Origin of the sequence: Oharaeibacter diazotrophicus, from assembly GCF_004362745.1 — a bacterium.
Taxonomy (GTDB): Bacteria; Pseudomonadota; Alphaproteobacteria; order Rhizobiales; family Pleomorphomonadaceae; genus Oharaeibacter; species Oharaeibacter diazotrophicus.
In genome coordinates this window covers 170,693-393,377 of sequence record NZ_SNXY01000009.1, presented here as the reverse complement: position 1 = coordinate 393,377, position 222,685 = coordinate 170,693, and the positions used below count along the sequence as shown (strand labels likewise).

Sequence of the window (222,685 nt, the reverse complement as noted above, 5' to 3'; positions counted from 1 at the left end):
GCGCTCGTGACGTCCACCGGATTCTCCGGGGGCTACGAGACCTCGCGCCACGGCCATTCGGTGTCGGTGATCGCCGGCGAGGGCACGGCGATGGAGCGCGACTGGGACTCCTCCGGCAAGGTCCATCTCGCCGACCTCGAGGCGCCCGATGTGGTCGGCCGCCGCGCCGGCGAGCGCACCGTGCGCCGGCTGAACCCGCGCCGGCTCGACACCCGGCTCGCCACGATCGTCTACGACCCGCGCGTCTCGACCAGCATCGTCGGCGCGATCACCGGGGCGATCTCGGGCGCGGCGATCGCGCGCGGTACTTCGTTCCTGAAGAACGCGCTCGGCGAGGCGATCCTGCCGGCCGGCTTCACCATCTCCGACGACCCGCGCCGGCCGCGCGGGCTCGCCTCGCGGCCGTTCGACGGCGAGGGCCTGCCGTCGCTGCCGCTCGATCTGGTGGTCGACGGCGTGCTGCAGACCTGGATCCTCGACGGCGCCACCGCCCGCGAACTCGGCCTCGCCTCCAACGGCCGCGCCGCCCGCGGCACCGGGTCGCCGTCGCCGTCGGCGACCAACGTGCTCTTGCACCCGGGCGACGTCTCGCCGGAGGAGCTGATCCGGCAGGTCGGCACCGGCCTCTACGTCACCGACTTCATCGGGCACGGCACCAACCTCGTCACCGGCGACTATTCGCGCGGCGCCACCGGCTTCTGGATCGAGAACGGCGAGCTGACATACCCGGTCTCGGAGATCACCGTCGCCGGGCGGCTGCCGGAGATGTTCCGCGCCATCACGCGGGCGAACGACATCGAGTGGCGCGGCTCCTACACCGCACCGACGCTCGCCATCGAGGGACTGACGATTGCCGGCCGCTGACGCCAGAGAGGCTCCCGGAGCCGACCGCGACGCCGACGACCTCCGCCTGCTGGTCGCCGCCGCCGAATCGGCGGCCGACATCGCGCTCGGCTATTTCCGGCGCGATCCGCAGGTCTGGCACAAGGAGAACGCCTCGCCCGTCAGCGAAGCCGACTACGCCGTCGACCGCCACCTCCGCGAGACGCTGCTGGCGGCCCGGCCCGACTACGGCTGGCTGTCGGAGGAGACCGAGGACGACCCGGCGCGCCTCGACCGCGCGCGCGTCTTCGTCGTCGACCCCATCGACGGCACCCGCGGCTTCCTCGCCGGCTCCGACGAGTGGACCGTGTCGCTGGCGGTGGTGGAGCACGGTCGGCCGGTCGCCGCCGCGCTGATCCAGCCGGCGACCGCGACGCTGTTCACCGCCCGCGCCGGCCACGGCGCCTGGATCGGCGGCCGCCCGCTGGCGCTCGCCGGCGCACGTGATCTCGGGAACGCCACCGTCGCCGGACCGTCGGCGCTCACGGCGCGGCTGCAGCGGGAGGCGCCCGGCGTGCGCGCGGCCGGCTACGTCGCCTCGCTGGCGCTGCGCATCGCCATGGTCGCCGACGGCCGCATCGACCTCGCCATCGCCAAGGGCAAGGCCCACGACTGGGACATCGCGGCCGCCGACCTGATCGTGGTCGAGGCCGGCGGCGTTCTGTCCCGGTTCGACGGCGCGCCGATCGTCTATAATCGCGAGCATCCGAGGCACGGTGCCCTCGCCGCCGCCGCCGATCCGGCGCTGCTGGCGCGGGTGGCCGCGATCCTCGCCTGAGCCTTGCCGATCCCGGCGTTGGCCGCCGTCTTGCATGGCGGCGACCGCTTCCTCCCGCCCGACCTTCCAGCGGAGACCCCGACCCGATGACGACCGCTCCCGCCAAGCAGCTCCTCCACCTCGTCTTCGGCGGCGAACTGAAGAGCCTCGACGCAACCGAGTTCGCGGACCTCTCCAAGGTCGACGTCGTCGGCATCTTCCCGAACTACGCCACCGCCTACGCCGCCTGGAAGGAAAAGGCGCAGGCGACGGTGGACAGCGCCCAGACGCGCTACTTCATCGTGCACCTGCACCGTCTCCTGGAGCCGACCGTGGCCTAACGTACCGGTCCATCCACCGGACGTGACGGCGCCGCGATTTCGGTATAGAGCCCTCCCGGGACTTCCATCCCGGGAATGGAGCGACATGGCCGCGGTCGAGGGCAGGACGGACGGATTGCGAACGCCCGCGTGGGCGGCGGCGGCCGACGCCGACGCCGGCAACCTGCCGGTGGTGATGCGGATCCTGCGCGACTTCGTGCTGCCGCGCCGTTGGCTGGTCGCCCGTTCGATCGGGGCCATGGCCTTCGTCGCCGCCACCACCGGCGCGTTGCCCTTCCTGATGCAGACCGCCGCCGACCGCATCTTCGTCGGCCACGACGTCGCGCTGCTCTACACCCTTCCGGTCGCGGTGGTGGTGGTGATGGCGGTGCGCTCGCTCGCCGAATACTACGGCCGCATGGCCGAGGCGCGCATCTCCGGCGAGATCGTCGCCGAGCTGCGCCAGCGCCTGTTCGCTCGCCTCGCCTCCGCCGACCTCGGCTTCCTCCAGGGCGCCCATTCCGCCCAATTCGTCAGCGTGTTCGCCTCCGACACGCTGATCGTGAACAACGCCGCCGGCCAGACCGTCACCGGCCTCGCCAAGAACGGGCTCCAGGCCGCGGCGCTGGTGTTCGGCATGCTCTGGCTCGACTGGGTGCTCGGGCTGCTGGTGGTCGCCTTCCTGCCGGTGTCGATCTACCTGATGGGACGCCAGCGCAAGAAGCTGCGCTCCTCGGTGCACCGTGCGCTGTCGGGGTCGGGCGACCTGTCGTCCTTCGTCTCGCAGATGCTGACCGGCATCCGCGTCGTCAAGGCCTACGGCCAGGAGGAGGCCGAGGCCGCCCGCGCCGGCGCCGTGATCGAGCGCACGCGACGCGCCAACCTCGCCACCGCCCGGACCCGCGGCCTCACCGGCCCCTTCGTCGAGGGCCTGTCGGGCGTCGGCTTCGCCGCGGCGATCTTCTACGGCGGCTGGCGCGGCGTCCACGGCACGCTGACCCTCGGCGAGTTCATGGGCTTCATGGCCGCGGCCATGTTGATCTACCAGCCGCTGAAGGCGGTCGCCGGCCTGCAGAACGTGCTGGCGGAGGGCGTGATCGCCGCGCGGCGCGTCTTCGCCATCCTCGACGAGCCGGTCCGCGTGGTCGACCGGCCCGGCGCGCCGGCGCTGTCGCTCGCGGGCGGCGCGATCCGCTTCGACGACGTCTCCTTCGCCTACGAGCCCGGCCAGCCGGTGATCGACCGCTTCACCCTCGACGTGCCCGCCGGCGCCAAGGTGGCGCTGGTCGGTCCCTCCGGCGCCGGCAAGTCGACCATCCTCAACCTCGTGCTGCGCTTCTACGATCCCTCGTCGGGCCGCGTCCTGGTCGACGGCCGGGACATCTCGACCGCGTCCCTCGCCAGCGTGCGCGCCGCCTCGGCGCTGCTGACGCAGGATCCGGTGCTGTTCGACGACACCATCGCCGCCAACATCGCCTACGGCAGCCCCGGCGCCACCGACGCCGAGATCGAGGCTGCGGCCCGCGCCGCCGACGCCCACGACTTCGTCGTCGGCCTGCCGGACGGTTACGCCACCCGCGTCGGCGAGGCCGGCGGCATCCTCTCCGGCGGCCAGAAGCAGCGCGTCGCCTTCGCCCGGGCCATGCTGCGCGGCGCGCCGATCCTGCTGCTCGACGAACCCACCAGTGCCCTCGACGCCAATTCCGAGGCCAAGGTCCAGACCGCGCTCGAAACCCTGTTCCAGGGCCGCACCGTGCTGATGATCGCGCACCGGCTCTCCACGGTGAAGCGCGCCGACATGATCGTCGTGATGGACCGTGGCCGCCTCGTCGAGAAGGGCACCCACGACGAACTGGTCGCCGCCGGCGGCCTCTACGCCCACCTCCACCGCACCCAGCTCGCCGGCTCCGGCGAGGCCGCCGCGGAGCCCGCGCCGTGAAGAAGTCCGCCAAGCGCCGCCTGCTCGGCGGCACGCTGCTGCCGAAGGCGCTGGGTTCGGTGCTCGCCGGCTATCTCCGGCTCGTCCACCGCACCAACCGTCTGGTCTGCGAGCCGGCCGACTACGTCGAGCGCTTCGCCCCGCACGCCCCGGCGATCATCGCCATGTGGCACGGCCAGCACTTCATGATGCCCTTCACCCGGCCGCGGACGCTGCCGGTGGCCGTGATGATCTCGACCGCCCGCGACGCCGAGATCAACGCCGTCGCCGCCGAGAAGCTCGGCCTGATCACCATCCGCGCCTCCGGCGCCCACAAGGGCCGCGACGTCGTCCGCAAGCGCGGCCACGCCGGCTTCGTCGAGGCGATTCGCGCGCTGGAGGCCGGCACCACCGTGGCGCTGACCGCCGACGTGCCCAAGGTCGCCCGCGTCGCTGGCCGCGGTATCGTGCTGCTCGCAAAGCATTCCGGCCGGCCGATCGTACCGCTGGTCTACGCCACCAGCCGCAACGTCGACGTCGACAGCTGGGACCGCGCCTCGGTGAGCCTGCCGTTCGGCCGCTCCGCCATTGTCATGGGCGAGCCGATCCACGTGCCCGCCGACGCCGACGACGACCTGATCGAGGCGAAGCGTCAGGCGGTGGAGGCGGAACTGAACCGCATCGTCGACCGCGCCTACGAACTCGCCGGCGTGGTCAGCAAGTTCCGGGACGGCGGCGGCCATGGCTGAGCCGGGCGACCGCCTGCTCGCCGCCTGGTGCGGCCTGACGCGCCTCGCCGCGCCGGTCGGCCGCCTGATCGTCGCGCTGCGTCGCCGCGCCGGCCGCGAGCATCCGTTGCGCTGGTCCGAGCGGCTCGGCATCCAGGGCGAGATGCCGCCGGGCCCGCGCCGGCCGGTGGTCTGGGTCCACGCCGCCAGCGTCGGCGAGACCATGGCCGTGCTGCCGCTGGTCGCCCGCATCGCCGAGACCGGCGTCCGGGTCGTCTTCACCACCGTGACCGTGACCTCCGCCGACGTCGCCGCGGTGCGGCTGCCGGCCGGTGTCGTCCACCGCTTCGTGCCGGTCGACGTCGCGCCCTTCGTCGACCGCTTCCTCGACGCCTGGGCGCCCCGGCTCGCCGTCTTCGTCGAGAGCGAGATGTGGCCGGTGGCGATCGCCCGGCTCCATGACCGCGGCGTGCCGCTGGTGGTCGCCAACGCGCGGATGTCCGACCGTTCGTTCCGGCGCTGGCGCCGCGTCCGCCCGGTGATCGCGGCGATGCTGTCGCGGGTGACGCTGGTGCTGGCGCAGAGCCCGCTCGACACCGAGCGCTTCGCCGCCCTCGGTGCGCCGAGGGTCGAGACCGCCGGCAACGTCAAGTTCGACGCCCCGCCGCCGGAGGCGCCACGCGCCGCCGCCGCCGCGCTCGCCGCCGCCGTCGAGGGCCGGCCGGTGCTGCTCGCCGCCTCGACCCACCCGGGCGAGGACGAGATCGTGCTCGCCGCCTTCGCGCGGCTCCGCGCCCGCGTTCCCGACCTCCTGCTGGTGATCGCGCCGCGCCATCCGGTCCGCGGCGCCGAGATTGCCGCGCTCGCCGCCGACCTCGGCCTCGCCGTCGGCCAGCGTTCCACCGGGGCGCTGCCGCGGCCGGAGACCGCGGTCTACGTCGCCGACACGGTCGGCGAACTCGGCACCTTCTACCGTCTCGCCACCGTCGCCTTCGTCGGCGGTTCGCTGGTCGACGTCGGCGGCCACAACCCGATCGAGGCGGGGCGTTTCGACGCCGCCGTCGTCGCCGGGCCGCAGCTGTGGAACTTCCGCGACGTCTACGCCGCCCTGGTCGAGGCCGGCGGCGCCGTCCTGGTCGAGGGCGAGGACGACCTCGTCGACGCGGTCGAGCGGCTGGTGCTGCACGTCGGCGAGCGCGGCCGCCGCATCGCCGCCGCCCGCGCCGTCGTCGACGGCTACACCGGCGCGCTCGACCGCACGCTCGCCGCGCTCCGCCCCTTCCTCGCCGCGGCGGGGGAGGGCGGTCCGTGAGGACGCCCGCCTTCTGGTATGCCCCGTCGGGCCCGCTCGCCCGCCTGCTCGCGCCGCTCGGCATGCTCTACGGCGCGGTCACGCTCCGGCGGATGGCGCGGCCGGGTGTGCGCGCACCGCTGCCGGTGATCTGCGTCGGCAACTTCGTCGCCGGCGGCGCCGGCAAGACCCCGACCGCGATCGCGCTCGCCCGTGCCGCCGCCGACGTTGGGCTGTCCCCCTGCTTCCTCACCCGCGGCTACGGCGGCCGGCTCGCCGGCCCGCTCGTCGTCGCGCCCGACCGCCATGGCGTCGACGAGGTCGGCGACGAGGCGCTGCTGCTCGCCCGCGTCGCCCCGACGGTGGTCTGCCGCGACCGTCGCCGCGCCCTCGACACGCTGGCCGGCCTCGGCGCCGACCTCTGCATCCTCGACGACGGATTCCAGAATCCGGCAATCGAGAAGCAGTTCTCGCTGGTGGTCGTCGACGGCGCCGCCGGCGTCGGCAACGGCCTCGTGCTGCCGGCCGGCCCGCTGCGCGCGCCCGTCGACGCCCAGATGGTCAGGGCGGACGCGGTCGTGACGGTCGGTGAACCCGCTGGGGAAAGCGCCATGGCGGTGCTGCGGTCGGCGGTGGGCGCCGGCCGTCCCGTGCTTCGCGCCCGGCTCGACCAGCGCGGCGTCGAGGGCTTGCGGGGCCGCCGGGTCTACGCCTATGCCGGCCTCGGCCGGCCGCGGAAGTTCTTCGACCAACTCCGCGCCGGCGGCGTCTACGTCGTCGAAACGCGGGGCTTCCCTGACCACCATCCCTATACGGACGCCGACGCCCGCGCGATCCTCGCCCGCGCCGACGCGCTCGGCGCGCTGCCGGTCACCACCGAAAAGGACGCGGTGCGGCTCGCCCACGCGGCGGCGGGGCCGCGGGCGGACCTCGCCGGCCGATCGGTGGTGGTCGCGGTCGACTGCGTCTTCGAGGCGCCGCATGCGCTCGCCGGCCTGATCGAGACCGCGCGCCGACGCTGGCGCGAAGGCGGCTGAGCCTCAGCGGCCGCCGCCGTGGCGCTGATATGCCTCGAGCGCGGCCTCGGCGTCGACATAGGCCTCCTGGCGCTCGACGCTCCAGTACTTCAGATCCTGCAAGAGGATCGGCCGGTTGGTGATGGCGCAGCGCACGAACGAGCCGGACCGGACGACCTTGTAGTCGCCGTCGAGATAGCGGATCTGGGCCTCGCCGCCGCCGCCGGGGAAATCCATCCTGTTCATGCCCGCGTTCCTAACGCCGCCGGCCGGTGCCGCACAAGCGCGAAATCGGCGCGGCCGGCCGCGCCGTCAACCGCCGAGCCCGGCCCGGAGCGCGCTGAGCGGCGCGGCGACGCAGGTCTCGACGTCGTCGGTCCCGAGGCAGGCAACCTCGGCCGAGCCGTGGAACACCATCCCGAGCGCGACGTAGAGCACGACGCAAAGGCCGATCCAGGCGATCCAGCGGTGGCGGGCGAGCAGGGCGGCGACCGCGGTCGCCGCCGCGCCCATCAGCGCCACCGACAAGAGCAGGCCGAGGACCAGCACGCCGACGTGCTCGCGCGCGGCGCCGGCGACCGCCAGCACGTTGTCGAGCGACATCGAGACGTCGGCGAGCACGATCTGCGACAGCGCGGCGCCGAAGGACTTCGGCGCCGCCCCCGCGGCGGCGAGGCCGGCCAGCGCGGCCGCCTCGTCGCGGCCGGTCTGGCGGATCTCGCGGTACATCTTCCAGCACACCCACAGCAGCAGCACGCCGCCGGCGAGTGTCAGGCCGGTAAGGTCGAGCAGCCGCGTCGCCAGCACCGCGAACAGGATGCGCAGCGCCACCGCGCCGACGATGCCCCAGACTATGACCCGCCGCCGCATCGAGCGCTCGACACCCGCCGCCGCCATGCCGACCACCACCGCGTTGTCGCCGGCGAGCACGACGTCGATGAGCACCACCTGGGCGAGGGCGGCGAGGTCGGCGGCGATCCAGTCGGGCACGGCGGTGTTCCGGGAGACGGCGCGCGGCGGGGGAGGGGGCCGGCGCGGCAAGGCGGGCACGGCGGGGCCGCGGAACGGCACCGCCGGTGGGAGAATGGGGATCGCGCCGCCGCGGCGGAACCGGGACGATTACGCTCGGTGCGAACGCGGACGGTCGGCCCCGGGTTGCGGCAGGTCGCGCGCCGCCAGCGCCGCGGCCAGCCCGTCCGGTCCGACGAAACGGTGGCCGTCGAGCCCGGCGTCGCGGGCACCGGCGACGTTGTCGGCGCGGTCGTCGACGAACAGCGTCTCGTCGGGCGCGAAGCCGAGCCGGTCGAGCGCGCGCAGGTAGACGGCCGGATCGGGCTTGCGCGTGCCGAAGGCCGACGACACCAGGAAGCGCCCGCCGGCGAGCGCCGCAGCCTCGGGCACCAGCCGCTCGCGCATGGCGTGGACCGCGGGGCCGTTGTTGGTCAGGATCGCGACGGTCGTCCCGGCGTCGGCAAGCCGCCGCGCCAGCGCGAGACTGCCCTCGATCGGCGTCATCGCCACCCGCCGGGCCGCTGTCCAGAGGTCGAGGTCGACCTTGACGCCGAGCGCCGCCGACCACGCCGCGAGATAGGGGGGGACGTCGGCAAAGGCGCCGGCGTCGGCGGCGTCCTCGACGCCCTCCGTCCAGATCGCCCGCTCGATCGCGGCTTCCGCGAGACCGGTGGCGGCCGCGAGATGCCGGATCCGCCGGGCGCGGTCGTAGTCGTAGAGCACGTCGTCGAGGTCGAACAGGACGAGGCGGATCGGCGTCGCCCTCACGTCGCCGTGCCGCCGACCGTCATGGCGTCGATGCGCAGCGACGGCTGGCCGACGCCGACCGGGACGCCCTGGCCGTTCTTGCCGCAGGTGCCGATGCCGGTGTCGAGCGCCATGTCGTCGCCGACCATCGAGACGCGCTTCATCGCTTCCGGGCCGTTGCCGATCAGCATGGCGCCCTTGAGCGGCTCCTCGATGCGGCCGTTGCGGATGCGGTAGGCCTCGGTGCAGTCGAACACGAACTTGCCCGAGGTGATGTCGACCTGACCGCCGGCGAACGAGACCGCGAGGATGCCGTCCCTGACGCTCTCGACGATCTCGGCGCGCGTACGGTCGCCGCCGAGCATGTAGGTGTTGGTCATCCGCGGCATCGGCACGTGGGCGTAGGACTGCCGCCGGCCGTTGCCGGTCGGCGCGACGCCCATCAGCCGGGCGTTCTGACGATCCTGCATGTAGCCGACGAGCCGGCCGTCCTCGATCAGCGTCGTGCACTGCGACGGCGTGCCCTCGTCGTCGACGGTGAGCGAGCCGCGCGCGTTCGGCACCGTGCCGTCGTCGACGATGGTGACGCCCTTCGCCGCCACCATCTCGCCCATCAGGCCGGCGAAGGCGGAGGTCTTCTTGCGGTTGAAGTCGCCCTCGAGGCCGTGTCCGACCGCTTCGTGCAGCAGGATTCCGGGCCAGCCGGGGCCGAGCACGACGTCGAAACTGCCGGCCGGGGCCGGGCGGGCGTCGAGCGCCACCAGCGCCTGCCGGAGCGCCTCGTCGGTCGCCGCGCGCCACTGGTCGGGGGCTATGTGGAGGTCGTAGCCGGTGCGCCCGCCGGCGCCGTGGCTGCCGGTCTCTTGGCGGTCGCCGTCGCCGACGACGACCGAGACGTTGACGCGTACCAGCGGCCGGACGTCGCGCACGAGAGTGCCGTCGGCGCGCAGGATCTCGACGATCTTGTAGGACCCGGCCACCGACGCCGTAACCTGCCTGACGCGCGGATCGCGCGAGCGGGCGTAGGCGTCGATCTCCGACAGCAGCGACACCTTGGCGGCGAACACCGGCGAGACCAGCGGGTTGTCGTCGCCGTAGAGCTTGCGGTTCGTCGGCCGCGGGCCCTCGGCGGCGATGCCGGAATAGCCCGCCGACACCGCCTTCACCGAGGTCGCGGCCCGCAGCAGTGCCGTTTCCGAGATGTCGTCGGCGTGGGCGTAGCCGACCGCCTCGCCGGCGACGGCGCGCAGGCCGAAACCCTGGGCGACGTCGTAGGTCGCGGTCTTGAGGCGGCCGTTGTCGAAGGCCAGGACCTCGTTCTGGGTGCGCTCGAGGTAGAGTTCGCCGTCGTCGGCGCCGGCGAGCGCATCCGCCAGGATCGCGCGGGCGCGCTCGGGATCGAGGCCGGCGTGGGCGAAGAGGTCGGTCGGTCGGGTCATGGCGCCTTCGTCGAGGTGCCGGGCCGGCGGCGCTGCCGCGGCCCGTCGTTGGAGCGGGGTGTCGGAGCGGTGAACATAGGCGCGCCGAGGGCGGATTTCACCGTCCCGCCGCGCGCCTCACGGCAGCGCCGCGTAGCCCTCCTTGAAGCCCTTCAGCGAGATCGGGATGCCGATGCCCTCCTCGGGGGTCTGGAAGATGATGAAGGTGGCCGAGGTGCCGGTCTCGAGTTGCTTGATCAGGTCGTCCTCCAGCACGACCTCGGCGAAGCAGCCGTTGGCGAGGCAGCGCACGAACCCGGCACGCCCGATGTCCTTGGCGTCGACCCTGAGGCCGAGGCCGGAGGGCAGCAGCACGCCGAGCGGAGCGAGCACGCGCAGGATGCGCGCCTGCTTGTCGGCGGTCTTCAGCACGATCACCGACAGGCCGACGTTGTCGCGGTCCTCGGCGGTGACGTTCTGGATCAGCGCGCATTGGTCGGCGCGCGCGCCCGGCGGCCGGTCGCAGCGGATCTGCCAGTCGCCGAAGCTCTGCTTCACGGCGCCCTGGGCCGCCGCCCGATTCGGCTCCCCGGCGATCCCGCCTGCCGCGATCGCGAGAACCGCGAAGGCCGCTGCCATTTTCTTCAAGCTCAGCATCGATGATCCCGAGGGTCCGGTGGAATACTGCGGGGCATGTCGGCGCCTTCGACTTTGGTCCGACGTTTCGCCCGTGCCGCGGTCGAATCGTGCGGTTTCCGCGGCCTCGGGCCCATGGAGCCTATACCTTTTCGGTCATCCCGCTCAAACGCGGCGATCCCGAGGCGACGACCCCGCGCGCATTTTTGCCGCATGAAGGGCATCCGGGGGGCATTGCGGATGCCGGCGGCATATGGTTTTTCTCTGACGGTTTGATCCAGATCAAACAGCTCCGGGTCTCATTCGGCCGCGCTCCGGACGGGGAGGCGGCGGCGTCGCGGAGGGGCGACGCCACGGACGAGGCGGGCCGCGGGAGCACGTTTGGCGAGGACATGGCCGAGCCGCTCGACCGGCCGCGGGGTTGCAAGCCCCCGCGGAACGCCCGGAGGGATGCTGGTCGGACCTGAGGTTTTCGCCGCGGCGCGGCATGGTGGATCGACGGGTATCCGCCGCCGCGCCCCGGTGTCGTGAAGGAGCGGAAACGTGATCAACTTCGCTAAGCTCGCGGGTCTCGCGACCGCCGCCGGAGGTCTCCTCGCGGCGGGGGCGGCCCGCGCCGCCGGTCCGGTCGAGTGGGGGACCTACCTGCAGTCGGCCGAATCGGAGGTCGCCCGGGACATCCACGCCTTCGGCGGCTTCACCTTCTGGATCATCGCGATCATCACGCTGTTCGTGCTCGCGCTGCTCGTCGTCGTGGTGGTCCGCTTCAACGCCAAGGCCAACCCGACGCCCTCGCGCACCTCGCACAACACCCTGATCGAGGTGGCCTGGACGGTGGTGCCGATCCTGATCCTGCTCGCGATCGCGGTGCCCTCGTTCCGCCTGCTCTACGAGGAGCAGACCATCCCCGACGCCAAGCTGACCATCAAGGTCACCGGTGTGAAGTGGAACTGGTCCTACGAGTATCCGGACGCCGGCATCTCCTTCGACAGCTTCATGCTGACCGACGACGAGATCACCGACCCGACCAAGCAGAAGCGCCTGCTCTCGGTGAACTATCCGCTGGTCGTGCCGGTCGGCGAGGTCGTCCGGGTCCAGGTCACCGCCTCGGACGTGATCCACTCGTTCGCCATGCAGCCGTTCGGCGTCAAGATCGACGCCATCCCGGGCCGCCTGAACGAGTCCTGGTTCAAGGCCGAGGACGTCGGCACCTACTACGGCCAGTGCTCCGAGCTCTGCGGCCAGAACCACGCGTTCATGCCGATCGAGATCCGCGCCGTCACGCCCGAGCAGTATCAGCAGTGGGCGAGCGCCGCCGCGTCGGACATCGATCAGGCCAACGCCCTGCTCGCGGCCTTCGACGACACGAACGCGAAGAAGACCACGGACGTCGCCGCCAACTGAGGCGGGACGCTCCCGAGAAGAAGACGAGTTCAGGGGCGGCTCGGCCGCCCCTCGCGAGGTCACCACGGTAAGGAGCCTTCGATGGCCACCGCTCACGCCGACGCCCACGCCCACGACCATCCGCACGGCTGGCGTCGTTACGTCTACTCCACCAACCACAAGGACATCGGCACGATGTACCTGATCTTCGCGGTGTTCGCGGGGATCGTGGGTGGTGCGCTCTCGGTCGCGATGCGCATGGAGCTGCAGCAGCCCGGCATGCAGATCTTCGGCGATCCGAACGTCTACAACATGTTCACGACGGCCCACGGCCTGATCATGATCTTCTTCATGGTCATGCCCGCCATGATCGGCGGCTTCGCCAACTGGTTCGTGCCGATCATGATCGGTGCGCCGGACATGGCCTTCCCGCGCCTCAACAACATCTCGTTCTGGCTGCTGCCGCCGGCGTTCCTGCTGCTGGTCGGCTCGATGTTCGTCGAGGGTGCCGACGGCTCCAACGGCGTCACCGGCGGCTGGACGATCTACCCGCCGTACTCGACCACCAACACGACCGGCCCGGCGATGGACTTCGCCATCCTGTCGCTGCACGTGGCGGGTGCGTCGTCGATCCTCGGCGCCATCAACTTCATCACCACCATCTTCAACATGCGCGCCCCGGGCATGACGCTGCACAAGATGCCGCTGTTCGCCTGGTCCGTGCTGGTGACCGCGTTCCTGCTGCTCCTGTCGCTCCCGGTCCTCGCCGGCGCGATCACCATGCTGCTGACGGACCGCAACTTCGGCACCACCTTCTTCGATCCGGCCGGCGGTGGCGACCCGATCCTGTTCCAGCACCTGTTCTGGTTCTTCGGTCACCCCGAGGTGTACATCCTGATCCTGCCGGGCTTCGGCATCATCAGCCACATCATCTCGACCTTCTCGCGCAAGCCCGTGTTCGGCTACCTCGGCATGGCCTACGCCATGGTCGCGATCGGCGGCGTCGGCTTCATCGTGTGGGCGCACCACATGTACACCGTCGGCCTCGACGTCGACACCCAGGCCTACTTCGTCGCGGCCACGATGGTGATCGCGGTGCCGACGGGCGTGAAGATCTTTTCGTGGATCGCCACCATGTGGGGCGGTTCCATCGAGTTCCGCACCCCGATGATCTGGGCGATCGGCTTCATCTTCCTGTTCACGGTCGGCGGCGTCACCGGCGTGCAGCTCTCCAACGCCGGTTTCGACCGCGTGCTGCACGACACCTACTACGTGGTGGCGCATTTCCACTACGTGCTGTCGCTCGGTGCCGTGTTCGCCATCTTCGCCGGTTTCTACTACTGGTTCCCGAAGATGACGGGCTACATGTACAACGAGACGCTCGGCAAGGCTCACTTCTGGGTCATGTTCGTGGGCGTGAACCTCGTGTTCTTCCCGCAGCACTTCCTCGGTCTGCAGGGCATGCCGCGCCGTTACGTCGATTATCCCGACGCTTTCGCCGGCTGGAACCTGATCTCGTCCTTCGGCTCGTACATCTCGGCCATCGGCGTGCTCGTGTTCCTCTACACGGTCTTCGAGGCCTTCCAGAAGAAGCGGATCGCCGGCCCGAACCCGTGGGGCGAGGGTGCCACGACGCTGGAGTGGACCCTGTCCTCGCCGCCGCCGTTCCACCAGTTCGAGACCCTGCCGCGCATCCGCGCCGAGGCCCACTGAGGCCGCCCGTCCCGGATCGGCCGACGGCCGGTCCGGGCGGACACGAAGGACGGGCGGGCGCCGCGCGGTGCCCGTCTCCGGTCCGCCACCGGCCGCTCCGGCCGGGCGGACGCACCAGTGATCGAGACGGCGGACGCCGACCGGCCGCGGCCGAGGCGGTCCCCGGAGGGACGAGATGACGGACATCACGGGATCCACCCCGGTCGACGCGGGCGTCGTCGGCGTCTCCCTGGCCGAGCCCAGGGACTATTTCGCGCTGATGAAGCCGCGGGTGATGTCCCTCGTCGTCTTCACCGCCTTCGTCGGTCTCGCCATGGCGCCGGGTTCGATCAACCCGGTGATCGCCGCCGTGGCGCTGCTCGCCATCGCCGTCGGCGCCGGCGCCTCCGGCGCGCTCAACATGTGGTACGACGCCGACATCGACCGCGTCATGACCCGCACCGCCGTCCGCCCGATCCCGTCGGGCCGCGTCAGCCCCACCGAGGCGCTGCAGTTCGGCATGGTGTTCTCGGTGATGTCGGTGTTCACGCTCGGCGTCCTGGTCGGCTGGGTCGCCGCCGCGCTGCTCGCCTTCACGATCTTCTTCTACGTCGTCGTCTACACGATGTGGCTGAAGCGCTCGACGCCGCAGAACATCGTGATCGGCGGTGCCGCCGGCGCCTTTCCGCCGATGATCGGCTGGGCCGCGGTCACCGGCGGCGTCTCGGTCGAGAGCATCGTCCTCTTTCTGATCATCTTCTTCTGGACGCCGCCGCACTTCTGGGCGCTCGCGCTGGTCAAGTCCGACGACTACGCCCGCGCCGGCATCCCGATGATGCCGGTCGCCATGGGCGAGGCGACCACGCGCCGCCAGATCCTGCTCTACGCTGTCGTCCTGGTCGCGGTCAGCCTCGTGCCCTGCGCGATCGGCCTCGGCGGGCTGCTCTACGGCACGGTCGCCACCGTGCTCGGCGCGGTCTTCCTCGCGCTGTCGGTCCGGGTGCTGCGCGTCACCGAGGGCGCGCCGGCCCGCAAGGCGGCGATGCGGCTGTTCCTGTTCTCGATCGCCTACCTGTTCGCGCTGTTCGCCGTGCTGCCGGTCGAGCGGCTGCTCGCGACCGTCCTCGGGAGCTGAGCGATGAACGACAACGGCATCCGCCTCACGCCCGAGCAGGAGCGCCGGCGCCGCCAGCGCTCGATCGCGATCGCGCTGATGCTCGGCGCCATGGTGATCCTGTTCTTCGTCGTCACGGTCGTCCGGATCGGCGGCAACATCGCGAGCCACGCGTCATGACCGCCCCGGACGGCGGCGACCGCCGCAACCGCACCGTCGCGCTCGCCTGCGCCGGCGTCTTCGTCGCGATGGTCGGACTCTCCTTCGCCTCGGTGCCGCTCTACGACCTGTTCTGCAAGGTCACCGGCTACGAGGGCACCACCCAGGTCGCGACCTCCGCCGAGGGCGTGAAGGTGCTCGACCGCGACGTCACCGTCCGGTTCGACGCCAACGTGGCGCCGGGCCTGAAGTGGCATTTCGAACCGGAGGTCCATTCGGTCACGCTCAAGGTCGGCGAACTCGGCACCGTCAAGTTCCGCGCCAAGAACCTGACCGACGTCGCCACCACCGGCCGGGCCACCTACAACGTCACGCCCGACGCCATGGGCGCCTATTTCTCGAAGATCGCCTGCTTCTGCTTCACCGAAGAGACGCTGCAGCCCGGCGAGGAGCTCGAGATGGGAGTCACCTTCTACGTCGACCCCGCCATGGTCGACGATCCTGACTCGGCCAGCATCCGCACCGTGACGCTGTCCTACACCTTCTTCCCGGCGGCGACGCCGGCCAGACCCGTGGCGGCCGTCGAGCCCGACGCCGCCGCCAAGCGCCTTTAACAAGATCCGAGACCCATCCGTCGCCGGCGGCCAGGGGCACGTCGCGGACGACAGCGGGAGAGAAAGATGGCTGGAGCTACCAAGAACCACGACTACCATCTCGTCGACCCGAGCCCGTGGCCGTTCATCGCCTCCGTCGGCGCGCTGATCTTCGGCTTCGGCGCGATCGCCTTCATGCGTTGGCACAGCGGCAACGAGCTGATCTTCGCCGGCATGAACATGACCACGCCGTGGATCTTCGTGGTCGGCCTCCTGATCATCCTCTACACCATGTTCGGCTGGTGGCGGGACACGGTCCGCGAGGCCCACGAGGGGCACCACACCCGCGTGGTGTCTCTGCACCTGCGCTACGGCATGATCCTGTTCATCGCCTCCGAGGTGATGTTCTTCGTCGCCTGGTTCTGGGCCTTCTTCGACGCCAGCCTGTTCGCCAACGAGGCGCATCAGGTGCTGCGCGTCGAGCACACCGGCGGCGTCTGGCCGCCGAAGGGCGTCGAGGTGTTCGACCCCTGGCACCTGCCGCTGCTCAACACCCTGATCCTGCTGACCTCCGGCACCACCGTGACCTGGGCCCACCACGCCCTGCTGCACGACGACCGCCGCGGTCTGGTCTGGGGCCTCGTGCTGACCGTCGCCCTCGGCGCGATCTTCACCTGCGTCCAGACCTACGAGTACGCCCACGCGGCCTTCACGTTCTCGGGCAACATCTACGGCGCCACCTTCTACATGGCGACCGGCTTCCACGGCTTCCACGTCCTGGTCGGCACCATCTTCCTGCTGGTCTGCCTGATCCGCGCCATCGGCGGCGACTTCACCCCGAAGCAGCACTTCGGCTTCGAGGCCGCGGCGTGGTACTGGCATTTCGTCGACGTGGTCTGGCTGTTCCTGTTCGCCTGCATCTACGTGTGGGGCGGCTGGGGCGGTCACGTCCACGGCGGCTGACCGGCCCGAGCGGCGGTCCGCCGGAGGGAGCCCGTCCGGCGGGCGCATGCGACGATCCGTTTCGGCGCGCGGGGCTCCCCGCGCGCCGAACGCTTTGAAGGGATGACGCGAGCCATGCAGGACAAGGCCCTCTACGCGCCGGTGCCGCCGGCCTCCACCGCCATGCGCGGCCGTTGTCCGCGCTGCGGCCAGGGCCGATTGTTCAAGGGCTTCCTCGACACCGCGCCGGCCTGCACCGCCTGCGGCCTCGACTACAAGTTCATCGACAGCGGCGACGGCCCGGCGGTGTTCGTGATCCTGCTGATCGGCTTCGTGGTGGTCGGCCTCGCGCTCTACGTCGAGGTGACGTGGCAGCCGCCGCTGTGGCTGCACGCGCTGCTCTGGCTGCCGTCGACGCTGATCCTGTCCCTCGGCCTGCTGCGGCCGCTGAAGGGACTGATGATCGGCCTGCAGTACCAGAACAAGGCGACCGAGGGCCGCCTCGTCGACGGCAAGGCCGACGGCGGGGACGCCGCGCCGTGACGGCGCCCGGCGCTGCGACGGCGCAGCCGCGATCGACGCGGCGACAGGCTCTGTTACTGACCGGTGCGACGCTGGCGGCGTTCGCGGCCCTCGTTTCGCTCGGCACGTGGCAAGTCCACCGCCTCGCGTGGAAGGAGGATCTGATCGCCCGGGTGGAGACCCGCGTCCACGCCGCGCCGGCGGCGCTGCCGGCACCGGACACCTGGGCCGGCCTGACCGCGGAGGAGATCGAATACCGGCCGGTCCGCCTCTCCGGCACGTTCGACCATTCCCGCGAAGTCCACGTCTTCATCGCGCTCGGCGAGCCGAAGGGCCCGCTCGGCGGCCAAGGCTACTTCGTCCTGACCCCGCTGGCGCTGGACGGCTTCGACCGCGTCGTCTTCGTCAACCGCGGCTTCGTGCCGCTCGACCGCAAGGATCCGGCGACCCGGCCGGACGGGCAGGTGGCCGGCACGGTCGCGGTGACCGGCCTGATGCGGCCCGCGGAGGGGCGGAACTGGCTGTCGCCGGCCGACGACGTTGCCCGCAACGTCTGGTTCGTCCGAGACCCCGCCGCCATGGCCGCGGCGACCGGCCTCGACCCGGCGAAGGTCGCGCCCTTCACGGTCGACGAGGCCGCCGGCGAGACCCCGGGCGGCCTGCCCCAGGGGGGGGAGACGGTGGTCGCCTTCCCGAACAGCCACCTCGGCTACGCCATCACGTGGTACGGCCTCGCGGCCGCCCTGGTCGGGGTCTGGGCGGTGAGGATGCGCGCGCTGCTGCGGTCGCGCCGCTGAGGCGAAGGGCCCCGCGGGCGCCGTCAGGCCTTCGCCTTGGCGCTCTTTTCCATCATCTTGCGCACTTCCTCCGGCGTCATCGGCTGGCCGAACAGGAAGCCTTGGGCGTAGTCCGTACCGAAGCGCACGAGGTCGGCGACGTCGGCCTCCGTCTCGGCGCCCTCGCCGACCACGTCCATGCCGAGGTCCTGGGCGAGCTGCACGATCGCCCGCAGGATGACGAGGCGGTTCTTCGCCGTGCTCTTCAGGAAGCTCTGGTCGATCTTCAGCGTGTCCACCGGCAGGCGCTGGAGATAGGCGAGCGAGGAGAAGCCGGTGCCGAAGTCGTCGAGCGACAGGCCGGCGCCGAGTTCCTTGAGCCGCTGCAGCATCTGCGCGGCGAACTCGGGATTCTCCATCAGGAGGCTTTCGGTCAGCTCGAGCTTCAGCGTGCCCTTCGGCAGCGAGCTGCGCGACAGCACCGCCTTGACGTCGTTGATGAGGTCGTGACGCAGCAGCTGCCGGCTCGACACGTTGACCGACATGAACAGCGCCTCGCCCTGCGGGAAGCTCTGGTGCCATTCGGCCAGCTGGCGCGCCGCCCGCTCGAGCACCAGCATGCCGAGCGGCACGATCTGGCCGCTGCGTTCGGCGACCGGGATGAACTCGCTCGGCGGGATCCGGCCGCGCTTGGCGTGGTCCCAGCGCAAGAGCGCCTCGAAGCCGGCGACCTTGCGGTCCTCCAGCCGGATGATCGGCTGGTAGACCACCTTGAACTCCTCGCGCTCGACGGCGCGGCGCAGGTCGCTCTCCAGCGTCAGCGTGTCGGCCGCCGCGGTGCGCAATGCGGGCCGGAAGGTCTCGGTACGGTCGCCGCCCTGGCGCTTGGCATAGGCGGCGGCGATCTCGGCGTCCTTGACGAGGTCGCCGGGCTCACGGACGTCGCGGTCGAAGCCGGCAACGCCGATCGAGGCGGTCAGGAAGATCTCGCGCTCGCCGAACACGATCGAGGCGCGGATCGCCCGCTTCACCGCGTCCGCGAAGGCCTCGATGCGCTCTTCGGTCTGCTCGGACACGAGGATGATGCCGAAATGGTCGCCATCGAGCCGGGCGAGGCTGTCGAGCGGCTTGAGGAGACGGCCGAGCCGGCGCGCCACCGTCAGCAGGATCGAATCGCCGACCGACAGGCCGAGGCTTTCGTTGACCTGCCGGAAGCGGTCGATGTCGATCAGGAACACCGTCGGCTTGGCGCTGCTGTCCGACTGCGCCCGCGTCACCGCGGTGGCGAGGCGGTCGAGGAACAGCTCGCGGTTCGGCAGGCCGGTGAGGTTGTCGTGCACCGCGTCGTGCAGCAGGCGCTCCTGCGCCGTCTTGGTGTCGGTGACGTCGAGCAGGGTGCCGACGCAGCGGATCACCTCGCCGTCGTTGCCGAGGATCGGCCGGGCGCGCAGGCGGTACCATTGGTAGTGACCGTCGGCGGCGCGGAGCCGGAAGGTCTGGGCGAGCCGGCCGCGCCGGGTCTCGACCACGGCGTCGAGCGTCGCCTTGAAGCGGTCGCGGTCCTGCGGGTGCAGGATCTCCAGCCAGTCGCGCGCGGGGCCCTCGAGCGCGCCGCGCTTCAGGCCGAGGCTCTCCTCGGCCTCCGAGGAGGTGTAGATGCGGTCGCGCGTGACGTCCCAGTCCCAGATGACGTCGCCGGCGCCGGTCAGCGCCAGGGCGCGCCGCTCCGAATCGTTCATCAGCCCCTCGGCGATGGCGCCGCCGGCGAAGGCGTGCTGCATCACCGTGAAACCGAGCAGCAGGACGAGCAGCACGAGGCCGCCCGACAGCGCCGGCTGCACCATGTCGTTGGCGAGCCGGCCCGAAACCGTCAGGCCGGTGCCGGCGAGCCAGGCGATGAACAGCAGCCACGTCGGGATCAGCATGATGGCGCGGTCGTAGCCACGCAGCGCCAGCGCCAGGATCAGGATCATGCCGAGCGCGCCGAGACCGGCGAGCGCCATCCGCGCGATGCCGGCGGCGATCGACGGGTCGTGGGCGGCGACGCCGAACAGCGCGGCGAGCGCGGCCAGCGTCATCAGCAGCACGTGGCTGTAGCGCACGTGCCAGCGGTTGAGGTTGAGATAGGCGTAGAGGAAGATGACCAGCGTCACCGCGATCATCACCTCCGAACCGGCACGGTAGAGCTGGTCCGACCCGGTCTCGACGTCGAACACCTTGTTCCAGAAGCCGAAATCGATCGAGATGTAGGCCAGCACCGCCCAGGCCAGCGCCGCGGTGGCCGGGAACATCAGCGAGCCCTTGACCACGAACAGGATGGTCAGGAACAGCGCCAGCAGGCCGGCGATGCCGAGCACGATGCCGCGGTAGAGCGTGTAGGCGTTGACGCTGTCCTTGTAGGCGTTCGGCGCCCACAGCGTCAGCTGCGGCAGGTCGCGGGTGCGCAGTTCGGCGACGAAGGTGACGACGGTGCCGGGGTCGAGCGTGACCAGGAAGACGTCGGCGTCCTGCGAGGGCTGGCGCTCCGGGGCGAAGCCCTGGCTCGGCGTGATCGAGGCGACGCGGGAGGCGCCGAGGTCCGGCCACATCATGCCCGATCCGGCGAGGCGGAAATGCGGAGCGACGATCAGGCGGTCGAGTTGCTGGTCGGTGGTGTTGGAGAGCGCGAACACCACCCAGGTCGGGTTCGCTTCGCCGCCCCGCGAGCGCACCTCGATGCGCCGGACGATGCCGTCGGCGCCGGGGGCGGTCGAGACCTGGATGCTCGGCGTCGTCTCCTGGCGGTATTCGAGCGCCGAGGTCAGGTCGAGCGCGGGAGCGTCGACCGGCACCGAGATCGGCTCGGCGGCGCGGGCGACCGCCGTCGCGGCCAGCACGAGCAGCAGCACGGCGAAAAGGCGGCGGATCTGTTCGAGGACCAACGACGTCTCTCCGGGCGACGAGCGCCCGGGGTCGAGGCGTCCGCGCGAATTGTCTTGGAAGGAATCTCGAATTTTCACAAGATCCCGAGGGGGCGTTCCCCTGCGGCACCGGCCCCGGCCGGCCCGCGACCGGCCGCCTCGTCGGCGACGAGGCCGAACAGGACGTGGTCCTGCCAACGGCCGTCGATCAGGAGATACTGCCGGGCGAAGCCTTCGCGGGCGAATCCGGCCTTTTCGAGGAGCCGGATCGAGCGGGCGTTGGTCGGCATCGACGCCGCCTCGATCCGATGCAGCCGCATCGCCGTGAACACGTGCGGGATCACCAGCGCCACCGCCTCCCCCATGTAGCCCTGGCCGGCGAAACGCTCGCCCATCCAGTAGCCGAGCGAGCAGCTCTGGGTGACGCCGCGGCGGATGTTCGACAGCGTCAGGCCGCCGAGCAGGCGGTCGTCGGCACGCCGGATCAGAAACAGCGGCAGCCCCGCCTCGTCGCGGATCTCGCGGTGATAGCGCTTGATCCGCCGCTTGAACGCGGTGCGGGTGAGGTCGTCGGCCGGCCAGGTCGGCTCCCAGGGCGCGAGGAATCGCCGGCTCTCCTCGCGCAGCTCGGCCCAGGCCGGAAAATCCGCCATCGTCGGCGGCCGCAGCAGGATCCGCGCGCCCGGCAGGACCGGACCGGGATCGCCCGCGACGGCGCGGAACAGCGTCACGCCACCCGAGCCGACGAGCCGAGGCGGCTCGCGACGGCCTCCCGGGACGGCACGTCCGCGATCGGGCCGATCGACGCCAGGGTCGGCGCGCCGGCGACCATCCGGGCGAGGAAGTCGGCGACGTCGCGCGTCCCGACCGCCTCGATGCGCGCGACCAGCTCGTCGAGCGGCAGCGGCCGGCCGTGGAACATGATCTGGCGCGCGATCTGGCCGGCGCGGGCGGCGGGGCTCTCGAGCGTCATCAGGAGACCGGCGCGCAGCTGCGCCTTGGCGCGGGCGACCTCGGCCTCGCCGACGCTCGCGATCGTCGCCTCGACCTCGTCGAGCGTGGTCTCGACCAGGGCGGCGACGTCCTGCTCGCCGGTGGCGGCGGAGATGCCGAACAGGCCGGTGTCGCGGAAGCCCCAGTGGAACGAGTAGATCGAGTAGCACAGGCCGCGCTTCTCGCGGACCTCCTGGAACAGCCGCGAGGACATGCCACCGCCGAGCACCGAGGAGGCGATCTGCGCGGTGGTGTAGTCGTCGGCGTGGTAGGAGGCACCCGGGAAGCCCAGTACGATCTGGGCCTCCATCAGGTCGCGCTCCTCGCGCTTCTCGCCGCCGGCGTAGCGTGCCTCGGGCTCGGGCGCGGCCGGGTCGGCGGAGAAGCGCTCGAATTTCTCGCGGGCGAGACGCACCAACCGGCGGTGCTCGACCTTGCCGGCGGCGGCGATCACCGTGCGCGGGCCGGTGTAGTGCTTGCCGAGATAGCGCCGGAGCGCGTCGTCGGAGAAGCTCTTGACGGTGTCGACCGAGCCGAGGATCGGCCGGCCGATCGGCTGGTCCGGGAAGGCGGCCCCCTGAAAGAGGTCGAAGACGAGGTCCTCGGGCGTGTCGAGCGCGGCGCCGATCTCCTGGCCGATCACGTGCTTCTCGCGATCGAGTTCGTCGGGATCGAAGACCGAATCCTGCAGGATGTCCGCGAGGATGTCGAGCGCGAGCGGCACGTCGCCGGCGAGCACGCGGGCGTAGTAGCTGGTGCTCTCGACCGAGGTGGCGGCGTTGACCTCGCCGCCGACGTTCTCGATCTCCTCGGCGATCGCCTTGGCCGAGCGCCGGCGCGTGCCCTTGAAGGCCATGTGCTCGAGCAGGTGCGAGATGCCGTTCTCGGCGACGTCCTCCGACCGCGAGCCCGCCGACACCCAGACGCCGAGGGCGGTCGAGGCGAGGTGGGACATGCCGTGGGTGACGACGGTGACCCCGTTGTCGAGTTCCGTGACGTCGACCGCCATCTCGCCCTCAAGCCTCCGACTGCGCGGCGCGGGCGGTGTCGAGGACGAACCGCTCGATCGTCGCCGCCGCATTTTCCTGAATGGTCTGCCGTTCCTCCCGCTCCATCAAGTCCCCGAGCCAGGCCGGCAGAGGCGGACGGACGCCGCTCGCGGCGGCGACGGCGTCCGGGAACTTGGCGGGATGGGCGGTGGCGAGCGTCACCACCGGGGTGTCGCCGATGCCCGCCGCCTCGGCCACGGCGACGCCGGTGGCGGTGTGCGGATCGAGCAGGTAACCGGCCTCGCCGAGCACCCGGGCGATCGTGGCGGCCGTGGTCGCTTCGTCGGCGCGGCCGGCCGCGAATTCGGCGCGGATCGACGCGAGATCGGCCTCGGGCAGCGCGAACGAGCCGGACTGGGCGAGCCGGTCCATCATGCCGCGCACCGCGGCGCCGTCGCGGCCGGAGGCCTCGAACAGCAGTCGCTCGAAGTTGGAGGAGACCTGGATGTCCATCGACGGCGAGATCGTCGGCACGACGCCGGTGACCTCGTAGCGGCCGGTCTCCAGCGTGCGCACCAAGATGTCGTTGACGTTGGTGGCGACGACGAGCCGGCCGATCGGCAGGCCCATGCGCTTGGCGACGTAGCCGGCGAAGATGTCGCCGAAGTTGCCGGTGGGCACCACGAAGTCGATCGTGCGCGCCGGTGCGCCGAGCGCGACCGCGGCGACGAAGTAGTAGACCACCTGGGCGACGATGCGGCCCCAGTTGATCGAGTTGACGCCGGAGAGCCGGACGCGGTCGCGGAAGGCGTGGTGGTTGAACAGCGCCTTCACGATCGCCTGACAGTCGTCGAAGGTGCCCTCGAGCGCGACGGCGTGGACGTTGCCGTCGGCCACCGTGGTCATCTGCCGGCGCTGCACGTCCGAGACGCGGCCGTGCGGGAACAGGATGAAGATGTCGGTGTTGTCGCGGCCGCGGAAGGCCTCGATCGCCGCGCCGCCGGTGTCGCCGGAGGTGGCGCCGACGATGGTGGCGCGCTCGCCGCGTTCGCCCAGCACGTGGTCCATCAGCCGGGCGAGCAGCTGCATGGCGACGTCCTTGAAGGCGAGCGTCGGCCCGTGGAACAGCTCCAAGAGGAAGTGGTTCGGCGCGATCTGCACCAGTGGCGTCACCGCCGGGTGGCGGAAGGCGGAGCCGTAGGCGCCGTCGATCATCCGCTTCAGGTCGGCGTCGGCGATGTCGCCGTCGACGAAGGGCGCGATCACCCGGAACGCGACGTCGGCGTAGGACTTGCCGGCGAAGGAGGCGATGGTGGCCGCATCCAGCGTCGGCCAGCGCTCCGGCACGTAGAGCCCGCCGTCGCGGGCGAGCCCGGCGAGGACGACCTCCGAAAACGACAGCGCCGGTGCGACGCCCCGCGTGCTCACGTATCTCACGATCTCGAGATGTCCCGATCCCTGCCGGTTCCCGGCGCCTCCAACGAGAAGCGGGACCGTATCCGCGCCGTGCGCCGCGGGCAAGGACGTCGAAGGGCGTGACGGTACGGCGCGTCAGAGATCGAGACGCAGGAGCCGCGCCCACACGGCGTAGTTCCCGGTGCCGTCGGACATGTCGAACACGGCGATGGCCAAACGGTCGTCGATCTGGACCACCGAGGGCGGGCGGAGAAGGTTCCGAACCTCCCCGGCGTAGTTCACCGTGTTGCCGATCGTGGTCCCGGTGATGCGGGTCACGAGATTGTAGTAGGATGCGAGCAGCACCGCACCGTCGGCGAGCGCCGTCAGGCTTCGTGGAAACGAGTCTTTGCCGTCGAACTTCACCAACGGACCCGAGGACGCGCCGGCGAACGAGAGCTTGTCGACGAGGATGCGCTTGATCGGGAACGGCGCTTGGGACGCGGGATAGGCGACGACGATGTCCTTCGTCGTCGCCGCGATCTCGAAGGGCGTGGCGTAATTCTCCCGGCGCCCGACCGCCCGCTCCCAGGAAACCGTCCTCGCGGTCGGATCGAAGACGCGCACCGCACGCTGGAACACGTCCGTCGCGGGCATCCAATTGTAGGCCAGCGCTATCCTGCCGTCCGGTAGGGCGGCGGCCGAATACGGGCGGCTCGACCGAATGACGTCGCGATCGACGATCGGCTGCGTGTAGCGCTTCGAGGCCATCGCGGCGTCGAAACGGCTGATGCATACGGCGGTGGCCTTCTTCGCGGCCGGGCACCCGCCCTGGTGCACCAGGACGATGTCGCTGCTGCCCGGCAGCACGAAGAGATTGAGGGTTCCTCTGGTCACCGCGAAGATGCGCCCGGCACCAGCGATGCCGAGATCGCGGAAACTGGCTTCGCGGACGAAACTGCCACCGGCGGTCACGATCGTGCAGTATCCGCCGCCGGAAATGGTTAACTCCGCCGCCTGCAGCCAACAGACGACGACCCGGCCGTCGGCGAGTACCGCCGCCGCGGACGTATTGTCGTCCCATGCCGGTGACACCACTTCGCCCTTTCTGACCCTCTGACCGACGTAGGTCCGCTTCACCGAGAAGCTGGTGCGCGACGGGTCGTAGATCCGGCCGACGACCCTGTAGACCGGGTCGAGATCTTTGCTCAGTGCGGGATCGAGTTCGATCCACAGCACCAGCACCTTGCCGTTCTGCAATTTCAAGGCGCGGGGAGCCATCTCGCCGCTGGGGACTTCCTGGTATCCCGTGACCTTGAAGAGGCGGTCGTTTCCGATCGCGGCCGCCGGAATCGCGAAAGCCAGTAGTGCGGCGAATAAAACCAGGAAGCGAACGACCATGGCCCCACCTCGTTCGGATCGAGGCGTCCGTGCGGGAACCGGTTCACGCACCGCGATCCCCGCCGGGACATCATGGACCCAGCATTCCACGGTTCATGTCGCGAAACAATGACGCCTCAGGCGTGGCCGCTCTCGGTGGAGAGGAGGGCCGGGTCGATGCCGAGCTTGGCGAGGGCGCGGCCGTAGCGTTCGTCGAGGTCGGTCTCGAACAGGAGGGCGGGGTCGGCGTCGCAGTTGAGCCAGCCGTTGGCCTGGATCTCGCTCTCGAGCTGGCCCGGCGCCCAGCCGGCGTAGCCGAGGGCGAGGATGGCGTGGTCGGGCCCGCGTCCGTCGGCGATCGCCTTCAGGATCTCGAGCGTCGCCGTCAGCGAGATCTCGTCGTTGATCGGCAGCGTCGAGTTCTCCAGATGATAGTCGGAGGAGTGCAGCACGAAGCCCCGCCCGGTCTCGACCGGGCCGCCGCGGTGGACGCGCATCGTGCCGGCGGGCGCCGGCAGGCGGATCGCCTCGTCGTCGGGGATGATGTCGAGCTGCACCAGGAGGTCGCGGAAGGACAGATGCGCCATCGGCTTGTTGATGATCAGCCCCATCGCCCCGTCCTCGGAGTGGGCGCAGAGATAGACCACCGAGCGTGCGAACCCGCTCTCCTCGATCCCTGGCATGGCGATGAGGAGTTGGCCGTCCAGATAGCCGTTCCGCGCGCTGAACAAGGGCCCTGCACTCCGGGGCGGGCCGGCGCGACTGCGCGCCCCCGCGTTGCGTCCTCACGAAGATATGACGGTCGCAGCGACGCTTTCAAGGCGACGGCGCTCGCCATTCCGCCCGTTCGGCGGCAAGGGATGGGGTCATGAACAGTTCCTTCGTCCGCCTCGCGCTCTCGGCCCTCGTCCTCTTCTCTCCGGTCACCGTCTCTCGGGCCGGGCCGTCGATCCCCGAACCCGGGACGGCGCTCGCCGTCGCCGGTCCGGACGGGCGCGGCGGCTACGACGTCGGCGTCGGCATCGCGCTGCCGGAAGGCTGGCACACCTATTGGCGCAGCCCCGGCGACAGCGGCGTTCCGCCGGTGTTCGACTGGTCGGCGAGCGAGAACGTCGCCGCCTTCGAGGTGGCGTGGCCGGCGCCCGGGCGCTACTTCGACGGCTTCGGCACCTCGGTGGTCTACGACGGCGACGTGACGCTGCCGGTCAGGGTGGTGCCGGCGGATCCGGCGGCGCCGGTCCGGCTCGCGGTCCGCCTCAACTACGGCTACTGCAAGGACATCTGCGTGCCGGCGACCGCCGAGTTCTCCGCCGATCTCGACCCCGCCGCACCCCGCGACGAGGCGGCCGCGGCGACGATCGCGGCGGCGCGGGCGAGCGTGCCGGTGCCCGAGGCGGAAGCCGCGCCGGACGCGCCGCGGCTGGTCGCGCTCGAGGTCGCGGGGGAGGGCAGGGACGCCCGCGCGACGGTGACGCTCGCCGCCGCCGACGCCGAGCGCGTCGATCTCTTTGTCGAGGGACCGGACGGCTGGTACCTGTCGCCGCCGGAGCGCGTCTCGGCCGGCGACGGCCGGGCGGTGTTCGCCGTCGCACTCGACGGCCGCCCGAAGAAGGCGGCGCTGTCCGGCGCGGTGCTGCGCTTCACGATCGCCGACGGCGCCCGCTCTGTGGAAGCGCTGCGCAGCCTGCCGTGAACGCGGCCGCGGGTGCGGTTTCGCCCGCCGCCGCCTCGACGGCATAGGGGATTTCGCCTATCTACGCCCTGCACCTCGAGCGCGCGAACCTCGCCCGGTCCGCCCGCGCCCCCCAGATACCACCAGGGATGTCCCTCATGATCGCCATCGGTGACCGCCTGCCCGCCGCCACGTTCAAGGTCAAGACCGACGCCGGCACCTCCGAGATGACCACCGACGACGTCTTCGCCGGCAAGAAGGTCGTGCTGTTCGCCGTGCCGGGCGCCTTCACGCCGACCTGCTCGATGAACCACCTGCCGGGCTACCTGGAGAACGCCGAGGCGATCAAGGCCAAGGGCGTCGACACCATCGCCGTGGTCTCGGTCAACGACCACTACGTCATGGGCGCCTGGGCCGCGGCCACCAAGGCCGGCGACAAGATCCTGTTCCTCGCCGACGGCGCCGCCAAGTTCACCACGGCCGCCGGTCTCGACCTCGACCTCTCCGGCGGCGGCCTCGGCGTCCGCTCCAAGCGCTACGCCATGATCGTCGAGGACGGCGTCGTGAAGTCGCTCGACATCGAGGAGAACCCGGGTCAGGCCACCGTCTCCGGCGCCGCCGCGGTGATCGAGAAGCTCTGATCCCGCACGCGAGGCCCCGGCACGCCGGGTCCTCGCCCCCGCCGCTTCGTCAGTCGACCTCGCGGCGGAACACGCGGAGCGGCACCGGGTCGGCCTCGACGAGGCCGTGGTCGGTGTCCATGCGGTCGCCGTCGACCTGCATGCGGATGCCCTCGCCGAGGAAGCGGACCTTCTCGACCGGAACGTCGCTCACGCCCGCGAGGCGGTCGAGCCGGCCGAGGCCGAGCGCGACGGCCGCCTTGGCGAGCGTGCCGGGCGCGTCGTCGGCGAGGGTGACCAGCCTCAGTCCCGGCCGGGTGGCGTGGGTGGCGCGGGTGATCGTCAGCGGCCCGCCGTAGAAGCGCGCCGTCGTCACCACCGCGAGCCGGCAGGTGATGCGCCGGCCGTCGGCCTCGACCACCACGTCGCGGCCCCGGCGCGCCAGCGCGAGCCGCAGCGCCGCGCCGGCATAGGCGAGCTTGCCCCAGCGCCGCTTGGTGGCGGCGTCGACGGCGTGGACGACGTCGCCGTCGAAGCCGGCCGAGACCATCAGCACGAAGGGCCGGCCGCCGACGCGGCCGAGGTGCAGCGGCCCTGTCGCGCCGTCGGACACGAGGTCGGCCATCGCCACCGGCGAGAACGGCAGGGCGAGTTCGTGGGCGAGCACGTTGGCGGTGCCGAACGGCAGCACGCCGAGCGTTGGCGCCGCGGCGCCGAGCGTCACCAGCCCCTGGACCGCCTCGTTGATCGAGCCGTCGCCGCCGCCGACCACCAGCGCGTCGTGGCGGCCGTCGAGGCCGCGGGCGATCTCGGTGAGGTGGCCGGCGTAGCGGGTCAGCACCACTTCGCAGCGGATGCCGAGGTCGTCGAGCCGGCCGGCGAAGCGCTCCAGCGCGCGGTAGCGGAAGCCGCCCGCGACCGGATTGGCGACGACCAGGACCGACCGCACGGCCGCGTCCCCGGGGTGGATCGGCCGTGTGGCGGTCAGGGTCATCCGGCGCTCCGTCGTTGCGGCAGGAAGGGGGCCATGCCCTGGCGGGCGAGGGCGTCGGCGCGTTCGTTCATGTCGTGGCCGGCGTGGCCCTTGACCCAGTGCCAGGTGACGTCGTGGCGCTGGCGGGCGGCCTCGAGGCGTTCCCAGAGGTCGGCGTTCTTGACCGGCTTCTTGTCGGCGGTCTTCCAGCCGTTGCGCTTCCAGCTGTGGATCCAGCCGGTGATGCCGCCCTTGACGTATTGGCTGTCGGTCCACAGGTCGACGACGCAGCGCCGCTTCAGCGCCTCCAGCGCCGCGCAGGCCGCGGTCAGCTCCATGCGGTTGTTGGTGGTCTGCGCCTCGCCGCCGCAGAGCTCCTTCTCGGTGCCGCCGTAGGCGAGGATCGCGCCCCAGCCGCCCGGGCCGGGATTGCCCGAGCACGCGCCGTCGGTGTGGATGGTCACCCGCCGTTCGGCAGCCTCGGCCGGCTCGGTCGCGCTCATATGGCGTAGTCCTCCGGCGGTAGCCCGTAGGCGGCGATCGACGCGACGCCGCGGTGGAAGCGCAGCTTGCGCAGGTATTCGAGCGGGTCCTTCTTTTTCACCAGCGCCCCCTCCGGCGTCGTCAGCCAGTCGTAGAGGCGGGTGAGCAGGAAGCGCATCGCCGAGCCGCGCGCCAGCAGCGGCAGCGCCGCCGTCTCGGCCTCCGACAGCGGCCGCTTCGCCAGATACCCCGACAGCATCGCCCGGCCCTTGGTGGCGTTGAAGGCGTGGTCGGGCTCGAAGCACCACGCGTTCAGGCAGATTGCGAGGTCGTAGGCGAGGAAGTCGTTGCAGGCGAAATAGAAGTCGATCAGCCCGGACAGCTGGCCGCCGAGGAAGAAGACGTTGTCGCAGAAGAGGTCGGCGTGGATCACGCCGCGCGGCAGGTCCCGCGGCCAGTGCGCCTCGAGATGGTCGAGCTCGGCCTCGATCTCGGCGGCGAGGCCGGGCAGCACCTCGTCTGCGCGCGGCTTCGACAGCTCGAACAGCGGCCGCCAGTCGCCGACGGTGAGGGCGTTGGCGCGCGGGATGGCGAAGTCGGCGCCGGCGTCGTGCAGGGCGGCGAGCGCCTCGCCGACCTGCCGGCAGTGCGAGACGCCCGGGCGCTTGACCCAGACGCCGTCGAGGAAGGTCACGATGGTCGCCGGCCGCCCGGCGATCCGACCGAGCGCGCCGCCGTCGCGCGCCTTCACCGGCTGCGGGCAGGTGATGCCGCGCGCCGCGAGGTGCTGCATCAGCCCGAGGAAGAACGGCAGGTCCTCCTCGCGGGTGCGCTTCTCGTAGAGCGTCAGGATGAAGGTGCCGCGCTCGGTGCGCAGCAGGTAGTTCGAGTTCTCGACGCCCTCGGCGATGCCCTTGCAAGACAGCGCCCGGCCGAGGTCGTAGCCGGCGAGGAAGCCGGCGAGGTCGTCGTCGGTGATTTCGGTGTAGACCGCCATGGGCTTGGTGGGATCCGTCGGGTCAGGCGGCCGGCTGGCGCAGCTCGCGGGGGAGGTTGAAGGCGACGGTCTCGTCGGCGGTGCGCACCGTCTCGACGGTGACGTCGTAACGGGCGGCGAAGGCGTCGATCACTTCCTCGACCAGCACCTCGGGCGCCGAGGCCCCGGCGGTGACGCCGAGGGTGCGGATCTCGCCGACCGCGTCCCAGTCGATCTCGGCGGCGCGCTGGATCAGGAACGCACGCTCGCAGCCCTCGCGCGCCGCCACCTCGCGCAGCCGCTGCGAGTTCGACGAGTTCGGCGCGCCGACCACCAGCAGCGCGTCCACCCGCGGCGCGACCACCTTGACCGCCTCCTGGCGGTTGGTGGTGGCGTAGCAGATGTCCTCCTTGTGCGGCGCCGCGATGTCCGGGAAGCGCGCCGTCAGCGCCTCCACGATCTGGCGGGTGTCGTCGACGGAGAGGGTGGTCTGCGTGGTGTAGGCGAGCGGCGTGCCCGCGGGCACGTCGAGGGCGGCGACGTCGGCGACCGTCTCGATCAGGCTGACGCCGCCCGCCGGCAGCTGGCCCATGGTGCCGATCACCTCGGGATGGCCGGCGTGGCCGATCAGCACGACGTGGCGGCCCTTGCGGTGGTGGATCTCGGCCTCGCGGTGCACCTTGGTGACCAGCGGACAGGTGGCGTCGAGGTGGAACAGGTCGCGCGCCTTCGCCGCCGCCGGCACCGCCTTGGCGACGCCGTGGGCGGAGAAGATCACCGGCTGGTCGGTCTCGGGGATCTCGTCGAGCTCCTCGACGAAGACCGCGCCCTTCCGGCGCAGTTCCTCGACCACGTATTTGTTGTGCACGATCTCGTGGCGCACGTAGACCGGCGCGCCGTAGCGCGCGAGCGCGAGGTCGACGATCTGGATGGCGCGGTCGACGCCGGCGCAGAAGCCGCGCGGCGCGCAGAGCAGGACGGTGAGGGCCGGTCGGGACAAGGCGCGCGATCTCGCTCGTGTTTCCGCCCGGAGATGAGGGGGCGGACCCGGCCCTGTCAAGCGAGCGCACCGCGTTCGGAGAGTCGTCAACCATGCGCACGCGTGCTATTGAGGCGCCGACGGAGGTGACCGGCTGATGATCGCGAACGGTTTTCGGGCTTGGGGCATGGCGTTGGTCGTGGTCGCGGTCGGACTGGCCGGCTGCTCGTCGGGCACGCCGGACGTCGATCCGGCATCGCTGATCGGCGCCGCGCGCGACCCTGCGGCCGAGCAGGCGGCGCTAGAGAAATACGCGGCGGTCACCGTGTGCCCGCCCGTCCAGGTCCGCGACGGCACCCAGCTCTTCCGCGTCTTCGAGCGCGGCAAGGAGAACGACCTGACCGGCGTGCGCTTCCAGGCCTCGATCACCAAGTTCGCCCGCGAGTGCCATACCGACCGCGCCACCGGCGTCACGACGGTCAAGGTCGGCATCGCCGGCCGCCTGCTCAACGGCCCGAACGGCGCCACCGGCGCCGCGACGCTGCCGCTGCGCGTGGTGCTGGTGAAGAACGGCGACGAAGTGCTCTATTCGCAGCTGCGCAAGGTGACCGCCACGATCGCCCCCGGCGGCTCCGGCGTCACCTGGACCGAGGTCGTCGACGGTATCACGATCCCGCCGACCGCCGCGGAGGCGAACTACGTCGTTTACGTCGGCTTCGACGAGGGCCCGGCGAAGAACTGAGCGGGACTCAGCCGCAGGTCGAGACCTGGTTGGCGCAGACGCCGCGGCCCCAGCCGCGGCCGCTGCGGCCGTCCGGCATGGTCACGTCGACGTCGACCCACCCGCCGACGCAGGCCCGGAGCGCCGTGACCACGACCGAATCGGGTCCGTCCACCTCTCCGATCATGTCGAAGGTCGCCGGCGCGTCCTCGGCGGGTGCCGTGTGGAGCACGGGATCGAGCCCGCCGAAGGCGAAGCCGAGCGCCGAGACCGGCACGAATCCCCGGCCGGCGAACAGGTCGCGGTCGCCGCTCGCGGCATAATCGGAATAGCCGATGCGCTCGATCTCGGCGAAGCCGTCCGCGACGGCGAGCACGCGGAACTCCGGCGTGATCCCGTCGGCGTCGGCGCCGGGAATCGCGAACAGGACGGCGGCGTCGGCGGCGGGTGCGGCGCGCAGCGGCACGCCGTCCGCGTCGGCGAGGTGGGCGTGGATCGCGCAGGGCTCGGCGGCCGCCGCGGCGACGGGGCCGAGGGCAGGAGCGAGGACTGCGGCGAACGCGGCGAAGAGAGGCGAACGGATCAAGGCGGGCTCCGGTCCGTGGCGGGCACGATCCCCCCTTACGGGCGGGAAATCGCGCCGTCCCGTCGCTCTCGCGTGGACGATCCCGCGCCCGTCGGCCGCGATCGCTTCCGATTGTCCCGTGATCGCGCCGCTCCGACGCGGATTGCGCCGTCGTCGGGCTTGACCGCGGCGGCACGAAGCCGCATGGTGCGGCCATCCGGGGCGGTCGCGCCCCGGGGACATGGTGCGCCCGGAATCATCGGCGCGGCCGATCTCGTGATCGGTCGTACACGGTGGAAAGGGTGCGACATGGACGCCGCGCGGGAGAGACCGGCCTCGTCGAGGGGCCGGCGCCGAAGGAGCAACCGCCCCGGAAACTCTCAGGCCAAAGGACCGCTCGCGGCGAGCGACGCTCTGGAAAGCAGCGGCCGATCCGACGGGATCGCCCCGCTCACCGAAGGAGTAACCCGGATGCGGTCCGTCCCGGATCGCGGCGGGGAAATCTCTCAGGTTTCCTGACAGAGGGGGCGCGCGGATCTCCGGTCCCGGAATCCGCGGCCACGCCCGCCGAGGAGCCTGTCCATGAGCCGTGCGGCCGAGACCGCCGACCCCGTCGTCATCGAGGCGGCGCCGCTGAAGACCCCCCTCTACGACGAACACGTCGCCCTCGGCGCCAAGATGGTGCCCTTCGCCGGGTACCTGATGCCGGTGCAATATGCCGGCATCATCGCCGAGCACCAGCACACCCGCGCCGCCGCCGGACTGTTCGACGTCTCGCACATGGGCCAGGCCCGCCTCGTCGGCCCCGACCACGCGACCACGGCCCTTGCGCTCGAGGCGCTGGTACCGGCCGACATCCTGAACCTTTCCCCCGGACGCCAGCGCTACACCCAGTTCCTCGACGGGAACGCCGGCATCCTCGACGACCTGATGGTGCACCGCCCGGCCGATCCGGCCGAGGACGGCGTGCTGATGCTGGTCGTCAACGCCGCCCGCAAGGCCGACGACTACGCCCACCTCGCCGCCCGGCTGCCGGCGGGCGTCACGCTCGTCACGGCCGACGACCGCGCGCTCTTGGCGCTGCAGGGCCCGAAGGCGGTCGACGTCATGGTCCGTCTCGGCGCGGCGGTCGCCGACTGGCCTTTCATGAGCGCCGGCCCGACCCGGCTCGCCGGCATCGACGTCCACGTCTCGCGCTCCGGCTACACCGGCGAGGACGGCTTCGAGATCTCGGTGGCCGAGAACGACGTCGTCGCGCTCTGGCGCGCGCTCGTCGCCGACTCCGACGTCGCGCCGGTCGGCCTCGGCGCCCGCGATTCGCTGCGGCTCGAGGGCGGTCTCTGCCTCTACGGTCACGACCTCGACACCGGCACGACGCCGGTCGAGGCCGGCCTCGTCTGGTCGATCCAGAAGCGGCGGCGCGAGGAGGGCGGCTTCCCGGGCGCCGACATCGTGCAGCAGCAGATCCGCGACGGTGCGCCGCGTCTTCGCGTCGGCATCCGTCCCGAGGGCCGCGCCCCGGCGCGCGAGGGCACCGAGATCCAGGCCGCCGACGGCACGCCGATCGGCGTCGTGACATCCGGCGGCTTCGGCCCGACGGTCGGCGGCCCTGTCGCGATGGGCTACGTCGCGGCCGGCCACGCCGCGCCGGGCACTCGCGTCACCCTCGTCGTGCGCGGCAAGCCGCTGCCGGCCGAGGTCGTCGCGCTGCCCTTCGTGCCGGCGCGCTTCTATCGCGGTCGCTGAGAAAGCACTTTAATTCCCGCGCAATCGTCGTGCGGGACCAGAGGTTTGGAACGGGAATCGGAATCGGTTTCGAGGCGGTGGAAACGTGCCGCTTCGATCGCACGACTCCAGGATGCACCGGCAAGGTTAACGAATTCACCCTGAATCGGAAGGTGAGCACCCCCATGGCGAAGTACTTCACCGAGGACCACGAGTGGCTGTCCGTCGACGGCGACGTCGCCACCGTCGGCATCACCGACTACGCCCAGGCCCAGCTCGGCGACGTGGTCTACGTCGAGGTTCCCGAGGTCGGCCGCACGCTCGCCAAGGGCGGCGAAGCGGCGGTGGTCGAGAGCGTCAAGGCCGCGAGCGAGGTCTACGCCCCGGCCTCGGGCACCGTGGTCGAGGCCAACGGCGCCCTCGCCGACGCTCCCGCGACCGTCAACGAGTCGCCCGAGGACGCCGGCTGGTTCTTCAAGCTGAAGCTCGCCGACGCCGGCGAACTCGACGCGCTGATGGACGAGGCCGCCTACCGCGCCTTCGTCGACACGCTCTGAGGCTCGCCGCCATGCGCTACCTCCCTCTCGCCGACCACGACCGGCAGGCGATGCTCCGGACGATCGGCGTCTCGCACGTCGACGCCCTGTTCGCCGACGTGCCCGCCGACAAGCTGCTCGACCGCCTCGTCGCGCTGCCGACCGCCAAGTCCGAGATCGCCGTCGAGCGCCACCTCGCGGCGATGGCCGCGAAGAACGTCGCCGCCGGCGCGGTGCCCTTCTTCGTCGGCGCCGGCGCCTACCGGCACCACGTGCCGGCGACGGTCGACCACCTGATCCAGCGCTCGGAGTTCCTGACCTCCTACACGCCCTACCAGGCCGAGATCGCCCAGGGCACGCTGCAATATCTGTTCGAGTTCCAGACCCAGGTCGCCCGCCTCACCGGCATGGACGTCGCCAACGCCTCCATGTACGACGGCTCGACCGCCACCGCCGAGGCGGTGCTGATGGCGCACCGGATCACCCGGCGCTCCAAGGCCGTGGTCTCCGGCGGCCTGCACCCGCACTACCGCGGCGTCACCCGCACCACCACCGAGCTCGCCGGCTTCGCCGTCGACACGCTCGACCCCGATCCGACCGGCACCGAGGACATCCTCGCCCGCATCGACGGCGAGACCTCCTGCGTCGTCGTGCAGTCGCCGTCCTTCTACGGCCACCTGATCGACCTGAAGCCGATCGCCGAGAAGGCCCACGCGGTCGGAGCGCTGCTGGTGGCGGTGTTCACCGAGGTGGTCTCGCTCGGCCTGATCGAGCCGCCGGGCGCGCAAGGGGCCGATATCGTGGTCGGCGAGGGCCAGTCGCTCGGCAATCCGCTGACCTTCGGCGGCCCCTACGTCGGCCTGTTCGCCACCCGCGACAAATACGTCCGCCAGATGCCGGGCAGGCTCTGCGGCGAGACCGTCGACGCCGACGGCAAGCGCGCCTTCGTGCTGACGCTCTCGACCCGCGAGCAGCACATCCGCCGCGACAAGGCGACGTCGAACATCTGCACCAACGCGGGCCTCTGCTCGCTCGCCTTTTCGATCCACCTGTCGCTGCTGGGTCAGACCGGCCTGACGCGCCTCGCCCGAGTCAACCATGCCAACGCGGTGAAGCTCGCCGACCGGCTGGCGGCCGTGCCGGGCGTCGCGGTGCTGAACGACACCTTCTTCAACGAGTTCACCCTGCGGCTGCCGAAGAACGCCGCCGACGTGGTCGAGGCCCTCGCCGCCAAGGGCGTCCTCGCCGGCGTGCCGGCCCGTCGCCTCGAGCCCAAGCACCCGCATCTCGACGACCTCCTGGTGGTCGCCTCGACCGAGGTGAACACCGACGAGGATCGCGAGGCCTTCGCCGTCGCACTCGCGGAGGTGCTGGGATGAGGGACGCGGCGCCACTTCTACCCTCCCCCTCGCGGGGAGGGGCGGAACGCGTAGCGTTCCGGGGTGGGGTGACGCCGACGTTCGTCGCCCGTGCCCGGCGACCCTCCCCGGCGCTTCGCGCCGACCCTCCCACGAGGGGAGGGTCAGGTCGTCACCTGCATCCTTCAATTCCGATCTCCCGCGGAGCATCCGCATGACCATGAACAGTCAGGGCCGCCCGTCCGCGCCCGTGCTCGCCGTCTCGAACGCCGAGAAGACCACCACCACCGGCAACCGCGGCCTCGCCATCGAGGAGGCGCTGCTGTTCGAGGTCGGCCGGCTCGACGCCACCGGCGTCGACGTCGAGGACGCCGGTGACTTCGTCCCGCGCCTCGGATCCCACGTCCGCAAGGCCCCGATCGGCCTGCCCGGCCTGACCGAGCCGGAGGCGATGCGCCACTACGTGCGCCTCTCCCGCCAGAACTACGCCATCGACCTCGGGCTCTACCCGCTCGGGTCCTGCACCATGAAGCACAACCCGCGCCTCAACGAGAAGATGGTGCGGCTGCCGGGCTTCGCCGACATCCACCCGCTGCAGCCGCTCTCCACGGTGCCGGGCGCGGTGGCGCTGATCGCCGAGCTCGGCCGCTGGCTGCTCGAACTCACCGGCATGGCCACGGTCGCCATGAGCCCGAAGGCGGGCGCCCATGGCGAGATGTGCGGCATGGCCGCGATCAAGGCGGCGATCGCCGCCCGCGGCGAGACCCGCGACGTCGTGCTGGTGCCCGAATCCGCCCACGGCACCAATCCGGCCACCGCCGCGCTGCTCGGCTTCAAGGTGGTGCCGGTGCCCGCCCGCGCCGACGGCACCGTCGATCCCGAAGAGGTCAGGAAGCGCCTCGGGCCCGAGGTGGCGGCGATCATGCTGACCAACCCGAACACCTGCGGCCTGTTCGAGCGCGACGTCGTCGCCATCGCCGACGCGGTCCACGCGGCCGGCGCCTACTTCTATGCCGACGGCGCCAACTTCAACGCCATCGTCGGCAAGGTCCGCCCCGGCGACCTCGGCGTCGACGCCATGCACATCAACCTGCACAAGACCTTCTCGACGCCCCACGGCGGCGGCGGTCCGGGTGCCGGCCCGGTGGTGCTGTCCGAGCGGCTGGCGGCCTTCGCGCCGGTGCCCTTCGTGCGCTTCGGCGAGGACGGCGCCGCCGAGTTCGTCGAGACCCGCAGGCAGGCCGCCGGCACCGCGACGCCCTTCGGCCGCGTCACCGCCTTCCACGGCCAGATGGGCATGTTCGTGCGCGCGCTCGCCTACATGCTGAGCCACGGCGCCGACGGCATGCGCCGCGCCTCCGAGGACGCCGTGCTGGCCGCCAACTACGTCAAGGCCCGGCTCGGCGACGTCATGTCGGTCGCCTTCCCGGACCGGCCGGCGATGCACGAGGCGCTGTTCGACGACCGCTTCCTGGAGGGCACCGGCGTGACCACGCTCGACTTCGCCAAGGCGATGATCGACGAGGGCTACCACCCGATGACCATGTACTTCCCGCTGGTCGTCCACGGCGCGCTCCTCATCGAGCCGACCGAGTCGGAATCGAAGGCGAGCCTCGACCAGTTCGTGGACGCCATGCGCGCCCTCGCCGAGCGGGCGCGCGCCGGAGACGCCGCCTTCTTCAAGGCCGCCCCGGTGTTCGCACCGAGGAAGCGCGTCGACGAGACCCGCGCCGCCCGCCAGCCGCGGCTGACCTGGACGCCGCCGAAGGAGGAGCGCGCTGCGGCGGAGTGATCCGCCTCGACCACTTCGATCGTGAACCTGCTCTTCCCGCCCCGGGCGCCCCGCGCGTCCGGGGCGGGGTCGTTTCCAGGGGGGCGGATCTTTTTTTTCGAGATTTTCCGGTGGCGGCTCCGACGGGGCGAAAAGGCGGCGAAAAGCGGACCGTAACGTGAGGGCAGGTGCGGAACGCTCAACCGCACCCCAGAGATCGAACAGCCGCTCGAAACCCAGGGAAGACCGCCATGACCCGCTCCCGTATCGTCGCGACCGTGACCTCCGCCGCCGCCGTCGTCGCCATCTCCTCCGTCGCCGCCTTCGCCGTCCCCGCCAAGTCGCTCGCCCCCGCCCCGGCGGGTGCCGACCGCGCCGCGGTCGCCGCCGACGCCGCGCTGTCGCAGCCGGCCGAGCAGCTCGCCACCAGCCTGCCGAAGTCCGTGTTCGCCGCTCCGGACGCCGTCGGCAGCGTGCTGAAGAGCCCGAAGATGGTCGACGGCGCCCGCCCGACGATCTCCGCCGCCCTCGACCTCAAGGCCGGCCCGAAGCGTCTGCCCGACGTCTCCGCCCCCGAGAACTACGGCCAGAACCCGTTCGGCTCCGGCACCAACCAGAACACGATCTACCACTACACCGACATGCTGGTGCCGACGAACGCCACCGCCGCCTACCCGTTCTCGACCACCGGCGTGTTCCACTTCACCAACGCCGCCGGCCAGAACAAGTACTGCTCGGCCTCGCTGATCTCGAAGTCGATCATCATCACCGCCGGCCACTGCGTCCACCAGGGCGGCGACAAGCCGGGCATCGGCCGGGCGAGCGGCTGGATCCGCTCGGGCTACTTCGTCCCGGCCGAGCAGAACGGCACCATGCCCTACGGCTACGCCTGGGCCACCAAGCTCACCACCACGGTCGGCTGGTACAACGAAGGCGCCATCATGAAGGGCTACGACGTGGCCATGGTCACGCTCGGCAAGCGCGTCGGCACCGCCAACGAGATCGGCGCCTACACCGGCTGGATGGGTCTCTGCTACTCCTACTGCCTGCAGAGCTACTGGGAGCTGACCGGCCTCGGCTACCCCGGCAACTACTACAGCGGCGCCTACATGACGATGGGCATGCACCTCGAGACCAACCGCAACAACACCGACTACTACTACGGCTCGGGCATGCAGGGGGGCTCTTCGGGTGGCCCGCACGTCGCCAACCTCGGCTACCTCTCCGACAGCACCACCAACAAGGGTCTGTGGACCGCCCGCAACTACGTCTTCGGCGTGACCTCCTGGGGCTACATCAGCGACGTCTACAAGATCCAGGGCGCCTCGAGCACGACCGGCTACAACAACAGCAACAACATCACCGGCCTGTTCAACGTGGTCTGCAACTCCGCCAAGGCCCAGCACGGCGCCGCCAGCTGCAACACCTTCTGATCGGGATCCACTCCCGGGGCGGCGCCTCCGCCGCCCCACCGGACAGAGGGCGGCGCCTCCGCCGCCCCACCGGACAGAGGGCGGCGCCTCCGCCGCCCCACCGGCTCCGAAACCACCCGCGGCCCTGTCCTCCCCGAGGACGGGGCCGTCTGCCGTACGGGGTGGCCCTCAGCCGCGCGCCCGAGGCCGCGACAGGCCGACGGCGAGGCCCGCGATCACCAGCGCCGCCGCCTCGAGCTTCCAGGCCGGCAACGGCTCGCCGAGCACGAGGGCGGCGGTGCCGAGGCCGAACACCGGCACCATCAGCGCCGTCGGCGTCACCTCGGCGGCCGGATGGCGGGCGAGCAGCCAGGCCCAGGCGGCGTAACCGAACAGGCTGTTGCCGACCGACTGCCAGAGCACGGCGGCCCAGGTGCCGGCGCCGGCCGCGGCGAGGCCGCGGCCGAGTTCGCCCGGACCCTCGAAGACGAGCGCGGCGGCGAACAGCGGCGGCGCGGAGAACAGGCTCGCCCAGGCGACGTAGGCCACCATGTTCACCGGTCCGCCCGCCCGCGCCACCATGTTGCCGCCGGCCCAGGACGCCGCGGCCGCGATCACCAGGGCGAGGCCGAGCGGCGTCGTCGCGTGGTCGACGTGGAGGGCGATCACCGCGATCCCGGCAGTGGCGAGGCCGAGCGCCGCCCACTGCCGCGGCCGGACCCGCTCGCCGGAGAGGCCCATCGACAGGAAGATCGTGAAGAACACCTGGATCTGGACCACCAGCGAGGCGAGCCCCGGCGAGATCGAGCCGTCCATGGCGATGAACAGCAGCCCGAACTGTCCGGCGCCGATCAGCACGCCGTAGGCGGCGAGATGGCGCCACGGCACGGCCGGCCGCCGGAGGAAGAACACCGCGGGCAGGGCGGCGAAGGTGAAGCGCAGCGCCGCGAACAGCAGCGGCGGCAGCACGTCGAGCCCGAGCCGGATCACGACGAAGTTCGATCCCCACACCGCGACGACCGCGAGGGCGAGCGCGAGATGGGACGGCGGCAGCGAAAAGGACGGCATCGTGGCTCCGGGGCCGGGGGAGGCGAATCCTACCGGCGCCGCGGAGCGCGATCCAACGCATAGGACTGCTCGGATCCATCGACGGCGGCGATGGATGGGGGGAAGGCAGGGCACTCGGCCCGTGCCATGGAGGTCGGGATGCGGCCCACGGCGGCGGGGCGGTAACGTGCGCAAGTCTCTGCCAATCGCCTGATCGAGGCGGTCATGGCAGGCTGGCGATGTTCGACGTCACCAACTCCGTCGGGAGGGTCGACGGCCGTCGGCCGGCGGGTGACGCGGACGTCCGGCGGTGAGGCTCCATGCCTTGTCGGACAGAGCATGTCCCCCGATACGCCGCACCACCCCACCCCGTCGCTCCGCGCAGACCCTCCCCACGAGGGGGAGGGTGGAAAGGCGGCCCGCGCAGGCGGGGGCAGGGACGCCGTTCGGGAGCCGCACCGCTTCCGTTCTTCCGGCGGCCGCCCTCAGCCGCGCATCAGCAGGACGGCGGCGTCCATCTCGGCGCGGCGGTAGGCGCGGCGGCGGGCGGCTTCCTCGTCCTCGCCCCAGAGCTCGGCGTTCCAGTCCTCGTCGACGTGGGCGGCGGCCCAGGCGTCGTCGGCGCCGAGGCGGCCGTCGAGGACGGCGAAGGCGAGGAGGACCGAGCCGGTCAGGGAGGTCGCGGTGTTGAGGCCCGCGAGGACGAAGGGATCCTCGGGCATGGCGTCGCGGACGGCGCGGACGACGGCGCCGTCCTGCTCGACCGGCATCACGCCGGCGACGAGGCGGAAGCGGACGCCGAAGCGCTCCTCCGCCCAGGCGACGACCGGATCCCAGGCCGCGGCTTGGCGCGCGGCGAGGCGCTCGGGGGCCTCGGCGCGGTAGAGCAGCAGGTCGGAACCGGCATAGTGGGCGGTCTCGTCGGCGACGGCGGCGGTCTCGACCGCGACGCCGTCGATCGCCGAGTTGGCGAGCCGGGTCGCCGGCATGGTGGCGGGATCGACGAACTCGCCCTGGGCGCCCCATTCGGCCGCGAGCGCCTCGGCGACGCCGCGGCGCGGCACCACCAGGGCGTTGCGGGCGGGGGTGCGGACCGGCTTGCCGTCGAGCACGACGGCGAAGCCGCCCTCGGCCTCGGCGACGCCGGCCTCGGCGTAGAAGCGCTTCGGCAGGCTCTGGCGGGCGTGGCGGCGCGCGGTCTCGGCGGGGTCCTCGACGCGCGCGCCCTCGGCGGCGGCGTCGGTCAGGATGTCGCGCATCAGGTCTCTCCCGGGCCGATCAGGTCGTCGACGGCGATGGCGACCTCGTCGAAGCGCTCGACGATGCGGTCGGCGCCGGCGGCGGCGAGGTCGGCGCGGTGGTGATAGCCCCAGGTGACGCCGACCGCGCGGGTGCCGGCGGCGAGCGCCATCTCGACGTCGTAGGTGGTGTCACCGATCACGACGGTGCGCCGGGCGTCGGCGCCGACCGCGGCGATGGCGTCGAGCACCATGCCCGGATGCGGCTTCGAGGGCGCGTCGTCGGCGGTGCGGACGACGGCGAAGGCATCGCCGAGCCCGGTGTGGGCGAGGATGGCGTCGACGCCGCGACGCGACTTGCCGGTGACGATGCCGAGCAGCGTGTCCGGCCGGCCGGCGAGCGCCTCGACGGTCTCGCGGGCGCCGGGATAGAGCGGCTCGCGGTGGAGCGTCGAGTTGCGCAGGTCGGCGAACGAGGCCTTGTAGGCCTCGACCAGCGTCTCGACCGAGGCGCCGGGGCGATGTCCGGCGAGGCGGGCGATCGCGATCGGCAGGGACAGGCCGACGATCGACAGGATCTCCTCGCGCGGCGGCGCGGCGAGGCCGGCGCTCTCGAAGGCGCGGGTCATGGAGGAGACGATCATCACCTGGCTGTCGACCAGGGTGCCGTCGCAGTCGAAGAGGACGAGGCGCAAGGGCGGTTCCGGTTGCGGAGGGCGGTCAGCCCCGATGTAGCGGTTCGGGGCGGGAAGGGCAAACCCGGCGAGCGGGGCGGTCCGTCAGCCGTTGCCGCCCTCGATCCAGCGCAGGAACAGGCCGTAGTGGAGGCCGCGGTGGAGGACGCCGCCGTAGTCGCCGAAGCCGGTGCCGGCGGCGTCGGTCGGCCACTCGGCGTCGACGATGCGGCGCATCCGCTCGACGTCGAGGACGCGGCCGGCGAGCGGGGAGCGTTCGAGCGCCGCGACGCCCTCGACGATGCGCTCGCGCTGCAGCGAGAGCCGGTGCAGGAATTCGGCGCACTGGAAGCCGCGCCGGGTCTCGTCGAGCACCGCCGGCGGCAGCCGGTCGGCGAGGACCCGGCGGGCGAGCCAGCGGGTGCGGCCGTCGCGGAGATACTGCTCGTCGGGCAGCGCGAAGCAGAACTCCAGGAGGTCGACGTCCGACAGCGGCGCGTAGGAGGCGACGCCGAACAGCGCCTCGGTCATGTCCGCCGTCGGCGGGTTCGACTGGACGTAGCTCAGCCAGCGCCGGCGGGTGGCGTCGGTGTCGCCGTCGTAGTCGAGGCCGAAGGCGAGGCGGCGCTCGGGGATGCCGTGGGCACGGGCGAAATCCGGATGGATCGGGCTGGAGGTCTCGCCCTCGGGCGGCAGGCCGCCGCGGAAGGCGGACCAGCGGGCCTGCAGCCGAGGCGGCAGCAGCGGCACGATCGCGTGGCGGCGCAGCACCGCGACGGGCGAGCGGCCCTGCATCCGGCCGATCGCCCGCGCCTCGCGCCACAACCGGACCCAGTCGCCGCGCCGCGCCATCGAGGCGAGCCCGCAGAGGCCGTCCCAACTCAGCGTCATGTTGCCGAGGCCGCCGGTGAGAATCGTGCTGGCGCCGAGCGCACGGGCGCGCTCGAACAGCGGAGCGTACCAGCCGACGTTGAGGCTGCCCCGCGTGGGCGCCGCCATCGAGAGGAACAGCCGGACGGGGTTGTCGTCGTAGGCGTGGAGCCCGGCCGACGACACCGCCTCCCAGATCATGTTGGGATGCATCGCGGCGACGGCCGCGGCGAGCGGGCGCTCGTCGCCGATCGCGCCCGGGTGCTCGAAACGGGCGACGCCGTCCGGCGGCGCCACGGTCAGGACGGGGAGGGGCGCGTCGCCGCGAAGCCGCGCCGCCGTGGCGGCGACGGCGCCCGAATCGAAGCCGCCGGAGAGCTGGCAGACGACGGTGCCGGCCCCGCGCAGGCCGCGCGCCACCGCACGGTCGAGCAGGGCGCGGGCCTCCTCGACGTGGTCGTCGTCGCGCCGCCGGGGCAGGCGCCGCGCGAGATCCGGGTGCCAGTAACGATGGAGCCGAAGGCCGCCGTCGACGTCGAAGGCGGCGGCGGTGGCGGCGGGCACCCGGCGCACCGCCGCGTAGGGCGTGGCGTCGGGCTCCGGCGGCACGTCGGAGAAGGTCGCGGCGAGATAGTGTTCGTCGGGGTCGTGCGGCACGCCCGGCAGCGCGAGGAGGGCACGCAGGCTGGACGAGAAGGCGACGCCGCCCTCGACGCGGGCGTGGTAGACCGTGCGCCGGCCGAGGTGGTCGGCGGCGAGCCACAGCCGGGCGGCGCCGGCATCGAAATGCGCCAAGGCGAAATGGCCGCGCCAGCCGGCGATGCCGTCGGGGCCGTGGCGGCGGAATCGGTCGAGGGCGGCGAAGGCGCCGTCGCGCCCCGGGTCACCGTCGCGGTCTGCGGCCTCGTCGGCGTCGACCAGCCGGCCGGCGAAGGCGAAGACGTGGGTGCGGCCGTCGCCACGGGTCGTGCCGGCCGGGCCGACGAGGCGGACGGGCCCGCAGCCGAACGACCGGCCGGGATGCGCGCCGAGACGGCGCAGGAGCGCTTCGGACGGTTCGCGCGACAGGAGGCCGACGAAGCCGGCCTCGGCGCCGCCGAGCGGCGGGCGGCGGTGGGATGGGTTCACGACCGTTGATCCGATGTGGCCGTGACGATCCGGCAACCGGGCACGGGAGCGGTGAACGGGTCCGCGCTCAGGACGCGGTGGCGCACCAGCCGGGGAACGAATCGGACCCGCCGCCGCAGGTGCGGGTCTCGGTGACGGCCTCCAACTCGTAGGCGACGACGTTGGGCTTGCGCCAACGCGGACGCGGCGCGGTCCGCTCGGTGCCGCGGTCGGCGGCAAATGTCGTCTTCACGTCTTCCGACGGCATGAACGTTGCTCCCCCCGGGGACTGTTCGGTACACGAGTCGAGAAATCATCTAGTCCACGGCGCGTCGTGAAATCAACGGCGATCTCGCTCGGGCCGCGGTCCCCGCACAGGCGATTTCGCGGGGGGCGACGCTCGATTCCCTGGTCGGGGCCCGAGCGACGGGCCGGCGGATCCGGCGACGGTTCCGCGCATCGGGCGTTTCGCGCCGGCGCCGCGTCCTGTAGACGTTCGGCCATGTCGTCCCCGTCCGATCCCCGCACCGACCGGTCGTCCGAACCGGCCGCCGTCGACCGGCCCTGCATCGTGCTGGCGCACCCGCGCACCGGTTCTTCCCTGCTGATGCAGACGCTGGCGCTGCTGGGGATGCCGTGGATCGGACGGGTCCGCCGCGACGACCTCGGCGAAGACGCCAATCCCAGGGGCTATTACGAGGATCCCGAGGTGCTTGCGCGTGGGCTGACCGTGGGCGAGGTCGCCCGGGTCGGGCCGGTCGACGGGCGGGCGGTCAAGATCGGCCTCGCCAACATGACGGCGCCGGGCCGGATCGGGCAGTGGCGCGCGTGGGAGGCCGGCGGGGCGCGGATCCTGGTGCCGTTCCGCCATCCGCTGGAGAGCGCGGTGTCGCAGCGCGCCTTCACGCCTCGGATGGCGGAACCGCGCGCGCTGTTCGAGGCGGTGACCGCCTTCCTCTACGGCCATGCCCGCGACCATGCGGCGCTGGCGAGCATCCTGACCCGGGAGGTGCCGGCGCTGGCGGAGCGGACGACGCCGATCGCCTACACCCGCCATCTCGAGGATCCCGCGGGCTTCGTCGAGGACGTCCGCCGCCACGCCGGGCTGCCGGCGGATCCGGCGCGGCAGGCGGCGGCGGTCGCCAACGTCGAGGCCGCGCTGCATCGGGTCGAGGCCGCGGCGCTGCCGGACGAGCAGCGGGAATGGTACGAGCGCTCGCCGGCGCGGGCGGTCCACGAGCGGCTGTGCGCCGATGCCCGGCCCTGGGACGGGATCGCGGCGGCGGCGGCCGCCGGCGCGCTCAGGGCGTCCGGCGGATGAAGTGGCCGAAGGCGCGCGGGCCCTTGCCGACGGGGATCTCGTCGACGACCGCGAGGCTCGCCGGGTCGACCGAGAAGAAGACGTCGTCACCCCAGGCGGCGACCCAGACCTTGCCGGAGGCGTCGTCGCCGAGGATGCCCTCGGGGAAGGACGGCGTGTCGATCCTGCCGATCGGGGCGAAGCTGGCGGCGTCGAACACGGTGAGCGTGTCGGCGTGCTGGTCGGTGACGAAGCCGCGGCCGCCGACGAGGGCGACGCCGTAGGGCGTCTCGCCGGTGGGGATTCGGGTGATCTCCCGGCCGGCGGCGAGGTCGACCACCGAGACGTCGTTGGACATAACGTTGGCAGTGAAGGCGTGGCGGCCGTCCGGCGACAGCGTCACGGCGAAGGGGTGCGTGCCGACCGCGATCGTACCGGTACGGGTGGCCGAGGCGACGTCGATCACCGAGAGGCGGTCGTCGTCGCGGTCGCAGACGTAGAGCGTGCGCCCGTCCGCGGTGACGGCGAGGCCGGCCGGGGCGGTGCCGACGGGCACGCGGGCGCGGATCGTCCGCGTCTCGGCGTCGATCAGCAGCACGGCGTTGCCGAACCAGTCGGCGAGGAACACGGTGCGCGAATCGGGCGAGACCACGATGCCGACCGGTCCGCCACCGACGTCGATCCGGGCGACGACGGTACGGGTCGCCGGGTCGATCACCGAGAGGGCCTTGCCCTCGGGGCTCGAGACGTAGACGGCGCGGCCGTCGGGCGCGACGGCGACGCCCGCGGGCTTGCCGCCGACCGGGATGGTGGCGACGACGCGCGCACTGGCGAGATCGACGACGGAGACGTCGTCGCTCTGCTGGTTGGTGACGAAGGCCTCGTCGGCGCGGGCCGGGGCGGCCGCGAACGCGAGGACCAGGGCGACGAGCGCCGCCCCGGTGCGCCGGCGCATCAGCTGCCGCCTTCGATCTTCTTCTTCATGCCGGCGAGGCCGGTGTTGTAGAGGTCGGTGATCGCCTTGACCGCGGCCTCGTCGGAGAGGTCGGCCGGCGGATCGTTGTTCGGATAGCCGCGGTAGAACGCGCCCCACCACGTGATGGTGGACTTGCCGCCGCCGGCGTCCTTGACGGTCAGGCGCGAGGAATAGTTGGTGACCGGCAGCGCCTTGATGTTGTCGGCTTCCATCCGGTACATCATCATCATCTTGCCGGCGTCGAACTTCTCGATGCGCTCCTTGATCACCTCGCCGTTAGCCAGGGTGATGGTGCGCTCGGCGCCGACGTCGTTGCCGGTCGCCTCGAGCTTGGTCACCACCGGCAGCCACGACATGTCGCCGAAGTTGGACACGACCGCCCAGGTCTTGTCGGCCGGCGCGGCGACCTCGGTGGTGATCTCGACCTTCTGGCGGGTCGGGCCGTGCGCCGACGCGACGACGGGCGTGAACGCGACCGCGACGGCGATCGACGCGGCGAAAAGGCTCTTCATGTGGTCGTTCCTCCGGACGGCGGTGGCCGGCGCCTCACATAACGCCGTCCCCGCTTCGGCGGGAAGTATTTCCGGGCGCTCGTGGCGAAGCAATGGCGAAGCGCACCCGACACGACGTCGCACCCGCATGGCGGGCGGCGCGGGCGGCGGTCGAAAGTCCCCGCGCCGCGGGGACTTGGCGGTCGCCGTCGGACCGGGCGCCGGCCGGGCGCGACCGAAGGTCGGAGCCGGCGGGCGCTCAGTCCTCGGGGAAGGCCGGGTCGGCGCGGTCGTCGCCGTCGGCCTCGAAGCCGAGCAGGTTCCACGACTGCAGCATGTGCGGCGGCAGCGGCGCGGTGACGTCGATCACGCCGGTGCCGGCGGGGTGGGGAATGGTGAGGCGGCGGGCGAGCAGGTGCAGCCGGTTCTGGATGCCGCCCGGCACTTCCCAGTTTTCGATGTCGAAGTAGCGCGGGTCGCCGATGATCGGATGGCCGATCGCCTGGCAGTGGACGCGGAGCTGGTGGGTGCGCCCGGTGGTCGGCTTCATGGTGAGCCAGGACATCCGGCCGCCGGCGTGGTCGACGATCGAGTAGTAGGTGAGGGCGTGCTGGGCGTCCTTGTCGCCGTGCTTGGCGACGACCATCATGTCGCCGTCGGGCGCGGTCGTCTTGCGCAGGTAGGTCGAGATCCGGCCCTGCGCCGGCTTCGGCATGCCGTAGACCAGCGCCCAGTAGATCTTGCGGGCCGAGCGGGTCTGGAAGGTGCGCGCCAGCGTCGCCGCGGCGAGGCGGGTGCGCGCGACCAGGAGGCAGCCGGCGGTCTCGCGGTCGAGGCGGTGGACGAGGCGCGGCTTGACGCCCTTCTTGTCGCGGAAGGCCTCGAGCATGCCGTCGATGTGGCGCGTCATGCCGGAGCCGCCCTGGACGGCGAGGCCGGCCGGCTTGTTGAAGACGAAGACGTGCTCGTCCTCGTAGAGCGTGATCGAGCGCAGGTACTCGGCCTCGTTGGCCGAGGCGACCTGCTTCGGCCGAGCCGTCGGCGCGCCGGTGCCGTCGATGGCGAAGGAGGACGTCGAGGTCGCGGCCTGATCGCCGTATTGCAGCGGCGGCACGCGGACCTGCTGGCCGGCGGCGAGGCGGGTCGAGGTCTGCACCCGGCCGCCGTCGACGCGGATCTGGCCGGAGCGGATCAGCTTCTGCAGGTGGCCGAAGCCGAGGCCGGGGTAGTGCTCCTTGAACCAGCGGTCGAGGCGCATGCCGGCCTCGTCCTTGGCGACGGCGACCATGTCGACGCGCGGGCCGGCGGCGGAGTTCGGATCGGTGTTCATGCGAGGGTCCTGACCAGGGCGAGGCCGGCGGCGAGGGCGCCGAGCGAGACGACGAGCGAGGCGACGACGTAGCCGGCGGCCGCGAAGACGGCGCCGCGCTCCCACAGCACCACCGTGTCGAGCGAGAAGGAGGAGAAGGTGGTGAAGCCGCCGAGCACGCCGACGGCGAAGAACAGGCGCAGCGCCGTCGAGCCGTCGAACTTCAGCGCGAGCAGGCCGACGAAGAGCCCCATCGCGAAGGAGCCGACGACGTTGACCGTGAGCGTGCCCCAGGGGAAGTCGAGCCCGAACATCCGCCCGGCCGTGACCGAGACGATGTAGCGGGCCATCGAGCCGAGGGCGCCGCCGACGGCGACCAGGAGGAGATCGGTGGGATTCATGGAAAGACCGTAGCGGAGCGGGCGCGCGCGGCAAAGGCCGCTCGCCGCATGCCGCGCCCGGGCGGGCACCCGGGCGAGCGCCGCTCGTTAGCAGGCCGGGCCGCCGTTGTCATGCGCGAGCGCACCGGCTCGCGCCCGGGGCGGCACCGTCGTGAATCGCCGGGCGGCCGGTCCGACGGGTGAGGGCTTGCCCCTAGGATCGTCCGCTTACGACCAACCACCTAGTGAAAACGCCGGCGCGGCATGATTTCCCCGGGTTTTCGGAGACCCCAGCTAAGCGTTTTCGCACATTTCAGTTTTTCTTTCGCCAACCCCAAGAAAAAGCGTCGCGGCTGAACCGGTTTAGCTTTTTCTTCAAACGGTTTAGCGGAGTCGGGGCCTATTTCTCCCGCACTGCGGCAGGGGTATTGTCCCTTCATCGGACGCGGCGGTGACGAACCGGCGCTCCACGGTCGAAAAGCCCGGTTCCGGGCGGCTCGACCAGAGAAATCCAAAGTTTGCGCTCGGGCGGTCCGGCCCCTTCCTCCTCCTCCCCGGACCCCGGACCGACACGAGCCGAAACGGTGCCCTTCCTCCCGGGCACCGAGAGACCGGGAAGCCGCTCCCTCCTCCCTCCCGCGGCGACCCGGACCAGAAGCGAGCGCGCCGTGCCGCCCTCCCTCCGGGCACGGCGCGCTCTACACCCGGAGCCTTCGACCATGATGACCCGACTCCTCTCCGCCGCCGCCGCCCTCTCCCTCACCGCCGCGGCCGTCGCCTTCGCCCCCGTCTCCGCCGACGCGATCGGCACCGGCGTCTACAAGCCGCTCGAGGGCTTCGCCCAGAGCTTCGGCACCAAGCACCTGATCGGCTACTTCAAGGCCGACGAGGGCACCTGCGCCATGACGCTGGTGATCGCCGACCAGGTCGATCCCGACCTCGCCCCCGGCACCGGCACCCAGGTTCGCTTCGCCCTGCCGGCCGGCAACAACGCCACGCTCGACAGCGGCGACGGCGGTGCGGTCTCGATCTCCTGCGCCGGCTCGGCCGACCGCGTGTCGGTGCTGACGTCCGGCGGCGCCTGACCGCCCATCCCGCACGCATCCCTCGGATCTTCGCCGCGGCGGACCGGACCTCCGGCCCGCCGTTCGCGTTCCGGCGCCGCCCGAGCGGCGCCGGAACGAAACCGCCCGCCGGGCGGTTTCCACCGCGGCCGGCGCGCGCGACTTGCGGTCCGGCGCGCGATCTTCTATTCGGTCGCCCCGTCGGTCGAAGCGACGTCCGTCGACGTCCGGCCGCCAACCGGTTCGGCATGAGCGAAAACACCGCGAAGCAACCCGAAACCGCGGCCGGCGGGCCGACCCCGGCGCCCGGCGGGCACGATTCCCACGGCGGCCACGGCAAGAGCAGCCTGTTCGCGATGGCGCTCGGTTCGGTCGGCGTCGTCTACGGCGACATCGGCACCAGCCCGCTCTACGCCTTCCGCGAGGCCCTGGCCCACACCGCCAAGGACGGCCTGACGCGTCTCGAGGTCACCGGCGTCGTCTCGCTGCTGATCTGGGCGCTGACGCTCGTCGTGACGCTGAAATACGTCGTCTTCGTGATGCAGGCGGACAACCGCGGCGAGGGCGGCACGCTGTCGCTGGTGGCGCTCGCCAAGTCGGCGATCGGCGGCCGGTCGGCGGCGGTGTTCGTCATCGGCGTGCTCGGTGCCGCCATGTTCTTCGGCGACGCGGTGATCACGCCGGCGATCTCGGTGCTGTCCGCGGTCGAGGGCCTGAAGCTGATCACGCCGGCCTTCGATCAGGCGGTGGTGCCGATCACCATCGTGATCCTGATCGTGCTGTTCGCGGTGCAGAGCTTCGGCACCGGCCGCGTCGCGGCGCTGTTCGGGCCGATCACGGCCTTCTGGTTCCTGTGCATGGCGGTGTCCGGCGCCGTCCACGTCAGCGACGACCCGGCGATCCTGATGGCGCTCAACCCGCTGTCGGCGGTCGAGTTCGTCATCGAGCACCGCTTCATGGCGCTGATCGTGATCGGCTCGGTGTTCCTCGCCGTCACCGGCGCCGAGGCGCTCTACGCCGACATGGGCCACTTCGGCCGCCCGCCGATCCGTCTCGCGTGGTTCGTGCTGGTGTTCCCGTCGCTGACGCTGAACTACCTCGGCCAGGGCGCGCTGGTGCTCGCCCATCCCGACGCGATGGAGAACCCGTTCTTCCTGCTGGTGCCCGAGAGCCTCCGGCTGCCCTACGTGATCCTGGCGACCGTCGCCACCGTGATCGCCAGTCAGGCGGTGATCACCGGCGCCTTCTCGCTGACCCAGCAGGCGGTCCAACTCGGCCTGCTGCCGCGGCTCGAGAGCCGCCACACCTCGGAAACCCAGGCCGGCCAGATCTACCTGCCGCGGGTCAACTGGGTGCTGCTCGCCGGCGTCCTCGCCCTCGTGGTGTTCTTCCGCTCCTCGACCGCGCTCGCCAACGCCTACGGCATCTCGGTGACCGGCGAGATGGTGATGAGCTCGCTGCTCGCCTTCGTGGTGGTGTGGAAGGCGTGGCGCTGGCCGCTCGGCCTCGCCGTCGCGGTGGTGGCGCCGTTCCTGTCGCTGGAGCTGATCTTCCTCAGCGCCAACCTCCTGAAGGTGCTCGACGGCGGCTGGATGCCGATCACGTTGGCGGCCTGCGTCTCGATCACCATGTGGACCTGGGTGCGCGGCACCCGGATCGTCTACGAGAAGAGCCACCGCGAGAGCGTGCCGCTCGCCGACCTCGTCAAGATGCTGGCGCGCTCGCACCCGGTGCGCGTGCCCGGCACCGCGGTGTTCCTGACCTCGGACCCCGAGATCGCACCGAGCGCGCTGATGCACAACCTCAAGCACAACACGGTGTTGCACACCAAGAACGTGGTCCTCACGGTCAAGGTGTCGACGGCGCCGCGCGTGGCCGAGGAGCAGCGCATCCGCATCGAGCCGCTCAACGACGACTTCACCAAGGTGACGCTGACCTTCGGCTACATGGAACAGCCGAACGTGCCGAAGGCGCTGGCGCTCGGCCGCAAGCAGGGCCTGAAGTTCGACATCATGTCGACGTCCTTCTTCCTGAACCGCCGCTCGTTCAAGGCCAGCCCGCAGTCCGGCATGCCGCTCTGGCAGGACCGACTGTTCATCGCGCTGACCCGCATGGCTGCCAACGCCACCGACTTCTACCGCATCCCGTCCAACCGCGTGGTCGAGCTCGGCCAGCAGTTCACGGTCTGAAGGGCGACCGGCCGGGGCCGGTCGCCGCCGCGGCGGGGCTTCGCGGTCAACCGCGACCGGGGACCTGCAGCTCGACGCGGTAGCCGGGCGCGTTGTGGGGGTGGCGCTCGTCGACGAAGATGGTGCGGTCGTTCTTGGCCATCAGCACGTCGAAGAAGGGCGCGAAGCGTTCGTCGGGAATCCCGAAGGCGGCCTGGACGCGGCCGATCAGTTCCTGCTCCTCCGGCTCGGCTTCGCCATCCGACATGGCGCTGTCGACGAGGTTGAGCAGGATCGACATCCGCTGGGCGTCGGTCAGCAGCGGGGTCGCCTCGGCGAGGAACTGGTCGATGGGCTTGGTTCGCGCGATCCGGACCGCCTGGTCGAGCAGGGCCTGGTTGTTGGCACCGACGCCGATGCCGTTGCCGGTCTTGGCGCCGCCGAGGACGCTGAGCAGGTGGCCGATCTCCTCGTTGTCCATCTCGCCGTCGGCCCCCATCACGTAGATCAGGCAGGTGGCGAAGGCGAGGTGCGGGGTCATCTTCTGACCTTGGTCGGACCGGAAGCGGTCGAACAGGCCCATGTCGTCACTCCTTGGCTGGCGGCGGACCGGGATCGGGCCGCACCGGCCATATGGGAATCCACGTAGGCGGGCGGAAGGGGTGTCCGAGCGTCGGCGCGGGCTCGGCGTCGGCGCGTCATCGGCGGACGACGCGACCGGCAGCGCCCCCTTGCCTTCGCGGCCGGGCTCTGCGACATCCCTCGCGCCATGCTGACCATCTCCGACCTCACCTACCGCATCGGCGGACGCGTCCTGATCGACAAGGCCTCCGTCGTCGTCGACGACGGCATGAAGGTCGGTCTCGTCGGCCGCAACGGCACCGGCAAGACCACGCTGTTCAACCTGATCGACGGCGACCTCTCGGCCGAGAGCGGCTCGATCGAATTGAAGAAGGCGGCGCGGATCGGCCGGGTGGCGCAGGAGGCGCCGGGCTCGGAGATCTCGCTGATCGACTTCGTGCTCGCCGCCGACACCGAGCGCACCGCGCTGATGGCCGAGGCGGAGACGGCGTCCGACCCGCACCGCATCGCCGAGATCCAGATCCGCCTCGCCGACATCGAGGCGCACTCGGCCGAGGCGCGGGCGGCGACGATCCTGTCCGGCCTCGGCTTCGACGCGGTCGACCAGCGCCGACCCTGCGCCGATTTCTCCGGCGGCTGGCGGATGCGCGTGGCGCTCGCGGCCGTGCTGTTCATGCGGCCGGACCTCCTGCTCCTCGACGAGCCGACCAACTACCTCGACCTCGAGGGCACGCTCTGGCTCACCACCTACGTGCAGCGCTATCCCTACACGGTGATCCTGATCAGCCACGACCGCGACCTGCTCGACGTCGCCGTCGACCACGTCTGCCACCTCGACCAGGGCCGGCTGACGCTGTGGAAGGGCGGCTACACCTCGTTCGCGCGCCAGCGCCGCGAGAAGCTGATGCTGCAGGAGAAGATGCGCGAGAAGCTGGAGGCGCGGCGCAAGCACCTCCAGGCCTTCGTCGACCGCTTCAAGGCCAAGGCCTCGAAGGCGCGGCAGGCGCAGTCGCGCGTCAAGATGCTTGAGAAGATGGAGACCATCGAGGCGGTGGTGGAGACCGAGGTCCAGCCGATCGTCTTCCCCGACCCGAAGTCGCGGCTCGCCCCGCCGATCATCACCTTCGACAAGGTGGCGCTCGGCTACGACCCGGCCCGGCCGGTGCTCTCCAACCTGACGCTGCGCATCGACGACGACGACCGCATCGCCCTCCTCGGCAAGAACGGCAACGGCAAGTCGACCTTCGCCAAGGCGATCGCCGGCCGGCTCGAACCGTTCGGCGGCGGCGTGACGCGGGCGACCAAGCTGTCGATCGCCTATTTCGCCCAGCACCAGCTCGACGAGCTGATCCCGTCCGAGAGCGCCTTCGACCACGTCAAGCGGCTGATGCCCGGCGAGCCCGACGCCAAGGTGCGCTCGCGCGTCGCCCAGATGGGGCTCGAGACGTCGAAGATGGACACGCCCGCCCGCGAGCTCTCGGGCGGCGAGAAGGCGCGGCTGCTGCTCGGCCTCGCCACCTTCCACGGGCCGAATCTCCTGATCCTCGACGAGCCGACCAACCACCTCGACATCGACAGCCGCGAGAGCCTGATCCAGGCGCTCAACGCCTTCGAGGGCGCGGTGATCCTGGTCAGCCACGACCGCCACCTCGTCGAGGCCACCGCCGACCGGCTCTGGCTGGTCGCCGACGGCCGGGTGACGCCCTACGACGGCGACATGGACGACTACAAGCGCCTCGTCCTCTCCGGTCCGGACGAGCGCGCCGGCGCGGCGAAGGCCGACGCCAAGCCGACCGCCGTCGACCGCCGCCGCCTCGCCGCCGAGCGCCGCGCCCAACTGGCGCCGCTGCGCAAGAAGATCCAGGCGGTGGAGGCGCGGATCGAGGCGCTGAAGAAGGACCTCGCCAAGCTCGACGCCACGCTGGCCGACCCGGCGCTGTTCGCCAAGGATCCGGCCAGGGGCGCCAAGCTCTCCAAGGACCGCGCCGACTGCGCCCGCGCCATCGACGCGGCGGAGGAGCAGTGGCTGGAACTGTCGGGGGAATACGAGGCGGCGGAAGCCGAGGCGGGGTAGGGGGCGTCCGGGGCGCCGCCCTTGCCCTGTCCCCCGATTCGCGCGAGTCTCGACCGGACGCTCTCCTGCCGCGGAGGCCCGCGATGGCCATCGGCTCGCTGCCGCCGGTGATCGGCGACATGCCCGTGAACCCGGGCCACGCCGGGCGTCGTCCGCTGGCGGGTGAGATCCCCGTCTTCGGGCGCATCGAGGAGGCGGTGGCGTTCGCGCCCGCTACAGCCGGCACGGTCCCACGGACGACCGTGCTCGAAGCGGCGGTCGCCGCCGCGCTCGGACGTCAGGACGGGCTCGCGCCCGTGTTCGCCGCCGCCTCGACGCTCAATGCCGCCCCCGACCTGCCGGCGACGCTGCGCGACGCCCTCGGCGTGCTCGCGGGCTTCGCGCTCGGCTCGGCGTCACCGCCGACGGCCGGCGACGTCGCCGCCGCGCTGGCGCGGTCCGGGCTGTTCCACGAGGCGGGCGCGCATCCGGGATCGCCGCCCCCCGCCGATCTCAAGACCGCGCTCGCCCTGGTCGGCCGCGCCCTCGCCGACTGGCTCGGCCCGGGGAAGCCGACGCCGTCGGATCCCGCCGTCGCGGCGGCGGTCGCGCTGGTGGCGGGCGCCCGGCCGGCCCCGCCGCGGCGCGGCGGTCGGCCCGCCGGCCAGCGCGAGGCCGAGGCGCCGGACCTGCCGCCGCGCGCGCTCGCCGCCCATCTCCTCGACGCCGCCGAGCGCGCCGCCGGCCGCATCCTCCTGCACCAGGCCGCCTCGATCGGCGGCGACGACGCCGCGCCCGGCACCGACGACGACGCTCCGCGCGGCCTCGTTTTCGAGATCCCGATCGCCGGCCCCGCCGGCGTCTCGGTCGCCGAGGTCCGGATCGAGCGCGACGACCACGGCGGCCGCGAGCGCGGCGGCGCCGACGACGACGGCGGACCGGTCCACCGGGTCGAGATGGCCTTCGCGGTCGCCCCGCTCGGGCCGGTGGCGGTGCGGGTCGGGCTGCTGCCCGGCCGGCGCGTCGTGATCGGGGTCTGGTGCGAGACCCCCGCCGCCGTCGCCCGGCTCGAGGCCGAGGCCGCCCCTCTCGCCGACGCGTTGACGGCGGCCGGCCTCGCCGTCTCCGGCGTCGACCTCCACCTCGGACGTCCGCCGCAGCGGCCCGCCGCGCCGACGCCGACGGCGCCGCGCCACCGCCTGGACGTCGAGCTGTGAGCGGCGACGACGACATCGCCCGCGCCGTGGCGCTGCGCTACGTCGCGCCCGACGCCCCAACCGTGGTGGCGACCGGGCGCGGCGAGACCGCCGAGGCGATCGTGGCGGCGGCGCGCGAGGCCGGGGTGCCCGTGGAAGAGAACCCGGCGCTCGCCGAGGCGCTGTCGACGCTCGAACTCGACCGGACCATTCCGGAGGACCTCTACCGCGCCGTCGCCGAGGTGATCGCGGCAGTTCTGCGCGCCGCTCACCGGCCGTAGAGCGCGGTGATCCGGGCGGTGGCGAGCACGTTGGCGTTCAGCATGAAGCCGGTGACGGCCGGCGTCGCGTCGGCGCCGAGGCCGAGCTTGTCCACCTTCAGCGCGAACACCGTGACGACGTAGCGGTGCGCCGGGCCGGGCGGCGGGCAGGCGCCGCCGAAGCCGGTGCCGCCGTAGTCGTTGCGGACCTCGACGGCGCCCGCCGGGCGTCCGGCCCCGGTCGAGCCGGTGGCGAGCGACGTGGTGGCCGCGGGGATGTCGAACATCGACCAGTGCCAGAAGCCCGAGCCGGTCGGCGCGTCCGGATCGTAGACGGTGACGGCGAAGCTCTTCGTGCCCGCGGGCGCGCCGGTCCAGGCGAGCGCGGGGGCGACGTTGCCGCCGGTGCAGCCGAAGCCGTCGAACACCTGGGCCTCGCCGAGCCGGCCGCCGTCGGTGAAGTCGGGGCTGGTGACGGTGAAGTCGGCGGCGTGGACGGACGTCGCCGCGCCGACGACGAGGGCGGCGAGGGAGAGGAGCGGGCGGATCATCGGAAGGTCTCCGTCAGGTTGGGTGACGGCGGCGATCCTGCCCGGCTGCGGGTGCGGCCGCCGCTCCGGACCGATCGATCGTGGCGCCGATCCGATCGAACCCGACCGGCTCGATGCGGACCTCGCTCGGCGACAGGCCGAAGCGGGCGCGGAAGCGCATCGCGAAGCGCGACGGCGAGGCATAGCCGCAGTCGAGCGCGATCGCCGTGACCGGACGGCGAGTGGTCTGCAGGAGGTTGAGCGCGGCCGAGAGGCGGACGTCGGCGACGATGTCGGTGAGCGTGGTGCCGTCGGCGGCGAGATGCCGGCGCAACGTCGGCTCGCTGGTCGCGAGCCGGCCGGCGACGGCCGCGGCCGGCCAGGGCGCGGCGGGATCGGTCGAGACCAGCCGGCGCACCCGGACCGCGAAGGTCTCGGCCACCGGCATGGTCGGCACGATCCCGGCCTCGGCGAGCCAGACCAGGATCTCGCGGAAGCGGTGGGCGGCGACGGCGTCGGGCAGGGCGGGGTCGGCGAGCGCGGCCCGCGCCGCGGCGACGGCCGCGTCGAGGCCTTCCGAAAGCGGCATCTGCGCGAGCACGGGGGAGCGCAGTGCCGACGGCTCGACCAGGGCGGGGTCGACCGGCAGCGCCTCGGCCCGGTAGAGCCCGTCCTCGACCGTGTTGGTGACGGTGACGAAGGCGCCCGGCTGCACCACGAGCAGCGTGCCCGGCCCGCCCTCGACGACGACGCCGTCATGCTCGAGGCGCTTGACCCCGCGACGCACCACCAGCAGCACCGGCCGGTCGAAGAACAGGCGGCGGAACACGCCGGTGCGCCGCTGCTCGATCACCGCGTGGCCGCCGACGCCGTTGCGGTAGACGCCGTCGTCGGACATGGGGCGAGCCTCCTCGTGTCCCGGCGCTCAGACGCCGATGCCGGCCCAGCCGCGGAAGGCCTCGACCACGGCGGGCACCTCGGTCATGCGGCGGACCACGGTCTCGGCGCCGGCGTCCATCAGCGTCTCGGCGTGGCCGGCCCAGCTGTGCGAGCCGCCGACGAAGCCGATCACGCGCATGCCAGCGGCGACGGCGCCGGTGACGCCGGGCGGGGAATCCTCGATCACGATGGTGTCGGCCGGGGCGACCCCGAACGCGGCGGCGGCGTGCAGGAACACGTCCGGCGCCGGCTTGCCCCGGCGGGTGCCGACCTCGGGCGCCGAATAGACGTAGGGGCGGAAGCGGTCCCAGAGGCCGGTGGCCGAAAGCGTGGTCTTCAGGCGCGTACTCGACGAGTTCGAGCAGATGCAGCGCGGCTCCTCGAGCACGTCCAGGAGGTCGTGCACGCCGGCGATGACCTTCACGGCGGCGAGGCGCTGGTCGATCTCGGCGTCGCAGCGGGCCTTGAAGTCGTCCGGCAGGGCGCGCCCGATCTCCTCTTCGACGATGGCGGCGATCTGCGGGCCGGTCAGGCCGACGAAGCGCTCGTTCAGCTCCGCGGCGGTGATGGCGTAGCCGAGTTCGGAGAAGTGCCGCGCCGTCACGTCCGAGGAGATGATCTCGGAATCGACGAGCACGCCGTCGCAATCGAAGATGATGAGCATGGAGTTCCGTCCGGGGGGAGGGCCGGGGCCCGTCCGCCCCGCCCTTGCCGCCGCGTCCTAGCAGATCCGCCCCGCCGGCGCGAGCGCGCCCGGCGGGAGGCTGCCGTGCGCCCTCGTACCGCGCACGATGGTCCGACCTCCGGTCGGAGCGGCGTGTGCGCGGAGCGCCCGACGGGCGCCGGCCGAATGGCCGGCACCTCGCACACGTCCCGACCCGTCGGGACGTGTGCGAGACAGGCATCACTGGAACGCCGTCTCCATGAAGCTGCGCAGCTTGCGGCTGTGCAGGCGCTCGGGCGGCATGCCGCGGAGCATCTCCATGGCGCGGATGCCGATCTCGAGGTGCTGGGAGACCTGGCGGCGGTAGAAGGCGCTCGCCATGCCCGGCAGCTTGAGCTCGCCGTGCAGCGGCTTGTCGGAGACGCAGAGCAGCGTGCCGTAGGGCACGCGGAAGCGGAAGCCGTTGGCCGCGATGGTCGCCGATTCCATGTCGAGGGCGATCGCGCGCGACTGCGAGAAGCGCTGCACCGGCTCGCGGTGGTCGCGCAGCTCCCAGTTGCGGTTGTCGATGGTGGCGACGGTGCCGGTGCGCATGATGCGCTTCAGCTCCCAGCCCTCGAGGCCGGTGACCTCCTCGACGGCGTCCTCGAGCGCCACCTGCACCTCGGCCAGCGCCGGGATCGGGATCCACACCGGCAGGTCGGCGTCGAGCACGTGGTCCTCGCGGACGTAGCCGTGGGCGAGCACGTAGTCGCCGAGCTTCTGGCTGTTCCTGAGGCCGGCGCAATGGCCGAGCATCAGCCAGGCGTGCGGCCGCAGCACCGCGACGTGATCGGTGATCGTCTTGGCGTTGGAGGGGCCGACGCCGATGTTGACCAGCGTGATGCCGGAATGGCCTTCGCGCAGCAGGTGGTAGGCCGGCATCTGCGGCAGCCGCGCCGGATGCTCGCCCTCGGTCGGCGCGGCCTCGCCGGATGGCGTCAGGAGGTTGCCGGGCTCGACGAAGCCGGTGTAGCCGCTGTCGCCGCGCGCCATCATCTCGCGGGCGCGGGCGGCGAACTCGTCGACGTAGAACTGGTAGTTGGTGAAGAGCACGAAGTTCTGGAAGAAGCGCGGGCTCGTCGCCGTGTAGTGCTGCAGGCGGTGCAGTGAATAGTCGATTCGCGGCGCCGTGAAAGGCGCGAGCGGCATCGGCTCGCCGGCCGGCGGCTCCAGGGTGCCGTTGGCGATGGCGTCGTCGGTGACGGCGAGATCCGGCACGTCGAACATGTCGCGCAGCGGCTTCGGCAGCGCCTCGACCAGGGTGCCCTCGACGTGGGTGCCCTCGTAGAAGGCGAAATGCAGTGGGATCGGGGTCTGGCTCTCGCCGATCGAGACGGGGACGCCGTGGTTGCGGATGATCAGCGACAGCTGCTCGATCAGGTAGTGCCGGAACAGCTCCGGCCGCGACACCGTGGTGGTGTAGACCCCGGGGCCGGTGACGTGGCCGTAGGAGAGGCGGCTGTCGGCGAGGTCGTGGGTGTCGGTCTCGACGCGGATCTCGGGATAGAAGGCGCGCGTGCGCCCCTCGGGCACCTCGCCGCGGGTGACGGCCGCGAAGGCGTCGCGGACGAAGGCGGTGTTGCGGTCGTAGATCGCGATCAGCCGGTCGACCGCCGCGACCGCGTCGGTGAAGGTCTCGAAGGGCAGCGGGGCGGGGCGGTTGAGGATCGCCTGCGGGCGGGCCCGGTCTTTCATGGAACGTCTCTCGGGTACAAGTTGCTGAGCCTCGTACCCCGAGCCGGATACCACATGATGACGCCGCGCGCGCCGGAAAAAGCGGGGCCTCGGTCCGGGCCGGGGCGAGCGCCAAGCGAAAGGGTCGGACCGAGAACGCGGCGCCGGAGGTGTCCGCCGCAGTGCGAAATGGCTAACAAACCATTGACGCAATTGAAAATTCACCCTGTCGGCACTTAACCCGGAATTTACCCTGACTCTCCCATGCTGTGGATCGTGGCAGGGGCGTCGAGGCCCCCACCGGTCAGGTTTCGCGTCAGTGTGGGAGTGGCCATGAGTGTTCTCGAGTTGCGGTCGGCGCGTCGCGCCGCCGTGCGCCGTCTCGACGCGCCTGTGGCTTCGGCGGCCTCCCCCGTGGAGGCCGCCGATCGGCCCTGGCTCGACCAGATCCTCGTCGGCGACTGCATCGCGCAGCTGGAGAAGCTGCCGCGGCATTCGGTCGACCTCGTCTTCGCCGACCCGCCCTACAACCTCCAGCTCGGCGGCGACCTCGTCCGGCCCGACCAGTCCAAGGTCGACGCCGTCGACGACGACTGGGACCGCTTCGAGAGCTTCGAGGCCTACGACGCCTTCACCCGAGCCTGGCTGCTGGCGGTGCGCCGCGTGCTGAAGCCGTCGGGCGCGCTCTGGGTGATCGGCAGCTACCACAACATCTTCCGCGTCGGCGCCAAGCTCCAGGACCTCGGCTTCTGGATCCTGAACGACGTCGTCTGGCGCAAGGCCAACCCGATGCCCAACTTCAAGGGCAAGCGGTTCACCAACGCCCACGAGACGCTGATCTGGGCCTCGCGCGACCGCGAGGCCAAGGGCGTCACCTTCAACTACGAGGCGCTGAAGGTCGGCAACGACGACCTCCAGGTCCGCTCCGACTGGCTGTTCCCGCTCTGCACCGGCAGCGAGCGGCTGAAGAACGCCGACGGCGACAAGCTGCACCCGACCCAGAAGCCCGAGGCGCTGCTCTGGCGGATCCTGACCGCGACGACCAAACCCGGCGACGTCGTGCTCGACCCCTTCTTCGGCACCGGCACCACCGGCGCCGTCGCCAAGCGGCTCGGCCGCCACTTCGTCGGCGTCGAGCGCGAGCACGCCTATGTCGAGCACGCCCGCGCCCGCATCGACGCGGTGCGTCCCGCCCCCGAGGAGGGCCTCGCCGGCGTGACGCCGAAGCGCTCGGAACCGCGCGTGCCGTTCGGCTCGCTGGTCGAGGCCGGTCTGATCGCGCCGGGCACCCGGCTCACCGACGCCCGCCGCCGCCACGCCGCCCTGGTGCGCGCCGACGGCTCGCTGGCGGTCGGCCCGGAGAGCGGCTCGATCCATCGCATGGGCGCTGCCGTCCAGGGGCTCGAGGCCTGCAACGGCTGGACCTTCTGGCACGTCGAGACCGAGGGCGGTCTAGCCCCGATCGACGTGCTGCGCCAGCGCATCCGCTCGGCGCTGACGGCGGTCCCCGCCTGATCCTCGCCTTCAGCTCTTGCGCGGCCGTCCGCGCCCGCGCCTCGGCGCCGCGTCCGGACCCGGCGCGGGGCCGCGGTCGGAGAGGGCGGCCGCGACCGTCTTGCGCATCAGGCTCGGCAGCGCCTCGTCGGCGAGCCCATCGGCCGGCGCCCACCACGCGCCCGCCGGCGCCGGGGCGTCGACGCTCGCCGTCTCCACCGTCAGGATCAGGTGGAAGTGGGTGAAGGTGTGCTCGACCGTGCCGGCCCGCCGCCAGTCGGCGGGGAGCGGCGGATCGGCCGGCGGCGCCGTCGCGGCCCATTCGGTGCCGGGCACCTCCGCCATGCCGCCGAGCAGGCCCTTGTCCGGCCGCCGGCGCAGCAGCACCGCGCCGTCCGATCGAATCGCGACATAGGCCGTGCCGCGGCGCACCGGGCGTTCGGGCTTGGCGGTCTTGCGCGGATAGCTCTCCTGCGTGCCCGCCGCCCGGGCCGCGCAGGAACCCTGCCAAGGACAGAGCCCGCAGGCCGGCCGCTTCGGCGTGCAGATCGTGGCGCCGAGGTCCATCATGGCCTGGGCGAAGTCGCCCGGCCGCGTCGGCGGCGCCAATGCCTCCGTGAGCCGGCGGATCTCGGGCTTGGCCTCCGGCAGCGGCGTCTCGACGGCGTGGAGGCGGGTGACGATGCGCTCGACATTGCCGTCGACCACCACGGCGGGCCGGTCGAAGGCGATCGCGGCGATCGCCGCGGCGGTATAGGCGCCGATGCCGGGCAGGGCGCGCAGCGCCGCCTCGTCGTCGGGGAAGCGGCCGCCGTGGCGCTCGGCGACCATCTCGGCGCAAGCCTTGAGGTTGCGGGCGCGCGAGTAGTAGCCGAGCCCGGCCCAGGCGGCCATGACGTCGTCGCGCGGAGCCGCCGCGAGATCCTCGAGCCGCGGCCAGCGGGCGAGGAAGGCCTCGAAATAGCCCTTCACCGCCGCCACGGTGGTCTGCTGCAGCATGATCTCGGACAGCCAGACCCGGTAGGGATCCGGCACGACGCCGACGGCCCGCTCGTCCGGCGGCACCCGCCAGGGCAGCCGACGGGCGTGGCGGTCGTACCAGGCGAGGAGGTCGGCGGGGTCGGGGCGGGCGAGGGTGATCGGTGCGGACGCGGTCATGGCGGCGCACTCTGGACGGCGCGCCGGCCCGCCGCAACCGCCCGCGGGACGAGCCGCTTCCTTGACAGCGCCGCCCGGGGCGTCATGCTCGGGTCCCCGAGTTCCCGCATCCCGGATCCCGCCGCCGCCATGACCGACGCGCCCGAGAAGTTCATCCGCCGCGGTGCGCGCCCGCTCGCCGACGTGGTGGCGCGGGCGTTGACGCCGGCCTGCCGCAAGCGAGGTTTCGCCACCGTCGACCTCGTGGCGCACTGGCCCGACATCGTCGGCCCCGCCTATGCCGAGACCACCGCGCCCGATCGGCTCGCCTGGACGCGCCGGCCGCCCGGGCTGATCGAGGAGGAGACCCACGAACCCGCCGTGCTGACGGTGCGCTGCACCTCGGCCGCGGTGCTGCGCTTCGGCCACGAGGTGCCGCAGGTGATCGAGCGTATCAACATGTTCTTCGGCTACCGCTGCGTCGGCCGGATCAAGATCGTGCAACTGCCGGTCGCCCGCATCGAGCGCAGGGCCCGGCCGGTGCAGAAGCCGGTGTCGGCCGCGGCCGAAGCCGCGGTCAAGGCCGAGGCGGCCGGCATCGTGGACGACGGCCTGCGCGCCGCCGTCGAGCGACTCGGTCGCGCCGTGATGGCCGGGCGCTGAGCGTACCGCGGCGAGCGGTCACCGAGGCTCGCCCGGTTTCCCTTTGCATTCCCGCAACCGTGCCACAATTATCGGCGACCATCGGCCGAGCGTTCGATCGCCGCGCCCTCGAGGGAGAAGAAACGTCCATGCTGTCCCGCCGCCGCTTCCTGGCCACCACCGCGACCTTCGCCCTGGTCGCGCTGGCCGCCCCGTCCTTCACGCTGGAGGCGCTGGCGCAGAAGGCCGACACGGTCGACACCGCCGAACTGATGAAGCCCGGCCCGCTGCCGGAGAAGGCGCTCGGCGATCCCAATGCCAAGGTGGTCATGGTCGAGTATCTCTCGATGACCTGCCCGCACTGCGCCCACTTCCACGAAACGACCTTCCCGACGCTGAAGGAAAAATACATCGACACCGGCAAGGTCTACTTCGTGATGCGCGAGTTCCCGCTCGACGCGCTCGCCGCCGCCGGCTTCATGCTGGCGCGCAACGCGCCCGGCGACAAGTATTTCGAAGTGGTGAAGACGCTGTTCGCCCATCTCAAGGAGTGGGCCTACACCGACGACCCGGTCACCGCCCTGCGCAACATCTCCAAGCAGTTCGGCTACGCCCCGGCGACCTTCGACGCCACGCTGTCGGACCAGAAGCTGCTCGACGCCATCAACGCGGTCCGGGCCCGCGGCGCCGACGTCTTCGGCGTCAACTCGACGCCGACCTTCTTCGTCAACGGCGAGCGCGTGCGCGGCGCCATGAGCCCCGAGGAACTCGCCGCCAAGCTCGACCCGCTGCTGGCGGGCTGAGGCGGCGCGGCGCCGATCTCCTGTGGACGCCTTGACGGCCGGCTTCGCCGCCCCTTGCCGGGTGGCGGCGCCGGCCGTCATTGTCTCGTCCCGACCGCCATCGCCGCGCGGCCGGGCCGAAGCCCCGGACCCATGAAATTCGAGCGCCTCAGGATCGTCGGTTTCAAGACCTTCGTCGACCCGGTCGAGTTCGTGATCGAACCCGGCCTGACGGGCGTCGTGGGGCCGAACGGCTGCGGCAAGTCGAACCTCGTCGAGGCCCTGCGCTGGGTCATGGGCGAGAGCTCCTACAAGGCGATGCGCGCGTCCGGCATGGACGACGTCATCTTCTCCGGCTCCGGCCGGCGTCCGGCGCGCAATTCTGCCGAGGTCACGCTGGTACTCGGCAACGACGAGCGGCGCGGCCCGCCCGGCTTCGAGACCGCCGACAAGATCGAGGTGGTCCGCCGGATCGAGCGCGAGGCCGGCTCGGCCTACCGCATGAACGGCCGCGACGTCCGCGCCCGCGACGTCCAACTGCTGTTCGCCGACGCCTCCACCGGCGCCCGGTCGCCGGCGCTGGTGCGCCAGGGCCAGATCGGCGAGCTGATCGCCGCCAAGCCGACCCAGCGCCGCGCCATCCTGGAGGAGGCCGCCGGCATCTCCGGCCTCCACACCCGCCGACACGAGGCGGAACTGCGCCTGCGCGCCGCCGAGACCAATCTCACCCGCCTCGAGGACGTCGTCCGCGAGATCGACGGTCGTCTCGAAGCGCTGAAGCGTCAGGCCCGTCAGGCCGCGCGCTACCGCGGCCTCTCCGGCGAGATCCGCAAGATCGAGGCGGCCGCCGCCTGGATCCGCTTCGCCGACGTCGACGCCGCCGTCGCCGAGGCCGAGCGCCTGCTCGCCGCCACGGTCGACGGGCTCGGCGACGCGCAACTGGCCCAGGCGGAAGCCGCGCGCGAACAGGGCCTCGCCGCCCACCGCCTGCCAGGCCTGCGCGAGGCATCCGCCGAACGCGCCGCGGCGCTGCAGCGGCTGCGGCACGCCCTCGGCGAATCGGAGGCCGAGGAGCGCCGCGTCCGCGAACGTCTGGCCGACCTTTCCCGCCGCGCCGCCGAGGTGGTGCGCGACCGCGACCGCGAGGCGGCGCTGGTGGCCGAGAACGACGAGCGCCTCGCCGCCCTCGCCGAGGAGGCCGAGACCCTCGCCGCCGAGAGCGCGGAGGAGGCCGACCGGATCGCCGACGCCGAGGCGTGTTTCGCCGACGTCGCCGCCGCGGTCGCCGACGTCGAGGTCCGTCTCGCCGAGGCGACCGGCGCCCACGCCGAGGCCGGCGCCCGCCGCGCCGCGCTCGACCGCCGCCGCCGCGAGCTCGCCGAGCGCCGCGATCGCCTCGCCCGCGACCGCGCTGCCCTCGAGGCCGAGCGGGCGGCGATCGCCGAACGTCTCGCCGGCGACGCCGGCATCGCCGACGCCGAGGCCGACGCGGAGATCGCCGCCGAACGCCTCGCCGAGGCCGAGGACGCCGCCGCCGCCGCCGAGGCCGGACGCGCCGCCGCGGAAGCCGCCGAGCGCGCCGCCCGCGCACCGCTCGCCGAGGCCGAGCGCGAGGCGCAGCGGCTCGACACCGAGGCCCGCACCCTCGCGCGCGTGCTCAATATCGAGAACGGCAACCTGTTCCCTCCGCTGGTCGACGCCCTCGCCGTCGCCGCCGGCTTCGAGACCGCGCTCGGCGCCGCGCTCGGCGACGACCTTGAGGCCCCGCTCGACGGCCGCGCCCCCGCCCACTGGGGCGAGCCGGGGCCGGCCGACGGCGATCCGACGCTGCCCGACGGCGCCGAGCCGCTGTCGCGTCACGTCGGCGGTCCGGCGACGATCGCGCGCCGGCTGGCTCAGATCGGCGTCGTCGATCCCGCCGACGGCCCGCGTCTCGCCGCCGCGCTCCGGTCCGGACAGCGTCTCGTCAGCCGCGCCGGCGACCTCTGGCGCTGGGACGGCTACGTCGCCGCCGCCGGCGCGCCGACCCCCGCGGCGCAGCGGCTCGCCTCGCGCAACCGCCTCGCCGAACTCGACCGCCAGCGCGCCGCCGCCGCCGAGGTCGTCGCGGCCCGCCGTGCCGACCTCCAGAGGGCACAGACCGCCGTCCGCGCCGCCGTCGACGCCGAGCGAACCGCCCGCGAGGCGGTCAAGGCGTCCGGCCGTGCCCTCGCCGAGGCGCGCGACCGGCTGATGCGCGCCGAGCGCGCCATGGCCGAGTTCGTCGCCCGCCGCGACGCCCTCGCCGACCAGCTCGGCCGCCTCGCCGTCGACGTCGAGGAGGCGGCGGCCGCCGCCGAGGAGGCCGAAGAGGCCTTCGCGGATCTGCCGGACGGCGACACCCTCGCCGGCGCGGTCCAGGCGGCGCGGCTCGAACTCGCCGAACGCCGGGCCGGCCTCGCCGAGGCGCGCGCCGCCGTCGACGGTCTCGTCCGCGACCGCGAGCAGCGCGCCCGTCGCCGCGACGCCGTCGCCCGCGAGCGGGAGGGCTGGGCCGACCGCGTCCGCCGCGCCGAGGCCCGGCTCGACGAACTCGCCGGCCGTCTCGACGACGTCGAGACCGAGCGGGCCGATCTGGTCGACCGTCCCGACGAGATCGTCGCCGCCCGCCGCGGTCTGGTCGCGGCGATCGCCGCCGGCGAGACCTCCGCCCGCGAGGCCGCCGAGGCGCTCGCCGAGGGCGAACGCACCGCCGCCGCCGCCGACCGTCGCGCGGCGGAGGCGTTGGCCCGGCTATCCGAGATCCGCGAGGGCAGGGGGCGCGCCGAGGAGCGGCTCGCCGCCGCGCGGGCCCGGCGCGACGGCCTCGTCGAGGAGATCCGCGAACGCTTCGACGCCCCGGTCTTCGCGCTCCGCAAGCTCGCCGAACTCGCCGAGGACGCCCCGCGCCCGGACCTCGCCGGCCTCGACGCTCGCCTGGAGCGCTTGCGCCAGGAGCGCGACAAGCTCGGCGGCGTCAACCTGCAGGCCGAGGCGGAGGCCGCCGAAGTCGAGGCGCGCCTCGACGCCCTCGTCCACGAGCGCGAGGACCTGATCGAGGCGATCCGGCGGCTCAGGCAGGCCATCTCCGGTCTCAACAAGGAGGCGCGCGAGCGCCTGCTCGCGGCCTTCGATCTGGTCGACGGCCATTTCCGCCGGCTGTTCGCCCATCTCTTCGGCGGCGGCACCGCCGAACTCCAGCTGGTCGACGCCGACGATCCGCTCGAGGCCGGCCTCGAGATCCTCGCCCGGCCGCCGGGCAAGAAGCCGCAGACCATGACGCTGCTGTCCGGCGGGGAACAGGCGCTGACGGCGATGGCGCTGATCTTCGCCGTCTTCCTCACCAACCCCGCGCCGATCTGCGTGCTCGACGAGGTTGACGCCCCGCTCGACGACGCCAACGTCGAGCGCTACTGCGACCTGCTCGAGGAGATGGCGCGCGCCACCGACACCCGCTTCGTGGTGATCACCCACAACCCGATCACCATGGCGCGGATGAACCGGCTGTTCGGCGTCACCATGGCCGAACGCGGCGTCTCCCAGCTCGTCAGCGTCGACCTCGAGACCGCCGAGACCTTCCGCGAGGCGGTCTGATCCCCGGCGCGGCCCGGGGAACGGCAACGGACGGGCGGCATTGATACCATCGGCGGAGTGCACGCCTTTTAAATCGATATGGAGGAGGGCGAAGCGTCGCGCCGTCCCCACGACTCCCTTCCGGAGGGAAAAACGTCATGACTTTCAATGATCTATGTGCAAATCACGCGTTCTTGACACGTCCGGGGGCCGTGACTATGGTGCGCCCGACTTTCGGGGTGCCCCCGATCTCCGGGATTTCACGGCGTTTCGTGCTCGCCAGGCGGTACTCGTGATGAGCGCTGACGACGATCGGAAACGTGTGGTTTCCCAGGGAGAAGGGGCGCCGGAGGGGGCCCGGTCCGACCCTCGGCTCGCCGAGCTTCGCCAGAAGCTCGACGCCGAGAAGCGGAAGGAAGCCGAGCGCACCGCGCCGGCGCGGGGTGGAGCCGTCTCGGGATTGGCCGAGGCGTGGAAGATGGGGACCGAGTTCGTCGCCGGCGTGATCGTCGGCTTCGTGATCGGTTACACGATTGATCGGGTCTTCGGCACGACGCCGTGGGGCATGATCGTCTTCCTGCTGCTCGGCTTCGCCGCGGGGACCCTCAACGTCATGCGGGCGGCCGGACTGGTGGCGGAACGTTTTCCACCGCCGGGGCGGAAATCCGGGGGCGACGAATCGTAAACGGACTGCTATCGGCCTGCCGGCGACGTCGGCGGCCGGCGGCGCGGAGACAGCGGACGGATCGCCTTCGCCGGGCGGACCCGTCCGAAGATCGATGGCGACTTGCTGCGAGGGGCTGAGCGGTGGCTGCTAACCCGACCGATCCGATCCATCAGTTCATCATCAATCCGTTGGTGGACATCCGCGTCGGCGGGCTCGACCTCTCCTTCACCAATTCGTCGCTGTTCATGGTCGTGACCGTGGCGGTGATCGCCGCGCTCACCCTCTGGGGCACGTCGGCGCGCGCCATCGTCCCGGGCCGGCTCCAGTCGGTGTCCGAACTCGCCTACGAGTTCGTCGCCAACACGCTGACCTCGGCGGCCGGCCACGGTTCGATGCGGTTTTTCCCGCTGGTGTTCTCGCTGTTCATGTTCGTGCTCACCGCGAACCTGCTCGGCATGGTGCCCTACTTCTTCACCGTCACCTCGCACATCATCGTCACCTTCGCGCTGGCGATGGTCGTCTTCCTGACGGTCAGCATCTACGGCTTCTACAAGCACGGCACCCATTTCCTCGGCATCTTCGCGCCGAGCGGCGTGCCGGCTGCGATCATTCCGATGGTGGCGGTGATCGAGGTGATCTCGTTCCTCTCCCGCCCGCTCAGCCTCTCCGTCCGTCTCTTCGCCAACATGCTGGCGGGTCACATCACGCTGAAGGTCTTCGCCGGCTTCGTGGTGACCCTGTCCGGCCTCGGCTTCGGCGGCGTGCTCGGCGCTCTCCTGCCCCTGGTGATGGTGGTGGCCCTGACCGGCCTCGAATTCCTCGTCGCCTTCCTGCAGGCCTACGTCTTCACGATCCTCACCTGCATGTACCTCAACGACGCCCTGCACCCGGGGCACTGAGGTCGGGTAAGGTTCGCGGAAGCCCACACCCAGCGGTCAAGACAAACCTGGAATACCTAAGGAGTATCGACATGGACGCGGAAGCTGCAAAGTTCATCGGCGCCGGCCTCGCCACCATCGGCATCTACGGCGCGGCCGTCGGCCTCGGCAACATCTTCGGCAGCTTCCTGTCGGGTGCCCTGCGCAACCCGTCGGCCGCCGACGGGCAGTTCGGCCGCCTCATCCTCGGCTTCGCCGTGACGGAAGCGCTCGGCATCTTCTCGCTGCTGATCGCGCTCCTGCTGCTGTTCGCCGTCTGACGACGGCGTGCCGTCCCGGTTCGTCCGGAACGGAAGGCACGTGGCGGGCGTCCGTCGTCCGCCGGCAGAATCCGCGGCGGTCCTTGTTTCCGAGGGCCGCCGCTTCCCATGATCGCACCCCGACCTTCGGGAGCCGGAGCCGTCGATGACGTGGTTCGTCACCCCCGCCCGCGCTGAGGACGCCCCGGCCGCCCCGGCCGATGGCGCCGCCGCAGCCGCCCCCGCCGCAGACGCGGCCCACGGCGCCGACCCGGCCGCGCACGCCACTGGCGAAGTGGCGCACGAGGGCGGCCACGAGGGCGTGTTCCCGCCGTTCAATTCCGAGACCTTCGGCTCGCAGCTGCTCTGGCTGGCGCTGACCTTCGGCCTGCTCTACTGGCTGGTCTCCAAGAAGATCGCGCCGCGCATCGGCTCGATCCTCGAGGTCCGCCGCGAGCGCATCGAGGCCGACCTCGGCGAGGCCGAGCGTGCCCGCGCCGAGACCGACGCGGCCATCGCGGCCTACGAGCAGGCACTCGCCGAGGCCAAGGCCAAGGCCGGCGCCATCGCGGCCGAGACCCGCGCCGCCGTGACCAAGGACGTCGACGCCCGCCGCGTCGCCGCCGAGACCGATCTGTCGCAGCGCCTCGCCGCCGCCGAGACCGACATCGCCGCGATCAAGACCAAGGCGCTCGCCGAGGTCGACGCCATCGCCGTCGACACCACCGAGGCCATCGTCGCCGCCCTGATCGGTCAGGGCACCCGCGACGAGGCCGCCGCCGCGGTCGCCGCGGTGGCCAAGTCCTGAGGAGCGCCGCGATGTTCGACAACACCCTCTGGGCTTTCGTCGGCCTGATCCTGTTCCTCCTGGTGCTCGGCTGGTTCAAGGTGCCGGGCATGCTGACCGGCGCCCTCGACAAGCGCTCGACCGCGATCCGCGACGAGCTCGCCGAGGCCAAGAAGCTGCGCGAGCAGGCGCAGGCGTTGCTGGTCGAGTATCAGGCCAAGCGCGTCGCCGCCGAGCGCGAGGCCGCCGAGATCGTCGAGGAGGCCAAGGCCGAGGCCAAGCGTCTCGCCGCCGAGGCCGAGGCGGCGATCGCCGAGATGATCGAGCGCCGCAAGAAGGCGGTCGAAGTCAAGATCGCCCAGGCCGAGCAGGCCGCAGTGGCCGAAGTCCGCGCCGTCGCCGCCGACGTCGCCGTCAAGGCCGCGACGCGGATCCTCGGCGACAAGGTCCAGGGCGACGTCGCCGCCGGCCTCGTCGGCAAGTCGATCGAAGAGGTCAAGGCGCGCCTCAACTGAGACGCCGCCGGTTTTCGAGTTCACGGCCTCCGCTGATCGCGGGGGCCGTTTTCGTTTTCAAGCACCCTGGCACGGCGCCGTTCCATCCACTATAATGGACGAAAGTCTCTCGTTGTGGAGGTTCCGCCGTGCTCGTCCGTCCCGCCGACCCGACCGACCTGCCCGCGATCCTCGCCATCTACAACGAGGTGATCGCCACCTCGACGGCGGTCTACGCCTTCGACCCGGTACCGCTCGAGGAGCGCACGGCGTGGTACGAGGCCCGGCGCGCGCTCGGCTATCCGGTGCTGGTCGCCGACGACGGCGGTGCGGTGGTCGGCTTCTCCTCCTTCGGCGACTGGCGCGGCGCGTGGCCGGGCTACCGCCACACGGTCGAGCACTCCGTCCACGTCGCCGCCGGTCTGCGCGGCCGCGGCGTCGGTTCGGCCCTCGTCGGCGCGCTGCTGCCGCTCGCCCGCGACGCCGGCAAGCACGTCATGGTCGGCGCCGTCGACGCCGCCAACGAGCCGTCGCTGCGCTTCCACGACAAGCTCGGCTTCGAACGGGTCGGCCATTTCCGCGAGGTCGGCCGCAAGTTCGACCGCTGGCTCGACCTCGTCTTCGTCCAGCGGGTCGTCGACGCCTGATCCGATCACGGATCCGTGACCTCACTGGAACGATCAAGTTGGCACTCGGGTGCTGGTCCGGACCGTCCCGCCGCGGTAGGTGATTTCCCTGGGGGCGGCGGCCGCCCGCGCGTTCGCCACGACCCCGGCGGCGTGCCGGCGGCGGCACGGCGGACCGGGAGACCGACATGGAATTCGACCAGATCCTGCTCGCGCGGATCCAGTTCGCCTTCACGATCTCCTTTCACGTCATCTTCCCGGCCTTCACGATCGGCCTCTCGGCCTGGATCGCCACGCTCCTCGGCATGGCGCTCGCGACGGGCCGCGCCGCCTACCGCGACCTCGCCGCCTTCTGGACCAAGATCTTCGCCGTCTCCTTCGCCATGGGCGTCGTTTCCGGCATCGTGCTGACCTACCAGTTCGGCACCAACTGGAGCCGCTTCTCCGAGGTCGCGGGCAACGTCGTCGGTCCCCTGATCGGCTACGAGGTGCTGACCGCCTTCTTCCTCGAGGCCTCCTTCCTCGGGATCATGCTGTTCGGCCGCAGCCGGGTGCCGGCGTGGCTGCACTTCGTCGCCGCGGTGCTGGTGGCCGTGGGCACCGCGATCTCGGCCTTCTGGATCATCTCGGCCAACTCGTGGATGCAGGCACCGGCCGGCTACGAGCTCAGGAACGGCATCGCCTTCCCGACCGACTGGTGGGCGGTGATCTTCTCGCCGACCTTCCCGCTGCGCCTCGCCCACATGCTGGCGGCGGCCTACATCACAACCGGCTTCGTCGTGCTCGCCTGCGGCGCCCGCTGGTGGCTCGCCGGTCGCCACGTCGCCCACGCCGAGACCATGATGCGGATGGCGCTCGGCATCCTCGTGGTGATGGTGCCGCTGCAGATCCTGATCGGCGACCAGCACGGCCTGAAGACCCTCGAGCACCAGCCGGTCAAGCTCGCCGCGATCGAGGCGCACTGGGGCGACGAGCCCGGTTCCGTGCCACTGGTGTTGTTCGCCTGGCCCGACCAGGACGCCGAGGAGAACCGCTTCGAGATCGCCATCCCCAAGCTCGGCTCGCTGATCCTGACCCATTCGCTCGACGGCACGATCCCCGGCCTGAAGAGCGTGCCGCCGCAGGACCGTCCGCCGGTGGCGCCGGTGTTCTTCGCCTTCCGCGTCATGGTCGGCGTCGGTTTCCTGATGCTCGGACTGGTCGCCGTCGGCGCGCTCGCCTGGCTCCGCGGCCGTTTGTTCCGCTACGGCCTCGTCATGCGGGTGTTCGCCTGGACGTGGCCGCTCGGCTTCGTCGCTATCCTCGCCGGCTGGTACACCACCGAGATCGGCCGCCAGCCCTGGGTCGCCACCGGCATCCTGCGCACCGCCGACGCGATCTCGCCCGTCGGCGTCGTCGAAGTGGCGACGTCGCTGGCGCTGTTCGTGCTCGTCTACGGCGTCGTGTTCTCGGCCGGCGTCGTCTACATCGCCCGCCTCTTGCGCAAGGGGCCGATCCCGCTCCGCGACCACACGGAGGGCATGGGCAACAGGCCGATCGCGGCTGCGCACGAGGCCGAGCGCATCGCCGCCGGGGCAGGGGAGTGACCGCCATGTTCGAGCCCGACGTCCTTCCCGTGATCTGGGCCGGCCTGATCGCCGTCTCGGTGGCGCTCTACGTCGTCCTCGACGGCTTCGACCTCGGCGTCGGCCTCTTGTTCCCGTTCCGGCCCGAGGAGCGCGACCGCGACGTCATGATGAACTCGGTCGCCCCGTTCTGGGACGGCAACGAGACCTGGCTGATCCTCGGCGGCGGCGCGCTGTGGATCGCCTTCCCCGCCGCCTACGCCATCATCATGCCGGCGCTCTACGCCCCGGTGATCCTGATGCTGCTGGCGCTGATCTTCCGCGGCGTCGCCTTCGAGTTCCGCTGGGTCGCCAAGCCCGACCACGGCCTCTGGGACGTCGCCTTCGCCGGCGGTTCCTTCCTCGCCGCCTTCTCGCAAGGGCTGGTGCTCGGCGGCGTCATCGACGGCGTCACCGTCGCCGACGGCCGCTTCGCCGGCGGGCCGCTCGACTTCCTGACTCCCTTCGCGGTGCTGTGCGGCTGCGGCCTCGTGGTCGGCTACGCCCTGCTCGGCGCGACCTGGCTTCACATGCGCGTCGCCGGCGAGGTCGAGCACTGGGCCCGCGCGATCGCCCGGCCGCTCCTGTTCGCCCTGGTCGCCTTCATTCTGGCGGTCTCGGTATGGACGCCGCTCGCCTACGACCGCATCGCCGAGCGCTGGTTCTCCTGGCCGAACCTCGCCCTCCTCGCACCGGTGCCGATCCTGACGGCGGCGCTGGCGGTGGCGGTGTTGGTCGGGCTCGACCGCGGCCGCCCGGCACTGCCCTTCCTCGGCTCGGTCGGGCTGTTCCTGCTCGCCTTCGCCGGCCTCGCCATCTCCGAGTTCCCCTACGTGGTGCCCGGCGCGCTGACGATCTGGCAGGCCTCCGCAGCTCCGGAGTCCCAGACCTTCCTGCTGGTCGGCGTGCTGGCGCTGCTGCCGCTGGTGCTCGCCTACACCGCCTTCGTCTACTGGACCTTCCGCGGCCGCGTCCGCCCCGGCGAAGGCTATCACTGACCGGCGCGACTAGCCTCTTCCGGCCAGCATCTCGCGGATCGGACGGAAGCTGCGCCGGTGCAGCGGGCAGGGGCCGTGCTGCGCGAGGCGGGCGGCGTGGTCGGCGGTGCCGTAGCCGCGATGGCGCTCGAAGCCGTATTCGGGATGGTGCCGCGCGGCGACCTCCATCATCCGGTCGCGCGTCACCTTGGCGACGATCGACGCGGCTGCGATCGCCGCCACCCGCGAATCGCCCTTGACCAGCGCCGCGCCGCGCAGCCCGCGGGCCCGGCAGTCGGGCGGCACGTCGCGGCCGTCGACCAACACGCCGACCGGCGGCACAGCCAGCGCCGCCACCGCCCGCGCCATCGCCCAGAGCGTGGCGGCGCGGATGTTCATGGCGTCGATCCGCGCCACTGATGCCGAGGCGAGCGCCACCACGTGGTCGCGGCAGATCGCCTCGTACATCGCCTCGCGGGCGGCTGGGCCGACCTGCTTGGAATCGGTGAGCCCGGCCGGCAGCGGCGCGTCGGTCAGGATCACCGCCGCGGTGACCACCGGCCCGGCCCAGGGGCCGCGCCCCGCCTCGTCGACGCCGGCGACCGGCCCGCCCCACTGCCGGGCGTAGGCCTCCTCGATCCGGCGGTCGCAGGGGCCGGCGAGGTCGGCGAAGAGGTCGCCGGAAAGCGAATCGCGATCGGTCATGGATCGGACAGTGCCAGCGCCGCGCGCGCCGGTGAAGGTCGCGCCGACGCCCGGCGCTTGATCCGGCGGCATGGATCGGGCAAGGCGAGGGCCATGAGCCCGCTCGCGAACCACCCCCACGACCTCGTCGTCGTCCGCCACGGTCAGACCGACTGGAACGCCGCCCTGCGCCTGCAGGGCCGCGAGGACATCCCGCTCAACGACACCGGCCGCGCCCAGGCCCGTCGCAACGGCGCCGCCTTCGCCGAGCGCTGCGCCCGTCTCGGTCTCGATCCGGCGACGCACTACGACTATCTCGCCTCGCCGCTGTCGCGCGCCAGCGAGACGATGCGGCTGTTCCGCGAGGCGGCGGGGCTCGATCCGCTCGCCTTCCGCACCGACGAGCGGCTGGTCGAGATCGACTTCGGACGCTGGTCCGGCCTGACCGGTGCCGAGATCGAGGCGCGCGATCCCGAGGAATGGGCACTGCGCCACACCGAGAACTGGCACCACGTGCCGCCCGGCGGCGAGAGCTCCGCCGCCGCGATCGACCGGCTGACGCCCCTGGTCCAGGCGCTCGCCCGCCCGACGGTGCTCGTCACCCACGGCGGCGTCAACCGCGTCCTCAGCGTGCTGCTCGGCATCCTCGCGGTGGCGGAGACCCGCGGTTTCACGACGCCGCAGGACCGCTTCTACGTCTGGTCCGGCGGCACGGTGGAGTGGGTGTGAGCCCGTACGACGCTCGCAATCCGAGAGTGGCGTGCCGCCTTCTCCGGCTGTTGCATGCGCGCCACTCTTGCTCGCGTCGTCGTTCATCCAGGTTCTAAAGGTGGTATTCTTCTACCAGAAGAAATAGCTTCGGTTGCGCAAGTTCAATCGAGGGGCGTCGAAGCATGAGTTTTCTGCGCAATGCGGTCGCCGTGGTCGCGGCGGTATGGGCCGGATCCGCGGCCGCCGAGGACGTGACGATCGATCTGGGAAAGGGCGAGGCGTTCTCGACCGCCTTCGCCCTCTATACCCCCGATTGCCGGTCGCCGGGCGCTCTCACGATGACCATCGTGACCGCGCCGAAGCACGGCAAGGCGGAAGTGGTCCGCGGCGATTACGTCATGGAGGGCAAGTGCAAGGGTCACAAGACCCGCGCGACTTTCCTGCGCTACCGTCCTGACAAGGGCTTCACCGGATCGGATCTCCTCGTCGTCAACTATCGCTCTCCGACCAACACCGGTGAGCTGATCCAGCCGACCAAGGAGTATCGCATCACCTTCCAGGTGAAGTGAGAGCCCCGCTCGGGCGGGACGGTTTGACCTTCCCGCCCGGCACGCCTAGAGAAGGCGCCGATCCCGCACTCGACGAGACGTCGGCGCCCCATGTCGCACAACAGCTTCGGCCATCTCTTCCGCGTCACCACCTGGGGCGAGAGCCACGGCCCGGCGCTCGGCTGCGTCGTCGACGGCTGCCCGCCGGGCATCCCGCTGACGGCGGCGGACATCCAGGCCTTCCTCGACCGCCGCAAGCCCGGCCAGTCGCGCTTCGTCACCCAGCGCCGCGAGCCCGACGAGGTCGAGATCCTCTCCGGCGTGTTCGAGGACGACCGCACCGGCGGCCCGGTCACCACCGGAACGCCGATCTCGCTGATGATCCGCAACGTCGACCAGCGCTCCAAGGACTACGGCGACATCCGCGACACCTATCGTCCCGGCCACGCCGACCTCGGCTACGACCTGAAGTACAGCGTCCGCGACTACCGCGGCGGCGGCCGCTCGTCGGCGCGCGAGACCGCGGCCCGCGTCGCCGCCGGCGCGATCGCGCGCAAGATCCTCCCCGGCGTCACCATCCGCGGCGCGCTGGTCCAGGTCGGCCGCGAACGGATCGACCGCGCCGCCTGGGACTGGGACGAGGTCGACCGCAACCCGTTCTTCTGCCCGGACGCCGGCGCCGCCCGGCGCTTCGAGGCCCATCTCGACGCGATCCGCAAGGCCGGCTCCTCGGTCGGCGCGGTGATCGAAGTGGTCGCCGAGGGCGTTCCGGCCGGCTGGGGTGCACCGATCTACGGCAAGCTCGACCAGGACATCGCCTCGGCCTTCATGTCGATCAACGCCGTCAAGGCGGTGGAGATCGGTGCCGGCATGGCCGCCGCCGAACTCACCGGCGAGGAGAACGCCGACGAGATGCGGATGGGCAACGACGGCACCATCCTGTTCGGCTCCAACAACGCCGGCGGCATCCTCGGCGGCATCTCCTCGGGCCAACCGGTGGTCGCCCGCTTCGCGGTCAAGCCGACCTCGTCGATCCTGACGGACCGGCGGTCGGTGTCGTCGGCCGGCGCCGACGTCGACGTCCGCACCAAGGGCCGCCACGACCCCTGCGTCGGCATCCGTGCCGTGCCGGTCGGCGAGGCGATGATGGCGATCGTGCTCGCCGACCACCTGCTCCGCCACCGCGCCCAGACCGGCCGCGACGGTCCGGTCGCCTTCCCGTTGCGCTGACGCCACGGTCGGGGCCGCGCGTCGCCGTCCCTGTTCGTCGCGCGTGCAACGGCGCCACAATTCCGGCATGCTGAGCGGGCAATTGCTTCGCGGGATCCAAGCGATCCCGCCGTCGGCTCTCCCCCCTTCCGGAACATCATCGTGGCCCAGACCCTGGCGCCGTTGGCGTCGCTCTTTCTCGGCATCTCCTTCCTCCTCTGCGGCAACGGCCTCCAGACCACGCTGGTGCCGCTGCGCGCCGCCGCCGAGGGGTTCTCCGCCGTCGAGATCGGTCTGATCGGGTCGTCCTACTACCTCGGCTTCGTCGTCGGCTGCCTGGCGACGCCGTATCTGATCGGCCGCGTCGGCCACATCCGCACCTTCGCCGCCCTGGTCTCGGCGGCGTCCGCGGTGGCGCTGGTGCACCCGATCGCCGTCGACGTCGTGGTCTGGACGCTGGCGCGCGCCGTCACCGGCTTCGCGCTCGCCGGGCTCTACCTGATCGTCGAGAGCTGGCTCAACGACCGCGCCACCAACGAGAACCGCGGCTTCGTGATGAGCGCCTACATCATCACCAACTTCGTCACCATCACCGGCGGCCAGATGCTGGTGACCACCGCCCCGATCGGCGGCTTCACCCTGTTCGCCGTCGCCGCCATCCTGATCGGCATCGCCTCGATCCCGGTTGCGCTGAGCCGGGCGGCGCAGCCGGCGCCGGTGGCGGTGGTGCGCTTCGATCCGGTCAAGCTGTTCCGGATGGCTCCGGTCGGCATCGCCGGCAGCTTCATGATCGGCGTCGCCAACGGCGCCTTCTGGTCGCTCGGCACGCTCTACGCCACTGCCCGCGGCCTCTCCGCCGACGGCGCGGCCATCTTCATGTCGATCGCCGTGATCGGCGGCGCGGTGATGCAGTGGCCGGTCGGCCGCCTCTCCGACAGCCGCGACCGCCGCATCGTCCTCGCCGGCGTGATGATCGCCGCGGCCGCCGCGGCGCTGGTGTTCGCCCTGGTGCCGCTCTCGGGCGTGCCGCTGATGGCGATGGCGCTGGTGTTCGGCATGGCGAGCCTGACCGGCTACTCGGTCGCCGCCGCCCACGCCTACGACCGCGCCGACAAGTCGAGCTACGTCGAGATGGCCGCCGGCGTGCTGCTCGCCAACGGCCTCGGTTCGGTGATCGGCCCGATCTCGGCGTCGGCGCTGATCCAGCATTTCGGCGCCTCGGCGCTGTTCTTCTTCATGACCGCGACGCAGCTCGTCCTGGTCGTCTTCATCGCCCTGCGCACCGCCGTCCGTGCGGGCGCGACCGACGCCGAGAAGACCGGCTTCGACGTCGCCGCCACCGCGCCGGTCGGCGGGCCGATCGCCCCGGAGCCGCAGTCGCGGCCGGCCGCCCCGCGCCCGGCCGCCGTGCTCGACGACGCCGCCTGATCCCGCCCGAGGCCGGCCCTTGCAAATCCGGCCGGCCTCGCGCACACCCACGGCCATGTCCCGCATCCGTCTCGACCAGTTCGTCGTCGCCCGCGGCCTCGCCGAGACGCGGGCGCGCGCCCGCGACGCCATCCTGCGCGGCGCCGTCACCGTCGACGGCCGGGTCGCGACCAAGGCCGGCGAGCCGGTCGACGAGGGCGCCGACGTCCGCCTCGACGATCCGGCGGCGCGCTGGGTGTCGCGGGCGGCGCTGAAACTGGTCGGCGGGCTCGACGCCTTCGGATTCGATGTCGCCGGCCGCCGTGCCCTCGACGTCGGCGCCTCCACCGGCGGCTTCACCGAGGTGCTGCTCGACCGCGGCGCCGCCCACGTCACCGCCATCGACGTCGGCCACGGCCAGCTCCACCCGCGCGTCGCTGCCGATCCCCGGGTGACCGCGATCGAGGGTCTCAACGCCCGCGAGCTCTCCGCCACCCACCTCGCCGGAGCGCCGGAGGCGGTGGTCTGCGACGTCTCCTTCATCTCGCTGACGCTGGCGCTGCCGCCGGCGCTGGCGCTCGCCGCGCCGGGGGCCGTCGGCGTCTTCCTGGCCAAGCCGCAATTCGAGGTCGGTCGCGAGCGGATCGGCAAGGGCGGCCTCGTCGATCCCGCCGAGGGCGAGGCGGCGGCGCGCCGGCTCGCCGCCTGGGTCGACGGCCGCGACGGCTGGCGCACGCTCGGCCTCGTCCCCTCGCCGATCGCCGGTGGCGACGGCAACCACGAACACCTGATCGGAGCGGTCCGTGACCGAACTTGAGATCCTCGGCCTCGGCCACCGCGGCGACGGCCTCGCCGACCTCGACGGCCGCGCGGTCTTCGTCGCCGGCGCGCTGCCCGGCGAGCGCGTCGCCGCCGACGTCGCGGGCGAACGCGGCCGGCTCGTCGAGATCCTCGCGCCGAGCCCCGACCGGATCGAACCGGTCTGCCCGCACTACGGCGCCTGCGGCGGTTGCGTGCTGCAACACCTCGCCCCGGCACCCTACGCCGACTTCAAGCGCCGTCTCGTCGTCGACGCGCTCGCCGACCGCGGCCTCGCGCCCGACGTCGAGCCGGCCGCGGTGGTGCCGCCGGGCTCGCGCCGCCGCGCCACCTTCGCCGGGACGACGGCCGGCCGCACGCCGCTGGTCGGCTTCACCGAGAAGGCGAGCCACCGCGTTGTGCCGGTCGAGGCCTGTCCGGTCTCGGTGCCCGAACTCCTCGCCACGCTGCCGGCGCTGCGCGCCCTGACCGCGCTCGTCGGGACCCGCAAGACCGCGCTCGACCTTGCCGTCACCGCCACCGACAGTGGTGCCGACGTCACGGTCTCCGGTCTCTCCGCCAAGGACGTCGACCGCCTGCGCCTGCCGCTGATCGACCTCGCCGCCCGCTTCGACCTCGCCCGCCTCTCCGTCGCCGGCGAAATCGTGGTCGAGCGCCGGCCGCCGGTGGTGACGATCGACGGCGTCGCCGTGCTGCTGCCGCCAGGCGGTTTCCTGCAGGCCTCGCGGGCCGCCGAGGCGATCATGGCCGAGGCGGTGGTGGCCGGGGTCGGTGCGGCGAAACGCGTCGCCGACCTCTATGCCGGCGTCGGCACCTTCGCGCTCCGGCTCGCCCGGACCGCCGACGTCACCGCCGCAGAGGGGGACGCCGCCGCCGTCGCCGCGCTCGACCGCGCCGCGCGCGGCATGACCGGACGCCACCGTATCCGGGCCGAGCGCCGCGACCTCGCGCGCCGGCCCTACGTGGAGAAGGAACTCGTCGGCTTCGACGCCGTGGTGTTCGACCCGCCGCGTGCCGGCGCCGCCGAGCAGGCCGGCTGGATCGCCAAGTCGGACGTGCGCAAGGTGGTGGCGGTCAGCTGCAATCCGGCGACGCTCGCGCGCGACCTCCGCACCCTGGTCGACGGCGGCTACCGGATCCGCCGCGTGCTGCCGGTCGACCAGTTCCTGTGGTCGAGCCACGTCGAGGTCGTCGCGGTGCTCGAGCGGGGCTGAGGCGCCCCGCCGGAAATGACCGGAGCGGGGCCGAGGCGCCCCGCCGGCGACGGGATCAGGTCACGAGCCGCAGCGCCGGGCGGCCGGCGGCCTTGCCCTGGGCGACCGGCGGGCGGGCCGGCGGGATCGGCTCGGAATTGCCGATGCGGGCGAGCAGTTCGGGGGCGCCGGTCAGCATCATCAGCCGGTCGGCGGTCTTGTCGAGGGCGGCCATCCAGACGTCGAGCGCCTCGGTGTCGACCTCGATCGTCTCGCGGCCGGGCTCGGTCTGGGCGCCGTCGAGACGGGCCTCGGCGACCACGCCGCGGATCCAGTTCCGGTAGAGGTCGAGGAACTCGCTGAGCACCCGGACCTCGTCCTCCCGCGTCATCATCCCAGCCGCCATCGCACCACCCACGCAACCGAACCGTCACGCGCCGGCGATTCGCGCCGACACCCTCAGGATCGGCCACGGTTCTTGCCAGAGCTTTACCGGCACGGGGTTTTTCGGATCGGGCGCCCGCCGGTCCGCGGTGTCGCGAATCCTTCACGAGGGCTTCGACTTGACGCTGTCGTCCACAGGTGGTCCACTCTGACGTCCTCGCTGGGGGAGGCGCCGTCATGCGGACCGCTGTCCTGTCGCTGGCCTTCGTCACGATCCTCGCGCATGCCGCCGCCGTGGCCGGAGAGGCCCGGGTGCCGCCGCGGCCCGGCCTCGTCTTCGGCTGGTACGACCCGGCGACAGATCGATTCCTGCCCGAGAGCGCTCCGTCCGCGGTCGCCGACACGTCGGGCCCCGCCGCGGGACGCGTGCGCGGCACGCTGGTCGTCGAGGTGACCGTCGACCTCGTCAGCAAGGTGCCCGCCGGCGAGGAGATTTCCGTCTTCGTCGATGGCCGGATCGGCAATGACGGCACCGCGACCGAGCGCAGCTACAACGACTACCGTACGGAGGGCGCCGCGCGGCGCGTCGGCGCCACCGCCTCCTACACCGCGGCCTTGCCCTACGGCTTCCGGGCTGCCGACGAGAAGACGATGCTGACCGTCTGGGTCGACGCCTCGACCGCGGTCGGCACCGCCCGGCCACGGACCAGCCAGATGCTCCGCGTCCCCCTGCCGCAGGCCGGTGGACGGCTCGTGATCCCCGTCCGTCTCGCCCTCTGACCCTGCGCGCCGAGGAGACGACCGCCATGCGAGGCTTCCCGATCGCCCTGGCCGCCGCGGCGGCACTGGTCGCCGCGAGTTCCGCCGGCGCGGCCGAGCGTACCGGCACGATCCGCGTCGTCGCCACCGTGTTCCTCGACGGCGGCGGCACGTCGCTGCCCGGCGTCCAGGTCGGTGCGACCGCGCGCTTCGGGTCGTTCAACTATTCCGGCAGCGCCACGGTCACCGCCGTGCCGAAGGGCGGGCGGGTCGCGATCGAACTGCCCTATCGCGTCGACCTCGATCCCGCCGACACGGTGGTCCGCGTCGGCGTGACGGTGTCGTCGGGCACCACCGGACGGTCCACAGCGCTCAACCTCACGCTGCCGCTGCCCCGCGGCGGCGTCACCACGGTCCACGTGCCGGCCGCACTCTGAAGGTTCTCGATCCTGGGAGACGATGCCGTGACGCCCAAGCTCCTGGTCCTCGCCGCAGCCCTTTCCGCCGCAGTGCTCGGGTCGGGCCCGGCCCGCGCCGACGGGGAACCCGCCGGCACCGTCGTCGCCACCGAGGCCGCGATCGTACGCATCGACGCCCGCGGCAAGATCCGGATCAGCGGCGAGCTGGTTTTCAACGACGCCATCCCCGACGGTGCCGTCGTCGGCGTCGCCGCCTATCTCTCCTGGTACGACGACACCTATTCCAACACCTCGTCGTCGTCGGTCCAGGTGTCGGTGGTCGGCCGCAAGGCGCGCTACGTGGTCGTGGTGCCCTATCGCTGGTCGGTCGCCGATCGGACCGGCAAAATGTCGGTCTCGATCAGCCCGTCCTACTACCGGTTCGACGGTGGACGGCAGTACGGCGCCTACGGGTCGATCCAGCGCAGCATCGCGCTGCCGAAGAACGACACCACGGTCAAGCTGACGATGAGCGGGGCGCTGTGATGCGGCCGGCCCGCCGCCTCGTGGCGCTCGCCGCCGTGCTGCTGGCCTCGGCCGCGTCGGCGGCGGCCGGCCGCCCGCCGCCGGGGGCGATCCCTGGCTGGTTCGATCCGGCCACCGGCCGCTTCGAGCCGCTCGCCACCGGATCCGTTCCAGAGGACGCCGTCGCCGCGCCGCCGCCGCCGGCCGACAGCGCCTACGTCTCCGGCAGCCTCACGATGAACCTCTCCTACACCGCGCCGGCGGGTCTGAGGGTGGAGCCGACCGATACGCTGCGCTGCAGCGTCTACGTCGCGGTGTTCTGGAAGCCCGTCGGGGCGAGCCGGCCGAATGCCTCCGAGCGAATCGACTACCGCGTTTCGATCAACACGGCCTGGAAGGACCGGCCGCGCTCGCTCGTCGTCCCGACGACCATGCCGACCGACGAGATCGCCGAGCCGACACCCACCGTCTTCCGGCAGTTCGAGTGCTCGCTCTACGGCACCGACTCCGACGGCGACAGCTTCGCCGACGGCACCGACATTTTCATCGGCCGCTCCAACCAGCGCGACACCTTCGGGCCGAAGGTCGAGGAGGACGTGACGATCTTCTTCGACTGACCGTCCGCATCGGCGGGGGGGCGGAAGGCGGACGCGCGTCCGCCTTCCGATTTCCGGGTACTCGGTTCAGGCGGCGAGAGCCTGCGCGGTGTCGCGGTAGTCGAAGCCGAGGGCATCGGCGACCGCCTTGTAGGTGATGCGGCCGGCGTGGACGTTGAGGCCGGCGGCGAGGTGGCGGTCCTCGGCGAGGGCGCGCTTCCAGCCCTTGTCGGCGATCGCCAGCGTGAAGGGCAGGGTCGCGTTGTTGAGCGCGAAGGCCGACGTGCGCGCGACGCCGCCCGGCATGTTGGCGACGCAATAGTGCACCACGCCGTCGACCACGTAGGTCGGGTTCGAGTGGGTGGTGGCGCGCGAGGTCTCGGCGGCGCCGCCCTGGTCGATCGCGACGTCGACCAGCACCGAGCCGGTCTTCATCGCGGCGACGTGCTCCCGGGTGACGAGCTTCGGCGCTGCGGCACCGGGCACCAGCACGGTGGAGATCACGAGGTCGGCGCGGGTGACCAGCCGGCCGATGGTGTCGGCGTTGGAATGGGCGGTCTTGACCCGCGAGCCGAAGGTGGCGACCAGCCGGCGCAGCACGTCGAGCGAACGGTCGACGACGGTGACGTCGGCGCCGAGGCCGATCGCGACCTGCGCCGCGTTGGTGCCGGCGACGCCGCCGCCGAGGATCACCACCTCGGCCGGCAGCACGCCCGGCACGCCGCCGAGCAGCACGCCCATGCCGCCGCCAGCGTTCTCGAGGCAGTGCGCGCCGACCTGCGGCGCCATCCGGCCCGCCACCTCCGACATCGGCGCCAGCAGCGGCAGCGAGCCGTTGGCGGCCGTCACCGTCTCGTAGGCGATGCAGGTGGCGCCGGAGGCCATCAGGTCGCGGGCCTGATCGGGATCGGGCGCGAGGTGCAGATAGGTGAAGAGGATCTGGCCCTCGCGCAGCTTGCGCCGCTCCACCGCCTGCGGCTCCTTGACCTTGACGATCATGTCCGCGGTCGCGAACACCTCGTCGGCGCCGTCGACGATGCGGGCGCCGGCGGCGCGATAGGCCTCGTCGTCGACGCCGATGCCGCGGCCGGCGCCGGTCTCCACCAGCACCTCGTGGCCGTGGCCGGCGAGTTCGCGCACCGACGACGGCACCAGGCCGACGCGATCCTCGTGGTCCTTGATCTCCTTGGGCACACCGACGCGCATCTTCGATCTCCTCCGATCGTCGTTCTTGCCGGCCCGTCGGCGTCCCCCGTTCCCCCGCGGAGGCTGTCGACCTCATCGTGCCCGCCTCGTCCGGGCCGGATACGACGGAAATCATGCGCTCGGCCCAACGCAATTTCCTGCGATCCGGAGGGCGTCGGGGGCCGCAACTTCGCAGATCGTGCTATGGTTCGTCGGTTTCGTCGCAGGAAGTTCGAGAGATGAAGCTCGACGCCACCGATCGTGCGATCCTGATCGCGCTCCAGCAAAACGCCCGGCTGACCAACGCCGAACTCGCCGAGCGCGTCCACCTCTCGCCGTCGGCCTGTCTCAGGCGCACCAGGCTGCTCGAGGAGAGCGGTCTCGTCGCCCGCTACGTCGCCCTGCTGGACGCCCGCATCGCCGGCCTTGCCGGCACCGCCTACGTCTCGGTCACCCTCGACAGCCAGGGCCGCGACGCGCTGGAGAAATTCGAGGCGGCGGTGCGCACGGTGCCGGAGATCACCGAGTGCTACCTGCTCGCCGGCCAGCACGACTACCTGCTGCGCGTCGTCTACCGCGACAGCGCCGACCTCGAACGCCTCCACACCGAGATCCTGACGCCGCTGCCCGGGGTGGTCCGTGTGATGTCGACGCTGACGCTGCGCACGGTGAAGCGCACGACCAAGCTGCCGATCTGACGGGAGCGGGGTGGCGGCGGTGGGGGCATATCATCCATGGGGTTCCCCCGCGCACCATCCGATTCCGACTGCGCGGCCCTGTGGGGACGTGGGTGGTTCGCCTGCTCGGATCGAGCCATAGCTGGCCTCAACGCCCGCTTCCCCGGCCCGTGATTCCAGCTGGAGAACGGACTGTCGTGGAACTGGCACCGGTAATACGGCGCTTCTCTGCGGCGGTATGTGCGGTCGGAACCGCTGGGGCTGGGGGACGGGCCGAGCGTGTATGGGTACGTTCGGCAGAACTCGATGGCAGGAGCGAATTCAGGGGGCGCTTTATGGCGTACCATGAGGTAACGGTGCCTTGCTATTGGGTCTCCGTGCTGTACGACCGTCGTCAGAGCAACGGATTTGCTACAGAGGCGGTGCGAATACAGGCGAACTTACTCCGCTGATGTGTCCACCTTGCCAGAATATTTCCGGAAGAATAGTTCCCGTTGGCACTATGGGTTATCGCGTGATAAAGTCGCTCCCAGCGGAACTCATTGGCATTTTCCAGAAAACCAATATATTCTGTATGCGGAAGGCCATTCCCCGCTCCAGTTTGTAAGTGTTTTTTGGATGTCTGATGGTGCAGGTGGAATACCATCGCCATTTGGCTTTATTCAAGTAGAGCCGCTCAAATGAAAGTCGACAATATAGATATTGGTGTTGGGGATTTGCTTTATATCGGAAGTAGTTTATCAGGAATAGTTGTTGCCGATCTTGATAAGAGAGAGTTTATTGATAATTCTCACAAAGATGCATGGGCGTTTCTCAAGCATGGAATAGTAATTTTGTCCGGCGAGGCGGGATATATACATTTCGATGGGAATAGCGATAGCCTATCATATATTCCAAGGCACAGAGAAGATATAACGTGAGCGGCGTAGAATTGAGAATCGCAGATTAAATAGGTGCCGGCGAGGAGCTGCGCCGCGCTCTCTCCGCGCGGCCGCGGCCAGTCCGGCTATTCCCGTGCGGCTACCTGCCCGTTAGCGCTTCAATCCGCCCGCCTCCCTCGTTACGCTCCCCCCCACGACCGGACGACGATCGGGAGGATCCGCATGAGGAAGGGCTACAAGGACCTGCTGCGCGAGGCGGAGGCCGAGATCACGGCGGTGCCGGTGGACGAGGCGATCGCGCTCGCCGCCGCCGGCGAGGTGCTGTTCGTCGACCTGCGCGATCCCCGTGAGCGCGAGCGCGAGGGCTCGATCCCCGGCGCCTTCTCCTGCCCCCGCGGCATGCTGGAGTTCTGGATCGACCCGGACAGCCCCTATTTCAAGCCGGTGTTCGGCGAGGGCCGGCGCACGGTGTTCTTCTGCGCCAGCGCTTGGCGTTCGGCGCTGGCGACCAGGACGGCGCAGGACATGGGCCTGCCCGCGGTCTCGCACCTCACCGGCGGATTCACCGCCTGGAAGGCCGCCGGCGGCGCGGTCGAGGAGATCGGCCGCAAGCCGCCGGCGTCCACGGGCTGACGCGGCCGCCGTCAGAGCATCTGGCGGGCGATCGTCTGCCGGATCGCGCCGTCGAAGCTGTCGCCCTCGGCGGGGCCGGCCTTGGCGGCCGCCTCGCTCAGGAAGGCGTCGCGCTTGGCGACGAGGTCGGCGACCTCGCCCTGGATCCGCTCGCGCTCGGCGATCTTCGCCTTCACCGCCGCCTCGAGCTCGGCGGGCGCGAGGTCGCGCACCTCCTCCGGGAGCGCGTCGCGGTCGACGGTCGCGAGGTCGGCCTCGCCGGACTGGACGTCGGCGACGAGGTCGCCGCCGCCGGTGACGACGCTGCGTGCCGCCGGCGCCGTCGGACGGATCTCGTAGGAGGCCATGTCGGACGCCGCCGCCGGGGCGGCCTGGGCCTTGAGGCGGAGCTTGTCCTCCACCGCGCCGCGCTGGTCGCGGTCGCCGTAGGGCACGACGGTGAGGTTGAGCTGGAGCTGCAGCTCCCGGATCTGCTGGTCGTAGGGCGTCTCGATCACCCTGACGTTGCCCGACTGCGGGATCGCGACGTAGTCGCCTTTCCCGAGCGCGGCGATCGCGCGCCAGGCGACCTCGGTGTCCTCCGCCGCGCCGGCCTGCACCGCGTTGACGACGATGCCCCGGCGTTCGGCGATCTTCAGCGTATCGGTGAAGGCGACGTCCTGGATGTAGTCCATGTGCGGCGGCGCGTCGCCGACCAGGAACACCATCCGGCGGGTCGCCCCGCCGTCGGTCCACTCGAGCCGGTTCACCGCCGTCGCCAGCGCCTCGTTGACCGCCTCCGGCCAGTCGCCGCCGCCGTCGGCCTCGTAGCCGACCAGCCTGCCGTAGAGGCCGTGGAGGTCGCCGGTCAGGGCCGTGACGTCGGTGACGTAGACGTCGCCGCGATCCCGGTAGCCGACCAGGGCGAAGCGGATGTCGGCGTCCGGGCGGGTGCGGCGGATCTCGTCGGCGATCGACCAGATCTTCTTCTTGGCGCCGTCGATCAGGTCGGCCATCGATCCTGTGGTGTCGAGCACGAAGGCGACCTCGACGCGCTCGACCGGCCGCTGCTGCCCATCCGGGGCGGCGAGCGCGACGGCGGGTGCGGCCGAAAGCAGCGTGGCGGCGAGAAGCGTCCTGGCGAACATGGTCATGGTGTCTCCCCCGGTGCGGCGGCGGTGCCCCCCGGTGCCGCCGTGGAACCGGAGCGTGGACCTGGAGCTTGGACGAGGTAGGGCGCCGCGGCGTCCGCCGACCGGCGGATTTCCGGCCGAATTGCGGAGCGGTGACAGACGGGCACCGCACCGGCACGATGGGCGCCGGCGGCGAAGGAGGTCTCGGGCATGTGGATCGAGGGCAGGGCGGTGCTGCGCGAGCGCGCCGGTGCACCCGGACGGGGCGTCGGCGTGGCGCTCGACATGCGCGGGCTGACGCTGCGCGGCGCCGCCGGCGAGGAGATCGGCCGCTGGCCGTTCGGCGGCCTCGTCCGCGGCACCGAGCGCGACGCCTTCGTGCTGACCCGCCGCGGTGCCGCCGAACGACTCGAGATCGCCGAACCTGCCACGCGCGCCGCCTTCGAGGCCGCGCTGAAGGCGCTGCCGCGCGAGCGACGCGGCCGGATGCCGGGCGGGCTCGCCATCGGCGCCGTCGCCGTCCTCGCGCTGGTCGTGCTCGCCGTCTACGGCGCGTGGCGCGGGCTGACCGCGCTCGCCGATTCGGCGGCGGCGCTGGTGCCGGACGACGTCGTCGCCGCTATCGACCGGGCCGGCCTGCCGGGCGTGCTCGATACCGTCGCGGCCGGACCGCGCTGCGAGGCCCCGGCCGGGCAGCGCGCCCTCGACGCCCTCGCGGGCCGGCTCGCCGACGCCGGCGGCGTCAGGCCGATCGACTGGCACGTGGCGGTCCATCGGTCGGACGTGCCGAACGCCCTGGCGCTGCCCGGCGGCACCATCGTCGTCACCGAAGCGCTGCTGCGGCACGCCTCGCCCGACGCCTTCGCCGGCGTGCTCGCCCACGAGATCGGCCACGTCCACCTGCGCCACGGCCTGAAGGCGATGGTCCACGAGGGCGGCCTCGCCCTGATGTTCGGCATGGTCACCGGAGATCCCTCCGGCCTCGTCGCCGGCGCCGGCCGGCTCGTGATCGGCTCGGCCTACTCGCGCGACGCGGAGCGCGAGGCGGACGCCTTCGCGGTGACGGCGCTCGCCGCCGCCGGCGGCGATCCGACCGCGCTGGCGCCCTTCCTCGCGACGATCGAAACGACGGGCGGCGACGTCGCCGGCGGGTTGATCTCGACCCACCCGCTCGGCGCCGACCGCGCCGCGGCGATCACGGCCGCCGCCGCCACCGCACACCGCGGCGCCGGACCGGCGCTCACCGCGGCCGACTGGGCCGCCATCCGATCCATCTGCGGAGACTTCTGACGTGGCGATCCGCTTCGACCGCAACTTCGATCCCGCCTATGGCGAAGCCGTCGAACTCGTGCCCGGCATCCGCCGGCTCACCGCCCGCAATCCCGGCGGCTACACCTTCCACGGCACCAACACCTATCTCCTCGGCACCGCCGCGCTGGTCGTGGTCGATCCCGGGCCGGACGACCCGGCGCACCGCGCCGCCATCCTCGCCGCAGCCGGCGGTCGGCCGATCCGCGAGATCCTGGTCACCCACACCCACCGCGACCATTCGCCGGGCGCCCGTCCGCTCGCCGCGGCGACGGGCGCGGCGGTGATCGGCTGCGGCCCGCATGTCTTCTCCCGTCCGCTCCACCTCGGCGAAGCCACCGCCCTCGACGCTTCCGCCGACGCCGACCACGCGCCCGACCGGATCCTGTCGGACGGCGAGCGCGTCGCCACCGCCGCCGGCCCGGTGACGGCGCTGGCGACGCCCGGCCACACCGCCAACCACCTCTGTTTCGCGCTCGAGGAGGCCGGGGTGCTGATCTCCGGCGATCACGTCATGGCGTGGTCGACCACCATCGTCGCCCCGCCCGACGGCGCGATGGCGCCCTACATGGCCTCGCTCGCCCGCCTCGCGGAGCGACCCGAGGCGCTCTATCTGCCCGGCCACGGCGGACCGGTGTGCGACGCCCACGCCTTCCTCGCCGGGCTCGCCGAGCACCGCCTCGCCCGCGAGGCCGCGGTGCTCGCCGCCGTCGCGGCGGGCGCGCGGACGATCCCGGAGATCGTCGCCACCGTCTACGCCGACACCGACCGCAGGCTCTGGGGCGCGGCCGGCCTGTCGGTGTTCGCGCAGCTGGAATGGCTGGTCGAGAAGGGGGTGGTCGCAACCGACGGCGACCCGGTGCTCACCGGCGCCTACGCGGCGGCGTGACCGCCCGTCGTCACCCGGCGGCGGGACGCTTGGCGACTTCGTCGAGCTTGGCGAAGAAGGCACGGATGCGCCGGGCGTTCTCGCCGAGGTCGACCATCGGCATCTGCGATCCCGAGCGCACGTCGATGCGCGAGCCGGCGCCGTCGGGCGCGATCCGCACCGCGACGTCGATCGGCAGGCCGAGCAGCAGCGAGCGTGCCTCGGCGTCGAGCGTGCCGGTGTCGTCCTCGCTCGCCGGCTCGGCCTCGGCTGTCACGGTCCAGCCGAGCTCGGCGAGCGTGCGCGCCACCACGGCGTGGGCTTCGACGGTCGAGAGCGGCAGCGAGCGCGGCAGGATGTCGGGATAGAAGCTGCGCTGCAGGTCGGCGTAGTCGGTCACGGGCGCGCGGGTCTCGATCGGCAGGGCCGGCCGCGGCGGCCGCGCGTGGAACACCGGGCGGTCGTCGAGGTCGGTCGAGACCTCGTCGATCGGGGGGAACAACAGGGCGCCGCCTGCGGCCCCGGCGAGCGGCGCAAGCGCCAGCGCCGACAGGGCGAAGCCGCCGAGGGCGCGCCCGAGGCCTGGCGAGCCGTCGCGCCAGACGTCGGCGAAGGCGACCAGGGCGCAGCCGATCCCGACCGCGGCGATCACCGGCACCGTCGCCAGCGCCGCCATCAGCGTGGTGCCGTCGACGAGGTCGAACCGGCGCGCCAGCGCCGCCTCCGCCAGCACCGCGAAGGCCAGCGCCCCGAAGAAACGGGCGGGGCCGACGGCGCGGGCCGGACGCGGCGGCAGCGACTTCATCGCCGGGTCAGCCGCCGAACTCGGGGCCGCGCGGCGAATAGGGCTTCACCTCGCGCCAGCGCTTCATCAGCTGTTCGAGGCCGCCGTCGGCGCCGTCCGGCAGCACCACGCGCGGTGTGACGTAGAGGTCGCCGCGCCCGCCGGCCTTGTCCGGCAGGCCCTTGCCCTTCAGCCGGAACGGCCGCGCGCCGGTGGTGCCGGCCGGCAGCGTCATGTCGACCGCGCCCTCGAGCGTCGGCACCCGCACCTTGGCGCCGAGCACCGCCTCGTCGAGCGAGACCGGCAGGTCGAGCCTGAGATTGTAGCCGTCGGGGCGGAACAGCGGGTGCGGCTCGTGCACCAGGATGACGATGGCGTCGCCCGGCGGCGCGCCCTCGCCGCCCTGGCCCTTGAGGCGCATCTGCTGTCCCGGTTCGAAGCCCAGGGGGATCTTGACGTCGAGCGTCTTGCCCGAGGGCAGGGTGACGCGGACCTTGCCGGAGCCGACGAGATCTTCGAGCCGCACCCGCGCGGTCACCATGGTGTCCGCGCCCTTGGCCGCGGCGCCGGCGCCCGGCCCGCCGGCGAAGGCGCCGAACTCGGCCTCGGGTCCGGCCGCGCGGCGGCGTCCGCCGCCGGTCTTGCGCGCGCCGGAGGCGAAGCCGGCGAAGGCGTCGCCGAAGATGTCGTTCAGGATGTCCTCGGTGCCGCGCTGGCCGCCGAAGCCGCCGCCGGCCGAGCGGAAGCCGCCGCGCTGGGCGCCGCCGCCGCCGCCGAAGTCGAAGCCCTCGAAGCCGGAGAATTTCGGCTTGCCCTCGGCGTCGATCTCGCCGGCGTCGAACTTGCGGCGCTTGTCGGCGTCGCCGAGGATCTCGTAGGCGGTGTTGATCTCGGCGAAACGGTCCTGCGCCTTGGGATCGTCCTTGTTGGCGTCGGGATGATGCTGCTTGGCGGCCTTGCGGAAGGCCTTCTTGATCTCGGCCTCGCTCGCGCTCTTCGGCACGCCCAGGACCACGTAGGGATCGCGCATGGGGTCGTCTGTCCTCGTGAGCGGGATTGCCGGCCGCCCCCGGGCCGCCGACTGAACTCGGTCTCACATGTGGTGTGCGTTCGCGTTATGGTCCAGTCCCCGACGGAGATGGTCCGCGCTCGCACGAATCTTCGGGGACCGAGCCTACTCCGAAGCGGCCGGGTGTTTCCACGCCGGTCGCGGCGCTCTATACCCCTTGTCGTGCGCGCCCCGACCGGATCCTCCGCCCCGCCATGACGACAGCCGACGCCCCGTCCGCCGACTTCACCCTCTCCGACGAGCCGTTCCGCCTGTTCGCGGCCTGGCTGGCCGAGGCCGAGGCGAGCGAGCCCAACGATCCCAACGCCATGGCGGTCGCCACCGTCGATCCCGACGGCCTGCCCAACGTGCGCATGGTGCTGCTGAAGGACTGGGACGAGGCCGGCTTCGTCTTCTACACCAACCTCGAGAGCCGCAAGGGCCGCGAGATCCTCGCCGCCGGCAAGGCGGCGCTGCTGTTCCACTGGAAGAGCCGGCGCCGTCAGGTCCGCGTCCGCGGCACCGTCTCGACCGTGTCGGACGCCGAGGCCGACGCCTATTTCCAGAGCCGCCCACGCGGCAGCCGGATCGGCGCCTGGGCCTCCAAGCAGTCGCAGCCGCTGGAGAGCCGCTTCGCGCTCGAGAAGGCCGTCGCCGAGTATGGCTTGAAGTACGCCGTCGGCGAGGTACCCCGCCCGGCGCACTGGACGGGCCTGCGCGTCGCGCCGGTCGAGATCGAATTCTGGCAGGACGGCCTGTTCCGCCTGCACGACCGCGTCCGCTTCACCGCCGGCCCGGACGGCTGGTCGAAGGCGCGGCTCTATCCCTGACGCCGCCGCCCGACCGCCGCGCCCCGAGACATCCAGAGGACAAGACCCATGGCCGCCGCCGCCGCCGTCTCCGCGCTTTCCTTCGAGCAGGCGCTGAAGGAACTCGAGGGCATCGTCGCCCGCCTCGAACAGGGCTCGGTGCCGCTCGAGGAATCGATCGCGATCTACGAGCGCGGCGATGCCCTGCGCGCCCATTGCGACGCCCTGCTGAAGACCGCCGAGGCGCGGGTGGAGAAGATCCGCCTCGCCGCCGACGGCCGCCCGGCGGGCACCGAGCCGCTCGATGTCGGCTGACCGCCATACGCTCCGCAACCACGTTTCCCGGATCCGCGATGGACTTCGCCCGCCGCCCGCTTGGCCGCTCCGGCCTCGGGGTCACCGCCTACGGCTTCGGCGGCGCCCCGCTCGGCAACCTTTTCCGCACCGTGCCGCGCGCCGACGCCGAGGCGCTGCTGGAAGCGGTCTGGGCCGCCGGCTTCCGCTTCTTCGACACTGCGCCCTTCTACGGCTTCGGCCTGTCCGAGCGCCGGCTCGGCGACGTCCTGCGCGACAAGCCGCGCGGCGACTTCGTGCTCTCCACCAAGGTCGGCCGCGTCCTGAAGCCGAACCCGGGCGACCATCCCGCCCGCGCCGACTATGTCGACGCCCTGCCGTTCGAGCCGGTCTACGACTATTCCTACGACGGCGTGATGCGCTCCTTCGAGCACTCGCTGCAGCGCCTCGGCCTCGACCGCGTCGACGTCCTCCTGATGCACGACATCGGCCGGGTCACCCACGGCGACGCCCACGAGGAGACCTTCCGGATCGCCATGGACGGCGGCGCCCGGGCGATGGACGAGTTGCGCCGGTCGGGCGCGGTGTCGGCGATCGGCCTCGGCGTCAACGAGTGGCAGGTCTGCGAGGCGGCGATGGACCACCTCGATTGGGACTGCTTCCTGCTCGCCGGCCGCTACACGCTGCTGGAACAGGAGGCGCTCGCCTCCTTCCTGCCGCGCTGCGAGAAGGTCGGCGCGTCGATCGTGGTCGGTGGCGCGTTCAACTCCGGCATCCTCGCCACCGGTCCGGTACCGGGCGCGCGCTACAACTACGCCCCGGCGCCGGCGGAGATCCTGGAGCGCGTCGGCCGGATCGAGGCGGTTTGCCGGCGCCACGGCGTGGCGCTGCCGGCCGCCGCGCTCGCCTTCCCGCTGACCCACCCGGCCGTCGCCTGCGTCATCCCCGGCATGGCGAGCCCGCGCGAACTCGACGCCAACCTCGCCCTGCTCGCTGCCGCGATCCCGTCCGCCCTCTGGGCCGACCTCAAGGCCGAGGGCCTGATGCGCCCCGACGCGCCGACGCCCTGAGGCTTCACGCCCGGGCGTAGACCAGCTGCGCGATCTCGCCGAAGCGGGCGACCTCGACCAGCTTCAGCGTGCGCCGGACGTCGGTGCCCGGGAACAGCGGGATGCCGTCGCCGAGGATCACCGGGACGACGTAGATCTCCAGCCGGTCTATGGCGTCGCGGTCGAGGAAGGCCTGCTGCAACAGGCCGCCGCCGAGCACCCAGACGTCGCCGGCGACGCCGGGTTCGCGCAGATGCGCGATCAGCGCGTCGACACCGGATGTCCAGACCTCCGTATCCGGTGGCAGGCTCGGCGGCGGGGTCCGCGTGACCACGATCGAGCGGCGGCCGCGATAGGGCCAGGACGGGTGCTTCAGGCAGGCCTCGAAGGTGCCGCGCCCCATCACCAGCGTGCCGATGCCGGCGTAGAAGGCGTCGTAGCCGCAGTCGGCCGCGCCGTAGGGATCGAGGAAGCCGTAGCTGCCGTCGGGCTCGGCGATGTAGCCGTCGAGGGTTTCGGCGATGTAGCCGAGGATGCGGGTCATGGGGTCGGCTCCGGGTGCGATCGGAGCCGACAGTCTCGGATGCCGCGCCGACGGGACGCGTCAGCAGCGTCGCGAACCGTTCAGAGCGAGGCGCGGATCTCGGCGAGGCCGCGCTTCTGGGTGCCGTCGGCGCCGAAGTTCTCCGGGGCGAGCCAGGCCGCGAAGGCCGCCTTGGCGCGCGGCCACTCGCCGTCGAGGATCGAATACCACGCGGTGTCGCGGTTGCGGCCCTTGACCACCGCCGCCTGCCGGAAAAGGCCCTCGAAGGTGAAACCGAGGCGCTCCGCCGCCCGCTTGGAGGCGGCGTTGAGGTCGTTGCACTTCCACTCGTAGCGGCGGTAGCCGAGCTCGTCGAACACCCGCGCCATCATCAGCGCCATCGCCTCGGTGGCCGCGGGCGTGCGCTGCAGGAGCGGGGACCATGCGATCCAGCCGACCTCGATCGCGCCGTTGGCGGGGTCGATCCGGAGGAAGCTCGCGGTGCCCACCGGCTTGCCGGTGGCGCGGTCGATCACGGCGAAGAACAGCGGATCCTCGCTCTTCTCCGCGGCCTCGGCCCAGGCGAGATACTCGGCGAAGTCGCCGAACGGACCCGCCGGCATCCACGTCCACATCCGGCCGTCGCGGTCGCGCGCCTGCGCCTCGAAGAGGTCGCGGGCGTGCACGATCGCGTCGAGCGGCACCACCCGGCAGAACCGCCCCTCCATCGCCGTCCGCGGCGGCCGGGGCCGCGGCGTCCAGCCGGGGACGACGGGGCCGATGGGATCGCCGAGCGGGGTGAGGTCGTGGGTCATGGATCACCGGGAAGGGAAGGAGCGCACCGGGGATAGGAGTACAGGGAGGCGGGGTGATTGCGAAGCCCCGGGGAGAGGAGCGTCGCGGCGGTGGAGGCGTACCCCACCCCGCCAGCCTACAGCCGTCGACCCTCCCCACGAGGGGGAGGGTAGCGGGCTGCGCCGTCGAGGCCGGGGATGTACCCTCCCCCTCGTGGGGAGGGTCGGCCCGAAGGGCCGGGGTGGGGTCGTCGGCCGCGAACGCGACGCTCCTGCCCCCGCTCAAGCCCTCCCGGCCAGCCCCAGCTTCTCCCGCCCGAGCGCCTCGAACACCTTGGCGACGATGCCGCGGGCATCGAGGCCGGCGCGGGTGTAGAGGGCGTCGGGCTTGTCGTGGTCGAGGTAGACGTCGGGCAGCACCATGGCGCGCACGCGCAGGCCGCGGTCGAGCAGGCCGTCCTCGGCCAGGGCGTGCAGCACGAAGCAGCCGAAGCCGCCGACCGAACCCTCCTCGACCGTGATCAGCACCTCGTGCTCGCGGGCGAGCCGGCGGACGAGGTCGCGGTCGAGCGGCTTGGCGAAGCGGGCGTCGGCGACGGTGGTGGAGAGGCCGTAGCCGTCGAGTTCGTCGGCGGCCTTCAGCGCCTCGCCGAGCCGGGCGCCGAGCGACAGGATCGCGATCTTGGTGCCCTCGCGCACGACCCGGCCGCGGCCGATCGCGAGCGGCGTGCCGCGCGCCGGCAGCTCGACGCCGCGGCCCTCGCCGCGCGGATAGCGGAAGGCGATCGGGCCGTCGTCGTGGGCGGCGGCGGTCGCCACCATGTGCACGAGCTCGGCCTCGTCTGCAGCGGCCATGATGGTCATGCCGGGAATGCAGCCGAGGAAGGCGACGTCGAACGAGCCGGCGTGGGTGGCGCCGTCGGCGCCGACCAGACCGGCGCGGTCGATCGGCAGCCGCACCGGCAGGTTCTGCAGGGCGACGTCGTGGACGACCTGGTCGTAGGCGCGTTGCAGGAAGGTCGAGTAGATCGCGCAGAACGGCTTCAGGCCCTCGGTCGCCATGCCGGCGGCGAAGGTGACGGCGTGCTGCTCGGCGATGCCGACGTCGAAGACGCGGTCGGGGAAGACCTCGCCGAAGAGGTCTAGGCCGGTGCCCGCCGGCATCGCCGCGGTGACGGCGACGATGCGCTCGTCGCGCGCGGCCTCGTCGATCAGCGAGCGCGCGAACACCTCGGTGTAGCTCGGCGCATTCGACTTGGCCGGCGCCAGCTGGCCGGTGACGACGTCGAAGCGACCGACGCCGTGGTACTTGTCGGCCGCCGCCTCGGCCGGCGGATAGCCCTTGCCCTTCTGGGTGACGACGTGGACCAGGATCGGCCCGTCCTCGGCGTCGCGGACGTTGCGCAGCACCGGCAGCAGGTGGTCGAGATTGTGCCCGTCGACCGGGCCGACGTAGTAGAAGCCGAGTTCCTCGAACAGGGTGCCGCCGGTCCAGAAGCCGCGGGCGTATTCCTCGGCGAGCTTGGCCTTCTCGCGCAGGCGCTTCGGCAGCACCTTGGCGAGCTGCTTCATCGCCTCGCGCAGCGAGCGATAGGTCGGCCCCGAGACGAGGCGGGCGAGATAGGCGCTCATCGCCCCCGCCGGCGGGGCGATCGACATGTCGTTGTCGTTGAGGATGACGATCAGCCGGCTGTCCATGGCGCCGGCGTTGTTCATCGCCTCGTAGGCCATGCCGGCGCTCATGGCGCCGTCGCCGATCACCGCGACCACCGCGTTGCGACCGCCCGAGAGATCGCGCGCCACCGCCATGCCGAGACCGGCGGAAATCGAGGTCGAGGAATGCGCCGCGCCGAACGGGTCGTAGTCGCTCTCCGACCGCCGGGTGAAGCCCGACAGGCCGCCCGGCTGGCGCAGCGTACGGATGCGGTCGCGCCGGCCGGTCAGGATCTTGTGCGGATAGGCCTGGTGGCCGACGTCCCAGATCAGCCGGTCGCGCGGGGTGTCGAACACCGCGTGCAGCGCCACCGTCAGCTCGACGACGCCGAGGCCGGCGCCGAGATGGCCTCCGGTCAGCGACACCGCATCGATCATCTCCGCACGCACCTCATCGGCGAGTTGGCGCAGCTCGGCCGGCGCGAGGCGCTTCATGTCGGCGGGCGACGCGATGGTGTCGAGCAGGGGCGTGATCGGGCGGGTCAAGTCGAAGGGTCCTCGGAGAGGCCGGTATCCTGTCGGCCGGGCATATCAGCCGCGGCGCCCCGGTTCAATTCGGGCCGGCGCCGCACGGCCGGAATGTGGGGCCCCGTCGGGCGAAAGAAAGGCGGCATCGGTGGGAAACCCTTTACCAACCTCCGGCCGAACGGAACTCACTGCCGGCCTCCGGACGGCCGGAATGCGTTGCCGGCGCTTGGCCGGCCGGCTATGCCCGCGTGCCGGAGGGTGCTCCCCACCGAGCCCCGGAGCGCGCCCGTGACCGATCCGACCGCCGACCTCCTCGCCATCCTCGCCCGCGGCGAGACCCTCGCCGTGCTGGCGGTCGTGGCCTTCGCCGCCACCGTGCGCGGCTTCGCCGGCTTCGGCGCCGGCATGATCTACATCCCCGTCGCCGCGGCGCTCTACGGCCCCAAGGTCGCGGCGGCGACGCTGCTGCTGTTCGACCTGCCGGCGGTGATCCCGGCGACGATCCGCCTCCTGCCGCAGGCCGACGTCCGCGACGTCGCGCCGATCGCGCTCGGTGGCCTCCTCGGCGTACCGCTCGGCTTCCTGGCGCTGTCGGCGCTCGATCCGGTGGCGGCGCGCTGGGCGATCTCGGCGATCGTGATCGTCTGCGTCGCCGCGCTCGCCTCCGGCTGGCGGGTGCGGCGCGACGTCGGGCCGGCGGTGTCGGGCGGCGTCGGCGTCGTCGCCGGCTTCCTCAACGGCCTCGCCCAGATCGGCGCGCCGCCGGTGGTGCTGTTCTGGCTCGGCCGCGACCGGGCCCCGGCGACGATCCGCGCCTCGGCCTCGCTCTACTTCCTGATCGGCAGCGGCGTCACCATGACCACCTACCTGATCGGCGGCCTGATCACCCGCGAGGTCGTGCTGCTCGCGGTGGTGCTGGCGCCGGTCTACGCCGCCGGGCTCTGGCTCGGCAGCCTGCTGTTCGGTTTCGCCAGCCCCGTATTCTACCGCCGCTTCGCCTACGGCGTGATCGCCGCGGCGGCGGTCGCCGGGCTGCCGATCTGGCGCTGAAGGTTCGTCAGGCGACCGGGTCGAAGCTCACGCCCGGCGGCGGAGTCCGGTCGTCGGGCACGAAGAAGTCCGGCGCGAGGCGCTTGCCGGGATCGACGCGGTAGCGGTCGAAGTCGGTGACGCCCTCGTCGGCCAGCACCATGTCGTCGATCAGGAAGTTGCCGGTGAAGCCGCGCGAGTCCTTGGTCAGGATCGCGTGGGCGGCGTCGGCCATGATCTCCGGGGTCCGGCTCATCTCCATCAGCGTCTCGCCGACCACGTAGCGGATCGCGCTGGTCGCGATGGTGGTGCGCGGCCACAGCGCGTTGACGGCGATGCCGTCGCGGCTGAGTTCGCCGGCGAGCCCGAGCGCCACCATGCTCATGCCCATCTTCGCCATGGTGTAGGCGACGTGCGGGGCGAACCAGCGCTCCTTCATGTCGAGCGGCGGCGACAGCATCAGGATGTGCGGGTTGGCGGACTTCTTGAGGTAGGGAATCGCCGCCTTCGAGGCCAGGAAGGTGCCGCGCGCGTTGACCTGGTGCATCAGGTCGAAGCGCTTCATGTCGGTGTCCGGCGTCTTCGTCAGCTGGATCGCCGAGGCGTTGTTGACGACGATGTCGATACCGCCGAAATGGTCGGCGGCCTTCTCCATCGCGGCGAACACCTCGGCGTCCTCGCGGATGTCGACCATCAGCGGCAGCGCCCGGCCGCCGGCCGCCTCGATCTCCGCCGCGGCGGTGTGGATCGTGCCGGGCAGCTTCGGATGCGGCTCCGAGGTCTTGGCGGCGATCACCACGTTGGCGCCGTCGCGGGCGGCGCGCACGGCGATGGCGAGGCCGATCCCGCGCGACCCGCCGGTCACGAACAGCGTCTTGCCCTGAAGCGACATCCGATCTCTCCTCCCGATATGGGCCCGCGGCCGGCGCTCCTCCGCCGACGCGCGTCCGTTCTCTCCGTCGTTCCCGTCCGGTTCAGCCCTTGCGGTCCATGAAGGCGCGGAAGGCGGCCTGGGCCTCGGCCGAGCGCAGCCGCTCGGCGAACAGCTTCGCCTCCTCGTCGATGCGGGCGAGCACGTCGGCCGGATCGCCCTTGACGAGCCGGCGCGCCAGCGCCATCGCCTGCCGCGGCTTGGCGGCGAGCGCCTGCGCGGCGGCGAAGGCGTCGGCCTCGATCGTCGCCGACGGCACCACCCGGTTGACGAAGCCGGCGAGCCGGCCCTTCTCGGCGTCGAAGGCGGCGCCGCCGGCGAGCAGCTCCAGCGCCAGCGGCCCGCCCATGATGCGCGGCGCGATCAGGCTGGAGCCGGCCTCCGGGATGAGGCCGAGGTCGACGAAGGGGGTGCGGAACACCGCCTTCTCCGAGGCCAGCACCAGGTCGCAGTGGAACAGCAGCGTGGTGCCGACGCCGACCGCGAGCCCGTCCACCGCGGCCACCAGCGGCACCGGCGCGGTGGCGAGCGCGCGCAGGAACGCGAGGATCGGCTCGCCGAGCGCGCCGCTCTGCGCCGCCGCGACGAACTCGCCGATGTCGTTGCCGGCCGAGAAGGCGCCGGGATGGCCGAGGATCAGTACGGCGCCGACCGACGGATCGCCCTCGGCCGAGGCGATCGCGTCGGCGAGCGCCCGGTACATCGGCGCGGTCAGCGCGTTCTTCTTCACCGGGCGGTCGATCCGGACGACGCGGACGCCGTCGCGGAGGTCGATGGAGACGAGGTCGGTCACGGCGCGGTCGCTCCGTCGGTCAGGCGGTGAGGATGTCGGGGGTGACGCCGACGAGCACGGCGCCGCCGGCGGTCGCCGCGGCGGCGAGGCCGCCGGTCTGCGGCAGGATGTCGGTGGCATAGAAGCGTGCCACCGCGAGCCGGCGGGCGGCGGCGGGCGTCGCGGTGCCGGCGGCGCGGTCGGCGAGCACGGCGGCGAGGTGGTAGGCGCCGCCGGCGGCGAGCGCGGCGAGGCGGAGATAGGCGGTGGCGCCCGCGAGGGCGTCGGTGCCGCGGCCCTCGGCGAGCGCGCGCTGCAGCGCGTGGGTGGCGCCCGCGAGATCGGCGAGCGCGGCCTCGACCCGTTCGCCGAGGTCGGCCTCGCCGACGGCGAGCGCCTCGCGGGCGATCGCGCCGAGTTCGGCGAGCCACGCCGAGACCACTTCGCCGCCGCGCAGCGTCAGCTTGCGGGTGACGAGGTCGATCGCCTGGATGCCGTTGGTGCCCTCGTAGATCGTCAGGATGCGGGCGTCGCGCAGGTGCTGGGCAGCGCCGGTCTCCTCGATGTAGCCCATGCCGCCGTGGACCTGGACGCCGAGCGAAGCGACCTCGACGCCGGTGTCGGTGGCGAAGGCCTTGGCGATCGGCGTCAGCAGCGCGGCGCGCTCGGCGAAGGCGGCGCGCGCCTCCTCCGGGCCGGTGCGGCCGCGGTCGATCGCGCGGGCGAGCGAGAAGCAGAGAGCGCGCGCGACGTCGGTCTGCGCGCGCATGGTCAGCAGCATCCGCTTGACGTCCGGGTGGTGGACGATCGGGCTCAAGCCCTCGCCGGTCCAGCCGGGCGCGCGGCCCTGGCGGCGGTCGAGCGCGTAGGCGAGGGCGCGCTGGTAGGCGCGCTCGGCGACGCCGACGCCCTGGACGCCGACCGACATCCGCGCGCTGTTCATCATGGTGAACATGGCGGCGAGGCCGCGGTTCGGTTCGCCGACCAGCCAGCCGACGGCGCCGTCGAACTGCATCACGCAGGTCGGCGAGGCGTGGATGCCGAGCTTGTGCTCGATGCCGACCGGCCCGGCCGCATTGCGGGCGCCGAGCGAACCGTCGGCACCGACCAGGAACTTCGGCACCACGAACAGCGAGATGCCGCGCGTGCCCGCCGGCGCGTCCGGCAGGCGGGCGAGCACGAGGTGGACGATGTTGTCGGTGAGGTCGTGGTCGCCGTAGGTGATGAAGATCTTCTGGCCGGTGATCCGGTAGCTGCCGTCGCCGACCGGCTCGGCGCGGGTGCGCATCGGCCCGAGGTCGGAACCGGCCTGCGACTCCGTCAGGTTCATCGTGCCGGTCCAGGTGCCGGCGATCAGCTTGGGCAGGTAGGTCGCCTTCTGCTCCGCGCTGCCGTGGGCCGAGAGCGCCTCGATCGCGCCGGCCGTCAGCATCGGACCGGTGGCGAAGGCCGTGGAGGCGGCGTTCCACATCTCGAGCGTGGCGGCGTAGAGCATCACCGGCAGGCCTTGGCCGCCGTATTCGGGATCGCCGTCGAGCGCGGTCCAGCCGCCCTCGACCCAGCGCTCGAAAACCGGCTTCCACGCCGCCGGCATCGTCACCGCACCGTTCTCGAAGCGGGCGCCCTCGCGATCGCCGAGGACGTTGAGCGGGGCGATCTCGTCGGTGGCGAAGCGGCCGGCCTCGGCGAGCACGGCGTCGACGAGGTCCGCCGAGAGATCCGGGAACACGCCGGCGGCGAGGTCCTCGTCGAGGCCCGCGACGGTGCGCAGCCAGAACGCGATGTCGGCGACGGGTGCCGCGAAGGCCATGTCGATCTCTCCCCAGGTGGTCGCTGTCGTCTTGACGGGACGATCCGTCCGGGTTGAAACCGGCGGATCGGACGGCGGCCTGCCCGGACTTACGTAACTCTACTTTACGTAAACGTCAACTGCGGCATCCGTCGTCGCCCGGGGACAATGACCCGGAGAGGGGCTCCGACGCCAGCTATGCGAAAGAAGCAGACCCGTCGCCTCGACACCTCCGGGGAAGGCATCGTCGCCGCCGCGGCGCTGCTCGCTTCGGGCGGCCTCGTCGCCCTGCCGACCGAGACGGTCTACGGCCTCGGCGCCGACGCCACCGACGGGGCGGCGGTCGCCGGCATCTACGAGGCCAAGGGCCGGCCGAGCTTCAACCCGTTGATCGCGCACGTTCCGGACCTCGCCTCGGCCGAGCGGCTCGCGCTGTTCGATCCGATCTCCGTCCGGCTGGCGAACGCCTTCTGGCCCGGGCCGCTGACGCTGGTGCTGCCGCGCCGGCCGGACTGCCCGGTCTCCGAACTCGCCACCGCCGGGCTCGACACCCTGGCGATCCGCGTGCCGGACCACCCGGTGGCGCGCCGCCTGCTGGAGGCGGTCGGGCGGCCTGTCGCCGCGCCGAGCGCCAACCGCTCCGGCCACGTCAGCCCGACCACCGCCGACCACGTGCTCGTCGACCTCGACGGGCGCATCGACGCCGTCGTCGACGGCGGTCCCACCCGCGTCGGCGTCGAATCGACCATCGTGGCGGTGACGGACGGCGTCGCGCGCATCCTGCGCCCGGGCGGCATCGCGCGGGCGGCGATCGAAGCGGTTGTCGGCGCGCCGGTGGCGGACGGGCCGGCGAGCGACGACGTCGCGCCGCTGGCGCCGGGCATGCTGACCTCGCACTACGCGCCGGCCGCCCGTGTCCGGCTCGACGCGGCCGAGATCCTGCCCGGCGAGGCGCTGCTCGCCTTCGGTCCCGTGCCGCCGCCGGGGGCGGAGCGAGCCGTCGCCGTCATGAACCTCAGTCCCGCCGGCGACCTCGTCGAGGCCGCCGCCAACCTGTTCGGCATGCTCCGCGCGCTCGACGGCGCGGGGACCGCCAGCCTGGCGGTGGCGCCGATCCCGGCCGAGGGTCTCGGCGAGGCGATCCGCGACCGCCTCGCCCGCGCCGCGGCCCCGCGCGGCGACGGCGCATCCGGAGCGTGACCGGATCCGCCGCGCCGACGGTCGGGATCAGTTCCAGACCTGGATCGACAGGTTCTTGATCCGGCCGGTCGTTCCGGTGCCGAGCGGGATCGCCTGGAGCTGCAGGCTGTGGCTCGCCATCGACGCCTTGACCTCCACGCTGGTGACGAAGCTGTGCATCTCCGAGCCCGGCGTCGCCAGCGGCGTGTGGTCGGCGGCGCAGAACACGTTGCCGATCTGGTTGGTCGGATAGACCGCCTTGCCGTCGATCATCAGCTTCAGAGCCACGCCCTGGTTGCCGGTGCCGGTGGCGCCGCAGACCGCGGACACCGAGATCATCACCGTCTGCGGCGTCTGCACGAAGAAGGCCTGGGTGAAGGACCCCGACGGGAACACGGCGAGGAACTTCGGCTCCGAGAAGGTCTGCTCGGGCGCGAAGATCGTCGACAACAGGTTCTCGGCCGCGGCGGGAACGGCGGACGCGACAAGGCCGGCGGCCACGAGGGCCGCCGCGGAAAGCATATTCATGGTGATCTCCCCCGAAATGATCGATCGTGCTTCGACCCGGATGTCGACCGGGACGAAAAAACCTGGGCTGTCCGTGTCGATCCAAGGGGCAGGCGAAAAAATAGGGCCGTCGACACGTCGTCGAAGGCGCGAATAGACGCGAGGCGGTCCGAAACTCCCTTGGATCTATATGATCCTACGGATGATTTTTCCGATTGTAAACGGAAATCCACTTGGCCGGGCCGTCTCGATTCGCCTCCGCGGCGGTTCCTGCCGCTTCGAGCGCGTCCGGTCGTCCGCCGGCGCCCGCGGCGCGGCTCGCCGGCGAGCAACCCGCCTAAGCGTTTCGACCGACAGACGAGCGGGTGATTGACACCCGCCCGCCCCGGGCCTCAACTCGGCCTTGCTGGGCGCCGATCGGAGGGCGGCGCCGGGGAGGCCGTTCTTGCGTACGCTCTATCTCAGTCACGCCGCCTATCTCGACCACCACACCCCGCTCGGCCATCCCGAGCGCGCCGACCGTCTGCGCGCCGTCGAGCAGGTGCTCGAGCGCGAGGAGTTCCAGGACCTGATCCGCGAGCAGGCGCCGCTGGGCACGATCGACCAGGTCGCCCGCGCCCATCCGCGCGCCTTCGTCGAGCACATCCGCAACCAGATCCCGGCCGAGGGCCTCCTGCGCCTCGACAGCGACACAACGGTGTCGCCCGGCTCCTACACCGCGGCGCTCCGCGCCTCCGGCGCCGCCTGTCAGGCGGTCGACGAGGTGATGACCGGCCTCGTCCAGAACGCCTTCTCCGCCCACCGCCCGCCCGGCCACCACGCCGAGCACATGACGGCGATGGGCTTCTGCCTGTTCAACCACGCCGCCGTCGCCGCCCGCCACGCCCAGGCGGTGCACGGCGCCGAGCGCGTCGCGATCATGGATTTCGACGTCCACCACGGCAACGGCACCCAGGACATCTTCTGGTCCGACCCGACCGTGCTTTACGCCTCGACCCACCAGATGCCGCTCTATCCCGGCACCGGCGCCCTCGGCGAGACCGGCGTCGCCGACAACATCGTCAACGCCCCGCTCTCGGCGGGGGCCGACGGCGCGGTGTTCCGCGAGGCGATGGAGAGCCGCGTCCTGCCGGCGATCGAGGCGTTTCGGCCGGATCTCCTGATCATCTCCGCCGGCTTCGACGCCCACCACCGCGACCCGCTCGCCGAGATCAACCTCGTCGAGGCCGATTTCGCCTGGGCGACGCGGCGGATGATGGAGGTCGCCGACCGCGTCTGCGCCGGCCGCGTCGTCTCCCTGCTCGAGGGCGGCTACGACCTGCTCGGCCTGTCGCGCAGCGTCGGCGCCCACGTCCAGGCGCTGATGGGGCACTGACGGTGGGCGCAGCTCAAACCACGAGGACGCCGATGCGCTCGGCGAGCGCCAGCAGTTCGCCGTAGGCCGCGACGTCGGCGAGGAGCGGACGGGAGGGGCCGGCGGCGGCAAGGTCCGTCGACGCGATCCGGTCGCCGAACAGCACGACCGCCATGGCGCGGTCGTCCTGCCTGGACACCCACGCGAGCCCCTCGAGCGCCGGACAGGCGGCGTGGATCGCCTCGGCCCAGAGCCGCGTGCCTGGATAGCGGTCCTTCTCGGTGTCGATCAGGTCGCCGCGCCGGACGCCGAGCCGGCGGAGCGCGGTGGCCGTCAGGTCGGCGAGCGCGAGGTCGCGCGTCGGGGCGATCACGGCGTGGACCTTGTCGGCGATCCTGTGCCGGCCAACCGTCTTCAGGCCGGGCGCGTGCGGCACGTCGTGGAACACCGTCTCCATGGCGGCGCAGTCGAAGCTGGTGCCGCCGTAGAGCGTCGGGATCGGCGCACCGCTCCCGTCGCGGATCGGACTGAAGCGCGCGTTGCCGTTGACGCCCGGGTTGAACACGGTGGCGCCGTAGGCGTCGGGATGGACGCGATGGAGCACCCTTCCGGCCGGCCAGACCAGGGGCGTGATCGCCACAGCGAGGTCGACCGGCGCCGGGGGCGGCGGCACCGCGGCGGCGTCAGCCATGCGCGACGCCGGCCGCCTCGTCCTCGGCGGCGGCGATCACCCGCTCGGGCGCGTCGATCAAGAGGTCCTGCGGCCGCCGGCCGCCGAGGAAGCCGTTGACCGAGGCGAACCAGTAGGCGAGGCCCCAGTCGTCGCGGACGGCGCGCAGGATCTCGATCACCCGGGCGAGCGCGGGGACCGGCCGATGGCCGGTGGCGGGATCGAGGCCGTAGGCCGGGAAATAGTCGACGCCGTTGTGGCGGAGCGCAAAGATCCGTCCGTCGCGCTTCCACCGGTTCGGCTGGGCGCTCGGGTTGCCGGGGCTGAAGCCGGCGACCGCGGCGATCTCGGCGGCGGTCATCCAGTCGCCGCTCGCGAGCACCGCCCGGCGCGCCTCCGCGGTCATCCGCGCCTCGATCAGCCGGTGCGGCGGCGGCGGCACGTTGGGCACCAGACCCTCGACGATCGCGCGCAGCGCCTCGTCCTGGCGCAGCGCGACGACGGTGCCGACGATCGGCGCCAGCCGGCTCACGGTTTCGGCGAGCGCCTCCGCCTCGGCCGCACTGCCGTGCCCGAGCGTCAACGCGACCACCCGCGTCGCCGAGATGCCGTCGAGATCCTCGCGCACCTCGTCGGGCGTGCCGGCGAAGGCCGCGATCTCGGCGAAGGGAAGGGGCAGGGAGGACATGGTCGTCACCGGCGGAGAGTGATCACGGTTATCCATATAGCATGATCACCGCCATATTCCAACCTCGCCTCGGGCGAGCGCCCGCGGGATGTCGGACGGCACCCGTCCGACCTTGATCGGGCGATCGCCCTCCGGGCATGGCGGAGCGCGCGCGTGCGTGATCCAATGCCGCCGTCCCTGCCGTCGAACCGAAGCCGCCCGTGACCGATTCCATCGACATCACCGCCTACAGCGACGCCCTCGTCGTGCTCGGGACCGCCGGCGTGGTGGTGCCGGTGATGCGCCGGCTCGGCCTGCATCCGATCCTCGGCTACCTCGCAGCCGGCGCGGCGCTCGGGCCGCTCGGTCTCGGCACCCTCAAGGACAGCGTGCCGCTGCTATGGTGGTTAACGGTGGTCGAGCCGAAGGGCGTCGCCGCCATCGCCGACCTCGGCGTCGTCTTCCTGCTGTTCCTGATCGGCCTCGAGCTCTCCTTCGCCCGCCTCGCCACCATGCGCAAGCTGGTGTTCGGCCTCGGCATGGCGCAGGTGGTGGCGAGCGCCGCCGCGATCGGCGCCGTCGTCGCCGTCCTCGGCGTCGACGCCAAGGCCACGGCGGTGATCGGCGCCTGCCTCGCCCTGTCGTCGACCGCCATGGTGGTCGAAACGCTGTCCGGCGAGAAGCGCATCGCGACCGCGGGTGGCCGCACCGCCTTCGCCGTGCTGCTCGCCCAGGACCTCTCGGTGGTGCCGATCTTCCTCCTGATCTCGGCGCTCGCGGGCGAGGGCGGTTCGGTGCTCGGCGGCCTCGCCGCCGCGCTCGGGCAGGCGGCGGTCGCCCTCGCGGTGATCGCCGTCGCCGGCCGGCTGCTGCTCAGGCCGCTGTTCCGCCTCGTCGCCACGCTGCGTTCGCCGGAATTGTTCATGGCGGCGATCCTGTTCGTGATCGTCGGCACCGGCGTCGTCGCCGCCCGCGCCGGCGTCTCGATGGGGCTCGGCGCCTTCGTCGCCGGCGTGCTGCTCGCCGAGACCGAGTACCGCAAGGCGATCCAGTCGATCATCGAGCCGTTCAAGGGCCTTCTCCTCGGCGTGTTCTTCTTCTCCGTCGGCATGGGGGTCGACCCCGGCGAGATCCTGCGCGAACCGCTCCAACTGGCCGCCACCGTCGCCGCGCTCGTCGTCGGCAAGGGCCTCGTCGCCGCCGCGCTGGCGCGGCTGTTCGGCGTCGGCACGGCGACCGCGGCCGAGGCCGGCATGATGCTCGGGCCCGCCGGCGAGTTCGCCTTCGTCGGCATCGGCGTCGCGGTGACCGCCGGCGTGGTCGGCGCCGGCACCGCCGCCTTCGTGCTCACCGCCGCGGCGCTGTCGATGGCGCTGGTGCCGCCGCTGGTCGCCGCCTCGACCCGCGCCGAGCGCTGGTTCGCCCCCGTGGAGCCGCCGGATGCGCCGCCCTCGCCGCCGCAGCCGGCCGGCGGCCACACGCTGGTGGTCGGCCACGGCCGCGTCGGCAGGGTGGTGTGTTCGCTGCTCGCCGCCCACGGCCGGCCGCATCTCGTCGTCGACAGCGACGCGCTCGCCGTCGCCCGCGACCGCCTCGCCGGCCACGACGTCCACTACGGCGACGCCGCGACGCCGGCCTTCCTCATCTCCTGCGGCATCGCCGACGCCGCCGCCGTGGTCGTCACCGTCCACGAGCCCGCGGTGATCGACGCCGTGGTCGGCTGGGTGCGCGTACTCGCGCCCGAGGTGCCGGTGTTCGCCCGCGCCCGTGACGGCGCGCACGCCCGCCACCTCTACGGCGTCGGCGTCACCGATGCCGTGCCGGAGACCGTCGAGGCCAGCCTGCAGCTCTCCGAGACCGTGCTGGTCGGCCTCGGCGTGCCGATGGGCCCGGTGATCGCGTCGATCCACGACAAGCGCGACGAGTTCCGCCGCGACCTCCGCGAAGCCGCCCGCCGCCGCACCGATCCACCGCCTCCGCCACCCGCCGCGGGCGGGCGCGACGCCGCCGCCTGACCGCCGAACGGTCTTGCCGGCGCGCCGGGCGGACGTCATCCTCCCAGGAGGGGGGGGGCCGCCAGGGAGGGACCTGCCATGTCCGCCGTTCGCGTCGCCGCCTTCTCCGTTTCGCTCGACGGCTTCGCCGCCGGACCCGACCAGGACCTGGACCACCCGCTCGGCGTCGGCGGCGAGCGCCTGTTCGCCTGGGCCTTCGCCACCCGCACCTTCAAGACGATGTTCGGCGAGGACGGCGGCGACGCCGACGGCGCCGACGAGGCCTTCGCCGCCGAGAGCTTCGACAACGTCGGCGCCTGGATCCTCGGCCGCAACATGTTCGGCCCGGTCCGCGGGCCCTGGCCGGACGAGACCTGGACCGGTTGGTGGGGCGACGAGCCGCCCTACCACGTGCCGGTCTTCGTCCTGACGCACCATCCGCGGCCGGACCTGCCGATGAAGGGCGGCACCACCTTCCATTTCGTCACCGACGGCATCGAGGCCGCGCTGGAACGGGCCCGCGCCGCCGCCGGCGACCGCGACGTCCGCATCGGCGGCGGCGGCGCGACGATCCGGCGATACCTCGCCGCCGGCCTGATCGACCGGCTCCATCTCGCGCTCTCGCCCGTGCTGCTCGGGCGCGGCGAGGCGCTGTTCGCCGGCCTCGACCTGCCGGCGCTCGGCTATTCCGTCACCGAGGTGGTGCCCGGCGCCCGGGCGACCCATGTCCGGATCGCCCGCTCCGACGCCGCGGCTCAGGTCCCCGGCAGGCGGTAGTCGCGGAAGAGGTCGCGCAGCGCGGTCTTCTTGATCTTGCCGGTGGCGGTGTGCGGGATCTCCGCGATCGTCACCACGTCGTCGGGCAGCCACCAGCGCGCCACCTTGCCCTCCAGGAAGGCGATCAGGCTCTCCTTCGTCGGCGTCCGGCCCTCGCGCGGCACCACCACCAGCAGCGGCCTCTCGTCCCACTTCGGATGGGCGACGCCGATCACCGCGGCCTCGGCGACGTCGGGGTGGCCGACCGCGAGATTCTCCAGTTCGATCGAGGAGATCCACTCGCCGCCGGACTTGATGACGTCCTTCGAACGGTCGGTGATCTGCATGTAGCCCTCGGGATCGATGGTCGCGACGTCGCCGGTGTCGAACCAGCCGTCGGAGTCGACCACGTCGCCGACCTTGAAGTAGCCGCGCGCGATCGCCGGCCCGCGCACCTTGAGCCGGCCGAAGGCCTCGCCGTCGTGCGGACGCGGCATGCCGTCGTCGTCGGTGATCTCGAGTTCGACGCCGAAGGGCGGTATGCCCTGCTTCTGCTTGACGTCGAGCCAAGCCTCGCCCTCGAGACCCGCGAGTTCCGGCTTGAACGAGCAGATGGTGCCGAGCGGGCTGGTCTCGGTCATGCCCCAGGCGTGCATCACCTCGACACCGAAGCGGTCGCGGAAGGCCTGGATCATCGCCCGCGGCGCCGCGGCACCGCCGATCACCACGCGCTTCAGGTGCGAGAGCGTGCCGCCCGTCCGGTCGAGATGCTGCAGCAGCATCAGCCACACGGTCGGGACAGCGGCGGTGCAGGTGACGCGCTCGCCCTCGAGCAGTTCGTGGATCGACGCCCCGTCCATCCGTGCCCCGGGCAGCACCACGGCGGAGCCGCACATCGGCGCCAGGAACGGGATGATCCAGCCGTTGGCGTGGAACATCGGCACCACCGCGAGCAGGCGGTCGCGCGAAGACAGGCCGAACATGTCCGGCTGCGCCGCCGTCATCGCGTGCAGCACGTTGGAGCGGTGCGAATAGACGACGCCCTTGGGGTCGCCGGTGGTGCCGGAGGTGTAGCAGAGCCCGGCGGCGTCGTTCTCGTCGACCGCCACCCAGGCGAAGTCGCCGTCGACCTCGGCGAGCCAGTCCTCGTAGGCGACGGCGTCGCAGCCGTTCGCCGGCAGGTGCGCCGCATCGGTCAGCACGATCACTCGCTCGACCGTCGGCAGATGCGGCTTCAGCTTCTCCACGAGCGGCAGGAAGGTGAGGTCGGTGAAGAGCAGCCGCGACTCCGCGTGGTTCAGGATCCACGCGATCTGCTCGGGGAAGAGGCGCGGGTTGACCGTGTGGTAGATCGCGCCGGCACCCGTGATGCCGTACCAAAGTTCCATGTGCCGCCAGGTGTTCCAGGCGAGCGTCGCCACCCGGTCGCCCGGCGCGATGCCGTGGCGGACGAGGCGTTGCGCCGCCTGCAGCGCGCGCGCCCGGATCGCGCCGTAGGTGGTGCGGTGGATCGGCCCCTCGACCGAGCGGCTCACCACCTCCCGGTTCGGATGGATCCGGGCCGCGTGATCGATCACCCTGCCGATGGTGAGCGGCCAGTCCTGCATCAGTCCGCGCATGCTGGTGTCTCCTCCCGCCGACGCGCTTGCCGCGCTGTTCCGGCCGGTCCAGTGTCGCGGAGGAAGCGATGGTTGCAACCGAAATCGGCCGCGTGCCGGCACCGGCGCGCGGCCGCTGCGTCACCTGCCGGCGCGGGGCGCGCTTGCCGCAACGGCAGGCAAGGCCGACGACCGTCCGATTCGACCACGGCGCCACCGCCCGACCGCCACGAGGATCCCCGATGCCGAACGACCCCGCCGCGCTCCGCGCCGCCTTCGACGCCCGCCTCGCCCGGCTCGCCGACCACCCCCTCGTCGGCGCCGTCGCGGCGGACGCCGGCGGCGGCACGGTCTCGCTAGTCGCCGACCGTGCCGACGGCCGCCGCTTCGATCCGGCCCACGCCGCCGGCGCCCGCCTCGTCCGCTTCGCCGCCGCCAACGGCGCGACCCTCTCCGCCGACGGCGACGACGTCGCGATCCCCTTCCGCGCCGACGAGGACGCCGACGCCCTCGACGACCGATTCGACCGGATCGAGCGTTCGCTCGACGACACCGAGGCGTGGTCCTGGTTCGAGAACCGGCGCTGACTCCGGCCTCGGTCTGCGCGTCGCGGCGTCGCGAGCCGTCGAGGGACCGGCCGAAGGGCCGCCGAGGCGACGTCGCAGTGCATTCAGCGATGCAATACGTGCAGGACTCCGAGCTTCTGATCTCTTGAAATCGCAGGGATCCGTTCACCTCCGATTAACTTTCGATATCCTTGCGTTGTGCGGTGCAATACGATCCGCTTTCGAGGGTATCGCGTAAAAAGTCTCGGCTTTCTGCCCTTGTTCCGCCCCGTTTCATCGCTTATTTCTTAAAGGCGAGCGTTTCGCCGGCGAAGCGAAACGCGTCGATTATGTGTGAATGGTTCATATCGGGCGCTGTCCGCGCCCGGCACGGGGGATGAAATGCAGAGCGAGTTCGGTGACCGCGGCGAGCGTCAGGAGCAGCAGCAGCAGGGTGTGCGTTCCGATCTCGAGCGGCAGTACCAGGCGATCGGCATCTCCGCCGTCAGCGCCGCCGCCTCGATGACCCGCGCGCCGAAGAAGGCGCCGCGGCCGGTCTCCACGGACATGCCGCAGTACGAGGACTGAGCCCGATTTCGCGACGGCCCGACCTCCGGTCGGGGCATCGCGGGGAGGGGGTACCCGTCCGGGTACCGGCCGGGCGTACGAGCCTTGTCCGAGCGCCGTGCGCGGGCGTCCCGATGTCATCGGACGACCGGCGTCCGCTTCGCCGGAACGCCGCTCGTTCGAGCGTGGCCTTTGGATACGTCCGGGCCCCCGGGGCACGACGTCGTGTGGTCGATCGCGCGGAGTAGCGCGGCCGCCGCCGCGGCCCGGCGAAATGTCGCATGCGGCCGAACCGCGAGCCCATCCTCGGCGGTGCGGCCGCCGAACCGCCGTCCTGCTTCGGCGCCGCAGCATCGAAAATAGCCGGCCGGCAGCGCGCGAACCCGGCTTCCTGTCCCGATCGCCGCAGTCGTCGCGCTGGCGTACCGCCCGGCCTCGCGGCCTCTTGGGCGCGTCGGACCGCCCACGGCCCCGACCGTGCACCGGGCGCGGCGCCCCGATCCGCCCGTGCCACGAGCCGGGACGGAAAACCACGGTTTTCCAGGGTTTTGCCGGCTTTGCCGACAGTGCGGAGCGACGCCGTCGGAGCGGCGGACGGAAAAAGCGAAGACGGGGCTTGCGGCTTCCGGAATCGGTCGCTATACACCCGGCCACGGCGACGGAGTGTAGCGCAGCCTGGTAGCGCACCTGCTTCGGGAGCAGGGGGTCGCAGGTTCGAATCCTGCCACTCCGACCAGCCGCCGTCCATACCGAAGATGCCTCCCGGGCATCTCGGCAAACGAAAAACCCCGGCCGCGCCGGGGTTTTTCGTTTTCAGCACCGGTCGCACCGGTGCGCCGGAGACGGCCTCGTTCCTCACCGCGAACGGCTCGACCGCGCCCGCGACGATCGCCGGCGAACGCGAGGCGCTTGCGCGCCCCGTCGGCTCGCCCGTGGGCCGGTGCCGGCGCCGAGCCCGTCCCGGCCCGCCGAGCACCCCGCCGTCCGGGCGCACAGGGGGACGATCCGGGGGAGCAACCGCCCGCGGGCGATGCGCCGTTGCCAGCCTCCGCGTGCGCGGCTATATCGTGCCGCGACGCCGGCCGGAGAGGCCGTGCGCCGTGTTGGGGCGTAGCCAAGTGGTAAGGCAGCGGATTTTGATTCCGCCATCCCCTGGTTCGAATCCAGGCGCCCCAGCCAATCTTCCCGCCCCAGCCAATCTTCCCGCCCCGGACCACCTTGCCGCGCGACCTCGCCCCCGTCAGAGGATCGACTTGAAATAGGCGATGGTGCGCTCGAGGCCGTCGCGCAGCGGCACCTTGGGCTCCCAGTCGAGGACCGCCTTGGCCTGCGAGATGTCGGGCTTGCGCTGGCGCGGATCGTCCTGGGGCAGCGGACGGTGCACCAGCTCGGAGCGCGAGCCGGTCAACTCCTTCACCAGCTCGGCGAGCTCGCGCATGGTGAACTCGCCGGGATTGCCGAGGTTGACCGGCCCCGTCACCGCGGCGCCGGTGTCCATCATCGCCAGCATGCCCTCGACGAGGTCGTCGACATAGCAGAAGGAGCGCGTCTGCGAACCGTCGCCGTAGAGCGTGATCGGCTCGCCGCGCAGCGCCTGGACGATGAAGTTGGAGACGACGCGGCCGTCGGCCGGGTGCATGCGCGGGCCGTAGGTGTTGAAGATCCGGACGACCTTGATCGACACCTTGTGCTGGCGCCAGTAGTCGAAGAACAGCGTCTCGGCGCAGCGCTTGCCCTCGTCGTAGCAGGAGCGCGGGCCGATCGGGTTGACGTTGCCCCAGTAGTCCTCGGTCTGCGGGTGGACCGTCGGGTCGCCGTAGACCTCCGAGGTCGAGGCCTGCAGCACCGGCACCTTCAGCCGCTTGGCGAGGCCGAGCATGTTGACCGCGCCGACCACGCTGGTCTTGGTCGTCTGCACCGGGTCGAACTGGTAGTGCACCGGCGAGGCCGGGCAGGCGAGGTTGAAGATGCGGTCGACCTCGACGAACAGCGGAAAGGTGACGTCGTGGCGCATCAGCTCGAAGCGGCGATCGTCGAGCAGGTGGGCGACGTTCTGGCGCCGGCCGGTGAAGAAGTTGTCGACGCAGAGCACCTCCTGCCCGCGCGCGATCAGACGGTCGCAGAGGTGGGAACCGATGAAGCCGCCGCCCCCGGTGACGAGGACCCGCTCTGGAAAGGCCTTGGCGCCGCGCTCCGTCATCGGTCGATCCCCCCGCGAGAATGGCGCGGCCGATTCGCGGGCCGCGCGGACATTTCCTGCGATGGTTAGCGGAACGCCGGGCGTCCCGCCACCAGGGGTCGGACCGTTCCGGCGACCGGACCGACCGTCAGCGCGGCCGGTTCAGCACGGTGTCGAGCAGGTAGCGGCCGTAGGTGCTCTTGCCGAGCGCCTTGGCCGCCGTCTCGAGCTCGGCGGCGTCGATGTAGCCGAGCACGTAGGCGACCTCCTCGGGGCAGGCGATCTTGAAGCCCTGACGCTTCTCGAGGGTGCGGACGAACTCGGCCGCCTCGATCAGGCTGTCCGGGGTGCCGGTGTCGAGCCAGGCGTAGCCGCGGCCCATGATTTCCACCGACAGCTTGCCGCGCTCGAGGTAGATGCGGTTGACGTCGGTGATCTCGAGTTCGCCGCGCGCCGACGGCTTCAGCGTGCGGGCGATCTCGACCACCTCGGCGTCGTAGAAATAGAGACCGGTCACCGCCCAGTTCGACTTCGGCTTGGCCGGCTTCTCCTCGATCGACACCGCGCGCCGCGCCGCGTCGAACTCGACCACGCCGTAACGCTCGGGATCGCTGACGTGGTAGGCGAACACGGTGGCGCCGTCGCCGCGGGCGCCGGCCGCCTGCAGCAGCTCGATCATGCCGTGCCCGTAGTAGATGTTGTCGCCGAGTATCAGCGCCGACGGCTGGTCGCCGACGAAGTCCGCGCCGATCTGGTAGGCCTGGGCGAGGCCGTCCGGCGAGGGCTGCTCGGCATATTCGAGCGTGATCCCCCAGCGCGAACCGTCGCCGAGCAGCGCCCGGAACGACGGCAGGTCGCGCGGTGTCGAGATCACCAGGATCTCCCGGATGCCCGCCATCATCAGCGTGGTCAGCGGGTAGTAGATCATCGGCTTGTCGTAGACAGGCATCAGCTGCTTCGACGTGACCAGCGTCATCGGGTGCAGCCGCGTGCCGCTGCCGCCGGCCAGGATGATGCCCTTCATCGAAATTCCTCCGTCGGGATAGAACGACGCCGGCCCCCGCCGGCCGAAAGCTTCAGGCGAGCAGGCGGTCCAGCACCGCGTCGAGCGAGACGCGCCAGTCCGGCAGCGTCACGCCGTGGGTGCGGGCGAGCTTGCCGCAGTCGAGCCGCGAGTTGGCCGGCCGCGGCGCCGGCCGCGGGAACTCGGCCGTGGTGATGCGCTCCACGCGCGGTGCCTTGCCGCCGCGCCGGGCGGCGCCCGCGAACACCGCCTCGGCGAAGTCGGCCCACGTCGCCTCGCCGGCGCCGGTCATGTGGAACACGCCGGCGAGCGCCGCGTCGTCCGCCCGGGCGACGAGGTTGCCGGCGACCGCGACCACCGCCGCGGCGATGTCGTGCGCCGACGTCGGCGTTCCCCGCTGGTCGGCGACGACGCGGACGACGTCCATGGTCTCGGACAGGCGCAGCATGGTGCGCACGAAATTGGCGCCGAACGGGGCGTAGACCCAGGCGGTGCGCAGCACAGCCGAGCGCGGCTGCGCCGCCAGCACCGCGCGCTCGCCCTCGAGCTTGGTCGAGCCGTAGACGCTCCGCGGGCCGACCGGATCGGTCTCGACGTAGGGCGTCGGCTTGGTGCCGTCGAAGACGTAGTCGGTGGACAGGTGGACGACCGGGATGCCGAGCCGCGCCGCCGCGGCGGCGAGCGCGCCCGGCCCGGTGGCGTTGACGGCGAGCGCGACGTCCGGCTCGGTCTCGGCCTTGTCGACCGCGGTGTAGGCGGCGGCGGAGATCACGGCGTCGGGTCGGACCCGCTCGACCGCGGCCGCGACCGAAGCGGCATCGGCGAGGTCGAGGTCGGGGCGGCCGAGCGCGACGATCTCGTGACCGGCCGCCGGGCCGATCTCCTTCAGCGCGGTGACGACCTGGCCCTCGCGGCCGGTGACGAGCAGACGCATGGCGCTCACCCCGCCTGATTCAGGACGCCGAGGCGCTCGCCGGCGTAGACCTTGTCGCGCAGCGGCCGCCACCACCACTCGTTGGCGAGGTACCAGCGCACGGTCTTGTCGATGCCGGTCTCGAAGGTCTCCTCGGCGCGCCAGCCGAGTTCGCTCTCGAGCTTGGTGGCGTCGATGGCGTAACGGTGGTCGTGGCCGGGACGGTCGGTGACGAAGCGGATCAGGCTCTCGTGCTTCTCGGCCTTCGGCGCGGCGTCGTCGAGGATGGCGCAGACCCGGCGCACGACGTCGATGTTCTTGCGCTCGTTGCGGCCGCCGACGTTGTACTTCTCGCCGAACCGGCCCTTGGAGCCGATCAGGTGGATCGCCTTGGCGTGGTCCTCGACGTAGAGCCAGTCGCGGATGTTCGAGCCGTCGCCATAGACCGGCAGCGGCTTGCCGTGCAGGGCGTTGAGGATGATCAGCGGGATCAGCTTCTCGGGGAAGTGGTAGGGCCCGTAGTTGTTCGAGCAGTTCGAGATCACCACCGGCAGGCCGTAGGTCCGGTGCCAGGCGACCGCGAGGTGGTCCGACGCCGCCTTCGACGCCGAATAGGGCGAGGAGGGGTCGTAGGGCGTCGTCTCGGTGAAGAGACCGTCGGGGCCGAGCGAGCCGTAGACCTCGTCGGTGGAGACGTGCAGGAAGCGGAAAGCCGCCTTCTCCTCGGCGGAGAGGCCCGCGTAGTGCGCGCGGGCGGCCTCCAGCATGGTGAAGGTGCCGAAGACGTTGGTGTTCACGAAGTCGGCGGCGCCGGTGATCGAACGGTCGACGTGGCTCTCGGCGGCGAGGTGGTAGACGCGCTCCGGCCGGAACGAGGCGAAGGCCTCGGCGATCGCGCCGCGGTCGCAGATGTCGGCCTTCAGGAAGCGGTGGTTCGGGGCGTTCTCGATCGTGCGCAGCGATTCGAGGTTGCCGGCGTAGGTCAGCTTGTCGACCGTCAGGACCTCGGCGCCGAGTCCGACCAGATGGCGGACCACGGCCGATCCGATGAAACCGGCGCCGCCGGTGACCAGAATGCGCATGTCTCGAAAACCCGTTGTGCTGACGCCGCCCGCGCGGGCGGCACCGTCGAATGGCTCAGGCGGAATGGGTGAAATAGGTCGGCAGGTCGGCGAGCCGCGGCTGGCGGCGGTCCTTGTCGGACAGTACGGCGGCGGCCGGCTCGACCGGCCAGGCGATGCCGATGTCCGGATCGTCGAAGGCGACGCCCTTGTCGGCGGCGGCCGAATAGTAGTCGGTCACCTTGTAGAGCACGACGGTGTCCGGCACGAGCGTGCAGAAGCCGTGGGCGAAGCCGACCGGGATCCACAGCCATTCGCCGTTCTCCGGCGTCAGCTCGACCGCGACGTGGCGGCCGAAGGTCGGCGAGCCCACGCGGATGTCGACGGCGACGTCGAGGATGGCGCCGGCGAGGCAGCGCACCAGCTTGCCCTGCGGCTTCGGCTCGCTCTGGAAGTGCAGCCCACGGATGGTGCCGACTTCGCGCGAGAGAGACATGTTGTCCTGGATGAACGCGAGGTCCGCGACGCCGGCGCGGAACAGGTCGTCACGGAAGACCTCGGAGAAATAGCCGCGCGGATCGGAATGCCTCTTCGGGACGACGCGGAGAATGCCGGGAATACTCGTCTCGATCGTCTGCATCTCATCCTCTCGCTTCGCGTCGGTCCGGACGTCGGGCTGGCGCGGCCACCGGGTCGAGGCCATGTCGGCACGTCATAGCATCATTCCGCGCCGCGCTTCTCGGATTTTGCCGACGGCCGCCGCGGATGCGGGGGCGGGTCGGCCGGCGCCGGCCGTCCCGTAAGGTCCGGTCCGGCGCGTCGCCGGCGCGTCGTCGACGATCCTGCCCGGAACTTGCATGCATCGACGCCGTCGCGCCACACCGACCGAAGATCGGTGCGGAAATCCACGCTGTCGCGGGGATTGCGACGACGGACTTTCGCGATCGCTTCGGTTTCGCTAGGGTCCGACGGCTGTTCTTCAAGGGTGAGCTGATTGCAATGACGTCTGAATCAATCCATGTGGTGATTTCGGATCGCGGTTGGATTCTGGAACGTCTGGCTAAAGAGATCGCCGATCGCATTTCAGGTGTCACGTACGATACCGAGCCGAATACGTCGGCGGCGCTGAACTATTACGTCACCTATGGTTGTCGCAAGGAGCGCGCTTCGCCGATCGAGGTCGCGCTGTTCACGCACATCGAGGACGAGGCCAACGCCAGGGCCAAGTTCATCCGCACCGCGAAGGACGTCGACGCCTGCATCGCCATGTCCGAGGCGACCGCGACCATCCTGAAGGAGATCGGCATCGAATCGCCGGCGGTGATCCTGCCCGGCGTCGACCTCGACCGTTTCGTGCCGAAGCTGCGCGTCGGCGTGGTCGGTCGCACCTACCACACCGGCCGCAAGGGCGAGGCGCTCGTCAACGCGGTGATGGACGTCCCCGGCATCGAGTGGGTGTTCACCGGCGACGGCTGGCCGGAGGCGGGGCACCGCGTCGACGAGGCCGACCTGCCGGCCTTCTACCGCACGCTCGACTACGTGCTGGTCCCCGCCCTCAACGAGGGTGGCCCGATGTGCGTCCTCGAGGCGCTCGCCTCGGGCGTGCCGGTGATCGGCTCCGACGTCGGCTGGGTGCCCGATTTCCCGCACCATGCCTTCGAAAAGGGCAATGCGGACTCCCTGCGCGCGCTGCTCGTCAGGCTGCTCGGCGAGAAGATGGCGCTGCGCGAGTCCGTGCTCGCCGTCACGTGGGACCGCTGGGCCGGCGAGCACGATCGCCTGTTCCGCAAGCTGCTCGCCGAGCGCGGCATCGGCGGCGGCACGACCGTCGCCGCTCCGGCCGTGCGGCCCTACAAGTCGGTGGCGCTGGTCACCGCGGGGCTCGAATCGACCATCGTCGGCGGGCCGAGCGTGCGCGTGCCGAAGACCGCCGCGCTGATGCGCGACCGCGGCACCCGGGCCGAGGCGCTGTCGTTCCCGACCTCGAAGCTGACCGGCTTCGACCTCGTCCACGCCTACAACATCTGGCCGCCGGCGAGCGCCGCCCGTATCGCCCGGCGCGCCGCCGCGCTCGGCAAGCCCTTCGTGTTCTCGCCGATCCTGCTCGACCTCTCCGAGGCGCCCTACTGGCAGCACGAGGTCATGCGCACGGCGCGCAAGGTCGAGGCGCCCGAGGACGCCCGCGCGATCTTCGCCGAGGCGCGCCGTCTGCACCTCGTCGACCGCCCGGGCGCGCGCGCGATCGAGGAGCCGGAACCGGGTTACCTCGGCGGCCTGCGCGAGATCGGCGAGATCGCCGACGCGGTGGTCTACCTGTCCGAGTACGAGCGCAAGCTCTACCGCCGCCTCAGCCCGTCCGAGCCGGCGATCTCGCGCCTGATCGTCAACCCGGTCGACGCCGCCCACTTCGCCGACGGCGACCCCGACATGTTCCGGGAGGCCCACGGCCTCGGCGACTACGTCCTCTGCGTCGCCCGCGTCGAGCACCGCAAGAACCAGCTGATGCTGGCGATCGCGGCCCGCGAGGCCGGGCTGCCGCTGGTGCTGGTCGGCCACGCCGGCGACGAGGCCTACGCCAACCACGTCCGCCGTCTCGGCGGCCCCGACCTCGTCATGGTCAATCGGCTCGACCCGGGATCGCCGATGCTGCGTTCGGCGATCGCCGGCGCGCGCGTCGTCACCCTGCCGAGCTGGGCGGAGGGCGCGCCGCTCGCCGCGCTGGAGGCCGGTGCCGCCGGCGCCCGGCTGCTGCTCAGCGACCGCTCGTCCGAGCGCGAGTACTTCGGCGACCACGCCCGCTACTGCGACCCCTCGGACCCGGATTCGATCCGCGACGAGCTCGTGGCGATGTGGGACCTCTCCGGCCGCGAGGGCCGCCACGACGCCGCGCTCGCCGAGCACGTGCGCACCACCTTCTCGTGGGAGCGCCACGTCGACTCCACCCTCGACCTCTACCGCGAGGTCCGCGAGGCTCGCGGCGAGGGCAGGGTGCCGACCGCCGCGGCGCGCCTCGCCACCGTCGAGACCCGGCCGGCGCTCGCCGCCGGTGCGCCGGTGCGCATCGTGCTCGACATCACCACCATGTCCAACAACGCCACGCTGCGCTCGGGCATCGTGCGCGTCGAGGCCGCGCTGGCGCGCGAACTGCCCGGCGTGGCGGACACCGAGATCCGCTTCGTCGCGTGGCGCAACTCGGCGATCGGCTTCGTCGAGGTGCCGGCGGTGGTCGCCCGCGGCGGCCGCGTCAAGGACTTCGCCAACAGCGGCCTCGCGCAGGTCGTCAAGCCTGATGCGTCCTGGCGCGGTGCCCGCTTCGTCGTCGTCGGCAGCAGCTGGATGCAGAACGCGGAGTATGCCCAGTCGATCGTCGGCTTCGCCCGCGCCGCCGAGGCCGAGCTCTGCGTGCTGATGCACGACCTGACCCCCTACCTGTTCCCGGCGTGGTTCGCGGACGGCTATTCCGAGCCGTTCGTGCGCAACATGTCGACGTTGTTCTCCAAGGTCGATCGGCTGCTGGTCTACTCCGAGAACACCCGCGAGGATTCGATCCGCGCCGCCCTCGACATCGACCTCGACCTCGCGCCGACCCAGAAGATCCGGCTCGCCGACGACATCGGCACCTTCGCCACCGCCCTGTCGGCGTCGGGCCTCGCGATCCAGGAGAAGTTCGGGCGCCGTCCCTTCGTGCTGTCCACCGGCGCGATCCACGCCCGCAAGAACTACGGGCTGCTCTACGACGTCTGGTCGATCCTCCGCGACAAGATGGGCGATGCCTGTCCGCATCTGGTGATCGTCGGCGGCGTGTCGTGGAACGGCGGCGAACTGGCGCGTACGATGCGGCTCGACCGCACGGTCAACCGCTTCATCCACATCCTCACCGACGTCGACGATTCCGCGCTCGACTGGCTCTACCGCAACTGCCTGATGACGGCCTATCCCTCGCTCTACGAGGGCTGGGGCCTGCCGGTCGGCGAGAGCCTCGCCTACGGCAAGATCTGCGTCGCCTCCAACCGGTCGTCGGTGCCGGAGATCGCCCCGACCGTCACCGACCTGATCGATCCGCTCGACCGTGTCGAATGGGCGGCGCGGATCATGCACTACGCCGGCTCGGCCAGCGCCCGGGCCGCCCGCGAGGCGCAGATCCGCGACACCTACCGCCAGACCACCTGGGCCGACACCAGCCGCGACCTCGTGACCGTGCTGCGCGAGCCGACCACGACCCGCCAGCGTAACCGCTACACGCTCGGTGAACTGGTCCTCCTGTCGGACGGCATCGGGGCCGCCCGCTTCCTCGAGGGCGGCTGGTCGCAGCCCGAGGCCTGGGGCACCTGGGTGGTCGACGCGTCGCCGCGGGTCCGCCTGCAGCTCGATCGCAGGCCGACGTCCGACCTCGTCCTGCACATGATGGCGCGCGTGCTCGCGCCGCCGCAGTTCGAGGTGGCCTACACGGTCGTGGCCAACGGCACCAAGGTGGCCGACTGGCGCTACCGCAACCCGGTCACCGTGCCCGCCGGCCACACGCCGCACGTGCTCAACATCGCAGCGATTCCCGCCGATCTCGTCGGCGACGACGGCGTCCTCGTGCTGGAGTTCGTCGCCAGTCGCATCTTCAAGGTCGCCGAGGTCATCGGGGGCTCCACCGACCCGCGCAACCTCGGGCTCGGCGTGGTCGCCTTCGCCGTCCAGGCCAAGCCGCACGCCACCACCGGCTACGACCTCGCCTACCAGCTCGACGTCCGCAAGGCCGTCGGCCTCGACGTGCCGTTGGAAAACGCGATGCGGCACTCGCCGGTGCGGCCGGCGCTGCCGATCGGCGAGTGGGTCTTCGGCGGCAGTGCCGCCGCCAAGGTGGTCGTCGCCAATCCGGCGATGGCGGCGGCGACCTATGCCTTCACGCCCGTCAACGGCACGGTGACGTTCACCGGCGGTCTGCCGTTCCTCGACCCCGCCCAAGAGACCTGCCGCCTGCGCGTCCTGGTCGCCCCGGGTTCGGCCGCCGCCGCCGACTGCGACGTGCTCGTCCACGTCAACGGCGAGATCGTCGCGGAGCGGCGCTTCGAGGCGGAGGGCGTGGCCGAACTCCACGTCGACGTGCCCTTCGCCCTGCTCGCCGCCCGCTCGCCGGCCACGATCTCGGTGTTCCTGGTCGACGGGCCCGCCGCGGGCGACAAGGGGACGTCGCTGCTGGCCGTCCGCCTGGATCCCGGCGTGTCGGGGGCTCCGGGCCTGCCGATCACCCGCGACGCGCCGCATCTGCCCGACTCCGCCCATGCCGACCGCGTCCTCGACGGCGCGTGGTACGGCTCTGAGGGGCACCGGGTCTGGTCCGTCGGCGATTGCGGTCGACTGGTCTACCGGGTCGACCTCGCCGAGGGCGGTAGCGAGTTCCTGCTGCTGCGTCTCGGCGCCGTCGTCGACGGCGCCGAGGGCGACGAGATCTTCGTCGAGATCGACGGGCAGGCTCTCGCTCCGCTGCCCGTCCCGGCCGGTGCCGTCGGGGGTGTCGACCTCGGCGAGGTTCTGGTTCCGCTCGGCGGGCTGCTGCCGCCGGGACGCCGGCGCGTCGAGATCGGCCTGCGTCGCGGTCGACGCACCGCGCCGCTCCTCCTCGGCCTGTCCGCCGACGCCCGCGAACTCGGCGTGATGTTCAAGGGCGCCCGGCTCGACGGCTGCATGCCAGGCGAGAGCCTGGTCGGCCTCGACGACGGCGAGCCGGCCGAGCGTGCGCGGCGCTACCAGGCCGCCTATCTCGAACTCCTGGAGCGGCCGCGCCTCGTGGTCGACGTGTCGGCGCTCGGTGACGGCGTCGAAGCGCCGGGCGCCGCCGCGGCGATCGCCACCGCGCTCGCCCGGCGCTCGGTGCAGGGCCTCCGTCCGGTGCTCGCCCGCCGCGACGGCCGCGGCTACGTCGCCGCGACGGCCGGCCCCGACGCGGAGGTGATCGACCTGCGCCCCGGCGACCGTGTCCTGCTCGTCCTCGAGGGCGGCCCGACCGAGGACAACCTCGCGGCGCTCTCGGACGTCCTGGCGCTGCGCTGCGGCAAGGGCCTCGTCGTGGTCGAGCCGGCCGCCGACGGCTTCCCCTGGCGGCTCGATTCCAACCTGCTGCGCGACGGTGCGTGGCTGGGGGCGGTCGACGGCATTGTACCGGACCTCTCGATGTGGCCGGGGCTGCCGACCGGGGGGCGCTCGGTCGCGCTCGACGTCCACCGGGTCCGTGTGCTGGACGCGGAGGAAGGCGGGATCGCCGAAGTCGCCGTCGAGGTCGCCGAGGCGCTGGCGGGGGCCGTCGCCGCGGCCGGAGCCGAACTCGATCCCGACCGCTACGGCACCGCGACCTATTTCGCGACCTCCCCGCGCCTGCAGACCCAGTGCGGCCGGCGCGAGGGCGGCATGATCCGGTCGAGCGAACGGGCCGGCTATCTGGTGTTCGGCCCCTACGTTCCGGTCGGGTCGGGTCGCTACGACGTCGAGATCTACGGCGAGGGCGACGCGGCCACCTTCTCGGACTGCGTCGCCGACGTCAGCGCCCGACAGGGTACGCTGACCCTGGCGGCCGCCGGCCTCGCCGTGCTCGCCGAAGGCGTCGACGCCAAGGGCGGGCTCGTCGCCCGCTTGGCGGTCGAGATCGAAGAGCCGGTCGACGATCTCGAGGTCCGCGTCTTCGTGAAGGCGGACTCGGTGGTGGACTTCCGCTGCATGCGGATCGTCCGTCGCGGCGACCTCGAAGCGCCGGCCGCCGTCGAGGTCGAGCCGCAGGAGCCGGCCGACCTCGGCGTCGACGCCGACTTCGAGGGCGACCTCGCCTGATCGCTCGTCGGCGGTCCGGAACGAAAACGGGGCGGTGCCGACGGCACCGCCCCGTTTTCGTTGTCGTCCGCGTCCCCCTCGGCGTCGGGACAGCCCGTCGGCGTCCCCTCCGAAGACGCCGCCTCCGAAAACAAGAGGGCGGCCGGCACGCGAGGTGCCGACCGCCCGGATTCCGGTTCGAGGCGCGCCCGGTCGGGCGTCGCGGATCGACCCGAGCCTCGGGCACGTCCCGACGGATCGGGACGTGCCCGAGGCCGGTCTCAGACCAGCTGGCTGCGGTGACGGGCGAGGTCGGCGTCGACCATCTCGGTGATCATCTGCTCGAGCGTGGTCTCGGGCTTCCAGCCGAGCGCACGCTCGGCCTTGGAGGGATCGCCGAGCAGCACGTCCACCTCGGCCGGGCGGAAGAAGGTCTGATCGACCTTGACGAACTCGGCCGGGTCGAGGCCGACGTGGGCGAAGGCGATGTTGACCATGTCGCCGACCGAGACGGTGCGGCCGGTGGCCACCACGTAGTCGTCCGCGGTGTCCTGCTGCAGCATCAGCCACATGGCGCGGACGTAGTCGCGGGCGTGGCCCCAGTCGCGCTTGGCGTCGGTGTTGCCGAGGCGCAGCTCCTTGGCGAGGCCGAGCTTGATGCGGGCGACGGCGTCGGTCACCTTGCGGGTGACGAACTCGAGGCCGCGCAGCGGCGACTCGTGGTTGAACAGGATGCCCGACGAGGCGTGCAGGCCGAAGCTCTCGCGATAGTTCACCGTCATCCAGTGGGCGTAGAGCTTGGCGACCGCGTAGGGGGAGCGCGGGTAGAACGGCGTCTTCTCGCTCTGGCGCGGCTCCTGGATCAGGCCGTACATCTCCGACGACGACGCCTGGTAGAAGCGCGCGTCCGGCTTGATCAGGCGGACCGCCTCGAGCACGTTGGCCGCGCCGATGCCGGTGGCCTGACCGGTCAGCAGCGGCTGCTGCCAGGACGTCTTCACGAAGGACTGGGCGGCGAGGTTGTAGACCTCGTCCGGCTGGACGTCCTTGACGATGCGGCAGAGGCCCGAGAGGTCGAGCAGGTCACCGTCCACCATCTCGACGGAGTCGGCGATGCCGAGCCAGCGCAGGCGGTGATCGATCTTCTCGTTGTGGCTGGAGCGGCGGACGACGCCGACGACCCGGTATCCCTTGTCGAGCAGCAACTGCGACAGGTAGGCACCGTCCTGACCCGTGATGCCGGTGATGAGAGCCGTCTTGGACATGTATGACGCCTGTATGATGTCGAGGTTGAAGGAATGGGGCAAAATGAACGCGCTTGGACCTAGCCAATCGCGGGGGTGGGATCAACCGGGAATTCCTTGTCGTCCTCGTCGAGATACCCGCCCGTGCGGACTTCGATCAATTCGAGGGGAAGACGTCCGCGGTTGGACAGACGATGCGTCGTGCCGACCGGCACGTAGAACGACTGGTTCTCGCCGAGCACGCGTTCCGCCTCGCCCGGGATCGTGAGGATCGCAGAACCCTTCACGACCACCCAGTGCTCGGCGCGGTGGAGGTGGCGGTGCATCGAGAGCACGCCGCCCGGATCGACCACGATGCGCTTGACCGCGAAGCGGGCGCCGGCGTCGATCGCCTCGACGTAGCCCCACGGCCGGTAGTCGCGGCGGTGCTGCGTCGCTTCCCGGCGGCCGGACTTCGCCAGCTTGTCGACGAGGCCCTTGACCTCCTGGGCGCGGTTCTTCGGCGCCACCATGACAGCGTCCTGCGACGCGATCACCACCAGATCCTCGGCGCCGACCACGGTCGCGAGCAGGCCGTGGGCGTGGACGAGGCAGTTCTGCGAGCCGATCAGTTCCACGTCGCCGAGCGTGGCGTTGCCGGCGCCGTCCTTGCCGGTGACCTGCCAGATCGCGTCCCAGGCGCCGACGTCGGACCACGGGAAGCGGCAGCGCACCACCGCGATCTCGCGGGTCTTCTCGATCACGGCGTAGTCGATCGAGATCTTGGGCGCGCGCGAGAACGACGCCTCGTCGAGCCGGACGAATCCGATGTCGTCGGCCGCGTTCCCGACCGCCGCCTCGACGGCGTCGAGGATCTCTGGGGCGTAACGCCGGAACTCGGCGATCATCACGTCGGAGCGGAACAGGAAGTTGCCGCAGTTCCAGAGATAGCCCTCGGTGCAGTAGCGCACCGCCGTCGGCGCGTCCGGCTTCTCGACGAAGCTCTCGACGGCGCAGAGGTCGGGATCCTCGCCGAGCGGGGCGCCGGGGCGGATGTAGCCGTAGGCGGTCTTCGGCTCGGTCGGCACCAGACCGAACACCACGATCCGGCCGGCCTCCGCGCCCGGCTTGCCGGCCCGGACCGCTTCGCGGAAGCCCTCGTCGTCGAGCACGACGTGGTCGGCGGCGAGCGCCAGCACCAGCGAGCCCGGGTTGCGCCGCTCGGCGAACACGGCCGCGGCGGCCACCGCGGCGGCGCTGTCGCGGCGCGCGGGCTCCAGGATCACGGTGGCGTCGGCGCCGACCTCGCTCGCCTGTCGGCGTGCGAAGAAGCGGAAGGCGCCGGAGGTGATCACGACCGGATCGGCGAAGTCGGGACCGGCGGCGACGCGGCGCAACGTCTGCTGATAGGTCGATTCCTCGCCGACCAGCGGCTGGAACTGTTTCGGGAACGCGTCGCGCGATACCGGCCACAGTCTCGTGCCGGAGCCACCCGCCAAAATCACGGGCACGATCTTCGACGTCATCAATCGTTTCTCCGAAATAGCCGATCGGCTGAAACAGTCGGCCCGCGGCGATCGCGCGGGGGGGAGAACGACGGCCGGGTCGCCCGGATGCAAGCAGCCGAGCCGTCGTGTTGCAAGTGCAAAACGTTCCGAAACGCCCGCTTCGTCCCATCCGCGGCACGAAGGAACCGGTCCGCCGGCGCGGGTCTTTCGCAGGTGCGAAGAACGTGCCGGCGGTCGCGTGTCATCGCGGGTCCATGAGATGGGTGCTCGCCACCCGGGCGAGGCGCCGGAGGTCGAGGTCGGCTTTCGGGCGGGCGATCAGCATGTCGTTGACGCGCTCGACCTCGTCGACGAACTCCAGGATCGGATGATAATGCCGGCGCGACCAGAAGTCGGGCAGCACGAACACGGGGCCGGCCGGGTTGGCGAGGATCGCCTGCGCCACCACGCCGACGCGGAAGCGGCCCTTCGCCACCACCAGGTCCGGCACGATCGCATCCGGCCCGTCGAACGCCGCCAACGAATAGGCCGGCCAGGAGGCGGCGGCGGCCTTGTCCCTGGGGTAGCCCCACTCGCGCACGGGCCCGATGTCGACGTGCCGGAGCACCGCCCGGCCGGCGGCGACCATCGCGAGGACGGCGGGGTCGGCCTCGGCGGCCGCGATCTGCGCGGAGTCCGAATCGATGCCGACGAGCCGGGCGACACCGGTGGCGGCCGCGAGTTCGGCGATGCCGTTGACGCCGTAGACGAGCACGGCGGTCGAGCGGCCGAGCCAGCGCTCAAGCGCGGCGATCTCGGCGGCGCCGAGGCCCGGCGCACGCACCGCCGCGGCATTGGCGGCCGCGCTCGCCGGGGGAATCGCGCCGGCGCGGCGCATCGCGTCGGCCCAGCGCGCGAGCGTGTCGCGGTCCGGCATGCGGAAGGTCGGCAGCGGCCCGGAGAATTCGACCGCCTTGTCGAAGCCGAGTTCCGTGAACAGCTCCTTGCTGAAGTGGACGCCTTCCTGGCCGATGTAGCGGCCGAAACAGGCTCTCGTCATCACCTTGGCGGTACCGAGCACCATCGAGGCGATGTCCTTGGCCGCGTCCTGCGAACTCGCCGGCAGGTCGTAGCCGAGGGTGCGGAAGTAGGCCGAGATCCGCTTGACGTCGCGCTTGGCATACTCGCGCTCGCGGACGATCGCGAGATAGCCGTCGAGGATGTCGCGCTGGCGCAGCCACTGCCGCTTCGTCAGCGCGAAGCCCCACTTGTGCTGCATCGGGATGATCGCGGCCGGGTCGGCGCACTGCGTCTCGAGGCTGGCGCGATGGTCGCCGTAGGCGGCGACGTAGGCCACCAGATCCTCGCCGAGCGCGAAGTCGATCAGCTGGTCCAGGGCGGCGAGATAGTCCGGCCCGAGGATGAGGTCGTCCTCGAGGAAGACGGCGCAGTCGACGCCGCGCTCCTCGAAGAAAAATCGTTCGGCCTTGTCGAAGTGGAGCGCGATGCCGAGGTTGACGTCGCTGGCGTGGACGACGCCGTCCGGGAACAGCGCCCGGAACACCGCGACGCACTCGTCCTTCAGCGTCTCGTCGACCGCCGGACCGCCGAAACGGCTGCGGTAGCCGTCCTGGAACAGGTGGACGTCGGCGGGGTCGAAGGCGAGCGACTGCGCCGCGAGGCTGACCAGCACCTCCCTCAGGTAGTGCGGCCGGTTGTAGGACAGGATGGCGATCGGATGCCGGAACGGGGCGGTCTCGGTCATGGCGTCGCCTTCGAAGGCCGGCGTGTCGGCGCCGGCCACTGGGGAGAGTTGCCGGACCCGGGTGTCGTCGCCCGGGCCCCGGTGGGTGCACGCCGGCGGGCCGGCGCGCATTCGGGAAGCGATCGCCGCAACGGCGCCACCGTCACGACCGCGCCGCGAAGATCTCGTCGAGCCGCGCGGCGTAGCGGCGGGCGACCGCCTCCTCCGAGAAGCTCGACGTGATCCGGCGCCGGGCCGCCTCGGCCTTGGCGGCGCGCTCCTCGGGCGAGCCGATGACGGAGCGCATCACCCGGGCGGCGGCGGCGACGTCGGGCTCGGCCCACTTCTGGCCCGGCACCACGAAGATGTACTCGTCGTGGGCGAGGCAATACTCGGTCCACGGCACCAGCCAGCAGACCTCGTCGTCGCAGAAGTCCATGTTGCCGGAGTAGGCGGTGGCGATCACCGGCGTGCCGGCGCTCATCGCCTCCAGCATGCCGAAGCCCCAGCCCTCGGACTTGTGGAGCGAGACGTAGCAGTCGACGCCCCGCTTCAGGCGGATGACGTCGTCGTAGGGCATCGTCTCGTCGATCAACCGGATCCGCGGATCCGAGCGCACCGCGTCGTCGACCACGTCCCAGATCTGGATCTGCTTCGGGTCGTGGACGCGCTGCCGGTTGTGCGTCTTCAAGAGCAGGCAGACGTCCTGGCGGCCGGGGAAGGCGGCCTGGAAGGCCCGGATGACGCCGATCGGGTTCTTGCGCTGCACGAAGGAGAAGCTGTCGAACGCGGCGAGGAACACGAAGGTCTCGTCGTCGACGCCGGTGTAGCGCCTCACCAGGTCGCGCGATTCCTCGCGCGCGAACTCGGGGACGTCCTCGGCGCACATGCCGACGTTGACCACCGGCTTGTCGGTGTGCGCCTGGAAGACCTTTCGGCAGTATTCCGAGGACACCCAGATCTCGTCGAGCAGCTGCAGCGCGAGATGGTGGCAGTTGGCCGGGCTGTCGAGCTCCCAGAAGAAGTAGCCGATGTTGTAGGCGCCTTCGTAGACGTTCGGCATGTAGGCGTAGGCGAGCGGGATCGACTCGCCGTTGAGATGCAGCAGGTTGACGCGCGCACGCGCCAGCTTGCCGTGCTTCTTCTGCGACGAGAATCCCTCGGGCGCCGGGTTGTCCATGCCGAAGTCGTAGGCCGAGACGCTGCGGCCGCTGCGCTCGAGCATCGACAGCGACAGCCGGGCCGCCTGACCGAGGCCGGACGCCTTCTCCACCGGCCCGATCAGCTGGACGTCGACGGTGGTCGAGGGATCCGGCAGCGAAAAGGCCGGCGAGGCGATGCGGTGGCCCTTGGTGCGGGTGCGGAAGCGCAGCGTCGCCGGGTCGAACAGCCGGCGGGCGAAGTTGACCGACATGATGTCGTCGGGGATCAGCGTCTCGGGCAGGCGCGTTACCGCGCGCAGCAGCTTGGGGAAGGCCGCGGTCGAGCCGTCGGCGAGCTTGCGGCCCGACAGCAGCGGACGCAGGTATTCGACCGGCATGAAGCGCAGCACGTCGGGGCGCGAAAGCGCGAACAGCACGAAGTAGAGGTAGAGCGCGAAGCGGTCCGCGGGCTTCCTCTGATCGAGGAAGTGCAGCCGGGGATCGGCGGCGATCACGAACTGCATGAACTGGCTGATCGGATACACCTTGCCGGTGTCCTCGCCCGGGATCCGCGCCAGCCGCGAGGCGACCCAGTCCGGCACGAGGCAGTCCTCGACGCAGAGCTGCGGCGCCTTTTCCATCGCCCACCAGTACAGCAGGCGGGCCGTGTCACCCTGCTCTATCGAGCCCTTGAAGTCGGGATGCTCGGGCAGGAACAGGCTCATCGCCCGCGACGCCGGCGGGAAGTTGCCGACCTCGTTGAGATAGTCGACGTCCGCCTTCGGCAGCGGCGAGCGCAGGTGACCGCGCTGGCGCGAGTAGTGCTCGAGATACCAGCGCAGGAACAGGTCGCGGTGACGCGGGAAGGTCTCGGGCTGGAACAGTTGGTCGCCGCGCATGCGGTAGCGCGTGAAGTCGAGGAAGCCGGCGGTCGGCTTGGTGCCGCTGCCGGCGATGCGGCGCACCGTCTCCGGGATCGTGGTGGGCTCGAACAGCCGCTCCCACGGCGCCGGCATCTCCGACGGCGCCGGGGCGGGGCCGGCGACATGGTCGTCCGGCCAGGCGCCGGCGGCGGCGCGGCGCAGGTTCTCGATCGTCGTCAGCACCAGCTTGGCGAAGCTGTCGGCGGTCGCGTGGGCGAGACGGCCGACGACACCGAAGTCGCCCATCCAATCCGGCCGCCAGCGGCCGATCGGCTGGTCGTCGTCGCCGGCGTAGACCTCGAGTTCGAAGGCCGTGCCCGGCCGCAGCCGGTCGAGGAAGCCGTTGAGATCGAAGCGGAAGCCGCAGACGGCGGTCGGATGGCCGGCGGCCTTGACGTCGTTGCGAACGTCGCTCGCCTGCACGATGCCGATCAGCCGCTCGCCGGCGACGATGCGCACCGGGGCGGGCTGCGACGGGTCGGCGATCGCCCAGCCGTGGAGAACGCCGCCGATGACCCCGTCGACGTGGCCGAGCGAGCACGGCTTGGGCGGTGCCGGCGGCGGTGCCGGCTTGTCCTCGGGCGTCGGATCGGTCGGCGTCACGGTGGCGGGGATCTCTTCCAGGCTCATCAAATTCCCTCTGTTCATCCCGTTCACCGGACCCGGGTGCCGACGGTCCGACGCCAATGGGCGAGAATGTCCTCGAGGCTGCGTTCGAGCGAGATGCTCGTGCACCAGTCGTAGTCCTTGCGAACGGCCTCGAAAGCCCCCGCCGTATACGGCACGTCGATCGGCCTGAACAGGGCCGGATCGACGTCGACCGTCAGCGCCACCGTCGACATCGCCCGGAGCCGCTCGAGGATCGAGCCGATGCTGACCGGGTTGCCGGAGCCGACGTTGTAGATCCGGTATCCCGCCGCCTTGCGCGGGCCGGTCGCGACCGTGTCGAGCAGTCGGACGAAGTCGCGCACGTCGAGGAAGTCGCGCACCGCGGCGAGGTTGCCGACGCGGATGGCGGTGCCCCGCAGCCCCGCCTCGGCCTCGGCGACCTGGGCCGCGAAGGTGGCGGTGACGTAGGCGCGCTCCTGCTCGGCGCCGATCTGGTTGAACGAGCGCAGCACCACGGTCTCGACCGTGGCCGGCAGCATGTCGCGCAGCGCCATCTCGGCGGCGGCCTTGGTGTGCGGGTAGACGCCCTCGGGGGCGATCGGCGAGGTCTCGTCGACCGGCGCCTCCTGCAGGAACACGCGGCCGTAGACCTGAGCCGTCGAGGCGAACACGAAGCGGCTCTCCGGCACGTGCCGGGCGACCGCGAGGGCGAGATTGATCGTGGCGTCGACGTTCGAGCGCCAGGAAGACGCCGGCGACTGGTCGGCCCTGACCAGCGAGGCCTGCGCGGCGAGGTGCACCACGCAGTCGGGCCGGAACGCGGCGACCGCCGCGTCGACCGCCTCGGCGTCGGTCAGTTCCAGCGCCTCGAGGCCGTCCTCGGCGGTGCGCGCCGTCCACAGTGCCGTCACGTCGGCACGTTCGGCGAGCCGCGCCCGGAAGTGCCGCCCCGTGAAGCCGGCCGAACCCGTAACCAGAACACGCGTCATCGTCTGTCGTTCTTCCCATCGGCGGGTCCGGGGACCCGGTCGGCTGTCCATCCCGGCGGTCCCGCCCTGCGTTACGGGACGCTCCCCGCCGGCGGCCGCCGCTCGCGGCGGAGGGGCCGCGGCGGCGCGGCCCCGTCCCGGTTCAGATCGTCTGGTTGTAGGCGCCGACTTCCGGGTTCTCCCGGAGCACGCCGTCGACCGCGTGGAACATCTCGTGCAGGCGCGCTTCCGAGGCCGGGCTCTCGACGACGACGACGAGTTCCGGCTTGTTCGACGACGCGCGCACGAGGCCCCAGGTGCCGTCGGCGGTGGTGACGCGGACGCCGTTGACGGTGACGATGTCGGTGATCGCGTGGCCGGCGATCGTCTCGCCCGCCGCGGCCATCGCGCGGAAGCGGGCGACGACGCGGTCGACCACGTCGTACTTCACCTCGTCGGCGCAGTGCGGCGACATCGTCGGCGAGCCCCAGGTCTTCGGCAGGGCGTCGTAGAGCTCGCTCATCGACTTGCCGGGATTGCGGTCGAGCATCTGCAGCACCGCGATCGCGGTGACGAGACCGTCGTCGTAGCCGCGGCCGACCGGGGCGTTGAAGAAGAAGTGGCCGGACTTCTCGAAGCCGGCGAGCGCCTGCAGGTCGCGGACCCGGCGCTTGATGTAGCTGTGGCCGGTCTTCCAGTAGTCGGTGGTGACGCCGAGGTCGCGCAGCACCGGGTCGGAGTGGTAGAGGCCGGTCGACTTGACGTCGACGACGAAGGTCGGCTTCGGGTGGACGGTGGCGAGGTCGCGCGCCAGCATCACGCCGATCTTGTCGGCGAAGATCTCGTTGCCCTTCTCGTCGACCACGCCGCAGCGGTCACCGTCGCCGTCGAAGCCGAGGGCGAGGTCGGCGCCGTGTTCCTTCACCGCGTGCGCCATGGCATGGAGCATCTCCATGTCCTCGGGATTGGGATTGTAGCGCGGGAAGGTCCAGTCGAGCTCGGCGTCGAGCGGGATCACCTCGACGCCGAGGCGTTCCAGCACCGCCGGGGCGAAGGCACCGGCCGTACCGTTGCCGCAGGCGGCGATCACGCGCAGCTTGCGGTTGATCCGGCGGTCGGCGACGAGGTCGTCGGCGTAGACGTCGGCGAAGCCGTCGACGTAGCGGTAGGCACCGCCCGGCGCCGAGCGAAAGGCGCCGGAGAGCACGATCTCCTTCAGACGGCCCATCTCCTCCGGACCGAAGGTGACCGGACGGTCGCAGCCCATCTTGACGCCGGTCCAGCCGTTGTCGTTGTGGCTCGCGGTCACCATCGCGACCGCCGGGACGTCGAGGGCGAACTGGGCGAAATAGGCCATCGGCGACAGCGCGAGGCCGATGTCGTGCACCTTGCAGCCGGCGGCCATCAGGCCCTGCGCCAGTGCGATCTTGATGCCCATCGAGTAGCCGCGGAAGTCGTGGCCGGTGACGACCTCGAGCGGCTTGCCGAGTTCGTGCAGCAGGGTGCCGAGACCGAGACCGAGGGCCTGAACGCCCATCAGGTTGAGCTCCGGCGTCTTCGGCGAGCCGGGATGGCCGAACCACCACCGCGCGTCGTATTCGCGGAAGCCGGTCGGCTTCACGAGGGGCGTCGTTTCGAACGCGGCCGTGTTCGGCACGGGATCGGCGGCGGGCCGCTTGAAGGAAGCGGTCGGATCGTCAAAGCTCAAGTCGATCATCCCCTGTTTCAAAGACTGTCCGATAACGGATGGCGTTTCTATTCAATTCCCTCGAATGACTTGAGTATCCGTACGACGTGCCCCGGAACGCCCCGTACACCGCCGTCTCCGGTCGCGCGGTGAACTGACACCGTCGCCGATTTGCTTGCCCCGAACCCCATCTGAGGGCGCAAGTTATCGATTCCGCACTGCGGATGGCAAGCCGTAAGTCGCGCCCGGAGTCCGGGGCGCGCCGCGGTCCCGGCCGGGCAGCAACCGGGCGGAGTTGAGCAGGAAGACCAGCTCCGACGAGACGTGGACGAAGGCGGCCAGCATCGGGTCGAGGTGGCCGGTGGCGGCGAGGGCGATGCCGAGGAGATCGACCGTCAGCGTGCCCGCGAAGTTCTGCATGATCACGCGCCGGGTGCGGCGGGCGACCTCGATGGTCTCGACGAAACGGGCGAGGTCGTTGCCGATCAGCAGCACGTCGGCGCTCTCCCGGGCGACGTCGGTGCCCGAACCCATCGCGACGCCGACCGTCGCGCGGATCAGCGCCGGGGCGTCGTTGACGCCGTCGCCGACCATCGCCACCACGCGGCCCGCCGCGGTCAGCGCCTCGATCCGGGCGAGCTTGTCCTCCGGCAGCATCTCCGCGCCGACCTCTGCGATGCCGAGCGCGCCCGCGACCGCCTCGGCCACCGCCGGCACGTCGCCGGTGAGCAGGACCGTGCGGATGCCCATGGCGCCGAGGGCGCGGACCGCGCCGGCCGCCTCGGGCCTGACCGCGTCCGCGACCAGGATCCGCCCGGCGAAGCGGCCGTCGATCGCGACCAGCACCTGCGAGGACGCCGCGTCGCGCTCGATCGGCGGCACCTCGACGCCGTCGGCCTCGAGCAGGCGGCGGTTGCCGCAGAGGACGCGCCGGCCGTCGACGACGGCGCGGATGCCGAGGCCGACGGTGTTGTCGAAGGTCTCCGCCTCGAGGGGGGCGAGACCGCGCGCCGCCGCGGCGCGCACCACGGCGCGGGCGAGCGGATGTTCCGAGCGGGCTTCGGCGGCGGCGGCGAGGGCGAGCAGGGTGTCTGCGTCGGTGCCGCCCTCCGGCAGCACGGCGCCGACCGACGGTTCGCCGAAGGTCAGCGTGCCGGTCTTGTCGACCACCACGGTGTCGACCCTGGAGAGGTTCTCGAGGTGCAGACCGCCCTTGACCACGGCCCCGAGCCGGGCGGAACGGCCGATGCCGCCGAGGATCGCGAGCGGCGTGCCGGCGGCGACGCCGCAGGCGCCGGCGACGATCACCACCGAGATGGTGTCGTGGATGTCGCGCGTCACCAGGAAGGTGACCGCGGCCGAGGCGAAGGCGAACCAGACCAGTTGTCCGGCCAGACGATCGGCGAGGCGATGCACAGGCGCGCGGCTGCGGCCGGCGCGCTCCACCGCTTCGACGATACGGCCGTAGCTGGTGTCGGCGCCGACCCGCTCGACCACGATCTCGATCGCGCCGGCCTGGTTGACCGAACCGGCGTAGACCGGGTCGCCGGCCCCCTTGGCGGCCGGCATCGACTCGCCGGTGATACGCGACTGGTCGACGTGGGAACGGCCGTCGACGACGGCGCCGTCGACCGGGATCGCCTCGCCCGGTGCCACCAGCACGCGGTCGCCCGCCACGAGGTCGTCGACCGCGACCGTGACGACGGCGCCCGCGCGCCGCGCCCTGGCGGTGCGCGGCATCACGTCGGTGAGCGCGTGGATGGCGCTGCGGCCGCGGGCGACGGTCAGGTGCTCGAGTTCCTCGGCCACCAGCACGAACACCAGGATGACGAGCGCGGTCAGGAACTCGGCGATCGAGGCGGCGGCGGCGATCGCGATGACCATGGAGAGTTCCATGGTCATGCGCCGTTCCATCAGGCTCGACCACGCCTCGCGGAAGATCGGCCAGCCGCCGAAGACGAGGCCGGCGACGCCGATCACGTCGAGCCGGACCCAGGGCTCGTGGACGTCGAGCCAGACCAGCACGCCGGCGGCGAAGGTGACGGCGATCCGCGCGAGCGCCATCGGCGAGAAGGCGCGGACGTCGTCGTCGTCGTCGTGGTCGGTGCCAGTTCCCGGTGCGTCCCCGGGAACGACGGTTTCCATCGCCATGCCGCCTCCTCGCGCGAAGCCGCTTCGGCCTCGGCCGCCATCATCGCAGACGCGGACGGCGCGCGGCATCCGTCGCGTGCCCGATGGGCGATCGGCGCGGGTGCGGGGAGGGCGGTGGGCCTCCGGCGACCCGCTCCGCCCCTGCGGGACTCACACCCCGCGCCAGTCCCGGTACCAGGACACGAAGGCGGCGACGCCGTCGGCGAGCGGCGTCGACGGCACGTAGCCGGTCAGCGCCTTCAGGAGGTCGGCCGCGGCGAAGGTGCGCGGCACGTCGCCCGGCTGCATCGGCAGCATGTTGCGCACCGCGGTCCGGCCGACGGCGGCCTCGACGGTGTCGACGAAGTCGACGAGGCCGATCGGCTGGCCGCCGCCGAGGTTGACGACGCGGAACGGCGCCACGTGCGACAGCGTGTCGACGACGCCGGTGGCGGTGACACGGTTGTCCGGCCCGGGCACCACGTCGATCAGGCGGACGACCGCTTCGATCAGGTCGTCGACGTAGGTGAAGTCGCGCTGCATCCGGCCTTCGCCGTAGACGTCGATCGGCCGTCCGGCGAGGATGGCGTCGACGAACTTGAACAGCGCCATGTCCGGCCGGCCCCACGGACCGTAGACGGTGAAGAAACGGAACGCCGTCGTCGGAATGGCGTGGAGATGGGCGTAGGCGTGCGCCATCGCCTCCATCGCCTTCTTGGAGGCGGCGTAGATCGTCATCGGCTCGTCGGCGCGGTCGGTCTCGGCGAAGGGGATGACGAGGTTCGAGCCGTAGACCGAACTGGTCGAGGCCAGCAGCAGGTGCCGCGGCGCCGTCTCGCGGGCGATCTCGAGCAGGTTGAACGAGCCGATCAGGTTGCTGTCGACGTAGGCCCGGGGATTTTCGATGCTGTAGCGCACCCCCGCCTGGGCGGCGAGATGCACGATCACGTCCGCCTTCGCCAGGTCCGCCGCGCGCCGCAGCGCGTCCATGTCCTCCAGCATGCCCTCGACGGCGGTGAAGCCCTCGCGCGTCGCGAGCATGGCATGGCGCTCGTGCTTGAGCGCCACGTCGTAGTAGGGCGTCATGCCGTCGAAGCCGACGACGACGTGGCCGTCGTCGAGCAGCCTGCGGGCGAGGTGGAAGCCGATGAAACCGGCGGTCCCGGTGACGAGGAAGCGCATCACGCGCCGCCCGCCGCCGGCTTGGTGGCGCGGCCGACCCCGGTGAAGGCGAAGCCGTGGCGCTCGACCTCCTCGCGCGGGTAGACGTTGCGCAGGTCGACGAACACCGGCGCCTTGACGATGCTCTTGAGGCGCGGGAAGTCGAGGGCGCGGAACACGTCCCACTCGGTCACGATCACCACCGCGTCGGCGCCCTCGGCGACGTCGTAGGCCGACGTGCCGTAGGAGACGCCCGACAGCATCGCCTTGGCCGGCTCCATGCCCTCCGGGTCGTAGGCGCGGATCACCGCGCCGGCGTCCTGCAGCGCCTGGATGATCGACAGCGACGGGGCGTCGCGCATGTCGTCGGTGTTCGGCTTGAAGGTGAGGCCGAGCACGGCGATCGTCTTGCCGCGGGCGTCGCCGCCGACGGCCTGGATCACCTTGCGCGCCATCGCGCGCTTGCGCTGGTCGTTGATGCTGACCGTGGTCTCGATCAGGCGGATCGGGCTGGCGTAGTCCTGCGCGGTCTTGACGAGGGCCAGCGTGTCCTTCGGGAAGCACGAGCCGCCGTAGCCCGGGCCGGCGTGCAGGAACTTCGAGCCGATGCGGTTGTCGAGGCCGATGCCGCGCGCGACCTGCTGGACGTCGGCGCCGACGTGCTCGCAGAGGTCCGCGATCTCGTTGATGAAGGTGATCTTCATCGCGAGGAAGGCGTTGGCGGCGTACTTGATCAGCTCTGAGGTGCGGCGGCTGGTGAACAGCAGCGGCGCCTGATTGAGGTAGAGCGGGCGGTAGACCTCGGTCATCGGCTCGCGGGCGCGCTCGTCCTCGATGCCGACCACGATGCGGTCCGGGCGCTTGAAGTCGCCGATCGCGGCGCCCTCGCGCAGGAACTCCGGATTGGAGACGACGGCGACGTCGGCCTCCGGGTTCTCCTCGCGGATGATGCGCTCGACCTCGTCACCGGTGCCGACCGGCACGGTCGACTTGGTGACGACCACGGTGAAGCCCTTGATCGCACGGGCGATTTCGCGCGCGGCTCCGTAGACGTAGGAGAGGTCCGCATGGCCGTCGCCGCGGCGCGACGGCGTGCCGACGGCGATGAACACCACGTCGGCGGCGGCGACGGGCTCGGCGAGGTCGGTCGTGAACGACAGGCGGCCGGCGTCGACGTTGCTCTTCACCAAGGCGTCGAGGCCCGGCTCGAAGATCGGGATCCTATTGTTCTTCAGGGCTTCGATCTTCTCGGCCGCCTTGTCGATGCAGACGACGTCGTGGCCGAAATCGGCGAAGCACGCCCCGGAGACCAGACCGACGTAACCAGACCCGATCATCGCAATGCGCATGAGCTTTCCCCTGAAATGAATGTCCGTCGGTGCCGCGGCGGCGGCCGGGCCCGCCGTGATCCCGTCCCGGTTCCGAGACCCGCATATCCCATCTCGCGCCCGCCGGCCATAGCCCCGAAGATGCATCCCAGCCGCGAATGTGCGGTGCAGCGAGCGCGTGCGCACCGCCGTGCGCGGCCTCTGGACCGGATCGCCCGGGCGGGTCAGGATCGATTCGGGTGCGGCGTGGAACGCGGAGAATCGGTGGCGATGGCGGCGAGGCGGCGGCGTACGAAGCGCGGGACGACCCCCGCGGCCGCGGGGCTTGTGGCGGCGCTCGCGCTGATCGCCGCCGTGCTGGTCGCGCCGGCGCGCCCCGACGCCTACGGCTTCCCGCCGCAGGTGGCGCTGCCGCTCGAGGCGCTGTTCGTGCTCCTGGCGCTCTCGCTCGGCCGCGGCGCCGCCGCCGCGCCTCTGCGCCTCGCCACCGCACTGGTGCTGACGCTTCTGGTCGCCCTCAAGGCGGGCGATCTCTGGGCCTTCGCGACCTACGACCGTGCCTTCGACCTCCGTGCCGATCCGTCGCGGCTCTACCGCATGGCGGCCGCCGGCGGCGGCACGCTCGCGACGGCGCGCATCGCCGGCGCCGTCGGCGGCGCGCTGCTGGCGGCCGGCCTCGTGTTCCGGCTCCTCGACGTGGCGCTGCGCCGCGTCGCCGCCGCCCTCGACCCCTATGCCCGCGGCCGCCCGGTGCTCGCCTCGATCCTGGTGCTGGCGATCGCCGCCGGCGTCGTCGCCGACAGCGCGGTCGCCGGCTGGCGCAACGTCCGCCTCGTCGCCGACCACGTCGGCGCGATGTCCTACGCCCCGGCCGAGGTGGCGGCGGCCCGTCCGCGGGCGACCTCCGCACCGGTGGCGAAGGCCCCCGACCCCGCCGCCGTTCCGGCCCGCCCCAAGCCCGCACCGGCCTCGCGCGACGACGACGCCGCGGCGGCGGTGCCGACGGACCGGCTGTTCTCGGTGCTGCGCGGCAAGGACGTCGCGATCGTCTACCTGCCGAACTACGGCCGCGTGCTGCTCGACGATCCCGACTACGCCACCACCATCGGCCCGCTGCTGGAGCGCGCCGGCCGCGACGTCGCCGCCGCCGGCCTCACCGCCCGTTCCGCCTTCCTGGAGGCGCCGTCGGAGGGCGACGCGGGCTGGCTCGGCCGCGTCGCGCTGACCTCCGGCCGCTGGGTCCCGACCACCGGCGACTACGACGACGTCGTCGCCTCCGGCCGCCCGTCGCTCGGCGCGCTGTTCCGCCGCGCCGGCTGGCGGACGGCGGCGCTGATGCCCGCCTTCCCGGCTGGCCGAGGCGAGAGCCCGTGGTACGGCCACGACCGCGTCCACGACGCCGCCGAACTCGGCTACGCTCCGCCGACCGGCCCGGACGCGCCGATCCCCGACCAGTTCACTCTCGCTGCCTTCCAGCGGCTGGAACGCGCCGGCGCTCCGGACCGTCCGGTGATGGCCGAGATCGCGCTCGCCGGCACGAGGTCGCCCTGGCCGGCGCCGCCGCCGCTGGCGTCCTGGCGCAGCCTCGGCGACGGCAGCGGTCTCGCGGCGGCGCGTCCGGCCGCCTCGGGTGACGCCCGGGCCCGATACCGCCGCGCGATCGAGGGCAGCCTGACGACGCTGGTCTCCTGGCTGCGCACCTACGGCGACGGCCGTCTGGTCGTCGTGCTTGTCGGCGAGGCGCCGCCGGGCCGGGCGCTCGGGCGCGCGACGCCGGTCGTCCCGGTCCACCTCGTCGCGCGCGACCGCCGCGTGATCGACGCCGTCGCCTCCTGGGGCTGGAGCGCGGGCATGCTGCCGGCGCGCGGCGCGCCGCAGTGGCGCATGAGCGCCTTCCGCGACCGCTTCGTCGGGGCGATGTCCGCCGGCCCCGCCGCCCCGCGGCCGTCCACCCCCGCGCCCGCCGCACCGCCGGCGCCGGTCGGGCGGCCGCCGAACCCGGTGCCCTGATCGCGGGGGCCGGCGTCAGAGCGGCTTTGCGAACAGGTCGTCGTGGCCGACGGTGACGCGTCCGTCCGTGGTCTCGGCCGCCTCGAGCCGGAAGGCGAGCCAGTCGCCGACCGCCTCGCGCTCCAGCGTCTCCGCGGCGGCGTCGGCGAGCCGGCGCAGCAGCACGCCGGCGAGCGCGCCGTCGTCGGGTCCGAGTCGCCACGGCGTCTTCGCCACTGAGACGGCGTAGCCGGCGCGGTCGAGCGTGCGGGCGAGAACCTCGACGGCGGTCGCGCCGAGCGCCGGCCCACCGCCATCGTCGGCGCGCAGGAAGCGGTCGTGCGCCGCGACGACGGCCTCGTCCAGTGCGTGCGGCGGCTCGAAGACCACGGTGCCGTCGAACACGCCGGCGGCGTAGAAGCCGGCGCGGCGCGACGCCAGCGAGGCGACCAGCCGGGCGACGAAGCTCTCCGGAACGTCGCCGACGAGGTCGGCGGTGGTCACCAGCGTGGCGTCGGCAAAGGGAAACAGCACGTTGCCGGCGAGCGCCATCGTCACCGTCTCGACCTCGGGATGCCGGGCCGCGGCGACCGCGGCGAGGGCGGGGTCGTCGTCGACGAGGCGCCAGCGCGCCGGTCGCTCGAGCAGGGGCGCCAGCGCGCGCAGCATCGCGCCGGTGCCGGCGCCGAGGTCGACGATGGTCGCGGTACCCTCGGCCGCGTCGGCGAAGGCGGCGGCCGCCGCCGCGAGCGCGGGGTCGCGCGCCGCCCGGTCGGCCTCCTCGCGCAGATCGAGCCAACTGGCCGTGCCGTCGTCCATCGCCGTTCCGCCCTTCCCGTTCGTCCGCCCCGCGGCGAAGATAGCGCCGCCGCGGCCCGCTGTCGTCGTGCCGCCGGGCGCGGCCGTCAGGCCCGCGGCGGCGGAGCCGTGCTGCCCCGCAGTACCAGTTCCGTCCCGAGTTCGACGTCGAGCCGGAACTCCGGCGCACCGTCGAGCCCTTCGAGCAACTTGCGCGCCGCCGCGACGCCGACGGGGCGCTGCGGCTGGCGCATGGTGGTCAAGCCGGGTTCGCAGTAGGCGCCGAACTCGATGCCGTCGAAACCGATCACCGAGACCTCCTCGGGAACGCGGACGCCGGCGGCCCGGATCCTGTTCATGAACGCGATCGCCATCTCGTCGGATCCCGAGGCGATGCCGGTCGGGCGTTCGTCGGGCGACATCGCCAGGAAGGCGGCGGCGCTGCGGGCGCCGGACGCGAAGGAATAGTCGCCCTCGAAGCGAAGCGCCCGCTCCGTCGGCAGCCCGACCTCGGCGAGGCCGTCGAGGAAGCCGGCCCAGCGCGGGACGTCGTTGACGTTGCCGGGCAGCGAAGCGAGATAGCCGATGCGGCGGTGGCCGAGCCCGTGGAGGTGGCGCACCTGCGCCGCCGAGGCGGGACGCTCGTCGACGAGGACGTTGGGCACGCCCGGATGGTCGATCCGGGCGTTGGCGGCCACCACGGGCAGCCCGAAGCAGGCGAGGCTGCGCCCGCCCGAGCGCGGCATCCGGCCGGAGAACAGCAGCACGCCGTCGACGTGACCGGCGGCGACCAGCCGGATCACGTGCTGCTCGCGCTCCTCGACGTCGTCGAGGTCGCTGACGATCAGCCCGTAGCCCTCGCGCGCCAGCTCCGCCTCGACGCCGCGCACCACCTCGCCGAAGAAGCCGTTCGCGAGCTTGGGCAGTACCACCAGCACGGTGTTGGTCGAGCCGGAGCGCAGGTTGCGGGCGGCGACGTTGGGCGTGTAGTCGAGCGCCGCCACCGCGGCCATCACGCGTTGCCGGGTCTCCGGCCGCACCATGTCGGGAGCGGACAGCGTACGGCTGACGGTCGCCGTGGAGACGCCGGCACGGCGCGCGACGTCAGCGATCTTGCTCGGCATCGGACCTCCTTCGGCACCGGTCGACGGCGTCAGCGCGCGCCGACGGGGCGTCCGGCCACGTAGGTGGCGGCCACGGCCCGGTCGTCGCCGAGGGTCATCAGCACGAAGAGCTCCTCCTCGAGGTCGCCGTCGACGGCCTCCATCCGATGGGCCATGGCGGGGGTGGCGCGGGAATCGAGCACGACGAGGTCGGCGGCGAGGCCCGGCTCGATCCGGCCGATCTCATCCGCTTCGCCGATCACCTCGGCGTTGGCCCGGGTCATGCGGTCGAAGGCCGACAGCGCCGACAGCTTCTGCCCGCGCAACTGCATGATCTTGTAGGCCTCGGCCGCGGTGCGCAGCATCGAGTAGTCGGTGCCGCCGCCGACGTCGGTGGCGAGGCCGATCCGTACCGGGTGCGGTCCCTTCTCGAGGCCGTCGTGGTCGAACAGGCCCGAGCCGATGAAGAGGTTGGAGGTCGGGCAGAACACCGCGACCGCCCCCGCTTCGCTCATCCGCTCGATCTCGTCGGGTCGGAGATGGATGCAGTGGCCGAGGAGCGTGCGCGGGCCGACGAGGCCGTAGTGGTCGTAGACGTCGAGATAGCCGGCGCGCTCGGGATAGAGCTCGGCGGTGTAGGCGATCTCGGCGCGGTTCTCCGACATGTGGGTCTGCACGAGGCAGTCCGGGTTCTCGCGGGCGAGGGCGCCCGCCGCCTCCAACTGCGCCGGCGTCGAGGTGATGGCGAAGCGCGGCGTCACCACCACGCGCTGGCGGCCGCGCCGGTGCCAGGCCTTCACGAGTGCGGTGGTGTCGCGATAGCCGCTCTCGGCGGTGTCGGTCAGCGGCGCCGGCGCGCCGCGGTCCATCATCGTCTTGCCGGCGAGCATCAGCGTGCCGCGCCGCTCGCTCTCCTCGAAGAAGGCCTCGATCGCCTCGCGGTGCACCGAGCCGTAGACCACGGCGGTGGTGGTGCCGTTGCGGGCGAGCTCGTCCAGGAAGAAGCGCGCGCCGGCCTCGGCGTGGCCGCGGTCGGCGTAGCGCATTTCGGCCGGGAAGGTGTATTTCGACAGCCACTCGAGCAACTGTTCGCCGTAGCTGGCGATCACCCGCGTCTGCGGGAAGTGGATGTGGGTGTCGACGAAGCCCGGCAGGATCAGTTTGCCGCGGTGGTCGTCGACGACGCATCCGGCGGTGCGGAACGCGTCGATCTCACCGGCGTCCGCCACGGCGACGATGCGCCCGTCCTCGACCACGACGACGCCGTCGGCGAGATGGCGGTAGCTGGAGGCGTCGCCGACGCCGGCGGGACGGCGCAGGAAGCTCAGGATTCGGCCGCGCAGGATACGGCGGGAAGTGATTGTCATCGGTGTCGCGGAACTCGTCGGAAGCGCGGCGTCGATTTTCGACAATGCCAGACTCGCGCGCCCCTGGCGAGCCGGCGCGGCACGTGGCGACCCCCTGTTCCGACATCTGTGGAACTGCTATGTTTCTCATCGTGTCCCGGGGGATTTCTGGGCACGCGGAGGTTTTCCATCATGACTACTCGTCGCATTCGTCGCGTGGTTTGCGCGACCCTTTGGGGTTCGGCCCTCGCCGTTTCGTCCCTTTCCGCGTCTTCTCTGCCCGCGTCCGCCGCGGGTCCGGACTCGATCCTGTCGAGCGACGGTTCGGCCGTGCCGTCCGCCGTCGGCGCCGCCCGCGGCCTGGCGTCCTTCGCCGGCACCGGCGGTGGTTCGTCGGGTGGTTCGGGCGGCGTCGTCGTCTCCCCGGGTGCGAGCGATCCCCTCGACGGCTTCTCCGCGCCGGGGTCCGTGATCGGATCCGACGGCCGTACGCAGATCACGGCGACCACCACGTTCCCGTACCGGGCGATCGTCGAGATCCTGTTCAAGCAGACCGCCGGCGGCGGCTACTACGGCTGCACCGGCTGGATGATCGGCAAGGATACGCTGGCGACCGCCGGTCACTGCGTCCACAAGGGCTCGGGCGGCTCGGCCGGCTTCTACGACCGCACGACCTACATCCTGACGCCCGGCCGCAACGCCGCGACCAAGCCCTACGGCACCTGCAAGGCGCGCCGGCTCTACACGGTCGCCGGCTGGGCCAATAGCAACGACACCAACTACGACTACGGTGCGATCAAGCTCGACTGCACGGTCGGCACCAAGACGGGCTGGTTCGGCTTCTACTGGCAGAGCGCGAGCCTGACCGGGTCGCCCGCCACGGTCACCGGCTATCCCTGCGACAAGCCGAGCGGCACCATGTGGACGATGTCCGGCACCGTGGCGTCCACGCAGACCCGCAAGATCACCTACACGATGGACACCTACGGCTGCCAGAGCGGCAGCCCGGTGTGGCGCGTCCATCCGAGCTACGGCCGAGCCGCGATGGCGATCCACACCAACGGCGGCAGCTCGTCCAACTCCGGTACGCGCCTGACGGAAGCCGCCGTCGCCAACCTCCGGTCCTGGCGCGACGCGCCGTGAACCGGCCGAACCGTGATCGCACCGGGCGGAACGTCCGCCCGGTGCAACGCCCGCTCGCCGTCGCGGCCGTGGTCGCGCTGGCGCTGGTCCTCGTGGGCTGCGAAGGGACCGGCGGCGATGCGCAGGTCTCCGATGCGGGCGGCGGCGCCGCGGCCGGCCCGTCCGATTTCGTCGGCGTGCGCGGCCGGGTGCTCACGAGCGACGGCGCCCCCGTCGCCGGGGCCGTCGTCGCGGCGGCCGCCTTGCCGGGGACGACCGCCGCCGTTCCCGAACTCGGTGTGATCACCGGTCCCGACGGCAGCTACGCGTGGCCGCTGCCCCCGGGCAGGTTCCAGCTCTCGGTCCAGGGCGAGCAGGCGGTCGCCGCGGTCTCCGTCGCGGTCGAGCCGGGAAAGGCCACCGAGGCCGACATCCGCTTCTGATCCGCGCCCGACCCCGGTCCGACCGGTCACGGCTTCCCGACGAGGGCGCGCACCGCCTCGCGCGAGGACACGCCGAGCGCCGCGAACAGGTCCGAGACGTGGTTGCGGACGGTGAACGGCGACAGGCCGAGCAGGCGCCCGATCTCCTTGTTCGACCGACGCTCGAGCAGCAGGTCGAGCACCTCGCGCTGGCGGGCGGTGAGCCGGTCGAGGTCGGGCGCGCGCCTCAACCGCCGCAGCCCCACCTTTGCGGCCTCGGGCAGCCGGGCACGGATCGCCGCCGCGAGGGCGGGATCGTCGGTCTCGATCGTGATGCGGAACACCGCCCCGGCCACGGCCACGGGGGTGTCGCGCGAGGGCGGCGGCGGGCGTCGGTCGACCCGCACGGCGCGCCGCGCCGGCGCCGTCGGAGATGGCTTGATCTTCCTCATGCATCGGATCGTAATGGGCTTTTCCAGCCGGTCGCAGCGCCGGGCCTGCCGGTGGCGGCCCGCCGCCGGCGAGCGGCGTGGATTTCTGCGAACCGCTTCGGCGGGACGACGAACGACCTGGACGGGCGGGGGCGGCAGGATGGCGAGGGCCATGGAAATCGACGGTCCGGGAGATTCGTCGCGCGAGTTCCGCCGCGCGGCGCTCGGACTCGGGCTCGTCTACTGGGCGGGCGTGTTCGTGAGCTCCAGCTTCCTCTGGGGTCTCGCCGGAACCGATCCGATCACCTCGGCTCCGGGCAAGCTCGCCTACATGGCGCTCTGCTCCGGCGTCACCACGGTGATCGCGCTGGTGCTGATGCGGGTGACGACGCTCTCCTTCCCCGCCAAGGCGGCCCTCTGCTTCGTGCTGGCGCACCTCGCCGGTCCGGTCGGGGTCGCGATCAACTTCGGGATCTACGTGGTTTGCGTGTGGCCGCAGCCGGTGGTCTTCGACCTCCACGCAGCCGCCCTCGACATGGTCGACACCACCGCGGGCTTCTTCGGCTGGGCCTGCCTGTTCATGGCGCTGCTCTACAGCTTCGAGGTGCGCGACCGCGAGCGGCGCCTCGCCGCCGTGCGCGAGGAGGCGCTGGCGGCGCAGATGCGCGCGCTGCGCTACCAGGTAAACCCGCACTTCCTGTTCAACACCCTGAACTCGATCGCCGGCCTGGTCGAGGAGGGTGCCGCCGAGCGTGCCGGCCGGATGGTGATGTCGCTGTCGACCTTCCTGCGCACGACGCTCGCGGTCGACCCGTTCGACGACGTGCCGCTCGCCGACGAGATCGCGCTCCAGGCCGGCTATCTCGCGATCGAGCGCGAGCGCTTCTCCGACCGCCTCCGCCTCGGCGTCGACGCTCCGCCCGACCTGATGGACGCGCTGGTGCCCAGCCTGATCCTGCAGCCGCTGGTCGAGAACGCGGTCAAGCACGGCGTCGGCGCCACCGCCGGCTCGGTCGAGATCGCGCTCGCGGCGCGCCGCTCCGCCGGCCGGCTGCAGTTGATCGTCGAGAACGACATGCCCGCGGCCCCCTGCGACGCGCCGCCCGGCATCGGCCTCGGGCTGCGCAACGTCGCCGACCGGCTGGCGGCGCGCTTTCCGGGCGATGCCGCCTTCAGCGCCGGACCGGTGGCGCCCGGCCGCTGGCGCGCCGTCGTCGACCTGCCGTGGCGGGCGGCATGACCGGCCTCTCGGTCCTCGTCGTCGACGACGAGCCGCTCGCCCGTCGCCGCCTGATCCGCCTCGCCGGCGCGCTCGCCTGGGTCGGCCGGATCGCCGAGGCCGGCGACGTCGCCGGCGCGCTCCGCTCCCTCGCGGACGAGCCGGCCGACGTGCTGCTGCTCGACGTCCAGATGCCCGGCGGCGACGGCTTCGACCTGCTCGCCCGGCTGCCCGCGGGGATCGCCCCGGCCGTCGTGTTCGTCACCGCCTTCGACCACCACGCGCTGCGCGCCTTCGAGGCCGCCGCGGTCGACTACGTCACCAAGCCGGTCGAGCCGGCGCGCCTCCGCGTCGCGATGGAGCGCGCCCGCGCCGCCGTCGCCGCCCGTGGCCATGCCGAGCGCGTCGCCGAACTGCAGGAGACCGTGGCGACGCTGCGCCGGGCGGTCGGCGCCCGCGAGCGTCGCAGCCGCGACCTCTGGGTCCGCGTCGGCGCAGACCACGTCCGCCTCGCCGCCGAGGCGATCCTGCGCATCCAAGCGGAGCGCGACTACGTCCGCATCCACGTCCGCGGCGCCGACTACCTCCACCACGAGAGCCTCGCGGCGCTGGGGGAGCGGCTCGACCCCGCCGAGTTCCTGCGCATCCACCGCGGCACCATCGTCCGCCGCGACGCCGTGGCGCGCATCCGGACCGGCGCCTATTCGGCGCTGATCGCCGTGCTCGCCGACGGCACCGAGCTCAAGGTCGGCCGCACCTACGCCGCCGCCGTGCGTGCCGCGCTGTCCCGTCCCGGATGCTGAGAGGCTTCGGCCGCATCGGTGTCCCCGGTACGCCGCCGCGCTGCCGGCAGGGCCGCCGCCGCCGCTAGTCTCCCCGCCACGCCGGCCGCGCCCCCCGCCGCCGGTCCGTCCATTGGGGAGTTTCCATGATGCGATCGATCATCCGGGCCGTCGTCCTCGCCGCGCCCATCGCTGCCGCGACGCCCGCCGCGGCGGACGGCACCGTGCATCTCGAGGGCGCGGTGCCGCGGATCGAGGCCGGCAACCGTCTGGTGCTCGACAACGTCCGCATCACCGGTTCCGGCTACTCGATCGCCGATTCCTGGCGCCTGACCTACGCCTTCGACGGCGCGACGCGCGACCTGAAGCTCGCGGCCACGGCCAAGTTCGCGAACGTCGGCCTCGTCAGCGAATGGCTGTTCGCCCGCAACGTCACGGTGCCGCAGCCGAACTTCAAGGTCGACGGCGTCGCCTATCCCTCGGGCACCCAGTTCACCTTGCCCGCGATGGCGATCAAGCCGTTGGTCGCGACCTACTCGCTGCAGCCCGGCCACGTGATGTCCTGGCGCGTCAGCCTCGCCTCGACGGAGTTCGACTTCGAGTTCCGCGACCCCTCCGGCAAGCCGCTCCTGAAGATGCGCTCGGCGGCCAATGCCAACATCGTCACCGAGCCGGTGCCGATCCTGAAGGCCGGCACCTACCGGCTCGTCGTCAAGCCCGTCGGCGCGCCGAGCATGACCATCCGCCTGATGTCCTTCAACGCCAACAATCGGCCGCTGAAGACCGTGGTCGACGGTTCGGCGATCAGCGAGGACTTCGTCGTCAACATCCGCGACTACGCCAAGTTCAGAGTCTATCTCGACAAGGGCCGGACGCTGCGGATGACCAAACCCTTCACCGACGTCACCATCCGCCTCGTCGACGTCTACGGCCGCCGACTCGCCTCCTACACCGGCCTGCCGATGATCTACGATTCCAAGGCGGCCGGCTGGTACACCGTGTTCGTCTACAACGAACGCGGCTGGGGCGCGCGCTACGACGGCACCGTCCAGGTGGCGCAGACGCCTGCGGCGCGCGTCAAGGACGACGCCGTCGCGGTTCCCGCCGCGGCCGTGGCGGCGCGCTGACGGCCGCGGTCGCGACCAAACGTCCTAGCGGCGGCCCGGGCCCGGAACGGCGCGCGGCCGCCGCCCGCACGAATCCACGGACGCGCGGGTTCGCTTAGAAAAATCGAAATCGCCCGATAGAAATTCTGTCGGCCGGCAGGCTATCGCTCGTATCGGTGCTGCGTCACGCTGGATCCATCGGGATCCGCGCGCCCCTCGAAGGGCAGGCGCGGAACGGAGGAATGCCGGGAGCACGCATGCCATGCTGAGCGACATCGAGATCGCACGCGCCGCAACGATGAAGCCGATCGGCGCGGTCGCCGAACGACTGGGGATTCCGGGCGACGCCCTGGTGCCCTACGGCAAGCACATCGCCAAGATCGACCACGCCTTCATCCGTTCCGTCCAGGACCGGCCGCGCGGCAAGCTGGTGCTCGTCACTGCGATCACCCCGACGCCGGCCGGCGAGGGCAAGACCACCACCACGGTCGGCCTCGGCGACGCGCTGAACCGGATCGGCCGCAAGGCGGCGATCTGCCTGCGCGAGCCCTCGCTCGGCCCCTGCTTCGGCGTCAAGGGCGGCGCGGCCGGCGGCGGTTACAGCCAGGTCGTGCCGATGGAGGAGATCAACCTCCACTTCACCGGCGACTTCCACGCGATCACCTCGGCGCACAACCTCCTGTCCGCCATGATCGACAACCACGTCTACTGGGGCAACGAGCCGAAGATCGACGGCCGCCGCCTGACGTGGCGCCGCGTGCTCGACATGAACGACCGCATGCTGCGCAACCAGCTCAACGGCCTCGGCGGCACCACCAACGGCTTCCCCAAGGAGGACGGCTTCGACATTACCGTCGCCTCCGAGGTGATGGCGGTGTTCTGCCTGTCGAAGGACCTGAAGGATCTCGAGGCGCGGCTGTCGCGCATGGTGATCGGCGAGACCGACAAGAAGGAGTTCCTGACCGCCGCCGCCGTCGGCGCCCCCGGCGCCATGGCGGTGCTCCTCAAGGACGCGCTGCAGCCGAACCTCGTGCAGACGCTCGAGGGCAACCCGGCCTTCGTCCACGGCGGCCCGTTCGCCAACATCGCCCACGGCTGCAACTCGGTGATCGCCACCGAGACGGCGCTGCGCCTCGCCGACGTGGTCGTGACCGAGGCCGGCTTCGGCGCCGACCTCGGCGCCGAGAAGTTCATGGACATCAAGTGCCGCATGACCGGCCTCGCGCCGGACGCGGCGGTGATCGTCGCCACCATCCGCGCCCTCAAGATGCACGGCGGCGTCGCCAAGGAGGATCTCTCCAAGGAGAACACCGCGGCCCTCGAGGTCGGCTTCGCCAACCTCGCCCGCCACATCGAGAACGTCGCCAAGTTCGGCGTCGAGGCGGTGGTCGGCATCAACCGCTTCGCCTCCGACACCGACGCCGAGGTCTCGACGCTGCTGGCGCTCTGCGAGCGCGCCGGCGCCAAGGCGGTGATGTGCACCCACTTCGCCGAGGGCGGCAAGGGTGCCGAGGCGCTCGCCCACGAGGTCGCCGCGATCCTCGACGCGCCGCGCCGCGCCCAGTTCCGCACGCTCTACCCGGACGAGATGCCTCTGCTCGACAAGGTCGCGACCATCGCCCGCGAGATCTATCGCGCCGCCGGCGTCGAGGCCGATCCCAAGGTGAAGGCCAAGGTCAAGCAGTTCGAGGCCGCCGGCTACGGCCGGCTGCCGGTCTGCGTCGCCAAGACCCAGTCGTCCTTCTCGGCCGATCCCGCCGCCAAGAACGCGCCGACCGGCCACGTCCTGCCGATCCGCGAGATCCGCCTCTCGGCGGGTGCCGAGTTCGTGGTGGCGATCTGCGGTGACATCATGACCATGCCCGGCTTGCCGAAGGTGCCCGCCGCGGTGAATATCAGGCTCGATTCGGACGGTCGCATCGTCGGTCTCAGCTGAACGGACCCTCGGGGGAGGTGGTTCGGCGAAGACGGGCGACGTCCGACGTCCGCGGTGCCGCGCGTGCGGCACCGCGGGATCCCGTACCGGAGTAGACGTCCATGGCTCCCCCGATCGGCCGCCTCGCCGCGGCCCCCTCGGACTATGTCCCACCCGAGCTTCCGCCCCTCGAGCCGCTGCGGCGCACGCTCAGGGCCGTCTCGGGCAAGTGGAAGCTCGAGATCCTCTGCACGCTGATCCACGGCCCGCGGCGCTTCACCGAGATCCGCCGCGCCATCCCCGGCGTCACCCACCACATGCTCGCGGCGCAACTGCGCGAGATGGAGGCCGACGGCCTGCTCGCCCGCCACGCCTACGACGAGATGCCGCCGCGGGTCGAATACGAGCTCACCGCCGCGGCGCGCGACCTGAAACCCGTCGCCGAGGCGCTCCGCATCTGGGGTGAGACCCACGGCGGCGCGCGGGCGGACTGAACCGGCGGCGAGGATCGTCCGTGGTGGTGCGAAAGCGCGCCTTGATGACCATATCGGTTCGTGTAGGCTCGTTTCGGCGGCGGCGGTAACGGGCGTTACGGGCGCCTCGACCGCCACCCTCGACCCCGCTATGGTCCGCGCATGATCTCCCAGAAGGCCAAGTACGCGTTCAAGGCGCTCGTCGAACTCGCGACGGCGCCGGCCGGCGAGTCGATGTTGATCGAGGACATCGCCCGGCGCGCCGGCATCCCGCGCAAGTTCCTCGAGCACATCTTGCTGCAGCTGAAGCATCACGGCGTCATCGCCAGCCGGCGCGGGCGCGGCGGCGGCTACGTGCTCCTGAAGAACCCGGCGGAGATCTCGATCGGACAGGTGCTGCGGATGATCGACGGTCCGATCGCCCCGCTCGGCTGCCTGTCGCGCTCGGCCTATCGGCCGTGCTCCGACTGCGTCAGCGAGGAGGCCTGCGCCGTCCGCAAGATCTTCGGCGACATCTTCGCCGCCACCATCATCCTGATGGACGCGACCACGCTCGCCGATGCGGTGCGTCACGCCCAATCGGGCACGGGCGGCACGCCGGCGGCGGTGGTCGAGGGGCTGTTGGCGGGCGGCTGAGCCGGCGTCAGGTCATGAAGCGGAAGCGCGACAGCCGGGGGTCGGCGCTCTCGTGCACCGAGATCGGCTCGCCCTCGAAATGCAGACCCATCTCGTCGCCGCGGCGCCACATCACGTGGCACTTCAGGAGCTGCCCCGTCTCGAACAGGTAGAAGTCGTTCGGCGCATCGGCGGCGTTCGGGCTGCGGATGCGGGCGCCCGTCTCCGAACGGTCGCGGATCACGCAATCGATCGTGTAGCGATAATCGCCGAAGACGATCTTCGCCGCGCGCAGCGTGCGTTTCCGAAGTGCGATGCGTCGGTCGTCGACGTTTGTCATCTCTCGCCTGTCCCGTGGACGCGCCGATGATCGCGCGATCCGGTGAACGAAGCGTAAGCCGATCGCGACGCCCCACGACCGCGACGGAGCGCGGTGGCCGGTCATCCTTAACCATCCCTTAAGAAACGATTGGAAACGATCGCGGAAATCTTGTCTTCATCGGCCGTGGCTTATCGTGTCCGTCCCGGGATCCGCCCGGACGGACGTAACGATGCCGAGGATCCCGGTCGGTTTCGCGATGACCTCCACGTTGAAGACGCGACTGTTCAGGGCCGGGTTCTCCACGCTCGCCGCGTTGCGGGCGGACGTCTGGCTGCCGGCCGTGACCGACTGGCGCGGCGTCGTCCTGACCATGCACCGCGTCCGCCCGGCGCCGGCCGAAGGCTTCGCCCCCAACGCCCATCTCGAGATCACGCCCGAGTTCCTCGAACTCGCGGTCGGGCGCCTGCGCCGCCGCGGCATCGCGCTGGTCGGCCTCGACGAGGCGAAGGCCCGTCTCGCCGCCGGCGACCGCGAGCGCTTCGCCGTCCTGACCTTCGACGACGGTTATGCCGACAACCACGACGTCGCCTGGCCGATCCTGAACCGCCTCGGCGTGCCCTTCACCGTCTTCGTGGCCTCCGGCATGGTCGACGGCACGGCCTCGGCGTGGTGGCTCACCCTCGAGGAGGTGCTGCGCCGCGCCGACACGGTCGACTTCGCCGGCACCCGCCGGCGCCTCGCCTCCGACGCCGACCGCCATCGCGCCTTCCGCGCGATCGCCCGCCCGCTGCGCGCCCTCGGCGAGGCGAAGCGCGACGCCGCGGTCCGCACGCTCGCCGCCGCCGCCGGCGTCGACATCCCCGCGCTGCTCGCCCGCGAGATGATGGATTGGGACGCGGTCCGCCGGCTCGCCGCCGATCCGCTGGTCACCATCGGCGGCCACACCGTCGATCATCCCTCGCTGGCCGCGCTCTCGACCGAGGAGGCCCGGCGCGAGATCGTCGGCGGTCTCGACCGCATCGAGGCCGAGACCGGCCGGCGGCCGCGCCATTTCGCCTATCCCTACGGCAGTCCGCGTGACGTCTCGGTGCGCGACGTCGAACTCGCCCGTTCGCTCGGTCTCGAGGTCGCCGTCACCACCTCCGCCGGCATGCTGTCGGGAACCGGACGCAACGCGGCGTGGCCGCGGGTCTCGCTCAACGGCAACTTCCAGTGCGGCCGCGACCTCGACCTCCTGGTCTCCGGCCTGCCGCAGTTGCTCGACCGCCGCCGCCTCGCGGTCGCCGCCGGCTGAGGTCCTCCGTCAGGGGATGCGCCGGAGGTCGCCGGTGAAGTCGGCGGCCGCGCGGGCGCCGCCCTGCAGCACGTTCTCGATCGCGTTGGACGAGCGGTTGCCGCGCAGGGCGTCGGCAAAGTCGTCGGAGCGGTGGCGCGGACGGTAGCCGAGCCGGTGGGCGTTGGAGTTGTCCCACCAGCCCGAGGTGTTGCGCGACACCCCGTAGACCACCTCGAAGCTGTAGTCCGCGGAGAGCGCCGTCACGATCAGCTCGACGAAATCGGCCGGCGAGATCCAGGTCGCCAGCATGCGCTCGTCCAGCGGCTCCGGCCGGCATGCGCCCATGCGGATGCACATCGCCGAGATCGCGTGCTTGTAGGCGAACAGCGAGGCCATCGATTCTGCGATCGCGCCGACCACCCCGTCGGCGCCGTCGGGCCGGGCCGGCGACAGGCTGTCGAGAACCGCGGAGCGCCGGTAGAGGCCGACGACGCCATCGGGCACGAGCATCGCCACCCGCCGCACCCGGCTGCGCCGCGCCGCTTCCCACAAGCCCTCGAGGCTGCGCACCGCTTTGGCGTAGTCGCCGCCCCAGCGCCGGCTGTCGAGCTTGGAGAGGTCGATCACCGCCGCTGCGCCGGCGAAGGCGTCGGCGAGGGCGTCGACGTCCTCGAGGGAACAGCACGTGCATTCGGTGGGATGGCAGGTCGTGCCGCCGTCGACCGCGCGGACGTCGAAGCCGCGCAAAGGCAGGGTCTCACGCAGCAGGCGACCGAGATACATCTGCCCGCCGACCAGCACGATCCTGTTTCCGACCATCGTCCAAGGGTCTCCGACGCGTCCCGAGTCCCCTTCAGGTAACATTAAACAGACACTTCGATTCAATTATAATTTCAACGGTCCGCCACCCACGCGCCGATCGCGTACCCGCGCGCGGCGCGTGCGGGCGCCATGCCATCACGGGTGGTGAAGGATATCGGCACGAACGCCGAGGCTGTCGCCCACACTAGGTGTTCGTACGGATGGCCCGCAACGGTTCCGTACTGCCGTCCCGCGAGATTCAATCTTGACCCTGACACTCAGGTTCAAGAAGATGCGCCGTCTTCGACGTTCGGGCCTTGAACCCCTTCGATTGGAGTTCGCGATGATCCGCCGCCCTCCGGCCCACCGCGGCCGGCCGACTCCACCGTCGGCCGGGTCGCCGCCATGACCCTCGTGCTCGCCACCGGGCGCAACGAGCCCGTGTTGTCGCGAAGGCCCGAACGCCTCGCGATCGAGGGCTATCGCCACTGGCTGAACGGCTTCCGCACCGGCTGCATCGCCTGCTGGGAGCGCGGCTACGACGTCTGCGCCGACGAGGTCGGTGCCGCGGCCGCCGCCCGGCTCGCCGGTGAGCTGACCCCCTGGGTGCGCGAGACCTGCCGGTCGACCCGCCGCGACCTCGACTGCTTCCCCTACGGCAGCGGCTGCCTCTGCCGCGACGAGTGTCTCGTACTGGCGATGCTGGCCGCCCACCAGCACGGCGACGCCGCCACCGCCGAACTCGCCGCCCGCCATCTCGTCGGCGACGGCGACCCGGCGCGCGCCTCGGCCGCCGCCGGTGTGTTCGCCCGCGCCCTCGGCGAGACCGAGCAGCGCCTGCTGCCGATCCCCGCCGCGGTGGTCGCCGACGTCGCGGCCCGGCCGCAGGCGGCGAAACTGTCCTGACACCGTCACAGTCTTTCTTCACCTGATGGGCCGAGAGCCGGCCGATGATCCCGAAAGGTAAACCGATGCGTCGCTTCACCCTCGCAGCCGCCCTGGCGGTCGCCTTCGCCCCGAACGCCTTCGCGGCGGCGCCCGCGCCGGCGGACGTGGTGAAGACCTACGTCGCCATCGCCGCCGCCACCTACGGGGACGCCTTCGCGACCGCCGGGAAGCTGGAAGCCGCCGTCGACGCCCTGATCGCGAACCCGACGCCGGAGACGCTCGCCGCCGCCCGCGACGCCTGGAAGGCCGCCCGCGTGCCCTACCAGCGCAGCGAGGTGTTTCGCTTCGGCAACCCGATCGTCGACGACTGGGAGGGACGGGTGAACGCCTGGCCGCTCGACGAGGGCCTGATCGACTACGTCGACGGCGCCTACGGCACCGAGTCGGACGCCAACGCCTTCTATACGCTGAACGTGATCGCCCATCCCAAGATCCGGATCGGCGCCAAGGAGGTCGATGCCACGGTCATCACGCCGGAGCTCCTGCGCGAGTCCCTCCAGGAGGCCGGCGACATCGAGACCAACGTCGCCACCGGCTACCACGCCGTCGAGTTCCTGCTCTGGGGCCAGGACCTCAACGGCACCGGTCCCGGCGCCGGCAACCGTCCGGCCACCGACTTCGACCCCAAGGCCTGCACCGGCGGCAACTGCGACCGCCGCGCCGCCTATCTGAAGGCGGCGACCGACCTGCTCGTCGCCGACCTGAAGGAGATGGCCGACAACTGGGCGCCCGAGGGCGCCGCGGCCAAGCGCCTGCTGGATGCCGATCCGAACGAGGGCCTCGCCGCCGCGCTGACCGGCATGGGCTCGCTCTCCTACGGCGAACTCGCCGGCGAGCGCATGAAGCTCGGCCTGATGCTGCACGACCCCGAGGAGGAGCAGGACTGCTTCTCCGACAACACCTTCAACTCGCACTACAACGACGTCGTCGGCATCCGCGGCGTCTACGTCGGCCGCTACGAGCGCGTCGACGGTTCGGTGGTCGAGGGCCCGTCGCTGTCGCAGCTGGTCGCCGCCGCCGATCCGGCCGTCGACGCCGAGCTGACCGCCAAGCTCGATGCCACCCTGGCCGCCTTCACCGCCCTCAAGAAGCGCGGCGACACCGTCGAGGCCTACGACCAGATGATCGGCGAGGGCAACACCGAGGGCAATGCCGTGGTCCAGGCGGCGGTCGACGCCCTGCTCGCCCAGGTCCCGTCGATCGAGCGCGCCGTCGGCGCGCTGAAGCTCGGCTCGATCGCCTTCGAGGGCTCGGACAGCCTCGACAACCCCGAGGCCGTGCTGAAGTGATCGGTACGCCGTTCCGCCGCGCCGCGGCCGGAGCGGCGCTCGCCGCCGGCCTGATCGCCGCCGCCGGTCCTCCGGCGGCGGTGCTCGTCGGGCCACGCCCCGACCTCGACGTCGAGGCACGCGCGCGGGTCGTCCGCATCGTCGCCCCGCCTGCCGACTTCTCCGCCCCCGAGCCCTTCGAGGCGATGGCCGGCGGCGCCGCCACACGGCGGATCGTTCCGGGGCCGCAGAGCTTCGCCCAGCCGGCCGTCGGCCTGTCGCGCGCCGAGGAGGACGCCTTCCTCGTCGGCCGCGCCGTGTTCCGCAAGCTCTGGGTCGCCGCGCCGACCTCGACCCACGCCTCCGACGGCCTCGGCCCGCTGTTCGACGCCCGCTCCTGCGCGACCTGCCACGTCCGCGACGGCCGCGGCCGCTCGCCGACGCCGCAGGGCGGCGACGGCTTCGTGATGCGCCTCGCCGCCGTCGGCGCCGACGGCGTGCCGCGACCGGACCCGGTCTACGGCACGCAGCTCCAGGGCGCCGCGGTCACCGGCCTTGCCCCCGAGGGCCGTGTCGCCGTCGGCTGGACGCCGCGGCCCGTGACGCTCGCCGACGGCACCGTCGTGACGCTGCGCGCACCGACCTACGCCGCCGCCGACCTCGCCTTCGGCGCACTCGACCCCGCCACTCGGCTGTCGCCGCGCGTCGCCCCGCCGCTGATCGGCCTCGGCCTGCTCGCCGCCGTCGACGACGGCGACATCCTCGCCGCCGCCGATCCGGGCGACGCCGACGGCGACGGCATCTCCGGCCGCCCTGCCTGGATCGCTGATCCCGCCAGCGGAATCGCCGATCCCGCGGGCGGTCCGGCCCGGCTCGGCCGCTTCGGCTGGAAGGCGGCGCAGCCGACCCTCGAGAGCCAGACCGCCGCCGCCTTCTCGGCCGACATGGGCCTGTCGACATCGCTGCATCCCTCGCCCTTCGGCGACTGCACCACCGCCGAGACCGCCTGCCTCGCCCTGCCCACCGGCGTCACCCCGGAGGACGCGCCGACCGAGGTGCCGGCGTCGATGCTCGCGGCCACCGTCGACTACGTCGCGACCTTGGCCGTGCCGGTCCGCCGCGACGTCGGTGCCCCCGCCGTGCTCGCCGGCAAGCGCATCTTCCACGCGATCGGCTGCGCCGCCTGCCACCGTCCGGCCTACGTCACCCGTCGCGACGCCGTGCCCGCCGCCTTCGCGCTGCAGCCGATCCGGCCCTACACCGACCTCCTCCTCCACGACATGGGCGACGGTCTCGCCGACGGCGTGCCGGAGGGCGGCGCCGCGGGTCGTGAATGGCGCACGGCGCCGCTCTGGGGTATCGGGCTGACCGGGACGGTCGGCCCTGCCGGCGTCGGCTATCTCCACGACGGCCGCGCCCGCGATCTCGTCGAGGCCGTGCTCTGGCACGGCGGCGAGGCCGAGCCGGCCCGCGCCGCCTTCGCGTCCCTGCCGGCGACCGAGCGCGATGCGCTGGTCGCCTTCCTGAAGTCGCTCTGAGGAGTTCGCCGATGCCGATCCCGTCCCTCCCGCCGATCACCCGCGGTTCGGCGGCCCTCGCGCTCGCCGCGCTGCTGGCGCTGGCGGTGCCGGCCGCCGCCCAGGAGGGCGCGCCGCCGCCGGTGGTCGATCTCGGCGAGGACGGCTACGCCGCCCTGGTGGCGACCGCGGTCGACACGCACCTCCGCCCGGCCTACGAGCAGTTCGCCGCCACCGCCGACCTGCTCGCGACCGACGTCGACGGCCTCTGCAAGGCCCGCGACGCCGCCGCGCTCGCCACCGCCCGCCGCGCCTTCGAGGCGGCCGCGCGCGGCTACTTCGCGCTGCTGCCGGTCCGGATCGGGCCGATCCTCGAGGCCAATCGCCAGGAGCGCCTCGCCTTCTGGCCGGACCCGCGCGGCCTCGGCCTCAAGCAGGTCCAGCAGATCCTCGCCAAGAAGGACGCCACCGCCACCGATCCCGCGACGCTGGCGACCAAGTCCGTCGGCGTCCAGGGCCTGACCGCGCTCGAGTTCCTGATCTACGGCGCCGACGGCGACGCCCTCGCCAGCCCCGGCGGCGACGGCGACTTCCGCTGCGCCTACGCCGGTGCAGCCGCCGCCAACGTCGACCGCATCGCCCACGAAATGTTCGAGGCCTGGGGGGAGGGCGGCGCGGCGACCACGCTGATGACCGTTCCCGGCCCGAAGAACCCGCTGTTCCAAACCCACAAGGAGGCCGCCGGCAAGCTGGTCGGCACCGTCGCGGTCGGCCTCGAGATCCTCGCCGACTCCATGGTCGACGCCCCGTTCGGTCCCGATCCCGAGCGTGCCAAGCCGAAGATCGCTCCGTTCTGGCGCTCCGGCCAGAGCCTGCCGTCGGTGGTGGCGGCGCTCGAGGCGACCGAGCACCTCGTCACCGTCAGCGGCGTCACCGAGAAGCTGGACAAGAGCCAAGCCTGGCTCGGCAACGCCATCCTGTTCGAGCTGCGCAAAGCCGCCGAGAACGCCCGCACGGTCACCCTGCCGATCGACCGCGCCGTCGCCGACAAGGCCTCGCGCGACGCCATGCGCTACGTCGCCGTCGCGGTGAGCGATCTGAAGCGCGGCATCGGCCGCGACCTCGCCGCGGCGATCGGGCTCGAACAGGGCTTCAACGCCAACGACGGAGACTGATCCGATGACCGTCGCCACCCGCCGCCGTTTCCTCGCCGCCGCGGCCGGCCTCGGCCTGACGCTTGTCGGCGCCCGCCGCCTGCACGCCGAGACCGCGACCGGCTGCCTCTACGCCAACTGCGTCATGACCCGCGAAGGCAGCTACGCCGTCGCCGTGTTCGACGACGCCGGCGCGATCCGGGCGCTGCACCCGCTGCCCGGGCGCGGCCACGACGTCGCCTTCGAGCCCGGCCGCGGCCTCTGCGTCGCCTTCGCCCGCCGGCCCGGCACCTTCGCCGTCGCCTTCGACCTCGTGGGGGCGCGCGCCCCCGAGGTGATCGCCGCGGCGCCCGGCCGGCACTTCTTCGGCCACGGCGTGTTCACGCCCGATGGCGCGCTGCTCTACGCCACCGAGAACGACTTCGCCGCCGGCCGCGGCGTCGTCGGCGTCTACGACGTCCGCGACGGCTGGCGCCGGATCGGCGAGATGCCGACGGGCGGCATCGGCCCGCACGAACTGGTCTGGACCGAGCCCGGCCGCACGCTCGCCGTCGCCAACGGCGGCGTCGACACCACGCCCGAGGCCGGCGGGCGCACCGCCCTCAACATCGCCGACATGGAGGCCAGCCTGACGCTGGTGGACGTCGGCGCCGGCCGGGTCGTCTCGACCCACCGCCTCGGCGCCGACCTCGCCCAGCTGTCGCCGCGCCACCTTGCCGTCGACGGCCGCGGCGCCGTCTGGTTCGGCTCGCAGCACTTCGGCGATCCGACCGAACTGCCGCCGCTCGCCGGCCGGCTGGTGCCGGGGCGCGAGCCGGAACTGTTCGCGCTGCCGGAGGAGGACGCGCCGCGGGCGAAGAACTACGTCGGCTCGGTCGCGGTCACCGCCGACGGTGGCACCGCGGTGTTCTCGGCGCCGAAGGGGTCGCTGGTGTTCGCCTTCGACACCGCCGCCGGCGCCTTCCTCGGCACCGCCGCGGTCTCCGACGGCTGCGGCCTCGCCCCGGCGCCCGGGCACGACGCAGCCGTCTTCGTCTCCGCCGGCACCGGCCGCATCGGCTGCTGGCACCCCGGCGGCGCGGACTACGCCCCGATCGCCGGCGAGGCGCTCGCCTTCGACAACCACCTCGTCCGGCTGGTCTGATCCGTCCGACGAACGAGCACAGCCCCCGAAGCCCCGAAGGAGCGGGACTTCGGGGAGATCGTCCTCAGAGTTCGTGGCGCCAGGGCGGGTTGGCGCCGGCGCGCGAGCAGGTGATGGCGGCGCAGCGGGTGCCGAAGGCGAGGGCGGCGGAAAGGCCCTCGGCGTCGATGGCGTCGAGGGCGGAGCGCTCGATCCGCCCGGCCTCGGACAGCGCCGCCAGCAGCGAGCCTTGGAAAGTGTCACCGGCGCCGATGGTGTCGACCACCTCGGTCTTCGGCGCGCCGACCTCGACGAGGCCGGTGTTGCGGTGCCAAGCCAGCACGCCCTTGGCGCCGCGGGTGACGATGTAGAGCGCCGCGCCGGCGGCGAGCTGGGCCTCGGCCTTGGCGGCGTAGTCGTCGCCGCCGTAGAGATAGTCGAAGTCGACGTCGGACATGCGCACGATGTCGGCGGCGGCGGCGAAGCGCTCCATCCGGGCGACGTAGGCCGCCTTGTCGCGCACGAGGCTCGGCCGGCAGTTCGGATCGAACGAGATCGTGGTGATCCCCTTGGCGTCCTCGACCAGCCGCAGCGTCTCGGACGCCGAGGGGTCGTTGATCAGCGTGGTCGAGCCGGTGTGGATCGCGTCGATCGCCGGGAACGGGATCGAGCCGGGCACGTAGCGCCACAGCCGCGCCGCGGTGGTCTCGTCGTAGAAGGCGTAGTGCGGCTCGCCGTCGACGAAGCGCACGAAGGCGAGGGTGGTCTCGAGGTCGGCGCGCTCGACGTAGCGCAGGTCGACCTTCGAGGCGGCGAGATGGGCGGCGATCATCTGGCCGAACATGTCGGTGGAGACGCCGCCGCACAACCCGGCCACCGCGCCGAGCCGGCCCATCGCCACGGCGATGTTGAGGTTGGAGCCGCCGGCCACCGGCACGTAGGCGTCGCGGCCGTCCGCGGCGGTCACCGGCACGAAGTCGATCAGCGCGTCACCGCAAGCCAGCAGCATGGTTCCTCCCCCGGGCTTCGCCGGGACGGCGTCCGACGCGGCGCCGTCCGCGCCCTTGCTACCGCCTGCGGCATCGGCGCGCAACATCGCCGCCGCCCGCCTTGACGATGTGATCCGATCCTTCTACTGAGTGGAACATCTCAAACGGCGAGGACGGGGCCGCCATGAAGGTGACGCTCAGGACGGTGGCGGAGGCCGCCGGGGTCAGCATCGCCACGGTCGACCGCGTGCTCAACCGCCGCGAGGGCGTCCGCGCCGCCACCGTCGAGAAGGTCGAGGGCGCAATCCGCCGGCTCGGCTACGCCCCGTCCAGCCTCGCCGCCCGCGTCCAGCCCGGTGCCGGCCGTTTCGCCTTCGTGCTGCCCCAGGGCGGAAACCCGTTCTACGCCGCGCTCGAGGAGGCGGTCCGCCGGCTGCCGGACTGGCTGCCCTTCGCCGGCACCACCTACGACGTCCACCACGCCGACGTCTTCGACGGCTACGCGCTCGCCGCCAGCCTCGCGGTGCTGCGCGGCGAGGGCTATGGCGGCATCGCGGTGGTCGCGCTCGACCATCCGGCCGTGCGTGAGGAGATCAACGCATTGAAGCGCGACGGCATCGTCGTCGCCACCCTGGTCTCCGACGTGCCGAGCGCCGCGCGCGACCGCTACGTCGGCATCGACAACACCGCCGCCGGCCGCACCGCCGGCTCGCTGCTCGCCCGCTTCCTGCCCGGCCGGCGCGGCAAGGTCGCGCTGATCGCCGGCTCGCTGGCGCTGCGCGACCACGCCGAGCGCCGCTTCGGCTTCGAGCAGGTGATCGCCCAGGACTTTCCCGGCGTCGAGGTGATCGCCGTGCGCGAGGGCCGCGACGACGCCGGCCGCGTCCGCGTGCTCGCCGCCGACCTCCTCGCCGAGCACCCGGACCTCGCCGGCCTCTACAACGTCGGCGCCGGCACCGCGGGCGCGGTCGCGGCGCTGGAAGCGAGCGGGCGCGCCCGCGAGGTCGTCTTCGTCGGCCACGAACTCACCGAGGACAGCCGCGGCGCGCTGATGCGCGGAACGCTCGACGCGGTCATCGCCCAAGACCCCGGCCACGAGGCCCGCTCGGCCGCCCGGCTGATGCAGGCGCTCGCCTCCGGCTGGCCGATCCTCGACGACCAGGAACGCATCCGCATCGACGTCTTCCTGCGCGACAACGTGCGCTGACCGAAGCCGTCCACCAACAAGAGGGAGGAGCATGTCCACCTATCTCGGCATCGACGTCGGCACGTCGTCGGTCAAGGCGGTCCTGATCGGCGACGGCGAGCGCCTGATCGGCAGCGCCACCGCGGCCCTCGACGTCTCCCGCCCCCGTCCCGGCTGGTCCGAGCAGGACCCCGACACCTGGATCGCCGCCACCGCCACCGCGGTCGATCGGCTGAAGGCCGACCACCCGGCCGAACTCGCCGCCGTCGCCGGCATCGGCCTTTCCGGCCAGATGCACGGCGCCACCCTGCTCGACGCCGCCGACAAGCCGCTGCGCCCGGCGATCCTGTGGAACGACGGCCGCTCGGCCGCCGAATGCGCCGAACTCGAGGCGCGCTGCCCGGAGCTGCGCGCGCTCACCGGCAACATCGCCATGCCCGGCTTCACCGCGCCGAAGCTGGTCTGGACCGAGAAGCACGAGCCGGAGATCTTCGCCCGCACCGCCAAGGTGCTGTTGCCGAAGGACTACGTCCGGCTCTGGCTGACCGGCGAGCACGTCTCCGACATGTCCGACTCCGCCGGCACGCTCTGGCTCGACGTCGGCGCGCGCGCGTGGTCCGACCGCCTGCTCGAGGCGACCCGGCTCGACCGCTCGCACATGCCACGCCTCGTCGAGGGCACCGAGGTCTCCGGCGATCTCCGCCCCGAACTCGCCGCGCGCTGGGGCCTTGCCGGCCGCGCCGTCGTCGCCGGCGGCGGCGGCGACAACGCCGCGAGCGCGGTCGGCATGGGCGCCGTCCGTCCGGGCGTCGCCTTCGCCTCGCTCGGCACCTCGGGCGTCCTCTTCGTCTCCAACGCCGCCTTCTCGCCGAACACGGCGGGCGCGGTGCACGCCTTCTGCCACGCCGTGCCCGGCACCTGGCACCAGATGGGCGTGGTGCTCTCGGCCGCCGCCAGCCTCGAATGGCTGTCGCGCACGCTCGGCGAAGCCGCGCCGTCGCTGACCGGCGCCCTCGGCGACGCCCCGTCCGCGCCGGCGCCGGTGATGTTCCTGCCCTATCTCTCCGGCGAGCGCACCCCGCACAACGACGCCGACATCCGCGGCGCCTTCGTCGGCCTCGCCCCCGAGACCGACCGCCGGGCCCTGACGCAGGCGGTGCTGGAAGGCGTCGCCTTCGCCTTCCGCGACTGCCTCGGCGCCCTGAACGACGCCGGCACCGACGTCGCCCGCGCCTTCGCGGTCGGCGGCGGTTCGCGCTCGGCCGCCTGGCTCGCCATCCTCGCCGCCGTGCTCGACCGTCCGCTCGACGTCACCGCCGAGGGCGACGCCGGCGGCGCCTTCGGCGCGGCCCGGCTCGGCCGCGTCGCCGCCACCGGCGAGGACCCGTTCGAGACGCTGACCCCGCCGCCGGTCGCCCGCACCGTCGAGCCGGACCCGTCGCTCGTCGCCGCCTACGCCGAGCGCTACGCCGGCTGGCGCCGGCTCTACCCCGCCCTCAAGTCCGCGATGTGAAGAGGTAAACCCCGATGTCCGCGCCCTTCTTCGGCGATCTCGCACCGATCGCCTACGCCGGCCCCGAGAGCCGTTCCCCGCTCGCCTTCCGCTGGTACGACAAGGACCGCGTCGTGCTCGGCAAGCGGATGGAGGAGCACATGCGCTTCGCCGTCTGCTACTGGCACTCGTTCACGTGGCCGGGCGGCGACCCGTTCGGCGGCGAGACCTTCCTGCGGCCGTGGATGCACGGCGCCGACGAGATGGCGCTCGCCCGCGCCAAGGCGGACGTCGCCTTCGACCTCTTCCGCATCCTCGGCGTGCCGTTCTACACCTTCCACGACCGCGACGTCGCGCCCGAGGGCGCCACGCTCGCCGAGTCCAACCGCAACGTCCGCGAGATCGCCGAGATCTTCGCCCGCAAGCAGGAGGAGACCGGCATCGGCCTGCTCTGGGGCACGGCGAACCTGTTCTCCAACCGCCGCTTCATGTCCGGCGCGGCCACCAATCCGGACCCCGACGTCTTCACCTTCGCCGCGGCCCAGGTGAAGAACGCCATCGACGTCACCCGCGAGCTCGGCGGCAGCAACTACGTGCTCTGGGGCGGCCGCGAGGGCTACGAGACCCTGCTCAACACCAGCCTGTCGCGCGAGCTCGATCAGGCCGGCCGCTTCCTGTCGATGGTGGTCGACTACAAGCACCGCACCGGTTTCAAGGGCACGATCCTGATCGAGCCGAAGCCGAAGGAGCCGACCAAGCACCAGTACGACTACGACGTCGCGACCGTCTACGGCTTCCTCGCCCGCTACGGCCTCGAGAAGGAGGTCAAGGTCAACATCGAGCAGAACCACGCCCTGCTCGCCGGCCACACCTTCGAGCACGAGCTCGCCATGGCGCGCGCGCTCGGCATCTTCGGCTCGGTCGACCTCAACCGCGGCGACGGCATCAACGGCTGGGACACCGACCAGTTCGCCATGTCCGGCGAGGAGATGACGCTGGCCTGGGTCGAGATCCTGCGCGCCGGCGGCTTCACCGACGGCGGCTTCAACTTCGACGCCAAGATCCGCCGCCAGTCGCTCGATCCCGAGGACCTCGTGATCGCCCACGTCGCGTCCATGGACGTCACCGCCAAGGCCCTGCTCGCCGCCGCGGCGATCGTCGAGGACGGCGATCTCGACGGCGCCGTCGCCGCCCGCTACGCCGGCTGGGACGGCGCCGAGGGCAAGGCCATCCTCGCCGGCGAGCGCAGCCTCGAGGACCTCGCCGCCCGCGCCGAGGCCGAGGGTCTCGACCCGCAGCCGAAGAGCGGCCGCCAGGAATACCTCGAGCGCCTCGTCAGCCTCTACCACTGACGCCGAGCCCGCTCCGGAGCGGGCGGGTACGAATGCAAAGCGGGGGCCCGGCATGCCGGGCCCCCGCGGTCGTTTGCGGCCGGCCGAACGGCCGACCCGGCACAGTCTCAGGGCGTCGGGCGGCCGACGGCGGCCGACACGGCCGCCTCCACCGCCGCCGGGGCGGTGTAGTCGCCGTCGAGCACGGAGATCGTCACGAACTTCTTGGCCAGCAGCGCCGAGTCGGAGCGGACGACGTCCTTCTGGGCCGGCGCGGCCGACGGGCTGATCGCCCAGGTGCCCGGCGAGACTTCGCGGAAGCCCCAGGAGAAGGTGATCGCGCGGCCTTGCACGGCGTAGCGCACGCCGGCGATCTTGTCGGCGGTGACGCCGGGCCAGTTCACGTTGAGGGCGAAGCGGCCGACCTTGCCGAGCTTCGGCTCGGCCTTCAGCAGCCGCGCCACCAGCTTGGCGCCGTAGGCGGCGACGGTTGCGAACTGCTTCTTGTTGGCGGCGCTGGTCGGATCGGCGTCGAGGAGGTCGGCCGAAAAGGCGATCGCCGGGATCGACGGAACGAACTGGGTCATGGCCGCCACCGTGTTGCCCACGGTGCCCGACAGGACCGTCGACGCGCCGACGTTGGCGCCGGTGTTGGTGCCGGAGACGACGAGGTCCGGCGCGGCGTCCTTGAAGATCACCGAGACGCCGTAGAGCACGGTCGTCGCCGGCGTGCCGTCGACGGAATAGACCTTGTCGGCGATCTTGGTCACCGCGAAGGGCGCGGTGGTGATCGCGGTCGACGAGCCCGAGCGGTTCGCCGCCGGGGCGACGATGGTGACGTCGTGACCGGCCTTCTTCAGGGCGGCGGCGAGGGCGACGATGCCCGGGGCGTCGTAGCCGTCGTCGTTGGTGAGGAGGATGCGGGCGGCGAGGGCCTCGCCGGCGACGAGCGGCAGGACGACGGCGGCGAGCGCGAGCGCGCGGACGGAACGCATGGGTCTGTCTCCGGAGGAAGGTGCCCGGAATCGGGCGCGGAGGCAAACTCGGCGGTCGACGCGACAAGGCGTTGACGGCGCGTCGACGGTTCCGTGACGGCCCGCCCCTGGTCCGCGCCGCGCGGATTTCGCGGCCCGCCCGCAGGGGCGGACGGCACCCTTCAGTAGATCGTGAAGTTGCCCGCCGTCAGTGTCGTGACACCCGGCAGGTCGGCGAGCGGCAGCGGGTCGTCATCCTTGAAGGTGCCGTTGGGATCGTAGGACAGCCGCTTGGTCCTGGTGTCGAACAGGAAGGTCGGTACCGGCAACCAGGGCTTCGGCGCCTCGCCGGTGACCAGGAACACGCCGACCAGCGGGATCCCGATCGAGTTCTTGAAACCGTCGCCGCGCAGCGCGATCCGGTCGCCGCCGGCGGCGTCGAAGTCGGTGAACTTGTCCGGCCCCTGGTCGGTGCCGGCGATCACGAAGCTGTCCGGGCCCCGGCCGCCGGTCACCGTATCCTTGTCGGGGCCACCGTCGAGCACGTCCGGCCCGTCGCCGCCCGAGAGCACGTCGGGACCGTCGCCGCCGGCGAGGCTGTCGATGCCGGCGGCCCCCACGAGCTTGTCGGCGGAGGCGGCGCCGGAAAGGTCGTCGTCCTTGGCGCCGCCGGTGTAGGCGTCAGGCCCCGGCGTCCCGGCACGGGTGATGCCGACCGTCGAGCCGAGCCCGTAGGCCTTGGCGTAGACGTGGGCGGACGGCACGACGATGGCGCTCTGGTAGCCGATCACACCGGTCCCGGCGGCGACGACACCGCCATAGCCGTAGATCGCGTTCGCGACCGGGGCGATCACGGGGAAGTCGCGGCCGAGCGGCTTGCCGAGCGGCCCGAACAGGCGCGCGAGGAAGGTGGTGTAGTCGCGCGCCCACGACACGGCGAAGCCGCCGTTCGCCGTCGCCTCGACGCGGGCCATGCCCTGGCGCCCAGGCAGGTCCGATGAGACCCGGAACGGCAGCTTGGCGACCGGCTTGCCGTCCTTGTTCAGGAAGCGGGCGACCGCCACCGCCGACGTCGTACCCGCGGGCACCTGGAGATAGGCCATCGCGATCCGGCCGTCCTTCAGCCGCGCCATCGACGGCGCGGTATCGACCACGCCCACGCCGTCGACGTCGGCCGCCGGCCCCACCGGCACGCCATCGGGCGTGAAGGTGCGCGTGCGGATCAGCGCGGCGCCGTTCGCCTGGTTCGGCATGTAGGCCAGCAGGATCTTGCCGTCGGGCTTGAGGATCGCCGCCGGGTTGATGGGATCGGTCTGGACGAACCCGAGCGTCTCGTTCGGCACGATCACCTTCGCCGGCCCCTTGGCGACGCCCGTGGCGTCGAAGCGCCGCATCGTCAGGCCGTTGGTGTAGATCGAGAAATAGCTGTCCCGTTCGTTGAAGTAGACGTTGAAGCCGCCGTCGGCGAGACCGACGACCGCGACCGCGTCGTGCTGGATCTTCGCCGCGTTGGCCGGGTTGACGTGGAACGGCTTGCCGACCTTGGCGCCGGTGGCGCTGAACACCTGCCCGACCAGCGACAGGTTCGGATCGCCGCCGAGCTTGGAATCGGCCATGCTGAGGATGGCGACGAAGCCGCTCTTCAGCGGACCGACGAAGATCTCGCGCACGGTGGTGACGCCGCCGGGCGCGGTCGGCTCGGCCTCGAAGGTCACCGACACCGGCTTGCCGACCTTCCCGGTCTTCGCCGAGCGCACCGCCGCCACGATCGTCGCGCCCTGGCTGAACACGATGGCGGCGTCGCCATTGGGCATCTGCTCGGCGACCACCTCGCCCGCGCCCCCCGTGACCGGCCCGAACCAGTCCACCTGCGGCCCGATGTCGATCGGCATTCTCCTGTCCCCCGCAAATGATTAACGAAACATAGAGAAACATACGATGCCGCTTGGCGGCTGGCACGCGCGAAATGCATCGGGTGCGCGCCCGGACCCGCCGCCTCGCGAGAATGCGCGAGGGATGTCGCGCGCGGCCTTCGCAGCGGCTCGCGCGTCGCGATCGTCGGATGTGGAGCGGGACCTGCCCGGGGTCAGCCGGTGATGCGCCGGGCCGCCTCGATCGGGCCGGCGAGCGGGCGCCAGTAGGCGAGGTGGACGCCGAGGGTCGAGGCGACGTGGTGGTCGAAGGCCTCCAGCACGAGGTCGGGACGGACCATGTCTGTCACCGGGTCGGTGAGGACGTCGGCGATGTCGTAGTAGAAATAGCCCTCGGCGGCGCAGGCGGCCTGGACCGCGTGGTTGAAGGCGCGGTGGTTGGCCGCGATCGTCCGCGGATCGGGGAACACTTCGCGCAGCACCTGCTCGGCCTCGGCGCGGGATCGGGCATCCGGGAGGTTCTCGGCGATGATCCGGCTGGTGTAGCGGATCGCGCGGTCGCGGAAATAGGTGAGGACGCTCGGGTTGATCCCCTTCACCGCGATCGGCGCGGCCCCGCGCAGCGGCCGTAGGAAGTCCATGTAGGTGGCGACGAGGCGCTCGACGAAGGCGGCGAAGTCGACCTCCTCGCGCTTGACCGCGAGCCGGTAGAAATAGCCGAGCTCGACGTCGACCTGACCGAAGTTGAACACCAGCAGCCGGTCGTGCGGGCGGATCGCGGTGCGGATCTTGTCGGCGATCCCGAGCGACGACGAGCGCTTGCCGAAGCCGGTGATGGTGCCGCCCGAGAACGGGTGGAGCGCGAGGTCGACCGCCTTCAGGAGCGGCATGCAGGCGATCATCTGCCGGCTGATCGCGAAGCGACCGCAATGGCTGTCGCCGAACACCGAGACGCCGACGTTGCCCGCCACCGGCTTCGGATCCTTGCCCGCCGTGTCGCTCATGGAACCCCCGTGCCTCGATCGTGACCCCGCCCGTCCTCAAAGCACGATCGGCCCGACCGCGCCAGTCCCCGCACGCCGACCGCGCGGTCGGGCACCGCCGGCCGGGTCAGAGGCCGAGCATTTCCGCGATCTCGGCGGCGGCGACGCCCGGCGCCAGCGTGCCGGCGGCGACGGCGGTCTGTCGTTCGGCGAGGGCGGCGCGGATCGCCGGGTCGCGCACCAGCCGTTCCTGGAAGCGCTCGTCGATCATCTCGCGCATCCAGTGCACCTGCTGGGCGCGGCGCTTCTCCGCGAAGCGACCGCTCGCGGTGGTGACATCGCGGTGGCGTGCGACCTCGCCCCACAGCTTGTCGAGCCCTTCGTTGGCGAGGCCGGAGATCGTCAGCACCGGCGGCGACCAGTCGGGCGAAGCCGGGGCGAGGATGTGCAGCGCGGCGCGGTATTCCGCGGCGGCGGCGCGGGCGCGCACGGCGGCGTCGCCCTCGGCCTTGTTGACCGCGATGATGTCGGCGAGCTCGATGATGCCCTTCTTGATGCCCTGCAACTCGTCGCCGGCGCCGGGCAGCATCAGCACCAGGAACACGTCGACCATGTCGGCGACCGCCGTCTCCGACTGGCCGACGCCGACGGTCTCGACGATGATCACGTCGAAGCCGGCGGCCTCGCACACCAGCATGGTCTCGCGCGTCTTGGCCGCGACGCCGCCGAGGGTGCCGGCCGAGGGGGAGGGCCGGACGTAGGCGTTCGGATCGACGGAGAGCCGCGACATCCGCGTCTTGTCGCCGAGGATCGAGCCGCCGGTGCGCGTCGACGACGGATCGACCGCGAGCACGGCCACCTTGTGGCCGGCCGCGGTCAGGTTGGCGCCGAGCTGGTCGATCGTGGTCGACTTGCCGACGCCGGGCACGCCGGTGATCCCGACGCGGAAGGCCCGGCCGGTGTCGGGCAGGATCGCCTGCAGTAGGGCGCGCGCGGCCTTCTGGTGGTCCGGCTTGCGGCTCTCGATCAGCGTGATCGCCCGCGCCAGCGTGGCGCGGTTGCCGGCGCGCACGCCGGCGGCGAGCGCCTCGACGTCTGGGAGCGCCGGCCGGGTCACGACGGCGTGCCGCCCGCAGGCGTCCAGATGATGCGCTGCAGCGTAGCGGTCGACAGCGTGGCGTCGTCGGGCAGGCCGTCGGGCGACATGTAGCCCGGAATGGCGAACACCAGCGTCACGTTCGGCGCGGTGCGCGAACGGCAGATCGGCATGCCGATCCAGTTGCCGGTGCCCTCGCGGCAGTCGGCGCGCGCGACGCGGGCCTCGGCCATGGTCATGCCGATGCGCTCGCCGCCGGGACCGCGCAGGCGCACCGAGACGCCGTGGATCGCGCCGATGCCGCCGCCGGAGCCGGGCAGCACCTGGAGCACCTGCAGCCCGTCCTTGAACAGGGCGAGCGCGTTCTGGGTCTGCTGCTCGGTCGCCATGGTGATGCCCGAGGCCTCGTAGCCCGGCATCGCCTGCTCGACCGCGGCCGAGGAATAGCGCACCGAGCCGTCGAGCGCGCCGGCGCCGGTGGCGGTGATGGCGACGAGGTCGCCGCCCGAGGGGGCGGTCGGCGCGGGGTCGAGGTCGCCGCCGGCGACGCAGCCCGAAAGGGCGAGGGCGAGGACGGCGGCGGCGAAATGGTTCTTCACGGGAATCGACATGGGCGTCCGATAGCACGGGGGACACGGGGGACGGAACGCGGCATCGCGGCCCGGTCGGGCCGCCGTCCACCGCCGCCTCAGCGCGCCAGCGCCGCCAGGATCCGCGCCCAGGACCGGATGCCCTTGTGGTAGCTGCGGACGTCGTATTTCTCGTTCGGCGAATGGATGCGGTCGTCGTCGAGGGCGAAGCCGGCCATCACGCTGTCCATGCCGAGGATGTCCTTGAAGTAGCCGACCACCGGGATCGAGCCGCCCGAACCGGTGATGGCGGTTGGCCGGCCCCATTCGTCGGAAAGCGCGCCGAGGCTGGCGGCGAGCGCCGGGTTGTCGACGGAGAGCCGGATGCCCGGGCTGCCGCCGTGCGGCTCGAACGACACCTTGGCCGCCGGCGGCAGCGCCGCCTCCACGTAGGCGCGGAAGCTCGCCCGGATCGCGTCCGGATCCTGGTCGCCGACGAGGCGGAACGACACCTTGGCGCTCGCCTTCGACGGCAGCACCGTCTTGAAGCCGTTGCCGGTGTAGCCGCCGGTGATGCCGTTGACCTCGGCGGTCGGGCGCGACCACAGCTTCTCGAGCACGGTGCGGTCGGTCTCGCCCGCCGGCGCCGACAGCCCGACGGCACCGAGGAAGGCGGCGCCGTCGAAGCCGAGGCCGTCCCAGTTGGCGCGCACCGCCGGGTCGAGCTCGGGCACGCCGTCGTAGAAGCCGTCCAGCGTGACGCGGCCGGCGTCGTCGTGGAGCCCGGCGAGGATGCGCGCGAGCACGTGGATCGGGTTCGGCGCCGCGCCGCCGTACATGCCGGAGTGCAGGTCCTGGTCGGCGCAGGTGATCGTCACCTCCTCGCCGACGAGGCCGCGCAGCATGGTGGTGACCGCCGGGGTGTCCTCGTCCCACATGCCGGTGTCGCAGACGAGCGCGACGTCGCGCGCGAGCTCCGCCTTGTTCGCCTCGAGGAAGGGCACCAGCGACGGCGAGCCGGACTCCTCTTCGCCCTCGGAGAGGATGGTGACGTTGATCGGCAGCCCGCCGGTCGTCTCGACATAGGCGCGGCAGGCCTCGACGAAAGTCATCAGCTGGCCCTTGTCGTCGGAGGCGCCGCGGGCGGTGATGCGCTCGCGCCCGTTCGGCCCCTCGGCCACCACCGGCTCGAACGGCGGCGAGGTCCACAGGTCGACCGGGTCGACCGGCTGGACGTCGTAGTGGGCGTAGAACAGCACGTGCGGGGCGTCCGGACCGGCCTTGGTCCAGTGCGCCACCACCATCGGGTGGCCCGGGGTGTCGCGCACGGCGGCGTCGAAACCGATCGCGGCGAGTTCGCCGACCAGCCATTCGGCGGCGCGCCGGCATTCGGCCCGATAGGCCGGGTCGGTCGAGATCGAGGGGATGCGCAGGAGGTCGAGCAGGCGGTCGAGGCTGGCCGGGAATCCGGCGTCGATGCGGGTGAGGACGGCGTCGAGCATCTCTGGATCGATCCGATCGGTTCGCAGGGGAGGGGCGGCCGGGCCGGCCGGCGCCGGGAAGGGCGCCGGACCCGGACCCGCGGCCGCGGGGGTCACTTCAGCAGGCTGCCGAGCACGCCGCGGATCAGCGCCTTGCCGAGCTGGCTGCCGACCTGCGAGGACACCGAGCGCACCACCGACTTCACCGCGGCCTCGACCACGGTCTGCCGTCCGCCGGTCCACGGCCGGTCGGCGCGAGCTTCCTCGCTTTCGCGGCGGCGGCGCTCGGCGGCGGATTCGTATTCGTCGAGCCGGGGCGGGCGTGCCGGTTCGTCCGGTGCCGGGGCGGGCGGCGCCTCGCGGGTCGAAGGGCCCCAGCCGAAGTCGGGCACCCGGAAGCCGCCGCCGCTCGGGGCGGCCGGCGGCGGCGTGGCGCGACGCTTGTCGGACGGCCGGCCGTCGGCGCGGGCCTTCAGGATCTCGTAGGCGGACTCGCGGTCGACGGTGTCGTCGTAGACGCCCTTCAGCGGGCTCGCGCCGACGACGGCCGCGCGCTCCTCGTCGGTCAGCGGCCCGAGCCGCGACGACGGCGGCCGGATCAGCGTGCGCTCGACCATCGACGGCACCGCCTTGCCCTCCAGCATCGACACCAGTGCCTCGCCGACGCCGAGCTTGGTGATGGCGTCGAAGGTGTCGAAAGCCGGGTTGGCGCGGAAAGTGTCGGCGGCGACCCGCACCGCCTTCTGTTCGCGCGGCGTGTAGGCGCGCAGCGCGTGCTGGACGCGGTTGCCGAGCTGGGCGAGCACGCTGTCCGGCACGTCGAGCGGGTTCTGCGTCACGAAGAAGATGCCGACACCCTTGGAGCGGATCAGCTTGACGACCTGCTCGACCTTGTCGACCAGCGCCTTCGGCGCCTCGTCGAACAAGAGGTGCGCCTCGTCGAAGAAGAACACCAGCTTGGGCTTGTCGGGGTCGCCGACCTCGGGCAGTTGCTCGAACAATTCGGACAGCAGCCAGAGCAGGAAGGTGGCGTAGAGCTTCGGCGTGCTCATCAGCTTGTCGGCGGCGAGCACGTTGACCGCGCCGCGGCCGTCGGCGGTCGTCTTCATCAGGTCGGCGATGTCGAGGCCGGGCTCGCCGAAGAAGCGGTCGCCGCCCTGCTGCTCGAGCACCAGCAGCTGGCGCTGGATCGCGCCGACGGTCGCCTTGGCGACGTTGCCGTAGCGCGCCGAGACCGCGTCGGCGTTCTCGGCGAGATAGGTCAGCATCGACCGGAGGTCCTTGAGGTCGAGCAGCAGCAGCCCCTCGTCGTCGGCCACCTTGAAGGCGACGTTGAGCGCGCCCTCCTGGACGTCGTTGAGGTCGAGGAGGCGCGACAGGAGCAGCGGCCCCATCTCCGAGATCGTCGTCCGGATCGGGTGGCCCTTCTCGCCGAACAGGTCCCAGAAGATCGTCGGCGCGGCCGAGAAGGCGTATTCGTCGGAGAAGCCGATGTCGTGGGCGCGCTGGACCAGGAAGTCCTTCGGGTCGCCGGCGGCGGCGATGCCGGACAGGTCGCCCTTGACGTCGGCGCAGAACACCGGGACGCCGGCGTCGGACAGGCCCTGCGCCATCACCTGCAGCGTCACGGTCTTGCCGGTGCCGGTGGCGCCGGTGACGAGACCGTGGCGGTTGGCGAGCTTCAGCGCGAGATACTCGGGCTTGGTGCCGGTGCCGAGATAGACCTTGTCGCCTGCGAGCATCCGCGGAACCCCATCCCCGGCGCGAACCGGTCGTTGACGCTCGTCGGTTTATAGGAGGTCGTGACGCGCGGCTCAATCCGGCGCACGCGACCCGCGCGGCTTGCGCCGGGGGGCGGGCCCTGCGAATGTCGCGCCGGCAACGAGTGGGAATCGTCGATGGAAGAAGTCATCGCGCGGATCGCCGACGCCGCCGGCGTCGAGACCGCGAAGGCCGACCGGGCCGTGCGCATCATCCTCAATTTCCTGCACGAGGACGGGCCCGGCGAGAAGGTCGAGCGGATCGCCGCCGAACTCGGCATGACCGCCTATCTCGACGGTGCCGGCCCGAAGCGCGGACTGCTGGCCAAGGTCGGCGGGCTGTTCGGGGCCGGTGGCGCCATGGCCGCCTACGGCGCGCTCACCGCCGAAGGGCTCGACCTGCCCGAGATCCAGCGCCTCGTCGGCGCCTTCGTGGCGATCGCCCGCGAGAAGGTCGGCAGCGACACCGTCGACGAGGTCGTCGCGGCGATCCCGGGCCTCGCCCAGTTCGTCTGATTCGCGGCCGGACGGGCGAGCCGCCGCGAGGCCCCGACGCGTCGGCGTCTCGCGGGAGCGGTCTCGCACCAGGCTCGCGAAGTCCCCACGCGTTGGGACTTTGCGAGGTTTCGGCCGTTCCGCCGGCGCCCGGACGGGCGCTCCTCATCCTAGAAGCTCCGACCAGAGGTCGGAGCTTCTCGGGCTCGGTCTCAGTCCTCGAGCGTGATCTGGCCGTAGCGGATCGCCTCGACCACGGTCTGAGTTTTGTTGGAGGCGTCGAGCTTCTCGCCGGCGTTCTGCAGGTGCGCGTGCACGGTGCGCTGCGAGATGTTGAGCAACTCGGCGATCTCCTGCGCGGTCTTGCCGGTGGCGGTCAGCTCCAGCACCTTGCGCTCGCGCGCCGACAGGTCGCCCGGGCGCGAGTCGATCAGGAAGCCGAGCGCGCGCAGGCGGCGGAAGGCCTGGTTGCACAGGAAGTCGAAGGCGACGAGGTCGAGTTCGGTCAGCGACAGCGCCGTACCGAGGCCGACCACCGCGGCCTGATAGGGCAGGATCGACTTCACCGGCACCGCGACGATGCGCGCGGCGGCCTCCGGACCGGCGGCGGCGACGAGGTCCGAGTAGCCGGAGATACTGACGCCGTCGACCAGGAACGGACGGTTGGCGACGCGGCAACGCTCCAGGATCGGGTCGCCCTTGGCTATGGTGATGAGCTGGCCGCGCTCGCTGCGGATGTCCGGCCACTTCATGTGCAGGATCAGCGGCTCCACCGGCCGGCCCGGCATCGGCAGGCCCGTGACCAGGATGTGGCTCGCGCCGTGACTGATCAGCCGCCGTTCGACGATGTCGAAAATCCGGTTGGCGCTCGAGCAGGTCCTGAGTCCTACGGCATCGGCGAGAATATCGTCAGGCGTGTTCATCGCATCTCGTACCCGGTCTTGCGTTTCAGCGTGGACACGGGCCCGTCTCCGTTCCCCCTGGCTACCGGGGGCGGCGGATGGCGGCACACGGCTCCGCCCGGCGGGTCCATGTCGGTTCAGAAGACCACCGCGTCGGGCTCCCACGCCTCCCCACACGAGGCGGCGCGGCCGTTCGGGCCGCGCACGGGCTCCGCGACGACGGCCCCGATCCCTTCGGCCGGCCTCCGCCGCGAGGGCGGGCGGTCGTCCTGTCCGAAGTCGTCGGAACACACCGGCCGGCTTGCGGAGCGTTCCGCGAGCCGGCTTCGTCGGTCTTCCCCAGTTATGCGTGCCGCCGGTCCGAGGATCGGCGGTACTTCTTCGACAGCAATGCGACGCGATGGCCACCTTAAGGCTAGTTGTGCCTGCCGCGCGCCCGTCCCTATAACTCGGCACCCGGACCCGAGGGCCATCCCATCCCATTCGTGCCACGGACAGCGAGAGCCCATGGACTTAGATCTCGAGCAATTCGGCGATATCCCCCCCGTCACGCGAGAGGCGTGGGACGCGGCCGTCGCCAAGGCACTGGGAACCTCGACGCTCGACCGGCTCCGCGCCGTCACCGCGGACGGTATCGCCGTCCCGCCCCTGACCGCCCCCCGTTCGGACCGCGATCCGTTGCCGGCGCGCGGTCCCGGGAATCCGTGGTCGATCGTCCAGCGAGTCCGGTTCGGCGACCCCGCGGCCACCAATGCCCGTATTCTCGACGAACTGGCCGGCGGAGCCGACGCGATCGACCTCGTGTTGCCGTCTCCACCGGACCACGTCGTGGTTTTCGACGATGCCGACGAAGGCCGAGGTAAACTAATACGCGCCTTTGCAAGTGTCTACCTCGACATGGTCACCGTCCACCTGACCGGTGGTGCCGGGGTGGTCGGGGCGGCCGAAGCGCTACTCTCGATTGCCGACGGAACATCCCCCGGACGCTCTACGGTAAAGCTGAGGCTCGGTCACGATCCGATCGCAGATCAATCGTTAAAATTATCGGTGACCGACGCGGAAGCCGTCGTCGCCGCTCACTTGGCCCGATTGGCCTCGCTCGCGCCGCGTTGCAACCCGGAGGGATCCCTCCTCGCCGCCTCCGGACAACCTTGGCATGCCCTCGGCGCCTCCGAGGCGCAACAGGTCGCGCTCGCGCTCGCCAGCGCCTTGACGTTCGTTCGACTGGCGGATGCCGCGGATCTGCCCGATCTCGGCCCCGAAAGACTTGCGGGGGCGTTGGAATTTCGTCTGGTCGCGGACCAGAACCAGTTTCTGACCATCGCCAAGCTGCGCGCCTTCCGCCGGCTGTGGGCGCTGGTGACCGACGAACTCGGTCTGCCCGCCCGGCCGGCCTTCGTCCATGCCGAGCCGGCTTGGCGCACGATGACCCGGCGCGACCCCTGGGTGAACATCCTGCGTTCCACCGTGGCGTGCTTCGCCGCGGCCGTCGGCGGCGCCGACGCCGTCACCACCGTGCCGCACACCGACCTGATCGGTATGCCCGACGACGCCGCGCGGCGGCTGTCGCGCAACGTCCAGGCCGTGCTGATGGACGAATCGAACCTGCACATGGTGGCCGATCCCGCCGCCGGCGCCGGCGCCATCGAGGCGCTGACCGATTCGCTCGCCGAGCGCGCCTGGGACGAGTTCCGCGCCATCGAGGCCGAGGGCGGTCTCCTCGCCAGCCTCGCCGCCGGCGCGGTGACCGGGCGCATCGCCGCGGTCGATAAGGCCCGGCGCACCGAGGTGGCGCGTCGGCGTCTGCCGATCACCGGCACGAGCACCTATCCGTTGCTCGCCGAGCGCACACCCGAGGTGCTCGACGGGCCGCCGGCGCCCGCGCCCGTCGCCGGCGCCCGCCGCCTCGCCGAGCCGTGGGAGGCGCTGCGCGACCGCTCCGACCGCGCGCTCGCCGAGGCCGGCGTCCGGCCGCGCGTGTTCCTCGCCAACCTCGGCCCGGTCGCCGCCTTCACCGCCCGCACCACCTTCGCCAAGAACCTGTTCGAGGCCGGCGGCGTCGAAGCCGTGGCCGGGGCGGGTGGCGACGACGTCGTCGCGCTCGCCGCCGCGTTCCGCGCCTCGGGCGCCGCGCTCGCGTGCCTGTGCTCCGACGACCGCACCTACGAGGCGTTCGCCGCCCCCGCCGCGGAGGCGCTGAAGGCCGCGGGCGCCCGGGTCCTCCTGGCCGGCCGGCCGAAGGAGGCCGAGGCCGCCCTGCGCGCGGCCGGCGTCGACGACTTCGTCTTCGACGGCATGGACGCGCTCGCCCTCCTCGAGGGCCTCCACACCCTTCTCGAAACGCCCGCCGCGTGAGGACAGCGCCATGAAGTCCGGAGTTTCCTTCGCGAACGTGCCCTATCGCGTGGTCGAGCCCGCGGCCCGCGCCGCCGCCGGCGCCGGCGAACCCTGGGTGACGCCCGAGGGCGTGCCCGTGAAGGGCGCCTACACGGCCGCCGACGTCGCGGGACTGCGCCACCCGCACACCTTCCCCGGGCTCGCGCCCTTCGTGCGCGGCCCCTATCCGACCATGTACGTCCAGCAGCCCTGGACGATCCGGCAGTACGCCGGCTTCTCGACCGCCGAGGATTCCAACGCCTTCTACCGGCGCAACCTCGAGCAGGGGCAGAAGGGCCTGTCGATCGCCTTCGACCTCGCCACCCACCGCGGCTACGACAGCGACCATCCGCGCGTGTCGGGCGACGTCGGCATGGCCGGCGTGGCGATCGATTCGATCTACGACATGCGCATCCTGTTCGACCGCATCCCGCTCGACCAGATGTCGGTGTCGATGACGATGAACGGCGCCGTGCTGCCGGTGCTGGCGCTCTACGTGGTGGCAGCGGAGGAGCAGGGCGTCTCGGCCGACAAGCTGTCGGGGACCATCCAGAACGACATCCTCAAGGAGTTCATGGTCCGCAACACCTACATCTACCCGCCGGCGCCCTCGATGCGCATCATCTCGGACATCTTCGCCTACACCTCGGCGAACATGCCCAAGTTCAACTCGATCTCGATCTCCGGCTACCACATGCAGGAGGCCGGGGCGACGGCGGATCTGGAACTCGCCTATACGCTCGCCGACGGCATCGAATACGTCCGCGCCGGCATCGCCGCGGGCATGTCGGTCGACCGCTTCGCGCCGCGCCTGTCGTTCTTCTGGGCGATCGGCATGAACTTCTTCATGGAAGTCGCCAAGATGCGGGCCGCCCGCTTGCTGTGGTCGATCCTGATGAAGCGCGAGTTCGCACCGAAGGACGAGCGCTCGCTCTCCCTGCGCACCCATTCGCAGACCTCCGGCTGGTCGCTGACGGCCCAGGACGTCTTCAACAACGTGGTGCGCACCTGCGTCGAGGCGATGGCGGCGACCCAGGGCCACACCCAGTCGCTCCACACCAACGCCCTCGACGAGGCGCTGGCGCTGCCGACCGACTTCTCCGCCCGCATCGCCCGCAACACCCAGATCATGCTGCAGGAGGAGAGCGGCACGACCAAGATCATCGATCCCTGGGGCGGCAGCCACTTCGTCGAGAAGCTCACCTACGACCTCGCCGAGAAGGCGCTGGAGCACATCCGCGAGGTCGAGGCGCTCGGCGGCATGGCCAAGGCGATCGAGGCAGGCATCCCCAAGCTTCGCATCGAGGAGGCCGCCGCCAAGACGCAGGCCCGCATCGATTCCGGCGCCCAGCCGGTCATCGGCGTCAACAAGTACCGGGTCGACAGCGACGTCGCGATCGACGTCCTCAAGGTCGACAACTCCGCCGTCCGCGCCGCCCAGATCGCCAAGCTGCAGCGCCTCAGGGCCGAGCGCGACCCGAAGGCGGTCGAGGCCGCGCTCGACGCGCTGACGAAGGCGGCCGGCGAGGGCTCCGGCAACCTCCTGGCGCTGTCGATCGAGGCCGCCCGCGCCAAGGCGACCGTCGGCGAGATCTCCTACGCCATGGAGAAGGTGTTCGGGCGCCACAAGGCCGAGATCCGCGCGATCTCCGGCGTCTACAAGCGGGAGGCCGCACGCATGACCGACCAGATGAAGCGCGTCGCCGACCTCGTCGCCGGCTTCGAGGAGAACGACGGCCGCCGCCCGCGCATCCTGGTCGCCAAGATGGGCCAGGACGGCCACGACCGCGGCCAGAAGGTGATCGCCTCGGCCTTCGCGGACCTCGGCTTCGACGTCGACATCGGCCCGCTGTTCGCGACGCCGGACGAGGCGGCCCGGCAGGCGGTCGAGAACGACGTCCACGTCATCGGCGTGTCGTCGCTGGCGGCCGGCCACCTGACGCTGGTGCCCGAGCTCAAGGCCGCGCTCGCCGCCGAGGGCCGCGGCGACATCATGATCGTCGTCGGCGGCGTCATCCCGCCGCAGGACTACGACGCGCTCCTCGCGGCGGGTGCCACCGCCATCTTCCCGCCGGGAACGGTGATCGCCGAGGCCGCCGAGAAGCTGCTGCACAAGCTGAACGCCCAGCTCGGCTACGAGCCCCGCGCCGCCGCGGAGTGAACCGGCGTACGCGGGTCCCGACGACCGGTCCTACGTGTTGATCCGCCCGGCCGTTGTTTCGTTTCGCGAAGTAACAGCCGGGCGGGAAATGGTACCGTGCCGGCCGCGGACCGATTCGGGTCCGCTCCCTGCCGGTGACCCATGTCGACGACCCAGTCCACCCTGGACATCCTGAATCGCCTCGAAGATTTCGTCTGCGCCGAAACCGGCATGGTCGTCCACGCCGGGCCCTACCGCGGCATGCGGCTGCTGCGCGAGCGCTCCTGGGCCACGGGCGACATTCCGGCCAAGCTGATCGGCAGCTACGAGATCGAGGTCCAGGAGGTGGTGGCGCGCTTCCTCGAGGGACGCTACGGCGCGATCGTCGACATCGGCTGTGCCGAGGGCTTCCACGCCATCGGCGCCGGCCTGCTCGCGCCGGGCACCCCGGTCTACGGCTACGACACCAACCCCGAGGCGGTCCGCATCCTCGGCCTCGCCGCCGACGCAAACGGCATCGGCGACCGCGTGTTCGGCCGCGGCCTCTGCGACGCGGCGGAGCTCGCTCGTCTCGCCGCGGAGCACCGCCGCCTCTTGGTGATCTCGGACTGCGAGGGCTTCGAGAAGACGCTGTTCACCGACCCGGTCGCGATCCAGGCGCTGGCGACCTCCGACGTGATCGTCGAGTGCCACGACTTCATCGACGCGACCACGACGTCGAGCCTGATCCAGGCGCTCCAGACCAGCCACCGCATCGACATCGTCTACAGCGGCGCCCGCGATCCCAACGCGGTGCCGTTCCTGCGCAAGCTGCCCGACGTCTGGCGCTGGGTCACCATCCAAGAGCGCCGGCCCTGCGTGATGCACTGGCTGGTCTGCACCGCCCTCAGCCCGCACCGCGGCAAGGTCTGGCCCTGACGCGGTGCCGGTCGGACCTGCTCAGGGCAGGTCGGGCAGGCCGGAGAGATCCTTCAGCACCGCCGCCGGGCGCATGTCGGGGTATTCGTCGACGGCGCCGGCGCGGTTGATCCACACGGCGCGGAAGCCGAAGCGCGCCGCACCGGCGACGTCCCAGCGGTTCGACGACTGGAACGAGATCGCGTCCGGGAACACGCGGTAGGCCAGCGTCACGATCTCGTAGACCCGCGGATCCGGCTTGTAGATCCGGATCTGGTCGACCGAGAACACGTCGTCGATCGAGGTGTCCAGACCGGCCGCCCGCACCGCTGTGTCGAGCATGCGCGGCGAGCCGTTGGAGAGGATGGCGATGCGCGCGCCCTCCGCCTTCAGCCGCTTCAGGAGCTCGGGCACCTCCGGATAGCAGTCGAGCCCGCGGTAGGCGTCGAGCAGATCGTCGCGGAAGCGGCGGTCGGCCGAGGGGAAGGCGGCGAAGGCGGTGTCGAGCGCGTCCTCGGTCAGGCGCCAGAAATCGCGGTAGGTGCCGGCCAGCGTCCGCACCCAGGAATATTCGAGCTGCTTGGCGCGCCACAGGTCGGACAGCCGCTGCGCGTCGGGGCCGAGGGCCGCCGCGTGGCGCCGCACCGCGGCATGGACGTCGAACAGCGTTCCGTAGGCGTCGAAAACATAGGTGGCGAAGGCCATGACCGCATTCCCGGGGCGGGTCCGCCGACCTGCTCCGGCGCCCGCGCCGAGAGACTATCCGACTTTCGTTGCACCGCAACCAGGACCTCCGGTCGCGCCCGCCGGCCCGTTCGGTTGACAAGCCGGCGGCCGGGGCGTTCCCTGCCGCCGGGTGCGCAATCCGGTTGCTTGGGAACGATCATGACGGCGTGGACGAAGACGTGGACGTGGCTGGACGGCGACTGGCACGAGGGCAACGTGCCGATCTGGGGGCCGCGCACCCACGCCTTCTGGCTCGGCTCCACCGTGTTCGACGGCGCCCGCTTCTTCGAGGGCGTCGCCCCCGACCTCGACCTCCACTGCCGCCGCGTCAACCGCAGCGCCGAGGCGCTCGGCCTGAAGCCGACCATGGCGCCCGAAGCGATCGCCGAGATCGCCCGCGACGGCTTCGCGCGCTTCGACGGGGCGACCGCTCTCTACGTCCGCCCGACCTACTGGGCGGAGGAGGGCGGCTTCATGTCGGTGCCGCCGCTGCCCGAATCGACCCGCTTCTGCCTGACGCTCTACGAGGCGCCGATGCCGGAGCCGACGGGTTTCTCCGCGACGACGACGCGCTTCCGCCGGCCGCTGCCGGAGACCGCCCCGCTCGACGCCAAGGCCGGCTGCCTCTACCCCAACAACGGCCGCGCCCTGCTCGAGGCCAAGGCCAAGGGCTTCGAGAACGCCCTGGTCTGCGACATGCTCGGCAACGTCGCCGAATTCGCCACCGCCAACGTCTTCGTCGTCAAGGACGGCGTGGTCGCCACGCCCGCCGCCAACGGCACCTTCCTCGCCGGCATCACCCGCAGCCGAGTCGCCGACCTGCTGCGCCGCGACGGCTACACGGTCCACGAGACCATCCTGAAGCCGGCCGATCTCCTCGACGCCGACGAGATCTTCTCGTCCGGCAACTATTCCAAGGTGATGCCGGTGATCCGCTTCGAGGACCGCCACCTCCAGCCCGGGCCGGTCACCATGCGCGCCCGCGAGCTCTACTGGGACTTCGCCCACGGCTGAGGTCTGACCGGGACGGGTTCCGCCAGCGTGGCCGTGCGACGATGCGAAGTCCCGAGCGGTCGGGACGTCGCGGGCGAGATCTCAGAGATCGAGGAAGTGGAAGTCCGCCTCGCCGGCCGGGGGGCGCTTCGGCGCCGACCGTTCCGGCGCCTTCGTCTCGGCGGGCTTGGCGGCCGCGGGCAGCCGCGGCGCGGCGAACGGCGGCGGCGCAGCGGCCGGCGGCGCCGAGCGGACCGGAGCGGGGGCCGCGACCGGCGCCGCCGCGGGGGCGGGCGCCGGAACAGCAGGCGGTGCCGGGGGCGCCGGCGGCACGGCAGCCGGGGCGGCCGCGGCGGCGATCTCCTCGCGCATCGGCGTCGGCACGCGCACCACCGTCTTCTTGCCGTTCTTGTCGGTGATCACGCTGACCGGGATCGTGGTGATCGGGCCGACCAGCACGGGCTCGACCACCTCGGGCTCGAGCGGGCTCGGCCGCACCTTGCCGTATTTCCGGCGCGTCTCGGCCCGCATGGCCTTCAGCATCGTCTCGTCGACGACGATGGCCTCGTTCTTCACCCGCCTCTCCGGACCGTGGTAGCGCGGGTCGTTGCGGCGGCGGCGGTCCGGGCCGAAATAGCCCGTGGGCGTCTTGATGTAGACCCGCGGGCGCTCGAACACGGCGACCAGGCGCTCGCGCAGCTGCACCGCGCTGAAAGGCTTGACCAGCACCTCGTCGATGCCGTGCGAGATCGCCGACAGGATCAGCTTCCGTTCCCCCGCCCCGGTGGCGAGGATGATCGGTACGACGCGGTTCACGACGACGTCGGCGTGGCGGACCTTGTCGGCGAATTGGAAGCCGTCGACCGGCCGCATCACGAGGTCGGTGACGATGCAGTCGACGTGGGCGCGCGTGCAGAACAGGAAGGCCTCCCGGGGATCCTCGAACTCGTGGATCCACTGGAAGCCGAACTCGCGCAGCATGGCGCCGACGATCGCCAGGAACTTCCTGTTGTCGTCGACCACCACGATCGAGCGATCGGAATAGGGGAGAACTCGCGACACGGGAATCGCCTCCAACCGGAGTAGGATTCCCGCATCGCCCTTAACATATCGTAAGCACAATTCCCGAGGATTGCTCCGGAATGCGCGTTCCGATCAGACCGCCGCGGCGTAGAGCTCGGCGACGTAGTCCCAGTTCACGAGGTTGTCGAAGAAGGCCTCGAGGTACTTCGGGCGCAGGTTTCGGTAGTCGATGTAGTAGGAGTGCTCCCACACGTCGACGCCGAGCAGCGGCGTGCCGCCGTGGACCAGCGGATTCTCGCCGTTCGCGGTCTTGGTGACGACCAGCTTGCCGTCCTTCAGCGCCAGCCAGGCCCAGCCCGAGCCGAACTGCGTCACGCCGGCCTGGATGAAGTCGGCGCGGAATTTGTCGAGACCGCCGAGATCCTCGTCGATCTTCTTGGCGAGTTCACCGGGAATCGCGCCGCCGCCGTTCGGCTTCATCCACTTCCAGAAGTGGAGGTGGTTGTAGTGCTGGCCGGCGTTGTTGAACAGGCCGGCGTTCTTGCCGAAGGAACCCTTGACGATCTCTTCGAGCGAAGCGTTCTCCCACTCCGTGCCCTTCAGCAGATTGTTGCCGTTGTTCACGTAGGCGAGGTGGTGCTTGTCGTGGTGATACTCCAGCGTCTCGCGCGACATGTAGGGGCCGAGCGCGTCGTGGGCGTAGGGGAGTTCGGGCAGTTCGAAGGCCATGGAAGTCTCCTCGGTCAAGATCGGGAGGCGACGGATGCCCGGAAGGGCGAGCCGCGACGGCGGGACCTTAGAGGGTCGCGTCCGAGCGGGCAACGCCGAGACGACCGCGCGGGATCCTTCGCGATCGCGAAAGCGACCTCATCGCCGGAACGTGATCTCGACCTTTCCGACGAGGAGACCCGCGAAGGTGACGTCCGCGGTATTTACAACGGTGTGCGCGTCGATCCGGCGGAGGGTGTCCTCGAAGCGGAGCTTGCGCCCGCCGCCGGCGCCGCCGGACCTGACCTCGGCGACATAGCCCATCCTGACCGCGCCGTCCTCGGTGCGCACCGGAACGATGCCGTCCACGCCGGTGCGCCGGCCGTCCCAGCGGCCCTCGCCGGAGCGCACGAAACGCCAGATCGCCTGCTCGTGCATGCCGTCGTCGTAGGCGACGTGCTCGACCAGGACGAAGGATCCGTCCTCGAACCGGCCCTCGGTCAGGACGTTGATTCCGCGGACGATTCCGAGGAGGTCGGAGACGAAGCGCCCCCGGCCCCGCGTCCGGCCGGTGAAGAAGTCCTCCAGGATCAAAGGCTCCGTGGCGGCTCGCGCGGGTGCGGCCACCAGCGTGGCGAGGGCGAGCGTGGTGAATTGACGGCGGTCCAGCATGGCGGCTCCGGCGATGTTTTCGCCGACCGTTACGCCGCGACCGCGGGTCCGGATCAGGGGAGAAGCGATCAGCCGCTCTGCAGGAACACCAGCATGTCGTTGGTCAGCTGCACGCCCGATCCCGGGGTGCGCGGGGTGCTCTCGACCTTTGGCGCCTCCTCGCGGCGGCGGTCGTCCGCGGCGCGGCTCTCGGCCTCGGCCCGGACCGTCTCCGTCCGTTCGGCCCGGGTGGATTCGGCGCGGCCGCGCTCCTCGGCCTGCCGGGCCTCCGTCCTGGTGTCGTCGCGCACGGGGCGCTGATAGGTCGGCCGCGCGCCGGCGCCGGTGCTGCTCGAGATCGAGGACATCGCCATGCTCCCGCGAGGCCCGCCCCGGCGGGGCGGAACCTCGGGAAGAATACGCCCCCCGCCCGAAGGGAGGCTTTACCGCGACGTACGAAACCGACGCGTTCCGTCAACCTTTCGTCAACCATCCGACAACCGGCCGTCCCGTCACGCCTTGCCGGTCACCTTCAGCGCGAAGGCGTACTCGAGGGCGTCCTCCTTGAGGCCGTCGAAGCGACCGGAAGCGCCGCCGTGGCCGGCGTCCATGTTGGTGCGCAGGAGGAGGAGGGCATCCCCCGTGGACAGCTCGCGCAGCTTCGCCACCCACTTCGCCGGCTCCCAATAGGTGACCCGGGGATCGGTGAGGCCGGCCATGGCGAGGATCGGCGGATAGGCCTCGGCGGCGACGTTGTCGTAGGGGCTGTAGGAGCGGATGCGGGCGAAGTCCTCGGCGCTCTCGATCGGGTTGCCCCACTCCGGCCACTCGGGCGGGGTCAGCGGCAGGGTGTCGTCGAGCATGGTGTTGAGCACGTCGACGAAGGGCACCACCGCCAGGATGCCGGCGAAGAGATCCGGCGCCATGTTGGCGACTGCGCCCATCAGCATGCCGCCGGCCGAGCCGCCCTGCGCGACGATCCGGCCGCGGGCGGTGTAGCGCTCGGCGACGAGGTGTTCGGCGGCGGCGACGAAGTCGGTGAAGGTGTTGGTCTTCTTCTCGCGCTTGCCGTCCTTGTACCAGCGGTGGCCCTTGTCGGTGCCGCCGCGGACGTGGGCGATGGCGTAGACGAAGCCGCGGTCGACCAGCGACAGCACCTTGGTGGAGAAGCCCGCGGGCATGGCGATGCCGTAGGCGCCGTAGCCGTAGAGCAGCAGCGGCGCGCTGCCGTCCACGGCGGTGTCGCGGTGGTGGAGGATCGTCACCGGCACCTTGGCGCCGTCGGCGGCCGGGGCGAAGATGCGCCGGGTGACGTAGTCCGACGGCTCGTGGCCGGACGGCACCTCCTGGGTCTTGCGCAGGAAGCGCTCGCGGGTCGCCATGTCGTAGTCGTAGACCTGCGCCGGCGTGGTCGGCGAGGAATAGCTGAAGCGGGTGACGGTGGTGTCGAACTCGTAGCCGCCGACGAGGCCGAGCGAATAGGCCTCCTCGGGGAAGGCGATGGCGTGCTCGGCCCCCGAGGACAGCTCGCGGATCACGATCCGGGGCAGGCCGTCCTTGCGCTCCAGCCGGACCATCCGGCCGCGGTAGACGATCATGGTCAGGATCAGCCGGCCGGGTTCGTGGGCGACCACGTCGACCCAGTTCTCGCGGCCCGGCGCCTCGACCGGGGCGGCGACGATCTTGAAGTCCTCGGCGCCGTCGGCGTTGGTGAGTATGTAGAAGCGGTCGGCGCCGTCGTCCTCGATCGAATACTCGACCTCGCTCTCGCGGGCGGCGACGAGGCGCGGCTCGGCGGCGGGATCGGCGGCCGGGACGACGCGGATCTCCGAGGTCTCGTGGTCGTGGCTCTCGATCACCAGGAAGCGGCCGGACTGGGTCTTGCCGACGCCGGTGAAGAAGCCCGGATCGGGCTCGCGGTAGACGAGGACGTCCGCCTCGGCCGGTGTGCCGATCACATGGCGGAACACCTTCTCGGAGCGATGGTTGTCGTTCAGCCAAGTGTAGAGGAACGACTTGCCGTCGGCCGCCCAGGCGACGCCGCCGGCGGTGTTCGGCACCTCGTCGGCAAGGTCGGCGCCGCTGTCGAGGTCTTTGACGCGGACGACGTGGAACTCCGAGCCCTTGTCGTCCAGGCTCCAGGCGAGCAGCCGGTGGTCCGGGCTGTGGCTGACGCCGCCGAGGTGGAAATAGGCCTTGCCGGTGGCGAGCGCGTCGCCGTCGAGCAGCACCTCTTCCGGTCCGCCGTCGCGCAAGCTGCGGACGAAGCGGGGATATTGCGCGCCCTCGAGATAGCGCGAGCCGTAGGCGTAGGGCCCGTGCGGCGCCGGCACCGAGCTGTCGTCCTCCTTGATGCGCCCGCGCATCTCGGCGACGAGGCGGGCCTGGAGGTCGACGGTGTCGGCCATGGCGGCGTCGCACCAGGCGTTCTCGGCCTCGAGATGGGCGCGGATGTCGGCCGGCAGAACGGCGGGATCGCGGATGACCTCCTGCCAATTGTCGGCGCGCAGCCACGCGTAGTCGTCGACCAGCGTGACGCCGTGGTGCTCGCTGGTGACCGGGCGCTTGTCCGCGCGGGGGGCTTCGGCGCTCATCGGGCTCTCCGATCGATCATTGCGTTGGACCCTGAGTTAGACGCCGGCGGCGCCGTGGGCAACCATGCGGTTGCCGGCCGTCCACGACGCCGCGGCGCTCACCCCTCGACCACGTCCAGGTCGGCGACGCCGGCGCGGTCCTCGGTCTCGACGATCCAGCAGTCCGGGTCGAAGCCGCGTTCGCGGGAAAGGCGGGCGTCGACGTCGGGTTCGGGGGCGGCGGCGGCCAGGCGCTCGAACAGGCGGCCGCCGGCGACGGCGGGGTCGTCGATCTCGAACAGCGCCTGCGGCGCCGGGCCGTAGAGATCGGCGGTGCCGTCGAGCCGGGCGACCTTGACGAAGATCGCCCCGGCCTCGGCCGCCCCGCGTCGGACCACGGCGGTGAAGCGGCCGGCGTCGTTGCGGCGGCGGACGTAGGCGGAGACGAAGAAGTCGGAGGTGATGCGCGCCATGGCTCGGCCTCGTCGGTGACGGGCACCCGTAGCGCGCCGCGGCGCCGGGCGGAAGGCTCAGCGCGCCGACAGGCCGCCGATGCGCACCAGTTCGCGCAGGAACCGCTCGTTGATCGAGCCGGTCGGCGGCAGGTTGCGGCTCTCCTCGAAGCGGCGAATCGAATCGCGCGTCGCCACCGTCATCACGCCGTCGGCCTTGAGCGGGCCGTAGCCGAGCAGGTCGAGCGCCTCCTGGATCTTGGCGAGCCGCGGGTCGGAGGCGGCCGGGGAGGGGGTCGGCGCCGGCACGGCGGGCTCGGTGCGGCCGATCGCGGCGGTGGCGGCGGGCACGTCCTCGGCGTCGGCACGGACCGGCTCGACGGCGACGGCGCGCACGGGCGCGAGCGGGGTCGGCTCGGTCGCCTCGGCGGCGGCGTCGATCCGCGGGCGCGCGGCAGGGGCCGGAGCCGGCGGTTCGGCGGTTGCGCGAACCGGGATCACCGCCGGCGTGGCGGCCTCCGCGGGGAGGGGGATCGCGGCCGGCGCGGCGGGGGCGGCCGGCAGCGGCTCGGGCGCGACCGGGTCGGCGGCGGCGTGGCGGCGCGGCGAGGGCCGCGGCAACGGTACGGATCCGGTGGCGGCGGGCTCGTCGGCGTCGAGGGATTCGGGCGCGTCGGGCGCCGCAGCGTCCCGGGCGCCGCCGCGCAGCACCTCGAGCAGCTCGGCCGTCGGCGCGCCGGTGGCCGGCAGGCCGGAGGCCTTCTCGTAGGCCGCGATCGCGGTGCTGGTCATCGGGCCGGGCAGGCCGTCGACGTCGCCGCCGTAGTAGCCGCGCGCCTTCAGGGCGAGCTGGATGTCGGCGACCATGGCGCGGTCGCGCAGGTTGAAGGGCTCGCGCGGTTCGGCCGCCGGCTCGGCGGCGGCCGCGACCGGCCGGGTGCCGAGGAACAGCGGCGCGGGATGCGGGCCGGACTGCAGCGCCAGCGCATTGGTCATGATCGCGATCGCCATCGCGGTCATGACGAGGCCGCCGGCGGTCGAGGTCGGGTTGGCGAACAGCACGCCGGCGGCACTGCGGGCGATCGAGCGCGGGGGTGGTTCGAGGTCGAGGTCGCGTCGCGGCATGGCGTCAGGCCCTCATCGCCTGGCGCGTCGGCGCGGTGGCGTCGGTGCGCCGACCGGCGCGCGGCGCCAGCTGGGCGGGTTCGCGGTCGCTGCCGATCGGCAGCGTCACGGTCACGGTGGTGCCGGCCCCGAGGCGCGAATCGATCGCGAGGCTGCCGCCGTGCAGCGCGGCGAGGCCCTTGACCACGGAGAGGCCGAGGCCGGTGCCCTCGTGGCGACGGTCGTAGCCGCTGTCGGCCTGGACGAAGGGATTGCCGAGCCGCGGCAGGTCCTCCGGCGCGATGCCGATGCCGTCGTCCTTGACGAACAGCGCGATGCGGCTGCCATCGCGACGGGCGCCGACGACGACGCGGCCGCCGCGGTCGGTGAACTTGACCGCGTTGGAGACGAGGTTGAGCAGGATCTGCCGGCAGGCGCGCGGATCGGCGCAGAGCTCGGGCAGACCGGCTTCGATGTCGGTGTCGAGCACGAGGCCGCGGTTCTCGGCTTGCGGCGCCATCAGCTGGCGGCAGCGCTCGATCACGGGGGCGAGCTCGAACGGCTCGGGCGTGACGTCGAACGAGCCGGCCTCGATCTTCGACATGTCGAGGATGTCGTTGACGACCTGCAGCAGGTGCTCGCCGGAATCCTTGATCAGGCGGGCGTATTCGGCGTGGCGCTCGTATTCGAGCTTGCCGAAGATCTCCTGCACGAGGATGTCGGAGAAGCCGATGATGGCGTTCAGCGGCGTGCGCAGCTCGTGGCTCATGTTGGCGAGGAAGCGGGTCTTGGCGAAGCTGGCGGCCTCGGCGTCGGCGCGCGCCTTGACGAGCTCGATCTCCTGGGTCTTGCGCTCGCCGATGTCGCGGGTGACCGCGACGACGACGCCGCCGGCGACCACCGCGTCCGCGGTGCGGCGCATGCGCGCCTCGACCCACAGCCAGCTCTCGGCCTCCCCGTCCTCGCCGCGGCGGATCCGGAACTCGGCGGCGCCGGTGCCCTTGTGGATCGCGTCGGAGAGGGCGGTCAGGTAGGCGGGACGGTCGGCGACGTGGACGCGGCGGAACAGGCCGTCGCCGCCGAGCCGGCTCGGCCGGACGCCGAGCAGGCGCTCGGCCGCCGGCGAGGCGAAGGCGACGTCGCCGTCGGCACCGTGGCAGGTGACGACGTCGGTCATGGTGTCGGCGAGCAGGCGGTAGCGCCCCTCGCCGTCGAGCACGCGACGCTCGTCGAGACGATGCTGGGCCTCGACCCGGGTCGCGATCCCGGCGGCGTAGCCGAGCGCGACGATGCCGGCGAGGCCGTTCATCAGGGCGGGGCCGCCCGGCAGCGCCAGCGGCGCCGCGATCAGGCCGAGCCCGTCGGCGGTGGCGACGGCGAGCAGGCCGGCGGCGCCGATGCCGGCGGCCGAGAGGATGACGCCGCGCCGGCGCGACAGCGTCGCCTCGATCGGGGCGACGGCGAACCAGACCGCGGCGAAGGAGGTGAGGCCGCCGGTGTGCAGCGCGACCCAGGCGACCAGCACGGTGAGGACGGCGGCCGAGAGCACGTAGCCGCGCGAGAGGTCGCCGCTGCGCGACACCGCCAGAGCGACCAGCACCTCGAGGCCGAGGATCGACAGCGCGGTCGCGGCGAAGACGGCGAGGCCGCCGCCGAGCACGAGGCAGAGCGGGATCAGCGCGAGGGCGAGGAAGCCCGAGACGAGATGCGCGCCGATGAAGGCGCGGTGGCTCGCCGCGGCCTGCGGATCGGCACCGACCGATCCGTCGACGAACGGATCGAGCGCACGCTCCAGTCCCGCTGTGATGTCTCGGATACGCAAAGACGCTTTCCCAAGCCGGCGGTTGGACCGCTTCCCGCTGTTGGTCCGACGGTGCCACGGCCCTGTTTATGGAGTGTTGATGGGCCGGCCCGCACCGGGGCGGGAAAGGCGGTTCGAAGGCTCGAACCGCCCGATCGGGCCGATCGATCGAATTCACGGTTAAGCCTTCGTAACCAAACCGCCCCGATGCCGCCAAGCAGTGCCAAGTACACGTCGGCAAGGGAAATTCGATCGTTGCGAGGCCGCGCGGCGAGCGTTGCTTACAATTTTAGAGAAATACGATCGAGTTTTGAGCGATCGGATCAAACGGACCGCAACGGGGCTCTGCTAGGACTTTCCCATCGGCAGGTCGCCGACGGCATCGGGCGAGCGGAAACGCTTCCGATGCCGGACCGGACGGACGGTGATCGTCCGGCGGCGACCGGGACGGCAGGGTGTTCGCCATGATGTTTCTGATCAGGACCGCGTTCTGGCTCGGCGTCGTGATCATGCTGATCCCGGTCGACCAGGAGGCCGCGAGCGAGGCCCGCGAGGCCCGGCTCGAGACCATCGGCGCCTTCGAGGCCGTCGGCGCCGCCCAGGAGACCCTCGCCGACGTCGGCGGCTTCTGCGCCCGCAACCCGCAGACCTGCGAAGTCGGCGGCCGCGTCGCCACCACCTTCGCCCTGAAGGCGCGCACCGGCGCCCGCATCGTCTCCGAATTCATCGACGAGCAGCTCGCCGGCACGTCGCAGCCGGCGCAGGTCGACCGGGGGACCCTGACCCCGTCCGACCTCACCCCAGAGTGGCGCGGTCCGGCCGGCGGTCACGCCGGCAACGCCTGACCTCATCCGGCGGCGCCCGTCGCCCGGAACCCGTGCCCCGTCTTCCCTGCCCCGCCGCGCCCGCCCATCCGCGGGCCCGGAAGGGTCACTCGACCGCCCGAGCGAGGAGCCCGGGCGGTCTTTTTTCGTGCGGGGGAACGGTCTATATCGCGGGTCCCGACGGAGGACAGCCGTGGCCGCGACCCTTGACGAGATCCGCGACAACTTCGCCTTCCTGGACGACTGGGACGACCGGATGAGCTACGTGATCGAGCTCGGCCGGGCGCTGCCGCCGTTCCCGGAGGAGGCGCGCACCGACGCCAACAAGGTGCGCGGCTGCGCCAGCCAGGTCTGGCTGTCGACGAGGATCGAGCGCGCGGACGGCGAGCCGCGGCTGGTGTTCGTCGGCGACAGCGACGCCTTCATCGTCCGCGGGCTGATCGCCATCCTGGAGGCGGCCTATTCCGGCCGCCCGGCGCGCGAGATCCTCGCCGGCGACCCCGAGGCGATCTTCGACGAACTGGATCTGAAGGGCCATCTCACCGCCCAGCGCTCCAACGGCCTGCGCTCGATGGTCGACCGCATCCGCCGCGAGGCGGCGGCGGCGGGGTGAGGGGTCACGCCCGCGGCTTGTAGTCCGGCGCGCCCCAGGAGCGGGTGCGGGCCCGGTCCGCACCGACGGCGCGGTCGGAGAGGCCGTAGTGGCGGGCGAGGGCGGCGAGCGCGAGACGCAGCACCACCTTGCCCGAGCGCGCCGGCCAGGCGCGGTCGCGCTCGATGTCGCCGAGCCCCTTGAGGTGACAGCAGACGTCGATCAGCAGCGAGGCGAATTCCGGCCCGACCGCGGCGACCGCGGCGGCGACCCGGTCGCGCGCCGCCATCGCGGCCTCGCCGACGACGAGCGCGCCGCCGGCGCCGCCACGCCGTCGCTCCGCCGGCCCGCCGAGGGCGTCCCAGTTCATGGTGGTGCGCGCGATCAGGCCGCCGATGGTGTAGTCGCGGCGGAACCGCTCGCCGGCGACGAACTCGGCGTCGCCGATCAGGCTGGCGCCGTCGCGGTCGCGCCGGCTGCGCAGCCAGCCGAGCGGGCTCTCGGCGGCGTCGAAGCCGGGGAGTTCGGAGGCCGGGTCGACGTCGTCCCCGGGGGCGGCGTCGCGGCGGGGCGCCGGGCGGCGCGGGGCGGCGGCGCTCACTGCATCACCTCCACGGCGGCGGCCGCGCCGGCGCGCGCCGCCATCCACTGCTCGACGGCCGCCTCGACGGTGGCGACGACGGCGTCGATGCGCGCGGCGTCGCGGCGGTCCTCGACGACGCGGCAGGCGTGGGCGGCGGTGGTGCGGTCGCGGCCGAACAGCCGCGCCGCCCGCGTCAGCGACAGCCCGAGGCGGACGTGCAGCACGTAGATCGCGACCTGACGGGCGAAGGCGACGCGGGCCCGGCCACGGCGCCGGCCGCGCAACGTGTCGGCCTCGACGGCGAAGGCGCGCAGCACGATCTGCTCGAGCACCGTCGCCGCGATCTCGAGGTCCGGCGGGGTGGGAACCGCCCGGCTCGGACGGCGCGACGCCTCGCAGGTGGGACTGCAACTGTACATCGGGAACCCCCTCGCTGGTGATAGGAATTTATGCCTATCAGGACAACACGAGAGGGTCGGGCCGGGGATAACTTTTAGTTGCTTCCTCCGGATTAACGTTACGGGAGCGGTTGTTTCTACTGCGGACGATCGGAGGCGGTGCTTACCGTAAGTTGTCCTCGGGGTGCTTCGGCCGGTCTACGCTCCGCCTGACCCTCGCCGTCCCGGAGCCCGCCCCTTGCCTCACGACACCGATCCGCGCGGCCCCGCCGCCAGCCGCACCGCCGTCGCGGCCATCGTCGCCGAGGGCGTCGCCCGCTACCGCCGCGCCGAGATCCTGCCGCGGCTGCTGCCGGTCGGTCCGGACGACCTCGGCCCCGACGGCCCGGCGCGGACCCGGCGCCTGTGCCGCCTGCTCGCCCGGGCCCTGCGCGGCGAACGCGGCCGCGGCCGGGCCGGCCACTGGAGCTACAGCCTCGACCGCCACCTCGCCCTGGTCCAGGCCTACCGCGCCGAACGGGCGCATCTGACGGCGCTGGAAAAGCGAGAGGGGCGCGGAAACCCGCGCCCCTCGTGAACTCTCTCGTCCGTGCCGGAGACGGTCAGCGGCCGCGGCGGCGCTGCTGGCCGAGGCCCATCTTCTTGGCGAGCTCGGAGCGCGCCTGGGCGTAGTTGGGGGCCACCATCGGGTAATCCGGCGGAAGGTTCCACTTCTCGCGATACTCTTCCGGCGACATGTTGTAGTGCGTGCGCAGGTGGCGCTTCAGCGACTTGAACTTCTTGCCGTCTTCCAGGCAGATGATGTAGTCGGGCGTGACCGACTTCTTCACCGGCACGGCGGGCTTGACCGGCTCCGGCTCGGACTCGACCGGGCCACCCTGGACGCGGTTGAGGGCGCCGACGACGTCGAAGATCAGGTTCGGAAGATCCGCGGCGGGAACCGAGTTGTTGCCCACGTAGGCGGCCACGATATGCGCGGCGAGTTCGATCGTCGTAGAGTTGTCTTCGATATCGCTCATGGTCCAGCAGGTCCCCTGGTGACGGTCGTGAACGAACTACGGGCCCGCTCGAATTCGCGACGTGAACGATTACCGGATGCTCTGCCCGGCACTCGCGCATGTTCGCGTTGATCGGAACAGTGAACGGATCCCTTCAGGAACGTTGCTTTCCAATAGCCCTCTTCGCCCAAGAACACAAGCCACATCCCGGTCGGACGCGAAGATTCCGCAGTCGATCGCCATTCCATGACTTCGGCGGGTGGCGCTGCGCGGATCGCGTCAGGTTCATCGGCAGGCGAACGAAGACTGTGGCGGCGATCAATCTTGCCGCCCGTGGCCGCGGGCGGGCGAACTGCGAATCACCCGCCGGCTTTGTCTTCGCCGGGGGACGGTTCGTTTGCGGGGAAATCCTCCCTGTTCGTCGCCATTGCATCGTGGCCGAGAATGGCGGGATAGCCCGCCTTCAGCGTCGCCCGCGCGACGAGATGCGCCGAGATCGGCGCTGTCACCAGGAAGAACACGATGGCCGCGATCGCCCGGGTCGCGACGTCGAAGGCGCCGCCGTGCAGGGCGACGGCGGCGAGGCAGAATCCCGAGCCGAGCGCGCCGGCCTTGGAGGCCGCGTGCATCCGCGTCAGCGCGTCGGGAAAGCGCAGCACGCCGATCGCCCCGACCAGGGCGAAGCCGGCGCCGACCAGCAGGGCGAGGCCGGCGAGATAGCCTGCGGCGTCGGTCATCGCGCGTCCTCTCCGGTGTCGCTGTCCGGCAGCGTCGGCGCGGCGTCGCCGGAGCGGCCGCGCGTCAGGATGAAGCGGGCGAAAGCGACCGTCGACAGGAAGCCGACGAGGCCGAGCGCGATCGCCACGTCGAGATAGGCGTAGACGCCGGTCTTCAGCGCCACCGCCGCGATCAGGCCGATCACGATGCCGACCAGGAGGTCGAGCGCGACGACCCGATCGGGCAGCGTCGGCCCGAGCACGATGCGGGCGGCGACCAGGATCAGGGCGGCCGCCATCGCCACCAGCGCGACGCCGGCAGCGAGGTCGAGGAAAGCCGCGCCGCTCATCGGAACGCCTCCATGATGCGCCGCTCGAAGGCGTTGCGGATGTCGGCGACCACGGCCGCGGGATCGGCGGCGTCGATGCAGTGGACGTAGAGCAGGCGGCGGTCGTCCGAGACGTCGACCGACAGGGTGCCGGGCGTGAGGGTGATCAGGTTGGCGAGCAGGGTGATCTCGAAGTCGCGCGTCACCGCGAGCGGATAGGCGACGATGCCGGGCTGGAGGCCCATGTCGCGCCGGAGCACGGTGGCGGCGACCTTGAGGCCGGACTTCAGAAGTTCGACCAGGAACACGCCGGTCAGCGCGAGCAGCGGCAGCGGCCGGATCCGCAGCCGGTCGGACCCGCGCGCGTCGCGGATCAGGTAGAGCGCCGCCGCGGCGAGCAGGGCGCCGAACAACAGGTTCGGCACGGCGAAGGAGCCGGACACCATGGCCCAGGCGACGGTGAAGGCGAGGGCGAGGGCGAAGCGGGTCACGGCGCGCCTCCGAGCACCCGGGCGGCGTAGGCGGCGGGATCGAGGAGACCCCGGGCGGCCGCCGCGGCGAGGTCGTGCACCGGCGCAGGCATCAGCCCGATCAGCACCGACAGCGCGGCGAGGAGGCCGACCGGCACCAGCCGCGACGCCCGCTCGTCGGTCGGCAGCGGCGTCAGGCGGCGGAGGTCGGTCGCGCCGTCGGGCGTGCCCTCGGGTCCGCCGCGCCAGAGCACCTGCAGCACGACGCGGCCGAGGGCGGTGAGGATCACGAGGCTCGACACCAGCACCAGCGTCGCGAGGCCCGGCGCGCCGGCCGCGGCGGCGGCCTCGAACAGCATCGCCTTCGGCCAGAAGCCGGAGAAAGGCGGCAGGCCGGCGGCGGCGGCGGCCAGCACCAGGAACACGGTGGCGAAGGCCGGGTCGAAGGCGGCGATGCCACCGGCGCGGCGCAGGTCGCCGCTGCCGGCGATCTCCTCGACGACGCCGGCGGCGAGATAGAGCCCGGCCATCACCAGCATCGAATGGACCGCGTAGAACACCGCGCCGGTGATCGAGGCCTGATCGGCGATCGCGACGCCGATCAGCATGTTGCCGATGCCGGCGATCACCAGATGGCCGCAGATGCGACGCAGGTCGCTCTCGGCGAGGGCGCCGACGGCACCGACCGCGATGGTCGCCCCGGCGACGAAGACGGTGACGTCGGACAGGGCGCGGCCCTCGGCCGGCAGGATCAGCACCAGCGTCTTCAGGAGGGCGTAGACGCCGACCTTGGTCAGCATCGCCGCGAACAGGGCCGACACCCCCGCCGGCGGGGTGTGGTAGCTCGCCGGCAGCCAGACCTGCAGCGGGAAGCCGGCGGCCTTCATGCCGAAGGCCAGCAGGTAGAGCGTGGCGATGGTGACGATCGGCGCCCCCGGCGGCAGGGCATGGATCCGGACGGCGATGTCGGCCATGTTGAGCGTGCCGACGGTGGCGTAGAGCAGGCCGGTGGCGATCAGGAACACCGTGGTCGCCATCAGGTTGAGCAGGCCGTATTTCACCGTCGCGTCGATCTGCGCCTTCTCCGAGCCGAGCACCATCAGGCCGAAGGACGAAATCAGCAGCACCTCGAACCAGACGTAGAGGTTGAAGATGTCGCCGGTCAGGAAGGCGCCGGTGACGCCGGTCATCAGGAGCATCAGGAACGGGTGGAAGCCGTAGCGCCGCTCGTGGGTGTTCACCGTCGGCCCCGACCAGACCGCCACCGCGAGCGCGACGGCGGCCGCCACGGTGGCGAAGGTGGTGCCGAGCACGTCGGCGGCGAAGGCGATGCCGAACGGTGGACGCCACGCGCCCATGGCCATCACCGCGGGGCCGCCGCCCACCACCTTCACGAGGAGCGCGACGTCGGCCGCGAACAGGGCGAGCAGCCCGACCGCCGAGATCGCGGAATGGTGGCGGGTGTGGTGGCGCAGCATCACCAGCACGGCACCGGTGATCACGGGGATCACCAGCGGCAGCACCACCAGCCAGTCGCCGAGTCCGGCCGGGGCCGTGACCACGTTGGCGGCGACGGCGGGATCGATCGCGCCCGCGGCCATCAATAGCCCTCCGGCGGCCGACCGGGGCCGACCGGCTCGGCGACGCGCATGGCGTCGACGTCGTCGGTGCCGAGGTCCTGGTAGGCGCGGAAGGCCAGCACCAGCAAGAAGGCGAAGAAGGAGAAGGAGATCACGATGGCGGTCAGGATCAGCGCCTGCGGCAGCGCGTTGGCGACCGGCCCGGCGGGAACGTCGGCGTCGGGCGCGATCAGCGGCGCGGCCTCGCGGGTGAGCCGGCCGGCCACGAACAGGGTGAGGTTGACCGCGTTGCCGAGCAGGGCGACGCCGATCAGGATGCGGACGATCTTGCGCGACAGGAGCAGGTAGACTGCCGCCGCGTAGAACGCCCCGACCAGGATGGCGAACAGCGGCTCCATCAGACGCCGCCCTCCCGCCGCTCGAGCGCGAGCGCGATCGAGGTCATGGCGCCGGCGACGACGAAGAACACGCCGATGTCGAACACCATCGGCGTCGACAGCGCCACCTCGACGCCGAACAGCTTGGGAAACGCCCATTGCGACGTCATCAGCGGCCGGCCGAGCGGCAGCGACAGCAGGCCGGACAGCGCGGAGAGCAGGAGGCCGAACCCCGCGAAGGACATCGGGTGCAGGTGGAGGAGCCGCTCCACCGCCGGCACGCCGTGGGAGAGGCCGAGCAGCGCGAGGCCGGAGGCCGCGATCAGCCCGCCGATGAAGCCGCCGCCGGGTTCGTTGTGGCCGCGCAGCGTGACGAACACGGCGAAGACCAGGGTGAGCGCCGTGATCGCCGGGGCCGCGGTGCGGAAGATGATCGTGTTCACGGCCGTTTCTCCGGATCGGGGACGATCGGCGCGCGCGCCTTGACCCGGACCAGCGCCAGGATCGCGAGGCCGGTGATCATCACCACCGCGATCTCGCCGAGGGTGTCGAGGCCGCGGAAGTCGACGATGATCACGTTCACGATGTTGCGGCCGTGGGCGACCGTGCGGCTCGCCGCCTCGTAGAAGTCGGTCAGGCGGCGGTCGAACGGCACCTGCGTCGCCGACATCAGGAGCAGCGCGAAGCCGGTGCCGACCAGCACCGCGAAGCCGCCGTCGAGCAGCATCTGCGCCGGCGGCCTCGGATCGCGCTCGCCGAGCGACAGCCGCGTCATCACGAGCGCCAGGATCACCACCGACAGCGTCTCGACCATGAACTGGGTGAAGGAGAGGTCGGGCGCGCCGTAGAGCATGAACAGCACCGCCACCGAGAAGCCCTGGATGCCGAGCGAGACGATCGCCGTCAGCCGGTTCGGGGCGCGCAGCACCGCGGCGAGGCCGACCAAGGCGATCGCGAGGATCGCCGCCTCGTGCAGGCGCGGCATGGCGAAGGCGGGCCACGCGGGCAGTTCGCCGTAGGCGATCATGGGCGCGAGCAGCGCGACCGCGAGCGCGGCCACCACGGTGGTCATGTAGGTCTCGAGCCGGCCCGACTGCACCGCGCCGAGCACCGCGTGGGCGAGGCGGGTCGCGCCGCCGACCAGCTGGTCGAAGCCGGCGTCCGGACCCCAGCCGACGCCCGTGACGGCAGCGTCGACGGCGGCGCGCAGGCGGGCGAGCGTCAGATAGGCGCCGACGCCGAGTGCGATCGTGAGGGCCGACAGCCCCAGCGCCGGATCGAGGTGCTCGGGCACGAGGTGGAGCGCGACGTCGAGCGGCCGGCCGGCGATCGCGGTCGCGGCCGGAGCGAGCAGTTGCGCGCCGGTGTCGTGGGCGAGGAGGGCGGCGGCGAGGCCGGCGAGACCGAGTACGACCGGGCCGGCGAGGAGGCCGGCGCCGTTCTCGTGCGGATGGTCGGACGGCAGCGGCACCGCGGGGCCGCGGAACGGCGTCAGCGCGACCGCGAAGGCGATCGCGAACATCGCGGCGTTGCCGACGACGGCGACCACGAGCGGACCGGCCGCTGCGGCGTCGACCAGCCCGGCGTAGAGCACCTCCTTGGTCGGGAAGCCGAGCATCGGCGGCAGGCCGGCCATCGACACGGCGGCGACCAGCGCGGCGGCGAAGGTGACGGGCATGACCTTGGCGAGGCCGCCGAGGCGGCGGACGTCGCGCGTACCGGCGGCGTGGTCGATGCCGCCGGCGATCATGAACAGGGCGCCCTTGAAGAGGGCGTGGGCGAGGAGATAGGCGACCGCGCCGCGGATCGCGCCCTCGGTGCCGACGCCGAGCAGCAGGACCAGGAGGCCGAGCGAGGCGACGGTTGTCTGCGCCAGCATCAGCTTGAGGTCGTGCTGCCTCAGCGCCAGCACGGCGCCGGTGACGAGGGTGAGCCCGCCGGCGGTGGTCAGCGTCGGCGTCCAGGCCGCGAGGTCGCCGAGCGCGGGGTGGAGCCGCATCAGCAGGTAGACGCCGGCCTTCACCATGGTGGCCGAGTGGAGATAGGCCGACACCGGCGTCGGCGCCTCCATGGCGTTCGGCAGCCAGACGTGGAACGGCACCTGCGCCGACTTGGTGAAGGCGGCGAGCGCGACCAGCGCGAAGATGGTGGTCGCGAGCGGGGAGGCGCCGATCGCTGTGCCGCCGGCCGCGATCGCGCTCAGCGAGCGCTCGCCGACCACGCCGCCGGCGAGCAGCAGCGCCGCCAGGAGCGCGAGGCCGCCGGCGCCGGTGATCACCAGAGCCTGCAGCGCGGCGCGGCGGGCGCGCATCCGGCCACGGTCGAAGCCGATCAGCAGGAAGGAGGTGATCGACGTCCCCTCCCAGAACACGAACAGGGTGAGGGCGTCGTCGGCCAGCACCAGCCCGAGCATCGCCCCCATGAACAGCATCAGGCAGGCGATCAGCCGGGCGGCGCCGGCATGGCCGTGCATGTAGGCGCCGGCGTAGACCACGATCAGCGTGCCGATGCCGGTGATCAGCAGCGAAAACAGCAGCGACAGCCCGTCGATCAGGATCGAGAAGCGCACGCCGAAGCCGGGCAGCCAGTCGACGCCGGCGTGGAGCCGGCCGCCGTCGGCGACGACCCCGACGAGGCTCGCGAAATAGGCGAACAGGGCCGCCGGGATCGCCGCCAGTGCGAGCACGCCCGGGTTCCCCGCGGCGACGGCGGGGCGCGCCAGGGCGGCGCCGAGGAACGGCGCGGCGAGCAGGAGGAGCACGGGGGCGCCGACGTCGACGTCCGTCATCGGCGCTGTCCGAGGCGTGGGCGCGCGGAGACCGTCACGGGCCGATGTTCGCCGGCATCGGGGGCGGTTCGTGCATCAAGAGCAGGGTCACCCTCCTGTTCGCGGACAGCGTCCGGTCGTTGACGAACAGCGGCTCGGTGTCGGCCTTGCCGACCACGGCCGCGATCCGGTCGCTCTGCAGACCGCTCCTCTCGAGGACGCGGCGGACGCTCTCGGCACGATCGGCCGACAGCTCCCAGTTCGAGTATTCCAGGCCCGGCGCGATCCGGGCATGGGTCGTATGCCCGGTGATGGTAACCCGATTCGCCAATCCGCGAAGCACCGGCGCGATCGCCTGCAAGATTCGCTCGGTCCTGCGATGCGGTTCCCTCGAATTGGTCGCGAACATCGCGCGGCCGTCCTGGTCGACGAGTTCGATGTGCAGGCCGCGCTCGTCGGTGTGCATCACGACGTTCTTGGTGAGTTCGGCGACCTCGGGCAGATCCGCCAGCGCCTGACGCAGCGAGGCCGCGGCCATCAGGTAGCGGTCGCGGACGTCGACGTCGAGGTCGCGGCGGGCGATGTCGTGGGTGTCGACTTCCGGCCCCTGCTTCGGACGGGCGTCGTGCGCCTCGGTGGCGAAGCTGGTGTCGCGCTGGTTCTCGTCCCGGGTGACGCGGCGAAAGTACGGGTTCTCCGGCCGGCCGTCGAGTTCGATCAGGCCGGAGCGCTTGACCACGGACTGGGCGCCGAAGGCCTCGCGCATCGAGCCGGCGACCACCGACAGTTTCTTCTCGTCCTGGTTCGAGAACGAGATGATCAGCACGAAGAAGCACACCAGCAGCGACATCAGGTCGGCGAAGGTGACCAGCCATTCGGGGGCGCCGCCACCGCCCCCGCCCTTGGCGCGACGTGCCACCTCAGGCCGCCTTCTGCTGGTCGAGGGCCTCGCGGTGCTGGCTCGGCAGGTAGGACTTCAGCACCTCGCGCACGAGGTTGGGGCTGACGTTCTGGCGCACCTGCAGCATGCCGTCGAGGATCAGGGTCAGGTTGACGTCCTCGACCTTGGCCTTGGCGTTGAGCTTCTCGAAGATCGGCAGGCAGATGATGTTGGAGAGCAGTGCGCCGTAGAGCGTCGTCAGGAGCGCGACCGCCATGGCCGGGCCGATCTTGGAGGGATCGTCCATCTGCTGCAGCATCTGCACGAGGCCGACCAGCGTGCCGATCATGCCGAAGGCCGGGCCGCTGTCGCCGAGCGCCTTGTAGATGCGCGCGCCCTCCTCGAGGCGTTCGAGGGCGAGGTCGCGCTCCTTCTCGAGCGCCTCGCGCATGAAGTCGATCGCGTAGCCGTCGGTGACCATCTGCACGGCCTTGGCGAGGTAGGGATGCGACGGCTTGACCGCCTCGAGCCCGAGCGGGCCCTGGCGACGGGCGATGTCGGCGATCTCGCAGATCTCCTCGATCATGCCGCGCGGGTTCGGGCCGGCGCCGCCGAAGGCCGTCTTGGAGCCGAGCGCGAAGGCGGACACCACGCCGGCGAGCGAGAAGCGGATGATGGTGGCGGCGATGCCCCCGCCGAACACGATGGCGATCGAGGGCATGTCGACGAAGGCGTCGAAGCTGCCACCCATGGAAATGGCCCAACCGACCACGCCGAAGGCGCCGGCGATGCCGATGATCGTCGCGAAATCCATTGGCCCCCCTCGTACCCACACCGGATCGAAGGTGCCGGGACGAGGAAAACGAAGGGTTAACGCGGCGATCGATCGCGAAGCAGGGTGGCCGAATCTGTTAACGTCGATGCGACAATTGCTGGAGTCGTCGTGGTGCCGCGGCGGCGACGGGCGATCTTCCGGAGACAGACCATGCGGTCCGTGGGCTTCATCCTGCCGAACCCGGCCATCCCGCGGACGGTGTTCCACGACCGCCTGTGCGAGGCGGTGCGCCGGCACTCCTGGTTCCGCGACGGCGACGGCGCCGCTCTGGTGCTGCCGGCCGAGGACACGGCCCAGGAGACCAACTGGCCGCGCTACGGCGCCCGCGCCAGCGCGTATCTGCGCGGCGATCCCCCGGAATTTCGCGCCGGCAGCCCGTTGGTCGAGTATCTGAACCAGGTGGCGGCGGCGGCGCGGGCGCGGCCGGACCGGCGGGTGCTGGTGGTCAACATGCACCCCTTCGTCCGCCTCCCGATGCTGTTCAAGCCCTTCGCCAACGTGATCGTCGCCGACGGCTCGCTCGCCGCCTTCGAGCGCGCCGCCAACCCGCGCACGATCTCGATGCCGGCGCTGCCGATCGTGAAGCCGGGAAGCGGCGGCGGCGAGCGGACGCTGCTCGCCTCGTTCCAGGGCGCCGCCTCGCACCCGGTGCGCCGGGCCCTCGCGGCGATCGACGACGGCCGCGACATCCGGGTCCGGCTGATCGACCCGGCCAACCACGTCGGCCGCATCGACGCGGTCGCCGGCCGCACCGACGCCTCCTACGAGGAGCTGATCGACCGCTCGGTGTTCTCCTTCGTGCCGCGCGGCGATGCGCTGTTCTCCTACCGCCTGCTCGAGGTGATGGCGCGCGGCTCGATCCCGGTGATCCTCTCCGACGGCTGGGTGCTGCCGTTCGACCGCAGCGTCGACTGGCCATCCTTCTCGGTCTCCGTCCACCACGACGCCGTCGACCGCATCCCCGAACTGCTTCGATCCTTCACGCCTGCGGAGGTCGACCGCTTGCGCACGGCCGGCGCCGACACATATCGCCGGGTGTTCGGCGATCTCGATCGCATCGTCGACACGCTGGTCGGCGAGGCCGACCGCATCGTGCTCTAGAGCGCTTTCCGACCTGATGGAATGATCAGGTCGATTAGAAATCGCTCCAGATTCAATATGCTCCAAGAGGAGATCGGCGATGGCCGAGAACGAGAACCCGGCGCCCGAGACGATGTCGGACCGGGAGTGGCGGGAGACGCTGACGCCCGAGCAGTATCGGGTGATGCGCGGCCACGGCACCGAGCGTGCCTTCACCGGCCCCTACTGGGACGACCACCGCCCCGGCACCTATCTCTGCGCCGCCTGCGGCGAGGCGCTGTTCGACGCCGCGACCAAATACGACAGCGGTTCGGGCTGGCCGTCGTTCTGGCAGCCCCTGGCGGAAGAGGTCGTCGGCCTGTCCGAGGACAACAAGTTGGCAATGCGCCGGGTCGAGGTGCACTGCGCCCGCTGCGGCGGCCACCTCGGCCACGTCTTCCCGGACGGGCCGCGGCCGACGGGCCTGCGCTACTGCATGAACGGCACGGCGCTGAAGCTGCGGCTGCCCGACGGCAGCATCGGTTGACCGGGCGCCCGGGGCGGGCCGAGGCGGCGCTCCGCCTCAGCCGCGCTCGCGGCGAAGGCCCGGCAGCTCGGCGAAGCCCGGCTGCGGCCGGGCGGTCGGTGCGTTGGCACGGACCGGCGTGCCGGCCTCGGTCTGCGGCAGGTGGCGGGGCCGGATGGCGTCGCGCTCGGCCTCGGTGCGCCAGCGCCCGACCAACGCCATCGCGGAGCGGAGCGACACTGTCTCGTAGAGTTCGACCAGCCGCTTGACCTCGAAATAGTCGCGCACGTCCTGGCCGCCGGAGAACAGGATGATCCGGACCGCGGTCGGCCCGTCGATGCCGGCGGCGCGCAGCGTCAGCGCCAGCGGCTCGCCGCCGGGATCGTCGACGAGGCGGCGGGCGGTGGCGCGGTCGAGGCCGACCAGCGCGGCGAGGCCGTCGGCGACGAGGCCCTGGTTGCGCGACAGCGCGGCGCGGGCGAGGTCCTGCACCTTGGCGGGATCGGGCACCGGGGTGCGCGGCAGCGGGCGCTTGGCCGCGAATTCGCGCAGCGCCAGGATCTCCATGGCCTGGACGACGCGGCGGCGGCCCTTGTCGTCGAGGTCGAGGAAGAGGTCGACGAGGTCGGTGTCCTCGACGTCGCGCTCGCGGCGGGCGACCGCGCGGGCGACCGCCGGCCGGCCGCGGGCGCGGTCGAGCACCAGCGGCAGCAGCGGCTGCGGGATCTCGACGGTGACGTTGGCGAGCAGCACCGGCAGGTGTTGGTCCGGCAGGTTGCGCACCAGCGCCTCGACCACGGCCGGCGACAGGTGCGGCCGTGCCGCTACGGCGGCTAGGTGGTCGTCGGAGCCGGTGGCGATCACGCCGAGGAGGTCGGCGTCGGTGAGCGTCGGGCACTCCGCGATCAGCGGCTCGGCCACAGCGATCTCGTCGGCGAGCAGCGCCCGCAGCACCGCGACCGGGGTGTCCTCCTGGTGGATCAGCATCACCGCCACGGCGCGGCGGTCCTCGACCGGGGTGGTCCTGATCAGCTGGAGAGCCAGCTCCTCGTACATCGCCGCCTCGGTCCGGCCGTGGTGGACCTCCGACACGTAGAGCTCGGTCGCCGCCTTCAGGAGCGCGCGCATCCGGTTCGGGCCTCCGGAGCGGGCGAGCTCGAGGACGCCGTCGGAGAAGGGGAGCGGGGCCATGACCATGGGACCGGAGGGTGCCGAATTCGAGGGAATCCGCGCGTCGGCGGACTTTCGCGACAATGCGGCCCAATTCGTAAACCGAATGTTAACCACGCAAGCGTTCACCTGGACCTACTGAACCGAAGGCCCCGGATGCGGGTTGTCCATCGGCCCGGGCGACGGGACGTCGGCCCGGGCGTCCGCCGGATGGGGCGGCGAAGGAGGAGACCATGGGTCTCGTTGTCGAGTTCGGTCGGCCGTTGGTCCGGGCCCGTCGCCCCAGGACCGACCGGCCCTGCGAGGTGACCATATTCCCCGGGGTGCGCTACGAACGCACGGCGGAGCTGCCGCCGACGCGCCCGAAGGCCGACGAACGCCGCGGCCAGCTCGCACTGCCGCTCGGCGGCGAGAACGGCTGATCCCGCGCGCCTTGCGGCCCCGGGCCGAATCCGGCGACTGTCGGCCGCGAGAGGGCGATTGCGATGGCGAACGGACGTCGAGCGGTGCGGGCGGACTTGGCGATCGCCGCGGCGGTGGTCGTCGCGCTGTCCGGCTGCGGCCGCCCGACCGGCGACTTCGGCCGCGCAAAGCCTTCGGTGATCCACGACAGCCTGATGCCGGCGGCCGGCCGCTACATCGCCGAGAACGACCGCTTCGAGACCACGTCCGATTTCGTCCTGACCGACGACGAGGGCGAACTGCGCGACCGCTCCTTCGCCTTCGTCCGCGCCCCGCACGTGCGCGACTGGTGGTTCGACAGCCTGACCGAGGGCGAGCGCACCCGGATCCTGCCGGCTCTCGACACCTGGCCGTCGCCGGCCGAGCCGCGCTTCCCGCTCTACGTCCAGCAGCACTTCTACCTGCCGGCGATCGAGCCGGCCTTCGACGTCGGCCGCTTCTACGCCTTCCTGCGTTCCGACCCGGACACCTCGACCGAGACGCGCTGGACGCGCCTGCGCGAGGCGATGACCGGCGACGCGATGCTGGTGCCGCCGTTCTGCGCCATCGCGGCGAAGGTGCGCACCACCGACACCGAACGCATCGCCGCGCTGGAGCGACAGGGCGACGCCCTCGAGACGAGCTTCGTCGACGACGCCTACGAGCGCGTCGAGGAGAACGAGGGCGTGATGTCCTGGGTCTGGCGCGCGCTCGCCTACCGGCTGCGCTCCTACCGCTACGCCATCGACCATCTCACCGTGGAGACACCGTCCGACCAGCTCTGGGAGGTCAACCGCGCCTACGACGCCCTGGCCTCGACCCGCTGCGAGGCCGCCGCGCCGCGCAAGGGCGTGCTGCGCTGGGCCGACGCACGGCACTCGCGCCTCCTGAAGGGCCCGGACCCGTTCGACCAGCCGGTGCTGCAGAAATAGGGCGGAGTCATACCAGTCCCGCAAATTCCCGACTCGTCGGGACTTTGCGGGGGTTCGGCCATCCGGCCGGCGCCCGGTCGGGCGCTCCTCGCTCGCAAAGCTCCGACCAGAGGTCGGAACTTTGCGAACTCGGGATCACTCGTCCAGCGGCCGACAGGAGACCGCGGTCAGCGCGGCGCGCAGCGCCTCGGGCGGATGGTCGGCGTCGGCGAAGGCGCGCAAGAGCACGAAGCCGCGGTCGGTGTCGACGGCGGCGTAGTTGGCGGTGTCGGTGCCGCCGGCGGCGCGGGCGAGCCGGATCGTCTCGACCGCCTCGGGACTGCCGACCAGCACCTCGATCCGTCCGTCGACCGCCGCGGTGTGCTCGTAGGCGGCGACGATCCCGGCCCCGCGCGCCACCACCGCCAGCGACCAGATCGTGTCCGGCATCGCCCCGGCGACGTCGACGGTGCCGTCGGCGGCCGTGAACGGGCAGACCACGTGGACGAAGGCGGGGTCGAGGTCCGGCAGCACCGAGCCGTCGGCGGGGATCGCGCGGAAGCCGTCGCCGGGTGCGGGCGCGCCGTCTTCGTCCACCGCGAGGGCGGCGGCGACGCGGGCGACGGCGTCGCGCTCGGCGAGCACCGGGATCGCCAGCACGGCGACGATGTGGACGAAGCCGGCGAGGAACAGGCCGCCGAGCACGGCGCGGACGATCTTGCCGATCACGACGGGCGGCTCCCGCAGTCGACCTTCAGGATCGTCGGCATCTCGTCCGCCCGCGGCAGCCGACCGGCGAGGCCGGAGACGTAGAAGCGCAGCGTCAGCCGGAGCGAGGAGAGGTCGCCGGTCGGCACGAAGTCGCGGGGGCGGACCGTCGGCCCGAGCCCGATCGCGACGGTGCCGTCGGCGGCGCGGACGGCGTCGCGGCTGGTGAAGCCGACGCGGCCGGCCGGGTTGACCGGCGGACGGCCGTCCTCGTCGGTGACCGCGAGGGTCCAGAGGTCGGCCGCCGGCATCGCGCCGGCGACCATGTAGTGGCAGGCGGGATCGAGCCGGTCGCCGTTCGAATCCGTGCGCGCCGAGAAGGCGGTGCCCTCGGCCGCCCCGAGCCCGACCATCCCGGCCCGCGCGATCCGCGCCGCGGCGTAAGGGTCGCCCGCCGCCCCCGACCCGAGCCGCCAAGGCCCGATCGCCACGGCGAAATCGGCCCGGGGATCGTCGAGAATCGCCTTCACCGAGCCGAGACCCAGCACGGCGCCGATGGTCGCGGCGATCAGGAGGCGCAGGACGCGGAGCACGGGGCGGGGCAACTCCGAGGGAATCGGGGGAAGGGTAGCATGGGCGGGGGGATGGGGAGGAAGGCAGTAGGCAGTAGGGCTTCGGCAGTCGGCAGTCGGCAGTCGGCAGTCGGTAGTCGGGGACGGCGGGCGATGGGGCCTCGGTTCTTGAATGCCGCTCGTTTCGGCGCAAGTATGCGTCGATCTATGTGGTATCCTTTGGCAAGGGGCGCCTTCCGCCTGGGAGGTTGGAGATGGACCTGGGTCGCTATGCCGACGACGGCTGGTTCGCGCCGGCCAAGATCGCCGAGATGTTCCGCACGTCCAGCGAGGAGGTGGCGCGCAGCGCCGGGCTCGGCAGGGACGCCGTGCAGCGGCGCGACCGGGTGCGCTCCGTCAGGACACAGCGGCGGCTGCGCGAGATGGTCGAGATCGTCAACAAGGTCCGCCCGCGCTTCGGCTCGGATCTCGTCGCCTTCGCGTGGTACCGCTCCGAGCCGCTCGCCGGCTTTTCCGGCCGGACGGCGATGCAACTCGTGCGCGAGGGCCGCGCCGAGGAGGTGCTCGACTATGTCGACGCGGTCGACGCGGGCATCCACGCCTGACCATGGCGATCGCCTTCGCGGGGCTCGTCTACCGCGCCCTGAACCCGGTGTACGCCCAAGAGCCGCTGTCGGGCCGCGGCGCCGCGCTCTACGGCGGCCGGTTCAACCCGAAGGGCGTGCCGGCGCTCTACGTCTCGCTCGCGGTGATGACCGCGGTGCGCGAGGCGAACCAGGTCGGTAGCCTGCAGCCGACGACGCTGGTGGCCTACGAAGCCGACTTCGAGGCGATCTTCGACGGCCGCGACGCCGAGGCCCTCGCGGCCGAAGGCGTCGATCCCGCCGTGCTCGCGGCGACGACGTGGCGCGACGAGATGCGGACGAGCGGCGAGGCGCGCACGCAGGCGCTGGCCCATCGCCTGATCGCCTCCGGCCATGCCGGCATGCTCGTGCGCAGCTTCGCGCCCGGCAACGGTCCGGACGACGTCAACCTCGTACTGTGGACCTGGGGGGCGGCGCCGCCGACGCGGCTGGTGCCGATCGACGACGAGGGGCGGCTGCTACGGTGAGGGAAAGTCACCTGACCGACGCGGTGGTCTCCTCGCCGCCGACGAAGCGCATGGTGTCGAGGCGGGCGGCGGACTTGAGGGCGGGGTCGTCGCCGAGTTCGACGACGCCGCCGCCGGGGCGCGGCAGCAGGACGGAGGGGCCGAGCGGGTCGCCGGTCGGATCGAGCCGGGCGCGCATGGCGTCGGCGGCGGCCGCGACCGCCGAGAGGGCGGCGGGCGTCAGGCGGTTCGGGTCGGCGTCGCGACCGGTGCCGGCGGCGGGCGCGGGGGCCGCGTCGGCGACCGCGGGGGCGTCGTGGCCGACACCGGGCAGCGCCTTGTAGGGCAGGCCCTCGTGGATCTTCGCCATCATGTCGTGCCACGTCAGGGCCGGCAGGCTGCCGCCGGTCATGTTGTTGGTGGTGCCGTAGTCGTCGTTGCCGAACCACATCGCGGCCGAGTACCAGCCGGTGAAGCCGACGAACCAGGCGTCGCGGTAGGACTGGGTGGTGCCGGTCTTGCCGGCGGCGACCTGACCCTCGAGCCGCGCCTTGCCGCCGGTGCCGGCCTCGACGACCGCGTTCAGGGCGACGTTCATCTCCGACGCCACCTCCTCCGGCAGCACCCGCTCGGGCGCGGGGGCGTCGCGGCCGTGGTCGTAGAGCACGCGGCCGTCGCGGGAGGAGACAGTCTCGATGGCGTAGGGCGCCGCCCTGAGGCCGCCGTTCGCGAAGGCGGCGTAGGCGGTGGTCATGTCGAGCACCGTGACCTCGGCAACGCCGAGCGGCAGCGCGCGGGTGATCTTGAGTTCGGTGCCGATGCCGAGCCGATGCGCGGTGTCGACGATGTGGTCGCGGCCGATCGCCTGGGCGAGGCGGACCGGAATGGTGTTGATCGAGCGGGCGAGGGCGGTCTTCAGCGTGACCTTGCCGGCGTAGCTGCGGCCGTAGTTGCGCGGGCTCCAGTTGCCGATCGTGATCGGCGCGTCGGGCACGACGCTGTCGACCGAATAGCCGTTCATGAACGCGGTGGCGTAGACGAACGGCTTGAACGACGAACCCGGCTGGCGCAGCGCGTCGACGGCGCGGTTGAAGACGCTCTCGCCGTAGTCGCGGCCGCCGACCATGGCGCGCACGGCGCCGTCGAGCCCGGACACCACGGTGGCGCCCTGGGAGACCCGGTAGTCCTGGCCGTGCTGGCGCAGATTGGCGACGATGGCGTCCTCGGCGGCGCGCTGCACGCCGGGATCGAGCGTGGTGCGCACGGTGATGGTGTGGTCGGCCGGGGCGAGCCGCTTGACCTCGTCGAAGGCCCAGTCGAGGAACCAGTCCGGCGCCGGACCGGCCGCGACGGTGGCGACCGGCGTCGCCGGGCTGCGCCGGGCGGCGGCGACCTGACCTTCGGTCACGAAGCCGGCGTCGACCATGTTGGTCAGCACCTGGTTGGCGCGGGCGCGGGCGTTGGCGAGGTTGACGTGGGGGGCGTACTTGGTCGGCGCCTTGTAGAGGCCCGACAGCATCGCCGCCTCGGCCAGCGTCAGGTCCTTGACCGACTTGCCGAAGTAGAACTGGCTCGCCGCCGCGACGCCGTGGGTGCCGCCGCCCATGTAGGCGTGGTCGAGGTAGAGCTTCAGGATCTCGCGCTTGGAGAGGTTGGCCTCCAGCCAGAGCGCGAGGAAGGCCTCCTTGATCTTGCGGTCGATGGTGCGCTCGTTGGAGAGGAACAGGTTCTTGGCGAGCTGCTGGGTCAGCGTCGAGCCGCCCTGGACGACGCCGCCGGCCTTGGCGTTGGACGCGACGGCGCGGAAGGTGCCGATCACGTCGATGCCGAAGTGGTCGAAGAAGCGGCGGTCCTCGGTCGCGAGCGTCGCCTGGATCAGGTAGGGCGGCAGATCGTCGAGCGGGACGCTGTCGTCGAGGAAGATGCCGCGCCGGCCGAGCGTTGCGCCGTTGCGGTCCAGGAAGGTGACCGCGTATTCGCTGCGCGCGCGCCAATCGCCCTCGGTGGCGCGAAAGGCCGGGATCGCAGCCGCCAGGAGGACCACCGAGCCGGCGACGCCGAGCGTGGCCGCCTCCGAGGCGAGTTCGGCCGTCGCCCGCTTCCAGCCGCGCACCGTCAGCCGGGACAGGTGGTCGTTCGCCACGGTCCACGCCCGGCCGAACCCGCGCGCCACCGTCCACGCGGCGGTGTCGACGAAGGCGTCGATCGCGAGCAGCCGGTGTTTCAGGCGCCGGCCGGAACGGGGCTTGATCTCGGACACGGGACGGCTCAAGCGTTCGCGGGGCGCCGGGGTCCGGCTCCCTCACGGCCGCGAGGATACCGGGACTCCCCGCGCGATCAAGGACAGGCGGGCGCAGATGGTTAACGAAAAAGGTCCAATCGAGCCGATTCCGTTCTGGAAGGCGAAACGGCTCGACGACATGACCGACGCCGAGTGGGAGAGCCTGTGCGACGGCTGTGCCCGCTGCTGCCTCAACAAGCTCGAGGACGAGGACACGGGCGAGATCGCCTGGACCGACGTCGCCTGCACCCTGCTCGACGGCGAGGCCTGCCGCTGCCGCGACTACGACAACCGCTCCGCTACGGTGCCCGACTGCATCCGCCTGACGCCGCACGAGGTGCGCACGCTGCCCTGGCTGCCGCCGACCTGCGCCTATCGCATGGTCGAGGAGGGCCGCGACCTCTACTGGTGGCACCCGCTGGTCTCGGGCGATCCCGACACCGTGCACGAGGCTGGCATCTCCGTGCGCGGCCGCACCGTCCGCGAGGACGACGTGCCGCTGGAACGCTGGGAGGAGCACATCGTCACCTGGCCCGAGCGCGATCCGGGGGAGAGGCGTCCGCCGCGCAAGCGTCGCCGGGAATAGCGGCCGCGACGATCCCACCGGCCGCCTCGCCGCCGCGTTGCGCCGGCACGCCCAGGTGCTAGAGTGCGCGCCGTGCGGGGCTGGGATCGGAGAGGCTGGAATGGGTGTCCGTGCGGGACTGTGTCTGGCGGTCGCGATGACCGCGACGGCGGCGGCCGCCTCCGACGAGCCGACGTTCGCCGCCGACGCCGACATCGTCAACGGCCGCGGGGCGGCGCTGATCGCGCTCGAAATGGGCGCGCCCAAGGTGGCCGGCTACTCGGCCCGGCTGCCCGAGATCTACCTGAAGCCCGGCGCGTCGATGACCGTGCCGCTCGCCGGCGGCTCCTGCGAGCAGACCGTCGTGGCGAAGTTCGCCGACGGCGCCAGCCTGCGTCGCGCGGTCAACGTCTGCTTCGGGCCGGTGACGCTGGGGCCGTGAGGGGGGGGGGATCCGGATAGGAAAATAGTCCTTGACAGCGTCGCGCTGGTCGGGTAGGTTTTCGTCATGATCCGAAACGTGTGGGCGGCGGCCGGTTGGGCCGGCCGCCCTTTTTGTTGGCCGTGGCCGCCCCGGGCGGGGCCGGTGCGCGCGGAGGGCCCATGACCACGGATGCTTCGACCAGGGACGGTGCCGAGGAGGGTTCGACCGGGGGCGCGGCGCCGCGGCCAGTCGATTGGGCCGGCGCCCGCTTCGCCTACGAGGAGACGCGGGAGGCGGCCACCGCGATCGCGCGGCGGATCGGGGTCAGCCGGCAGGGTCTCCTGAAGCACGCCGCCGCCGCGGGCTGGAAGCCGCGCCCTGTGCGCGGCACCGCCGGCGAGACCACCGCGCCCGACACCCGCCGGCTGGTCGCCTCGCTGCAGCGGACGACGGCGCGGCTGGTCGCCGCCATGGAGACGCGGGTGGGGACCGCGGGGGAGGGGATCGACGAACGGGAGGTACGCGCGCTCGGCGCGCTCGCCGCCACGCTCGCCAAGGTGATCGCCCTCGAACCCGACAGGAGCCCGCGTGACGGACGAACCGACGACGCCCCTCCCGAGCCCGGTGACGACGAACGCCGCCTCGACGCGCTTGTGGCACTCGCTGAGCGTTTCGTCGCTGCGAGGATGGCTGCGGGACCTGATGGCGCTGCTGACGCCGGACACGGCGCGCTGGCTGGAGCGACTGTGGCCGTTCCAGGCGCGGCCGGACCAACTGCCGCCGGCGGGTGACTGGACGGTCTGGCTGGTGATGGGCGGGCGCGGCGCCGGCAAGACCCGCACCGGCGCCGAATGGGTGCGCGCGCTGGTCTACGGCAAACTCGGCGCCGGCGGGCCGCCGGCCGGGCGGATCGCTCTCGTCGGCGAGACCTTCGCCGACGTCCGCGACGTCATGGTCGAGGGCGTCTCCGGCCTGCTCGCGGTGCACCCGCGCCACGAACGTCCCACGTGGTCGCCCTCGCGCCGCCGGCTGGAATGGCCGAACGGGGCGAGCGCGCAGGCGTTCTCCTCGGAAGATCCCGAGGCGCTGCGCGGCGCCCAGTTCGACGCCGCCTGGGCCGACGAACTCGCCAAGTGGCGCCACGCCGACGCCACCTTCGACATGCTGCAATTCGGCCTGCGCCTCGGCGCCCGGCCGCGCCAAGTGGTGACGACGACGCCGCGCGCCGTGCCGCTGCTGCGTCGGCTGCTCGCCGACCCGGGCACCGCGACGACCCGCGCCCGCACCGCCGACAACGCCGCCAACCTCGCCCCGGCCTTCCTGACGACGGTGGTCGGGCGCTATCAAGGCACCCGGCTCGGCCGTCAGGAACTCGACGGCGAACTGGTCGAGGAGCGCGCCGACGCGCTGTGGACCCGCGCCGAGATCGAGGCGGTGCGGATCTCCGGCGCCCCGCCGCTGACCCGCGTCGTGGTGGCGGTCGACCCGCCCGCCGGAGCGGCGCAGAACTCCGACGCCTGCGGCATCGTCGCCGCCGGCCTCGACGGCGAGGGCCGGATCGTGGTGGTCGCCGACCGCAGCTGCCGCGGCGCCCGGCCGGAGACCTGGGCCCGGCGGGCGGTGGCGCTCTTCCACGCGCTCGCCGCCGACCGCCTCGTCGCCGAGGTCAACCAGGGCGGCGAGATGGTGGCGGCGGTGATCCGCGAGGTCGACGCCGCCGTGCCGGTGGCGATGGTGCGCGCCACCCGCGGCAAGTGGGTGCGCGCCGAGCCGGTCGCCGCGCTCTACGCCCAGGGCCGGGTGCGCCACGCCGGCGCCTTCCCGGAGCTCGAGGACGAGATGTGCGACTTCGGCCTCGACGGCCTCTCCGGCGGCCGCTCGCCCGACCGGCTCGACGCGCTGGTCTGGGCGGTGACGGAGCTGACACGGGGCGACGGCGCGCCGCGGGTGCGCCGGTTCTGACGCGGGACCGTTCCGCGGACGCCGCGCCCGCGGAACGGTTCGGCGCGGCCGGTCGGACCCGTCTCGCAAAGTCCCGACGTGTCGGGACCTTACGAGGTTTCGGCTTTTCGGCCGGCGCGCGGTCGGGCCTTCTCGCCCGCAATGCTCCGACCACGGGTCGGAACCATGCGGGCTCGGTATCAGACCACCGCGTGCAGGCCGATGCGGTTGCCCTCGCTGTCGCGGACGATCGCGATGTCGCCCATGGCGCCGGGCAGCGACACCTTCGGCCAGACGACCGCGCCGCCGAGCGCCTGGAAGCGGGCGATCACGGCGTCGAGTTGGCCGTCGGCGTTGAGGTAGACCACCGGGCCGTCCTCGGACGGCTTCAGGCCGTGGCCCGTGGCGACCGCACCGCCGACGCCGGGGGCGGTATACGGGAACACCGCGAGGCGCATGTCGCCCATGTCCTCGCGGCGCAGCGAGACGCCGAACGCGGCCTCGTAGAAGCCGACCGCCCGCTCGAAGTCGGCGGCGGGAATCTCGAACCAGCAGGCGGCGGTCGGGCGGACGGCGACGGTTTCGGTGGTCATGGCGTGCTCTCCTCGGAGGATCGGCGGAAGTGCCGGCGGGGAGAGGGATACGACGGTCTGCTGACAGAAAATGGCAGGAGTGGGATGGGTTCCCACGGGGCCGCGGCTTTACCCTCCCCCCCCCCCTCGTGGGGAGGGTCGGCGCGAAGCGCCGGGGTGGGGTGGCGCGACGCTCGCCGGGAACGCACACCCACGAGCGATGCGGCCCCCATTCCGCCGCGACTTCGTCCCGAACCTCGGCGCTACCCCACCCCGCCGGCCTCCGGCCGTCGACCCTCCCCACGAGGGGGAGGGTAGAAGATGACGCCGTCGCGTGGCGCGGCTTTACCCTCCGCCTTGCGGGGAGGGTAGGTGCGAAGCGCCGGGCTGGGGTGGCTTCCACGCGCGCGACGTGGCTGGACGTTTGCTCGGCGGCTTCGGGGCGGTGGCTCGCGGGTGGATGGGTACCCCACCCCGCCGGCCTACGGCCGTCGACCCTCCCCGCAAGGGGGAGGGTAGAAGATGGCGCCGTCGCTTGGCGCAGCTTTACCCTCCCCCTTGCGGGGAGCGCCGGGGTGGGGTGGCGCTGCGGCTCCGATCCGCCCGTCATCCCGCCGCGCGGCGGCGGGGCTGGGTTTCCGCGGGGGTGCAGGCGGTTTCGGCGCCGCCGGCGCCGGGCAGGCGGATGTTCTCGAGTTCGCGCCACTCCTTGAGGAGGGCGCGGCGGCGGCGCGGGTAGCGCTGGCCGAGGACGGTGGGTTCGGAGATGCGGTCGGTGCGGAAGTGGCGGAAGTCACTCCTCAGTTCGCACCAAGCGGTCAGCACGCGGACGCGGTCGAAGAAGGCGAGCGCGATCGGCCAGACCACCCGGCGCGAGGCCTCGCCGCGCTCGTTGACGTAGGCGAAGGCGATCTTGGTCTCGTTGCGGATCGCGGCGCGCAGCGCCGAGAGGTCGACGCCGTCCGGCCGCTCGGGCCGGCCGAAGCCGACGAGCAGCCCGTCGCCCTCCATGCGGTCGGCGAGGTCGGCCGGCAGGACGGCGGCGATCTTGGCGAGGGCGTCGTCGGCGGCGGTGGCGAGCCGGTCGTCGCCGCGCCGCGCCGCCATCCGCGCGCCGAGCACCAGCGCCTCGATCTCGTCGTCGGTGAACATCAGCGGCGGCAGCAGGAAGCCGGGCCGGAGCACGTAGCCGATGCCGGCCTCGCCCTCGATCGGCGCGCCTTGGGCGATCAGCGCCTGGACGTCGCGGTAGATCGTGCGCAGCGACACCCCGAGTTCATCGGCGAGCTCGGACCCCGCGACCGGCCGCCGCCGGCGCCTGAGCGCCTGCACCAGGGCCAGCAGTCGTTCGGCACGGGACATCGGCGGGCCTCCGGTTCGTCGGCGGGCCGGGATCATGCCAGAAGACCACGCCCGCCGCGAGGGCTTTGATCCGGTTTTGTTCCGATGGGGCAGCCGTCTTTCGCCGAGGCGGCGGCGGTTCCCCCTCATCCGGCCCTGCCGGGCCACCTTCTTCCGCAAGGGGAGAAGGGGAGGCGGCGGAGGTGGGGCCGTTGGGCTTCGGGCGGGGCGCCTCCGGCGGATGCCCTTCGCGGGTGCGGTGGGGTTCCCCCTCGTCCGGTCCTGCCGGGCGACGTTCTCCCGCGCGGAGAGAAGGGAAGGAGGCGGCGCGGGGCCTTGGTCGCCGGCCGCTCGCCGCTCGCGGCGGTGTGCCGGTGCCGCCCGTCCTGCCGCGACCGTGCGTGCCCCCTCGTCCGCCGCCATCCGGCCGGCGACCGCTGGCGCCGGCGATGCCGCCCGCACCGCGCTCGCGCGGCCGATCCGCCGATCCCGAACACAGGAGACTTGCACGATGCCGAGACGCTGGTTCGCGTTCACCGGGCGGCGGGCGGCCGTGCCGGAGGAGAAGGCCTCGCGGGCGGGGCCGCTGATCGCCTGGACCGGGGCGGGACGGCCGGCGTGGACGCCGCGCGACTACGGCGCGCTCGCCCGCGAAGGCTATCAGCGCAATCCGTTCGTGCACCGGGCGGTGCGGCTGGTCGCCGAGGGCGTCGGACAGGTGCCGCTGGTGCTGACCGAGGGCGGGCGCGAACTCGACGCCCATCCCGCACTCGACCTCCTCGCCCGCCCGAACGGCCGCGACACCCGGACGAGCCTGCTCGAGGCGATCGCCGCCCACCTGCAGATCGCCGGCAACGCCTATGTCGAACTGGTCGCGGTCGACGGCCGGCCGGCGGAGCTGCACGTGCTCCGGCCCGACCGGGTCCGCGTCGTGCCCGGCGCCGACGGCTGGCCGGAGGCCTACGACTATTCGGTCGGCGGACGGACGCTGCGGATCCCGCTCGCCGCCGAGCGCGGCCCGGCGCCGGTGCTGCACCTTTCCGCCTTCAACCCGCTCGACGACCACTACGGCCTCGCCCCGCTGGAAGCGGCGCAGGTGGCGCTCGACGTCCACAACACCGCCGCGGCCTGGAACAAGGCCCTGCTCGACAACGCCGCCCGGCCCTCCGGCGCGCTGGTCTACTCCGGCCCGCAGGGGCTCTCCGACGACCAGTTCGAGCGGCTCCGCCGCGAGCTGGAGGAGGGCTTCCAGGGCGCCCGCAACGCCGGACGGCCGATGCTGCTCGAGGGCGGGCTCGACTGGAAGACCCTGGCGCTGACGCCGCGCGAGATGGACTTCGTGGAGGCCCGCAACATGGCCGCCCGCGAGATCGCGCTCGCCTTCGGCGTGCCGCCGATGCTGCTCGGCATCCCCGGCGACGCCACCTACGCCAACTACCAGGAGGCCAACCGCGCCCTGTGGCGCCAGACCGTGCTGCCGCTTTCCGCCCGCATCGCCGAGGCGCTCGGCGGCTGGCTGCTGCCGGCCTTCGGCGACGGCCTGACGCTCGCCCCCGACCTCGACCAGGTCTCGGCGCTGCACGGCGAGCGCGAGGCGCTGTGGCGGCGGATCGGCGCCGCCTCGTTCCTGACCGAGGACGAGAAGCGCGCCGCCGTCGGCTACGGCCCGCGCGCCGCCGCCGAGCGGGGGACGCGATCGTGGACGTGACGCGCGTCTTCGCCGAGCGCGGCGACCTCGCCCATCTCGCGCTGTTCCTGTGGGCCTCGGGGGCGAGCGCGCTCCTGGTCGCCACCTTGCGCGAGCTCGCCGCCCAGACCCGCCGCTTCGACGCCTTCGTCGCCGAGATCGCGCGGCTGAACCAGCGCATGAACGAGCGCGAAGCCACGTCCACGGATGGCTCCAGGACCTTGAACTGACGGAGAAATCCCGCCGTTCCCGAGACGGCGCCGCAACCTGTTCGCGCGCCGTCCCACCGGCCGGCCCCGCCCGGAATCGACCTCTCGCCGAGGAGACGCAAGTGACCGTTCCGTTTGGACTCTCCCGGATCCTGCCGCGGCCCGTCCGCCGCGGTCCCGACGACCGCGAGGCGGCCGCCGTGTTCCGCCGTTTCGCCGAGACGGTGGAGCGCGCGCTGGCCCCGCCGCCGCGGCGCGGCCGCGTCCGCCGCTCCGGCGCCGCGCCGGCGGTGCGGGCGCTCGGATGAGCGCGGCCGCCCGCTCCGCCCCCGGCGCCGCGCCGACGCGGCGCCCCGCGCCGACATCACCCGCCGCGGACACGCGGCGCTCCGCCCGGACGCCGCTCGCCGCGCCGTCGCGGCGGTCCGACCCGGCGGCCTTCGCCGCCGACGGCGTCTTCGCCGGCTACGCCAGCCTGTTCGGCGTCGTCGACCTCACCGGCGACGTGGTGCTCTCCGGCGCCTTCCGCGCCTCGCTCGCCCGCCGCGGCGCGGACGGGGTGAAGATGCTCTACCAGCACGACCCCGCCGCCCCGATCGGCCGCTGGCTGGAGATCGCCGAGGACGCCCGCGGTCTCGCGGTGGTCGGCGAACTGCACCTCGGCCTGCCCCGGGCGCGCGAGGTCGCCGCGCTGCTCTCGGCCGGCATCGTCGACGGGCTGTCGATCGGGTTCCGCACCGTCAAGGCCCGCTCCGACCGCCGCACCGGGGTGCGGCACGTCGCCGAGATCGACCTCTGGGAGATCTCGGTGGTCACCTTTCCGATGTTGCCGGCCGCCCGCGTCACCCGCCTCGGGGCCGCCGACGACCCGGCCGCCCGCCTCGTCCGCGACCTCGCCGCCGCGGCCGGGACGCTCCGCCCGTGACGGCCGGAGCGCACCGTTTCCGTTCCATGGAGGGAACCGATCGATGACCACGCGTTTCGACACCGTGCCCGAGACCAAGGGCACCGCCGACGTCGCCGAGGCCTTTTCGGAGTTCATGACCGCCTTCGACGCCTTCAAGGAGACCAACGACCGCCGGCTCGACGAGATCGAGCGCCGGCACGCCGACGTCGTCACCGAGGAGAAGCTCGCCCGCATCGACGCCGCCCTCGACCAGACCCGCGCCCGGCTCGACCGGATCGCGGTGAAGGAGGCCCGGCCCGCCCTCGGCGCGCCCGCCGACGGCCGCCGCGCGGCGCTCGACCTCGAGCACCGCTCGGCCTTCGAGGCCTACGTCCGCGGCGGTGTCGAGACCGGCCTGCGCGCCGCCGAGGCCAAGGCGCTGTCGGCCGGCTCCGGCCCCGACGGCGGCTACCTGGTGCCGCAGCCGATCGAGGCCGAGATCGGCGCCCGCCTCGCGGCGATCTCGCCGATCCGCGCCCTCGCCACCGTGCGCACGGTGTCGTCGGCCACCTTCCGCAAGCCGTTCCGCACGGCCGGGCCGGAGCACGGCTGGGTGGGCGAGACCGCGGCGCGGCCGCAGACCGACGCGCCGACGCTGGCCGAGCTCGCCTACCCGACCATGGAGATCTACGCCATGCCGGCAGCGACCCAGACCCTGCTCGACGACGCCGCCGTCGACGTCGACGCCTGGATCGCCGACGAGGTCGAGACCGTGTTCGCCGCCGCGGAAGGCACCGCCTTCGTCACCGGCGACGGCACCGCCAAGCCGAAGGGCTTCCTCGACGTGCCGCGGGCGACCGAGGGCTCCTGGACGTGGGGCAAGCTCGGTTATGTCGCCACCGGCGCCGCCGGCGCCTTCGCCACGTCCGGCCCGGGCGACGCGCTGATCGACCTCGTCTACGCCCTGAAGGCGGGCTACCGCCAGAACGCCACCTTCGTGATGAACCGCCGCACCCAGGCCGCGGTGCGCAAGCTGAAGGACGCCAACGGTGACTATCTCTGGACCCCGCCGGCGGCGGCCGACGGCAAGGCGACGCTGTGCGGCTTCCCGGTGGTGGAGGCCGAGGACATGCCGGACATCGCCGCCGACGCCGCCGCGATCGCCTTCGGCGACTTCCGCCGCGGCTACTTGGTGGTCGACCGCCAGGGCATCCGCGTGCTGCGCGATCCCTACTCCGCCAAGCCCTACGTGCTGTTCTACACGACCAAGCGCGTCGGCGGCGGCGTCCAGGACTTCGACGCCATCAAGCTGTTGAAATTCGGCACGGCCTGACCTCCCGTCCTCCCGACGGGCCGTGCCGAACGGCGCCCCCGGCTTCCCTCTCCCCGGCCGGGGGCGCCCCCCCTCCCGATCCCACCCCATCCCTCGCGAAGGAGCCCGCCATGGGCCTGACCCTCCTCGCCGCGCCGGCGAGCGAGCCGGTGACGCTCGCCGACCTCAAGGCGCATCTCAGGATCGACGGCGACCACGAGGACACCGTGCTGACCACGCTCGCCGTGGTCGCCCGCGCCACCGTGGAACGGCTGTCCGGCCGCGCGCTGATCGCCCAGACGTGGCGCTGGACCTTCGACCGGCTGCCGACCGGCGGCCGTGTCGCGTTGCCGATCGCCCCGGTGATCGCGGTGCCCTCGGTGCGCGTCGCGGCCGCCGACGGCACCATGGTCGCCGTGCCCGGTGCCGACATGGTGCTCGACCTCGTCGGCGAGCCGGCGCGGCTCGCCTTCAAGGGCGTTCCGCCGCACCCGGGCGTGCCGATCGCCGGCATCGAGGTCGAGATCCTCGCCGGCTACGGGCCGGACGCCGACGCCGTGCCGCCGCAACTGGTCCACGCCGTCCGGCTCCTGACCGCGCACTGGTACGCGATGCGCGGCGACGGGGCCGCCTCGACCGTGCCCGACGACGTCGCGGCGCTGATCGCCGGGCACCGCCGGCCGAGGCTGGTGGCGTGAGCCTCGCCCCGCCCGCGGTGCTCGCCGGCCTCGAGACGGCGCTCGCCGCCGCCTTCCGCGCCGACGCCACCCTCGCCGGCCTCGTCGGCGGCCGGATCCACGACGGCCCGCCGCGCGCCGGCGTGACCCCGTATCTCGCCTTCGGCGCCGCCGAGGCGCGCGACTGGGGCAGCGGCGACGGCGACGGCGCGCGGGTGCGGCTGACGATCGAGACGGTCGGCACCGACGCCGAGCGCGGCCGCGTGCTCGCCGTGCTCGCCGCCGCCGCGGCGGTGCTGGCGGGGCCGCCGCCGTCGCTGGACGCGGGCACGGCGGTGCTGCTGCGCGTCGTCGCCACCACCGTCGGCCGGGTCGACGGCGGCCGGGCCTGGCGCGCGGCGATGACCGTCGAGGTGATGGTCGACGTCTGACGACAGTTTCGGCCGGTCGGCCGGCGCCCGGTCGGGCGCGCCGACCTCGCACGGCTCCGGCCAAGGGTCGGACCTTCGCGAGGTCGGTACGAGCCGCGAACATTCAACTGACACGAATTGGCAGGAGACCGCCATGGCGGCACAGAAGGGACGCGACCTCCTCCTCAAGGTCGACGCCACCGGGTCCGGCGGCTGGCAGACGGTGGCGGGCCTGCGCGCGCGCCGGCTCGCCTTCACCGCCGGCACCGTCGACGTCACCGACGCCGACAGCCCGGGGCGCTGGCGCGAACTGATCGAGGGCGCCGGCGTGCGGCAGGCCCGCATCTCCGGTGCCGGCATCTTCCGCGACGCCGCCGCCGACGCCACCGTGCGCGGCCTGTTCTTCGACGGCGTGCTCGCGCCCTGGCAGGTGACCATCCCCGATTTCGGCACCGTGACCGGGCCGTTCCAGGTGACCCGGCTCGACTACGCAGGCAGCCACGACGGCGAGGCGACCTACGAGATCGCGCTCGAATCGGCGGGCGCGCTGGTGTTCGCGGCACCGTGACGGGGGAGGGCACCATGGCAAATCCCTACCGCGGCGACGTCGCGGCCGAGATCGGCGGGCGTCGCCGCACGCTCCGTCTCACCCTCGGCGCGCTCGCCGAGCTCGAGGCCGCCTTCGGCGCCGACGACCTCGGCGACCTCGCCCGGGTGTTCGCCGCCGGCAAGCTGCGCGCCCGCGACGCCGTCCGCGTCATCGCCGCCGGCCTGCGCGGCGCCGGCGAGCCGGTCACCGACGAGGAGGTCGCCGCCATGGCGATCGACGGCGGCGCCGCCGGCTACGCGGCGCTGGTGGTGGCGCTGGTCGCGGCCACCTTCGCGCCGGGCGGTGCGTCGCCGACGACGGAGGGCGGCGGCGCGGACGGCGCCCCTTTCGCGGACCCGCCCCGTTCCCCTGGGACGCCGCGCTCGGATTCGGCCTCGGCGTGCTCCGCCTCGCCCCCGACGCCTTCTGGGCGATGACCCCGTGCGAACTCGCCGCCGCCATCCGCGCCGTCGCGCCGCCGCCGGCGACGGCGATGACGCGCCGGCGCCTCGCCGACCTGATGGCCGGCCACCCGGACTGAAGCCGGGTCCGCAGAGGAGATCCCCATGGCCGACGACACCGACACCCTCGCCGCCCTCGACGGACGGCTCGCCGCGTCGACGGCGGCGGCCGACCGCTTCGGCAGCGCGCTGACCGGCGCGCTGCGCGCCGCCGTGGTCGAGGGCAAAGCGCTTGACGAGGTGTTCCAGAAGCTGCTGCTGCAGCTCTCGGACGCCGCGCTCGCGGCGGCGCTGAAGCCGCTGTCGTCGCTGCTGTCCGGTCTCGCCGGATCGGCACTCGGCGGGCTCGGCGGCCTGTTCTCGGGCGGGGCGGCGGCGGGAGCGTCGGCGCTGTCGTCGCTGGTCGCGGAGAGCTGCGGCACGGTGGCGGCGCCGGCCTGGTTCCCGGAGGTGCCGACGGCGGCCGGGTCCACGGACGCGAACGCCCCGGCAGCGGGGGCTGCCGGGGCGGTCGCGGTCACGTTCAACGTCCGGACGCCCGACGCCGCGAGCTTCCGGGCTTCGGAAGCGCAGGTGGGCAGAATGCTAGCCCGCGCCGTCGGACGGGGACGGCGCGGGCTATAGCGGCATGGCTCGACGAGGAGGGGGTCAGGCCACGTCGCGTTTCTGGGCGGCGATGTTCGCCGCGATCTCGTCCTTCAGGACCACCCGCTGCCGACGCAACTCGTTCAGCGTCTCGTCGGTGGCCGGTTCGATCAGGGATTCGATGCGGTGAATCCGGCGGTTGATCTCGTGATAGGTGTCCGACAGATGCGCGAAGTTGCCGTCCGCGACCTTGAGCGCGTGCAGAATCGCGTGGTCGTCGGGGAATTCCTCGGCCAGTTCGTGCGGCACGTGGGACAACGTCATCCTCCCGGTTCTCTTCCGTGAGGCCGACGGTCGGCGATTCCGACGCCCTTCGCCTTGAGATGGATCAAATACGTTCTTTTACGCATGGGGCGATCCTCGCCCAAGCGCCCGTCCCCTTGTCGCGGAGTGACAGCCATGCCGCCCGTCGCCGCCTTCCACGAGGTGTCGTTCCCGGTCCCGGTGGCGCTCGGTGCCACCGGCGGGCCCGAACGGCGCACCGAGATCGTGACGCTCGCCTCCGGCCGCGAGGTCCGCAACGCCCGCTGGGCCGACAGCCGCCGGCGCTATGACG

At 72.1% G+C, this 222,685-nt stretch carries 219 protein-coding genes, 2 tRNA genes and 1 riboswitch (2 of these 222 cut by a window edge); of the genes, 117 read left to right on the top strand and 104 right to left on the bottom strand.

Features of this window, described 5'->3' with window-relative positions; genetic code table 11:
• The 7 genes from EDD54_RS16865 to lpxK form a co-directional block, all read left to right on the top strand.
• Window positions 1–864: the 3' portion of a TldD/PmbA family protein gene (locus tag EDD54_RS16865; RefSeq protein ID WP_126538371.1), read on the top strand. It extends 480 nt beyond the left edge of the window; 864 of the gene's 1,344 nt are visible here — the last part of the coding sequence; its start codon lies beyond the left edge, outside the window; the stop codon is at window positions 862–864.
• The gene (locus EDD54_RS16860; RefSeq protein WP_126538369.1) at window positions 851–1,660 is read left to right on the top strand and encodes a 3'(2'),5'-bisphosphate nucleotidase CysQ; all 810 of its coding nucleotides are present in this window, start codon (window positions 851–853) and stop codon (window positions 1,658–1,660) included. The genes EDD54_RS16865 and EDD54_RS16860 overlap by 14 nt, the downstream gene beginning before the upstream one ends.
• A gap of 86 nt (window positions 1,661–1,746) precedes the next feature.
• A complete protein-coding gene (locus EDD54_RS16855) occupies window positions 1,747–1,980 on the top strand; it encodes a DUF4170 domain-containing protein (RefSeq protein WP_126538367.1) in 234 nt (77 codons plus the stop codon).
• Window positions 1,981–2,095: 115 nt separating this feature from the next.
• The gene (locus EDD54_RS16850; protein WP_165644609.1) at window positions 2,096–3,898 is read left to right on the top strand and encodes an ABC transporter ATP-binding protein; all 1,803 of its coding nucleotides are present in this window, start codon (window positions 2,096–2,098) and stop codon (window positions 3,896–3,898) included.
• Window positions 3,895–4,626: a lysophospholipid acyltransferase family protein gene (locus EDD54_RS16845; protein ID WP_245515797.1), complete on the top strand. Its 732-nt coding sequence runs from the start codon at window positions 3,895–3,897 to the stop codon at window positions 4,624–4,626. The genes EDD54_RS16850 and EDD54_RS16845 overlap by 4 nt, the downstream gene beginning before the upstream one ends.
• Window positions 4,619–5,917: a 3-deoxy-D-manno-octulosonic acid transferase gene (locus EDD54_RS16840; RefSeq protein ID WP_126538363.1), complete on the top strand. Its 1,299-nt coding sequence runs from the start codon at window positions 4,619–4,621 to the stop codon at window positions 5,915–5,917. The genes EDD54_RS16845 and EDD54_RS16840 overlap by 8 nt, the downstream gene beginning before the upstream one ends.
• A complete protein-coding gene (gene lpxK, locus EDD54_RS16835; RefSeq protein WP_126538361.1) occupies window positions 5,914–6,933 on the top strand; it encodes a tetraacyldisaccharide 4'-kinase in 1,020 nt (339 codons plus the stop codon). Before EDD54_RS16840 ends, lpxK begins: the two co-directional genes overlap by 4 nt.
• 3 nt (window positions 6,934–6,936) lie before the next feature.
• Here lpxK and EDD54_RS16830 read toward each other — a convergent pair whose 3' ends face one another.
• The 5 genes from EDD54_RS16830 to EDD54_RS16810 all read right to left on the bottom strand — a co-directional run bounded on the left by EDD54_RS16830 (window position 6,937) and on the right by EDD54_RS16810 (window position 10,745).
• The gene (locus EDD54_RS16830; protein ID WP_126538359.1) at window positions 6,937–7,158 is read right to left on the bottom strand and encodes a DUF2093 domain-containing protein; all 222 of its coding nucleotides are present in this window, start codon (window positions 7,156–7,158) and stop codon (window positions 6,937–6,939) included.
• Window positions 7,159–7,224: 66 nt separating this feature from the next.
• Window positions 7,225–7,902 carry a YjbE family putative metal transport protein gene (locus EDD54_RS16825; RefSeq protein WP_126538357.1) on the bottom strand — a complete coding sequence of 226 codons (678 nt, stop codon included), beginning with the start codon at window positions 7,900–7,902 and terminating at the stop codon, window positions 7,225–7,227.
• Between the two features lie 129 nt (window positions 7,903–8,031).
• Window positions 8,032–8,691 (bottom strand): HAD-IA family hydrolase, encoded by a 660-nt coding sequence (locus EDD54_RS16820; protein WP_165644370.1) that lies wholly within the window; start codon window positions 8,689–8,691, stop codon window positions 8,032–8,034.
• Window positions 8,688–10,109, bottom strand: coding sequence for a metalloprotease TldD (tldD, locus tag EDD54_RS16815; protein ID WP_126538355.1), 1,422 nt, complete (start codon window positions 10,107–10,109; stop codon window positions 8,688–8,690). Before tldD ends, EDD54_RS16820 begins: the two co-directional genes overlap by 4 nt.
• Before the next feature lie 117 nt (window positions 10,110–10,226).
• Window positions 10,227–10,745 carry an invasion associated locus B family protein gene (locus tag EDD54_RS16810; protein ID WP_126538353.1) on the bottom strand — a complete coding sequence of 173 codons (519 nt, stop codon included), beginning with the start codon at window positions 10,743–10,745 and terminating at the stop codon, window positions 10,227–10,229.
• 522 nt (window positions 10,746–11,267) lie between these two features.
• Between EDD54_RS16810 and coxB the strand changes: the two genes are divergently transcribed.
• The 8 genes from coxB (at window position 11,268) to EDD54_RS16775 (ending at window position 17,926) form a co-directional block, all read left to right on the top strand.
• On the top strand, window positions 11,268–12,128 hold the full coding sequence (gene coxB, locus EDD54_RS16805) for a cytochrome c oxidase subunit II (protein ID WP_126538351.1): 861 nt from the start codon (window positions 11,268–11,270) through the stop codon (window positions 12,126–12,128).
• A gap of 81 nt (window positions 12,129–12,209) precedes the next feature.
• Entirely contained in the window at window positions 12,210–13,820 is a 1,611-nt protein-coding gene (ctaD, locus tag EDD54_RS16800; RefSeq protein ID WP_126538349.1) for a cytochrome c oxidase subunit I, read from the top strand.
• A gap of 175 nt (window positions 13,821–13,995) precedes the next feature.
• On the top strand, window positions 13,996–14,934 hold the full coding sequence (locus tag EDD54_RS16795) for a heme o synthase (RefSeq protein WP_126538347.1): 939 nt from the start codon (window positions 13,996–13,998) through the stop codon (window positions 14,932–14,934).
• A gap of 3 nt (window positions 14,935–14,937) precedes the next feature.
• A complete protein-coding gene (locus EDD54_RS23075) occupies window positions 14,938–15,093 on the top strand; it encodes a hypothetical protein (RefSeq protein ID WP_165644371.1) in 156 nt (51 codons plus the stop codon).
• Window positions 15,090–15,686 carry a cytochrome c oxidase assembly protein gene (locus EDD54_RS16790; RefSeq protein ID WP_126538345.1) on the top strand — a complete coding sequence of 199 codons (597 nt, stop codon included), beginning with the start codon at window positions 15,090–15,092 and terminating at the stop codon, window positions 15,684–15,686. Before EDD54_RS23075 ends, EDD54_RS16790 begins: the two co-directional genes overlap by 4 nt.
• 66 nt (window positions 15,687–15,752) lie before the next feature.
• On the top strand, window positions 15,753–16,628 hold the full coding sequence (locus EDD54_RS16785) for a cytochrome c oxidase subunit 3 (RefSeq protein WP_126538343.1): 876 nt from the start codon (window positions 15,753–15,755) through the stop codon (window positions 16,626–16,628).
• A gap of 114 nt (window positions 16,629–16,742) precedes the next feature.
• Complete coding sequence (locus EDD54_RS16780) at window positions 16,743–17,150, top strand: DUF983 domain-containing protein (protein ID WP_126538341.1); 408 nt, start codon at window positions 16,743–16,745, stop codon at window positions 17,148–17,150.
• The gene (locus EDD54_RS16775; RefSeq protein WP_208112225.1) at window positions 17,147–17,926 is read left to right on the top strand and encodes an SURF1 family protein; all 780 of its coding nucleotides are present in this window, start codon (window positions 17,147–17,149) and stop codon (window positions 17,924–17,926) included. Before EDD54_RS16780 ends, EDD54_RS16775 begins: the two co-directional genes overlap by 4 nt.
• A gap of 23 nt (window positions 17,927–17,949) precedes the next feature.
• Here the strand turns inward: EDD54_RS16775 and EDD54_RS16770 are convergent, their stop codons facing one another.
• The 6 genes from EDD54_RS16770 to EDD54_RS16745 form a co-directional block, all read right to left on the bottom strand.
• Window positions 17,950–20,826, bottom strand: a complete 2,877-nt coding sequence (locus EDD54_RS16770) for an EAL domain-containing protein (RefSeq protein WP_126538339.1) — start codon at window positions 20,824–20,826, stop codon at window positions 17,950–17,952.
• Window positions 20,827–20,900: 74 nt separating this feature from the next.
• Window positions 20,901–21,536: a GNAT family N-acetyltransferase gene (locus tag EDD54_RS16765; protein WP_126538337.1), complete on the bottom strand. Its 636-nt coding sequence runs from the start codon at window positions 21,534–21,536 to the stop codon at window positions 20,901–20,903.
• Window positions 21,533–22,807 (bottom strand): M16 family metallopeptidase, encoded by a 1,275-nt coding sequence (locus EDD54_RS16760; protein WP_126538335.1) that lies wholly within the window; start codon window positions 22,805–22,807, stop codon window positions 21,533–21,535. Before EDD54_RS16760 ends, EDD54_RS16765 begins: the two co-directional genes overlap by 4 nt.
• Before the next feature lie 7 nt (window positions 22,808–22,814).
• Window positions 22,815–24,224, bottom strand: a complete 1,410-nt coding sequence (thrC, locus tag EDD54_RS16755) for a threonine synthase (protein WP_126538333.1) — start codon at window positions 24,222–24,224, stop codon at window positions 22,815–22,817.
• Window positions 24,225–24,338: 114 nt separating this feature from the next.
• Window positions 24,339–25,583: a hypothetical protein gene (locus EDD54_RS16750; protein ID WP_126538332.1), complete on the bottom strand. Its 1,245-nt coding sequence runs from the start codon at window positions 25,581–25,583 to the stop codon at window positions 24,339–24,341.
• A 116-nt stretch (window positions 25,584–25,699) separates the two neighbouring features.
• Window positions 25,700–26,293, bottom strand: a complete 594-nt coding sequence (locus tag EDD54_RS16745; protein WP_126538330.1) for a YqgE/AlgH family protein — start codon at window positions 26,291–26,293, stop codon at window positions 25,700–25,702.
• 137 nt (window positions 26,294–26,430) lie between these two features.
• Here EDD54_RS16745 and EDD54_RS16740 point away from each other — a divergent pair, with 137 nt between their 5' ends.
• Together EDD54_RS16740 and EDD54_RS16735 are read left to right on the top strand one after the other, a co-directional pair.
• Window positions 26,431–27,255 carry a protein-disulfide reductase DsbD domain-containing protein gene (locus EDD54_RS16740; RefSeq protein WP_126538328.1) on the top strand — a complete coding sequence of 275 codons (825 nt, stop codon included), beginning with the start codon at window positions 26,431–26,433 and terminating at the stop codon, window positions 27,253–27,255.
• Between the two features lie 128 nt (window positions 27,256–27,383).
• Window positions 27,384–27,875, top strand: coding sequence for a peroxiredoxin (locus EDD54_RS16735; protein ID WP_126538326.1), 492 nt, complete (start codon window positions 27,384–27,386; stop codon window positions 27,873–27,875).
• 49 nt (window positions 27,876–27,924) lie between these two features.
• Here EDD54_RS16735 and EDD54_RS16730 read toward each other — a convergent pair whose 3' ends face one another.
• From EDD54_RS16730 to ispH, 4 genes are read right to left on the bottom strand one after another with little or no spacing between them, the layout of a single operon-like run.
• On the bottom strand, window positions 27,925–28,848 hold the full coding sequence (locus EDD54_RS16730; RefSeq protein ID WP_126538325.1) for a diacylglycerol/lipid kinase family protein: 924 nt from the start codon (window positions 28,846–28,848) through the stop codon (window positions 27,925–27,927).
• The gene (gene rnhA, locus EDD54_RS16725; protein WP_126538323.1) at window positions 28,845–29,330 is read right to left on the bottom strand and encodes a ribonuclease HI; all 486 of its coding nucleotides are present in this window, start codon (window positions 29,328–29,330) and stop codon (window positions 28,845–28,847) included. The genes EDD54_RS16730 and rnhA overlap by 4 nt, the downstream gene beginning before the upstream one ends.
• Window positions 29,327–30,307: a homoserine kinase gene (locus tag EDD54_RS16720; protein WP_126538321.1), complete on the bottom strand. Its 981-nt coding sequence runs from the start codon at window positions 30,305–30,307 to the stop codon at window positions 29,327–29,329. Before EDD54_RS16720 ends, rnhA begins: the two co-directional genes overlap by 4 nt.
• Window positions 30,308–30,329: 22 nt before the next feature.
• Window positions 30,330–31,286 (bottom strand): 4-hydroxy-3-methylbut-2-enyl diphosphate reductase, encoded by a 957-nt coding sequence (gene ispH, locus EDD54_RS16715; RefSeq protein ID WP_126538319.1) that lies wholly within the window; start codon window positions 31,284–31,286, stop codon window positions 30,330–30,332.
• A gap of 136 nt (window positions 31,287–31,422) precedes the next feature.
• Between ispH and EDD54_RS16710 the strand changes: the two genes are divergently transcribed.
• Entirely contained in the window at window positions 31,423–32,007 is a 585-nt protein-coding gene (locus tag EDD54_RS16710; protein WP_126538317.1) for a hypothetical protein, read from the top strand.
• Window positions 32,008–32,014: 7 nt separating this feature from the next.
• Here EDD54_RS16710 and EDD54_RS16705 read toward each other — a convergent pair whose 3' ends face one another.
• Entirely contained in the window at window positions 32,015–32,572 is a 558-nt protein-coding gene (locus EDD54_RS16705; RefSeq protein ID WP_126538315.1) for a hypothetical protein, read from the bottom strand.
• 290 nt (window positions 32,573–32,862) lie between these two features.
• Window positions 32,863–32,957, top strand: a riboswitch (glycine riboswitch).
• A gap of 176 nt (window positions 32,958–33,133) precedes the next feature.
• Here EDD54_RS16705 and gcvT point away from each other — a divergent pair.
• The 5 genes from gcvT to EDD54_RS16680 all read left to right on the top strand — a co-directional run bounded on the left by gcvT (window position 33,134) and on the right by EDD54_RS16680 (window position 39,374).
• Window positions 33,134–34,297, top strand: coding sequence for a glycine cleavage system aminomethyltransferase GcvT (gene gcvT / locus EDD54_RS16700; protein ID WP_126538313.1), 1,164 nt, complete (start codon window positions 33,134–33,136; stop codon window positions 34,295–34,297).
• Window positions 34,298–34,461: 164 nt separating this feature from the next.
• Entirely contained in the window at window positions 34,462–34,833 is a 372-nt protein-coding gene (gene gcvH, locus EDD54_RS16695; RefSeq protein WP_126541786.1) for a glycine cleavage system protein GcvH, read from the top strand.
• 11 nt (window positions 34,834–34,844) lie between these two features.
• Entirely contained in the window at window positions 34,845–36,191 is a 1,347-nt protein-coding gene (gene gcvPA, locus EDD54_RS16690) for an aminomethyl-transferring glycine dehydrogenase subunit GcvPA (RefSeq protein WP_126538311.1), read from the top strand.
• 199 nt (window positions 36,192–36,390) lie between these two features.
• Window positions 36,391–37,962 carry an aminomethyl-transferring glycine dehydrogenase subunit GcvPB gene (gcvPB, locus tag EDD54_RS16685; protein WP_245515811.1) on the top strand — a complete coding sequence of 524 codons (1,572 nt, stop codon included), beginning with the start codon at window positions 36,391–36,393 and terminating at the stop codon, window positions 37,960–37,962.
• 230 nt (window positions 37,963–38,192) lie between these two features.
• On the top strand, window positions 38,193–39,374 hold the full coding sequence (locus tag EDD54_RS16680; RefSeq protein WP_126538308.1) for a trypsin-like serine peptidase: 1,182 nt from the start codon (window positions 38,193–38,195) through the stop codon (window positions 39,372–39,374).
• Between the two features lie 168 nt (window positions 39,375–39,542).
• Here EDD54_RS16680 and EDD54_RS16675 read toward each other — a convergent pair whose 3' ends face one another.
• From EDD54_RS16675 to EDD54_RS23070, 5 genes are all read right to left on the bottom strand, one after another.
• Window positions 39,543–40,421: an EamA family transporter gene (locus tag EDD54_RS16675; protein WP_126538306.1), complete on the bottom strand. Its 879-nt coding sequence runs from the start codon at window positions 40,419–40,421 to the stop codon at window positions 39,543–39,545.
• A gap of 464 nt (window positions 40,422–40,885) precedes the next feature.
• On the bottom strand, window positions 40,886–41,659 hold the full coding sequence (locus EDD54_RS16670) for an ATP12 family chaperone protein (protein WP_126538304.1): 774 nt from the start codon (window positions 41,657–41,659) through the stop codon (window positions 40,886–40,888).
• Entirely contained in the window at window positions 41,659–42,333 is a 675-nt protein-coding gene (locus EDD54_RS16665) for an HAD-IA family hydrolase (RefSeq protein WP_126538302.1), read from the bottom strand. Before EDD54_RS16665 ends, EDD54_RS16670 begins: the two co-directional genes overlap by 1 nt.
• Window positions 42,334–42,417: 84 nt before the next feature.
• Entirely contained in the window at window positions 42,418–44,310 is a 1,893-nt protein-coding gene (locus EDD54_RS16660) for an asparagine synthase-related protein (RefSeq protein ID WP_166653463.1), read from the bottom strand.
• A gap of 67 nt (window positions 44,311–44,377) precedes the next feature.
• Window positions 44,378–44,557, bottom strand: a complete 180-nt coding sequence (locus tag EDD54_RS23070) for a hypothetical protein (protein ID WP_165644532.1) — start codon at window positions 44,555–44,557, stop codon at window positions 44,378–44,380.
• A gap of 234 nt (window positions 44,558–44,791) precedes the next feature.
• Between EDD54_RS23070 and EDD54_RS16655 the strand changes: the two genes are divergently transcribed.
• The gene (locus EDD54_RS16655; RefSeq protein ID WP_126538298.1) at window positions 44,792–45,610 is read left to right on the top strand and encodes a sulfotransferase family protein; all 819 of its coding nucleotides are present in this window, start codon (window positions 44,792–44,794) and stop codon (window positions 45,608–45,610) included.
• On the opposite strand, the gene EDD54_RS16650 is transcribed toward EDD54_RS16655, so the two are convergent.
• From EDD54_RS16650 to crcB, 4 genes are all read right to left on the bottom strand, one after another.
• Window positions 45,591–46,544, bottom strand: a complete 954-nt coding sequence (locus EDD54_RS16650) for a YVTN family beta-propeller repeat protein (protein ID WP_126538296.1) — start codon at window positions 46,542–46,544, stop codon at window positions 45,591–45,593. The genes EDD54_RS16655 and EDD54_RS16650 overlap by 20 nt on opposite strands.
• Entirely contained in the window at window positions 46,544–47,077 is a 534-nt protein-coding gene (locus EDD54_RS16645; RefSeq protein ID WP_126538294.1) for an SRPBCC family protein, read from the bottom strand. The genes EDD54_RS16650 and EDD54_RS16645 overlap by 1 nt, the downstream gene beginning before the upstream one ends.
• Before the next feature lie 238 nt (window positions 47,078–47,315).
• Window positions 47,316–48,386, bottom strand: a complete 1,071-nt coding sequence (locus EDD54_RS16640; protein WP_126538292.1) for an RluA family pseudouridine synthase — start codon at window positions 48,384–48,386, stop codon at window positions 47,316–47,318.
• The gene (gene crcB / locus EDD54_RS16635; protein WP_126538290.1) at window positions 48,383–48,766 is read right to left on the bottom strand and encodes a fluoride efflux transporter CrcB; all 384 of its coding nucleotides are present in this window, start codon (window positions 48,764–48,766) and stop codon (window positions 48,383–48,385) included. The genes EDD54_RS16640 and crcB overlap by 4 nt, the downstream gene beginning before the upstream one ends.
• 698 nt (window positions 48,767–49,464) lie before the next feature.
• Here crcB and EDD54_RS16630 point away from each other — a divergent pair.
• Both EDD54_RS16630 and EDD54_RS16625 read left to right on the top strand, forming a co-directional pair.
• Window positions 49,465–49,830 (top strand): hypothetical protein, encoded by a 366-nt coding sequence (locus EDD54_RS16630; RefSeq protein WP_126538288.1) that lies wholly within the window; start codon window positions 49,465–49,467, stop codon window positions 49,828–49,830.
• Window positions 49,831–50,057: 227 nt separating this feature from the next.
• Complete coding sequence (locus EDD54_RS16625; RefSeq protein ID WP_126538286.1) at window positions 50,058–51,998, top strand: potassium transporter Kup; 1,941 nt, start codon at window positions 50,058–50,060, stop codon at window positions 51,996–51,998.
• A gap of 46 nt (window positions 51,999–52,044) precedes the next feature.
• Here the strand turns inward: EDD54_RS16625 and EDD54_RS16620 are convergent, their stop codons facing one another.
• A complete protein-coding gene (locus EDD54_RS16620) occupies window positions 52,045–52,560 on the bottom strand; it encodes a tellurite resistance TerB family protein (protein WP_126538284.1) in 516 nt (171 codons plus the stop codon).
• A gap of 186 nt (window positions 52,561–52,746) precedes the next feature.
• Here EDD54_RS16620 and EDD54_RS16615 point away from each other — a divergent pair, with 186 nt between their 5' ends.
• The 3 genes from EDD54_RS16615 (at window position 52,747) to EDD54_RS16605 (ending at window position 56,089) form a co-directional block, all read left to right on the top strand.
• Window positions 52,747–54,633: an ABC-F family ATP-binding cassette domain-containing protein gene (locus tag EDD54_RS16615; RefSeq protein ID WP_126538282.1), complete on the top strand. Its 1,887-nt coding sequence runs from the start codon at window positions 52,747–52,749 to the stop codon at window positions 54,631–54,633.
• Between the two features lie 83 nt (window positions 54,634–54,716).
• Entirely contained in the window at window positions 54,717–55,829 is a 1,113-nt protein-coding gene (fliK, locus tag EDD54_RS16610; protein WP_126538280.1) for a flagellar hook-length control protein FliK, read from the top strand.
• Window positions 55,826–56,089 carry an EscU/YscU/HrcU family type III secretion system export apparatus switch protein gene (locus EDD54_RS16605; RefSeq protein ID WP_126538278.1) on the top strand — a complete coding sequence of 88 codons (264 nt, stop codon included), beginning with the start codon at window positions 55,826–55,828 and terminating at the stop codon, window positions 56,087–56,089. Before fliK ends, EDD54_RS16605 begins: the two co-directional genes overlap by 4 nt.
• Here the strand turns inward: EDD54_RS16605 and EDD54_RS16600 are convergent.
• The 4 genes from EDD54_RS16600 to EDD54_RS16585 form a co-directional block, all read right to left on the bottom strand.
• Window positions 56,077–56,619, bottom strand: coding sequence for a YbhB/YbcL family Raf kinase inhibitor-like protein (locus tag EDD54_RS16600; protein WP_126538276.1), 543 nt, complete (start codon window positions 56,617–56,619; stop codon window positions 56,077–56,079). The two genes, EDD54_RS16605 and EDD54_RS16600, sit on opposite strands and share 13 nt — an antisense overlap.
• 13 nt (window positions 56,620–56,632) lie before the next feature.
• Window positions 56,633–57,496, bottom strand: coding sequence for a helix-turn-helix transcriptional regulator (locus tag EDD54_RS16595; protein ID WP_126538274.1), 864 nt, complete (start codon window positions 57,494–57,496; stop codon window positions 56,633–56,635).
• A gap of 27 nt (window positions 57,497–57,523) precedes the next feature.
• Complete coding sequence (locus tag EDD54_RS16590) at window positions 57,524–58,201, bottom strand: HAD family hydrolase (protein WP_126538272.1); 678 nt, start codon at window positions 58,199–58,201, stop codon at window positions 57,524–57,526.
• Window positions 58,202–58,441: 240 nt separating this feature from the next.
• Entirely contained in the window at window positions 58,442–59,938 is a 1,497-nt protein-coding gene (locus EDD54_RS16585; RefSeq protein ID WP_126538270.1) for an AMP nucleosidase, read from the bottom strand.
• 312 nt (window positions 59,939–60,250) lie between these two features.
• Between EDD54_RS16585 and EDD54_RS16580 the strand changes: the two genes are divergently transcribed.
• Window positions 60,251–61,432, top strand: coding sequence for a site-specific DNA-methyltransferase (locus tag EDD54_RS16580; protein ID WP_126538268.1), 1,182 nt, complete (start codon window positions 60,251–60,253; stop codon window positions 61,430–61,432).
• Between the two features lie 9 nt (window positions 61,433–61,441).
• On the opposite strand, the gene mutY is transcribed toward EDD54_RS16580, so the two are convergent.
• A complete protein-coding gene (mutY, locus tag EDD54_RS16575; protein ID WP_126538266.1) occupies window positions 61,442–62,569 on the bottom strand; it encodes an A/G-specific adenine glycosylase in 1,128 nt (375 codons plus the stop codon).
• Between the two features lie 129 nt (window positions 62,570–62,698).
• Here mutY and EDD54_RS16570 point away from each other — a divergent pair, with 129 nt between their 5' ends.
• From EDD54_RS16570 to cydB, 11 genes are all read left to right on the top strand, one after another.
• Window positions 62,699–63,211, top strand: a complete 513-nt coding sequence (locus EDD54_RS16570; RefSeq protein ID WP_165644829.1) for a DUF721 domain-containing protein — start codon at window positions 62,699–62,701, stop codon at window positions 63,209–63,211.
• A 128-nt stretch (window positions 63,212–63,339) separates the two neighbouring features.
• The gene (locus EDD54_RS16565; RefSeq protein WP_126538262.1) at window positions 63,340–63,993 is read left to right on the top strand and encodes a DsbA family protein; all 654 of its coding nucleotides are present in this window, start codon (window positions 63,340–63,342) and stop codon (window positions 63,991–63,993) included.
• 132 nt (window positions 63,994–64,125) lie between these two features.
• Window positions 64,126–67,584: a chromosome segregation SMC family protein gene (locus tag EDD54_RS16560; protein ID WP_126538260.1), complete on the top strand. Its 3,459-nt coding sequence runs from the start codon at window positions 64,126–64,128 to the stop codon at window positions 67,582–67,584.
• A 274-nt stretch (window positions 67,585–67,858) separates the two neighbouring features.
• Window positions 67,859–68,248, top strand: coding sequence for an AtpZ/AtpI family protein (locus EDD54_RS16555; RefSeq protein ID WP_126538258.1), 390 nt, complete (start codon window positions 67,859–67,861; stop codon window positions 68,246–68,248).
• 122 nt (window positions 68,249–68,370) lie between these two features.
• Complete coding sequence (locus EDD54_RS16550) at window positions 68,371–69,129, top strand: F0F1 ATP synthase subunit A (RefSeq protein WP_126538257.1); 759 nt, start codon at window positions 68,371–68,373, stop codon at window positions 69,127–69,129.
• A 71-nt stretch (window positions 69,130–69,200) separates the two neighbouring features.
• Window positions 69,201–69,428 carry a F0F1 ATP synthase subunit C gene (locus EDD54_RS16545; protein WP_126538255.1) on the top strand — a complete coding sequence of 76 codons (228 nt, stop codon included), beginning with the start codon at window positions 69,201–69,203 and terminating at the stop codon, window positions 69,426–69,428.
• A 145-nt stretch (window positions 69,429–69,573) separates the two neighbouring features.
• Window positions 69,574–70,215, top strand: coding sequence for a F0F1 ATP synthase subunit B (locus EDD54_RS16540; protein ID WP_126538253.1), 642 nt, complete (start codon window positions 69,574–69,576; stop codon window positions 70,213–70,215).
• Window positions 70,216–70,226: 11 nt separating this feature from the next.
• Complete coding sequence (locus EDD54_RS16535; RefSeq protein ID WP_126538251.1) at window positions 70,227–70,709, top strand: F0F1 ATP synthase subunit B family protein; 483 nt, start codon at window positions 70,227–70,229, stop codon at window positions 70,707–70,709.
• A gap of 128 nt (window positions 70,710–70,837) precedes the next feature.
• Window positions 70,838–71,335 carry a GNAT family N-acetyltransferase gene (locus EDD54_RS16530; protein ID WP_126538249.1) on the top strand — a complete coding sequence of 166 codons (498 nt, stop codon included), beginning with the start codon at window positions 70,838–70,840 and terminating at the stop codon, window positions 71,333–71,335.
• A gap of 167 nt (window positions 71,336–71,502) precedes the next feature.
• Window positions 71,503–72,900, top strand: a complete 1,398-nt coding sequence (locus EDD54_RS16525) for a cytochrome ubiquinol oxidase subunit I (protein ID WP_126538247.1) — start codon at window positions 71,503–71,505, stop codon at window positions 72,898–72,900.
• A 5-nt stretch (window positions 72,901–72,905) separates the two neighbouring features.
• Window positions 72,906–73,916 (top strand): cytochrome d ubiquinol oxidase subunit II, encoded by a 1,011-nt coding sequence (gene cydB, locus EDD54_RS16520; RefSeq protein WP_126538245.1) that lies wholly within the window; start codon window positions 72,906–72,908, stop codon window positions 73,914–73,916.
• 9 nt (window positions 73,917–73,925) lie between these two features.
• On the opposite strand, the gene EDD54_RS16515 is transcribed toward cydB, so the two are convergent.
• The gene (locus EDD54_RS16515; RefSeq protein WP_126538243.1) at window positions 73,926–74,600 is read right to left on the bottom strand and encodes a ribonuclease HII; all 675 of its coding nucleotides are present in this window, start codon (window positions 74,598–74,600) and stop codon (window positions 73,926–73,928) included.
• 93 nt (window positions 74,601–74,693) lie between these two features.
• On the opposite strand from EDD54_RS16515, the gene EDD54_RS16510 reads away from it, so the two are divergent.
• The 6 genes from EDD54_RS16510 (at window position 74,694) to EDD54_RS16485 (ending at window position 80,487) form a co-directional block, all read left to right on the top strand.
• Entirely contained in the window at window positions 74,694–75,308 is a 615-nt protein-coding gene (locus tag EDD54_RS16510) for a histidine phosphatase family protein (protein WP_126538241.1), read from the top strand.
• A 164-nt stretch (window positions 75,309–75,472) separates the two neighbouring features.
• Window positions 75,473–75,859 (top strand): hypothetical protein, encoded by a 387-nt coding sequence (locus tag EDD54_RS16505; protein ID WP_126538239.1) that lies wholly within the window; start codon window positions 75,473–75,475, stop codon window positions 75,857–75,859.
• Window positions 75,860–75,949: 90 nt separating this feature from the next.
• Window positions 75,950–77,068, top strand: a complete 1,119-nt coding sequence (gene aroC / locus EDD54_RS16500; protein WP_126538237.1) for a chorismate synthase — start codon at window positions 75,950–75,952, stop codon at window positions 77,066–77,068.
• 141 nt (window positions 77,069–77,209) lie between these two features.
• Entirely contained in the window at window positions 77,210–78,475 is a 1,266-nt protein-coding gene (locus EDD54_RS16495) for an MFS transporter (RefSeq protein ID WP_166653462.1), read from the top strand.
• 55 nt (window positions 78,476–78,530) lie between these two features.
• Window positions 78,531–79,271: a TlyA family RNA methyltransferase gene (locus EDD54_RS16490; protein WP_126538233.1), complete on the top strand. Its 741-nt coding sequence runs from the start codon at window positions 78,531–78,533 to the stop codon at window positions 79,269–79,271.
• On the top strand, window positions 79,258–80,487 hold the full coding sequence (locus EDD54_RS16485) for a class I SAM-dependent RNA methyltransferase (protein WP_126538231.1): 1,230 nt from the start codon (window positions 79,258–79,260) through the stop codon (window positions 80,485–80,487). Before EDD54_RS16490 ends, EDD54_RS16485 begins: the two co-directional genes overlap by 14 nt.
• Before the next feature lie 55 nt (window positions 80,488–80,542).
• On the opposite strand, the gene EDD54_RS16480 is transcribed toward EDD54_RS16485, so the two are convergent.
• Complete coding sequence (locus tag EDD54_RS16480) at window positions 80,543–80,860, bottom strand: hypothetical protein (RefSeq protein WP_126538229.1); 318 nt, start codon at window positions 80,858–80,860, stop codon at window positions 80,543–80,545.
• A gap of 227 nt (window positions 80,861–81,087) precedes the next feature.
• On the opposite strand from EDD54_RS16480, the gene EDD54_RS16475 reads away from it, so the two are divergent.
• Genes EDD54_RS16475 through EDD54_RS16460 form a run of 4 tightly spaced genes read left to right on the top strand, consistent with a single transcriptional unit; the run spans window position 81,088 to window position 83,149 of the window.
• Window positions 81,088–81,630 carry a hypothetical protein gene (locus EDD54_RS16475; protein WP_126538227.1) on the top strand — a complete coding sequence of 181 codons (543 nt, stop codon included), beginning with the start codon at window positions 81,088–81,090 and terminating at the stop codon, window positions 81,628–81,630.
• Window positions 81,631–81,656: 26 nt separating this feature from the next.
• A complete protein-coding gene (locus EDD54_RS16470; protein WP_126538225.1) occupies window positions 81,657–82,046 on the top strand; it encodes a hypothetical protein in 390 nt (129 codons plus the stop codon).
• A gap of 27 nt (window positions 82,047–82,073) precedes the next feature.
• Complete coding sequence (locus tag EDD54_RS16465; RefSeq protein ID WP_126538223.1) at window positions 82,074–82,553, top strand: hypothetical protein; 480 nt, start codon at window positions 82,074–82,076, stop codon at window positions 82,551–82,553.
• Window positions 82,553–83,149 (top strand): hypothetical protein, encoded by a 597-nt coding sequence (locus tag EDD54_RS16460; protein WP_126538221.1) that lies wholly within the window; start codon window positions 82,553–82,555, stop codon window positions 83,147–83,149. Before EDD54_RS16465 ends, EDD54_RS16460 begins: the two co-directional genes overlap by 1 nt.
• A gap of 66 nt (window positions 83,150–83,215) precedes the next feature.
• On the opposite strand, the gene ald is transcribed toward EDD54_RS16460, so the two are convergent.
• A complete protein-coding gene (gene ald / locus EDD54_RS16455; protein ID WP_126538219.1) occupies window positions 83,216–84,334 on the bottom strand; it encodes an alanine dehydrogenase in 1,119 nt (372 codons plus the stop codon).
• A 218-nt stretch (window positions 84,335–84,552) separates the two neighbouring features.
• On the opposite strand from ald, the gene EDD54_RS16450 reads away from it, so the two are divergent.
• The 3 genes from EDD54_RS16450 to EDD54_RS16435 all read left to right on the top strand — a co-directional run bounded on the left by EDD54_RS16450 (window position 84,553) and on the right by EDD54_RS16435 (window position 86,504).
• A complete protein-coding gene (locus EDD54_RS16450) occupies window positions 84,553–85,011 on the top strand; it encodes an Lrp/AsnC family transcriptional regulator (RefSeq protein ID WP_126538217.1) in 459 nt (152 codons plus the stop codon).
• 659 nt (window positions 85,012–85,670) lie between these two features.
• Window positions 85,671–85,910: a hypothetical protein gene (locus EDD54_RS16440; RefSeq protein ID WP_126538215.1), complete on the top strand. Its 240-nt coding sequence runs from the start codon at window positions 85,671–85,673 to the stop codon at window positions 85,908–85,910.
• A 183-nt stretch (window positions 85,911–86,093) separates the two neighbouring features.
• Window positions 86,094–86,504 (top strand): rhodanese-like domain-containing protein, encoded by a 411-nt coding sequence (locus EDD54_RS16435; protein WP_126538214.1) that lies wholly within the window; start codon window positions 86,094–86,096, stop codon window positions 86,502–86,504.
• Window positions 86,505–86,515: 11 nt separating this feature from the next.
• Here EDD54_RS16435 and EDD54_RS16430 read toward each other — a convergent pair whose 3' ends face one another.
• Window positions 86,516–87,637, bottom strand: a complete 1,122-nt coding sequence (locus EDD54_RS16430; protein ID WP_245515796.1) for a vWA domain-containing protein — start codon at window positions 87,635–87,637, stop codon at window positions 86,516–86,518.
• A 189-nt stretch (window positions 87,638–87,826) separates the two neighbouring features.
• Between EDD54_RS16430 and EDD54_RS16425 the strand changes: the two genes are divergently transcribed.
• Both EDD54_RS16425 and EDD54_RS16420 read left to right on the top strand, forming a co-directional pair.
• Window positions 87,827–88,906 carry a M48 family metallopeptidase gene (locus EDD54_RS16425; protein ID WP_126538212.1) on the top strand — a complete coding sequence of 360 codons (1,080 nt, stop codon included), beginning with the start codon at window positions 87,827–87,829 and terminating at the stop codon, window positions 88,904–88,906.
• A gap of 1 nt (window position 88,907) precedes the next feature.
• Entirely contained in the window at window positions 88,908–89,813 is a 906-nt protein-coding gene (locus tag EDD54_RS16420; protein WP_126538210.1) for an MBL fold metallo-hydrolase, read from the top strand.
• Between the two features lie 10 nt (window positions 89,814–89,823).
• On the opposite strand, the gene EDD54_RS16415 is transcribed toward EDD54_RS16420, so the two are convergent.
• Both EDD54_RS16415 and EDD54_RS16410 read right to left on the bottom strand, forming a co-directional pair.
• Complete coding sequence (locus EDD54_RS16415; protein ID WP_126538208.1) at window positions 89,824–90,597, bottom strand: DUF1499 domain-containing protein; 774 nt, start codon at window positions 90,595–90,597, stop codon at window positions 89,824–89,826.
• A 7-nt stretch (window positions 90,598–90,604) separates the two neighbouring features.
• Window positions 90,605–91,606, bottom strand: a complete 1,002-nt coding sequence (locus EDD54_RS16410) for a DnaJ C-terminal domain-containing protein (protein ID WP_126538206.1) — start codon at window positions 91,604–91,606, stop codon at window positions 90,605–90,607.
• Window positions 91,607–91,839: 233 nt separating this feature from the next.
• Here EDD54_RS16410 and pdxH point away from each other — a divergent pair, with 233 nt between their 5' ends.
• The 3 genes from pdxH to EDD54_RS16395 are packed head-to-tail and all read left to right on the top strand — an operon-like array spanning window position 91,840 to window position 93,797.
• The gene (pdxH, locus tag EDD54_RS16405; RefSeq protein WP_126538204.1) at window positions 91,840–92,454 is read left to right on the top strand and encodes a pyridoxamine 5'-phosphate oxidase; all 615 of its coding nucleotides are present in this window, start codon (window positions 91,840–91,842) and stop codon (window positions 92,452–92,454) included.
• 48 nt (window positions 92,455–92,502) lie between these two features.
• Window positions 92,503–92,748, top strand: coding sequence for an exodeoxyribonuclease VII small subunit (locus EDD54_RS16400; RefSeq protein ID WP_126538202.1), 246 nt, complete (start codon window positions 92,503–92,505; stop codon window positions 92,746–92,748).
• 38 nt (window positions 92,749–92,786) lie between these two features.
• Window positions 92,787–93,797, top strand: a complete 1,011-nt coding sequence (locus tag EDD54_RS16395) for an aldo/keto reductase (protein WP_126538200.1) — start codon at window positions 92,787–92,789, stop codon at window positions 93,795–93,797.
• A gap of 4 nt (window positions 93,798–93,801) precedes the next feature.
• On the opposite strand, the gene EDD54_RS16390 is transcribed toward EDD54_RS16395, so the two are convergent.
• From EDD54_RS16390 to dxs, 3 genes are all read right to left on the bottom strand, one after another.
• The gene (locus EDD54_RS16390; RefSeq protein WP_126538198.1) at window positions 93,802–94,320 is read right to left on the bottom strand and encodes a dihydrofolate reductase family protein; all 519 of its coding nucleotides are present in this window, start codon (window positions 94,318–94,320) and stop codon (window positions 93,802–93,804) included.
• Between the two features lie 80 nt (window positions 94,321–94,400).
• Window positions 94,401–95,114, bottom strand: a complete 714-nt coding sequence (locus EDD54_RS16385) for a GNAT family N-acetyltransferase (protein WP_126538196.1) — start codon at window positions 95,112–95,114, stop codon at window positions 94,401–94,403.
• Between the two features lie 261 nt (window positions 95,115–95,375).
• A complete protein-coding gene (gene dxs / locus EDD54_RS16380; protein WP_126538194.1) occupies window positions 95,376–97,292 on the bottom strand; it encodes a 1-deoxy-D-xylulose-5-phosphate synthase in 1,917 nt (638 codons plus the stop codon).
• Between the two features lie 270 nt (window positions 97,293–97,562).
• Between dxs and EDD54_RS16375 the strand changes: the two genes are divergently transcribed.
• Entirely contained in the window at window positions 97,563–98,324 is a 762-nt protein-coding gene (locus tag EDD54_RS16375) for a sulfite exporter TauE/SafE family protein (protein WP_165644607.1), read from the top strand.
• Window positions 98,325–98,331: 7 nt separating this feature from the next.
• Here EDD54_RS16375 and EDD54_RS16370 read toward each other — a convergent pair whose 3' ends face one another.
• The 3 genes from EDD54_RS16370 to EDD54_RS16360 all read right to left on the bottom strand — a co-directional run bounded on the left by EDD54_RS16370 (window position 98,332) and on the right by EDD54_RS16360 (window position 101,816).
• Complete coding sequence (locus EDD54_RS16370) at window positions 98,332–99,195, bottom strand: SDR family oxidoreductase (protein WP_126538190.1); 864 nt, start codon at window positions 99,193–99,195, stop codon at window positions 98,332–98,334.
• Between the two features lie 82 nt (window positions 99,196–99,277).
• Window positions 99,278–100,027, bottom strand: a complete 750-nt coding sequence (locus EDD54_RS16365) for a crotonase/enoyl-CoA hydratase family protein (RefSeq protein ID WP_245515795.1) — start codon at window positions 100,025–100,027, stop codon at window positions 99,278–99,280.
• A 19-nt stretch (window positions 100,028–100,046) separates the two neighbouring features.
• On the bottom strand, window positions 100,047–101,816 hold the full coding sequence (locus EDD54_RS16360) for an acyl-CoA dehydrogenase family protein (protein WP_126538186.1): 1,770 nt from the start codon (window positions 101,814–101,816) through the stop codon (window positions 100,047–100,049).
• A gap of 177 nt (window positions 101,817–101,993) precedes the next feature.
• Between EDD54_RS16360 and EDD54_RS16355 the strand changes: the two genes are divergently transcribed.
• Entirely contained in the window at window positions 101,994–102,995 is a 1,002-nt protein-coding gene (locus tag EDD54_RS16355; protein ID WP_126538184.1) for an L-threonylcarbamoyladenylate synthase, read from the top strand.
• Window positions 102,996–103,022: 27 nt separating this feature from the next.
• Here the strand turns inward: EDD54_RS16355 and EDD54_RS16350 are convergent, their stop codons facing one another.
• Window positions 103,023–103,502, bottom strand: a complete 480-nt coding sequence (locus EDD54_RS16350; RefSeq protein WP_126538182.1) for a hypothetical protein — start codon at window positions 103,500–103,502, stop codon at window positions 103,023–103,025.
• Between the two features lie 424 nt (window positions 103,503–103,926).
• On the opposite strand from EDD54_RS16350, the gene EDD54_RS16345 reads away from it, so the two are divergent.
• Window positions 103,927–104,856 (top strand): histone deacetylase family protein, encoded by a 930-nt coding sequence (locus EDD54_RS16345; RefSeq protein WP_126538180.1) that lies wholly within the window; start codon window positions 103,927–103,929, stop codon window positions 104,854–104,856.
• A 13-nt stretch (window positions 104,857–104,869) separates the two neighbouring features.
• Here EDD54_RS16345 and EDD54_RS16340 read toward each other — a convergent pair whose 3' ends face one another.
• Complete coding sequence (locus EDD54_RS16340) at window positions 104,870–105,526, bottom strand: RES family NAD+ phosphorylase (protein ID WP_126538178.1); 657 nt, start codon at window positions 105,524–105,526, stop codon at window positions 104,870–104,872.
• The gene (locus EDD54_RS16335) at window positions 105,519–106,193 is read right to left on the bottom strand and encodes a hypothetical protein (RefSeq protein ID WP_126538176.1); all 675 of its coding nucleotides are present in this window, start codon (window positions 106,191–106,193) and stop codon (window positions 105,519–105,521) included. The genes EDD54_RS16340 and EDD54_RS16335 overlap by 8 nt, the downstream gene beginning before the upstream one ends.
• Before the next feature lie 200 nt (window positions 106,194–106,393).
• Between EDD54_RS16335 and EDD54_RS16330 the strand changes: the two genes are divergently transcribed.
• Entirely contained in the window at window positions 106,394–108,187 is a 1,794-nt protein-coding gene (locus EDD54_RS16330; RefSeq protein ID WP_126538174.1) for a cation:proton antiporter domain-containing protein, read from the top strand.
• Window positions 108,188–108,265: 78 nt separating this feature from the next.
• Window positions 108,266–108,943 (top strand): dihydrofolate reductase family protein, encoded by a 678-nt coding sequence (locus tag EDD54_RS16325; protein ID WP_126538172.1) that lies wholly within the window; start codon window positions 108,266–108,268, stop codon window positions 108,941–108,943.
• Here EDD54_RS16325 and EDD54_RS16320 read toward each other — a convergent pair.
• Window positions 108,922–110,541 (bottom strand): long-chain-fatty-acid--CoA ligase, encoded by a 1,620-nt coding sequence (locus EDD54_RS16320; RefSeq protein ID WP_126538170.1) that lies wholly within the window; start codon window positions 110,539–110,541, stop codon window positions 108,922–108,924. The two genes, EDD54_RS16325 and EDD54_RS16320, sit on opposite strands and share 22 nt — an antisense overlap.
• A gap of 221 nt (window positions 110,542–110,762) precedes the next feature.
• On the opposite strand from EDD54_RS16320, the gene EDD54_RS16315 reads away from it, so the two are divergent.
• The 4 genes from EDD54_RS16315 (at window position 110,763) to EDD54_RS16300 (ending at window position 112,811) form a co-directional block, all read left to right on the top strand.
• The gene (locus tag EDD54_RS16315; protein WP_126538168.1) at window positions 110,763–111,107 is read left to right on the top strand and encodes a PLP-dependent aminotransferase family protein; all 345 of its coding nucleotides are present in this window, start codon (window positions 110,763–110,765) and stop codon (window positions 111,105–111,107) included.
• A gap of 360 nt (window positions 111,108–111,467) precedes the next feature.
• A complete protein-coding gene (locus EDD54_RS16310; RefSeq protein WP_126538166.1) occupies window positions 111,468–111,653 on the top strand; it encodes a hypothetical protein in 186 nt (61 codons plus the stop codon).
• Between the two features lie 638 nt (window positions 111,654–112,291).
• A tRNA-Pro gene (locus EDD54_RS16305) sits at window positions 112,292–112,368 on the top strand.
• Between the two features lie 368 nt (window positions 112,369–112,736).
• Window positions 112,737–112,811, top strand: a tRNA-Gln gene (locus EDD54_RS16300).
• A gap of 61 nt (window positions 112,812–112,872) precedes the next feature.
• Here the strand turns inward: EDD54_RS16300 and EDD54_RS16295 are convergent.
• The 5 genes from EDD54_RS16295 to rfbC all read right to left on the bottom strand — a co-directional run bounded on the left by EDD54_RS16295 (window position 112,873) and on the right by rfbC (window position 117,449).
• Complete coding sequence (locus EDD54_RS16295) at window positions 112,873–113,832, bottom strand: UDP-glucuronic acid decarboxylase family protein (protein ID WP_126538164.1); 960 nt, start codon at window positions 113,830–113,832, stop codon at window positions 112,873–112,875.
• A 127-nt stretch (window positions 113,833–113,959) separates the two neighbouring features.
• Window positions 113,960–114,835, bottom strand: a complete 876-nt coding sequence (rfbA, locus tag EDD54_RS16290) for a glucose-1-phosphate thymidylyltransferase RfbA (RefSeq protein ID WP_126538162.1) — start codon at window positions 114,833–114,835, stop codon at window positions 113,960–113,962.
• A 52-nt stretch (window positions 114,836–114,887) separates the two neighbouring features.
• Window positions 114,888–115,769, bottom strand: a complete 882-nt coding sequence (rfbD, locus tag EDD54_RS16285) for a dTDP-4-dehydrorhamnose reductase (RefSeq protein ID WP_126541784.1) — start codon at window positions 115,767–115,769, stop codon at window positions 114,888–114,890.
• A gap of 5 nt (window positions 115,770–115,774) precedes the next feature.
• On the bottom strand, window positions 115,775–116,830 hold the full coding sequence (rfbB, locus tag EDD54_RS16280; RefSeq protein ID WP_126538160.1) for a dTDP-glucose 4,6-dehydratase: 1,056 nt from the start codon (window positions 116,828–116,830) through the stop codon (window positions 115,775–115,777).
• Between the two features lie 55 nt (window positions 116,831–116,885).
• Window positions 116,886–117,449, bottom strand: coding sequence for a dTDP-4-dehydrorhamnose 3,5-epimerase (gene rfbC / locus EDD54_RS16275; RefSeq protein ID WP_126538158.1), 564 nt, complete (start codon window positions 117,447–117,449; stop codon window positions 116,886–116,888).
• Between the two features lie 380 nt (window positions 117,450–117,829).
• On the opposite strand from rfbC, the gene EDD54_RS16270 reads away from it, so the two are divergent.
• Entirely contained in the window at window positions 117,830–123,619 is a 5,790-nt protein-coding gene (locus EDD54_RS16270; RefSeq protein WP_126538156.1) for a glycosyltransferase family 4 protein, read from the top strand.
• Window positions 123,620–123,879: 260 nt separating this feature from the next.
• Here EDD54_RS16270 and gmd read toward each other — a convergent pair whose 3' ends face one another.
• From gmd to EDD54_RS16225, 9 genes are all read right to left on the bottom strand, one after another.
• Complete coding sequence (gene gmd / locus EDD54_RS16265) at window positions 123,880–124,863, bottom strand: GDP-mannose 4,6-dehydratase (RefSeq protein WP_126538154.1); 984 nt, start codon at window positions 124,861–124,863, stop codon at window positions 123,880–123,882.
• Between the two features lie 59 nt (window positions 124,864–124,922).
• Complete coding sequence (locus EDD54_RS16260; RefSeq protein ID WP_126538152.1) at window positions 124,923–126,347, bottom strand: mannose-1-phosphate guanylyltransferase/mannose-6-phosphate isomerase; 1,425 nt, start codon at window positions 126,345–126,347, stop codon at window positions 124,923–124,925.
• 223 nt (window positions 126,348–126,570) lie between these two features.
• Window positions 126,571–128,073 (bottom strand): glycosyltransferase family protein, encoded by a 1,503-nt coding sequence (locus EDD54_RS16255; RefSeq protein WP_126538150.1) that lies wholly within the window; start codon window positions 128,071–128,073, stop codon window positions 126,571–126,573.
• A gap of 142 nt (window positions 128,074–128,215) precedes the next feature.
• Window positions 128,216–130,747, bottom strand: coding sequence for a glycosyltransferase (locus EDD54_RS16250; protein ID WP_165644550.1), 2,532 nt, complete (start codon window positions 130,745–130,747; stop codon window positions 128,216–128,218).
• A 23-nt stretch (window positions 130,748–130,770) separates the two neighbouring features.
• The gene (locus EDD54_RS16245) at window positions 130,771–131,715 is read right to left on the bottom strand and encodes an NAD-dependent epimerase/dehydratase family protein (RefSeq protein ID WP_165644551.1); all 945 of its coding nucleotides are present in this window, start codon (window positions 131,713–131,715) and stop codon (window positions 130,771–130,773) included.
• 142 nt (window positions 131,716–131,857) lie between these two features.
• The gene (locus EDD54_RS16240; RefSeq protein ID WP_126538144.1) at window positions 131,858–133,411 is read right to left on the bottom strand and encodes a phosphomannomutase/phosphoglucomutase; all 1,554 of its coding nucleotides are present in this window, start codon (window positions 133,409–133,411) and stop codon (window positions 131,858–131,860) included.
• A gap of 174 nt (window positions 133,412–133,585) precedes the next feature.
• Window positions 133,586–135,532 carry a heavy metal translocating P-type ATPase gene (locus EDD54_RS16235; protein WP_126538142.1) on the bottom strand — a complete coding sequence of 649 codons (1,947 nt, stop codon included), beginning with the start codon at window positions 135,530–135,532 and terminating at the stop codon, window positions 133,586–133,588.
• Window positions 135,533–135,682: 150 nt separating this feature from the next.
• A complete protein-coding gene (locus tag EDD54_RS16230) occupies window positions 135,683–136,693 on the bottom strand; it encodes an NAD-dependent epimerase/dehydratase family protein (protein WP_126538140.1) in 1,011 nt (336 codons plus the stop codon).
• Window positions 136,693–138,021 carry a UDP-glucose dehydrogenase family protein gene (locus EDD54_RS16225; protein WP_126538138.1) on the bottom strand — a complete coding sequence of 443 codons (1,329 nt, stop codon included), beginning with the start codon at window positions 138,019–138,021 and terminating at the stop codon, window positions 136,693–136,695. Before EDD54_RS16225 ends, EDD54_RS16230 begins: the two co-directional genes overlap by 1 nt.
• Before the next feature lie 249 nt (window positions 138,022–138,270).
• Here EDD54_RS16225 and EDD54_RS16220 point away from each other — a divergent pair, with 249 nt between their 5' ends.
• Complete coding sequence (locus EDD54_RS16220; RefSeq protein WP_126538136.1) at window positions 138,271–140,010, top strand: hypothetical protein; 1,740 nt, start codon at window positions 138,271–138,273, stop codon at window positions 140,008–140,010.
• A gap of 15 nt (window positions 140,011–140,025) precedes the next feature.
• Here the strand turns inward: EDD54_RS16220 and EDD54_RS16215 are convergent, their stop codons facing one another.
• The 3 genes from EDD54_RS16215 to guaD all read right to left on the bottom strand — a co-directional run bounded on the left by EDD54_RS16215 (window position 140,026) and on the right by guaD (window position 143,257).
• Window positions 140,026–140,808: a class I SAM-dependent methyltransferase gene (locus EDD54_RS16215; protein WP_126538134.1), complete on the bottom strand. Its 783-nt coding sequence runs from the start codon at window positions 140,806–140,808 to the stop codon at window positions 140,026–140,028.
• Between the two features lie 86 nt (window positions 140,809–140,894).
• On the bottom strand, window positions 140,895–141,911 hold the full coding sequence (locus EDD54_RS16210) for a LacI family DNA-binding transcriptional regulator (RefSeq protein WP_126538132.1): 1,017 nt from the start codon (window positions 141,909–141,911) through the stop codon (window positions 140,895–140,897).
• A gap of 29 nt (window positions 141,912–141,940) precedes the next feature.
• The gene (gene guaD / locus EDD54_RS16205) at window positions 141,941–143,257 is read right to left on the bottom strand and encodes a guanine deaminase (protein WP_126538130.1); all 1,317 of its coding nucleotides are present in this window, start codon (window positions 143,255–143,257) and stop codon (window positions 141,941–141,943) included.
• 309 nt (window positions 143,258–143,566) lie between these two features.
• On the opposite strand from guaD, the gene EDD54_RS16200 reads away from it, so the two are divergent.
• Together EDD54_RS16200 and EDD54_RS23065 are read left to right on the top strand one after the other, a co-directional pair.
• Window positions 143,567–144,379: a trypsin-like serine peptidase gene (locus tag EDD54_RS16200; RefSeq protein WP_165644766.1), complete on the top strand. Its 813-nt coding sequence runs from the start codon at window positions 143,567–143,569 to the stop codon at window positions 144,377–144,379.
• A gap of 41 nt (window positions 144,380–144,420) precedes the next feature.
• Window positions 144,421–144,801 (top strand): carboxypeptidase regulatory-like domain-containing protein, encoded by a 381-nt coding sequence (locus EDD54_RS23065; protein WP_166653461.1) that lies wholly within the window; start codon window positions 144,421–144,423, stop codon window positions 144,799–144,801.
• A 26-nt stretch (window positions 144,802–144,827) separates the two neighbouring features.
• On the opposite strand, the gene EDD54_RS23750 is transcribed toward EDD54_RS23065, so the two are convergent.
• Window positions 144,828–145,142: a LuxR C-terminal-related transcriptional regulator gene (locus EDD54_RS23750; protein ID WP_321184130.1), complete on the bottom strand. Its 315-nt coding sequence runs from the start codon at window positions 145,140–145,142 to the stop codon at window positions 144,828–144,830.
• A gap of 241 nt (window positions 145,143–145,383) precedes the next feature.
• Here EDD54_RS23750 and EDD54_RS16185 point away from each other — a divergent pair, with 241 nt between their 5' ends.
• The 6 genes from EDD54_RS16185 (at window position 145,384) to EDD54_RS16160 (ending at window position 151,342) form a co-directional block, all read left to right on the top strand.
• Window positions 145,384–146,451: a sensor histidine kinase gene (locus EDD54_RS16185; protein WP_126538122.1), complete on the top strand. Its 1,068-nt coding sequence runs from the start codon at window positions 145,384–145,386 to the stop codon at window positions 146,449–146,451.
• The gene (locus EDD54_RS16180) at window positions 146,448–147,233 is read left to right on the top strand and encodes a LytR/AlgR family response regulator transcription factor (RefSeq protein WP_126538120.1); all 786 of its coding nucleotides are present in this window, start codon (window positions 146,448–146,450) and stop codon (window positions 147,231–147,233) included. The genes EDD54_RS16185 and EDD54_RS16180 overlap by 4 nt, the downstream gene beginning before the upstream one ends.
• A 125-nt stretch (window positions 147,234–147,358) precedes the next feature.
• Window positions 147,359–148,339: a hypothetical protein gene (locus tag EDD54_RS16175; protein WP_126538117.1), complete on the top strand. Its 981-nt coding sequence runs from the start codon at window positions 147,359–147,361 to the stop codon at window positions 148,337–148,339.
• 241 nt (window positions 148,340–148,580) lie between these two features.
• Complete coding sequence (locus EDD54_RS16170; protein ID WP_126538115.1) at window positions 148,581–150,254, top strand: formate--tetrahydrofolate ligase; 1,674 nt, start codon at window positions 148,581–148,583, stop codon at window positions 150,252–150,254.
• Between the two features lie 101 nt (window positions 150,255–150,355).
• Complete coding sequence (locus tag EDD54_RS16165) at window positions 150,356–150,727, top strand: winged helix-turn-helix transcriptional regulator (RefSeq protein ID WP_126538113.1); 372 nt, start codon at window positions 150,356–150,358, stop codon at window positions 150,725–150,727.
• A gap of 141 nt (window positions 150,728–150,868) precedes the next feature.
• The gene (locus EDD54_RS16160) at window positions 150,869–151,342 is read left to right on the top strand and encodes an RrF2 family transcriptional regulator (RefSeq protein WP_126538111.1); all 474 of its coding nucleotides are present in this window, start codon (window positions 150,869–150,871) and stop codon (window positions 151,340–151,342) included.
• 7 nt (window positions 151,343–151,349) lie between these two features.
• Here EDD54_RS16160 and EDD54_RS16155 read toward each other — a convergent pair whose 3' ends face one another.
• Window positions 151,350–151,766, bottom strand: coding sequence for a PilZ domain-containing protein (locus EDD54_RS16155; protein ID WP_126538109.1), 417 nt, complete (start codon window positions 151,764–151,766; stop codon window positions 151,350–151,352).
• Window positions 151,767–151,872: 106 nt separating this feature from the next.
• On the opposite strand from EDD54_RS16155, the gene EDD54_RS16150 reads away from it, so the two are divergent.
• A complete protein-coding gene (locus EDD54_RS16150; RefSeq protein WP_126538107.1) occupies window positions 151,873–152,937 on the top strand; it encodes a polysaccharide deacetylase family protein in 1,065 nt (354 codons plus the stop codon).
• Between the two features lie 9 nt (window positions 152,938–152,946).
• On the opposite strand, the gene EDD54_RS16145 is transcribed toward EDD54_RS16150, so the two are convergent.
• Window positions 152,947–153,738 carry a hypothetical protein gene (locus EDD54_RS16145; protein WP_126538105.1) on the bottom strand — a complete coding sequence of 264 codons (792 nt, stop codon included), beginning with the start codon at window positions 153,736–153,738 and terminating at the stop codon, window positions 152,947–152,949.
• Window positions 153,739–154,125: 387 nt separating this feature from the next.
• Between EDD54_RS16145 and EDD54_RS16140 the strand changes: the two genes are divergently transcribed.
• The 5 genes from EDD54_RS16140 (at window position 154,126) to EDD54_RS16120 (ending at window position 159,751) form a co-directional block, all read left to right on the top strand.
• Window positions 154,126–154,626, top strand: coding sequence for a hypothetical protein (locus EDD54_RS16140; protein WP_126538103.1), 501 nt, complete (start codon window positions 154,126–154,128; stop codon window positions 154,624–154,626).
• A 65-nt stretch (window positions 154,627–154,691) separates the two neighbouring features.
• Window positions 154,692–155,957: an imelysin family protein gene (locus tag EDD54_RS16135; RefSeq protein WP_126538101.1), complete on the top strand. Its 1,266-nt coding sequence runs from the start codon at window positions 154,692–154,694 to the stop codon at window positions 155,955–155,957.
• Window positions 155,954–157,474 (top strand): di-heme oxidoreductase family protein, encoded by a 1,521-nt coding sequence (locus EDD54_RS16130; protein WP_126538099.1) that lies wholly within the window; start codon window positions 155,954–155,956, stop codon window positions 157,472–157,474. The genes EDD54_RS16135 and EDD54_RS16130 overlap by 4 nt, the downstream gene beginning before the upstream one ends.
• A gap of 11 nt (window positions 157,475–157,485) precedes the next feature.
• Window positions 157,486–158,628, top strand: a complete 1,143-nt coding sequence (locus tag EDD54_RS16125) for an imelysin family protein (RefSeq protein ID WP_126538097.1) — start codon at window positions 157,486–157,488, stop codon at window positions 158,626–158,628.
• Window positions 158,629–158,632: 4 nt separating this feature from the next.
• The gene (locus EDD54_RS16120) at window positions 158,633–159,751 is read left to right on the top strand and encodes a DUF1513 domain-containing protein (protein ID WP_126538095.1); all 1,119 of its coding nucleotides are present in this window, start codon (window positions 158,633–158,635) and stop codon (window positions 159,749–159,751) included.
• Between the two features lie 64 nt (window positions 159,752–159,815).
• Here EDD54_RS16120 and EDD54_RS16115 read toward each other — a convergent pair whose 3' ends face one another.
• Window positions 159,816–160,739, bottom strand: a complete 924-nt coding sequence (locus tag EDD54_RS16115; RefSeq protein ID WP_126538093.1) for a carbohydrate kinase family protein — start codon at window positions 160,737–160,739, stop codon at window positions 159,816–159,818.
• Between the two features lie 164 nt (window positions 160,740–160,903).
• Here EDD54_RS16115 and EDD54_RS16110 point away from each other — a divergent pair, with 164 nt between their 5' ends.
• The 3 genes from EDD54_RS16110 to xylA are packed head-to-tail and all read left to right on the top strand — an operon-like array spanning window position 160,904 to window position 164,749.
• Window positions 160,904–161,926, top strand: a complete 1,023-nt coding sequence (locus EDD54_RS16110; RefSeq protein WP_126538091.1) for a LacI family DNA-binding transcriptional regulator — start codon at window positions 160,904–160,906, stop codon at window positions 161,924–161,926.
• Between the two features lie 31 nt (window positions 161,927–161,957).
• The gene (gene xylB, locus EDD54_RS16105; protein ID WP_126538089.1) at window positions 161,958–163,418 is read left to right on the top strand and encodes a xylulokinase; all 1,461 of its coding nucleotides are present in this window, start codon (window positions 161,958–161,960) and stop codon (window positions 163,416–163,418) included.
• A gap of 14 nt (window positions 163,419–163,432) precedes the next feature.
• Window positions 163,433–164,749, top strand: a complete 1,317-nt coding sequence (xylA, locus tag EDD54_RS16100; RefSeq protein WP_126538087.1) for a xylose isomerase — start codon at window positions 163,433–163,435, stop codon at window positions 164,747–164,749.
• A 107-nt stretch (window positions 164,750–164,856) separates the two neighbouring features.
• Here the strand turns inward: xylA and surE are convergent, their stop codons facing one another.
• The 7 genes from surE to EDD54_RS16065 all read right to left on the bottom strand — a co-directional run bounded on the left by surE (window position 164,857) and on the right by EDD54_RS16065 (window position 173,444).
• Window positions 164,857–165,723 carry a 5'/3'-nucleotidase SurE gene (gene surE, locus EDD54_RS16095; RefSeq protein ID WP_126538085.1) on the bottom strand — a complete coding sequence of 289 codons (867 nt, stop codon included), beginning with the start codon at window positions 165,721–165,723 and terminating at the stop codon, window positions 164,857–164,859.
• A gap of 161 nt (window positions 165,724–165,884) precedes the next feature.
• Entirely contained in the window at window positions 165,885–167,594 is a 1,710-nt protein-coding gene (locus tag EDD54_RS16090; protein ID WP_126538083.1) for a calcium-binding protein, read from the bottom strand.
• A 194-nt stretch (window positions 167,595–167,788) separates the two neighbouring features.
• A complete protein-coding gene (locus EDD54_RS16085) occupies window positions 167,789–168,577 on the bottom strand; it encodes a hypothetical protein (protein ID WP_126538081.1) in 789 nt (262 codons plus the stop codon).
• 106 nt (window positions 168,578–168,683) lie between these two features.
• Window positions 168,684–169,673: a methylmalonyl Co-A mutase-associated GTPase MeaB gene (gene meaB / locus EDD54_RS16080; protein WP_126538079.1), complete on the bottom strand. Its 990-nt coding sequence runs from the start codon at window positions 169,671–169,673 to the stop codon at window positions 168,684–168,686.
• Entirely contained in the window at window positions 169,670–170,263 is a 594-nt protein-coding gene (locus EDD54_RS16075) for a DUF1131 family protein (protein ID WP_126538077.1), read from the bottom strand. The genes meaB and EDD54_RS16075 overlap by 4 nt, the downstream gene beginning before the upstream one ends.
• A 77-nt stretch (window positions 170,264–170,340) precedes the next feature.
• Window positions 170,341–171,723 (bottom strand): dipeptidase, encoded by a 1,383-nt coding sequence (locus EDD54_RS16070; protein WP_126538075.1) that lies wholly within the window; start codon window positions 171,721–171,723, stop codon window positions 170,341–170,343.
• 92 nt (window positions 171,724–171,815) lie between these two features.
• Window positions 171,816–173,444, bottom strand: a complete 1,629-nt coding sequence (locus tag EDD54_RS16065; protein WP_126538073.1) for a helicase HerA-like domain-containing protein — start codon at window positions 173,442–173,444, stop codon at window positions 171,816–171,818.
• Between the two features lie 156 nt (window positions 173,445–173,600).
• Here EDD54_RS16065 and EDD54_RS16060 point away from each other — a divergent pair, with 156 nt between their 5' ends.
• On the top strand, window positions 173,601–173,978 hold the full coding sequence (locus EDD54_RS16060; protein ID WP_126538071.1) for a DUF2267 domain-containing protein: 378 nt from the start codon (window positions 173,601–173,603) through the stop codon (window positions 173,976–173,978).
• A 191-nt stretch (window positions 173,979–174,169) separates the two neighbouring features.
• Here EDD54_RS16060 and EDD54_RS16055 read toward each other — a convergent pair whose 3' ends face one another.
• A complete protein-coding gene (locus EDD54_RS16055) occupies window positions 174,170–174,880 on the bottom strand; it encodes a helix-turn-helix domain-containing protein (protein ID WP_126538069.1) in 711 nt (236 codons plus the stop codon).
• Between the two features lie 369 nt (window positions 174,881–175,249).
• Between EDD54_RS16055 and EDD54_RS16050 the strand changes: the two genes are divergently transcribed.
• The 3 genes from EDD54_RS16050 to EDD54_RS16040 all read left to right on the top strand — a co-directional run bounded on the left by EDD54_RS16050 (window position 175,250) and on the right by EDD54_RS16040 (window position 180,293).
• A complete protein-coding gene (locus tag EDD54_RS16050) occupies window positions 175,250–177,214 on the top strand; it encodes a methylmalonyl-CoA mutase family protein (RefSeq protein ID WP_245515793.1) in 1,965 nt (654 codons plus the stop codon).
• 10 nt (window positions 177,215–177,224) lie between these two features.
• Complete coding sequence (scpA, locus tag EDD54_RS16045) at window positions 177,225–179,396, top strand: methylmalonyl-CoA mutase (protein WP_126538065.1); 2,172 nt, start codon at window positions 177,225–177,227, stop codon at window positions 179,394–179,396.
• Window positions 179,397–179,537: 141 nt separating this feature from the next.
• Window positions 179,538–180,293, top strand: a complete 756-nt coding sequence (locus tag EDD54_RS16040; protein ID WP_126538063.1) for a class I SAM-dependent methyltransferase — start codon at window positions 179,538–179,540, stop codon at window positions 180,291–180,293.
• Between the two features lie 21 nt (window positions 180,294–180,314).
• Here EDD54_RS16040 and EDD54_RS16035 read toward each other — a convergent pair whose 3' ends face one another.
• The gene (locus tag EDD54_RS16035; protein ID WP_126538061.1) at window positions 180,315–180,977 is read right to left on the bottom strand and encodes a haloacid dehalogenase type II; all 663 of its coding nucleotides are present in this window, start codon (window positions 180,975–180,977) and stop codon (window positions 180,315–180,317) included.
• Between the two features lie 180 nt (window positions 180,978–181,157).
• On the opposite strand from EDD54_RS16035, the gene EDD54_RS16030 reads away from it, so the two are divergent.
• A complete protein-coding gene (locus tag EDD54_RS16030) occupies window positions 181,158–182,012 on the top strand; it encodes a branched-chain amino acid aminotransferase (RefSeq protein ID WP_126538059.1) in 855 nt (284 codons plus the stop codon).
• Window positions 182,013–182,093: 81 nt separating this feature from the next.
• Here the strand turns inward: EDD54_RS16030 and EDD54_RS16025 are convergent, their stop codons facing one another.
• The 8 genes from EDD54_RS16025 to EDD54_RS15990 all read right to left on the bottom strand — a co-directional run bounded on the left by EDD54_RS16025 (window position 182,094) and on the right by EDD54_RS15990 (window position 190,324).
• The gene (locus EDD54_RS16025) at window positions 182,094–183,053 is read right to left on the bottom strand and encodes a response regulator (protein ID WP_166653460.1); all 960 of its coding nucleotides are present in this window, start codon (window positions 183,051–183,053) and stop codon (window positions 182,094–182,096) included.
• A gap of 93 nt (window positions 183,054–183,146) precedes the next feature.
• Window positions 183,147–183,743, bottom strand: a complete 597-nt coding sequence (locus EDD54_RS16020; RefSeq protein WP_126538055.1) for a superoxide dismutase — start codon at window positions 183,741–183,743, stop codon at window positions 183,147–183,149.
• Window positions 183,744–183,881: 138 nt separating this feature from the next.
• The gene (locus EDD54_RS16015; RefSeq protein ID WP_126538053.1) at window positions 183,882–184,394 is read right to left on the bottom strand and encodes a DUF3833 family protein; all 513 of its coding nucleotides are present in this window, start codon (window positions 184,392–184,394) and stop codon (window positions 183,882–183,884) included.
• Between the two features lie 68 nt (window positions 184,395–184,462).
• Complete coding sequence (locus EDD54_RS16010; RefSeq protein WP_126538051.1) at window positions 184,463–184,741, bottom strand: hypothetical protein; 279 nt, start codon at window positions 184,739–184,741, stop codon at window positions 184,463–184,465.
• Between the two features lie 144 nt (window positions 184,742–184,885).
• Complete coding sequence (locus EDD54_RS16005; RefSeq protein ID WP_126538049.1) at window positions 184,886–186,967, bottom strand: S9 family peptidase; 2,082 nt, start codon at window positions 186,965–186,967, stop codon at window positions 184,886–184,888.
• 98 nt (window positions 186,968–187,065) lie between these two features.
• The gene (locus EDD54_RS16000; protein WP_126538047.1) at window positions 187,066–187,419 is read right to left on the bottom strand and encodes a DUF1491 family protein; all 354 of its coding nucleotides are present in this window, start codon (window positions 187,417–187,419) and stop codon (window positions 187,066–187,068) included.
• A 57-nt stretch (window positions 187,420–187,476) separates the two neighbouring features.
• Entirely contained in the window at window positions 187,477–188,523 is a 1,047-nt protein-coding gene (locus tag EDD54_RS23685) for a peptidoglycan-binding domain-containing protein (protein ID WP_126538045.1), read from the bottom strand.
• Between the two features lie 4 nt (window positions 188,524–188,527).
• On the bottom strand, window positions 188,528–190,324 hold the full coding sequence (locus EDD54_RS15990; protein ID WP_126538043.1) for an ATP-binding protein: 1,797 nt from the start codon (window positions 190,322–190,324) through the stop codon (window positions 188,528–188,530).
• A 443-nt stretch (window positions 190,325–190,767) separates the two neighbouring features.
• On the opposite strand from EDD54_RS15990, the gene EDD54_RS15985 reads away from it, so the two are divergent.
• Together EDD54_RS15985 and EDD54_RS15980 are read left to right on the top strand one after the other, a co-directional pair.
• Complete coding sequence (locus tag EDD54_RS15985) at window positions 190,768–191,148, top strand: DUF5330 domain-containing protein (protein WP_126538041.1); 381 nt, start codon at window positions 190,768–190,770, stop codon at window positions 191,146–191,148.
• Window positions 191,149–191,320: 172 nt separating this feature from the next.
• Complete coding sequence (locus EDD54_RS15980) at window positions 191,321–191,740, top strand: SufE family protein (protein WP_126538040.1); 420 nt, start codon at window positions 191,321–191,323, stop codon at window positions 191,738–191,740.
• 4 nt (window positions 191,741–191,744) lie between these two features.
• On the opposite strand, the gene EDD54_RS15975 is transcribed toward EDD54_RS15980, so the two are convergent.
• Together EDD54_RS15975 and EDD54_RS15970 are read right to left on the bottom strand one after the other, a co-directional pair.
• Window positions 191,745–192,320, bottom strand: coding sequence for a DUF6456 domain-containing protein (locus tag EDD54_RS15975; protein WP_208112223.1), 576 nt, complete (start codon window positions 192,318–192,320; stop codon window positions 191,745–191,747).
• Window positions 192,317–192,721 (bottom strand): helix-turn-helix domain-containing protein, encoded by a 405-nt coding sequence (locus EDD54_RS15970; RefSeq protein WP_126538037.1) that lies wholly within the window; start codon window positions 192,719–192,721, stop codon window positions 192,317–192,319. The genes EDD54_RS15975 and EDD54_RS15970 overlap by 4 nt, the downstream gene beginning before the upstream one ends.
• 316 nt (window positions 192,722–193,037) lie before the next feature.
• Here EDD54_RS15970 and EDD54_RS15965 point away from each other — a divergent pair, with 316 nt between their 5' ends.
• On the top strand, window positions 193,038–193,277 hold the full coding sequence (locus EDD54_RS15965) for a hypothetical protein (protein WP_342636608.1): 240 nt from the start codon (window positions 193,038–193,040) through the stop codon (window positions 193,275–193,277).
• A gap of 25 nt (window positions 193,278–193,302) precedes the next feature.
• On the opposite strand, the gene EDD54_RS15960 is transcribed toward EDD54_RS15965, so the two are convergent.
• The 10 genes from EDD54_RS15960 to EDD54_RS15915 form a co-directional block, all read right to left on the bottom strand.
• Complete coding sequence (locus EDD54_RS15960; RefSeq protein WP_126538035.1) at window positions 193,303–193,719, bottom strand: Ros/MucR family transcriptional regulator; 417 nt, start codon at window positions 193,717–193,719, stop codon at window positions 193,303–193,305.
• Between the two features lie 338 nt (window positions 193,720–194,057).
• Window positions 194,058–194,435 (bottom strand): monovalent cation/H(+) antiporter subunit G, encoded by a 378-nt coding sequence (mnhG, locus tag EDD54_RS15955; RefSeq protein ID WP_126538033.1) that lies wholly within the window; start codon window positions 194,433–194,435, stop codon window positions 194,058–194,060.
• A complete protein-coding gene (locus EDD54_RS15950; RefSeq protein WP_126538031.1) occupies window positions 194,432–194,764 on the bottom strand; it encodes a cation:proton antiporter in 333 nt (110 codons plus the stop codon). The genes mnhG and EDD54_RS15950 overlap by 4 nt, the downstream gene beginning before the upstream one ends.
• Window positions 194,761–195,234, bottom strand: a complete 474-nt coding sequence (locus EDD54_RS15945; RefSeq protein ID WP_281010183.1) for a Na+/H+ antiporter subunit E — start codon at window positions 195,232–195,234, stop codon at window positions 194,761–194,763. Before EDD54_RS15945 ends, EDD54_RS15950 begins: the two co-directional genes overlap by 4 nt.
• Window positions 195,231–196,814 (bottom strand): Na+/H+ antiporter subunit D, encoded by a 1,584-nt coding sequence (locus EDD54_RS15940; RefSeq protein ID WP_126538029.1) that lies wholly within the window; start codon window positions 196,812–196,814, stop codon window positions 195,231–195,233. The genes EDD54_RS15945 and EDD54_RS15940 overlap by 4 nt, the downstream gene beginning before the upstream one ends.
• Window positions 196,814–197,191 (bottom strand): Na+/H+ antiporter subunit C, encoded by a 378-nt coding sequence (locus EDD54_RS15935; protein WP_126538027.1) that lies wholly within the window; start codon window positions 197,189–197,191, stop codon window positions 196,814–196,816. Before EDD54_RS15935 ends, EDD54_RS15940 begins: the two co-directional genes overlap by 1 nt.
• Window positions 197,191–197,613 (bottom strand): MnhB domain-containing protein, encoded by a 423-nt coding sequence (locus EDD54_RS15930; RefSeq protein ID WP_126538025.1) that lies wholly within the window; start codon window positions 197,611–197,613, stop codon window positions 197,191–197,193. Before EDD54_RS15930 ends, EDD54_RS15935 begins: the two co-directional genes overlap by 1 nt.
• Window positions 197,610–199,958 (bottom strand): hydrogen gas-evolving membrane-bound hydrogenase subunit E, encoded by a 2,349-nt coding sequence (gene mbhE / locus EDD54_RS15925; RefSeq protein ID WP_126538023.1) that lies wholly within the window; start codon window positions 199,956–199,958, stop codon window positions 197,610–197,612. The genes EDD54_RS15930 and mbhE overlap by 4 nt, the downstream gene beginning before the upstream one ends.
• A gap of 34 nt (window positions 199,959–199,992) precedes the next feature.
• Window positions 199,993–200,856 (bottom strand): flagellar motor protein MotB, encoded by an 864-nt coding sequence (locus EDD54_RS15920; RefSeq protein WP_126538021.1) that lies wholly within the window; start codon window positions 200,854–200,856, stop codon window positions 199,993–199,995.
• 1 nt (window position 200,857) lies between these two features.
• The gene (locus EDD54_RS15915; protein WP_126538019.1) at window positions 200,858–201,631 is read right to left on the bottom strand and encodes a motility protein A; all 774 of its coding nucleotides are present in this window, start codon (window positions 201,629–201,631) and stop codon (window positions 200,858–200,860) included.
• Window positions 201,632–201,802: 171 nt separating this feature from the next.
• Here EDD54_RS15915 and EDD54_RS15910 point away from each other — a divergent pair, with 171 nt between their 5' ends.
• Together EDD54_RS15910 and msrB are read left to right on the top strand one after the other, a co-directional pair.
• A complete protein-coding gene (locus EDD54_RS15910) occupies window positions 201,803–202,753 on the top strand; it encodes an exostosin domain-containing protein (RefSeq protein WP_126538017.1) in 951 nt (316 codons plus the stop codon).
• Between the two features lie 79 nt (window positions 202,754–202,832).
• The gene (msrB, locus tag EDD54_RS15905) at window positions 202,833–203,258 is read left to right on the top strand and encodes a peptide-methionine (R)-S-oxide reductase MsrB (RefSeq protein ID WP_126538015.1); all 426 of its coding nucleotides are present in this window, start codon (window positions 202,833–202,835) and stop codon (window positions 203,256–203,258) included.
• A gap of 36 nt (window positions 203,259–203,294) precedes the next feature.
• Here the strand turns inward: msrB and EDD54_RS15900 are convergent, their stop codons facing one another.
• Complete coding sequence (locus EDD54_RS15900) at window positions 203,295–204,428, bottom strand: DUF2336 domain-containing protein (RefSeq protein ID WP_165644834.1); 1,134 nt, start codon at window positions 204,426–204,428, stop codon at window positions 203,295–203,297.
• Window positions 204,429–204,640: 212 nt separating this feature from the next.
• Between EDD54_RS15900 and EDD54_RS15895 the strand changes: the two genes are divergently transcribed.
• Together EDD54_RS15895 and EDD54_RS15890 are read left to right on the top strand one after the other, a co-directional pair.
• A complete protein-coding gene (locus EDD54_RS15895; protein ID WP_126538011.1) occupies window positions 204,641–204,829 on the top strand; it encodes a hypothetical protein in 189 nt (62 codons plus the stop codon).
• Window positions 204,830–204,925: 96 nt separating this feature from the next.
• Complete coding sequence (locus EDD54_RS15890; protein WP_208112221.1) at window positions 204,926–205,780, top strand: hypothetical protein; 855 nt, start codon at window positions 204,926–204,928, stop codon at window positions 205,778–205,780.
• A 135-nt stretch (window positions 205,781–205,915) separates the two neighbouring features.
• Here the strand turns inward: EDD54_RS15890 and EDD54_RS15885 are convergent, their stop codons facing one another.
• Entirely contained in the window at window positions 205,916–206,488 is a 573-nt protein-coding gene (locus EDD54_RS15885; RefSeq protein ID WP_126538007.1) for a DUF1254 domain-containing protein, read from the bottom strand.
• A complete protein-coding gene (locus tag EDD54_RS15880; protein ID WP_126538005.1) occupies window positions 206,485–207,060 on the bottom strand; it encodes a DUF1214 domain-containing protein in 576 nt (191 codons plus the stop codon). The genes EDD54_RS15885 and EDD54_RS15880 overlap by 4 nt, the downstream gene beginning before the upstream one ends.
• A gap of 233 nt (window positions 207,061–207,293) precedes the next feature.
• On the opposite strand from EDD54_RS15880, the gene EDD54_RS15875 reads away from it, so the two are divergent.
• Window positions 207,294–207,644, top strand: a complete 351-nt coding sequence (locus EDD54_RS15875; RefSeq protein ID WP_126538003.1) for an antitoxin Xre/MbcA/ParS toxin-binding domain-containing protein — start codon at window positions 207,294–207,296, stop codon at window positions 207,642–207,644.
• A gap of 2 nt (window positions 207,645–207,646) precedes the next feature.
• Window positions 207,647–208,150, top strand: coding sequence for an RES family NAD+ phosphorylase (locus EDD54_RS15870; RefSeq protein WP_207620551.1), 504 nt, complete (start codon window positions 207,647–207,649; stop codon window positions 208,148–208,150).
• A gap of 7 nt (window positions 208,151–208,157) precedes the next feature.
• On the opposite strand, the gene EDD54_RS15865 is transcribed toward EDD54_RS15870, so the two are convergent.
• A complete protein-coding gene (locus tag EDD54_RS15865; RefSeq protein WP_208112219.1) occupies window positions 208,158–210,389 on the bottom strand; it encodes a transglycosylase domain-containing protein in 2,232 nt (743 codons plus the stop codon).
• Window positions 210,390–210,507: 118 nt separating this feature from the next.
• Between EDD54_RS15865 and EDD54_RS15860 the strand changes: the two genes are divergently transcribed.
• The 4 genes from EDD54_RS15860 (at window position 210,508) to EDD54_RS15845 (ending at window position 213,361) form a co-directional block, all read left to right on the top strand.
• Entirely contained in the window at window positions 210,508–210,996 is a 489-nt protein-coding gene (locus EDD54_RS15860) for a YcgN family cysteine cluster protein (protein WP_126541780.1), read from the top strand.
• 100 nt (window positions 210,997–211,096) lie between these two features.
• On the top strand, window positions 211,097–211,417 hold the full coding sequence (locus EDD54_RS15855; protein ID WP_126537999.1) for a hypothetical protein: 321 nt from the start codon (window positions 211,097–211,099) through the stop codon (window positions 211,415–211,417).
• 161 nt (window positions 211,418–211,578) lie between these two features.
• Window positions 211,579–212,190 (top strand): hypothetical protein, encoded by a 612-nt coding sequence (locus EDD54_RS15850; protein WP_126537997.1) that lies wholly within the window; start codon window positions 211,579–211,581, stop codon window positions 212,188–212,190.
• On the top strand, window positions 212,102–213,361 hold the full coding sequence (locus EDD54_RS15845; protein ID WP_126537995.1) for a DNA-packaging protein: 1,260 nt from the start codon (window positions 212,102–212,104) through the stop codon (window positions 213,359–213,361). Before EDD54_RS15850 ends, EDD54_RS15845 begins: the two co-directional genes overlap by 89 nt.
• A gap of 179 nt (window positions 213,362–213,540) precedes the next feature.
• On the opposite strand, the gene EDD54_RS15840 is transcribed toward EDD54_RS15845, so the two are convergent.
• Together EDD54_RS15840 and EDD54_RS15835 are read right to left on the bottom strand one after the other, a co-directional pair.
• Complete coding sequence (locus EDD54_RS15840; protein WP_126537993.1) at window positions 213,541–213,933, bottom strand: VOC family protein; 393 nt, start codon at window positions 213,931–213,933, stop codon at window positions 213,541–213,543.
• A 585-nt stretch (window positions 213,934–214,518) separates the two neighbouring features.
• A complete protein-coding gene (locus tag EDD54_RS15835) occupies window positions 214,519–215,274 on the bottom strand; it encodes a helix-turn-helix transcriptional regulator (RefSeq protein WP_126537991.1) in 756 nt (251 codons plus the stop codon).
• 490 nt (window positions 215,275–215,764) lie between these two features.
• Here EDD54_RS15835 and EDD54_RS15830 point away from each other — a divergent pair, with 490 nt between their 5' ends.
• The 11 genes from EDD54_RS15830 (at window position 215,765) to EDD54_RS15780 (ending at window position 222,108) form a co-directional block, all read left to right on the top strand.
• A complete protein-coding gene (locus EDD54_RS15830; RefSeq protein ID WP_126537989.1) occupies window positions 215,765–216,961 on the top strand; it encodes a phage portal protein in 1,197 nt (398 codons plus the stop codon).
• Window positions 216,952–217,170, top strand: coding sequence for a hypothetical protein (locus EDD54_RS15825; protein ID WP_207620455.1), 219 nt, complete (start codon window positions 216,952–216,954; stop codon window positions 217,168–217,170). Before EDD54_RS15830 ends, EDD54_RS15825 begins: the two co-directional genes overlap by 10 nt.
• Window positions 217,171–217,271: 101 nt before the next feature.
• Window positions 217,272–217,457 (top strand): hypothetical protein, encoded by a 186-nt coding sequence (locus EDD54_RS15820; RefSeq protein WP_126537987.1) that lies wholly within the window; start codon window positions 217,272–217,274, stop codon window positions 217,455–217,457.
• Window positions 217,454–218,074 carry an HK97 family phage prohead protease gene (locus tag EDD54_RS15815; RefSeq protein ID WP_126537985.1) on the top strand — a complete coding sequence of 207 codons (621 nt, stop codon included), beginning with the start codon at window positions 217,454–217,456 and terminating at the stop codon, window positions 218,072–218,074. Before EDD54_RS15820 ends, EDD54_RS15815 begins: the two co-directional genes overlap by 4 nt.
• A gap of 43 nt (window positions 218,075–218,117) precedes the next feature.
• Window positions 218,118–219,368 (top strand): phage major capsid protein, encoded by a 1,251-nt coding sequence (locus EDD54_RS15810; protein WP_126537983.1) that lies wholly within the window; start codon window positions 218,118–218,120, stop codon window positions 219,366–219,368.
• A gap of 110 nt (window positions 219,369–219,478) precedes the next feature.
• Window positions 219,479–220,045, top strand: a complete 567-nt coding sequence (locus EDD54_RS15805; protein WP_126537981.1) for a head-tail connector protein — start codon at window positions 219,479–219,481, stop codon at window positions 220,043–220,045.
• Complete coding sequence (locus EDD54_RS23060) at window positions 220,042–220,455, top strand: DUF3168 domain-containing protein (RefSeq protein WP_166653459.1); 414 nt, start codon at window positions 220,042–220,044, stop codon at window positions 220,453–220,455. The genes EDD54_RS15805 and EDD54_RS23060 overlap by 4 nt, the downstream gene beginning before the upstream one ends.
• A 133-nt stretch (window positions 220,456–220,588) precedes the next feature.
• Window positions 220,589–221,002, top strand: a complete 414-nt coding sequence (locus EDD54_RS15795; RefSeq protein ID WP_126537977.1) for a phage major tail protein, TP901-1 family — start codon at window positions 220,589–220,591, stop codon at window positions 221,000–221,002.
• A gap of 14 nt (window positions 221,003–221,016) precedes the next feature.
• Window positions 221,017–221,460 (top strand): gene transfer agent family protein, encoded by a 444-nt coding sequence (locus tag EDD54_RS15790; protein ID WP_126537975.1) that lies wholly within the window; start codon window positions 221,017–221,019, stop codon window positions 221,458–221,460.
• The gene (locus EDD54_RS15785) at window positions 221,424–221,564 is read left to right on the top strand and encodes a phage tail assembly chaperone (RefSeq protein ID WP_126537973.1); all 141 of its coding nucleotides are present in this window, start codon (window positions 221,424–221,426) and stop codon (window positions 221,562–221,564) included. The genes EDD54_RS15790 and EDD54_RS15785 overlap by 37 nt, the downstream gene beginning before the upstream one ends.
• A gap of 25 nt (window positions 221,565–221,589) precedes the next feature.
• A complete protein-coding gene (locus EDD54_RS15780) occupies window positions 221,590–222,108 on the top strand; it encodes a phage tail tape measure protein (RefSeq protein WP_126537971.1) in 519 nt (172 codons plus the stop codon).
• 24 nt (window positions 222,109–222,132) lie between these two features.
• On the opposite strand, the gene EDD54_RS15775 is transcribed toward EDD54_RS15780, so the two are convergent.
• Complete coding sequence (locus EDD54_RS15775) at window positions 222,133–222,393, bottom strand: HP1242/YdcH family protein (protein ID WP_342636605.1); 261 nt, start codon at window positions 222,391–222,393, stop codon at window positions 222,133–222,135.
• A gap of 135 nt (window positions 222,394–222,528) precedes the next feature.
• On the opposite strand from EDD54_RS15775, the gene EDD54_RS15770 reads away from it, so the two are divergent.
• Window positions 222,529–222,685: the 5' portion of a DUF2460 domain-containing protein gene (locus EDD54_RS15770; protein ID WP_126537967.1), read on the top strand. Its footprint extends 485 nt past the window's final position; 157 of the gene's 642 nt are visible here — the first part of the coding sequence; its start codon is at window positions 222,529–222,531; its stop codon lies beyond the right edge, outside the window.

Bases quoted from the DNA above. Each gene is read 5' to 3' on its own strand.
- EDD54_RS16855 (WP_126538367.1), top strand. From the start codon at position 1,747: ATGACGACCGCTCCCGCCAAGCAGCTCCTCCACCTCGTCTTCGGCGGC.
- EDD54_RS16840 (WP_126538363.1), top strand. From the start codon at position 4,619: ATGGCTGAGCCGGGCGACCGCCTGCTCGCCGCCTGGTGCGGCCTGACG.
- EDD54_RS16830 (WP_126538359.1), bottom strand. From the start codon at position 7,158: ATGAACAGGATGGATTTCCCCGGCGGCGGCGGCGAGGCCCAGATCCGC.
- tldD (WP_126538355.1), bottom strand. From the start codon at position 10,109: ATGACCCGACCGACCGACCTCTTCGCCCACGCCGGCCTCGATCCCGAG.
- EDD54_RS16810 (WP_126538353.1), bottom strand. From the start codon at position 10,745: ATGCTGAGCTTGAAGAAAATGGCAGCGGCCTTCGCGGTTCTCGCGATC.
- ctaD (WP_126538349.1), top strand. From the start codon at position 12,210: ATGGCCACCGCTCACGCCGACGCCCACGCCCACGACCATCCGCACGGC.
- EDD54_RS16795 (WP_126538347.1), top strand. From the start codon at position 13,996: ATGACGGACATCACGGGATCCACCCCGGTCGACGCGGGCGTCGTCGGC.
- EDD54_RS23075 (WP_165644371.1), top strand. From the start codon at position 14,938: ATGAACGACAACGGCATCCGCCTCACGCCCGAGCAGGAGCGCCGGCGC.
- EDD54_RS16790 (WP_126538345.1), top strand. From the start codon at position 15,090: ATGACCGCCCCGGACGGCGGCGACCGCCGCAACCGCACCGTCGCGCTC.
- EDD54_RS16785 (WP_126538343.1), top strand. From the start codon at position 15,753: ATGGCTGGAGCTACCAAGAACCACGACTACCATCTCGTCGACCCGAGC.
- EDD54_RS16780 (WP_126538341.1), top strand. From the start codon at position 16,743: ATGCAGGACAAGGCCCTCTACGCGCCGGTGCCGCCGGCCTCCACCGCC.
- EDD54_RS16760 (WP_126538335.1), bottom strand. From the start codon at position 22,807: ATGGCGGTCGACGTCACGGAACTCGACAACGGGGTCACCGTCGTCACC.
- EDD54_RS16750 (WP_126538332.1), bottom strand. From the start codon at position 25,583: ATGGTCGTTCGCTTCCTGGTTTTATTCGCCGCACTACTGGCTTTCGCG.
- EDD54_RS16740 (WP_126538328.1), top strand. From the start codon at position 26,431: ATGAACAGTTCCTTCGTCCGCCTCGCGCTCTCGGCCCTCGTCCTCTTC.
- EDD54_RS16735 (WP_126538326.1), top strand. From the start codon at position 27,384: ATGTCCCTCATGATCGCCATCGGTGACCGCCTGCCCGCCGCCACGTTC.
- EDD54_RS16730 (WP_126538325.1), bottom strand. From the start codon at position 28,848: ATGACCCTGACCGCCACACGGCCGATCCACCCCGGGGACGCGGCCGTG.
- rnhA (WP_126538323.1), bottom strand. From the start codon at position 29,330: ATGAGCGCGACCGAGCCGGCCGAGGCTGCCGAACGGCGGGTGACCATC.
- EDD54_RS16720 (WP_126538321.1), bottom strand. From the start codon at position 30,307: ATGGCGGTCTACACCGAAATCACCGACGACGACCTCGCCGGCTTCCTC.
- EDD54_RS16710 (WP_126538317.1), top strand. From the start codon at position 31,423: ATGATCGCGAACGGTTTTCGGGCTTGGGGCATGGCGTTGGTCGTGGTC.
- gcvT (WP_126538313.1), top strand. From the start codon at position 33,134: ATGAGCCGTGCGGCCGAGACCGCCGACCCCGTCGTCATCGAGGCGGCG.
- gcvH (WP_126541786.1), top strand. From the start codon at position 34,462: ATGGCGAAGTACTTCACCGAGGACCACGAGTGGCTGTCCGTCGACGGC.
- gcvPA (WP_126538311.1), top strand. From the start codon at position 34,845: ATGCGCTACCTCCCTCTCGCCGACCACGACCGGCAGGCGATGCTCCGG.
- gcvPB (WP_245515811.1), top strand. From the start codon at position 36,391: ATGAACAGTCAGGGCCGCCCGTCCGCGCCCGTGCTCGCCGTCTCGAAC.
- EDD54_RS16680 (WP_126538308.1), top strand. From the start codon at position 38,193: ATGACCCGCTCCCGTATCGTCGCGACCGTGACCTCCGCCGCCGCCGTC.
- EDD54_RS16675 (WP_126538306.1), bottom strand. From the start codon at position 40,421: ATGCCGTCCTTTTCGCTGCCGCCGTCCCATCTCGCGCTCGCCCTCGCG.
- EDD54_RS16670 (WP_126538304.1), bottom strand. From the start codon at position 41,659: ATGCGCGACATCCTGACCGACGCCGCCGCCGAGGGCGCGCGCGTCGAG.
- EDD54_RS23070 (WP_165644532.1), bottom strand. From the start codon at position 44,557: ATGCCGTCGGAAGACGTGAAGACGACATTTGCCGCCGACCGCGGCACC.
- EDD54_RS16655 (WP_126538298.1), top strand. From the start codon at position 44,792: ATGTCGTCCCCGTCCGATCCCCGCACCGACCGGTCGTCCGAACCGGCC.
- EDD54_RS16650 (WP_126538296.1), bottom strand. From the start codon at position 46,544: ATGCGCCGGCGCACCGGGGCGGCGCTCGTCGCCCTGGTCCTCGCGTTC.
- EDD54_RS16645 (WP_126538294.1), bottom strand. From the start codon at position 47,077: ATGAAGAGCCTTTTCGCCGCGTCGATCGCCGTCGCGGTCGCGTTCACG.
- EDD54_RS16640 (WP_126538292.1), bottom strand. From the start codon at position 48,386: ATGAACACCGATCCGAACTCCGCCGCCGGCCCGCGCGTCGACATGGTC.
- crcB (WP_126538290.1), bottom strand. From the start codon at position 48,766: ATGAATCCCACCGATCTCCTCCTGGTCGCCGTCGGCGGCGCCCTCGGC.
- EDD54_RS16630 (WP_126538288.1), top strand. From the start codon at position 49,465: ATGATGACCCGACTCCTCTCCGCCGCCGCCGCCCTCTCCCTCACCGCC.
- EDD54_RS16625 (WP_126538286.1), top strand. From the start codon at position 50,058: ATGAGCGAAAACACCGCGAAGCAACCCGAAACCGCGGCCGGCGGGCCG.
- EDD54_RS16620 (WP_126538284.1), bottom strand. From the start codon at position 52,560: ATGGGCCTGTTCGACCGCTTCCGGTCCGACCAAGGTCAGAAGATGACC.
- EDD54_RS16615 (WP_126538282.1), top strand. From the start codon at position 52,747: ATGCTGACCATCTCCGACCTCACCTACCGCATCGGCGGACGCGTCCTG.
- fliK (WP_126538280.1), top strand. From the start codon at position 54,717: ATGGCCATCGGCTCGCTGCCGCCGGTGATCGGCGACATGCCCGTGAAC.
- EDD54_RS16600 (WP_126538276.1), bottom strand. From the start codon at position 56,619: ATGATCCGCCCGCTCCTCTCCCTCGCCGCCCTCGTCGTCGGCGCGGCG.
- EDD54_RS16595 (WP_126538274.1), bottom strand. From the start codon at position 57,496: ATGTCCGACGACGGCGTCTACCGCAACGGCGTCGGCGGCCACGCGGTG.
- EDD54_RS16590 (WP_126538272.1), bottom strand. From the start codon at position 58,201: ATGCTCATCATCTTCGATTGCGACGGCGTGCTCGTCGATTCCGAGATC.
- EDD54_RS16585 (WP_126538270.1), bottom strand. From the start codon at position 59,938: ATGAAAGACCGGGCCCGCCCGCAGGCGATCCTCAACCGCCCCGCCCCG.
- EDD54_RS16580 (WP_126538268.1), top strand. From the start codon at position 60,251: ATGAGTGTTCTCGAGTTGCGGTCGGCGCGTCGCGCCGCCGTGCGCCGT.
- mutY (WP_126538266.1), bottom strand. From the start codon at position 62,569: ATGACCGCGTCCGCACCGATCACCCTCGCCCGCCCCGACCCCGCCGAC.
- EDD54_RS16570 (WP_165644829.1), top strand. From the start codon at position 62,699: ATGACCGACGCGCCCGAGAAGTTCATCCGCCGCGGTGCGCGCCCGCTC.
- EDD54_RS16565 (WP_126538262.1), top strand. From the start codon at position 63,340: ATGCTGTCCCGCCGCCGCTTCCTGGCCACCACCGCGACCTTCGCCCTG.
- EDD54_RS16560 (WP_126538260.1), top strand. From the start codon at position 64,126: ATGAAATTCGAGCGCCTCAGGATCGTCGGTTTCAAGACCTTCGTCGAC.
- EDD54_RS16555 (WP_126538258.1), top strand. From the start codon at position 67,859: ATGAGCGCTGACGACGATCGGAAACGTGTGGTTTCCCAGGGAGAAGGG.
- EDD54_RS16545 (WP_126538255.1), top strand. From the start codon at position 69,201: ATGGACGCGGAAGCTGCAAAGTTCATCGGCGCCGGCCTCGCCACCATC.
- EDD54_RS16540 (WP_126538253.1), top strand. From the start codon at position 69,574: ATGACGTGGTTCGTCACCCCCGCCCGCGCTGAGGACGCCCCGGCCGCC.
- EDD54_RS16535 (WP_126538251.1), top strand. From the start codon at position 70,227: ATGTTCGACAACACCCTCTGGGCTTTCGTCGGCCTGATCCTGTTCCTC.
- EDD54_RS16525 (WP_126538247.1), top strand. From the start codon at position 71,503: ATGGAATTCGACCAGATCCTGCTCGCGCGGATCCAGTTCGCCTTCACG.
- cydB (WP_126538245.1), top strand. From the start codon at position 72,906: ATGTTCGAGCCCGACGTCCTTCCCGTGATCTGGGCCGGCCTGATCGCC.
- EDD54_RS16515 (WP_126538243.1), bottom strand. From the start codon at position 74,600: ATGACCGATCGCGATTCGCTTTCCGGCGACCTCTTCGCCGACCTCGCC.
- EDD54_RS16510 (WP_126538241.1), top strand. From the start codon at position 74,694: ATGAGCCCGCTCGCGAACCACCCCCACGACCTCGTCGTCGTCCGCCAC.
- EDD54_RS16505 (WP_126538239.1), top strand. From the start codon at position 75,473: ATGAGTTTTCTGCGCAATGCGGTCGCCGTGGTCGCGGCGGTATGGGCC.
- aroC (WP_126538237.1), top strand. From the start codon at position 75,950: ATGTCGCACAACAGCTTCGGCCATCTCTTCCGCGTCACCACCTGGGGC.
- EDD54_RS16490 (WP_126538233.1), top strand. From the start codon at position 78,531: ATGTCCCGCATCCGTCTCGACCAGTTCGTCGTCGCCCGCGGCCTCGCC.
- EDD54_RS16480 (WP_126538229.1), bottom strand. From the start codon at position 80,860: ATGATGACGCGGGAGGACGAGGTCCGGGTGCTCAGCGAGTTCCTCGAC.
- EDD54_RS16475 (WP_126538227.1), top strand. From the start codon at position 81,088: ATGCGGACCGCTGTCCTGTCGCTGGCCTTCGTCACGATCCTCGCGCAT.
- EDD54_RS16470 (WP_126538225.1), top strand. From the start codon at position 81,657: ATGCGAGGCTTCCCGATCGCCCTGGCCGCCGCGGCGGCACTGGTCGCC.
- EDD54_RS16460 (WP_126538221.1), top strand. From the start codon at position 82,553: ATGCGGCCGGCCCGCCGCCTCGTGGCGCTCGCCGCCGTGCTGCTGGCC.
- ald (WP_126538219.1), bottom strand. From the start codon at position 84,334: ATGCGCGTCGGTGTGCCCAAGGAGATCAAGGACCACGAGGATCGCGTC.
- EDD54_RS16450 (WP_126538217.1), top strand. From the start codon at position 84,553: ATGAAGCTCGACGCCACCGATCGTGCGATCCTGATCGCGCTCCAGCAA.
- EDD54_RS16440 (WP_126538215.1), top strand. From the start codon at position 85,671: ATGAAAGTCGACAATATAGATATTGGTGTTGGGGATTTGCTTTATATC.
- EDD54_RS16435 (WP_126538214.1), top strand. From the start codon at position 86,094: ATGAGGAAGGGCTACAAGGACCTGCTGCGCGAGGCGGAGGCCGAGATC.
- EDD54_RS16430 (WP_245515796.1), bottom strand. From the start codon at position 87,637: ATGACCATGTTCGCCAGGACGCTTCTCGCCGCCACGCTGCTTTCGGCC.
- EDD54_RS16425 (WP_126538212.1), top strand. From the start codon at position 87,827: ATGTGGATCGAGGGCAGGGCGGTGCTGCGCGAGCGCGCCGGTGCACCC.
- EDD54_RS16415 (WP_126538208.1), bottom strand. From the start codon at position 90,597: ATGAAGTCGCTGCCGCCGCGTCCGGCCCGCGCCGTCGGCCCCGCCCGT.
- EDD54_RS16410 (WP_126538206.1), bottom strand. From the start codon at position 91,606: ATGCGCGATCCCTACGTGGTCCTGGGCGTGCCGAAGAGCGCGAGCGAG.
- pdxH (WP_126538204.1), top strand. From the start codon at position 91,840: ATGACGACAGCCGACGCCCCGTCCGCCGACTTCACCCTCTCCGACGAG.
- EDD54_RS16400 (WP_126538202.1), top strand. From the start codon at position 92,503: ATGGCCGCCGCCGCCGCCGTCTCCGCGCTTTCCTTCGAGCAGGCGCTG.
- EDD54_RS16395 (WP_126538200.1), top strand. From the start codon at position 92,787: ATGGACTTCGCCCGCCGCCCGCTTGGCCGCTCCGGCCTCGGGGTCACC.
- EDD54_RS16390 (WP_126538198.1), bottom strand. From the start codon at position 94,320: ATGACCCGCATCCTCGGCTACATCGCCGAAACCCTCGACGGCTACATC.
- EDD54_RS16385 (WP_126538196.1), bottom strand. From the start codon at position 95,114: ATGACCCACGACCTCACCCCGCTCGGCGATCCCATCGGCCCCGTCGTC.
- EDD54_RS16370 (WP_126538190.1), bottom strand. From the start codon at position 99,195: ATGTCGCTTCAGGGCAAGACGCTGTTCGTGACCGGCGGGTCGCGCGGG.
- EDD54_RS16360 (WP_126538186.1), bottom strand. From the start codon at position 101,816: ATGGCCTTCGCGGCACCCGTCGCCGACATCGCGTTCTGGCTGCGCACC.
- EDD54_RS16355 (WP_126538184.1), top strand. From the start codon at position 101,994: ATGCGAAAGAAGCAGACCCGTCGCCTCGACACCTCCGGGGAAGGCATC.
- EDD54_RS16350 (WP_126538182.1), bottom strand. From the start codon at position 103,502: ATGAATATGCTTTCCGCGGCGGCCCTCGTGGCCGCCGGCCTTGTCGCG.
- EDD54_RS16340 (WP_126538178.1), bottom strand. From the start codon at position 105,526: ATGGCTGACGCCGCCGCGGTGCCGCCGCCCCCGGCGCCGGTCGACCTC.
- EDD54_RS16335 (WP_126538176.1), bottom strand. From the start codon at position 106,193: ATGTCCTCCCTGCCCCTTCCCTTCGCCGAGATCGCGGCCTTCGCCGGC.
- EDD54_RS16325 (WP_126538172.1), top strand. From the start codon at position 108,266: ATGTCCGCCGTTCGCGTCGCCGCCTTCTCCGTTTCGCTCGACGGCTTC.
- EDD54_RS16320 (WP_126538170.1), bottom strand. From the start codon at position 110,541: ATGCGCGGACTGATGCAGGACTGGCCGCTCACCATCGGCAGGGTGATC.
- EDD54_RS16315 (WP_126538168.1), top strand. From the start codon at position 110,763: ATGCCGAACGACCCCGCCGCGCTCCGCGCCGCCTTCGACGCCCGCCTC.
- EDD54_RS16310 (WP_126538166.1), top strand. From the start codon at position 111,468: ATGCAGAGCGAGTTCGGTGACCGCGGCGAGCGTCAGGAGCAGCAGCAG.
- EDD54_RS16295 (WP_126538164.1), bottom strand. From the start codon at position 113,832: ATGACGGAGCGCGGCGCCAAGGCCTTTCCAGAGCGGGTCCTCGTCACC.
- rfbA (WP_126538162.1), bottom strand. From the start codon at position 114,835: ATGAAGGGCATCATCCTGGCCGGCGGCAGCGGCACGCGGCTGCACCCG.
- rfbD (WP_126541784.1), bottom strand. From the start codon at position 115,769: ATGCGTCTGCTCGTCACCGGCCGCGAGGGCCAGGTCGTCACCGCGCTG.
- rfbB (WP_126538160.1), bottom strand. From the start codon at position 116,830: ATGCGCATTCTGGTCACCGGCGGCGCCGGTTTCATCGGATCGGCCGTG.
- rfbC (WP_126538158.1), bottom strand. From the start codon at position 117,449: ATGCAGACGATCGAGACGAGTATTCCCGGCATTCTCCGCGTCGTCCCG.
- gmd (WP_126538154.1), bottom strand. From the start codon at position 124,863: ATGTCCAAGACGGCTCTCATCACCGGCATCACGGGTCAGGACGGTGCC.
- EDD54_RS16260 (WP_126538152.1), bottom strand. From the start codon at position 126,347: ATGACGTCGAAGATCGTGCCCGTGATTTTGGCGGGTGGCTCCGGCACG.
- EDD54_RS16255 (WP_126538150.1), bottom strand. From the start codon at position 128,073: ATGACCGAGACCGCCCCGTTCCGGCATCCGATCGCCATCCTGTCCTAC.
- EDD54_RS16250 (WP_165644550.1), bottom strand. From the start codon at position 130,747: ATGAGCCTGGAAGAGATCCCCGCCACCGTGACGCCGACCGATCCGACG.
- EDD54_RS16245 (WP_165644551.1), bottom strand. From the start codon at position 131,715: ATGACGCGTGTTCTGGTTACGGGTTCGGCCGGCTTCACGGGGCGGCAC.
- EDD54_RS16240 (WP_126538144.1), bottom strand. From the start codon at position 133,411: ATGATCGACTTGAGCTTTGACGATCCGACCGCTTCCTTCAAGCGGCCC.
- EDD54_RS16235 (WP_126538142.1), bottom strand. From the start codon at position 135,532: ATGGCGATGGAAACCGTCGTTCCCGGGGACGCACCGGGAACTGGCACC.
- EDD54_RS16230 (WP_126538140.1), bottom strand. From the start codon at position 136,693: ATGCGCTTCCTCGTCACCGGGACCGCCGGTTTCATCGGCTTCCACCTC.
- EDD54_RS16225 (WP_126538138.1), bottom strand. From the start codon at position 138,021: ATGCGCATTGCGATGATCGGGTCTGGTTACGTCGGTCTGGTCTCCGGG.
- EDD54_RS16220 (WP_126538136.1), top strand. From the start codon at position 138,271: ATGGCGGCGAGGCGGCGGCGTACGAAGCGCGGGACGACCCCCGCGGCC.
- EDD54_RS16215 (WP_126538134.1), bottom strand. From the start codon at position 140,808: ATGGACGACGGCACGGCCAGTTGGCTCGATCTGCGCGAGGAGGCCGAC.
- EDD54_RS16210 (WP_126538132.1), bottom strand. From the start codon at position 141,911: ATGCCGAGCAAGATCGCTGACGTCGCGCGCCGTGCCGGCGTCTCCACG.
- guaD (WP_126538130.1), bottom strand. From the start codon at position 143,257: ATGACAATCACTTCCCGCCGTATCCTGCGCGGCCGAATCCTGAGCTTC.
- EDD54_RS16185 (WP_126538122.1), top strand. From the start codon at position 145,384: ATGGAAATCGACGGTCCGGGAGATTCGTCGCGCGAGTTCCGCCGCGCG.
- EDD54_RS16180 (WP_126538120.1), top strand. From the start codon at position 146,448: ATGACCGGCCTCTCGGTCCTCGTCGTCGACGACGAGCCGCTCGCCCGT.
- EDD54_RS16175 (WP_126538117.1), top strand. From the start codon at position 147,359: ATGATGCGATCGATCATCCGGGCCGTCGTCCTCGCCGCGCCCATCGCT.
- EDD54_RS16170 (WP_126538115.1), top strand. From the start codon at position 148,581: ATGCTGAGCGACATCGAGATCGCACGCGCCGCAACGATGAAGCCGATC.
- EDD54_RS16165 (WP_126538113.1), top strand. From the start codon at position 150,356: ATGGCTCCCCCGATCGGCCGCCTCGCCGCGGCCCCCTCGGACTATGTC.
- EDD54_RS16160 (WP_126538111.1), top strand. From the start codon at position 150,869: ATGATCTCCCAGAAGGCCAAGTACGCGTTCAAGGCGCTCGTCGAACTC.
- EDD54_RS16155 (WP_126538109.1), bottom strand. From the start codon at position 151,766: ATGACCGGCCACCGCGCTCCGTCGCGGTCGTGGGGCGTCGCGATCGGC.
- EDD54_RS16150 (WP_126538107.1), top strand. From the start codon at position 151,873: ATGCCGAGGATCCCGGTCGGTTTCGCGATGACCTCCACGTTGAAGACG.
- EDD54_RS16145 (WP_126538105.1), bottom strand. From the start codon at position 153,738: ATGGTCGGAAACAGGATCGTGCTGGTCGGCGGGCAGATGTATCTCGGT.
- EDD54_RS16140 (WP_126538103.1), top strand. From the start codon at position 154,126: ATGACCCTCGTGCTCGCCACCGGGCGCAACGAGCCCGTGTTGTCGCGA.
- EDD54_RS16135 (WP_126538101.1), top strand. From the start codon at position 154,692: ATGCGTCGCTTCACCCTCGCAGCCGCCCTGGCGGTCGCCTTCGCCCCG.
- EDD54_RS16125 (WP_126538097.1), top strand. From the start codon at position 157,486: ATGCCGATCCCGTCCCTCCCGCCGATCACCCGCGGTTCGGCGGCCCTC.
- EDD54_RS16120 (WP_126538095.1), top strand. From the start codon at position 158,633: ATGACCGTCGCCACCCGCCGCCGTTTCCTCGCCGCCGCGGCCGGCCTC.
- EDD54_RS16115 (WP_126538093.1), bottom strand. From the start codon at position 160,739: ATGCTGCTGGCTTGCGGTGACGCGCTGATCGACTTCGTGCCGGTGACC.
- EDD54_RS16110 (WP_126538091.1), top strand. From the start codon at position 160,904: ATGAAGGTGACGCTCAGGACGGTGGCGGAGGCCGCCGGGGTCAGCATC.
- xylB (WP_126538089.1), top strand. From the start codon at position 161,958: ATGTCCACCTATCTCGGCATCGACGTCGGCACGTCGTCGGTCAAGGCG.
- xylA (WP_126538087.1), top strand. From the start codon at position 163,433: ATGTCCGCGCCCTTCTTCGGCGATCTCGCACCGATCGCCTACGCCGGC.
- surE (WP_126538085.1), bottom strand. From the start codon at position 165,723: ATGCGTTCCGTCCGCGCGCTCGCGCTCGCCGCCGTCGTCCTGCCGCTC.
- EDD54_RS16090 (WP_126538083.1), bottom strand. From the start codon at position 167,594: ATGCCGATCGACATCGGGCCGCAGGTGGACTGGTTCGGGCCGGTCACG.
- EDD54_RS16085 (WP_126538081.1), bottom strand. From the start codon at position 168,577: ATGAGCGACACGGCGGGCAAGGATCCGAAGCCGGTGGCGGGCAACGTC.
- EDD54_RS16075 (WP_126538077.1), bottom strand. From the start codon at position 170,263: ATGTCGATTCCCGTGAAGAACCATTTCGCCGCCGCCGTCCTCGCCCTC.
- EDD54_RS16070 (WP_126538075.1), bottom strand. From the start codon at position 171,723: ATGCTCGACGCCGTCCTCACCCGCATCGACGCCGGATTCCCGGCCAGC.
- EDD54_RS16065 (WP_126538073.1), bottom strand. From the start codon at position 173,444: ATGCTCGCAGGCGACAAGGTCTATCTCGGCACCGGCACCAAGCCCGAG.
- EDD54_RS16060 (WP_126538071.1), top strand. From the start codon at position 173,601: ATGGAAGAAGTCATCGCGCGGATCGCCGACGCCGCCGGCGTCGAGACC.
- EDD54_RS16055 (WP_126538069.1), bottom strand. From the start codon at position 174,880: ATGAACACGCCTGACGATATTCTCGCCGATGCCGTAGGACTCAGGACC.
- EDD54_RS16050 (WP_245515793.1), top strand. From the start codon at position 175,250: ATGCGACGCGATGGCCACCTTAAGGCTAGTTGTGCCTGCCGCGCGCCC.
- scpA (WP_126538065.1), top strand. From the start codon at position 177,225: ATGAAGTCCGGAGTTTCCTTCGCGAACGTGCCCTATCGCGTGGTCGAG.
- EDD54_RS16040 (WP_126538063.1), top strand. From the start codon at position 179,538: ATGTCGACGACCCAGTCCACCCTGGACATCCTGAATCGCCTCGAAGAT.
- EDD54_RS16035 (WP_126538061.1), bottom strand. From the start codon at position 180,977: ATGGCCTTCGCCACCTATGTTTTCGACGCCTACGGAACGCTGTTCGAC.
- EDD54_RS16030 (WP_126538059.1), top strand. From the start codon at position 181,158: ATGACGGCGTGGACGAAGACGTGGACGTGGCTGGACGGCGACTGGCAC.
- EDD54_RS16020 (WP_126538055.1), bottom strand. From the start codon at position 183,743: ATGGCCTTCGAACTGCCCGAACTCCCCTACGCCCACGACGCGCTCGGC.
- EDD54_RS16015 (WP_126538053.1), bottom strand. From the start codon at position 184,394: ATGCTGGACCGCCGTCAATTCACCACGCTCGCCCTCGCCACGCTGGTG.
- EDD54_RS16010 (WP_126538051.1), bottom strand. From the start codon at position 184,741: ATGTCCTCGATCTCGAGCAGCACCGGCGCCGGCGCGCGGCCGACCTAT.
- EDD54_RS16005 (WP_126538049.1), bottom strand. From the start codon at position 186,967: ATGAGCGCCGAAGCCCCCCGCGCGGACAAGCGCCCGGTCACCAGCGAG.
- EDD54_RS16000 (WP_126538047.1), bottom strand. From the start codon at position 187,419: ATGGCGCGCATCACCTCCGACTTCTTCGTCTCCGCCTACGTCCGCCGC.
- EDD54_RS23685 (WP_126538045.1), bottom strand. From the start codon at position 188,523: ATGCCGCGACGCGACCTCGACCTCGAACCACCCCCGCGCTCGATCGCC.
- EDD54_RS15985 (WP_126538041.1), top strand. From the start codon at position 190,768: ATGATGTTTCTGATCAGGACCGCGTTCTGGCTCGGCGTCGTGATCATG.
- EDD54_RS15970 (WP_126538037.1), bottom strand. From the start codon at position 192,721: ATGTACAGTTGCAGTCCCACCTGCGAGGCGTCGCGCCGTCCGAGCCGG.
- EDD54_RS15960 (WP_126538035.1), bottom strand. From the start codon at position 193,719: ATGAGCGATATCGAAGACAACTCTACGACGATCGAACTCGCCGCGCAT.
- mnhG (WP_126538033.1), bottom strand. From the start codon at position 194,435: ATGACCGACGCCGCAGGCTATCTCGCCGGCCTCGCCCTGCTGGTCGGC.
- EDD54_RS15950 (WP_126538031.1), bottom strand. From the start codon at position 194,764: ATGAGCGGCGCGGCTTTCCTCGACCTCGCTGCCGGCGTCGCGCTGGTG.
- EDD54_RS15940 (WP_126538029.1), bottom strand. From the start codon at position 196,814: ATGGCCGCGGGCGCGATCGATCCCGCCGTCGCCGCCAACGTGGTCACG.
- EDD54_RS15935 (WP_126538027.1), bottom strand. From the start codon at position 197,191: ATGGAGCCGCTGTTCGCCATCCTGGTCGGGGCGTTCTACGCGGCGGCA.
- mbhE (WP_126538023.1), bottom strand. From the start codon at position 199,958: ATGACGGACGTCGACGTCGGCGCCCCCGTGCTCCTCCTGCTCGCCGCG.
- EDD54_RS15915 (WP_126538019.1), bottom strand. From the start codon at position 201,631: ATGGATTTCGCGACGATCATCGGCATCGCCGGCGCCTTCGGCGTGGTC.
- EDD54_RS15910 (WP_126538017.1), top strand. From the start codon at position 201,803: ATGCGGTCCGTGGGCTTCATCCTGCCGAACCCGGCCATCCCGCGGACG.
- msrB (WP_126538015.1), top strand. From the start codon at position 202,833: ATGGCCGAGAACGAGAACCCGGCGCCCGAGACGATGTCGGACCGGGAG.
- EDD54_RS15900 (WP_165644834.1), bottom strand. From the start codon at position 204,428: ATGGCCCCGCTCCCCTTCTCCGACGGCGTCCTCGAGCTCGCCCGCTCC.
- EDD54_RS15895 (WP_126538011.1), top strand. From the start codon at position 204,641: ATGGGTCTCGTTGTCGAGTTCGGTCGGCCGTTGGTCCGGGCCCGTCGC.
- EDD54_RS15875 (WP_126538003.1), top strand. From the start codon at position 207,294: ATGGACCTGGGTCGCTATGCCGACGACGGCTGGTTCGCGCCGGCCAAG.
- EDD54_RS15870 (WP_207620551.1), top strand. From the start codon at position 207,647: ATGGCGATCGCCTTCGCGGGGCTCGTCTACCGCGCCCTGAACCCGGTG.
- EDD54_RS15855 (WP_126537999.1), top strand. From the start codon at position 211,097: ATGGGTGTCCGTGCGGGACTGTGTCTGGCGGTCGCGATGACCGCGACG.
- EDD54_RS15850 (WP_126537997.1), top strand. From the start codon at position 211,579: ATGACCACGGATGCTTCGACCAGGGACGGTGCCGAGGAGGGTTCGACC.
- EDD54_RS15845 (WP_126537995.1), top strand. From the start codon at position 212,102: ATGGCGCTGCTGACGCCGGACACGGCGCGCTGGCTGGAGCGACTGTGG.
- EDD54_RS15840 (WP_126537993.1), bottom strand. From the start codon at position 213,933: ATGACCACCGAAACCGTCGCCGTCCGCCCGACCGCCGCCTGCTGGTTC.
- EDD54_RS15835 (WP_126537991.1), bottom strand. From the start codon at position 215,274: ATGTCCCGTGCCGAACGACTGCTGGCCCTGGTGCAGGCGCTCAGGCGC.
- EDD54_RS15830 (WP_126537989.1), top strand. From the start codon at position 215,765: ATGCCGAGACGCTGGTTCGCGTTCACCGGGCGGCGGGCGGCCGTGCCG.
- EDD54_RS15815 (WP_126537985.1), top strand. From the start codon at position 217,454: ATGAGCGCGGCCGCCCGCTCCGCCCCCGGCGCCGCGCCGACGCGGCGC.
- EDD54_RS15810 (WP_126537983.1), top strand. From the start codon at position 218,118: ATGACCACGCGTTTCGACACCGTGCCCGAGACCAAGGGCACCGCCGAC.
- EDD54_RS15805 (WP_126537981.1), top strand. From the start codon at position 219,479: ATGGGCCTGACCCTCCTCGCCGCGCCGGCGAGCGAGCCGGTGACGCTC.
- EDD54_RS15795 (WP_126537977.1), top strand. From the start codon at position 220,589: ATGGCGGCACAGAAGGGACGCGACCTCCTCCTCAAGGTCGACGCCACC.
- EDD54_RS15790 (WP_126537975.1), top strand. From the start codon at position 221,017: ATGGCAAATCCCTACCGCGGCGACGTCGCGGCCGAGATCGGCGGGCGT.
- EDD54_RS15780 (WP_126537971.1), top strand. From the start codon at position 221,590: ATGGCCGACGACACCGACACCCTCGCCGCCCTCGACGGACGGCTCGCC.
- EDD54_RS15775 (WP_342636605.1), bottom strand. From the start codon at position 222,393: ATGACGTTGTCCCACGTGCCGCACGAACTGGCCGAGGAATTCCCCGAC.